Source organism: Lichenicoccus roseus (assembly GCF_005844085.1).
Lineage (GTDB): Bacteria > Pseudomonadota > Alphaproteobacteria > Acetobacterales > Acetobacteraceae > Lichenicoccus > Lichenicoccus roseus.
Map to the genome: position 1 here is coordinate 1 of NZ_VCDI01000008.1, position 171,697 is coordinate 171,697.

Below are 171,697 nucleotides of genomic sequence, written 5' to 3' on the forward strand. Positions count from 1 at the left end.
GAATTCTCTCCCACCGAGTGCGCGAACTACTTTAAAGCCGCAGGATATGAGCCGGAATGATCGGAATCTGCTCTAGGTGCAGTTCGCGCTATTGACCCCCGTCGTCCTTTGGGCCGGATGGCCGTTCTTCCAACGCGGCTGCGCATCGCTCGTCAGCCGGCATCTCAACATGTTCACGCGGATCGCGCTCGGCACCGGGGCGACCTACCTCTACAGCCTGGTCGCCACCTTTGCCCCTGGGATCTTCCCAACCCGGTTCCACAGCATGGGCGGCACGGTACCGGTCTATTACGAGGCCGCTTCCGTTATCATCGTGTTGGTGTTGCTTGGCCAGGTGCTTGAGCTGCGCGCGCGAGAGCGGACCGGCGACGCGATCCGGGCGCTGCTCAACCTCGCACCCAAGACCGTCCGCCGGGTGCGGGACGGCGCGGATGACGAGGAAATCAGCGTCGCACAGGTCGCCCCAAGCGACCGGCTGCGCGTCCGGCTGGGCGACGGCGTGCCCGTAGACGGCACGGTGCCTCGGTTCTTGCGGCAGGCGGTCGGGGCGGAACTTGCCTCCCCATCGCCCGTCTAATTAGAGCGCTGGGCCTTGTCACACAACTTTGGCCTGAACCCCGTTCCTGGAGAGCAAGCTTGTTCAATCCGTTCACGGCTAAGCCCGGCTTGATCATACATACAAAGGAGCCGTTCAACGCGGAGCCATCTCTCGCCCGTCTGCGAGCTTCCTCTATCACCGCGCAGCCGGATTTCTACGTGCGCAGCCACGGCAAGATCCCACAGCTGGATGAAAAGACCCACCGGCTGCATGTCGCCGGCGAGGTGCGGACGCCCCTCGACCTTTCCATCACGGAACTGCGTGATCGCTTCACGCTCAGTACGGTGACCGCCGTCATGCAGTGCGCGGGCAACCGGCGCCTCGACATGCAGGCCGTGAAGCCGACATCCGGCGACCCTTGGGCTCCAGGTGCCATCGGTAATGCCGAATGGACGGGCGTGTCGCTTGCCGACGTGCTGCAGGCCGCGGGTGCGAGTGCGGAGCCGGGGCTGCATGTAGCCTTTGAAGCCTGTGACGAGATCGAGATGCCAGATGAGGGACGTTTCAACTACGGCGTTTCAATCCCGATCGGCAAAGCGATGTCGCCGGAGGTGCTGCTCGCGTTCGAGATGAATGGCGAGGCTCTTGCGCGGGAGCATGGCTATCCGCTTCGCGTGGTCGTTCCCGGTTTCGCCGGCGTGCGTAGTCCAAAATGGTTGACCGCCATCATCGTCCAGGATCGTCCGTCGGACAACCATATGCAGCAGAGGGATTATAAGCTGGTGCCGGCGGAAATGACGGCGAACACCGTCAATTGGGATCAGGGCATAACAATCTACGACATGCCCCTTAACTCGGCCATCTGCGAACCCGCTGCACGCGCCGAGATGAAGGCGGGCCTGGCAACCCTGCGCGGCTACGCGATCGCGACGGCACGTGAAGTCGTGCGTGTCGACGTGTCGATCGACGGCGGCCGCAACTGGCGGCAGGCCGAGCTCGAGCATGATGCCGAGGCGCCCTGGAGCTGGTCGTTTTGGACCGCTACGGTGGATCTGCCGAAGGGCGAGCACGAGTTAGCTGTGCGAGCCTGGGATTCCGCCGGGCAGACGCAGCCCGCGCAGCCGGACGATACGTGGAACTTCAAGGGCTATCTGAGTGCGGCCTGGCATAGGGTGCACGTTTCGGCAACCTGAACAACCGAGCTAAGCATGATCGGCCCGATCCTGGCGCGGCGCGATGCCGCAGGCTTCTGGCTTGCGGTCGTGTTGACTGGCATTTGCACTGGACTTGGAGCCGCGGCGCTAACCGCATTGCTCGAACTGGTGCAGCACGCGCTCTGGGGCGGCAACGGTGTCGATCTGCTCGATGGAGCAACACAATCCGCTGGTTGGTGGCACATCCTGGTGCTGCTCGGCGCCGGCCTGCTGACCGGCATCGGTCAGCTGCTGCTGGTCCGGCTTTCAGCAGCCAACAGTATCGATATCACTGCGGCAATCTGGTTCCAGGCCGGGCGTCTGCCGATGGTGCGGACGCTCGGCAGTGCCGTGCTCTCGGTGCTGGTCGTCGGCATGGGAGCGTCGCTCGGTCGGGAGGGTGCGCCGAAACAGACTGGTGCGGTGCTTGCCAACCTGATGTCCAACCGGGTTCAGCTCACCGACGAGCAGCGCCGGCTGCTGGTCGCGTGCGGCGCCGGGGCCGGGATGGCAGCGGCCTACGGCGTGCCGCTTGGCGGCGCGCTGTTCGCACTAGAGGTGCTTCGCGGCGAGCTGGCGCTGCGCTTCGTGCTGCCGGCCCTACTGACCTCGCTGACCGCCACCGGCGTGTCCTGGGCCTTCCTGCCCGACGCCCCGACATATCACATTCCGTCCTATCCCAGTTCGCTGAGCTGCGCTCTCTGGGCTGTCCTGGCCGCTCCGATCATCGGCGTGGCGTCGGTTGGCTACGTCCGAGCGGTCGCGTGGGCCGATCATCACAGGCCGACGGGGACCTGGCGGCTGGTGGCGCCGGCCGTGGCGCTGACAATGCTAGGTATAGTCTCGATCCCCTTCCCGCAGCTGCTCGGCAACGGCCGAGACATCGCGCAACTCGCCTTCACCGGTCAGGTCGCGCCGCTGCTGCTGGTGGCGCTGGTCGCCTTGAAGCCGGCAGCGACCTTGCTTTGCCTGGGCAGCGGCACGCCGGGTGGGTTGTTCACGCCCTCTCTGGCAACCGGGGCACTGCTTGGCGGGGTGCTTGGCCTACCCTGGATGCATCTATGGCCGGGCGTCCCGGGCGGGCTGTTCGCCGTGCTAGGCGCCGGTGCCTTGCTGGCAGCCACTACCCAGGGGCCGTTATCGACCATCGTGCTGATGGTCGAGCTAACCGGCCACGCGCGTGCGGCCATCGTGCCGATGCTGCTGATTGTCATGATCGCAACTTTGGTGGCACGCACCATCGAACCGCGCTCGATCTATGATGCGCGCCTGAGCGACGCCGAGGTGAAAAGACGCCAGCGCCAGCGTGAGGCCGTCTCCGATGGAGGCGCTGGCGCGTGACGATCAGGTTAGGCCAAGCAGCGAGAGCAGGGCCGCGGCACTCCGGCTGAGGTAGCGTTCGCGATGGTGGACGACCTGGAAGTGACGCTGCGGCAGGTCAAGCGGCACGCGATGCAGCAGCTCCGCCTCCAGACTTGGCGCCGCTACCGACGCGGAGATCACCGTCGCTCCCACACCGCTCTCTACCGCTGCCCGTACTGCTTCGTTTGAGGGGAGCTCCAGGGCAATCCTCAGGGCATGTGGCGATACGCCGAGGCGCTCGAGCGCTGCCTCGAATTCAGAGCGCGTCCCTGAACCCGGTTCGCGCAGGATCCAGTCGGTCTCAAGCAGCTCGCTTGGACGAAGCTTCTGCTGTCGGTTCCTCTGGACCCAGGGATGTGACGGTGAGACCACCAGAACCAGTTGGTCCTGTGCGACCACGGCGGAAGCAAGCTCCGGATCATCGATGGCGCCCTCCACAAAGCCGATTTCGGCGACCCCTTCATGCACTTGGCGGACCACGTCATGTGTATTGCCGATCGCCAAGCGGATCTCGATCTGCGGGTAATGGGCTCGAAACGCCATGAGCCTGCTTGGCAGCCAGTAGCCGGCGATCGTTTGGCTGGCGTGGACTAGCAGCGTGCCTCGCTTGAGCTCTCCAAGCTCCGACAGCTTGAGGCGGGCGGCGGCCGCCCGTGCCAGGACAGCACGGGCTTCGCCAAGGAACATGATACCTGCTTCGGTCAACTCGATGCCGCGACCGACCCGGTTGAACAGCTTGACCTGAAAGCCATCCTCGAGCGTGCTTACGGCGTGGCTCACCGCCGACTGGGCAAGGTTGAGCGCTCTCGCTGCCTGGGTGACATGCTGTCGCTCCGCGACCGCCACGAATACTCGCAATTGATCAAGGGTCATCGCTTTGTATCACGCCTCAGACCTAGGGTCGCCTATTGCCGTCCTGCCAAACAGCTTGCCGACATCAACCCTGCTGGTAAGACGCGGGGTTGTTTGCACCGGGATAAAGCGCCTGGTAAAGCTGATACCTGATCAGATCGAAATTCTTGAAGAGCCATCGGGGCGACTGATCTACCGATCTTACATTTCCCGAAGCCCTTGTGACTTCCCGCTGACCGTCGCAAAGTGCTCCGGTGACCGACGCCAGATCGCCAGCCTGGCTGCCCGCACGGAAGGATTCGGGATCGCTGCAGAGGTTAGATTTGGCAGGCAGTTGCGAAGCATTGACGTAGAAAACAATGTGACGGCCGCTGTCGGCTGTCGATTCAGGAGCGGATGGAAACAGCGATGCCAGTTCCGCTTGCGATTTTCCGGGGATGCTCCCCAGGATCCTGACTGGCAACTGATCATAATCGCGCCACGCGCGTGGCGCGTCACGGGATGGATTGCTGCTGCTGACAATACCCGTGCTGGCGCAGCCGCTCACGAGTGACAGCGCAGGAAGCGCGGCGAGAGCCGCTATGCGCGCAAGATGATGTGTCTTCATTGAAAACATCGAAACATACTCCTCAAGGACCTGAACCGGCGAGGTGCGACAGCTGATGCCTGGCTCGGTGTTCTGCAAATAGGAGGCAAGCGGAGTGACTTCCAATTCCGGGTCTTGATGCAATCGTTCGCCAACTTAGATGATACGACCCGCACTATCTACCGAGGCCGATTGGTTGCAGCAAGGAGTTCCGTTGGTCATGACGGCTGCTTGTCGATCAGGCCCGGTGCTCGCAGGCCGAGGATCAGCCATAGGCTTGCCAGTTGCAGCGGCGCCCCGGACACCAGCATGATGAAGCCTGCCCACCGCTGATCCGCAAGCGGCGATATGTTCCAGCGGCAAAGGACGTCCAGATAAGGCGTATAAAGGACCGCTGGTGCCAGCATCCAGACGACGGCGACGACGGTCATGGGAATGCCTGCCAGGAAGCCGAATGCCCCGATCTTCCAATCGGCATCCAGCGTTTGGCCGCCAGGGAGAATCTGGCGCCAAAGGAGGAGACCGGAGGCCAACTCCAGTAGGCCCAGTGGCGCGCTGAATACGGCATTAGCCACCGCCGGCGCGAAGATCCCCGGAAGGCTGATCGCGATGGTGACTGCCCCGAAGACGCAGAAGGCTACCCAGGGATCGAACAGCCATTGCTCGATGGCACTCGCGCTTCGGCTCGATCTCCGCATCCCGAGCAGAAGCAGCGGCGGGGCGACCTGATTGAGCGCCATAAGCGACGCTGTATAGCTTGCCATCGACGCCAGTGGATCGCGCAGTCCGGCTACCGAACCGATGACGACGACCGTGCCGGTGGAGACGAACAGGCGTGGCCAATATCGACGCAAAGCCACCGCCACTAGCTTTTCATCACATGACGGATATCACGCGCAACGGCGGCCGGATCGGCAACTTGTGACAGGCCGTAGCGCACGCGCCAGCGGCCCTGTGGATCGACGAGCGTGATAACGGAGGCATGATCAATATAGGCGCCCCCCTCGGCCGGACGCCACGACACGCCCCAGTCCTTTGCCGCAGCACCGATGGCCGCAGCCGGGCCGGTCAGCCCGATCGGCATAGGCTCGAACGCCGACACGTAGGCATGCAGCAGTGCCGGGGTGTCACGCTCCGGGTCCAGCGTCACGAAGACGATCACGGCGTTCCCGCGGTCGGGTCCGAGCGCCTGGAAGACCGGTGCAAGCGCAGCCAGCGTGGTCGGACAGATATCGGGACAATGGGTGTAGCCAAAATAGACCAGCGCCGCCCTGCCCCGAAGCGCCGAAAGATCGAACGGTTTGCCGCGATCATCGGTGAGTTGCAGCCGTGGGGCCAAGCGGACCTTCAGCGGTGTTCCGATATAGCCGTACCGAGCACCCAGGTGCGCGTAGGCCAGCAGTCCGCAGCCAAGCACGGCGCAGACCGCTACCGCACGTAATGGCGATCGCCACCAGCCACGCCGCATCATCGGCTGCACCCTGCCGTCACCAGACGATCCACCCTGGGGCGTGCGTTAGGTGGTGCACGAAAGGCCACAGGATCGGAATGTACGCGGCCGCTGTGACCACCGCCGTCCCCAGCGTGATGAGCCCGACATGCTCCAGCGTCCGGGCAAGTGGTGACAGTGCCGGATGCGCCACGATGCCGACGGGCGTGGTCTCGTCGGTCAGCGGCAGATCGATCGCGTAGCTCTCGCGGCCGCCGAAGGCCCGGGCGAACGGGATCGGCTCACGGTACGTCCCGCGGCTGCCGAACAGGATGGTGCCGAAGAACACGACGTAGAAGCAGAAAGTCGCCAGCCAGAGAACGACGCCGCCGATCGCCACCAGGGCCAGCGGCACATGGGCCATGCCATACAGAGTGTGATACTCCGACGGCGGCAGGGCGGAGATCCAGGCACGACGGGGTACGCCGAACAGCCCGGCCCAGTGCATGCCGAGCGCGAAGATCGACATGCCGGCGAACCAGAGCCAGACCGAGGCGAGAGCAAGCCGCCGGCTGATCAGCGAGCGGCCGGTCAGATGCGGCACCATCCAGAACGACACCGCCATGAAGGTCATCGCCGTGACGCTGCCGACCGTGACATGGAAATGGCCGGGAATGAAAATCGTATTGTGAACGATGTTGTCGAGCTGCCAGCTCCCCTGCACCACGCCGGTGGCGCCCCCGAAGATGAAGGTGATGGCGGCGAGAACTTGGCCGGCGACGCCCGGGTTGCTCCAGGGCAACGCGCGGAACCAGCCGAACCAGCCCTTGCCGCCACGGACGCGGCCAGCGAATTCCAGGCTCAGACCGATGGTGAAGGCGGTGATCAGGCTCGGCAGCGCCACCGACATCGTCAGCGCGACCAGGATGCCACGCCAGATCGGCGAGAAGCCGGGATCGTCGAACTGATGGTGACTGCCGACCGGGAGCGAGAACACGAACAGCAGCACGAAGGTGAGGCGCGCCATCGGGTCCGACACCAGCTTGCCACCAGCCTGTCGCGACAGCAGGCCGTACCAGGAGACATAGGCCGGCATTAGCCAGAAATAGACGATCGGATGGCCGGTCAGCCAGAACAGCGTACGGCCGATGATCGGGTCGACCGTGCTGGTGAAGCCGAGTGCCCAAGGATCGAGCTGCAGCAGCAGTTCCGCCACCGCGCCGATGCTGGCCAGGCCCCACATCAGCATGGTCACCAGGCTCATGTAGGTGACGAGCGGCGTCAATTCGCCACGCCGACGATGTTTCCAGGTGGCTCGCATCTCCAGCAGGATCGGCAGAGGCACTATGCTGCCGATGCTGAGCAAGGTCATGCCAAGATAGAACACCGCGCTTGCCTGGAGCGGCGGATAGAAGGTCCAGAGCACGCTCGAGGAGTTGTCGAACATCGACCAGAGCAGCATCAGCGCGCCGGCCGCCATCAGCACGAAGCCGCTGCGCCACAGCAGTAGATTCGGATGCAGCCCAAGCTCGCGTGCCGGTAGATAGACCAGCAGCCCACTGGTTATGAAGAAGGTGAAGACGTAGCCATTTAGCACGCCGTGGATGGTCAATCCCTGGTAGTAGCTTTTCAGCACCGGATGCAGCGCCGGGTAGGCATTGATGCCACCATAGTTCAGCGCCTGCAGTGGGCCGATCGAGGCGCCGATCATCAGGGCCGTGAAGCCCGCGATCAGGAACGCCAGCATCCAGCGGCGCTCTGTTGCCGCCAAAGCACCTTCGTCAAGCCGGGCTGCTGAAAATTGCGTCGTCTTGAGGACGGCGCTCATGAGCGTGTCGCCGGATCGACGATAATGCGGCCGATCATCGCCTGATGCTCGATGCCGCAGAATTCGTTGCAGATGATGTGATAGGTCCCGGGATGGCTGAAGTTGTAGCTGACGGTGCCGACGATGCCGGGCACCGCTGTCAGGTTGATCGTCGTGCCCTGCACTTCGAAGCCGTGCAGCACGTCGGTGCTGGTCACGTAGAAGGTGATGGCGGCACCCTGTTTCACGTGGATTGGGCTCGGGCTCCACATCCAGAGATGGCCGACCATGTAGACCGAATACGCGTTCGGCCCAGTTTGAATTACACGTCCATCCTGGAAGGCTGTCTCGCGCGCCGGCGCGGTCGGATCAGCATGGAAGGCTGCACCCTTGGTGACGACGCCATAATCATACACGGCGTAGAACATCGTGCCGGCCGTCAGCAGCAGGAGCATCGTGACGACGCAGAAGATCCAGACCCGCTCATGCCGTTCGGCGGATCGATGAAAGGCATGTTCGAAGTCGGGGCCCGGTGACTGTGTGTTCATGACGGGATGTTGCCTCCGGCGCGGTGCATGAACAGGACGGAGACGAGGAACCAGATCGTCACCACCACGATGAGCAAGAACCCGCCGATGACCCAGGTGCCAACCGGGCGCACGATCTCAAGGGGAGCCTCGGCCGCAGGTGTCGAAATCCCTTCGGGCTCGTTCATGACGGGCTCACTCCGACTGCACCGGAGCTGGCGCCGCAGAAGAGGCGGCAACCGGGATCGTCCCTGCCGGCGGCGTCATCGCGGGATCGCCGAGCACGCCTCCGTTGACCGTCAAGCCGTACATCGAGTTGGCATTGTTGTGGAACTTCTTGCGTGTCGCGGCGACGTCGCCGGTGAAGCGCGGATCCTGCGGCCTCACTTGGCTGTCCATGTAGGTCGCGACGTCCCAGGCCTGCTGTACGCTGAGCGAGCCTCCAAGGCCCAGGGGCATGTTGGCCCGGATGAACTCCGCTGCGTTCTTGATAGAGCCCATGCCAGCCCCCCAGTTGAACGACTGCGCGCCCCAGAGTGCCGGGAACACCACCCTGCCGCCGGAGGATTGCCCCAGTCCGTCGCGGCCGTGGCAGGAGGCACAGTTCTCCGCATAGACCTGTGCCCCACGCTGATAGTCGGCGGCGACCGGGGGCTTCGGCAGCTTCGGAAAGCCACGGCCCGGAAGGTCCACCCCGGTGGGTGCGCCATGAGCCAGAAAGAAGGCGTAGCTCTCCAAGGACACCAGGGTCGGGTCGCCCAGCTTCGGCGCCTTGCCGTTCATGCTGAAGCGGAAGCAGCCCTGTAGCCGTTCCTCGAACGAGTTCACGTGGCCGTTCTTGCTGCGGTAGGCCGGGTAGGCCACATAGGCGCCCCACATTGGCGACGCACCGGCGAGGCGGCCGGCGGAGAGATGGCAGTTGCTGCAGCGAAGCTGGTTGCCGACGAAGGCGCTCGCATAGATCGCGGGCTCGCGGAAGATATGTTCCCCCCTGCGCACCTCGTCACCGAACGGCGTCTTCGGGATCGCGCTGTCCGGCGGCGGCATGAAGTGTTCCGCCGGGACCGGGGACCGTGATGCGGAGTGATGCGATGTTGCCAGCCAGGCAGCACCCCCGCCGACGATCAGACCGGTCGCCAGCAGGACTGTGGGGACTGCGCCCTTCATCGCGGGAGATCCTTTTGGACTGAGACAGGTGATACGGGCGCCGGTAGGGCCGCGAGGTAGGCCGCCACCGCCGCGATGTCGTTATGGCTCAACCGAAGGGCCTCGGCCTGCATGAAGATCCCCTTGGGATCGCGCCGCGAGCCGTCATGCCAGTCGGTCAACTGCTGAGCAATATAGGCCGCAGACTGGCCAGCGAGAGCCGGAGAGAAGTCGCCGACCCCAAGGCCGGAAACGCCGTGGCATTGCGAGCAGGACGGCATGTCCGCATCCGCGCTGCCATATTCGACGATCCGCTGCCCCTGCTCCAGCAGCGGTAATGGCGGCGCGTCCGCCTCGACGGGGCGCGGCACCGCAAGGCTTGCATAGTATGCCGCGACCTGCTGCCTTTGCCTGGCGTCTAGCATCCGAGCGTAGGGCCGCATGACAGCGTTCTGTCTCTGGCCGCTTGCGAAATACGACAGTTGCTGGTCAAGATAATCGAGGTGCAGCCCCGCCAATCGGGGGATGCCGACGTCCGGCTGGCCAGCGCCGTTCTCGAGATGGCAGGCGGCGCAACCGACATGCCCCGCCAGCACCCCCTGCTGCGCGATCCGGCGCCCAGCCAAGACATCCGCATCGTCGGCCAGTGCTTGTGTATTTCCGGCAATTAGGGCGCCCATCAGGCTGAGCGCCAGCCGGTGTACACCAAAGGCGCCAACCATCATTCTATCCGCCCGTCGCGCCGGGAGTGTACGGCTTGAACCCGTAGCGCTCGAAGATCGCAAGCGCCGGCTGCGAGTGGATAAAGCCGAGCCAGAGCTTTGCCGCCTTCGGATGGGCAGCGCCCTTGACCATCGCGCCGGCATAGATCGCCGTGCTGTTCTGGGCCGTGGGGATGTCGACATGGGTGATGGCGTGTCCTGCCTGCTCCTGGAACATCGCCTCCGACTGCCAGGTCACGCCGGCATCGGCCAGGCCCTGCATCAGGAACAACGGCGTCTGGCGGTGATGGATGTGGGTCAGCACCGTGCTGCCGTCGGCGACCTTGGTCTTGTAGACGGCCGTTGCCAGTGCGGCACCACCTGCCTTCTTCAGGGCGGCGTCGATCTGGCGGGCGATTCCCTCAAACGCGGGGTTGGGCATGGCAAGGCGGATGCCCGGGCGGCCGAGGTCGGCGAGCGACGTCACATGCGCTGGGTTGTCCTTCGGCACCATGATGGTGAGCGTGTTGGTGACGTATGGCACCGCCGGCGACGCGAGCAGGCCGCTCTTGACGAACTGGTCGATCTTCTTGAGCCCGGCGAAGTAGGCATCCGGCCTGGCGGTCCAGGTCATGTTGCCTGACGTGATGGTGCCGCCGGCCTCGATCTGCTTGATCAGCAGGCCGGGCGGGATCGTCTCCCAGTACAGTCGGCCCTTATAATCCGGATGCTCGCGCTCGAACTCCACCACCAGCGGCGCCATCGCGAAAAAATAGTTGCCGCCGACATACAACACGAGCTTTGGATCGGTGATGTCGCCGTGAAAATCGGCGAGATCATCGACCTCCGGCACGGTGAACTCGAAGCCGCGCTTCAGCGCGTCGTTGTTCTGCCCGTGCTGCCAGGGTGGAAACACGTCCTCCTTGTAGTGCGGCGCCTCCGCCTTGCCGTTCCATTGCACGGGATCGGCGGCGGCGACACGCACGCCGCCGCACACGGCCAGGGCGAAGGCCGCGGAAGCGAGGGCAGCCCGGCGGATCGAGGTTTTCATGGTGCGGCTCATTTCACGTAGCCGAAGCCGGCATGCTCGAGCTCCGGGATCGTGCCGACGATGCCCGGCGTCAGCACGACGCCTTCGATGAGATGGTTGGTCAGCTCGGCCGCCATCGCCTCGTGCGACAGCTTGCCAGGGTTGATCCCCTTCTCCTGCAGCTTGCCGGTCTGCTCCCAGATGGCGTTGTGGCAGGCCATGAACACGATGCCGCGCTTCTGCAGCGTCGGGATGGTGTTGCCGGCAGCGCCGAATAGGCTTTTGGGACTCTCGTGTGCCGATGCGTCGCCGTCGCCGTCGCCGTCCTTGGCCACGATCAGCGTGTTGGTCTTGAAATCCGGGCCTGCCATCGTCGCGAGCTGGTACTTGTCCCACATCGCCTGGTCGTACAGTGCGAAATGGGCGCTGCCATGTGTCGCCGAGACTGCCAGGAAATCGGGATGCCTGAACGAGAACACCTGAGCGTTCAGCGAATTGCGCATCAGGTTCATCCAGGGGCTGCCGATCTCGGTATTGTCCCACACCTGCTTGCGGCTGCCGCGATAGGCGATGACCGCATCCAGCGCCGCCGCATCCCACAGGCCGGAATCGTCAAGCACCATCGGCACGGTCTTGAAGTCTCGCCGGCGCGGTGCCTTTGCGAGCTGCGCCATCAAGGCGTGAAGCGTGCGCGACGCCGGCTCCCGCCCGGTCGCGGCCTCTGCAGAGGCGGGGCGCCCGGAGGCGAGGAGAGCAGCACCCGTCGTGGCCGCAGCGAGACCGAGGAGGGCCTGGCGCCGGCCGGGAACGGGCTCGTCGATGATGCGGGGCATGGGGGTTTCCTTCGTTATGTCGAGACATACTTGGCACCGACGGGGTGATCTGTTCCAACGGATTGAATGGAACGGATCGTTCCAAACTTTCGATCGATTGGCCCGTGTGCCAGGATCAGCCCGAGAAGCCGCCGGCAGACAGGAAAGATGCCTCATCCGCGGTTGTTTCCCGTCCAAGGAGGGCATTGCGATGCGGGAAGCGCCCGAACCGCCGGATGATGTCGACATGCACGGCCGCATGGCGTTCCAGCGCCGGGCCGAGTTTCCGCCGTAGCCGCAATGACAGCTCCTGGTCCACCAGATCCTCCGAATGCGTGAACGGAAGATAGAAGAACAGACGCAGATCGGGGGGCAGCCTCTGGTCGAATCCCAGACGCAGGAAGCCATGCGCAAGCCGCAGCGCCAGGGCGTCGGTCGCCAACATGTGCGCGGTGTCGCGGAAGACGTTGCGCGGGAACTGGTCGAGCAGGATCAGCAGGGCCAGCGCGCCGCGCGCCGTCCCGGCCCAGCCATCGAGATCACGGCGCGCCGCCGCCTGGTGCAATGGCAGGAAATCGTTGCGGAAGCTGTCGTCGAAAACCGGGTCCTTGGCGAACCACCCGTCCAGCCCCGCCTCGGCCCAGAAGGCGATCAGCCGCTCCTGCCAGATGTCGGGACCCGCCGCCGTGGACGAAGCCAGCAGGGCCTCGACCTCGCGCGCCGTGCCGTCCTGCCTGGGGCGCAGCACGAGGGCGTAGTGGTAAGGCGGCAGTTCGACCAGCCGCTCCGTCTCCAGACCGGCGGACGCGGCGGCGTGATGCAGCTCGCAGGGAGTCATGCGCAGGTCGAAGCAAGGGCCGCGCGGCTGGCCGAGCACGATCGTCCCTTCCCTCGGCCAGTGATGCCAGTTGACGACAAAGATCCGGCCTCGTGCGGTCAGGTTGGCCGCGATCGCCCGCAACAAAGCTGCGCGATCAGACGCGCCGTGAAGCGTATTGGCCAGCAGCACCAGATCCGCCCGCCCACCCAGCTTGGGAGACACATCGAGAGCATCGCCGGCTACGAAGCGGCAGCCGGGGACCGCCTCCCTCTGCGCCCGCGCCGCCGCCATGGCGAGCAGCGGCCGATCAAGGTCCACGCCCACCGTCTCGTCGGCCATGCGGGCGAGTGCGGGAGTGAACCAGCCATCGCCGCAGCACAGATCGACTGCAAGACGTCCCGGACGAACCCCAAGCCGCCGCAGCGTCAGGTCCGGATCCGGCCATAGCGTGTGCCACCAGCGGCCGTCCGGCATGGCGGTGCCGGGAAACCGACCCTCCTCGCCTGCTGCAGCCCCTCCAGGCAGTTCCAAGGGAGCTATTGCCATGGCAGGGCGTCCTTGATCGTCCATTTGATTCCGGCGAACACGCGGACAGCCGCCGCATCCTGCGCAAGGCCTGGCCCCAGGCCAGCACTCAGCGTGAGCGACCGGCCGACGATCCGGTTGAAGCCGACATCGAGATAGTCGGACTCGTGCCCGCGCCGATTCTGCTGCTGGTAGACCAGGTCGGCGACCAGGGCGGTCCGCCGGTCCAGCAGGCGAGACCAGACGATCCCGGCCAGCCAGCGTCCATGTCGCTCATCGGTCGCGGCCCCCACCGTGTGGGTCCAGGCGACCTCTACGCCTAAACGCGGCGCCTCTCGTCTACCGCCAAGAGACTTGGTCGCGACGCCCTGGACCGCATAGTGCGGCCCCTGGTGACCGCCGCCATAAGGCTCATCGCGTATCAGCGCCAACAGGAAGGCGGGAATGTGGCGAGACTGCTGGTTGAGGTTCCATTCCAGCTCGGCTCCGGCCAGGTTGCCATGCACGCTCGATGCGTCACCGAGCTGGCGGAACGGCGCCAGGCTCAGCTCGATACGCCCCGGCAGGCCGAACTTGAGCGCTGGGCCGCCACGCAGGCTGTAGCGGCCATCATCCTCGATCGTTGTGCGGCTGCCGTACTGCAACGTCACAGCCCCGGGATCGGTGACGAATGCGTCCTTCAGCCGCACCGGTAGGTTGGTGCTGAGCGCCTGCGGGTCGGCCTGCGCCTGCGCCGCCCCAGGTTGGAGTAAGAAGCAGACATAGACCGAACCTACCCATGCCACCGGGAAGTTGATCAGATAAGAAGCAGAAGCCCTTATCCTGTTCACGCGACATCAGCTTCAGCAAGCAGGTCATTGCCGATAGGTGCGACGTTGCTCATCAGGCAGGGCGCGAAAAACAGGTCGCCACGCCAGGCACCGAGGATGGTGCGGGAGAAGACGATGCCCCAGAGCAGGACCAGCAGTCCGACGAGAGCGATGCCGACATCTGCGAGGGAGGCGAGATGGGTCTGTCTCGCGAGGGCCAGGGTCGCAACTGCGTAGACGCCCAGCGGGAAGGTGAAGCCCCACCAGCCGATATTGAACGGCATGCCGTCACGCAGGTAGCGGGCTGTCACCATCATCGCCAACACCAGCCACCAGACGCCGTAACCCCACAACACGGTTCCGCCAATGACCCCAATGCCCTGCGCCACGATGCCGATTGCGGGCAATCCGACGGCAGCAAACGTCGATGGCGCATCCTGCCCGAGCAGCAGCAGGCCCAGCGCGCCGGTGCCGATCGGGCCGAGCGCCAGCCAGCCGGATGCCGCCATGTCCTTGTGCGGCAGCTTGTGCAGGATCAGTCGCAGCACCAGCACCACCAAGATGCTCAAAGCCAGCGGCACGGAGAACGCCCAGAGCGCGTAGCCCAGCACTAGCATTCTCAGCGCGGCCTGCGGATCGACCAAATGTGGGACTAGCTGCGCGGCACTGGCCGCGGCCACCTCCGCTGCGACCACCGGCAACAGCCAGACAGCGGTCATCTTCTCAATCGAATGCTCCTGGCTGGTGAACATCAGGAATGGAATGCAGAGTCCGGAGCCCACCGACAGGCCGGCGTCGAGCCACCAGAGGCCATGGGCGATCGGAACGGCGGCATCCCCGAACACCGCCGGGCCAAAAGCCAGGAAACCATTGATGATCGTCGCCAGGCCCATCGGGATAGCGCCAAGGAACATCGACATCACTGAATGGCGGAAAATCCGGCGTGCGCCGTCGAAAAAGAACACCCAGCGCGCTGTGTACAGGATGCTGAACAAGACAAAAAGAACGATGTCGAAGAGCCAGAGGCCACTTGCCACGGCCCGCACGCCGGGCAGCGCAACGGGCAGCTGGTTCAGCGCCAGCGCAAGAATCCCCGTACCCATGGTCGCCGTGAACCAGTTCGGCGTAAACTGGCGAACCAGCTCGCGCGAAGCCGTCAGGCGGCTGAGTGGTCGAGGGAATGACCGCGGAGATAGTGCCATAACGCTTGTTCTTCTCCGATGCGAGAGCCAAGCCACATCCCGGTCTCGCCGTCGATAGTGCGACCGGCGACGCGTCCAGCAACGGCCAAGCTGCCGCTCTAGCCCGAACCCGCCTGACTGCATACTTCCCGCGGCTCAACACGCAACCAAACGTTGCGGCCCCTAGTGCGACAGGTCGCACCTGCAGAAGATCAGCCACGCAGCGGTTCGGGCGAGGCGGTCTAGCCAACACAGCCCACATTGGCAACGATGCCGTTTGGAAGCAGTCCGTCCTTGTCAATATGCGGGTTGGTGGGATCAGAGTAGTAGGTCTGCGCTCGCGCAGTATGGTGTGGGGCCGTGACCTTGATCTGCTCCTGGGCGAACGCCGCGCCGCCGTCGGCCAGGCCCGCGATGGCTCCGGACAGGATCGCCAGCAAGGTCAGCCGGCTCAGGTGATTTGTCAGCATCGGTTATCTCCATTGATCTAAGGCTCGATTCCCGGGAGTAGATCCGCCGGCGCCAGAGGGCGGCATTGGCTGCTACCGAAGTTTCGTTGACACCAAAGTTACGAGGCCACGGTCAATCAGAAAAGACTTGCTTTGAGAACCATTCGATCGAATCAGTCGATCGTTTGAGGCAGATGATCCGAGGTGGTGCGGGCGGTCTACCGTGCCCAGTCAGTGCAGCGCTTCTAGTCAATTGACCGGTTGAGAAGTTTCTCGCGTCATGCGAGGTAGAGTCCCAGGGAATGGGGTTTCCCTTTAACCGCCCGTCGTGGGCTGATGACTCCTGCCGATCGGACATGAAGTCCGCGGGAGGAGTGTGTTCATGGTCCTGAAGCCATCTACGCGATGCCTGGTCAGTCATGACCCCGTCCAGGTCACTTTCGCATGCTGAACTATTTCCTGATTGCGGTCGGCGGCGCGATCGGCAGCGTCCTGCGCGCCTGGATCGGGTCCCTCATGGTCGCGCTGACAGGGCCTGCCTTCCCCTGGGGGACGATCCTTATCAACATCGTCGGCTCGTTCGTGATCGGTTTCTTTGGAACGTTGACGGCAACTGATGGTCGTTTCGCGGTGCCATTCGATATACGGGCCTTTGTGATGGTCGGAATCTGTGGCGGCTTCACCACCTTTTCCTCTTTCAGCCTGCAGACGCTTGAGCTGGCCCGCGATGGCCGTACCGGTCAGGCGCTCGGCAATATCGTGCTCTCGGTGGTGCTTTGCCTTGGGAGCGTAGCGGCTGCCTACTCGTTGGCGCTCCTCCTTCGTACTTCGCGACTGGGGGCAATCAGCGACGCGGCACCGGGGACGATGAGTAGCAGCACCTTGGTGGCGCTGCATCGTCCGGAGAGCGTCTCGAACATGCTCGCGGTTGCAGATCAGCTCATGGCAGTCGAGGGCGGGCAAACGATCGCACTCGCCATAGATGGACCCGTTCTGGCCGATCTGCAGCTGACCGAGGAGGTGCAGACAAAAGAACGCCGCCGGGCCGTGTCCGAGCAGCGGCGCGACTGGGTCAAAGCGATGCGCAGTACACTCGACGGCTGGGTCTCGGGGGAGCGGGCCAAAGGACGCAGCGCGCGGTGGATCGAGGTGCATGGCGACGGAACACTTGCGGTCGCCGAGCATGGCCGTAGTGCTCACCTGCTGCTTCTGGAACAGAAGCCCGGTGACAGGGCGGCTCGGGAACGGGTCCACGAAGCTCTGGTCCGCTCCGGACGCCCGATACTTCTGCTCCCGGCGAGTACGGTGGCACCCATCGGATGCTGCATGGCCATTGCGTGGGAGGGTGGCGTCCATGACCGCAAGGTCGTCCGGACGGTTGCGCCCCTCCTATCGAAGGCCAAGCGGGTTGTGGTGCTCCAGATCGGGGACGCCGCCGAGGTTATGGGTCTGGAGGATGTTCTTGGCGGCATGCCATTCGAAGTGGTGACAGCACCCTCCCAGCCGGACAGCGAGGTGGGTGCGAAATTGGTGGAAATGGCACACGAAGCCGGCGCGGATCTGCTCGTCATGGGCAGCTACAGCCACGGCAGCCTCCGGGAGCAGCTCTTCGACGGTGCCACGGAAGGGGTGCTGCGCAGCGCCGATCTTCCTGTCCTCATGCAGCATCAGGACGCCTGAAATGGATCATATCGCGTGCATTCTAAACGATTCTGCAACGGCTCGATCCGTGCTGCAGACAGGAGCTCTGCTTTCCCTCAAATACGGATGTAGCCGGGCGCGCATTCTACATCCGAGACCCGGCTGCGATCCGAGCTTCATGCCGACTGAGGAGGTAATGACCGACGACCGGCGCAAGCGGTTTGCCCACTACCAGGACACTCAGTCAGCCGAACTCAGCCGCATCTTCCAGGCTTGGAAATCAGATAACGGCAGTGCACTGGTCTTTGAATAAGTTGAAGGTATTGTAGCCGACATCGTAACTCTGGCAGCCCGCGAGGCACGACTAGTCGTGGCCGGCGCCGCGGAGGGCCTGAACCAACCACGGCGGCCGCAACGATTCAGACAGTGCTGGTAGAACGCACTAGCGCGATCGTCGTGGTTCCGGTGGAACCACCTCGGACGATCGGCGCCCGCCCCGCAGTCGCCTGGAAGGCTGGCGTCCAGCTCGATGCGGCGATCGATCAGGCTCTGAAGCTTCTTCTAATGGCGGAACAGGTACACGTGCTGCTCGAGGCACAACAAGCCCGGGATGACGTAAAGCTACAGGATCTGCTAACGACCCTGCGGCGGAACGGCGTTCCCATCGAACTCCATCATGTTGAGCTCGGTGGTCGTCATGCTGGAGAGCTCCTGGTTCAAGCGGCGTATAAAGCAGGTTGCGATTTGCTGGTGATGGGAGCCCACACGCAATCTTGGTTCAGCGACCTTCTCATCGGCGGAACGTCGAAGGATGTTCTCGCTCACCTTGACCTTCCGGTTCTTCTGCATGGCTAGGCTACACGAACGACGGGATCGACTGGCTCCGCAGGTTCGCTACGACCATGCCGTACGCGGCCAAATGCCCTCGACCTGGGGAACTCCATGACCGTCTCCGACGGCACGAAGGAAGCAGCATCATGCGAAATCACGAGCATCCCTGCCGCCTGTCATAAATGTCTGGCCGCCGCAGAGACATCATCCGTGAAGCAGCGAGCGCGATCCGGCATTTCCAGATCTAAAAGAAGTCTCACTTTCTCCGGCGTGAGTATGCAGGCCTCCTTAGTTCGTGTCATGTTACTGCAGCTGATAACGGTCTATCTCGCTCACCCTGACCGCCTGTGCGGAGCATCGTCGATCGTAAACCGGGTGCGGAGTATTCTGTCTGGCGCCATCCTGACAGGCGCAGCCTTATCGCTGGCCGGATGCGGCGCACTCAATCGCGGCTTTCTGTTCCCAGCCGGTCCCATTGCTGGCGCGATCCGTCATGAATGGATCGTTGTTTGCTTCATCATGCTCTTCGTGATCGGCCCGGTTCTACTGCTGGTGCCCCTGGTCGCTTGGCACTACCGGTTGTCAAACACTCGGAGCGCCTACCGGCCGCAGTGGGGATTCAGCTGGTCACTCGAGGGCCTGATCTGGATCCCGCCCAGCGCCATCGTTGTGATCCTGGCGGCCTTTCTTTGGCGTGATACCCACCGGCTGGATCCCTACAAGCGGCTCCCTGGTCACGCGTTGGAGATCCAGGCAATCGCCGCGGACTGGAAGTGGATCTTCATCTACCCGGAGCAGGGTATTGCCAGCGTGAACCGCCTGGTGATACCTGCCGGGCGTCCGGTGCATCTCAGCCTGACCAGCGCCACGGTCATGCAGTCGATCCTGATGCCTCGACTGGCCGGGCAGATCTACGCCATGGCGGGAATGCGGACACAGCTGTCGCTACAGGCCGACCGCTCCGGCCGCTTCCTTGGCGAGAACGTGCAGTTCAACGGCATGGGTTTCCAGAATGAGAAGTTCGCGGTGGATGCCATGGACGGGGCCGAATATGCACATTGGCTGGCGGAGATGCACGCCGAGCCGGATCGGCTGGGCGCTACGGAATACGAGACGCTGACCCGCCGTACTACACTGCCGCATCCGCTCGCTTTCGGCGCGGTCGAACCCGATTTGTTCGATCACGTGGTGATGCTGGCGCAGAAAAGCGGTCACGCGCTGGAGGTCGAGAAGCTGCCGGCGCTTCCCCTGCCGATGGCGGTGAGCCGGGACGTGCCACACGACCAGGGGATGCCACCATGACCGGCCCGACCATCACCGGCTTCCTGCTCGGCAGCCTTAGCTGGGGGGCGCTGCCATTTGTGCGAGCCTGGCGCGAGCCGAACATCAGCGAAATCATCGGCGCGGGAGCCGGGTCGATCGTGGTGATCGGCGCGGTGGTGACCATTGCGCTCATCACCTGGCTACAAGCTTGGGAGTATCTGTGGACGCAGTGGTTCACCAGCCTCGATCACAAGAAGATCGGCATCATGTATATCGTGATCGCCCTCGTCATGTTGTCGCGCGCCCTGATCGAGGCGGTGCTGATCCGCAGCCAGCAGGCGGCGGCGATCAACGGGCCCGGCTTCGTCGAGCCCGGGCACTTCGCGCAGCTGTTCTCGACACACGGCTCCATCATGATCTTTTTCATGGCGATGCCATTCCTGACCGGGATGGTCAACTATGTCGTGCCGCTGCAGATCGGTGCGCGGGATATGGCATTTCCCTACCTCAACTCGGTCGGGCTCTGGCTCACGGCCGGAGGGTCAGGATTGATGATGGCGTCCCTAGTGGTGGGCGAATTTTCCACCGGCGGATGGAGTGGCTACCCGCCCTACACGGAACTGAACTTTAGCGGTGGACCGGGGCCGGACTACTGGATCTGGGCTATAACCCTGGCCTCGATCGGCTCCACAACCGCAGGGATCAACATCGCCTGCACGATTTACAAGTTCCGGGCTCCCGGCATGACCTTCCTGCGGATGCCGTTGTTCTGCTGGACTGCAGTGTGCACCGCGATCCTGATGATCTTTGCCATGCCGCCTCTTACGGTGGCGACGGCGCTTCTCGCCGCAGACCGATATCTTGGAACGCATTTCTTCACCGATGATCTCGGTGGAAACATGATGAATTATGTCAACTTGTTCTGGCTGTTCGGTCATCCTGAAGTCTACATCGTAGTGCTGCCTTCCTTCGGGGTTTATTCCGAGGTTGTCTCGGCTTTTTCATCTAAAGAGCTATACGGCTATAAGTCGCTCGTCATCGCGACCATGGCGATCGGCGTGCTGTCCTTCACCGTGTGGCTGCACCACTTCTTCACCATGGGGCAGAGCGCTGACATCAATGCGGTGTTTGGTATCGCGACCATGGCGATTGCCATTCCGACGGGCGTCAAGATCTACGATTGGATCTTCACCATGTTCCGTGGCGAGGTGCGGTTCACGCCGCCAATGGTACTGTCGCTCGCCTTCATGGTTACTTTCGTGCTGGGCGGGTTCACTGGGGTGATCCTAGCAACGCCGCCGCTAAATTACATGGTTCACAACACGCTTTTCGTTGTGGCGCATTTCCACAACATGCTCATCCCCGGCACTCTCTACGGCCTGCTCGCCGGCTATATGTACTGGTTCCCGAAGGCCTTCGGCTTCCGGCTGAACGAGCGCTTGGGCTGGATCAGCGCAGGTTGCTGGATCACCGGCTTCTACCTCGCGTTCTTTCCACTCTACGTCCTTGGTGCCTCAGGCATGGCTCGGCGTACGCATGAGGTCTTCGATCCAGCGTTTCGCCCGTGGCTCTACGTGGCTCTTTTTGGCGCTTTCGTGCTGTTCACTGCGCTCGTGACGCTGTTTGTCCAGCTCTTCGTGTCCATCCGCGATCGCCACGCCAACATGGTAGCGGTCGGTGACCCGTGGGATGCCCGCGGGCTCGAATGGTCGGTGGCCGCCCCACCACCCGAGTGGAATTTCGCCGTCATACCGCAGGTGGAAAGTCGCGACGCCTTCTACTGGCGCAAACGTAATCGCGAGGCTTACAAGCCGGTTGACCATTACCAAGACATTGAGCTGCCGAAGCCGAGCGCTTGCGGCGTCATTGTAGGTTTGTCCGCCGCAGCCTGCGGTTTCGGCTTGGTCTGGCGCATCTGGTGGCTGGTTGCGCTGTTCGGGGCCGTCGTCGTGGCCACCGTGATCATCCGCTCATTCCTGCGTGACGTTACGCGCACAATCCCAGCCGCGGAGGTGGAGGCGTTCGATCGGCGCTGGCTGGCCCAGGCGCACTATGCGAAGCCGGTATCGCGCCAGCGCGAAATGTCCCGACGCAACGAGGGGCTAGCTGAATGGACAGCGTAGGCCCACAACTCCGCCATGCCGGGCTTAATCTGGAGGACGATCCGCGCGAGAGCAGGCATCAGGTCGAGAGTGACGTATTTGGCTTCTGGATCTTCCTGATGAGCGACGCCGTGATCTTTGCGCTGCTTTTCGCCCTCTACGGCACCATGCTAGGCGCCCGGGCCGGAGGGCCTGGACCAGCAGATGAATTCAAGATCGGCTCCGCTTTTGTCGAGACGCTGATCCTGCTCACCTCCTCTTTTACTTTCGGCATGACCTCTCTCTGCCTCAAGCGGGACCACAAGCCGCAGCGGCTTACGCTTTGGCTCGCGCTGACGCTGTTACTCGGCCTCGCCTTCCTTGGTATGGAGATCCACGATTTTGTCACCATGGTGTCACATGGTGCGACTGCCAGCCGCAGCGCCTTCCTGTCCGGCTTCTTTGTCCTGGTGGGAGTGCATGGATTGCACGTCACGTTTGGTTCGCTCTGGATCCTGGTAATGGTGGCGCAGGTTGCAACTCTCGGCCGCGACGCGAAGGTGAAGATCAACCTCATCCGGTTGTCGCTGTTCTGGCACTTCCTCGACGTGATCTGGGTCGCGATCTTTTCCGTAGTCTACCTCCAAGGGTTGATTGTTCCCGGAGGTGGGTCATGAGCACACCGCGCAGGCGGCGGACCGAAACGCTCCCTTACGTCATCGGCTACGGCCTGTCGCTGCTGCTGACAAGCATCGCGTTCGGTCTGGTTTGGCAGCACGTGCTCTCGGGCCACACTGCGCTGTTTGCCGTACTTGGCCTTGGCCTGGCACAAATACTGGTACATTTTCGCTGCTTCCTGCACATCGACTTGCGCCGCAACAGCCTGCCTGACCTCCAACTGCTTCTGTTCTCTTCCATGATCATAGCATTGATGGTTAGTGGAACACTCGTTGTGCTGATCAACCTTCACAGCCGGATGATGGGACCATGATTCGGTGGCATCCCCTGGCGCCTGGCCCCCTCCCGGTCAATGATTTCCAGCCCTCACGGGAGATCTCTGCCTAAACGATCAGCCGAGGCTGTACCCTCGCGGCGGACGCGCGATATTGGCCAGATCACTAGAGCTGTCCTGCCGGCCACGCCAGGAACTATCCGCCCACCAAAGTCGTCTTCCGTATTCCATCGAAGCTCAGCTAGCGCAAGGTCATTGATCGGCTCGCGCCCTGCTGCATCCACCGAGAAGGATTTACCATGGGCAAAATCGTCGTCATCACGGGCGCCGGGGCCGGCGTAGGCCGAGCGACCGTCGACGAGTTCGTCCGTCAAGGGTACGATGTGGGCCTGCTGGCTCGCGATCAGGACAGACTCGACCAGGCGGCCGCGCACGCACGAGGATGTGGCGTACGGGCGCTGCCGGTTTCCACTGATGTTGCCGACGCTGCCGCAGTTGAAGCTGCTGCCACCAAAATCGAGGACGAACTCGGACCGATTGACGTCTGGGTCAATGTCGCTATGGCGACCGTGTTCGCGCCGGTCAGCAAGCTGACGCCGCAGGAGTTCGAGCGGGGCACCCGAGTGACGTATCTCGGTCAGGTCCATGGCACAATGTCGGCGCTGAAGCGGATGCGTAAGCGCAATCGCGGCACGATTGTCAATGTGGGTTCGGCACTCGGCTATCGGTCCGTGCCGCTGCAGTCAATCTATTGCGGCGCAAAGTTCGCGATCCGCGGCTTCACCGATGCGCTTCGTTCGGAAATCATCCATGACAAGCTCGATGTGCATCTCACAATGGTCGACCTTCCGGCCGTCAACACGCCGCAGTTTGACTGGGCGATGAACAAGATGGGCTTCAAGGCAAAGCCGGTCGCCCCGATTTATCAACCTGAGGTGCCGGCGCGGGCAATCTTTTTTGCCGCCACGCACCGTCGCCGCCAAGTCTGGGTTGGATATCCGACGGTGCAGGCGATTTTGGCAAATCGGATTGCGCCGGGCCTAATCGACAAGTATTTGGCCAAGGCGGGATACTCCGGGCAACTAACCGACGAGAAACTCGGGCCGAACGCTCCAGCAAACCTGTTTGAGCCTGTCCCGGGTGCCTACGCGGCGCACGGTCGGTTTGATAACCGTTCGAAGAGCCGCAGCTGGGAGATGTTTACCGACCGCCACCGTACGGCCTTCTGGGCGGCGGCTGGCATCGGTCTTGTCGTCGTCGTCCACCAGATTGCCAAACGGCTCGATATCTAGTCGCGACCAATCGATCTATTGGCGGCAATACCGGGCACCGGGGTTGCCGTATGGGCGGGGCAGATCGCCCCTTTTCCATACGAGGCCATCATCCCCAGCATAAGAACGGACGCAGCGATGCCTCTCACACAACACTCCCGGGCCGTCAACACGCTATGAGCAGCCCGATCGAGGATTATGCGCTGGTCGGCGATGGCGAAACTGCCGCTCTGGTCAACCGGGACGGTTCCATTGATTGGCTCTGCTGGCCGCGATTTGACAGCGACACGTGTTTCTCCGCGTTGCTCGGGACTCCGGATAACGGTGCGTGGCTCATTGCGCCGGTCGCCGGCGTGACGCAAACGAAGCGTCGATACCAGGAAGACACACTGGTCGTTGAGACCGACTTCGACACGACTGACGGCACCGTGCGGCTGATCGATTTCATGCCGATGCGCGATGCTGGCCCGGTGTCGTCGCTAATACGGATTGTCGAGGGGGTGACCGGAACAGTGACCCTCCGGTTCGACATGCGGCTACGCTTTGACTACGGGTCGTTGCTGCCCTGGTCGGAGCCGTACGGAAACGGCCTCGTCGCGAAAGTCGGCGCAGATCTGCTGGTCCTTTACGCAACGGTTCCGGTCACTGTGCGGTCGCATGTCGCGAGCGCACAGTTCAGCGTTCGATCAGGCGACCGGCTTAGTTTCGTGCTTCGCCACGGCTCGGCACATCGAGAAGTTCCCAGCCCAATCGATGTCGACGCGGCGCTGGAGGCAACGCAGCAGAATTGGCGTGAGTGGATCGGCCGCTTCGATAGTACTAGGACCGATTGGCCGGGCGTGGTGAAGCGCTCGCTTATTACGCTGAGGGCGATGGTTCACCAGCCGAGTGGCGGGATCGTTGCGGCGCCGACCACTTCGCTTCCGGAAGCTCCCGGCGGCAAGATGAACTGGGACTACCGCTACAGCTGGCTCCGCGATGGGACGTTCACGCTCGGCGCGCTGCTGAACGCTGGCTTCAGGGAAGAGGCCGCGAGGTGGCGTGACTGGCTGCTGCGAGCCGTCGCCGGATCGCCGCAGCGGATGCGCATCATGTATCGTGTCGACGGGTCGAGGCACCTTTCGGAATGGGAGGTCGACACCCTAGCCGGCTATCGATACGCGTCACCGGTACGGGTCGGAAATGCAGCGTCGACGCAGCACCAAATTGACGTCTACGGCGAGGTTCTGGACTCGCTGCATCTGGCGCGGCTCGGGGGTATCGAGCCCAACACGGAGGAGCGTTCCGTATCGCTTGCAATCGTCCGGCATCTCGAGACGGTGTGGAACAGCGAGGGTTCCGGCGTCTGGGAATCCCGCGAGACGCCCCGGCAATACACCTATTCCAAGGTCATGGCATGGGTCGGCGTCGACCGGATGCTTCGTATGCTCGAGCAGGACGGTCCTGGTTCCGGGGACGTCGACCGCACCGAACTCGAGCGTCTCAAGGCGCTGCGCCAGACCATCCATGACGAGGTCTGCCGCGAGGGGTGGAATGAGGGGTTAGGAACGTTCACGCAATATTACGGCGGCCAGGAGCTCGATGCCAGCCTGCTGCTCATCCCGCTGGTCGGCTTCCTGCCGGCGGATGATCCGCGCATCGTGGCGACGACCGGCGCCATACAGCGCGAGTTGTCCGAGGGCGGGCTGATCCGACGCACCAAGGCCAAGCCGAGCGGTCCAAGCGAAGGCGCCTTCCTGGCCTGCTCCTGCTGGATGGCCGACTGCCTCAGGATGCAGGGGCGCGCCGGGGAAGCACGGGCGCAGTTCGAGCGAGTCCTGGCGGTTTGCAACGACGTCGATCTGCTGTCGGAGGAGTACAACGTACCGGCTGGACACCTTGCAGGCAACTTTCCGCAGGCGCTGACCCATCTGGCTGTCGTCAACACCGCGCTCGGGCTGTGTGGCCCGGTGCTGCATCGTGGCGGCGGCTGAGCGTCGAACAGGCAGGTATCGAAACCGGACAGGCGGGTTCATCACATGGCGTCAGAAGACCATTACGACATCATCGTTATTGGCAGCGGTCCCGGCGGCGGCTCATTGTCCCACCGGCTGGCGCCGACCGGGAAACGCATCCTGATGATCGAGCGTGGCGACTACCTGCCGCGGTCACGTGCCAATTGGGATGCCAAGACGGTGTTCGTGGATGGCGCCTACCAAGCACCGGAGACGTGGTACGGGCGCGGCGGTACCAGGTTCCATCCGGGGCTGCACTACTATGTCGGCGGCAACTCGAAGGTCTATGGCTCGGCCCTGTTCCGCCTGCGCGAGCGCGACTTCGGTGCGCTGCGGCATGCGGACGGCATCTCGCCGGCTTGGCCGCTCGGCTACGACGTGTTCGAGCCGTACTACTGCCAGGCAGAGGACCTGTTCCATGTCCACGGGCGGCGCGGCGAGGACCCCAACGAGCCATGGTCCAGCAAGCCCTACGCCTACCCCCCGGTCTCGCACGAGCCGCGTATCCAGGCGCTGAGCGATACGCTGCAGAAGGAGGGGCTGCAGCCCTTCCACCTTCCGCTCGGTATCCTGCTTGACGAGAAGGACGGCAAGCCGACGCCGACATCACCCTGCATCCGCTGCGATGCCTTCGACGGCTTCCCATGCGCCATCAACGCCAAGGCGGACGCACAAGTGATCTGCGTCGATCCCACCCTGGCTGCCCATCCCAACTTCACGCTGCTTACCAACGCGTATGTGGAGCGGCTGGAAACTGATACGTCTGGCCGAACGATCACCGGTGTGCACGTGGCGCGCAACGGCGCGCACGAAGTCTATTCTGCCGACATCGTGGTAGTCGCGTGTGGTGCGCTGAGCTCGGCCCTGTTGCTGCTGCGCTCTGCGAGTGACGTCCATCCTACCGGCCTCGCCAACGGCTCGAATCAGGTCGGCCGCAATTACATGCGCCACGACATGAGCGTGCTGATGACGATCCTGAAGGAGCCGAACGACACCGTGTTCCAGAAGACGCTCGCTGTCAGCGACTTTTATTTCGGTGACTCGGATTGGCCCTATCCGATGGGTCTGATCCAGATGTGCGCGACGTCGCACGGCGAGCAGATCCGCAGCGAGGCGCTGCCGGCCTTCCTGTCCTTGGCGCCGGAGATGCCGTTCAACAAGATGGCCGCGCATTCGATGGACTTCTGGTTGCAAAGCGAGGACCTGCCGAGGCCCGACAACCGCATCTCCTACGACGGCAATAAGGTTGTGCTGTCGATTGCGGAGGGCCGCGAGGAGGGGGCACGGCGCCTGAAGCGCAAGCTGGAGGGCCTCCTGGAGCCGATCGGCGCGCTGCCGATCCTGCTGGATCGCAGCCTCTATCTAGGGAAGAACATCCCCATCAACGGAACGGCGCATCAGGCGGGGACGTGTCGCTTCGGCACCGATCCGAGAACATCGGTGCTCGATCTGGATTGCCGGGCACACGAGGTCGACAATCTCTATGTAACCGATGCCAGCTTCTTCCCGTCGATCGGTGCGGTAAACCCAACACTGACCATTATCGCCAACGCGTTGCGCGTTGCTGATCGGATCAGGGAGCGCCTCGATTCCTAGCCCTTCGCGCGCAACGAGCATGTCATCCACTTCCTTCCTGAAAACTGTTCTGGCCGCCGCCGTCATCGGTGTGGTCGCCCTGATCTCGGTCTGGCTGCAACAGCCCCTGCTGGCACCAAGTCTCGGCTCTGCAGTCTTTGTCCAGGTCATGTCACCCGATGAGCCCAGTGCTCACCCGTGGAACACCGCGGTTGGTTAGTTTTGTGGCCTGATGGCTGGGTTAATCGGCGTATTTGTCGCCACGGCGTTCCACACGCCGAGTTTCATGGGAAGTCACCCGCTGGTCTATGCGCGGGTACTGGCTGTTGCGATCGCCGTGCCACTGACGGTATTGTTTGAACTCGCTCTCAGGGCGAGCAGTCCGGCCGGGGGTGCCACGGCCATCGTCTTGGCTCTCGGCCTCGAGACAGCAAATTGGCAGGGTTCAACCAGGTAGTGATTGGGCTATTGCTCGTGACCGGGCTTGGCGAGGCGGCGCGCAGGCTGATCCTTCGGGCGGAACATGAATCGTGAGAGCACGAAAATCGACATCGCACGTGCCACCGCGACGACCGCCGGATGCGTTGCGGTGGTGTTCGAAACACGCAGATAGGTAAGGCTCACGGCATAGTCAGGCTGCTTAGATGATGCAGTGAGGTAGTGGCTTGTCTGGTTAACGATACGCTTGACAGTATAACTGTCTGAGTAGGCGGAAACTCCTAGTCTTGGCGCTGCCGGCAGATGCGCGCAACATAATATTCATGCCCGATGCCTACGGCCGTACCTGCCAGACAGGCTAAGCCAACCACGGCACCGACGGCCGCAGGTGTCATCTCTAGCATGGATGTCACCAGGGTGGCCCAGATCACCGGCACCGCGACCAACATGACTAGCACGCCAACCTCACGTTGATCATCCCGGTTGGCATCGACTGCCAGACCCCGAACTGCAGTCTGAGCCATTGGTCACATCCTGTTCCATTACCTGATCCAGAGAATGCGCCGAGATGATCGATCCGGAAATACCAATTCTTAGATGGATCCGTTCTGGAAAATAGAACGTAAGGTAGTAGCCTGCTGTCTCAGACCAAGTGGAAGACGGCGGCGTTTTCATAGAGCATGTAGAGAGCCACGATGCAGACGAGGCTGGAGAAGATACGCTTCAGCACGGTCTTCCGGCTCGAGAGTCTGCACGCGAGCTGCATCCCGATCCAGCCACCGATAATGCCGCCGCCGATATATTCTGCCGCGACTGGCCAGTCGATCAGACCCGAGATGGCGTAATTCACTGCCGTGGTCAGGCCGAAAGCGGCGACACCCAACAGCGATGAACCGACCGCGAGCAACATCGGCATGCCGGTGGAGAACAGCAACGCAGGCACGATCAGAAAGCCGCCGCCGATGCCGAAGAACCCGGATAACAGACCCACCCCGAGGCCCGAGGCGGCGATCTTCGGAATGCTCCTGCGGTTGCAGAAGCGAAAGCCGGCTGGAACGTCCTGTATCGGCAGCCCCGCCGTCGAGCGGAACATCCTGACGCCGACGACGATCATCAGGATAGCAAACAGGAACAGCAGCTTCCTGCCATCGAACGACTTGCCGAGCTGTGAGCCGATGAACGCGCCGAGCATGCCGACGGCCGCGAAGAGACCCGCACTGCGCCAGCGGACATTGCCTGCCCGAAAATGAGAGGCGAAGTTGGCGAATGCGCTGGCCGAGACCGCTAGCGCTCCGGTTCCAATCGCCTGGTGCGGTCCGAGACCGATAACATAAATCAGCAGCGGCGTGGCCAGGATCGAGCCGCCGCCTCCAAGCAGCCCTAGAGCAAAGCCGACGAAACTGCCGCAGAGAACCGCGAGCAGTTGCTCGAGCAGCGGCATCACGCCCGCCCACTGGTCGCGGGCGCTGCCTTAGTCGAACGCCGCAGCCGGTCGTGCGGCACCATCCCGATCAGCATGGCGATCACGAACACCACGCTCGCAGGCAGACCGAGAGAAAGCGAGGCCAGCGCCGGACCGGGGCAGAAACCTGACAGGCCCCAGCCGATGCCGAACAGCCCAGCGCCCACGAGCAGGGGCCGGTCGATCCTGGTCACGGTTGGTAGGTCGAACCGATTCGCCAGCAGCGGCCGTGTCATGCGGCGCGACAGCATGACACTGAGGGCCGACACCGCGACGGCGCCCCCCAGCACGAAAGCCAGCGTCGGGTCCCAGGACCCTGCGGGGTCAAGGAAGCCGAGCACCCGAGCAGGGTCCATCATGCCTGACAGGGCGAGACCCAGCCCGAACAGGATGCCGGATAGCAGGGCCACGCCGATCCTCACGACGCAGCGCCGAGCAGGTGCCGAACCACGAAGACGGTCAGGAACGCGGTCACCATGAAGGTACTAACCGCGGCGAATGATCGCTTCGACAAGCGCGCCAGCCCGCTGACACCGTGCCCGCTGGTGCAGCCCGAGCCGAGACGAGTGCCGAACCCGACTAGAAGCCCGGCCCCGATCAGCACCGGAACACTGGCGCTGATCTGCATCGTGACGGACCGTCCGGTGGCGAGCTCGAGCAGCACCGGTCCGAGCAGCAGACCCAGCACGAAGGCTGCCCGCCACCCGCTGTCGCCGTCCGGACGCCCAAGCAGCCGCGCTGCGATGCCGCTGCATCCTGCGACGCGGCCAATCGAGAGCAGGAGCATACCGGCCGACAGACCGATCAGCGCACCGCCGGCGAGCGCCTCCCCGGGGTGGAACGGGAGGCTCATCTCGCACCGATCCGGGCGAAGACCGCCGCTTGGTACTGTGGTCTCGTCGACAGGCGTGGCGGCGCGACCGGGCGGCCGGCTTGCTCTCCGCCGAAACCGTCGTGCAGTGCTTCGACCAGTCGGCGTCGCTTGTCGCCGGCAAGGCTGTAGATCATGTTTCGCGACTGTCGCTCCGCATTCACGATTCCTGTCTCCCGGAGTTCTGCCAGATGCTGGGACAGGTTCGGCTGGCGTGCTTCGAGGTCGGTCTCCAGCATGGCGACGGTACAAGGGCCTTGGAGCAGGCGCAGCGCCACAGCAAGGCGCGTCGGGTTGGCCAAAGCGCGCAGCGTCAATGCAGCAGCCTCGATGTCGAACGGCGGTTCGAAGCTCATGGCTGTCGCCTTCCTGCCGTAGGCAGAGCGTCCGGGGTGGCTGTCCGATAGTACCAGTCGCTGCCTGTTCCACTTGCCCCGAGAGCCTCCGAGGCGGTCGTCGGGGGCGGCAGGATGACGTCCCCTCCCGGTTGCCAGGCCTCGGGGGTGGAGACGCCATGCGTATCGGTCATCTTCAGCGCCGCAACCAGACGAAGCAGTTCAGCAACGCTGCGCCCGGTGGTCATCGGGTACCATGAGATGGCGCGGATGATCCCGTCAGGATCGATTACGAAGATGGCGCGCACCATGGCAGAATCACGGGCCCGGGGAGAAATCATCCCGTAGGCCTGGGCAATCGCCATCGAGGGATCCTCGATGATCGGGAACGGTACGACCACGTCGAACTGAGCGTGGATGCTGCGGATCCAGGCTAGATGTGAAAACAAGCTGTCGACCGAAAGTGCCAAGAGCGCGCAGTTGAGAGCCGTGAAGCGCTCCGCCGCCCTGGCGAAGGCAACGAACTCGCTGGTGCAGACCGGCGTGAAGTCGGCCGGATGCGAGAACAGCAGCAGCCACTGGCCGCGATAGCTGGACAACGACCGATCGCCCATTGTGGTACGGGCGTGGAAATCGGGCGCCGGATCGTGCAGCAGCGGTGGGCCGGTGCGCTCGGACGGGGCGGGCTCGCTCATGTCGGCTGCCGGTCGAGCCAGGCAGAACCGTCGGCAAGATCCACTTGGTGCTGCTGACCCCAGCGAACCGCGTCCGGCCGCGTCATCGCACCGCACCTAATCTGGCTCAGCACCCAGAGGGTCGCCGACCGATGGCCTAAGGCGCAGTGCGCATGCACTGGGCCGATGGCGGCCGCCACGGCCCTTCCGAACTGATCGATGTCCTCGGTACGCAGGGTTGAAATCGTCACGGGAATATGTCGGTAGGCAAGACCCACCTTCTCGGCCGCCTGCTTGCCTTGCGCGGCACTAAGCTGTCCCAGCTTCTCGCTGTCCGGACGGTTGTTGATGACGAGCGTCACACCCTGCCGGGCAAGCTCGGCAAAATCCGCAATTTCGAGCTGCGCGGAGGCGGTCAGCCCGTCCGCAAGGGTCTTTCGGTCCATAGAAGGCCCTCGCTCCACATATTACGTATAGGATAGATGTTGAAGCGTTAGCTTGCAAGTGTTACGTCTTGCACAGGCGCTAGATCGCCAGCAGGAGACCAACCGTGAGTGCTTCCAACGCCCCGTCACGCGTCGACGCCTTCGACATCGTCATCATCGGGGGTGGAGCGGCCGGCATCACTGTCGCAGCAGAGATGCGCCGACACCGCAAAAGCTTGAGCATTGGGATCGTCGAGCCGTCCGACACCCACGCTTACCAGCCTGGCTGGACCCTGGTCGGTGCCGGAGTGTTCTCGCTGAAGCAGACGCAGCGACCTGAGGAAACTCTCATCCCGAAGGACGTCACCTGGATCAGGAACCGTGCCGAAGTCTTTGAGCCAGAGCAGAACGCCGTCATCCTAGCCAATGGCCGTCGCCTCACGTATGGCTCGCTCGTCGTCTGCCCAGGTTTGCAGCTGGACTGGGAGAAAATCGATGGGCTCAAGGAGGCGCTTGGCAGCAACGGCGTCTGCAGCAACTACTCAGCCGCTTATGCAGAGTACACATGGCAATGTATCCAAAGCCTGCGCGGAGGCACCGCCCTGTTTACGCAGCCACCGATGCCAATCAAGTGCGCCGGAGCGCCGCAGAAGATCATGTATCTCACCGCCCATCATCTGCGCCGGCAGAAGCGTCTGGATCAGGTCGATGTCGAATTCTGCTTGGCGGGCGACGTTTTGTTCGGGGTTCCTTTCTTCGTGCCCCCGCTCCAGCGCACGGTCGATGACTACGGCATCAAGCTGAACTATAAGCACACCCTGACGGCGGTCGACGGCCCGGCCCGCAAGGCCACCTTCACAATGACCGGTCCGGACGGACAGACCAGCAAGATCGTACGCGACTTCGATATGTTGCATGTAACCCCGCCGCAGAGCGCGCCGGACTTCGTCAAGAAGAGCCCACTTGCCAATGAGGCCGGCTGGCTCGCCGTTGATCCGGCCACTCTGCAGCACACACGCTTTCCGAACGTCTTTGGCCTCGGAGATGCAGCCGGGACAACTAATGCCAAGACAGCAGCTGCAGTGCGGCTGCAGGCGCCGGTCGTGGTGCGCAACCTGCTTTCCCGCATCGAGGGGGCAAAGCTGTCTGCCGTCTATGACGGATACGGCTCATGCCCATTGACCACCGGCTACGGCAAGGTGGTGCTCGCAGAGTTCGGCTATGGCGGCAAGGTCACGCCCAGCTTCCCGCTCGACCCGCGCGTGCCACGCCTAAGCGCCTGGCTCCTGAAGCAGAACTTTCTGCCTTATATGTATTGGAACTGGATGCTGAAAGGCAGTGAGTTCGATATCAAGCACCGCGAGCGCAGCTTCGCGAAGGCAGCCTGAGTGTGTGCCAGACGGAAGGGCCATCCGCAAGAAGGAGCGGTAGGCCCGAGGTCGCAGGCTTCTTCGACGCCCGCACCAACAGCGTCCAGTATGTCGTTACAGATCCAAACACGCAGATCTGCGCGATTATCGACCCGGTTCTGGATTACGACGAGAAATCTGGGAGTACCGCCACACGCTCTGCTGATGCCATTCTTGAGCACGTCCGCGCGCGCGGTCTGACGATTGCCTGGATTCTCGATACCCATCCGCATGCCGACCATTTTTCGGCGGCGGGCTACCTGAAGGCCGTGACCGGAGCCCCGACCGCGATCGGCGCCCATGTTGTCGAGGTACAGTGTCTCTGGAAAGCGATCTACGATCTACCGGAGGATTTCCCGCCCGATGGATCGCAATGGGATCGGCTATTCAAGGAAGGCGACTGCTTCCAGATCGGTGAACTCGATGTCCGGGTAATGCACTCGCCTGGACACACCCTCTGCTCAGTGACCTACGTCGTCGGCGACGCGGCCTTCATCCACGACACGCTGTTCATGCCAGATAGTGGCACCGCCCGCGCTGATTTTCCTGGAGGCGATGCCGCCAAGCTGTGGCACAGCGTCCAGGCAATTTTGTCGTTGCCCAACGAGACAAGACTATTTACCGGGCACGACTATCAGCCAGGTGGTCGACCACTGGCATTCGAGAGCACAGTCGCGCAACAGAAGCGGGAGAATGCTCATGCTCAGGTCGCTGACGAGGTCGCCTTCGTGGCACTCCGCACCGGTCGCGACCGGACCTTGCCAATGCCGAAGCTCATCCTGCACGCCCTGCAGGTGAATATCCGCGGTGGTCGGCTTCCGCCTGCCGACCATGGCGGAAAGGCTTTTCTAAAAATCCCACTTAATGGTCTGGGACGACCACCGTGGGAGTGAGGGTTAGCCAGAGGTGGCGATCGATCAGGATCTGAAGCTCCTCTTTGCTGAACAAGTGCACGTCCTGCTCGAGGCACCTCAGGCCTAGGACGAGCCAGAGCCACAGAATCTGCTGACGACCGTGCAGCGGCAGGCCACTCTGTCAGGATCCATCATGTTGAGCTTAACGGTCGTCATGCGGGAGAACTCCTGTTCCGAGAGGCGCACAACGCAGGTTGCAAGTCGCTGGTGACGGGAACCCACACGCAATTCCGGTTTGAGGGATTTTCTACTCAGCAGACGGTTGAAGGATGTTCTCGCTCACTTGGTCCTGCTGCAAGGTCAGCACGGGAGCGAAGGCCTCCTGCGCTCACGAACGCCTTCAGTCTCTAGTGGATCTTCTAAGCGGAAAAGAAGGTCTCGCGGTCACGTCATCGCGGTGTCAAATTCTGCTCGATCTTATTATTATTCCGGCCGCCATTGAGTATCTTCGTTTTGTGCAAAACCAGGAGGTGATCGTGCTCAAGCCCTTTGCCCGCAGCGCAGACTTGATCGTGCGCTCCATGGTGCCGCTGAACGCCGAGCCGAGGCTGGCACGGTTGCGTGCGGTCTTGATCACCGAGCGATCCGACTTCTATATCCGCAGTAACGGCAACATCCCGGAGCTTCGGCGGGCCGGACCTAGCCCGCACTTGCCGACGATATCTGGAACTACAAGGGCTACCTGAACGCACCCGGCACAGAGTTCACGTGCCTACCGTTGAGGCGGCACCCGCTTGGTGATCCCCCCGATCCTGGCCCGGCGCGACGCCGCCGGCTTCTGGCTGACGGTCCTCCTCACAGGGATCGGCACTGGCCTCGGCGCCTCGGCGCTGACCGAACTCCTGGAGCTGGTGCAGCACACTCTGTGGTCGGGAAACGGGATCGACCTGCTGCAGGCGGCATGCCGCGCTGCCGCCTGGAAGCACCTCGTGATCCTGCTCGGGGCTGGGCTGCTGACCGGCGCCGGGCAGCTATTGGTGGTCCGGCTATCCGCCGCCAACAGCATCGATATCACCGCCGCGATCTGGTTCCATGCCGGGCGCCTGCCGACGCTGCGGACGCTCGGCAGCGCCATGCTGTCCATCCTGGTCGTCGGCATGGGCGCATCGCTTGGCCGCGAGGGTGCGCCCAAGCAGACCGGCGCGGTCATCGCCAATGTAATGTCCGACCGGGTGCGGCTTTCCGACGAGCAACGCCGGCTGCTGGTGGCGTGCGGCTCAGGCGCCGGCATGGCGGCAGCCTATGGCGTGCCGCTCGGGGGCGCCCTGTTCGCGCTGGAGGTGCTGCGCGGCGAACGGGCGCTGCGCTTCGTACTGCCGGCGCTGCTGACCTCGCTGATCGCAACCGGGGTCTCCTGGGCATTCCTGCCCAATGCGCCCACCTACCTCATCCCGCCCTACACAGGCACGCTGGGCAGCATGGTCTGGGCGCTGTTGGCCGGTCCGATCATCGGCCTCGCCTCGGTCGGTTATGTCCGCGCGGTTGCCTGGGTAGATCATCACCGACCAAGCGGACCGAGGCGGCTGGCAGCATCCGCAATCACCCTGACCCTGCTCGGGGCGATCTCGATCGTGTTTCCACAACTACTCGGCAACGGTCGCGACATCGCGCAACTCGCCTTCACCGGCCAAGTGGCGCCGCTGCTTTTGCTGTCGCTGCTGCTGCTGAAGCCGGCTGCTACACTCCTCTGTCTCGGCAGCGGCACGCCCGGCGGCCTGTTCACCCCATCGCTGGCGATCGGCGCGCTACTTGGCGGCTTGCTGGGCGTTCCGTTCGCCCATGCCTGGCCGGGGACCGCGCCGGGCCTGTTCGCAGTGCTTGGCGCCACCGCCCTGCTAGCCGCGACCACGCAGGGTCCACTCTCGGCAACCGTGCTGATGATGGAGCTGACCGGACAGGCCCGCGCATTCATCGTGCCGATGCTGCTCATCGTGGCACTAGCGACACTCATCGCACGTACTATTGAGCCGCGCTCGATCTACGATGCGCGGCTCAGCGATGCCGAGGTCCTCAAGCGCCAGCGTCAACGCGATCCGGTATAATTAACGAGGTGGGCCGCACGCTATGACGCAGCGACTCAGCTGGGCATACGAGAACATAGAGCCGTAAGGAAACACGTCAGCACATGAACACGCTGCAGGGGCCGGGACACAAAACCGGCCAGATAGAGCTCTGGTTTCTGACTTACTTGCTGCTAGGCATCGCCGTGTACGGCCTGTCTGTCATCCTCATGCCGTCGGTCGTCGCCGCCGCCGGACATCGCCCCTTTCGGATCGGCGCGGTTGTTGCGCTTCAAAATGCGGGGTTGCTCATTGCACCTGGGGTGGGGCTTTGGATGGACCGGTTTGAACGGCACCGTTTGGTTCTGATGTCCGGTTGCCTAATGATCGCGCTTGGCTTTCTGGGGCTGTATTCTGTTACGAGCCTCACCGCGCTCTTATTCTCCGCGTTCTGCATTGGTCTTGGAACGGCAGCTGCAACCACAGCAACAATGGTGTTTACCATTGCGGAAAGGTCTTCCCAAGACTGGAGCGGTAGAATTGGATATGTCCAACTCTTCAACTCGATTGGCACGACTATAGGATTTGGCTTAGCGGGGTGGCTTTCGTTACGTGCCGCAACTATGGCCGGGATCGTAGCTGCCGTGGCTGCCGCAGGGGTGACCCGGTTCACACTACCTGCTCGGGTTTGCAGGTCAGCTACTGCAAATCCCGAACCAAGCACTCAACCAGATACAGAGGCATATCAGGGCTTTCCAGGAGATCTCCCGCGCCTTCTTGTAGGATGGTTTATCCTAGGCTTTGGAATATCGTGCTTTTCTTCACCATACCCCGTCATCATGCGTCGTGTATTCGACATCGGTATTAGATCATCGTCATCTGTGTTGTCAGTCGCCACTCTCGTCGGGCTCCCGCTGTATGCGATCAGTGGGATGATGGTCATACATCTAGGATCTCTGCGTGTTTTGGTCATAGGCACCGTGTGTCGGTTTGCCAGCCTCACTACGCTCTCGTTGATTGCTCTCTCGAATTTGGAAAAGGGAAAGGGTGTTGTTCTATTGATTGCGGTCGGAATCTTCCAGGCTTCTTGGCCCCTCATAAGTGTTTCTGTCAGCGATCAGCTCTTTAGGGCGTCGTCCTGTGGCCGGGGCTTTGCCGTCGGACTGCTGACGTTTGTCGGCGCTGCTGCTTCCGCATCGGGCGCAATCATCGGCGGTGTCATAGCCGGCCACGTCGGATATCGGGGTGTAATCTATGTCGCTGCTATAATCCTCTTACTAGCAGTCTCAGAAATCCTGTCGAGAAATGCCAAGCAGAGGACTAGGGGTCCGGATAGGATACCTGCCTAGCACTACTTTGGCAGAAGATGGTTGGATCGGCGTTTGCGACAGTGCGGACATCGTGCCGTCGGTGGCGGGGCGAGCAGAGCGAGGACGGCTTTTCGTACGGCTGGCAGGGTCGAGCAGGCCTACCGCGGCCATCGTCAACGAAAACGGCAGGATGATCCGCAGCGTCTCGAGCGTCAGCGGGACTTGCGGAAAGTGGAAGGTGGGGAGCGACGTCGGCAGCTTACCCATGTCGCCGACCGTGTTGACGTGGATGCCGCCATAAACGGTGATGATCGTCAGCACGATGATTGCGACCAGCGGCGAAGGCACCATTTTCGTCAGCCGCGGGAACAGGTAAATGATGGCAAGCGCCCCTGCGACGAGCAGGTAGGTCACCGGCGGCACGTGGATCAGCTGCGGCAACTGAGCCATGAAGATCAGGATGGCGAGCGCGTTGACGAACCCGGTAATTACGAGCGCAAGACGTACTGCATCAGCAGGTCCAGCCGCAGCAGACCCGCAATGACCTGGAATACGCCCATCAAGATGGTCGCCGCGAGCAGGTAATCGACACCGTGATCGCGAATGAGCGGCAGCACGAGTACGGCGATGGCAGCCGTTGCGGCGGAGATCATAGCCCGGCGACCACCGACAAATGCGATGATCGTTGCGATCGAGAACGACGCATACAGGCCGACCCTGGGATCGACGCCGGCGATGATCGAGAAGCCGATCGCCTCGGGTATCAGGGCCAGCGCGACGACGATGCCGGCCAGAATATCGGCGTGCGGATTGGCGAACCACTCGCATCTCAGAGAGGGAAAGGCTGGCATCGAGTTCCTATCGTGAGTAGTTGAAGAAGCGTTTTCTGTTTCGGTCGGAGCGGGCAGGATGTCGCGGCGGATGCTCGCGGGCCGAGGCCGTCCAGGCGGATCAGCGAAGCTGTCCGGCGCCAGTCGGGGCTGCCCAAACACGCCGACTGCGATCTCTCGCGGTATTTGGCTGGGTTTGATGATCATGGCTCGATGAGCCGGCCTTGGATGCAGGCAAAGGAAACCGCAAGGAGGTCGCGCTGTGCTCGAGGAGCGCCCGCGAACCATTTTGGTTCAGGTGCTATCTGGTTCAGTCATAAAAATTCTCGGATCGAACACGGACGCAGGACAGCCGAGCGACGGCAACCAGGTCTTACGTGCTTATGATCCAGCGGATTGGCGGCTGGAATAGCCACCCGGGATTGCACCGGGTCCGGTCGAAGGGACTTACCGGCACCTTGCTCAAGAAAGCAACCCCGAGGGATGATGAGCGGATGAGCAGATGAGCGGATGAGCGGATGAGCGGATGAGCGGATGAGTGCTGATACGCGATAATGCCGTCATCAGGACTCGACAAAGCTAGCATATCTTATATGCTAGATACATGGATAACCAGCCTGCGATAAACGCGCTCAGTGCTCTTGCCCAAACCACCCGCCTGGACACCTTCCGCTTGCTCGTCAAGCACGAGCCAGACGGCCTGCCTGCGGGTGAAGTCGCCCGCCTGCTCGATGTGCCGCAGAACACCATGTCGGCGCATTTGGCCACCCTGGCACGGGCGGGGTTGATTCGATCCGAACGGCAGAGCCGCTCGATCATCTACCGCGCTGATCTCGATCAACTGCGCGATCTGATGCTGTTCCTCGTCAAGGATTGCTGCGGCGGGCGTGCCGATTTGTGCGCTCCGTTGATCGCGGCGCTCACGTCCTGCTGTCCCCCGAAAAGGTGCTGCAATGACCACTCGCGCGTTCAACGTGCTGTTCCTCTGCACGGGTAACTCGGCTCGCTCGATCCTGGCCGAAAGCGTTCTCCGCAAGGACGGTGCAGGCCGCTTCAACGCCTACTCGGCCGGCAGTCATCCCAAAGGCGCGGTTCATCCGGCAGCCCTTAGCCTCCTCGCCGATATGGACTATCCAACTGAAGGACTGCGTTCCAATAACTGGGACGAGTTCGCCGTGGCTGGCGCTCCGGTGATGGATTTTGTCTTCACGGTCTGCGACGACGCGGCCGGGGAGACGTGCCCGGTCTGGCCCGGGCAGCCGATCACGGCGCATTGGGGCATCGCTGATCCTGCCGCCGTCGACGGCGCTGATTGGGAGCGCGAGCGTGCCTTCGTCATGGCACTTCGCTACATGAAACAACGTATCGCCGCTTTCACAGCCCTTCCGCTCGCGAGCCTGGAACGCGTCAGCCTGACTGCGAAGCTGCGCGAGATCGGCCATGCCGAGGGTGCCTCGTCACCACGATCCGATGTCGCGTGAGGCACTCATGACCGTCACCATCTATCACAACCCGACCTGCGGGACGTCGCGAAACACCTTGGCGCTGATCCGCAACAGCGGCACCGAGCCCGAAGTAATCGAGTACCTCAAGACGCCGCCAAGCCGGGACACCCTGCTCGACCTCATGCGCCGCGGCGACCTGACGCCACGCGCTCTGCTCCGCGAGAAGGGCACACCTTACGCCGAGCTCGGGCTCGCCGACCCGGCGCAGACCGACGACCAAATCGTGGACGCGATGATTGCGCATCCCATTCTCATCAATCGGCCTCTGGTTGTGACGCCGCTGGGCGTGAAGCTTTGCCGCCCGTCCGAAGCCGTCCTCGAGATTCTACCGGACCCGCAGCGCGCCGCCTTCACCAAGGAAGACGGCGAGAAGGTCATCGATGCGGCCGGGCAGCGTGTAACCTGACGCGCTCCGCCTAGCTCACGCTCTTCATCGCACCACGGCGGCCTCTCCAAGCGGCCTCGAACCCGCACGTTTGCGGGCTGAGTATCCCTATGCTTGCTCTGCTCATCTTCCTGGCCACCCTCGTGCTCGTCATCTGGCAGCCGCGCGGCCTCGGCATTGGCTGGAGCGCCGTGGGCGGTGCGGTGCTCGCCTTACTGACCGGAGTGATCGGCTGGGGTGACGTCCCCGTGGTCTGGCATATCGTGTGGGACGCGACCTTCACCTTCGTGGCACTGATCGTGATCTCGCTGCTGCTGGACGAGGCGGGCTTCTTTCAGTGGGCCGCGTTGCACGTCGCCCGATGGGGCGGCGGAAGCGGGCGACGGCTTTTGCCGCTCGTCGTGGTGCTTGGCGCGGTCATCGCCGCCTTCTTCGCCAATGACGGGGCGGCGCTGCTGCTGACCCCGATCGTGGTAGGGATCCTGCTACGGCTCGACTTCTCACCCGCGGCGACGCTGGCTTTCGTGGTGGCGACCGGCTTCGTGGCCGATACGACCAGCTTGCCGCTGATCATTTCCAACTTGGTCAACATCGTCTCGGCAAACTTCTTCGATGTCAGCTTCGACCGCTACGCAGCGGTGATGGTGCCGGTCGACCTCGTCTCGCTTGCCGCGACGCTGACCGTGTTGTGGTTCGCCTACCGGCGCGTGGTGCCGGTCCACTATCACATGGCTCAGCTCGAAGCGCCGGCGAGTGCCATCCACGATCGGCTGATCTTCCGGGCCGCCTTTCCATTATTGGTCCTGCTATTGGTCGCCTACTTCGTGCTGGCGCCGCTCGGCGTGCCGGTGTCAGTGGTGACCGGCGCCGCCGCGTTCGTGCTTCTAGGGATGGCGCTGCGCGGCCGGGTCGTGCCGGTGGGCAAGGTGCTGCGCGGGGCACCGTGGCAGATCGTGGTGTTCAGCCTGGGCATGTACCTTGTGGTCTACGGTCTGCGCAACGCCGGCCTGTCCAATCATTTGGCGGGTGCGCTGATCTGGTTGGCCGGGCAGGGGCCGTGGGTCGCGACGATCGGCACCGGCTTCGGCGCCGCGCTGCTCTCCTCGGTGATGAACAACATGCCAGGCGTGCTGGCCGGCGCACTCTCCATCGAGGCAGCCCGCGGCATTCCGGCCGCAACGCGTGAGCTGATGATCTATGCCAACGTTATTGGTTGCGATCTCGGTCCGAAATTCACGCCCATCGGCAGCCTGGCGACGCTGCTCTGGCTGCATGTGCTGGGGACCAAGGGCATCCGCATTGGTTGGGGTCAGTACATGCGCGTTGGTCTCGCCATCACCCCGCCCGTGCTGCTGGTGGTGCTTGCCGCCCTGGCGCTCTGGCTACCGCTGCTGGGGCCGGAATGAGCACGCCGATGGACGAGATGCCGGCTTTGCGGGCCGGTCTGCTGATGCCGCCAGATCTGACACGCCTGGAGCCAACCTCACGCGCGATACATCCAGCACGCATCCTACTGCTCTACGGTTCGTTGCGGGAACGGTCGTTCAGCCGGTTACTGGTCGAGGAGGCCGACCGGTTGCTGCGGGCGATGGGCGCCGAAACTAGGATCTTCGACCCGCGCGAACTACCGATGGCGAACGGCGCGCCGAAGGATCACCCAAAGGTGCAGGAGCTACGGGCCCTATCGCTGTGGTCCGAGGGGCAGGTCTGGTGCTCGCCCGAGGTGCACGGCGCGGTGACGGGCGCGTTCAAGAACCAGATCGACTGGCTGCCGCTCGAGGAGGGCTCCGTGCGGCCGACCCAGGGCCGAACCCTGGCGGTGATGGAGGTGTCGGGCGGCTCGCAAAGCTTCAACGCGGTGAACACGCTGCGCCTGCTCGGCCGCTGGATGCGGATGATCACAATCCCAAACCAGTCCAGCGTGCCGCGGGCCTACGAGCAATTCGACGAAGCCGGGCGCATGAAGCCAAGTCCGCTCTACGATCGGGTGGTGGATGTGATGGAGGAACTGCTCCGCTTCACGTTACTGCTGCGCGACCGAGGCGACTACTTGGTCGACCGCTACAGCGAGCGGAAAAGCCAGTTCAAGTTGCCGGATGCGCTGTAGCGACGATGGCCGGAAGCAGAAGCCGACGTAGGGTCTTCCTGGCCTTCCGCACGGCGCTTGCAGCGACATCTCTCGGCTTTGACATCGGCACGTAACGCTACCGCACCGCATTCGTCCAACGCAGTCACACTTACAGTGTTGGGCGCAGTGGCTGCAGCAGCGTGCCCTTCTCCAAGGCACCAGCATCGGCAAACTTGCCATTGCAAGAAGAGTGCTGCCACTGATCCTGTTCGAAGCAGCCGGCTACGGTCTCAAGATGGGTGCTGTCGGCTCCGAGACAGATGCTGCAAAGCGCAGCGCCATCAGTGTTCGGCATTGTGTTGGACCGGCTTGGAGTGAGCGCAGCCCTCTTCTTATCAGGCGGCATAAGTCTGGCGGCCTTGGCGCGTCTTCTCACGCAGCGTGTAAGCCAGTCTGGTTGGGATGGTGGGGCGGCTAAGGATCAACGGCAAGCAACTAAGCCTTTCAAGCTCGATGACCACGCCACGGTGGCTCAGCTCCCTCCGCGACCACCCCCGAATAAGGGTGGGCCAAGTCATGGCTTCTGCCGAATAATAATCCAAGCTATGATCCGTCTTTCCTCTTGGTAAACTACTAAATCATTCGCAATCCGAAAGTTGTCACTATGCCTTGATGGTTTATTTACGAGTTGAGCCATTCTGACTACTAGTCTAGTTCGCTTGTTAGAATAGAAGTTCTGTGAAGCTTTGGCTCGCTAAGCTGTGACATAAAAGACTATTGCTTGGCGTTTTTCTTTGGACTACACAAGGGACGATATCCCGGACCCGGTGTGAACCCGGGTGGCTCTTCCGGCCGCCGATCCGCCGGACAACGCATATGACACGACCAAAAGACCGCTCCTATCTGCGTCTTTTTCGTGCGTTTTTGCGGATTCACAATTTACATGGCGAGCATCACCGACTTCCGGCAATGGCTGGGGGTTTCAGGGACCGGAACTCCGAGCAGTCTTGTTCTGGTCGTTAGGGCTGTATCGTCGGCCATTCCGTCCGTGACCCCATGTGCCGGAGCGCGTCCTGTAACGCGGCCAACCGCGGTTTCTGCCGTCGTAATCCTCATTCCAGATCGAGAGCCACCCTAGTTTTATCCTAGCGATGAGGCTTGCCTCTCCAACTAAAGCCAGTCTGACACGTGCGCACACGGTTCCTTTCCCGATGCGCTTAATAACTCGGTGCCAAATGAATATTCGAGTTCCTGGACCTCACGCCTCGATTTGGGTGGTTGCCGAGAGTATGGCTTCCGCTGTCTTCTCCCTGATCTCTCTCCTGATGATCGGACGCGTCATTGGTCCGGCGGCTGCAGGCCTCGGCGTCATCCCTATCTCTGCTTTCATCTTGCTTGAGGTTTTGACGGCAGCACTCTTTCCGGATGCTCTGGTGCAACGTCGGCATCTTACTCGCCGGCATACGGACAGCGCGGTGACCGCCGCCGTTGTCCTCGGAGCTCTCTGCGGCCTGATGATGGCAGCAGGCGCTGCGCTGCTAGACTTTGGTGAGTTGGACAGAGGCGCGGTGCCATTGTGGCTTGCACTGGCACCCCTGCTGCCCCTTGCCGCATTCTCCGGGACAATCTCCGGCCTGCTCCTGCGTGAGCAGAGGTTTCGCATGCTGTCGATGCGCCTGCTTATCGGACAGCCAATGGCACTCGGCTTCGGACTGCTGACGGCAAAGGCTGGGCTTGGAGCCTGGGCCATGGTTGCGGTGCAGGTGGTATCGGTCCTGATCACGTTCGTTCTGATGCTCTCGGCCGTCAGGGGCCGGTTTGCACCGTACTTCGACTGGCCGGCCCTGGCGGACTTGCTGCCCGTTGCGCTGCCGACTGTCACCGGTGTCTTTGTGATGCTCGGCAAGTATAGGTTCTTCCTGCTGGCGCTTGGGTTCCTGGTGACGCCAGTGGTGCTAGCCTTGTCCAACTTTGCGTTTCGCTTGTTGGACGCAGCCTTGGCGCTGGTATGGCAGTGCGTTGCTAAGATCGGGATCTCCCGGCTATGCGCCTTACAGGACGACCGTAACGCACTTGCCGAAGCTTACGGCGATCTCACTGAGCTGCAGGCTATATTAGGATTTGCAATCTGCGGGGGTGTGGCAGTGACATCTCATGACCTTGTGGCCGTACTCATGGGTCCATCCTGGGCCGCGAGCAGCACGGCAATCGGAGTCGCAGCCGTCGCCTCGACCTTGAACTTTGTTGCCGGGGACTACACCAGCCTGTTCGTGGCAGTTGGCAAGGCGAAGCGCAACTTTTACGTGGCGGTCTGCTCCGTTGTTGTACCGCTGCTAGCTCTGTTGATCCTGATGCCGACAACCCCTGCCACCGCAGCTATCGCTTGGTGTGCGCAGGCTATAGTGCTACCACCAATACTGACCATTGTCGTGCTGCGCGAGCTTGATCGTCCGCTGCTTTGGTTGTTGCGAAAGCTGTTTCCCGGGGCAATTGGATGTGCTGCGATGATTGCCAGCGTGATGACCATGCAACGGACTGTGTTCATGGAACCAGTGGCACGGCTTAGCGGATCAGTGATCCTAGGCGCGGTCGTCTTTATCCTGGTCACCTGGATAGCTATCGGTCGGCGTTCACCCCGGGCTCTAGCCGTCGGCCTGCTTCACCCACGATCAGGCACGTTATTCGTGACATGATGCGAACGTCGATGCATAAATAGTTCCGCTTTAACTTCGCCCTATTAGCTACACCCATTTTGGTTATTGGGCCGCTAAAGGCATCGCCTCGTGGTTGGCTTCGGTTGGTCCATGAACTAAGAAACCGATGGAACAACGGAGGGGCTGACTTGCTCCGGCGCGTCCATTACTAATCGCAGCGCCTGCGCTTTGACGTTGGAGCTAACGCGCACGCGGCTGCCGCCCGGAAGCTCGATCTCGATCGTGTCGCGCAGACAGGCCGAAACACCTGCGGGCGGCAGGTCCGGTGTGATCGTCACCGGAACGGTATCCGTCCGGTGTCACCGCCTGCTGTAACGTCCGGAGTTACACGACTCTACGCGCACTTTTTAGATGTGGCGTAAAGGCAGTTGTCCGTGGTCGAGACCATCACCGGAGATGAGCGTCGCCGCCGACGGCGGTTGGGGACAAGACCATGGACTCCCGCCGAGAACGAGGAACCGGGCGCGAGCATTGGGATCGTTGCGCGCCGCTACAACTCGCGTCATCAGCTGCTGGCCTCCAACCCAGCCGGCAGCTTAGATTACGCCCAGACACAACCTGGGTCCCTGATTGATTCCGTCAGAGACGCTCAGGCTCTATTTCATCATATGGAGCAGCACGCCGAAACTCTAGCGCGGCACAACTCACCTTAACGTCCCCTGATGAGACTCCCAGGGCGTGCCGGCTGACAAGAATTATTTGCCACGCCTCCTCCTGATCCAGCGTCAGCTGACCGTCACGGGCAAGTTCCAGGCTGGCAGCAAACGTACTCGTCAGGGCGGACCGGGCCCGAAAGCTGCCTACCGTCTCCATCCCCAGGTCCGGCAGAAAGAACGTCAACGCGCTGCCATCCGGCAGCACCGCCAGCCGCTCGCGGATGCGGGCGATCGACGCTGGCACCGGCCACAGCGTGCGCGGCGGCAGCCGATAGGCCTCTGCCAGTTGGTCCCGGCAGCGCAAGAGCCACCAGACAGGCCCGCATCAGCTCGGCAAGATCCTCTCCCTCACCCGGAACGGCCGCAATCCCCTGCTCCGACCTGCCTCTCGCCCAGACATGCACACCAAGCTGCTGCCGGCGCTCGAGCCAGTCGACGGCTGCCTGGATGTGGCGCTGGCTGAGCAGCTGCCGCCGCAACGCGTCCGCCTCTCGAAGGGCGGCCTGCGCCTCCGGCGCGCTGGTCGGCAGGATTAGTCGCGCGCGTAGCTGGGTCAGCGTCGCCGCCATCACCAGCCAGTCCGCCCAGCGCGACAAGGACGAGGCTGCCGGTCGTGTGCCGTCCTGCTGCAGCGCCTGCTCCAGTGCGTCGGCAAAGGCCTCGATCAGCGCCACGATCGACAACCGCGACAGGTCGAGACGGTGTGTTCGCACCAGCTCGAGCAGCCAGTCAAGCAGGCCCTCAAACCCGTCCACCGACAGCACCGGCGCGTCGCCCTCCCGCCGGAACGCACGCGGCTTCTGCTCCCATTCGACCTCGTCGGGCTGATCACCCCCTACCACCGGCGGTGCGGCGTAACCCTCCGGTGAGGGCCCTGTAGTAGCTCAGGCGGCCGACTGCTTGGCGTTGAGCGTGTGCGGGTAGTTCCATGGCAGCAGTTCGTTCAGGCGCTGTGCAGGGTGGTCGGCGATGCGGCGTAGCGTGTCGCCAAGCCAGGCACGCGGATCAACGTCATTGAGCCTCGCGGTCACGATCAGGCTGTAGATCGCGGCGGCTCGTTCGCCTCCACGGTCTGATCCCGCGAACAGCCACGCCTTGCGGCCGATGGCGATGCCACGCAGCGCGCGTTCCGCCGCGTTGTTGGTGAGACAGATCCGGCCGTCCTCGAGGAACCGCGTAAATGCGGTCCATCGCTTCAGCATGTAGTCCATCGCGCGCCCGACATCGTTGTGTCTCGACAGCCGCGCGCGCTCGGTGCGCATCCAGGCTTCCAGCTCGCTGACCATCGGCACGATCATCTCTTGCCGTACTGCCAGACGCTGCTCGGCAAGTTGCCCGAGGATCCCGCGCTCTGCGTCAAAGATGGCGTCGATCCGCCGCACCGCCTCGATCGCAAGCGGCGCCTTGGCCAGGTCGGCGAGGACGAACAGCTTGCGCCTGCCATGCGCCCAGCACGCTGCCTCGACAATGGTCCCAGGCGCGCGCCCCTCACGATAGAGCTCGTTGAACCCGGCATAGGCGTCCGCCTGCAGGATCCCCGTATAGCGGGAGAGATGCCGTCGCGGATGAGCCGCCGTCCGGTCGGGCGTGTAGTGGAACATCGCTGCTGGTGGGCTTGAGCTGCCGAATGGCCCGTCGTCGCGCACATAGGTCCACAATCGACCGATGCTCGTCCGGTTCCTGGCCAGCACCGGCACGGTGGTGTCGTCGCCATGCAGCCGCTCGGCTGCGAGCACATGGGCGCGGATCAGCTCGATGAGCGGCGCGAGAGCCGTGCTGCAGGCTCCGACCCAATCCGCCAGCGTGGAGACGTCGAGGTTGATCCCCTCATGGGCGAACGTCTCGCTCTGCCGGTTCAGGGGCAGATGCTGGCCGAATTTCGCCTCGAGGATGGTCGCCAGCAGTTCAGGTCCGGCGCGTCCGCGCGAGATCGGATGGAACGGCGCCGGGACCTGGGTGATCGTCTCGCAGGCGCGGCAGACCAGGCGCTCGCGCACCGTCTGCACCACCTTCCAGGAGCGTGGCACCACCTCCAGCGTCTCGGTGATGTCCTCGCCAAGCTTCGTCAGTTGCCCCTGGCAGCACGGGCAGGCCGCCGGGCCGGGGATGACGACACGCTCGCGCGGCAGATGCGCCGGGAGGGGACGCCGTGCCGGACGAGGGTGCACGGGTTCCGGCCGATCGCTGTTGGATGACGTGACGGCCGTTGCGCGATCCTCGCTGGCTGCGGCCTCGAGCTCCTCGAGTTGCAGTTCGAGCTGGTCGAGCCTGGCGCCGCGCTCGGCGGAGGCGCCGAACCGCTCCTGCCGCAGCTTGGCGATCAGCAGCTTGAGATGCGCGACCATGGCATCCAGCCCGCTCGCCCGCGCCTCTGCCTCCTGGCGCGCCGCACGCTCGGCCAGGAGGGCCGCGCGCAGCGCCTCGAGCTCGTTCGGGATCGGATCCGCCGCGTCGGTCACGCTGCAAGTGGAGCACGACGCGCACGCGGCGTGTACCCCCTTATCCCGCCATCTCCGGCCGCCAGGTGCGCTGCGGATGTCGCCAGTCGATGCCTTCCAGCATGTAGGCGAGCTGCGAGGCCGAGATCGCGACAGTTCCGTCTGCAGGCGTCGGCCAGATGAAGTGGCCGCGCTCGAGCCGCTTGGCATACAACGACATGCCGAGACCGTCGTGCCAGAGGACCTTCACCAGATCGCCACGACGGCCGCGGAACACGTAGAGGTCGCCTGCATGCGGATCGCGCTCGAGAGCCTGCTGGACCTGAAGCGCAAGGCCGTTCATGCCGCGGCGCATGTCTGTGTGCCCCGCCGCCAGCCACACGCGCACGCCGGATGGGACAGGGATCACGACCGCAAGGCCATCAGCACGCCCCGGAGCACCTTGAGGTCCGCACCACGGCCGACACGCACGCAGACGCCGCCCGGCAACATGATCTGGATCGATCGGTCAACCGGGACCTGCGGCGCCGCCCTGCTGTCGCCAACCACCGTCACCGGCAGGAAAGCAGAGCCCTCGGCCGATGACAGCCCCGCTTGTGATCCATGCATGGCGCGCCGCCAGTGCCAGAGCAGGCCGCGACTGATGTCGTGGCGGCGCGCAACGATCGCGATGCTGGCGCCCGGCTCCTCTGTCTCGGCGAGGATCCGCACCTTGTCCTCTGGCCGCCAGCGACGGCGACGCTCAACTCCGGTGATGATCTCGACCACGCCCAGCTGCCTCTAACGCCACATCTAAAAGCATGCGTAGAGTCGCCTAATTCCGGACGTCACAGCAGGCGGTGTTCACCGGACGGATACTCAGATCCCAGCATAGCTATCGAACCCTCCAAGATACCACGCAGTCCCAAAATTGGGACATGCACTTGCAACATGCCGAGCGGTGCTGCCCCCGGGCCTAGGGTCTCGAATACTGGAATGTGCTGGGACGGCTACTCGCCGCTGCGCTTCTGCCCGGCTCGATCAGGCGACCTTCACTTGCAAAGCCCTGCCCTGAAAGCCTGCCGGCTGTGGTGCGCGCGGTTAGCAGCGCCCGGCCATTCGATCCGTCCAGGGCATCCGACTGCGCGGGATGGCGGACGTCACGTGCCGGTCGTCAGCGCTGCAAGCGGCGCCGCCAGTCGGCGCGCATCGACGCTATCGCCGTAGCGACGGTCGGGGCCGTCGCCAGGATGAGGCGGTCGAGACGCAGGCGCTGACGTCCGTCTGTCAGACGCCTTAATGCGAGCATCGCAGTCAGGCCCGAGGCGAAGACGCTGCTTCCCGCGAGAAGTAACATCAGCAGGATCTGGTATTTCACGGCTTGGACTGGGTCGAGCCCTGCCAGGATCTGGCCGGTCATGATCCCCGGAAGCGTGATCAGACCTGCGGCTGACATCTGGTTGACGATTGGAAGCATGCCGCGGCGCAGTGCCGCGCGCAGCAGTGGACCAGTGGCCTGCCGGTAGCCGACTCCCAGCGCCAACTGCGTCTCGATGGCGACCCTGTCGCGCGTCACCGTCTCCAAGACGTGGTCAAGCGACAGGCTCGCCGCGTTGAGCACGCTGCCGAGGACAATGCCAACGAGCGGGATCGCGTATTGTGGCGACCACCATGGATGCGGCCGGATAGCCGTGGTCAGCGCGAGCAGGGTGGTAGTCACGGTCGCCGAGGTTACCGATGCCAGGCCCACCATCAGGTTGCCCTGGCGACGGAGCTGACGCTCAGACCGTGCCGCCACCTCCCGCGCCGCCACCAGGGTCATGAGGCCGATGGCCAGCAGCAGCAGGGCAGGCGACGCGAGCGAGAAGATCAAGCGTAGCACGTAGCCAATCAGGAGCAGCTGGATCACCATACGCGTAACCGCGATCAGCACCAGCCTGTGCAGGCCGAGATTGCACACGAGCGACAGCCCGGCCTCGACCGCCAGCAGCAGCCCGGCCGCGCCGAGATCGAGCGGCGACAGCGATACAGTCGTCATCGTGTGAGGGTGGCCACCTGCAGGCGGCCACCCTCAAGCACCGCGCAGGCAGTTCCCACCCGGTTGGCCTGCGCTGGATCATGCGTGACCATCAGGATGCTTGTCCCCGCGGCAAGTCGCTGCCGCAGCAGGTCTTCAGCACGTAGCACCGCTTCGGGATCGAGCGCTCCGGTCGGCTCGTCGAGCAGAAGCACCGGCGCATCGAGCGCCAGGACACGCAGGAGCGCCAGCCGCTGGCGTTCACCGGTCGAGCAGGACGCTACCGGGCGGGCGAAGATGTCCTGTGGCAGACCAAGAGCCGTCGCTGCCTCAACCGGCGGCGTTTTGAAGTGGGCGCCGACTTGATCCAGCCACCAGCCGCTTTCCGACGCGCCATAGACGACGCGACGTCGCCAGTCAGGCGCCGGCATGGCAGCGCGAGGGCGGCCATCAAGCAGTGCCTCCCCGTCGTGCGGATCGAGATCGGCGATCATCCTCAGCATGAGGCTTTTGCCAGCCCCGGACGGGCCGGTGACGGCAAGGCATTCCCCAGGCTCCAGAGAAAGATCGAACGGCCCGGCACGTGGGCTGCGCAAGGCGATGAGCTGCAGTCGTGGCATGACGCGCTGCGCGGGTCCCCTGATGAAGCTTCGACGACATGAAGGCGACTCACCGCCTGCCGGTGCCGGCAGGCGGACGTGCCGCTATCAAACCCAGCAGGACCGGCATTGCCAACAGCACCAGCGGGTATTGCAGCAGCAGCCCGGCGATGATCGCGATGGCCAGCGGCTGTTGGATTGCGGAGCCAGCGCCGATCGCCAGCGACAACGGCAGAAGAGTGAGGATGGCTGCCAGCACGGTCATGGTGATCGGGCGCAGCCGATTCCTGCTGGCGCTGCGGATTGCTTCGGCCGCCGGCATTCCGTGTGCCAGGTGGACATACTCCGACACGTAGAAGATCGCCATCTCGGTGCTGATGCCGACCACCATGGTCATGCCCATCAGCGCGGTGACGTTGAGTTCAACGCCGGTGAGCCATAGCGCGATTAACACCGCCAAGGTCGACAGCAGCGAGCACAGCAGGATCGCCAGAGGGACCAGCACACCGCCGTACAGGAACATCAGCAGCAGCAATTCGGCGAGAAGGGCAGCGCAGAAAACCCGCAGGAGGCCAGCGAAGGCGATCTGCTGCTGCGCATACAGGCCGCCCAGCGTGTAGCGGGTGCCGGCGGGGAGCAGTCCGGTCTTAGCGAGCGTCTTGTTGATGTCGCCGATGACGGCACCGATGCCACGTCCCTCGATGCGGCCCACCACGGGGATCATTGGCTGCAGGTTGTCGCGCGAGATCTCCGGTTGGCCGGTCGTGGGCGTCATGCTGGCGACCCGCAAGAGCGGAAATACATGGCCGTCCGGCGCCCGGATCGGCAGCGACGCCAGCGTGTCCAGGCGGAAGGTACGCGCTCCGGAGACGCTGATGCGCACGCCGAGGACCTTGGTGGGTAGCGTAAGGCTGGTGGCGACGGTGCCTGCCAGCGCATCGCTTGCCTGGCTCGCCACCTGGGCGCCGGTCATGCCCTCCAAGCCGACCCGCACCGGATCGAGCCGCAGGTCGAGGGTGTCGCCGGCGAGCTTGACGCCGTCATTGACCTCAACCACGCCTTTAATCTTCCCAAGAGCGTCGGCGACGGTTTTGGCCACCGGAACCAGTGACGCGGTGTCCTGGCCGTACAGCCGGATCTCGATCGGCTGCGGCGCTCCGGTGAGATCGCCGATCAGGTCCTCCATCGGCTGCGCGGTGTCGACCTTAAGGCCGGGCAGTTGGGCGCCGATCCGTGCCACCACGTAAGCCATGACGGCCGGCGTCGTGCGTGCGTGGCCGTCCTTCAGCCTGACGAAATAGTCGCCGTGGTAGCTCTCGCCGAGATCGGCGCCGAGGCCGGTGCCGAGCCGACGTGAGAACGTGCGCAACTCCGGCATCGCGCGCAGGATTGCATCCACCTGCGCCATCTCGCGGTCGGTCTCATCCAGCGAGGTGCCGGCCGCGGTATAGTAGTCGAGCACGAAGCCGCCCTCGTCGACTTTCGGCATGAAGCCGGTGGGCACGCGCTGGTAGGCGAACCAGCCGACGGCCAGCAGCGGCACCAGGATCGGCAGCAGCAGTAGCGGGCGTCGCGAGAAGCGATCGAGCAGGCTGCCATGCAGCCGGTCCAGCCAGCCGCCTTCGCCGGAATGATCGGTGAAGTGCGAGAAGTCGATCAGCCCGCGCGCCATCAGCGGCACCACCACCGCGGTCATCCCGTACGAGACCAGCAGCGCCGACCCCATGGTGATCGACAGCGCCTTGGAAAAGGCGCCGGTCACGCCGCTGAGAAACGCGAGCGGGATGAACACGATCAGCGTCGCGAGCGACGAGCCGGTCAGCGGCAGCAGGAACTCACGCGCCGCCGGCAGCACGTCGTCGCGCGAGCGGGCGCGCCGGGCGATGTGTTCGACCATGACGATGACGTCGTCGATCAGCAGCCCAACCGCGGCCGCAATGCCGCCGAGCGTCATGATGTTGAAGCTGAGGCCGAGCAGGCTGAGCGGGATGATGGTGACTGCCAGCGTCATCACCACGGTGGCGCAGGCGATCAGCGTGATGCGCCAGCTGCGCAGGAACAGCAGCAGGACCAGGCCCGCCAGTATCAGGCCGATCAGCACTGCGTCGCGCACGCTGGTTGCGGACCGCGTCACCAGCTGACTCTGGTCATACCAGTTCACCAGCCGCACCCCGGGCGGCAGGGCGACGCTGGCGAGCTTCTGGCGGACGTCGTGCGCCACGTTGACGGCGTTGCCGTCTGGCTGCTCGTAGACGTTGAGCAGCACCGCCGGGTTGCCGTCCTCGGTAACCCGGACCCATTGCGGCACCACGCCGGGCACCACCCGAGCCATGTCGCGCACCCGGACCACGCCGCCCGCATCGGCCCGCACCACCAGGGCGCCGATGGTCGCGGCACTCGTCGGGCTGCTGTCGGCGACGGCCAGGAACAACTTGCTGCGGTCCTGCAGCTGTCCCACCGCCTGCAGCACCGTGCTGTTGCCGACCGCGCGCGCGAGGTCGGCGAGGGTCAGGTTGTAGGCGGCCAGTCGGTGGATGTCGGCCTGCACCTGGATCTCGGCGGTGTCGCCGCCCTGCACCAGCACCCTCCCGAGGCCGGATATAGAGGAGAGCAGCGGCACCAGCTGCAGCGTCGCGAGGTCGCGCAGCGCAACCGAGTCCGCCGCCGGCGCCGCCGGCTGCCCCGGCGTGGCCGGCGGCGGCAGCAGCGCAAAGGAGATAATCGGAAACACCGTGGGATCCATGCGCCGGACGCTGTAGCCGGTGCCGGGCGGCAGCTTCGGCATCGCCTGGGTGATCGCCGCCTGAACCAGCAGCGTGCTGGCGACCATGTCGCGGCCCCAGCCGAAATCGATCGAGATCTGCGACGACCCGAACGAGCTCGACGAGCGCAGGCCCTGCACGCCCGGCACCGCGCGCACCGCCTCCTCGATTGGCCGGGTCACCAGCAGCGCGGTCTGGTCGGCCGGCCGACTGCCGCCATCGAGATCCACCACCACGCGCGGAAACGCGACTTGCGGGAACAGCCCCACCGGAAGCGAGAGGGCGAAGAGCACGCCGGCTAGGGCGAGCGCTACCGCCAGGATGACGAGGGTGCGTCCATGACGCGCAATTAGGCTCAAGGCGCGGTCGCCTCGTGCAAGGCGTCACCGTTGTCAAGTTGACTGGCGCCGGTGCGCACGATCGGCTGCGACGCCACAATTGGCCCGGTCACCAGGTCGGTGTCGCCGTCGAGAGCAAGCACCGCAACCTTTACCAGCACCGCCTTGCCGGCGTCGGCCTGGAACAGGTAGGCACCGCCGCCGTCCTCCAGCACTGCTGCGTGCGGTACCAGCCATCCGGAGAGCGTGCCCACGGTGATCTCGGCGCGCATGTCACTGCCGGGCAGCACCTGTCCCGCAGTCGCCGCCAGGTCGACGTCCACCAAGCGCGAGCGCGGATTTAGAGCTGCATCAACCCGCAGCACCGAAGCCGGCCGGGCCGGCCCGCCACGCAGCGCTTGTACGATTGCCGCTTGGCCCGGATGCAGGTCGGCCAGCCGGTCCGGGTCCACGCCCACCGTGACTACGATGCCATCGTTGCGAGCCAACGTAGCCAGGGTCGCCCCTGCGGCGACACGGTCGCCCGCTGCCACGGGAACGGCGACCACGGTGCCGTCGAACGGTGCCGTCACCGTCCGTATCAGGCGATCAGCGCCCTCGCGACGCAACGCATCCACCGAGGCCTGGGCATCCGCGAGCGCCTTGGTGGCCTGGTCGAGCTGGTCGCGGGTGCCAAGGTGGCGCTCAAGCAGCAGGGCGGCATGCGCTCGCTCCTGCAGCGCCAGCGCCAGCTGCGTGCGGGCCTGTTCCCATCCCTGCCGGGCCAGGGCGGACGCCTCCCACTCCAGTATCGGCGCGCCCCGCTGCACTGCCTCGCCAGGTGCCCGTAGGATCTGGCGCACCCGGCCCTCTTGCAACAAGCTGAGAGTCTGCGTTGCATTGTTGGCGGGCACCGCCATGCCGTAGGCCTCGATGCGGTCGGGCAGGGTCCCGGACACCGGCTTGATCGTTGTCACCAGCACGCTCGGCGCCGGCTCCGCCTTGGTCACGGCTCCCACCGCAAACGCTGCGAGGGGTGTCGTGGCGGACGCCAGCAGCAGGCAGGCATTCCGCAGTATTCGTCTCATGGTGCGCGTTCCGCGATCTGCGTGAGTGGCTCCGGGTCGTCGGCGGCCGTCAACGGCGGCAGGCCGGTGCCCGCCAGAGTCTCGATCGCGACCTGCTGCTCAAGCAGGCTCTGCTGCAGCACGATCAGCTCCGCCTGACGGGTGAAGCGGGCGACCTGCAGGTCGATGCGCGCCTGCGGGTCGATCAGCCCCGAGACGTCGGCGGCGTCCGCAGCGCGTGCCGCCGCCAGCACCGCCGGCAGCTGCGCTCGCGCGGTCGCGACCTGCTCCTGGAGCTGCGCCGTCTCGTCGAGGCGCGCCCGCACGTCGCCATCGGCGGCGGCGAGTCTCGCGGCATACTCGTCATGCAGCTGCTGCCTGGTGGCGCGGGCGGCGGCAATGCGACCCTGGCCGCGATCGAACACCGGCAGCTCCAGGCTGAGCTGCGGGCCGAAGGCGCGGACGTTGGTGTTGTCGCTGCCGCCGGTCGGCCCGAAGCTGACGTTCGGGAACTGGGTGATCAGCGCGCTGCGTATCTGCTCGTCTGCCGCCCGGTAGCCCCAGCGAAGCGCCACCAAGTCAGGCCGGCGATGCGGCAGCGCCGGCAACGCTGTGCGGATCGCGCCGGCGTCGAGCGGCGGCAGGTTGATGCAATCGGCCAGCACCAGGAGCGCATCCGGACGTAGCCCAAGCAGGGCGGCCAGCCTGTGGCGTTGCTGCAGCAGCAGGCGCATGGCGTCGCGCGTGCGGGTCTGGGCGTCGGTGAGCGCCGCGAGATCGGGAGCGATGGTGGCATAGGTCGCGTCCCCGGCCGCCAGCGCCCGCCGCCGCTCGTCGAGGCGTCCGCCCAGCAGCTGGCGCAGCCCGTCCAGCAGCCGCAGGCCGCGCTGCTCCTCGATCAGCTGAACCATCAGCAGCCGGGCCTGCCCGGCGACCTGCCATTCCTGCCACAGCAGGTCGGCCTCGACCTGATGCTTGCTGGCGCGGGCGGCGCGAACCGCGCTCGGCCGCATCAGCAGCGACCGCAGGTCGACGGTGAAGCCAGCGTTCCAAGCGGTGGTGGTGCCGGGCCCAGCCAGCGTGGGGGTGGCCGACAGGCTGGCCTGCGGGTTCGGCAGGATGCCCGCCTGCAGCAGTTGTGCCGCAGCCACGCCGGTGCGATTGCGCGCTGCACGCAAATCGGGATTGTTCAGCACCGCCAGCCGGACCACGTCGGAGACCGTGAGCGCCGCCGGCAATGGGCGGTCGTGCACCAGCCCGCCTAGGTCCGGCGAGAGCGCCGCCTGTTGCGGCAAAGGTAGGGCGGCGTAGTGTGCGCAGCCGCCCAGCGATGCTGCCAGGAGCAGCCCAGCCGGCTTCATCGACAGCCGCACGATCGTATCAGTGCATGTCGACAACGAGCACACCGAAGCTTCCGGGCACCAGCTTCGGCTTCTGCCCCTTGGCGCGCACGGTGTCGCCATACGGCAGGTAGAGGCGCTCAGTGGCAGGATCGTAGGCCCCAGTGCGCGCACCCGCTCGCGTCGCCAGCGTCCGCACCACGTGCGGGGTCGGCGCAAGGGCGACCTCAACCAGGGTGCCGTTGCCACCACTTGGGATGAACATCCGATCGCGCGGCGGATCCGCGATCACCGCATCCGGATGTCGCCCGATGGCGAAGCTGGCGCGCTCCGTGCCGTCGGCGCTAAGCACCTTGGCCACCCCATTGCCGCAGGCGGAGACCAGCAGGTGGCGCGCCCGGCTGTAGGCCAGCCCGGTCGGCCCCTCGCAACCGGCAAGCGGAAGGCGCGCGGTCACCGTGCCGGAAGCCAGCGAGATCACCGCAATCTGGTTGCGGTCCTCGACATTGATGAACAGCCGCCCTGCACCGTCCAGCGCCGCTGCCTCCAGCTTGCCGCCGACGGGGATGTGTCCACTCACATGCGGCCTGGGCGCCATGACGTCGATCCGGGTGACGCCGCCGTCGCCACCGTCCATGACCAGAACCTGGCCGGACGCTACATCGAAGGTCGCGGCGTCCGGCCTGATCCCGGTCCTGAAGCTCGCCAGCAGCGCACCGCTGGTGCCATCGACGAGGCTGGCTGTGTCGGTGTCACCGTTGGTAAACAGCACGCGGTTGCCGGGCAGCGGCAGCACCTCGTGCACATGCCGTCCCGGCGCCAGTCGCGGTCCCGGCTGGTTGTCAACCAGTGTCACGGTCTGCACCCCGTCCATCCTGGCGACGAGCAGCCGCCCCGAGCTGGCATCGACGGCGGCATAGTCCCAACCGCCCGCCTGATCTGAGCCATGCAGGTCGGCCACCACCCGGAGCACCGAAGCATATGGAAACGCAGCATGGGTCGCAGTAGCCAGTGTCGGCGCCGTCAGAACCATCAGCAAGCTCGACAAGGTTCGCTTGATCATCTGCATGTCCCATTCCTTAGCCATAACAGGCTGGACGGGCGCAGCTTGTCGGACCATGACGCGAAGCTTGTGGATCGACAACTTGACGGCGCGCGGAACTCCGGCGCGAAGGAAACTATGCGCCTGCTCCTAATTGAGGACGATGCCGAGACCGCCGCCTTCATCGACGAGGCGCTGCGTGGCCAGGCGCACGAGCTGCAGCTCGCCGTCGATGGCCGGGACGGGCTGATTTGCGCGGTGGGCGGCGGCTGGGAAGTGATCATCGTCGATCGCATGCTGCCGGCGCTGGACGGCCTGTCCATCGTGCGGACCCTGCGCGCCACAGGCAGCCAGGTGCCGGTGCTGTTTCTCACCACGCTGGACGGGATCGACGACCGCGTCGAGGGATTGAATGCCGGTGCCGACGATTACCTCGTCAAGCCGTTCGCAATGGCAGAGCTGATCGCACGCATCGCGGCGCTTGGGCGACGCCGAGAGCGCACCAGCACCGTCACACATTTGCGTGTTGCCGACCTGGAAATGGACCTGCTGGACCGGTCGGTGCGACGCGCGGCAGAGCCGGTCATGCTGCAGCCGCGCGAGTTCCGCCTGCTCGAACACCTGATGCGTCACGAAGGCGAGGTGCTGACGCGGACGATGCTGCTGGAGCGGGTCTGGGATTTCCATTTTGACCCCAACACGAACATTGTTGAAAGTCATGTCAGCCGGCTGCGTGACAAGCTTGGCCGACATCGTCCGGAGTTGATTCACACCGTGCGTGGATCCGGCTACATGTTGCGAGCACCGGATCGTGTCTGACACCACCGCCGAGGCGGTCGCGGGCCGCGGCCGGGCACGACGGCTGATCGGTAGCTCGTTGTTCCGGCTGATGCTGCTCTATGCCGGATTGTTCAGCCTGTCGGTGATGGTGCTGTTCGTCGTCATCGGCATCACCACCGATGGCTTCATGACGCGCCAGATCGACGCGACCGTCGCCAACGAAGTCGCCGAGGTACGCGCCGATGCCGGTGGAGACGATCCGGTCCGTCTGCGGGATGTTGTGCACGGGCTGGTCCAGACCTCGCCCGGCTTCTACTACCTGCTTCAGGATCGCACCGGACACGTGCTGGCGGGCAACATGAGCGCGATCCATCCGACGCCCGGGCAGCGCAGCCTCGAGCGATCACATCGCCAATATGCCAGCGCGCGCGACGCACCGCTTCTCGGCGATGGCGTCATCCTGCCAGACGGCAGCTACCTGTTCGTCGGCAGCAGTGCTGGGGCCCGGCGGGAGATGCGGCTCTCTCTGCTGCGCGCCTTCGCCTGGAGCCTCGGCATCATCGTAATGCTGGGCTTGGGTGGAGGATTGCTAATGAGCATGCTCGTGCTGCGCCGGATCGAGGCGATCAGCCGGGCGATCCGCACGATCATGGGCGGCAACCTCTCGCAGCGCATACCGGTCGGTGGATCCGACGACGAGTTCGACCATCTTTCCGACGGACTGAACAGGATGCTGGACCGGATCGAGACCCTGGTCGGCAGCATGCGGCAGATCTCGAATGATATCGCGCACGACTTACGTACGCCGCTGACCCGGCTAAGGCAGCGGCTGGAACTCGCGCATCGGGATGCAACAGGCGCTTTGGCTGAGCAGCTAGACGCGGCCCTCACTTATCTCGACGGCATTCTGGCCACCTTCACTTCGCTGTTGCGCATCTCACAGATCGAAGCCCGCATCCGGGAGGAGGACTTTACCGACGTGGCATTGACACCCCTAGTGCAGACCCTCATCGAGGCATACGGGCCCACAGCTGAAGCACAGCAGCAGACGCTGACCGCCGATCTACGTGACGACCTAATGGTGCGCGGCGATAGCCATCTTCTGACCCAGCTTCTGGCAAACCTGGTCGAGAACGCACTTCGCCACACGCCGGTCGGAAGCCACGTCAGCATCGGCGGCACACGCTGCACCGGGGGTATTGTCGTGACCGTTGCCGATGACGGTCCTGGAATACCGGCTGACCAGCACGATTTCGTGCTTGGGCGCTTCGCCCGGCTCGATGCTAGCCGAAGCACGCCCGGCAGCGGGCTCGGCCTTAGTCTTGTTAAGGCGGTTGCCGGACTGCACGGTGCGAGCCTGGAGCTGATGGACAATCAACCTGGCTTGTTGTGTCAGTTGCTGTTTCGCAAGCCATGACTTTTAGTAGCAGCCTTTTGCTGCGGGTATCGGCGACAAAGACGCTTTGAAGATGTGGCCCAATACAATTTTCTTGTCCTTGACGGAAAAGACGGCTCGTTGACTTACGACACGTTCAAGACGGGGAGCGACCATCTTGCCTCAGAACATGTCCGCGCAAAACTTACGCTGGCGTTGAAAATAGAGTTGTGGTGCATCGACCACACGGTCAAGGCAATATGATTCCGCGGTAGAACCGTTGGTCTTGCCTGTCGGTGTATTTGCCATTTGGGGCTGTCAATATCCACCGCGCACCTGTCCCCATTGGAGGAAAGCGACTACTTGCTGGCCCTCTTTTCGAAAAAGCATGCTTGAATTACGCGGTGTCAGTTTGATCAATCATGCAACCTTAGGCTGGGATTTGACAAGTCAAAGCTCCCGCTCCGGAGCTTGTCGATGCCGATATGCCGGATCTACATTTTTGATCCTCTGGGAAAGTTCGATGAAACCGCATCACAAGAATGTTGCGACGACGAGCCGCCCTTGCTTTGGGGGGCAAGCTTCGGGTGGAAGGAAAGCTCGTCGTGGTCTGGTAGTTACCTGCGAAGATCATGCGAGCGGGGTCCGGGTGAGCAAGCATCAGCTCTGAAACTAGAAGGTAGGTTTTGTCATCTCCGTAAGCTGTTGCCACTGGGCCGTGCCCGCTCCAAACCGTAGCGCCGCCTGCCTTCGTGCTAGCTCGCCCCAGATAGCTGTTGCTAATCTATTCCGAAGACGCATTGACAGTGCTTGTGCCATCTATACCGGCCTCAACACTCACAAGGATCTAGATCCAGGAGCTCATCACCGTTTGACCCCATCAGTCTGAAATGGCTAGAAATGCTGTAGCCGGAGCGCCACCTTACGGACAGATCATCAACATGGCCATGCAAACTCGTCATCCCGGTCCATGCTGGCGCCCCGACTTCGGGTGGCCTGTAACAAATATTGCAAAAGAGTCTTTTGTGTTCGTATCAAAGATACTGCAATGCTCGGGTTCCAATAGTATAGATATTTGAAGTGTATACCTTCTTGAGTAGCTAGTTTAACGTCCGTGGATCGGCTTGTCGCTCATGAGTCCGGCTAGCCTCTGTTTAGCGCGGTAGATCCGCATTTCCACCGCTTTAACTGAGATGCCGAGCTGCTTGGCGGCGTCCAGGTGGCTCTTACCGCTGAATGTCGTCAGAAGAAGCGCTTCCTTGTAAGCCGGCGGCAGCGCCGCGACTTCACGTTCAAGCCGAGCCAAGCGCTCGGTGTTCGGATCGGCGGTTGCAGCGGCCTGAGCCGATGCTGCTTCGGCAGGCTGTTCCCGTTCGAACCTGGTGAGGAAGAGCCGCCGGACCAGACCACGACGTCCGAAGTCGCGGCACTTGTTGAGGGTGATCCTTTGCAGCCAGGCGGCAAAGGACCGGCGCTCGTCATAGCGCTGCAATCCCATCCAGGCGGCGACGAATGCATCCTGGAGGACATCGGAGGCATCGTCCGCATTGCCGACGTAGCGGCGGCAGAACCGGTAAAGCGGCTCCTTATACCGCCGGACGAGAACTTCAAATGCTTGTCTGTCTCCGGTCCTAGCCAGTGCGGCTAGTGCCTCGTCACTATCTTTCACGAGGTAGGCGATGTGAGCGCCCTGGCCACCAGGACATCGAACTGGTGTGCTTGCTCGGGCGTCATGACCGCGCGCATCGCGAAGACGTGGCGAATGGTGTCCTCCTGCAGGGCGCCCATCGCAGCGTGGAAGCGGCTCACCGCTTCCTGCGCCTTCCGTCCGTAGGCGTGCTGCGCGCCAATCGCTTCGGCCAGATCAGCATTGGCGGACTGCATCTCGACCTGCCGCGCCTTGCGTAGAACAGCGAAGTGCGTTTCCAGGACGGCCAGCTGGCGATCCTGATCAGCGGTCAGGTGGATCTGGCGGTGGACGATGACGTCCAGTCCGGCCGGAGCCTGTACCTGGTGCAGGCCGAGGTGGACGCCAACCCATCCTCCCAAGCCGGCTGCCATCGCGGTCAGCACGATGATGACAAAGCTGATGCGGCCCAGTCGATTCAAAATTGGAAGCCTAGCAGGGTAGAGGGAGCGAGCCCGGCGGCTTCCGAGGAGATCTGGACCAGCGACGAAGTGGACGGCCGCGCCCGCGCGAGCGCCACTCCGATCGTTGTGCTGGCCCCCAGAGCGACAACCAGCGCCAGGGTCTGGAGACGCATAGTAAGCACCTCGACGCGATGCGAATGCTGCAGCACCTCGATCCTGCACCAGATTGCCTCTTCCAGACCTGGAGGCGGCACGTCGCCCACGCAACCGGTGAGCTCCGCCAAGTCATGTTCCAGCATGATCGTACTCCTCCCGCCCATCACATACGCATCACGGTCGTCCTTCCCTCGCGAGGGTTCTGGCAACTCGCTGCGTAGTGGTTATGCAACCCGTCGGGAAGAGCTACCCTTGTCTAAAATCCATCGCTCCCATCGCCATCTGCTCACCATTTGCGCATTCCTTGCGGGACTTATCCTGGCACCGGCGGCTGAGGCTCATGCTCACCTAATGGTCAGCCATCCGGTGGCGGATGCCACCGGTGGTCCTCCGGGAGACATCGAGCTCCGGTTCAGCGAGGCACCTCTAGCGATGTTGTCCAGCATAGAGCTGCGGACGGCAACGGGTGAAGACATCCCGGTCTCGTCCAAGGACATGGGTAAGAACATGCTTGTCGTCGTCCCGCAGCGCCCGCTCAAGAGCGGCAGCTACACGGTGAAGTGGCACGTCGTGACGGCCGATACGCACCGCACCCAAGGGACGTTCGCGTTTATAGTTCGATGAGCCTCTCGCAGACTGTGCTCGTTCTTGCCCGCACAGCTCAGTATGCTGGGACGTCCGGCCTGTTTGGCGGAGGCTTCTTTCTGGCTCGTCAGCATCCCGACCTGCCCACTATCGGCGAACGTCGTCTGCTCGTTTTTTGTGGGCTAATGTTAGTGGCTGCGACGATGGCCGCACTGGTTCTACAGGCGGCGGACATGGCTGGCGGTGCTGACCCAGCCATGATGGCGATGGTGATGACGTCAACATCCTTTGGGCACGCTGCCGTCAGTCGTCTTATCGTCGTCGCTACGGCACTGCTCCTGCTCCTGAACCAGCCGAGCAGCCTTCGACTCTGGTTGGTGACCGTTCTTGGTGCTGTGGCGACGACGAGCCTGGCCTGGGGCGGTCACGGCATGAGTGGCGACGGCACCGCCGGCCTCGTCCACTTCGCGGCCGATATCATCCACCTGCTGGCTGCCGCCATCTGGATCGGGGCGCTCGGCATCCTCACGATGATGGTGATGGATCACCTCGCGAGGACCAGCGGCAGCCCTGCACGTCGCCTCGATCGGGCTTTGTCAGGCTTCTCGGGAGTGGGCACCGCGGCGGTCGCCCTTCTGATCCTCTCCGGCCTGATCAATAGCTGGTTCCTGGTCGGGCCGAACCATCTTTGGGGCCTGTTCACGACGCTCTACGGGAGGCTCCTGCTGATTAAGCTCGCCTTGTTCATGGTGATGCTCGGCTTGGCCGCCTTGCACCGCTGGCGGCTGACGCCTCGGCTGCAAACTGCCGCACAGGGGGGCGCCGACATCCGGGACGGGGTGATAGAGATCCGGCGCAGCATTGCCCTGGAGACGGTCAGTGCGGTGCTGGTTTTGGGACTGGTGGCATGGTTCGGCACCCTGGCCCCGCCCGACGATGGCTGAGCCGCCAAACGCCGCGATCCACGATGAATGCACGAGCTGTGACCCCGACCGCTGGGTCGTTCTTAACTTTGGACGATGGGACGATGACCATGGACTTCCGATCCGCATCGAAGCACGGCGTGATGAGCCGCCGACGCTTCGTCCAGGGCTCCGTCCTCAGCGGGGCAGCCCTGGCAACGCTTGGCGGCAGAGCATGGGGGATGAAGGTTCCCGGCTCCGTAGAAGCGCTGTCCGGCACCAGTTTCGACCTCGCGATCGGCAGCGTGCCGGTTAACCTGACCGGTCGTCCGGCCGTCGCGACTGGCGTAAACGGCTTGGTCCCTGGACCGATGCTGCGCTGGCGCCAGGGCGACACCGTCGTGTTGAATGTCAGAAACACGCTCGCAGTGCCGAGCTCGATCCACTGGCATGGCATCCGCTCTCCAGCCGACATGGACGGGGTTCCAGCGCTGAGCTTCCGCGGCATCATGCCCGGCGAGACCTTTACCTACCGCATCCCGCTGCATCAAAGCGGCACCTACTGGTATCATAGTCACTCCGCTTTCCAAGAGCAGACCGGTCTGTATGGCGCGATCGTCGTGGAGCCGAAGGCCGGCTATGCGCAGCGTTTCGATCGTGATCACGTCGTGCTGCTGTCGGACTGGAGTGACAGCAGCCCGGAAGAGATCGTCAGCAATCTCAAGATGCAGAACGACTACTACAATTTCCATGAGCGCGACGCTGGCACTTTCCTTGCGGATGCTCGCCGTGAGGGGTTAGGCGCCACTATTGGTGACCGGCTGATGTGGGGCCGCATGCGCATGAGCGCCGCCGACATCGCCGACGTCACCGGCGCAACTTACACCTACCTGTTTAACGGCGCGCCACCGAATACCAACTGGACTGGCCTGTTCCGGCTGGGCGAGCGGGTAAGGCTACGTTTCATCAACGGCTCGTCGATGAGCTTTTTCGACGTCCGCATACCCGGTCTGAAAATGACTGTGGTCGCCGCCGACGGCAACGACGTTGAGCCGGTGCCGATAGACGAGTTCCGCATCGGCGTTGCCGAGACCTATGACGTCATCGTGGAGCCGACCGCGGAGACGTATACCATCTTTGCCCAGAGCGAGGACCGCACCGGTTTCGCCCGTGGCACGCTAGCCACCCGCACCGGCCTCGCGGCGCCGATCCCGCCGATGGATCCTCGGCCAATCCGCTCCATGACCGACATGGGGATGGGCAACATGAAGATGGATAGCGGCAGGGGCGGCATGGATACGAACAAGAGCGCCGGAAAACCCGCATCGTCCAACTCCAGCAGCGACATGGCCGGGATGAAGGGCATGGCCATGAGCGGCCAAACCAGCAAGCTCGAACCGTCTGGCTCTGCGAGCGAGATGGCCGGCATGAACAGCATGGATATGAGCGGCGGCGGCGGCATGGCCGGCATGGACATGAGCAGCGGCATGAAGGCCAGTCCGGAAGCAGGCAAGCTGCGCGGCGGCATCGCGGTCGATAACGTGGCGATGGACCCGATCAACCGGCTTGGCGACCCGGGCGACGGGCTGCGCGGCAACGGACGGCGCGTGCTGACCTACAACGACTTGCGCGCGACCATCCCTGGGGCCGACCCACGACCGCCTTCTCGCGACATCACGCTGCACCTGACCGGCAACATGCAGCGCTACATGTGGGGCTTCGACGGCAAGAAGTTCTCCCAGGCCGAGCCGATCCGGCTGGCACGCGGCGAGCGGGTCCGTTTCACGCTCATCAACGACACCATGATGGAGCATCCGATCCATTTACACGGACTGTGGAGCGAGCTGGAGAACGGACAGGGGGAGTACCGGCCCTACAAGCACACTGTCATCGTTCAGCCTGGCGAGAAGCTGAGCTACCTGGTCACCGCGGACTCGCCCGGCATGTGGGCGTATCACTGCCACCTGCTCTATCACATGGAGATGGGCATGTTCCGCACCGTGGTGGTGGCATGATCCGCCGCACGGGGCACGGGCTGCGACCGGTCGTCGCCGGCAGCGCCGCGTTGCTCGCAGCGGCAGGGTCGTCTGCTCTAGCCCAGCAGACGCCGGCCAACCTGCAGGACGCGGTGCGCCTCGCACCCCTCGAATATGTTGGTGGCATGCAGCCGGTAATGGACAATTCCATCTTCGCCCATGTGCTGCTCGATCAGTTCGAGGACCGTGCCGCCGGCAACGGCCAGCAATTCCGCTACGACGGTCAGGGCTGGATCGGCACCGACACCGACAAGCTGTGGGTCAAGTCGGAAGGCACGGTCGGCACGCATGGACAATTCATCGACGGCGATCACGAACTGCTCTACGACCGGGCGATCTCGACCTACTTCGATCTGCAAGGCGGGGTGCGCATGGATCTTGACAGCGGCCCCACCCGGACCTGGGCCGCCCTTGGCGTGCAGGGCTTGTCGCTTTATTTCTTCGATCTCGAAGCAACCGGCTATGTTAGCGATCGCGGGCGCACGGCCGCTCGTCTCTATGCCTCCTACGATTTGCTGATTACCAACCGACTGGTTCTGCAACCGCAAGCGGAAATGAACCTCTACAGCAAGGTTGATCCAGGGCGCGGGGTTGGATCCGGCCTGTCCGATATCGATGCCGGCCTCCGCCTGCGCTACGAGTTCACCCGCAAGCTCGCACCCTATGTCGGTGTCACCTACACTGGGTATTTCGGGCAGGCGCAGCGGTTCGCCCGCGCCGACGGAGAGCGCGTTCAGGACATCCGCTTCACCTTCGGTTTGCGCTCCTGGTTCTAAGCCCGGGGTCACCGTAGTCGGTCGGCACCCTAGCCAGGCTCCCTTCTCCCGCCTTCGTCACAAGGAACAAGACAATGGTAAATTTCACAGGCTCGCTCCGTGTCGCCTGCGTAGCCCTGCTCGGCATGACGCCCCTGGCCTACGGTCAGCAAACACAAAGCCCGGGCATGCCTAAAATGACAGGCGGTCAGATGCAAGGTATGAGCGAAATGCAGAACTGCAAGATGGGTGGCATGGACATGCAGGCCATGATGAAGCACTGCGCGCGGATGCATCAGAGCATGAGCCAGGGCAAGCAGATGTCACCCAAGATGCGGACGATGATGGCGCAATGCAATCGGATGGACTCCGGAATGAAGACAGACACCCAAGCTCCGGCAGCGACGGGGGATCGCTGAAGCGCTGGACCCAGCGACCAAAAAAGGGCAGCGAGCCTGCTCTCGCGTCCTAAGGAGCCGGCTCTCCGGACGGCATGGACACAGATGGCATGCAGATAGTCGCCACTTAACAGCGTTGCCGAGGCCCGATCGACTCCATGCAGCATATCTTGTCGAAGATTGGTGAACCGTCATGACTGGGCTAGCCTTTGTAGGAGGGCTGCTTTTCGCGCCCGTAGCAGCGTCTGGGTGCAGCGAGCCAATCACGCCAGTATTTGAGGTCACCCTTGGCATCGAGCCGGCAGCTGTCTCATCTGACCTGAATATCGCAGACTTGGCTACAATGGCAGCGAGAACTCGCGCTTCGCTTAGACATCCAGCTTACGGATACTATATCGGTACTTTCGGCTACATACTTAATGTCACTGACCAAGACACGGTTTCCACTCCATGTCCGCACGATGTGAAAGTCCATGTCCTCATGGGACTTGCCGGCAGGCATATCGAAATTGCACAAGAATTAAGAAGGATGCCCTGCATGTATTCTTTGTACTTGCAGCATTATAACAAACACGCGGCCAGCGATGTAGCTGTTATCGTGGACTACCAAGCCCGCGTGGCTCGCGCACTTCGCTCCATGAAAGTTTCGATCCAGGCGAGTTCAGCCAGACCTGAGGATCAGATCTATCGTTCGGTGCGTGACACGATTGACCGGACGTTAGAGCCAATGACACCAGATCGTAAAGCGGTGTCTAAAGAAGTAGATAACCCCTCTGAAGTCAAAGACCTTGAACGAGGTTGCAGTCATGGCGCCAGTGCGGATGCGCTAGAGCCTATATGATGGCCGTGTGGCCAAGCGCGACGTTGACGGTCCTCGTCTTGCTGATAGGTTGCGCTGTCCCAGACTGGAAGATCGACGCCTTTGCTTTGATGCCGATCATCACAACGTGACTACCAACCGCAGGCCAAGCATGAATGCATCGCCAACATTGCGCGCAGGCTTGACCGGGTCTAAAACTTCGCCAGAAGGATTGAACACGTATTGAAGGTCAGGCTGTATCAACCACCACGCTGCAGCCTGGTATTCGTAGGTCAGCTCGAGAACGCCCTCACTACTACGTATTGGGGTCCGGGCTCCCGAGTAGAATTGACGATCGCCATCCAGGTGCCCCGCCACAGGGCTGATTCGTGAAACGGAGACGCCTACGGCGGCTGTGTCATTGTTACGACCTGGCACAAGACCCTTATAGGTTAGCCCGCCGTCAGCAAAGAAGCTGATTGGATTCCGATCCTCTGGCGCACCCATTACTCGAAAGAAGATAGCAGCGCCCTGATTTATTGTGCCCGGCTCCCGATAAATGAGCTGATCGACCATCCCATAGACGCTATAGTCGCCGTTAAGCGCGCGTGGCTGTCCACTCGCAAGCGGATTGGCGAGGGATCGACCTGTATTGTCAAATTGTTGGCTAAAGGTTCCTTGCGACTCAAACCAAGCGCCAACCTTGTAGCTTCCTGGCAAGCCGGTAGGATGAGTGCTGCCGTTGATGATGTATTGGGCCTCGGCGATCGCAAATATGCCATCGTTCAGCCGGAAGGCGGTGCCCGAAGCGTCGCGAAGCTGCGGATCTCCAGGGCCTGGGCCAGCTGGATTGCCGTTGTAGATTCCAGCCATCACAGTGAGGGGACTGCTGACAGACCAGCGGGCCCTTACACCGGGCGTAGCCAAAGGATAGATGGGTCCGCTTCCCGGAACATCCTGGGAAGGCAATTCTGGCCATCCGAAGGAAGTCGAGTTCATCAACGAGCTGCTGTATTGACTGTTCAGGAACTCCTGGTCCGCGGCGAGCTGACCCACGCGCACGTCAAGCTTACCGCCTGCTAATCCCTGCTGGTAAAAAAGCTCGAAGAGTTTCGTCCCCCGGGTCGCTTCAATGCTCCTCACGTTGTTTAGATTACCGATGTTGTTGGTCGACAGCCCACGGCCGTGGATCTGGAACGCGCTGAAGTTGATCACGCCGTTCTCGATGCCAATCAGTCTGGCCAAGTCCAGCCCCATACTGGCCTCGGTCAACCCCTCATAGATTGCTCCCTGTTGTATTCCTCCGGTCGGATTACCCAGAACCTCGCTGGTCTCAAGAAGGCCGAACGAGATGCCGCGACCTGCCAACCCTGAACGCAAGCCCCCAAAATCCCCGAGGAGATTGGGGCGGTCCCACAGCTCGGTCGCCGGAGGAGCCGCTGGGGGAGGCGTCGATGCCGGGCCGGGCGTTGGTGAGCTTCGCGTGGCTGGTGTGGCGGCATTTGGCGGCATCTGTGGAGCCGGCTGTGCCCAGGATGTCGATGAGCATGCGACCACGCCGATCCAAACCAGACTCGCTTTTCTGACGCCTTCGTACATCGGCCTTGCCGTCCTTGTCCCTCTTCAGGCGTCACATCGTCCAGCCTTCTGCTGCTGAGGCCGAGACCGCCACAACAGCTCAGGGCTGGAAATACAGCATTTCGGAACCGGCGGAACGTTTGTAGTCAGCCAGCACTTGAAGGGGCAGTACTAGCGTCCGTCGCCGAATGGCTGTCGGTTTTGTCGAAGTCCTCTCCTTTGAGCAGCAGCTCCTCCCGTTGGTGTTCGCGACCGCGTAGGCTAATTGGTCTATCAGACTGCGCTGGGCAGGGTGGCCGAGGCCTTGCCATATCGGGAGTAGGCATTCAGCGTAGCCTCCGCCTCCTTGCCGGATATCGAGACGGTATCGATACCGGTAGGTCCGAGGACTTTAGTCACGCCATCCTGGGCCTCCGCGACTCTGGCGCGCCGCTTGCGGCAAATTCCTAGGGCCGCCTTGAACACGACGACCGGCGAGCCCAGGGGTGAGCATCGATCTCGGGATCTACTGGGACTTGTTTACCCTGCCCCCCTATGCTATTTGATCCGGCGTGACTCACACCGTTCGCGAAAAGCAGAAGCTGCTGGCGCGCGTGCGTCGCATGAAGGGCCAGGTCGAGGCGATCGAGCGGGCTCTCGAGCGCGAGGCGGGCTGCGAACAGGTCATGCACCTGATCGCCGGCGTCCGGGGCGCGATGGCCGGGCTCATGGCCGAAGTGGTCGAGGACCACGTCCGTACGCACCTGGTGGACCCTGACAAGCACCCTGGGGCGCTGAATGCCGAGGCGGTACAGCAGCTGCTCGACGTCGTCCGTACCTACCTGAAATGAGAGACTAATCATGGACGGCTCAATCGCTCCCGCCGGCTTCCCTTGCCCTCCGATCGGTCACAATCATGTCTTTCTTGGGGCCGGGCACGAGCAATCAGAACGCCGGACCTGGTGGGTCATCGCCCTTTGCGGCGCGATGATGGTGCTGGAAATCGTGGGCGGCCTCGCCTTCGGCTCGATCGCCCTTGTTGCCGACGGGCTGCACATGAGCACCCATGCGGGCGCCCTACTGCTGGCCGCCCTCGCCTACACCTGCGCTCGCAAATACGCGCACGATGGTCGGTTCACCTTCGGGACCGGCAAGCTGGGTGACCTAGCGGGTTTCACCAGTGCAATCGTGCTGGCGATGATCGCGCTGCTGATCGGCTACGAGGCCGTCACCAGGCTGTTTGCGCCCGTTCCCATCCATTTCGCTGAGGCAATCCCGATTGCGGCCCTTGGCCTCGCCGTCAATGTCGCCAGCGTTTGGCTGCTGAATGGGGGTGGCCACCACCATCATGGGCACGGCCATGGCCACGACGACGACCATGCTGGCGACCATACGGCTCATGACGAGGAGCATCGCATTACCACTCCTGAGGGCGTTCTGACCCTCAGCGTGTTCGAGGATGGCGTGCCGCCAGTGTTCCGGCTGCGTCCGCAGCTAGGTCAGTTGGTTACTGCTGGCGTAACCGTCGAGACGGTGCGTCCGGACGGCACGCACCAACTCTACTCCATGCAGGACCGGGGCGGCTGGTTGGAGAGCTTCGAGGCGATCCCGGAGCCGCACCAGTTCACCGCTCATGTGCAGGTCGGCAGCGGCGAGTATCAGGTCTCGTTTGAGGAGCACGACCATGGCCACGATGGGCACGGGGCTGCACACCGGGACAACAACATGCGGGCGGCCGTTATCCACGTTGTCGCCGACGCTGCGGTTTCCGTCCTGGTCATTGTCGGACTGCTGCTCGCTCGCGCATTTGGCTGGCTATGGATGGACCCTCTGGCCGGCATCATCGGCGCCTGCGTGATCGCGAGCTGGTCCTACGGGCTGGCCCGCGACACGGGCGCCATCCTGCTCGACATGGTACCAGACCAGCGCGTTGCAGGCGGTGTGCGTCAGGTGGTTGAGGCGGAGGGCGACCGTTTGGCCGACCTCCATCTTTGGCGGCTTGGGCCAGGGCATCTTGGAGCTATCGTCTCGGTCGCAACCAGGACCGCAACGCGCGGGCCGGAGCACTATCATCGGTTGCTCGCCCGCTTTTCAACCTTGTCGCATGTCACGGTTGAGGTGCGACATGCGGATTAACGTTGGCCAGCGCTGTGCCAGGGTCACGCTGCGCAGAACTGTTATCCTGCGCGTAGCACTGGCTGCTTCAGAGCCGGAGCCTTAGCCGTGGTTTGATGCGGGAGATTCCATCCTTTGATTATCGTGTAGATCGCGGGAATGACGAGCAAGGTCAGAATGGTGGACGACACCATTCCACCCACCATTGGGACCGCTATGCGGCGCATTACTTCAGAGCCGGTGCCGCTGCTCCATAGAATCGGCAGCAGCCCGGCCATGATCGCCACGACGGTCATCATCTTCGGACGCACGCGCTCAACGGCGCCGTGCATGATTGCACCGCGCAGATCGGCGCGGCTCAACTGGACGCCATCGATCAGGCGAAGCCGCCTGACATCGGACAGCGCCTGATCGAGGTAGATCAGCATGACCACACCCGTTTCGGCCGCGACACCCGCAAGCGCGATGAAGCCGACCGCCACGGCGACACTCATGTTGTAGCCGAGCCACCACATCAGCCAGGCGCCCCCGACGAGCGCGAACGGCACGGACAGCATGACGATGAAGGTCTCGGTCAGCCGGCCGAAGTTGAGGAACAGCAGCACCATGATCACGACCAGGGTGGCCGGCACCACGACCTTCAGCCTGGCCTCGGCACGCTGAAGATACTCGAACTGGCCACTCCACTCGATGTAATAGCCAGGCGGCATCTTCACCTGCGCCGACACCTTCGCCGCTGCCTCCGCGACATAGCCGCCGAGGTCGCGCCCTTGCAGGTCGATGTAGATGTAGGCGACTGGCTGCGCGTTCTCCGTCCGGATGCTGGGCGGCCCCGTGGTGATGTGAATGCTGGCGACCTGACCCAATGGGATCATGGCGCCACCCGTCGCAGGCACCAGGACCTGGCTTGCGATGGCCTCCGGGTCTTCCCGCAGGCCGCGTGGATACCGCACGTTCACGCCATACCGCTCGCGGCCCTCGACGGTCGTGGTGACCGTCTCGCCGCCGAGAGCCGTCGCCACCACCTGCTCCACGTCCTGCACAGACAGTCCGTAGCGGGCGGCGGCTTCGCGGTCCGGCTCGATCTCGACGTAGTGGCCGCCTTCCAGCCGTTCGGCGAAGGCGCTCGTGGTGCCGGGCACGTCGTGAACGACGCGCTCGACTTCAGTTGCCAGCCGCTCCAGCACATGCAGGTCCGGCCCGAACACCTTCACGCCGACCGGCGTGCGGATACCGGTCGAGAGCATGTCGATGCGCGCCTTGATCGGCATGGTCCAGGCGTTGCTGACGCCAGGAAGCTGCAGGGCGGCGTTCATGTCCGCGATGAGCCCGTCCAGTGTCTTGCCGGCCGGCCACTCGGAGGGCGGCTTCAGGTTGACCACGGTTTCGCTCATCTCGACCGGGGCCGGGTCGGTCGCGGTCATTGCGCGGCCTGCCTTGCCGAAGACGGACTGGACCTCCGGAAACGACTTGATGATCCGGTCCTGCGTTTGCAGCAGCTCGGCCACTTTGGTCACCGAAAGTCCCGGCAGTGTCACCGGCATGAACAGGAGCGTGCCTTCGTTCAGGCTAGGCATGAACTCGCTGCCGAGCTGCATCGCCGGTCAGGCCGTGGCGCCCAGGATCGCGATCGCGGCGATCACGACCAGGGCCGGCACCCGCAGGATGGTCCGGATTAGCGGGCGATAGAGCCAGATCAGCGCGCGGTTGATCGGGTTCTTTGACTCGGGAACGATGCGCCCCCGCACAAAGAACAGCATCAGCACCGGAACGAGCGTTACCGACAGCAGGGCACCCCCTGCCATCGCAAAGGTCTTCGTGTAGGCCAGCGGCTTAAACAGGCGGCCTTCCTGGTCCTCGAGCGCGAACACCGGCAGGAAGGCGGCGACGATCACCAGCAAGCTGAAGAACAGCGACGGGCCTACCTCCTTGGCCGCAGCGATCAATGCAGGGCCGCGCGGCTCACCTGGTCGGAGGCGCTCGACGTGCTTGTGGGCGTTCTCGATCATCACGATCGCCGCATCCACCATTGCCCCGAGAGCGATGGCAATGCCGCCCAGGCTCATGATGTTTGAGCCGATGCCGAGCGCGTGCATGCCAGCAAAGGCGATCAGGATGCCGATCGGAAGGGTCAGAATAGCTACCAGGGCGCTGCGGACGTGCAGCAGAAAGATGACGCATACAGCCGCGACGATCAGGCTTTCTTCAAGCAGCGTGTGCTTGAGCGTGTAGATCGCGCTGTCGATCGGCTGCGAGCGATCGTATACCGTTTTGATCGACACGCCTTCGGGTAGCCCCGGGGTGATCTCCGCCACCTTGGCCTTGATGTTGTCGATGGTGGTCAGCGCGTCCGCACCATCCCGCTTGAGCGCGATGCCGCCGACCACCTCCCCCGTGCCGTTCATCTCGGCAATGCCCCGGCGCTCGTCCGGACCGAGTTCAATGCGGGCCACGTCACGCAGCAGCACCGGCGTGCCCGAGCCGTTCGGATCAGCCTTCAGCACGACCGCCCCGAGATCCTCCATATTCCGCAGGTAGCCGCGACCGCGGACCATGTACTCGGTCTCGCTCATCTCGATCGTCCGGCCGCCAACATCGTTGTTGCTGGCGCGGATCGCGTCCGAGACACGGTCCAGGGAGATGCCAAAGGCTTGCAGCTTTTGGGGGTCAACGACGACCTGATACTGCTTTTCAAAGCCGCCGACGCTCGCCACCTCGGCCACGCCCTTGGCCGTCACCAGGCCGTAGCGCACGATCCAATCCTGAATGCTGCGCAGCTCGGCCAGAGTTTGGTTGGCACCAACGACCACATATTCGTAGACCCAGCCGACGCCGCTTGCGTCAGGCCCCAGAGCGGGCGTGATGCCGGCAGGCAGGCGCTTGGCTGCGAAGTTGAGGTATTCTAAAACACGCGACCGCGCCCAGTAGAGATCGGTGCCGTCGTCGAACACGACATAGACAAACGACACCCCAAAATCCGAGAAGCCGCGCACGACCTTGGCGTGCGGCACGGCGAGCAAAGCCGTGGTGAGGGGATAGGTGACCTGGTCCTCGACCACCTGCGGGGCCTGGCCCGGATACTCGGTATAGACAATGACCTGCGTGTCCGACAGGTCCGGTAGAGCGTCGAGCGGCGTGTTGGCGACAGACCAGACGCCGACGCCCATCATCATCAGAGTGGCAAGCAGCACCAGCATCTTGTTGCGCGCACACAGCTCGATCAAATGGCCGATCATGGCTTGGCTCCCGACTGGCCGGCCTGCGGTGTGTCGACGCTCCCGAACCCCTGGAGGGCTGTCCGCAGGTTGCTTTCAGCGTCGATCAAGAAGTTGGCGCCCACCACGACGCGTTCGCCGGGCTTGACGCCGTCCGTCACCTGCACCCAGCCGTCGCCGTGTATGCCCAACGAGACGGTCCGGGGCTGGAAGCGGCCCCCGCCGGCCACCACCAGAACAACCTGCCGCGTGCCGCTGTCCAGCACCGCGGAGTCCGGCACCGTCACCACTGGCGCACCGGCGGGGGCGGCCTCGATCTGCACGTTCGCAAACATCGCGGCGCGCAGGTTACCGTCGCGATTGGGCAGCACGATGCGCACGCGGACCGTACGCGTGTCGGCCGACAGCGAGGGATAGACGAATTCCACCCGGCCCTCGAAGCCTCGGCCTGGGAAGGCGATGAAGGTGGCACGCGCCACCTGACCCGGCACGATCGCCCCGAGGTCCTGCTCCTGCACCTGCGCTATCAGCCAAAGGCTGGATAAGTCCGCCGTCCGGTAGAGCGCCTCGCCGGCATCGACCCGCATGCCTTCTTGCACCGGCTTGTCGATCACGACACCATCCGCTTGCGCCACGACCGGGATGCGCCGTGTCGAGCGGCTGGACCGGCGCAAACGCGCGATCTCGTCGTCGGGGATGTCCAGCGCGCGCAGCCGTTGGAGCGAGGCTCGGGCGATCGCGCCGCCCATTCGAGCGGCGATCAGGTATTCCTCCTCGGAGGCGACCATGTCGGGCGAGTAGATCTCGGCCAGCATTTGCCCGCGCCTGACCGGATCGCCGTTCGCCGCAACGGCCAGGTGCTCGATCCAGCCCGGCACCCGCGTCGTGACCGTCGCCAGCCGCCGCTCGTCGAACTGGAGGGTCCCAATTGCCCGAATAGTGCGGCTGGCTGGCGGCCGCATTTCGGCGGCTTCGGTACGCACGCCAAGCGTCTGGAGGCGGCCGGGCGTCATCCGGACGGTGCCGGGTGGGTCCTCCTGGCTGCGCTCGTCGGCATAGACCGGGATGTAAGCCATCCCCATGCTGTCGTTCTTGGGCTTAGGCGAGGTGTCCGGCAGACCCATCGGGTTCCGGTAGTAGAGGATGCGATGGTTGCTACCCGGCGGCTTTGCCGGCGCGGGCGATGTCGCTGCAACTGGCGTGACAGGCTGTTGGGCGGCACCGTCGAAGATCGGCTGATAGTCTCGCCCCGCCGAGGTCTTCTTGGGACCGCTCGCGTAGAACGGCTTGCCATCGGGGTCCTGGTAGAAAAGCGGCCGGCGGGGCTGATCGTCAGCTCGGGCGAGGCTGACGATTGCGGTCAATGCGAGTGCCATTGCTAGCAGGAAAGACCGCATCACAGGTCTCCCCCGATCAAGCGCTCGATCGCGGCAAGCTCGACTTGTTCGTCGAGCTGCGCCTGGAGCACGCGGAGCTCGACGTCGTGGGTCTGACGCTCGACGGTGATGGCGCCCGTCAGATCGCCCCGGCCCTGACTGTAATTGATAAGCACCGTTTGGAACGCGGCGCGTGCCTGTGGCATCGCTTCACGCCGCAGGAGCGCCTCCGTCGCGCGCGCGGCCCGCAACCTGGCAAGGCTTTCGGCCAAGGCGCCCTCGATCTCGAGCCGGGTCGCTTCATAGCGTTGCTGGGACGCGCCGAGCTGCGCTGCCGCCTCATCCTGACCGGCTGCCTCACGCCCCCAGGGCACCGGGATATTGAGACCGATTGTGGCGGCGAAGCCAACGGGCCGGTTGTTGGTTTGGAAGAGCGGTCCGCCTCCGATGGTCACGTCCGAATACCAGGCCTTGTCCGCCAAGGTGCTGCGCGTGCGCGCCGCTTCCATCGTGGCGGTGCTGGCGGCCAGGGTCGGATTGGCCGCCCGGGCGCGCTCCACCAGCATTTCCAAGGCGGGCTCTGCGGCTGGGATCGGTCTTGCGCGGATCGCTTGGGAGAGGGGCGCATTCGCGGGACGGCCGACCAGCACGTTAAGGCGGGCGCGCGCAGCCTCATATGCGCCGCCAAGCCTGACATCCTCCAGCTTGGCCGTCGTCTCCTCGCCAAGAGCCTGGATGACAGCGATCTGGTCGCCGCCGCCCTGCGCATAGCGAGCCGATGCGGCAGACCGCATGCGGCGCGCCAATCCGGCGATTTCCCGGTTCACCGCCAGGTCGCGCGCGGTCAGGTCGTATTGCGCGTAGGCAACCTTGATCTTCTCATCCAGCTCGTCCTGCGCCGCGCGCTCGCGGCCGCGGCTGGCATTTACGTCAGCAAGTGCCGCCTCCCGGCGCAAGCTGCGCTTGCCCCAGAGCGGGAACGCCTGGGTCAGCATGACCGTGTGGCCGCTGAAGACGTTCGGGTCTTTGTAGTAGGTGTAGCTGTCCGTGATGGTCGGATCGTCGAGCGTGTCTGCGCCTCCTGCCCTGGCCGAGGCTGCTTCGGTGTCCAAGGCTGCGGCACGCAATGCCGGACTGAGGCTTCGTCCCGCGGTAAGCAGGCCATCGACGGTCGCGCCCAGAGGAACGGCTGTCTGCGCGTGGGCTGAGGCGTACGCAGTCAGGCCGAGAGCCAGCGCAGCGCCAGCCCCCAACAGCACCCAATGGGCAGCCACGTCACGTCACCAGGTCGGCGGTGATCGTACCCCGAACCGTCTCCGGCTCGCCTTGGACCTTGGCCGCCAGATGGATTGCCCAGGTGCCGGTCATGCCCGGCTCCACCTCGAAGCCGTAAACTCCGTCCTTAGCCGCCATCACCGCCCTCACGGGAGCCGTCATCGTCGGCATACCCATCGGCCCCATGTCGGCAGACGTCTGGAAGATGACCGCATCGGGCACAGGCTTGCTGTCGGGAGCGTGGACGAGGCGGACCTGCACGATGTCACGGCCGCCTTGGGGTTGTGGCTTGCCGACCAGCTCGAAACGATAATCATCGGGTTTGGCAAAGGCCGGCAGGGTGTTGAGCGCATAGACGCAGACGAGCGTCAGGGCGCTCGCGAAAAGACGTGAGCAAGTCATCGAAATACCCTTTGTGACCCGCTAATGCACGGCAGGTGCATCGCGGCCAGTAAAAAAATCTGTGTCGATTGAACGCACCTAGAGTGTGCGCCTGTTGGACTCAGATCGTTCGGGGCGGAAGGGGCTCGGGTTTGCGCACGAAATCGGTCAGCTTCGACCAGACCGACCAGTAGTCGACGTCGCTGAAGGATGCGCCGATGTCGACGCTCATGGTCCGAGCAGGCAAGGCAGCGTCGGTGACGCAGCCCATTTGCTTGATGCAGTCCGACGTAATGCCCTTGCACGGCGGCATGGGCTTACCATCCTGCATTCCCGTGTGCGACATCATCATGTCGCAGGGCAAACCCGCCAGCATCATAGGCGCGACGTACTCCGCCGAGCGCGCGAGCTGAGTCGACGTGCTGCCGATGAAGGCAAACGCGATCAGCACGAGCAGGAGCTGGCGCAGTCTGTGGGGCATGAGACCTAACCATACTATCTGGGCCGGACGCGGAAAAGGCGAATGCGAAACACCGCTCAGCGCTCTGAACCCTCCCATCACGGTACGGTAAGTCTGATGTTCCCTTGACCTTCCTATGGTGAGAAGCCCCACGTCTTTCACTGGGCTGGCGGATCGTCGCACTCAGAAGAGCTGTCATAGACCAGCGTCAGCACGGTTACGACGCCGGCCATGGAGATTGCTGCGGTTACGGGACTGAACGCGGGTTGTTAAGCCAACGCAGGGGTGGCGACGGCCGCAAGGAAGGCAGCGATTTGGAGGGTCTTGGGGAAGGTCATAAGTGTCTTCCAGTAGCTGAACACTAGCCAGGTCGGCTCTTTCATCAAGGTCAGCCCTCCCACGATGGGAGGGTCAAGCACGTTCTGCTCCCCGCAGCGGCATTGCTGACGCAGGTGTCAAATCTCCAACAGCTTGTCAGGTAGCTCGTCCCGCTTCAGCGCTCCTGGGGGGAAATGCTCGGCGAGGACTGCGCCGCATCGTGTGACTGCGGCCACGAAGCCATCCGCAGACCGACCTCCCTTGATGGCCACCACCAGAGCGTGAACCGCCTCGGCCCAGACATCCGAGGAGACCTTGTCGTTGATCCCGGCATCGGCGACGACCTCCACATACCGCTCGGACGCCGATACGAAGATGAGCACTCCTGTCCGGTGCTCAGTCTTGTCGATACCCTGTGCAAAGAACTGCCGCATTGCCTCCGCGTGGGCATAGTTGTGTCGGGCTTCGCGAGGCACGATCCTGAACCTGAGGCTCGGCAACGACAGGGCCATCGCCACGAGAAGAAATGCGATCAGCTACAGGATGTAGACGACAGGAGCGGACCAACTGGTCAGCGCCAGGATGGGCAGCGGCGCAGCCAACGCCGCCGCGGCCGCCCATGCGATAGGGAACAGTCGGTAGTCGCTCGAGTGCCGGGCGATGACGCAAAAAATCTCTCCGGAGGTGTGCTTCTCCGCCTCTCGGATCGCCGCGGCGACCCGGGCTTTGTCGGCATCGGCGATCATAGGTCGGTCCTCACCAGCTGCCCGAGCTGCCGCCGCCGCCGAAGGAGCCGCCGCCGCCGGAGAAGCCTGATGACCTCCCGCGCGACGACCTGCCCCCGCCGGAAAGCGCGAGCAGGAAGAGAAGCTGCATTACGGCTCGGCAGGCGGCTCCGCCCTTGATGGCACAGTAGATCAGCAGCCCGACCCCACTGACGCCGAGCAATATCACCAGCCAGACCGGCATGGTCTCACTCGGATTGGCCGCAGCTGATGGCTGGTTCTGGGCCGGTGCGGTGTTTCCGGCGTCGCCGCGTAGCAGCTGGCTGATCTGGCCGACACCGTTCTTGATGCCGCCCGCGAGAGGAGAGGTATGAAGGCGATATTGCGGAACGTCCGCGAGCTGCGGGCGAGCGAGCCGGACATAAAAATACTCCAGGATGGTGGTGCCCGGGGCTGGCCCACCAGGGTCACAGGCGTGTTGCCTTCAGTCGCAGGGCGTTGCCGATGACCGACACCGAGCTCAGCGACATCGCCAGCGCGGCGAAGACGGGGCTGAGCAGGATGCCAAACGTCGGATAAAGGATGCCCGCAGCGATCGGGATGCCAATCGCGTTGTAGGCGAAGGCGAAGACAAGGTTCTGCCGGATGTTGCGCATGGTCATCCGACTAAGCGCCCTGGCTCTCGCGATCCCGGCCAGGTCGCCTTTGACGAGAGTTACGCCCGCGCTCTGGATGGCGACCTCGGTGCCAGTGCCCATCGCGATGCCGACGTCCGCCTCGGCCAGGGCAGGCGCGTCGTTCACCCCGTCGCCCGCCATCGCGACGATCTTCCCGTCGGCTCTCAGCTTCTTGACGATGCGGTTCTTGTCCTCGGGCAGTACGTCCGCCTCGACGTCCTCGATCCCAAGTTGCTTACCCACGGCCTGTGCCGTCGTCTTGTTGTCGCCCGTCAGCATGACGACGTGAATGCCCTCCGCACGCAGGCTGTCGAGCGCCGCCCGCGTCGTCGCCTTGATCGGATCCGCGATCGCGATGATGCCACCCGGCTTGCCGTCGACGGCGACGAACAGCGCCGTAGCCCCAGGCTCGCGTAGCTCGTCAGCCTTTGCGGCCAAGCCGCCCATGTCGACCCCGTGGTCGTCCATCAGCTTGGCGTTGCCGAGCGCCACGAGGCGTCCACCCACCTTTCCGGTCACGCCCTTGCCGGTGACCGATGCGAACTCGGACGGTTCGTCGGCGGCGATGTTCCTGTCCTTGGCGGCGCGCATGACCGCAGCCGCCAGTGGATGCTCACTGGACCGCTCGAGGCTGGCGGCCAGCTTCAGCAGGTCGTCTTCCGTGAGCCCGATGGACGGCACGATGGACGTGACGCGCGGCTTGCCCTCGGTGAGGGTACCGGTCTTGTCCACCACCAGCGTGTCGACCTTCTCCATTCGCTGAAGGCTTTCGGCGGACTTGATGAGGACGCCCGCACCGGCGCCTTTGCCGACCCCGACCATGATCGACATCGGTGTCGCCAGCCCCAGCGCGCAGGGGCAGGCGATGATGACGACGGAGACTGCTGCGATCAAGGCGAAGGCAAGGGCGGGTGCCGGGCCCCAGACCGCCCAGCCGATGAAGGCCAGGATGGAGACGCCGAGTACGGCCGGAACAAAGTAGCCCGCCACGGTATCGGCCAGCTTCTGGATTGGCGCCCGGCTGCGCTGCGCCGCCGCAACCATGGCGACGATGCGCGACAGCATCCCACCGGCGCCGACCGTGTCGGCGCGCATGATCAGCGAGCCGGTGCCATTCACGGTGCCCCCGATGATCTTGTCGCCCGATACCTTAGGGGACGGCATCGACTCCCCAGTCACCATCGACTCATCCACGGCGCTCTTGCCCTCCAGGACGGTGCCGTCGACAGGCACTCCGTCGCCGGGTCGGACGCGCAGCCGATCGCCGACCTGGACCTGGTCGAGCGCAACCTCCTCGTCGTCACCGCCCTCGCGCAGGCGCCGAGCCATCTTGGGTGCAAGGTTCAGCAGGGCGCGGATGGCGCCGCCGGTCTGGTCGCGGGCCCGAAGCTCAAGCACCTGGCCGAGCAGGACCAACACCGTGATGACAGCAGCGGCTTCGTAGTAGACGCCGACGATGCCGTTCATCATCCGGAAGCCTGCGGGAAACAGGCCCGGGGCGAATGTTGCGAAGAGGCTGTAGAGGTAGGATGCGCCCGTGCCGAGGGCGATCAGGGTGAACATGTTCAGGTGCCCCGACCGAATGGACGCGGCACCCCGAGCAAAGAACGGCCAGCCCGCCCACAACACCACCGGTGTCGCGAGCACGAACTGGATCCAGATCGACCACTGCTCCGGCACGAGCCTGCCCAGGCCGAGCCAGGGGATGTGGCCGCCCATCTCGAGGATGAAGACCGGCAGCGTCAGCGACAGGCCGATCCAGAAGCGCCGCGACATGTCTGCGACTTCGTGGTTCGGTGCCGCCTCGGCGGTGACCTCTACCGGCTCGAGGGCCATGCCGCAGATTGGGCAACTACCAGGCCCGACCTGCCGGACCTGCGGGTGCATTGGGCAGGTGTAGATGGCGCCGAGCTTTGCGGGCTCGGTAGCCTTGGGCTTCAGAAACCCAGTGGGGTTGGCCTCGAACTTGGTTTGGCAACCGGTCGAGCAGAAGTGGAAGGTCGTGCCGCCGTGATCCGACTTGTGCTTCGAGGCGGCCGGATCGACCGTCATTCCGCAAACCGGGTCCGTCACCGGAGCGGTCGCGGCTCCTCTGGTTTCAGGACGATGTGCAGTCTGATGCTCGCTCATGGAACCACCTGGTCAGATCGCGCCTGATGTGGCGTGGCCCGAGATGTGGGGCTTCCCATGATGGGAAGGTCAAGGGATCTCTTCGAGAGTGCCGAACGAGCCGCTGCAAAGGCCGGGGTCGGAATGACGATCCATTGGACTAGCGGGGAAAATCCGATGTTTGTGCCGGGCAGAAGAGGCATCAAGTCGCTGTAGGTCGAGAACCCTCGAGCCGTGCTGACGTGCTCGATGATAGCGGTGGTGCCGAGCCCGGAGATGACAGTCGTGGCTGCCACTGGCAAGAAACCGGCCTGTGGCCAGCCTGTCATCCCGATCAAGAGCAGGCTGCCAATCAGGGTGGTCCCAGCGATCAACACGTCGCCGCCGGTACAATGAGCCACCATGAAAGCCATCTCTCTTGCGGAGCCGGTCTTCCACAGCGTGTAGAGCGGGAGCTGTGCGCTTTCCCAGGCAAGGCTGGCAAGCGCGACGACGCAGAGATATCGGCGAAGCGCCAGAACCCAGCTGACATCACGCGTCATGCGGCAGTCTTGGTGGACAATAGACCCTTGTCACCATCATGAGACCACGCGTCAGCTGATGGTTTTCCACGGCGGTGGCCAGGACAGACGTAAATCATACCCTGGCTCTGAGTCCTTAGTCACATCATGCCCATCGGCCCCGGCATCATCTCGTCGAACGACTTGCGTTGGGCAGGCGAGAGCACCGTGTAGAGAGCTTTCATGTTCGGTGCAGTCCGATCCATCATCCCAAGTCGTGAGGACATCATCTTGTGCGCAGCCCCCATCCTCGCCGGCATGGTGGTCGGCATGCCGCTTTTCATCATCTCCTCATGCGCGGACTTCATAGTCCTCGCACCAGATCGCATCGAGTTCGCGAAGGCGTTCCAGGCGGGCGTCTGCGCGTCGGTAATCTGCAGCTCGGCTTTCAGGTAGGCGATGCGGCCTTCACAATGGTCGAAGGGCATCCCCATCCTGTCGCGCGGCTGCATCATCCCCATCATGGGCAAGCCTGGCATTCCCGACGTCATCGACGATGTCGACCCATCCGAACACGACATTTGCATAGCCGGCTCGGCAGGTGCAGTAGTCGTCTGTGCCTGCGCGTCAGCCCTCCAAAGGACCATCAAGAAAATCGCTGCGAAGGCAGCCAAGCTGGTGACACGTTTCATCATACGGCCTTGCGCTGGCTGCGCGTTAAACCGCCCGGACGTCCCAATCGATCCCCGACTGGTGTCCAAGTTGCTCTCATCGCCTGCTGCCGACATTGATCTTCATCAATAGCTTCTTCGGCGTCAGTGGCGAGGATCGGAACATACCCAGGTGGAGGCCCTATGGCCGCCGAGTCGCGCAGGCCCGCTTCTGTCAGCGATCGACCTTGAGGTAACCCCACTTGACCTTCTCATGATCGAAAGTCTGAATGCCCAGGTCATAGGGAAGGTCGACATGGTCATCGGCGAAGCCGCGAAGGCGTCGGGCGTGAGCGCCAAGATGCTCCGCTACTACGAGAGCATCGGGTTGTTGCCGGACGTGCCCAGGACGGCCAGCGGTTATCGGACTTATGGCAAGCGAGAGGTGGAGACGCTGCGTTTCATTCGCCGCGCGCGCGACCTGGGCCTGTCGATGGACCGTATCAGGCTCCTGGTCGGCCTCTGGCATGATCGAGAGCGCCCGAGCCGTGAGGTCAAGCGCATTGCCCTGGAGCATGTGAGGGAACTGTACGTCAGAATCAGCGAACTGACGGCCATGTGCTCGACGCTGGAGGAGTTGGCCGGCGCCTGCCGAGGCGACAACCGGCCTGACTGCCCCATCCTCCGTGACCTAGAGCGGGGTGCACGGAGTGTTTCGTAGTATCAGACTATCGCTAAGAAGGCTTGGACAGATGGCAGCATAGAGACGAGCATAGCAGGTGGTCGACTTGCGCCTTCATCACTGTGGGCATCTGCCCGTGACGCTCTGGGTGTGGAGCGGCAGGCCGTTTGACCGCACGTGAGCTTCAAAGGCTGACCGAGTCTATCGGCATTAAATGTCTGATCGAACGACGTGAGACAACCTTCCTACAGGGTTAGGTTGAGCGCAAATGGGGAGGTAATTTTTGTGTCCGATCTACAGACAGCCACGCGATCGTCGCGCACGTTGACGAGCCACTGCCCACGAAATTGATCATAAAGAACGTGTCTCGTCGGCGAGCAACCTGCACGTCACCTTGCTGTCAATGGGGCCAAAGACATCCACATGATGCTGAAAAAGAGCCTGCTGTGAAGCACCAGTGATTGTATCAGACCGCTTTACGACTGCGAGCTTGGCAAGTGCAGCCGGTCGCCAGAGTCGATCGCATTGGGTACGTCGGAATGGGCTGCCTGTTCCGCCTGCCGATGGCGATGACTTGGATGGTCTTCAGGCGATGGTGACAGTGGGCAAGATGGTCATAGTCGCGGGGGCCGCGTTCATAGCATGGACGGCCCTAACCAGCAGTCCGGCTTATGCTGACGAAGTACGAGATTTTGCGCCAAACCGACCGAGCCGGAGCGACTCGCCATTTACCGTGCCGATCGGCTTTATCCAGGTCGAGACCGATCTTGCGAACTACACGCATCCCGGAGAGGTTCTTCAAACCCTTGATCCGACGATCATATATGGCCTCACGAACCGCATCGACATCGGGCTGTCGATCGGGGGCCTGATCACGCAGCGCAGCAACGCCGTGTCATCGGCGGGTTATGGCGACACGATCGTGAAGGCGAAGTTCAGCCTTACCGGCGATGACGGCGGCCCCGTTGCGTTCGCGGTCATCCCGTACGTCAAGATACCTACCGCGCCGATACCGATTGGGGATGGGCAGGTGGAAGGGGGTATCAACATGCCGATGTTGGTGACGCTTCCCAGTCATCTGCAGCTCACCGTTGAGCCTGAGCTGGCCGAACTGAAGTCGAGCCAGACCAGCGGTCAACAGGCGAGCTTCATTGGTGTCGTAAACCTTGGGCGGCAGATCGCCGGTGCGCTGTCGGGCTTTGTCGAACTCTATACACAGACATTCGCAGGTCGTGCGGCGGGCAGCCCGTTCGTGACGTTCGATTACGGATTCGCATACCTTGTTGCTAAGGATGTACAGCTGGATGTCGGCGCAAATGCTGGGCTGAACCGTTACACGCCCGCGCTCAATATCTACAGTGGTCTAGCGTTTCGCTTCTGAAGCTATAAGTTCCTGTTTCGCTCGACGAATCGAGTCCATGGCAGATCGCTCTCCAACGGTGTTGCCCAGACCGCCTGACTGGCATCCATCAAGCGGAGCGGCCGGCCTGCTTGGTCGGCCCCGGGGTGGGGGCGGCCGTATCAAATCCTGGGGCCGGGGATCGATACCACTGACACCTAACAACTACGCAAGACGTTGGCGTTCAAGTTCCGGCCGGAGCCAGTTGGTCAGCTAGACCTCTTGTCGTATGCCCGGTTGATGCACTCCGATTCCGTGTTGAGCTTCCGCGAGCATGCGGTGAGGTCCGTAGCGAGCCCGACATCGCGCGTGTGTGAGGCAGCGGTGCTGACTCGGCAGGGTGGTTCGGGCGGCCTTGCTGCAGGAGACTGAGCGCGACTGCCAGTTCCAAGGGAGAAGCTCGTCGAGCCTCTGAACCGGGTCCTCTGCAATGCGAGCGAGCACCTCGGCGAACCACGCCTGTGGATCGACATCATTCAGCTTGGCCGTGACGATCAGGGAATACATCGCCGCCGCCCGCTGACCGCCGCGACCGGATCCTGCGAACAGCCAGGACTTTCGACCTAGAGCGATGTCGTGAAGTGCTCGTTCCGCCGCGTAGTTCGACAAACAAATCCATCCATCGTCGAGAAGACGCGAGAGCGATGTCCAGCGCTTGAGCATGCAGTCCATCGCGCGGGCAAGGTCGGTGCCGCGCGAGAGCTTCGGGCGCTGCTCGCGCATCCAGGTCTCGAGTTTGGCGACCAATGGCGCGCTCAGCTCCTGGCGGACAGCCCTACGATGCTCAGCCGATTGCCCGTTGATCGCGCGCTCGATCTCGAACAGCGCATCGATGCGACGTATTACTTCGAGCGCAATCGGCAAGATGGCGCCTGCTGGCTCGCCACGTGATCGACGGCGGGCGCTCTGTTCGACATCGGCCAGTTCGACGATTGGCCGCCGCGCATGCACCCAGCACGCCGCTCAAAGAGCGGGCCTGGTTTGCGCTAGGGTCGTAGAGCTTGCCGTAGCCGCCACAGGCGTCCGCCTGGAGCAGCCCGGCATAGTCGGCCAAGTGGGCCTGCGGGTACTGTGAGCCGCGATCGCGCGAGTAGTGGAACATCGCAGCGGGTGGTGCGTGGCCGCCGAGGGGCCGGTCGGCGCGTACGTAGACAAAACATCCCGCGATATCTGTCTTGCCACGGGCGAGCACGGGTAGGATGGTGTCGTCGTTGTGCAGACGTGCAGCCGTAAGGATATCGGCCTCGAGCCGTCGCAGGAGCGGCTCCAGCACGGCACAGCAGGCTGGAGGGGCTGGGGGGGACGCCCTCCCGGCCATAGCGTTCTGCTTGCCGGTTCAGCGGCTGATGCGGGCAGGATCACTCGAACATGATCATCGCCAGCAGGCTCGGACCGGCCCGATCACGGGCGGTGACGTCGGAGAGCACTGGCGCCTGGCTGACCTTTGCGCATTCGCGGCAAGTAAAATTCTCGCGGACGTAATGGACCACGATCCACTGGCGCGGGATCACCTCCAACGTCGACACCGCCCGATGCAGCGCCTCCTTCAAGCGACCCTGCCGCTGCGCCACCTCCAGCAGCAGCACCAAGTCGGCCGCGGTGACGAACCGCGTCTTGATCCCCGCCTGCGTCGCCAGATAGCCCAGGCTGATCGCCAGATGCGTCTTTCCCACGCCCGATGGGCCCAGCAGGATCACGCTCTCCGCTCGCTCGATGAAGCTCATTCCGGCGAGTTGCTGAATCTGCTGCCGCGGCGCGCCCACCGCGAACTCGAAGTCGAACTGGTCGAGCGTCTTGATCGCCGGGAAGCCCGCCACCCGTGCCAGCATCGTGCGAGCCGGGGCCCGGCGGGTGTCGAGCTCGCCGCGCAGCACCGTCTCCAGGACGTCCATGAACTACACCTCGGTCTCGGCCGCGTTCTGGGCGGCTGCCGGATACTCGACCGCCACGCCGCTGAGCCGCAGCTCCGTGCAAAGATGCGACAGACGCTCGTGCTGGAGGTTCACCCGACCCCCTGTGGCACCAGCAGCCGCTGATAGACGCTCAACGGATGCTGGATCGTCATCCTCTCCGCATGCCCTCTGCTGGCTTGCGCGACCGCTGCCGGGCGCGGCACCTCGCCTTGCCATAGGGCGGCGAGCGGCAGCAGGGAGCCCTGCTCCTCGCCGAGCAGCTTTGACGGAATGCGGTCCGTCGTCCCGTGCACCCGCATGTTGGCCGTGTCGCGCAGCCATTTGCGTGCTTCCACTTTGGCCGTCGCCGGATCCACCTTGAGATCGAGCGGGCGCAACCGGCTGTCCAGCGGAACCCAGAAATTGTGGCGCAGGTAGTGAATGAAGCGCTCGACCTTGCCCTTGGTCTGAGCCCGGTGAGGGCGGCACAGCCGCGGCAGAAAGCCGTGATGATGGGCAAAGTCGCGGAACCGGGCTGCAGCCGGTGCTTGCCTGGGCCATACGCGTCACGGCCGACCACAACGGTGCGCATGTTGTCGTACAACACCTCGTGCGGCGTGCCGCCGATGAACGCGAACACCGCCTCGTGGCACGCCATCAACGTCTCGAGCCGCTCGTCGGTGACGAACTGCACGTTGGCCGTTCGGCTGTAACCTAATACAGCGACGAACGCCGAAGCGGGTCGCCTCCGCGCCGGATCACCGCCCAGTCCACCCGCATCTGTCGGCCAGGATTCGTCTCGAAGCGCACCACCGGCTCAATCGGCAAGACGGGCCGCAGCGTGGCGAGGTGCTCTCGCAGGATGGTAATCCCGCCCGTGTAGCCCCGTGCCCGCAAGTTGCCCAGCAGCACCGTGCCTTGCAGCCGCTCCGGATGCGCCGCGATCATACGTTCCGACACGAACGCCTTGTGGGCATCCAGCTTGCCCGGCACAGCGGGCCGCGCCGTGTAAAGCGCGGGGCCCTCCCGTTTGAGATGACGCTCGACTGTGTTCCGAGAATGGCCCGTGCGCCGGGCAATCTCCCGAACGCTCAGCACGTGCACAATGCCGCTGATCACCCTGCGGTCATCGACCCGCGGCACGCCGCGCGACTTACGCGGCAACAGCGATGCCAGACGCTTCCACTGCCGCCCGCTTAGCCAGAACTCAGTAGCCATTCGTGGCTCCCACAACGCAGGGAGTGAATCACAGACGGCGCCTAGTGGGGATCCCGCTATAGAGCCTGAAGCCTAGCTGACTGCGATGGGCGCTGATACGGTTCGATTATAGTGAGCGAACAAGCTGCGCCTCGCACCTAGTCAACTCAAGCTCCCACAAAGCTGTATATCGTGCCCACCTATCTGCTGTTTGTAACGGGTTCTTAAAATCCTTTTTAAGCGGCTGTCACAGAAATCGCTTTGATGAGGTCTGCTGTTCCGGTCAGCAGGCCAGTTCGAGGGTCTACTTCCTGAGCGGGCTTGATATTTGATGTTCTCGACACGAGCATGCCACTCAGCAGCCCCAAGCGAGCAGGCAGACGTCGCGGCCAACAAGAACGATTTTTAATTGACGGAAGATCGGTGACATGTGACGGAGCGCTCATGGCCGCCTTCCAGTCTTGAGCAGTAGACACTCTCAAGACTGCTATCGGGCACCTGGAGGTGGGCAGGTGATGTTTGTCCAACCGGGGCACAGCTCTCGGTTGGTTGGTAAGAGTCAAAATAGACTTGCCGGGGGATACGTTCATGTTAAGTCTTTGGAGCCTTCCACCTCGCAGCCGTGGACGTGTGTTGCTTGCAAGCACCGTCATGCTGAGCTTTGCTGCAGTGCCAGCGTTTGCCCAGCTCGACACTGGAACTGGAACGTTCGCGAGTTCGAAGATAAATATAACCCCAAACTCGGATTTCGGAGCGCCACCGCTACCTAAGCCAGAGGCACTCGTTCCACAGGTCAACGACTACCTGCAGCATTACGGGACGGCGCTCCTTCTCGACAACACAAACGAGTTTCTCGGCGTCGTCAGCGGGCCGCATCAGGGCTCCACCAACACCGGCCAGTATGCGCTCGAATGGGACCAGGATTGGAACATTCTCGCCGGGATACCTGGGCTGCAGACACATGCAATCGCTGTCGGCCGCTACGGCAATCTTGCTGGCAACCTCTTCGGGGATAACGGCTTCAATCAGAGCCAGGAAATCTATGGTGCCGGTGGTAACGTCGCTGTTCATCTAGTCTTCTTCTACGCCGAAGAGACGTTGGCCCATGGACGGGTCAACATCGCAGCTGGGCGTGCGCCGATGGAGAATGACTTCGACTCCAATCCCCTGAACTGTAACTTCATGAACAACTCTCTCTGCGGCAATCCGAAAGGGGTCACTGACAACACGGCCAATGCGTCGTACCCAGATGCGCAGTGGTTCACACGCTTCCGCGTCAGGCCTGTCTCGAACATCTACGTTCAGTCGGGTATCTACTTCACCGAGAACAACACCTATAGCGCGACCAACGGCTATAGGTCAGGCTTCCATCTGGATTCGTCACACATCGATGGCGAGGCCTTTCCCATCGAAGCCGGTTACGAACCCACCTTCGGCCGTGACAAGCTCCCGGGCCATTACAAAATTGGCGCCATGTATGAGAACACCAACCACGACACCTGGGAGCTTCCGACGTTGCCCCCAGAGTCGCGCAAGGGTGGCACTCAGGCTTGGGCGCAGTTCGACCAGATGTTGGTCCGCCAGGGGCCAGGTGCGACCGACGGCATTATCGTGACGGGTGACTATGTCCATAACGACCCCCGTTACTCTCTCAGAGCCGACCAATTCATTCTGGCCGGTATAGATCGAGACTTCTGGAAGGCCCGCCCGCTCGACACCATTGGGGTGCTGTTTGCCTATCAAACCGTCTCTGGCCAGCTCGGGAAGCTGCAGGGCGAAGAAGAGGAACTTGGATTGCCCATCACGGGTAGCTTCGGAGGGGTGCCGAATGCTGCCGGGATACAGACCCACTCCATCAACCTGGAGGTCAACTACCAGATCCATGTGTTCCGCGGCGTCACGTTCGCCCCGGACTTCCAGTACTTCATCCGCCCGAACGCCGAAGCACAACTGCCCAGCGCTGCTCTGATTGGCTTCAAGTCACATATCGAGCTGTTCTGAGCACTCGGCACGACTGCGGGGAAGACGCGCTGCGGCTGGATCCCCAAACAGGGTCCAGCCGTCGGGTGGAGGAGCGGCGCAAGACTTTTGAGGTAAAAGGAAGGTCTATTGCTAGCGAGACGGCCGAGGCGCTTTCTGGAGCTCGGATGGCCAGCTAGAGGATGAGAACATTGTCTAAGACCAATCGTCTGCCAGACCCGACCCTTATCCTTTTGAGAATTGTGCTAGCGTGCCTCTGCCTTGGGGCCTGCTCCAGCTATAGCGGGCCGGTGACCAACGCCCCGCCCCCAGCAGGCCAAGAAGGACCGCCATTGCTTACGAATGGCTATGCACCCTAGGTTCTACAACGCTGGTCCGCCGAGAAGCTGGCTTCGAACCATGGCTACACAGTAGTTGTCTTAGGTTCACTCCGTAGCATCCCTGACACGACTAGTTGTTGGTCGACCCGGAGTTGAAGTAGCGCCCTCTTTCCCAGGGTATCCAGTAGGTCGGTGGCGTTCGGAGCCGTGCGGTCCAGGCCAAGGATTGCTTCTTCTTTCTCCGTCGGGGTGACGTCAATTCGGACGTGTCTGGAGCCGAGGAGCTTTGCGCACGCCTCGATAGTCAGCTCCTGTTGAGCGGCAAGTGTAACACCGAACAGGTCTAGTCCCCCGAACCTTGTCGGAAGCATTGAACCCAAGGTGCCATGTCCAGTCTGTGCCTGAGGCGAGCCACGTCTTACTCCGCCCGCCGTACCCAGGCTCAGGATGTCGCATTCTTCGATTAGCGCGCCTTTGAAGCTTATCCATTCAATCAAAGCTATAAGGTCTGGCGCGTTGGCGATGATCCCCCCGTCGATCAGGGAGGAACCGCAAACTCGCTGATCCGGAAAGTATGTCGGCGCGGCTGCGGATGCCATGACGGCCTGAAGAAGGGTCGCCTTGGCGAATTCCGCAGCGGGGCCTTCCCACGACCGGAAAATGGCCGCCCGCCGATGTTGACGGTTTGTCGCGACTACGAGCAGCGGCATCGCAAGGTCGCGAATCGGGGCATCCGCCGCGGGCCCAAGTATCTTTCTTGCAACGGCCTCTAGCCCCACCGGGGAGTAACGGCTGCGGACCAATCCCAGCGCAGTGCGGTTCCACGGCATTTTTCGGCCGAGGATCCAGACGCTTCGGTCGAAGATTTGCTCACCGTGGCCGCGGAAAGCCGCAGCCATCTTCGACGCGGGAACGCCGCAGGCGATGCCCGCCGCCAACAGAGCACCGATAGAGGTTCCAGCGAGGACGTTAAACCTGGACTTTAGGGGGCAGCCAGCGCGGGCTTCTAGTTCCTCAAGGATACTGGCGGCGAACAGGCCGCGATATCCCCCGCCCGACAGGGCAAGAATCTGCTGCCTTTGGTTCAAAGGGCCAGAGCCGATAGCGATAGCGTTCCGTGATAGGGCTGCGGGGCTTCAAGAAGTATGAGGTTGAAGACTAGAGCGGTCGCCACGACAAGCCGGTTGTCGTCGTCGAGGGCGACGTTCAAGCCGTTCTCGGTCACTTGCAGGTCTGTAGAAAGCAGTTCGGCCCATCGATCGGCGACTGTCTCATCGACCGGAATGAGGTGGCCGTGACTTTTGACCAAGGAGACCAAGCGGCGCAGGTTTCGTAGATAATCGCTAGCCCCCTTGGATTGCGATATCTCGGACTTGGCCCTGGCGGCGGAGATAACGCTCAGGTGGATATCGGCGGCTTCGACGGTGGCAAGTCGTCCAGACATCCCCGCAGCAGCGTCCAGGGTCGCCTGTGTAGATAGGAGATACATCAGACGCCAGGAACCCTTTCAGAACCCTTTTTCCCAATCTGGTAGGCCTGGCGCCCTCGTCTACGTTGCGCCATCTGAACTGGCTCCTTAATCCCGACGAAATCCGGCATCGCGGCAAGAGCCTCCGCGAACGAGCGCGGCCTACGCGCAATGGCGACTATCGACGCAAGCTGCCGAGCCGAAATAAGAACAACCCGGTCATCAGCGACTGTCCCGCCGACGACGCTTACCTTGCCAGCCCTCGCCTCCCGCAGGAGGGCAGCGACGTGGTCCCGGAAACTGCGCACGGTATTCGGCTCGATCCTCAAGAGAAGACTACGTATGGCAGACTCAATCTCTTGCTCGCTGGCCGCAGCGTCGACAACCAGGCGGAGATCCTCAACTATGTTCTGCGTCTGGTGAGCTGCTGCCAGATCTTCAGCCATGCCAACCCCTCCAGTCCATGTGGCCACATATAGACACAAAGGTGGCCACGGCTCAAGTCTCTTGGGGAAGGCCGCCTTCAGTGAGCAGGTATGGCGCTTCTGACTGAGTTCGTCCCACGCCAGCGGCTGGACCCGTCCGAGCGGCCCAGAGGCGTCAGGGGATAGGCGCCCGGGGCGTATGCCTTGGCCGGGCCGCGGAAGGCCCCGGACCGGAATTACGGGTGGAGCTGTTAGTATCGGCTGCTTTCGTCTGATGATGCGCGCCCTTCGGCGCCAGCCACCCGTCCCGCGGGAGCCAAGCTTCCCGACCTGCAAGCTACACCCTGGCAGAATGTCACATCAGACGAAGCCTCCCTTGGTAGGCGGCCTTGCGGCCTCGTTATATCTAGGCAGATATAGCGCGCCCGGGATAGGAGGTGCGCATGAAGACTGCTCAATCGCTCGCAAGGTTGGCCTCCGCAACCGCGGTGTGCGTTGGGCTTTCGCCCTGGGCAAAGGCCGACCCAGCCCTGGTACCGAAACCGCAGCTGTCGTTGCCCAGTGCTGCTCCCGCGCCCGTGGGAGCTACCACGTCTGATCCCGCCGCCGGGCCTGACGGCTCAGCCGTCTCGGCACCCTCTGCTCAGCAACCTCAGGGTGATGGGATCATCGGCTACTTTGAGGACTGGATGGATCGAGCAAGCCGAGCCCAGGATGAACAGCCCCACTGGATGACGCCGGTTGTGACTGTGACACCTCGCCTTGAGCAGGAGGTCCGCTATGACCAGCTTTGGGAGCGACGAGGCAATGGCTCGACCCTGGACATTTTCGACAACAACAAAGGCCTGGAGCTCATCCCAACCGAAACGAACGAGATCCTGATCAACCCACCCGCCTACCAGTACAAAGGCAACACATCATCTCCAGCGAACGGCTGGCTTGATGACCAATTTCTGGTGGTCAAGCAGCGCCTGCTCAGCGCCAACGAGCAGAACGGGAACTACATCGTGACAGCCTTCCTTGGCGTCACGGCGGCGTCGGGTAATGCTGCGTTTACCAACAAGACCTGGATTGTCACCCCAACCATCGCTGGAGGAAAAGGCTGGGGTAACTTTGACGTCCAGGCCACTAGCGGTATAGCTGTACCATTCCAGCACACCAACCAGTTGGGCAAGGCAGTCGCGACAAACATTGCCCTTCAGTATCATCTACTCACCTACATCTGGCCCGAATTCGAACTCAACGACACCTACTGGATCGACGGTAAGGAACGCGGCGGCAAGAACCAGCTGCTCCTGACACCTGGGGTCATCTTTGGCCGCTTTGTCATTCATAAGCGTATCAAGGCCATCATCGGTGGCGGCTATCAGTTCGCGGTCACCCCCAGATACGTCGTCACCACAGAGCAGACTCCGGCATACAACCACGCGTGGATCCTGACCGGCCGAATTACCTTCTAGGCATGGGAGAACAGGAGAATAGAATGGCGTGGAGCTCAACTCTAATTTTGATAGAGAGTTGCGCACGTCTACGCCGCAACAAGACCATCGTAGGCGTTACCGCAGTGTCTGTATCGCCCAATCCGCATTCTACTTCGCAGCTATTTTGGCCGTGTCATCCTGCGTTTTGTGATGCCAACAATTACCTCACTTCGTTGCAGAGTCCTCCATTACCCCGTTTGGAAGGACGCCGGTGAGCGGCGGCATCCCATTGTTCAGCTGCTCGTTAGAGATTTGCCGAGGATGATAGCTTTCACAGCCCGCGAGGACGGCCAGCGAAGCGATTGAGGCGAGCACCAGTAGAATCTTCATGACAGGATGCAACTCCGGGCGGGATGGAACCGTGTGGCTGACCAAAGATGCCTACCCATCGATCAGCCACTTAGGTGCAGGCTACTGCGGCGGCCGTGAAGCGTTCTGCTGCGCCATCCTGCCGCTTGAGGTCTGATTGGCCTGCGCATGTTGATCCTGCGGGCTGAAGGCTTTGCGCATCGCGCCCAGCTGGTTTTCGGGTGCGGAGCCCGGGGGAACCGAGAGATCCCGGCTCGGTTGCTCGCCCACGCCGTGGTCGAGTGTCTGAGCGCAAAGTACTGTTGGGACGGTTGCCATGCTGGCTGCAAGAGCGCCCACGACGGCCAGTCGTGTGAGCGAGATGATACGTGTCTTCATAGAATTACACTCCTGAGGGTTCAGATCTTGTTCTTGACTGTGAGTAGGCGATTCTGTGAGACCAGGCGCTTGACGACTGCGTGGCTTGCTTTATGCAATCGAGAGATCCGGTTGCCGTCCTCTCGTACCCCAGCTGGCCACCTAAGCTGCCTCCTTAATTCCGTCGCGGTAGTTTGTGCTACTCTTGGGGTACGTGATGAATACTACGCTCCAGCCTCACGACAGGCTGTAACCGTTTTGTAAAATCGGTTTTAATTGGACTCCCACTTGCGGTGCAGTAGCGAGACGGTCGTCGATGCTGCAAACGGGAGTCTCACTGTCCGATGCTGTTCAAGGCAACTGACCTCTTGACGGAGCCCGGCCTTGGAAGGGTGTCGAGCCCGGTGACGGTCATGTCGGAGGGTCAAGAACCTCGGATCTGTGCCCTCACCTTCCCGTGGACACGGCTCTTGATCCGGGCCGCATGCCCGTGATGATAACCGCTGGCCAAGCGCCGACGCCTAACATGCCGCGCATGACGGGCCCGCAGGTGCTTCTGATTGAGGATGACGGCAAGCTTGCGTTGGACGTTGCGGAGGACCTTGGTGTCCGCGACTTCGTAGTCACCGTCGTTGGCACGGGTCCGGAGGGGCTCGAGCGCGCGACCAGTGGCAACTTCGACGTTCTTGTCGTGGACCGGATGCTGCCGGGTCTCGACGGGCTTGCCCTGATCGAGCAGTTACGTCGGCAAGGAAGTCGCACTCCTGTTTTGGTGCTAAGCGCGTTGTCAGCCGTTGATGACCGTATCAGCGGACTCAAGGCAGGCGGTGACGACTACCTGACCAAGCCCTTCGCTCTGGCGGAGCTGGCGGCTCGCCTGGAAGCGTTGCTCCGTCGGCCGATCGAGGCCCGCGAGAGTGTTCTACATGTTGGCCCGATCGTTATGGATTTGATTGACGGCACCGTTCTGCGCGGCAATCGCCTAATCGAACTACTGCCCAGAGAGTTTCGGCTCCTGGAGTATTTGCTCCGTCGCCCCGACTGCATACTGACCCGGGACATGCTGCTCGAGGATGTCTGGCATTACCGCTTCATCCCGCAAACCAATCTTGTTGATGTGCATATCGGCAAACTGCGCCGTAAAGTGGATGCTCCAGGGGAGGCGCCCTTGATCCACAGCATCCGGGGTGCCGGATTCATGCTCCGCATCAGCAATTGACGTCTCTGATGCCACGGATGTCTACGCCGGGCTCCATCTTCAGCACCGGCACCTTCCGCTTGTCCTTGGGCTCCGCCGGGTTTCTGGCCGCAGCCCTATTGCTGCAGTCAGCCCTGATCTTCTGGCAGACCACCAGCTACCAGATTATGCGGACCGACCTGATGCTGTCCCGGGAGGCCGCCTTGATTACGGCGCAAAGCCGCCCGGTGCTCGACCAGCAGCTGCGCATGCGAGCCTCGGACGACCTGCACCTGCTCATCCCCGGCGCCGGTCTGTTTGACGCGCAGCACCGGGTGCTGAACGGCAACCTGCCGGTCTGGCCTGAGGGGCTGCAGCCGGACGGCCCGGTGCGCCAGATGGTGGTAAACCCGATTGGGCAGGGACCGCGCTCCGTACGAGCCCAGGCTCTTCGCTTACGCAACGGCGACATCCTGGTGCTGGCGCGGGGCTTACGCGACCTCGAGGAGGTGCGCAGCGTGGTGCTGAGGGCGCTCCTGCTGTGCGCCGTGCCCTCAATCCTGGTTGCGTTAGCCGGTGGCGCCTGGCTCAGTCACCGTGCGCTCCTTCGGGTTGGGATCATGCACCGGGCTATCGATCGCATCATGAGCGGCGACCTGCATGAGCGGCTACCAGCGGGGCGTGAGCGAGACGACCTCGACCGGCTGGCAGGGAGCGTGAACCGCATGCTCGACCGGCTCGAGTACCTGGTGGACGAAATCAAAGGCGTGGGGGATGACATCGCTCATGACCTGCGAACGCCCCTGGCGCGGGTCCGCACCCGGCTGGAGCGCGCCCGTAGCTCGCCTGAGGGCGGCGAATTCATGGGCGAGGCCATCGAGAGAGCCATCATCGACCTCGACCAGTGCTTCGCCGTCATCACCGCACTGCTGCGGATCGGAGAGATCGAGAATGGACGCCGACGGGCAGCCTTTGCAACCGTGGCCCTAGACGAGCTCGTCGCAGACATTTTCGACCTCTACGAGCCTATCGCGGAAGCCCGGCAGATCGCCCTGGTCGTAGTCGATTGCGAACCGGTCCGCGTGCACGGCGACCGTGACTTGCTCATCGAGCTGCTGGCCAACCTGATCGACAACGCCATCAAGTTCACGCCCGAAGGCGGCCGGGTTGAGGTTGGCGCCGAGACTAGTGGCACGAACGCTGTCCTGCATGTCGCTGATACCGGGCCCGGCATAGCGCCCGCGGAGCGCGTAGCAGTGCTTGCCCGCTTCTACCGTTCTGATAAGAGCCGACATATTGCTGGCAATGGGCTCGGCCTAAGCTTGGTTGGAGCCATTGCCCGGTTGCACGACGCCCGCATCAGCATCTCGGAGGCTGGTCCACTTCCTCGATTAGGCTGCTTGATCGAGGTCACCATGGCGGCGACATCGATCGGTCGGCCGTAACACATTAAATGCGGCCACTCGACCGTCTCGCCGTAAAGGTTGGCCCCATCTGCCCAGCACTAAGAAGAGTCATGACAGCCTTAAAAGCTCACTGGGAATGGATGAGGAGATATAATGCCGATGCATCATTCTGGGATATTGTTGACTGCCAGTCTTGGCCTCAATGCCATCCAAATCCTTCAAGGGCGAACAGAATGTTTAGGTTTACTGCAAGATGGTATCATAAGTAGGCTCGTCGTCACTTTGTCGCGGGTAGGCCTCCCGTGATCGCAGACTTAAAAGTTATTTTCATATGTGACCCTCCACCGGTCGGCTATGTGCCTTCGGCGCTGATGATCGGTTCGGGGCGCCATGACCTGGGCCAAGCTCGAGAGCAAGCAAACCGCATGATGACCATCCGATGAATGCCATAGTCCTGGTCGCCCTGCGGAGGCCTCTTACCTTCGTGGTGATGAGCATCCTGATCGTGCTGTTCGGGGTCATGGCGGTATTCAAGACGCCGACCGACATCTTCCCGAACATCAAAATCCCGGTCGTCGCCGTGGTCTGGACCTATACCGGCCTGCTGCCCAACGACATGTCCGGTCGCGTCATCTACTACTATGAGCGCTCGCTGACCGCGACGGTTGAGAACATCGAGCACATCGAGAGCCAGTCGCTCTACGGCCGCGGCATTGTCAAAATCTTCTTCCAGCCCGGCACCGACACCGCCGCCGCCCAGGCGCAGATCACCTCGATCTCGCAGACCGTGCTCAAGCAGATGCCAGCTGGCATCACCCCGCCGCAGGTGCTGTCGTACAACGCATCCTCGGTCCCGGTGCTGGACCTGCAGGTCTCGGCGCCGGGCATGACCTCGTCGCAGGTCTACGACATGGCGTCCAACCTGATCCGGCCCCAGCTTATCTCGGTACGCGGGGCGGCCATCCCCACCCCCTATGGCGGCGCCTCGCTGAACGTCGAGATCGACCTCGACCAGCGCAAGCTGCTGGCGCACGGTCTCTCCGCCACCGATGTCGGCCGCGCACTCGCCACCCAGAACGTGGTACTACCGGCGGGCGACCAGAAGATTGGCGCCATCGACTACATGGTCGAGACCAACTCGACGCCGCTCAAGGTGGAGCAGTTCAACGACCTGCCGATCAAGCAGGTCGGCAACGCTGTGGTGTATCTGCGGGACGTCGCGCACGTCTATCGCGGCTCGCCGCCGCAGCAGAACGCGGTGCTGGTGCACGGCAAGCAAGCGGTGCTCATCGAGGTGCTGAAGAGCGGCGACGCCTCCACGCTGGCGGTGGTCAGTGGCATCAAGGCGATGCTCCCCAGTATCCTCAAGACGCTGCCGCCCGGCACCACCATCACCCCAATCAACGACGCTTCCGGCTTCGTCCGGGACAGCGTGTTCGAGGTGGTGCAGGAGATGGTCACCGCCGCCGTCCTCACCGGGCTCACGGTGCTGCTGTTCCTCGGTTCCTGGCGATCAACCCTGATCGTGGCGACCTCAATCCCGCTGGCCATCCTGTGCTCGGTGCTCGCGCTTTCCTGGCTCGGCCAGACCATCAACGTCATGACGCTGGGCGGCCTGGCGCTGGCCGTCGGCATCCTGGTCGACGACGCCACCGTGATGATCGAGAACATCGATTCCCATCTCGAGCACGGCGCCGAGCTCGAGCCCGGCATCATCGAGGCTGCGAACCAGATCGTGGTGCCGACCTTCGTGGCAACGCTGTGCATCTGTATCGTCTGGCTGCCGCTGTTCCAGCTTTCCGGCATCGGCGGCTGGCTGTTCATGCCGCTGGCGGAGGCCATCATCTTCGCGATGATCGCCTCCTTCATCCTGTCGCGCACCCTGGTGCCAACGATGGCGGCCTGGCTGCTGCGCGCCCAGGTGGCGCAGCATGCCAAGGGCCCAAACCCCAACCCGGGCCCATTCGGGCGCTTTCAGCGCGGCTTCGAGCGGCGCTTCACCAATTTCCGCGAAGGCTACCAGAGTGCCCTCACAGGCATCGTGGCAATCCGTGGCCGCTTCATCCTGGGCTTCCTCGCAGCCGCGCTGGCTTCGCTGCTGCTGATCCCGTCGCTGGGCCGCGACTTCTTCCCGAGCATCAAGTCGGGTGAGATCGACATGCACATGCGGGCCCCCATAGGCACGCGCTTGGAAGATGCCTCGATGATCTCGGTGCTGGTCAACAAGTCGGTGCGCCAGCTGCTGCCGGGGAAAGTCAGCAATTTGGTCGATAACTGCGGCCTTCCGGCGAGCGGCATCAACGAGGCCTACAACTCGACCGGGACCATCGGACCGCAGGATTGCGACATCACCATCAGCCTCAAGGATGACGCCGCCCCTGTTGACGACTACCGGGCGTTGCTACGCCGTCAGTTGCCCAAGCGCTTCCCTGGCACCGTATTCACGTTCCTGCCCGGCGACATCACCGCGAAGATCCTGAACTTCGGCCTGCCCGCGCCAATCGACGTGCAGGTCTCCGGCCGTGGCCTTGCCGCCAACCTGGCTTACGCCGAACAGATGGTCGCACGCCTACGCCGTATTCCGGGCATCGCCGACGTGCACATCCAGCAGGCCTTTAACGAGCCAACCCTGCGCGTCGCTTCCAAGCGCTCCTATGCGCTCGGCACCGGCTTGACTGAAGCCAACATTGCCAACAACGCGCTTGCCACCCTGTCGGGCAGCGGCCAGACCGCACCGACCTACTGGCTGGACCCGAGCAACGGCATCTCGCACCTGGTCAACACCCAAACCCCGCAGAGCCAGCTCACCAGCATGAACGACCTGGAGACCATTCCGGTCGACAAGGGCGACGGTAACCCGGGGGGCAAGGACATCCAGCTGCTGGGCGGCCTCAGCCATATCACCCAGACCGCCAGCGCGCTGCTGAACTCGCACTACAGCATCCTGCCGGTGATCGACATCTTCGCCACCAATCAGGCCCGCGACCTCGGCGCCGTCAACGACGCAGTGGCCGACGTGGTGCAGCAGATGAGCGGCAGCGTGCCGCATGGCGCCAGCGTACATCTGCGTGGCCAGGCGACCACGATGGGGACCGCCTACGTGCAGCTCATCGAGGGCCTCGCCCTGTCGATCCTGCTGGTCTACCTGGTGATCGTGGTGAACTTCCAGTCCTGGCTGGACCCCTTCATCATCATCTCGGCGCTTCCTGCGGCACTAGCGGGCATTGTCTGGAGCCTGTTCCTGACCCACACAACTCTGTCGGTGCCTGCGCTGACCGGCGCCATTATGTGCATGGGCACCGCGACTGCGAATTCCATCCTGGTGGTGTCTTTTGCCCGCGACCGCTTAGCTGAGCATGGCGATGCAGTGCGCGCCGCCATCGAGGCGGGTTATGGCCGCATCAGACCGGTGCTGATGACGGCGCTGGCGATGATGATCGGCATGCTGCCGATGTCGTTCAGCAACACCCAGAACGCGCCGCTCGGCAAAGCCGTCATTGGGGGCCTGCTGGTGGCAACCTTCGCGACGCTCCTCTTCGTCCCGTGCGTGTTCGCGCTCCTGCACCGCGGCGAAGCAAAGGCTACAGACCATGACGCGACGGAACGACATCCGGAAGGAGCGCTGCACACATGACGGTCCATCAACAGGCCCGGCGGGGTTCGTTCGAGGGTCACTCCTCCCGTCGGCCCAAGAGCCGCATTGGCCTGATCGCGCTGATTGCTGTCTTCCTTGCGGTCATCCTGGCGGCCTGGGGGCTGTGGGACCGCCATAACCATCTTGCCGACCTGCGCACTGCCGCAACCGAGGATGCAGTGCCGGACGTGCAGCTTATCTCCCCGACCCGTGGGCCTGCTTCCCGCTCGCTGGACTTGCCTGGGACCATCAACGCCTGGTACGCGGCGCCGATCTATGCGCAGGTCTCCGGCTACGTGCAGATGTGGTTCAAGGATTACGGTGCCACCGTGCAGAAGGGCACACTGCTGGCGACCATCGACGCGCCGAGCCTCGACGAGCAGTTCGAGACCGCGAAGGCAAATCTCGCGGTGGCGCAGGCGCGCTACAATCTCGCCAAGGTCACTGCACATCGCTATTCCGCGCTATCAGGCACCCAAGCGGTCGCGCAGCAGGAAGTCGACGTGCAGGTCGCCACCGCTACTGCTCAGAAGTCTGAGGTGGAAGCGGCGCAGCACGAAGTTGCCCGCTACCAGGCGATGGAGGCGTTCAAGAACGTCGTGGCGCCATTCGATGGCGTGGTCACCGCACGCAATACCGATGTTGGCAGCTACGTGAGTGCGGCGGGCGGCGACGTGCACTCCTCGGGCGGTTCGTCCGAGCTGTTCAGCGTGTCGGACATCCATAAGCTGCGCATCTACGTCTCGGTGCCGCAGGATTACTCCTCGGTGCTGAAGCCTGGCCTGACTGCATCGTTGACGCTGTCGCAATTTCCTGGCCGCACGTTCCCGGCACAGTTCCTGACCACGGCAAATGCCTTCAACCCGCAGACCCGTACCGTGGTGACCGAGCTCACCGTCGACAACCCCAACCATATGATCTGGCCGGGCACTTACACCGACGTGCACTTCAAGATTCCGTCCGACCCCGATATCCTGATCGTGCCGGAGCAGGCGTTGCTGTTCCGCGACCAGGGCATGCAGGTCGCGCTGGTGCGGCCGGACGGCACCGTCCATTTGCAGGACGTTAAGCTTGGCCTCAATCTCGGCCAGACCGTGCAAGTCGTAGCTGGCTTGAAGCCGACCGACCGCTTCATCAACGACCCCTCAGCCGGGCTGCTCGAAGGCGAGCACGTGCATGTGGTGACGGGTGTCCCGGGGGTCGCCTCGCCCAGTGCGCCGCAGGAAGAAGCTCCTTCACAGGGGAGCACGTCACATCTGAGCACGGCGCAACGCGAGCGTGTTGAGGCAGCACGCGGGGGCGCACCCGACCAATGACGTCACGACCGAAGCTTACCAGAGCCGCCTGCTTGCTCGGGCTCGCGGCTTTAACCTGCTGCGACCTCTCAGGCTGCGACCTAGCACCGGCCTATCAGACCCCACATCCTATCCTGCCCGCGAGCTATCAGGGATCCGGGCCCTTCACCGTGGCACACCCGCTTGACACCTTGCCGCGCGGGCCATGGTGGGAGGCCTTTGGCGACCCGGTGCTCGACACGCTGGAGGCTCAACTTGAGCTCGATAACCCAACCCTGATGGCCGCCTACGAGACCTACACCCAGTCGCGCGACCTTGCTGGGGAAGCGCGAGCGGGGTTGTTCCCGCAGATGAGCGCCAACGTCCAGACCAGCGACAATAAGCAGTCCGAGCACCGGCTGTTCCGGAACAGCTCGGTCGGCCAAAACGAACAGTCATCCAACGCTATTGGCGCCACCGTTGCCTGGGACCCGGACTTCTGGTGGCGCATCCGCAACGAGACAAAACTCTACAAGGAGCAGGCGCAGGCGACGGCCGCCGATGTTGCCTCGGCGAAGCTCAGCCTGGAGGTCGAGCTGGCGTCCGACTATATGGCGCTTCGGGGTCTAGATACGCAGCACGCCGTCTACACGCAGTCGATTACGCTGTATCGAAAGGCAGTCGATATCACGTCTATGCGCCTGGCGGGCAAGATCTCCTCGGGGCTCGACGTTGCACGCGCGCAGAACCAACTCGCGGCCGCTGAGGCTGAGGACACCGCGACCGAGGCCAGCCGTGCCACCCTGCAGCACGCAATCGCCGTGCTTACCGGCACCAACCCGAGCAGCTTCACCATAGCGCCGGTGGCAGAGGGTCATTTGGTGGTGCCATTGGTCCCTGCCGGTGTACCCTCCATATTGCTCCAGCGTCGCCCCGATATCGCTGCAGCCGAGCGCACCATGGCAGCCGCCAGCAGCTCCATCGGCGTCTCGCGCGCCGCCTTCTATCCTGATCTCACCATCAGCCTACAGAGTGGCTTCCAGGACTACGGCTGGTCGCTAGCGAGCCTGCCGAACAGCATGTGGGCGGTCGGGTCGCAGGCGATTTTACCGCTATTCGAGGGCGGCCTGCGCAAGGCGGAACTGCAACGGAGCTGGTCGCAATACTCGCAGACCGCCGACAACTACCGCGCCACCGTTCTGGCTGCCTTTCAGCAGGTCGAGGACGGGCTATCACTGACAAATATCCTGTCGACGGAACTACAGCAGCAGGTCGCTGCGGTGCAGTCGGCGGACAAGGCGCAGAACATGACGCTGGCCCTCTACACTGGCGGTCTGGACAACTACCTCGATGTGACAGTTGCCCAGGTCGAGGCACTCACCGCCCAAATTGCGGCGGTTCAAGTGCAGACAACCCGACTGCAAGCTGCGGTAAACCTCATCGGAGCCCTCGGCGGCGGCTGGAGCACAAACGAATTGCCGACGCCGGACCAGACGCTACCGTTCAACCCGCTCAGTCCTAATCGCTCTCCGGGGGACGTTCATACGCCAACCTAAAGCTGCATCATCTAGCCGGCGTCTGAGTCCGAGCCTTCACAACAGAATGGCAGTCCAGCGCTTCAAATAGTCTCTTTTGAGAATGCTGCCGTACAGGAAGGCGGCGGCAACGGTAAAAGTCGAGCGCAATCGGAAGATTACAATGTGGTGCAAGCGTGACCGTATCAAGAATACTTTCTTATTGCCGTCTCGGCGATGACGGCATGAAAGCTTTGATGCGGCCCGAGCCTTCTCTCAACGAACTTGCGGCGCTGATTACCATAATCGAGCATCGAAGCCTTAGAAGAGCCTCGGAGGCTACCGGTATCTCGCGAGTAGCTCTGAACCAGCTAGTGCTAAGGCTTGAGGACACTCTGGGTGCTCAACTCTTTAAAAGGTCACGGCAGAGTATCACTCTCACCGAGCCTGGCGCTCGTCTAGTTGCAAACATCCAGCCACTGCTGCAGGACTTTGCGGCCAATCTAAGAGGGTTGCTTGAGACACCGGTTAATGCAGCAACGCAGCTCAGGATCGCTACAGATAAAGACACTGCGAGCCTTCTAATGCGGGGGGTCATTCAAAAATATCTAGCCCACGATCCGGATAGGCGGGTGCAACTGATTTCTTATAATGAGGGGTCCGGTCCAGTCCCGGTCGATGTTGATGCCATCATCGGCATCGGCATGAGGCGTCCTGAAGGAATGACTGCCGTAGAGCTTGGAGCACATCTGCGATACGCGGCAGTCGCATCTCCTTCCTATATGGTAGGTCAAACCACATCGACCGATCCATATAGTCTCAACTCCCATCGTTGCATTGGTGTTTTGCTACCTAACGGCGACTCACGCCCCTGGAGGTTCAACAAACTGGGTAAAAGGATTTCTGTCGAGATTCAGCCGGTGTTGGCCCTTCCCGACGACGACTTTGCACTTCAAGCAGCGGTCGATGGTCTAGGTGTCGCCTACATTCTGCAGGCTCATGCTCAAAACTACCTTGATGAAAAACGTCTGATCTTACCCTTTCCGGGTTGGAACTTCCCCGCTCCCAATATGATGATGTTTTGCAATGCCGAACCTGCAGACCCATCCCCGCTCTCGGAGTTCGTCAAGGTCCTGAAAAAGGTCACCCGAAAGGATGTTTCAGGTCACCGCTCCAGCGTTCAACCAACGGCTGATAAGCTTCATCTGACCCCGGATGAGCGTTGACAGCTGCCGAGATAGAAAATGTATAGTAGATGGACAGACTTGCTTTTGAGCCTTGTTTACGCCGTGATCATCGCGCTGGTTGTGTCCGTGGTAGTCTTCATGACCTACCGGTCAGTCGAAACCCATAGAGGTTCAAGGACTGGAACCTCAGTCGGCCTATGGAAGACAACGCCGTAGAGAGAGGCACACGAAAAATACGTTAGATACTTAAGTGTTGGATGCACTCCGGCTACAAGTCCCGGACTTTCTACAGGTATAACTCAAGCCCTCGCTGCCGCGGCTCATTTTGTGGCATTGTCCTCCATCACCCCGTTCGGGAGAACACCTGTGAGCGGCGGATTCCCGCTGCTCAGTTCTTCCTGCGTTATGTGGTGGGGCTGCTAGCTGCTACAACTTGCTAGCCCGACAATCGCTAAAATGATGGCGACCATAAAGAACGACTTCATAATTTTGAGCTCCAAGGTTTGAGGCAGGGTGGCGTAGCGCCGCTCGTCGCGCGGGGTGATGTGTAAGTTACTCACGTCGATCGACAAGGCGTTGCGGCAATATCTAGCTGTGACACAGAACCGCGGGTTGCGGTTCTTTGACTGCTTTTCTTCATCTGAAACTGACCTGGAAGCAGCTCAAGGCTGCACTCAAGTTATTGCTCGAACCTTACACGCTTTCGGTCTCCATGGATCTCCGCACTTGATAAAACCGTTTTTAGTCTGCATTTGGAGCGGAGCCATCAGTTTGACTTTTCTCGTGTGCCCGGTTGATGCACGGAAACGTTGTGCGAAGCATCCGGGCCACAGGGCCCTCACAGAACGAATGGTAGCCGCTGGCTCGTGATGTCACCTATCCTCGCGGAACGGAACGCCGTTGGCTTCTGGCTTGCTGTTCTGCTCACCGGCGTAGGAACAGGCTTGGGCGCAGCTGCGCTGACTGAGCTCCTACAACTGGTGCAACACGCCGCCTGGTCCGGCAATGGTACCGACCTGCTAGACGCCGCGGCAACGACGGCGCCATGGAGGCACGTCGTCATATTGGTGGGCGCCGGGCTGCTGACTGGGGCCGGTCAGCTTCTCCTGGGGAGGCTTTCAGCGGCGAACAGCATCGACATCACCGCCGCCATCTGGTTCCACGCAGGCCGCCTTCCTGCGCTCAGGACCCTTGGAAGTGCCGTCCTGTCCATCCTCGTCGTCGGCATGGGAGCGTCGCTCGGGCGCGAGGGCGCTCCAAAGCAAACCGGGGCCGTCATCGCCAATGAGCTCTCAGAGACGATGCAGTTGGCCGATGACCAGCGCCGTCTACTGGTCGCCTGTTGCGCCGGTGCCGGGATGGCCGCGGCTTATGGGGTGCCGCTTGGGGGCGCCCTCTTCGCTCTCGAGGTATTGCGAGGAGAGCTGGCACTCCGTTTCGTGCTGCCTGCGCTGCTCACGTCACTCGTTGCGACGGGTGTTTCCTGGGGGTTCCTACCGGACGCGACTACCTACCAAATCCCATCATATGCCGGAACGCTGAGTGTCACGGCCTGGGCGGTGCTCGCCGGTCCCATCATTGGCGTCTTCTCGGTGGGCTACGTCCGCGCCGTCGCTTGGGCCGACCATCACCGGCCGAAGGGGCCGTGGCGTCTGGCGGCGCCTGGCTTGGCGCTGGGGGCTGTAGGAGCCGCCTCTATCCCTTTCCCACAGCTGCTCGGAAATGGGCGAGACATTGCGCAGCTGGCTTTCACCGGCCAAGTCGCCCCACTGCTTCTGGTGTCCCTGCTCGTACTCAGGCCGATCGCAACGCTCATCTGCCTGGGCAGTGGAACACCAGGCGGCTTGTTCACGCCGACTTTGGCAATCGGGGCTCTCCTGGGCGGTGTGCTTGGGGTTCCACTGTCATATGTCGGGCCGAGCGGGTCATCGGGCTTGTTCGCCGTCCTTGGCGCCGCCGCATTACTCGCGGCAACCACTCAAGGCCCACTCTCGGCGATTGTGCTCATGATGGAGCTGACCGGCCATGCCCGCGCTTTTATCGTGCCTCTGCTACTCATAGTTTCGATTGCGACGCTCGTAGCCCGAACCATCGAGCCGCGCTCAATCTATGACGCCCGCCTGACGGACGCAGAGGTCTTCAAGCGCCAGCGTAACCGTGACCCGCAAAGCGGGACTCAGGCAGATCCGACCTGAGAACCCTTTTGCGCAAGCGGAAGACTCAGCCTTGCTTCCCAGGTGGTTTCAGAGCGACGAAGCCAACCTGGCCGCCATGTTCGATGCGCAGCGCTAATGGGCTGGCTCGTGTCTCATCCCTGTCCCCGAGAGCGGACTGTATAACTTGCGCCGCTGTGGCGAGCGTATCGACGTTACTAAGGCCGACACCAAGCAAGAGATCTCCCGCCTCAAGGCCGACAAGATCTGCCGCCGAACCCATTTGTACATGAGCAATCACGACACCTCCGGCTTCGGCGGTATTTCCAACCCGGCCTCCTACCCCCGGTGCGAGCTCCTGCAGCGTGAGGCCAAGGATGGGGATATCGAGCGCTCGCGCACTGGGAGTACCGATCACTCCCCGGTGCAGCTCCGTCAGGCTTGGCGTGACGACCACCTGCTGGCCGCCACGCCAGACTTTGAGTGATGGTCTGCTGCCCGGCTCCATGTTGGCCACGGTGACGGCAAGATCGTGTGGATCGCCAATCCCGCGACCATCAAACATCTCGATGATGTCGCCGGGCCGTAGGTCTGCCGCAGCAGCCGGACTTCCTGCCTCTATGCTCGTCACCAGAGCACCAGGAACTGGTCCAGTCGACGGAACAGGAACACCCAGGGCGGTCGCAAGAGCCGGTGTGATCGTCTGTGACGAGATGCCGAGGTAGGCGCGAGTAACATGGCCGGTCCGCAGGATCTGCGAAACGACGCTGCGCACGGTGTCAGCCGGTATGGCAAAGCCGATGCCAATACTGCCGCCGCTCGGGGACAGAATGACCGAGTTGACGCCGATCACCTTTCCATCTGGTGTGAATAATGGACCCCCGGAGCTTCCTCGGTTGATAGGTGCATCTATCTGGATGAAGTTGTCATAGGGCTCGCCGCCGATGTCCCGTCCGTTTGCCGACACGATCCCCGCGGTGACCGTGCCTCCCAGTCCGTAGGGGTTGCCGACCGCCACGACCCACTGGCCGGGCTGCACCTTCGCAGAATCTCCAAGGACGATATAATCGAGGCTTCGACCCGCATTTACACGAAGGACGGCAAGGTCCGTATGACTGTCATGCCCGACAATCCTGGCTGGCAGCTCGGTTCCGTCCGAGAGAGTGACGGTGATCTCCGTTGCGTTTCTTACGACATGATAGTTGGTGACGATGGTCCCGTCGTCCCTGATGAGGAAGCCAGATCCTTTGGACTCCATGGCTTCGACAGGGGTGGCATTCCGAGGTGGTTGAGACTGGTCGTCTCCTGGTGCAGGTGTTTCCCCGGGGCCAGGATGCACAGGCGGCGCCTTTCCGGAGCTACCGCTTTCACCGCGACTGCCATCGTCGCCCATGATCTTGCTACTGACCGATACCACCCCGGTCTCGACCGATTTTACCAGACGAACGAAGTCAGGAAGCTGCAAAGAAGATGCCGGAGCTAAAGCGTGACCTTCTCGCGCGGTGGCAGGAAGTGCCCAGGCGGTTCCGTTCATTAGCAGAGCGCCGGTCAGGCTGAGTGTCATTCCCAAGCTGACGCGCCATTTTCCGGAAGACCATGGAGGCTTCGCGGTAAGCGCTATTCGCCATGCGGATGCCATGCCGCAACTCCCCAACCTCTGGGCCACAGCTTGCAGGCCAAGCTAAGGCCTTTTGCACCACCCGCCACGTGGCGGCCTCGTTCGGACGGAAAACATCCTTCGATAGCAGACATGTCAGGTCAGGCTCGTAAAAAGTATTTTAAGCGCAGGACCCGAAGCATTGGGTCAGCGGCGGCGCCAGCAGCGAAACTAGGACCTCTAGCGCCACAGGGGACTACCGTTCCTCGCGGCACGATCCGAATAGGGGCAGTTCCGCATTTTCGATCGATAGGTTAAGCTCTCTTGCCTTCAATCATCACCATAAGCTGGGACAAGATGCCTGATACGCACGACCTGAACCCGGAGGACGGGAGCCCGCGACACTATATCTCCGGCGGTCGCAACGTCGTTGCTCCAGATGGCTCCCCGACTGGTGCTACCGACATCTTCTTTGCCGCCGTACAGATGAGCCGTATGCCAATGGTGCTGACCGATCCGCACCAGCCGGACGACCCGATCATCTTCTGCAACCATGCATTTGAGCTTCTGACTGGCTGCACTCAGGAAGAAATACTGGGTCGCAATTGCCGCTTCTTGCAGGGCGATGCGACTGATCCAAATACTGTTGTAGAAATCCGTCGTTCGCTATGTGCCGGACGTGATGTCCATTTGGAGATGCTGAATTATCGTAAAGACGGTTCCACGTTCTGGAACGCCCTTTTCATCAGTCCGGTGGTCGATACCTCAGGCAAGCTTGTCTACCACTTCGCCAGCCAGATTGACGTGAGCCGCCGCCGGGAAGCTGAAGCGGTGATGCAGCAGGCACAGCGCATGGAGACCCTGGGCGCGATGGCGTCCAGCCTTGCGAATGAGTTCAACAACCTCATGACCATCGTGCTTGCCAACCTTGAGCGTCTTGCGGCGGAACAGCGTCCCGATCGTCGGGCTCAACAGATCGAGCGTGCCGCCTGGGGAGCGAGCCGTGCGGCAAAGCTGACAGACCAGATGCTGTCGTTCGCCCATCGGCAATATCACGACGATCAGATGATCGACGTGAACGAGACGCTCACGAACTGTGATGGCATCCTCGACCAGATGGCTAGACCACTCGCCGAAGTTCGCCTGGATCTTGCTCCGGTAAGGCTGACAACTTCGCTCGATGCGAGTCAGCTTGAGATGGCGGTGCTCAACCTAATCCGGAACGCCGCCGACGCTGGGCCGCCCGGCAGCAAGATTACGATCTGCACGCGCCAGCGTCATTTTGATGAGCAAGGCGACATCCCAGCCATAGAAATCGCTTTTATCGATCAGGGCTCTGGCATGGACCCGGACGTAGCTCTCCGGGCAACCGAACCCTTCTTCACCACAAAGCAACCAGGCAGGGGAACGGGCCTCGGTCTTTCCATGGTTAAGGGCTTCGTTGAGCAGTCGAACGGCAGGTTGGAGATCGAGACCAAGGAAGGCCTTGGTACGACGATCCGGCTGATCTTTCGGGAGGCGGCTGCCTGAGCAACCTCTCCGTAACTGGCCGCGTGTAAGATCTTGGCGATTGGCTGTCAGATGCAGCACACTGAGCTTATCCTGGCGCACTGTCACGATCAGGCCGGCTCGTGTAGCGAGAGCCCCATGGCATCGAATGATATCGGATGACCTGCAGCGCGGGGTGGTCCCAAAGTCAGCCGCTTCCGTTGAGAACGGATGCACCGCCGGCGCAGCTTCTGTAGGTTCCCGATGGAGCCGCGACCATTGCTAAGGCGGCTACCGGCTCCACCTAACGCACATACGCGGACCCTGTGGCTGCAAGTCTATCAACCGCTAGTTTGATCCCGGAATGCCGGTGTTGGATGTAGAGCCGGTCGAGACAGAACCTCATGGCGATGTATACGGTGATTGCCTGTGCGTCGGCATTGCCGGGCGCGAGACCGTCCGCGCGCTCCACCAGCTTCGCGATCGCGTCGACCGACATATCAACAAGCGCAGCGGGCGTAATCAGGTCCGCGTCATTCATCGCGAGAACGCACCAGCAGCGGCACGCTTAACGGCGCGATCACCGTCAAGCACACCATCGGCGCCTCCATAATGTGCTCATGATCATCGCCGGTAGATTACACTTACGCCTGTTCTTGCCGGATCAGCGGTGCGATGGGGCATCTGATCGCGCCAACGGCAATTCATTCAGGATGAACCTGTCGGCCGTGCTGCGTTACGCGATCGGGATCGTCAGATGGTGCACCTGTAGCACCTTCGGTGCCGGCCTGTGCCATCCCGGCTCCATCTGCGACGCAACGCGGGTCGATTAGACCACGAGAGGCGGCAGATGTTGTGTCGTCCAATCAACTCGCGCAAGTTATGGCGCCCTATAGGAGTAGAATGCGATGGCAAGAATTGCCTCTGCCAGAACGAGCACGTCAGGAGCAAGTCGCCGCAAGCCCGGGCGGCCCAAGGGGTCGACCAACAAGGGCTTCACGGGTTCAAGGGAGCCTGCCACTGAGGCCACGACGATGAAGCGCAAGCCGGGCCGCCCGAAGGGGTCGACGAACAAAGTGGCGGTCCAGTCGAAGCCATCATCACGGTCATCCCAGCAGACGCCGAGGGCCACCGTGGCGAAAGCTACAAAGCCGGTGCGTCGTGCGGCACCCGCCGTGCGCGCAGATGCGGTGCCGAAGGTGAGCAAGGATGAGCTACGCACTCAGGTGCAGAAGCTGACGGCCTCCGTCGCAACACTGCGTGCGAAGCTGCGGGAGGCAACCAAGGCGGCAAAGCTCGCCGTGGCCCGGAGTGCCGATCTGGAGGAGCAGGTGGCGCAGCATGAGCGGAATGCAGGGCCGGAGCAAAGCAAGGTAAGGAAAATCACGCGTGCCAAAGGCACCAGAGGCAAAACGACCCGTCCTGACTCTGGCGACGCGGTTTCTCCGGGCGGTGCGGTCGAGGGATTGCTCCCGGTTGACGACGAGGCGGAGGCGGCGTGAGAGGATTCCAAGCATCATCTCGGCGTCGATAAGAGCTGGATCCCGCCCAACCTGGTCGCCCTTTTTGATGAAGGGCGGCTGGGTCGCAGCCTAGCGCTACGAGAGCGTCGGTGGCGTCCGCGGACGCTCGTGACAACCCCCTGAATCGTGGCGGCTGACCAGAATCGCCTGCCACGCTGCCTCCTGATCCAGCGTCAGCTGACCGTCACGGGCAAGTTCCAAGCTAGCAGCAAACGTACTTGCCAGGGCGGACCGGGCGCGGAAGCCGCCCACCTCCTCCAGCTTCAGGTCCGGCAGAAAGGACGTCAGCGCACTGGCATCCGGCAGCACCGCCAGCCGCTCGCGGATGCGGGCGATCGACCCCGGCACCGGCCATAGCGTGCGCGGCGGCAGCCGATAGGCCTCTGCCAGCTGGTCCGGCAGCGCCAGGGCCACCAGACAAGCCCGCATCATCTCAGCGAGATCCCCGCCCTCCCCCGGTGCGCCCGCACCCCCCACCTCCGCCCTGCCCCGTGCCCAGACTTGCAGACCAAGCTGCTGCCGACGCTCGAGCCAGTCGGCGGCGGCCTGGATGTGGCGCCGGCTGAGCAGCTGCCGCCGCAACTCGTCCGCCTCACGGATGGCGGCCTGCGCCTCCGGCGCGCTGGTCGGCAGGATCAGCCGCGCGCGTAGTTGGGTTAGCGTCGCCGCCATCACCAGCCAGTCTGCCCAGCGCGACAGCGACGACGCCGCCTGTTGGATCCTACCCTGCTGCAGCGCCTGCTCCAGGGCCGTGGCAAAGGCCTCGACCAGCGCCACGATCGACAGCTGCGACAGGTCGAGACGGTGTGTCCGCACCAGCTCGAGCAGCCAGTCGAGCGGCCCCTCGAAGCCCTTCACCGACAGCACCGGCGCCTCGCTCTCCCGCCGGAGTGCACGCGGCGGCTGGTCCCAATCGATCTCATTGATCGAGCCGGTTTCCACTGCCAGCGGCACGACGCTGTCGGTCATGCCGCCTGGCCGTAGAGCGGCCGGGTCTCGAAGCGCAGCTGCGGCCAAGTGTGCGCAATCGCCGACAGCGCCCGCCACGGTGTCCAGTCCGCCGACCAGAAGCCGAGCCGCCACATGGTCTCGGCCGCCTTCTGGTCACGCGGCTCTCCGAGCACAACGACATGCCGCAGGGCCTGGGTGGTGCCCCAGTGCTGCCAGAGCCAGGCCAGCGCCTGCGGATGGTCCGGCCCAAGCACCAGAATGCTGCCGGGCACCGGCCGCAGCGCATACAGATCGAACAGGCAAGCCCGGCTGCGCCCGACCTGCGCCACCGCCAGCCCATGCCGCCGTTCCGACGCCTCACGCAGCTGCTGCGCCAGGATCCGGGCTCCCTGTGCGCTTAGGCTGCGGGACGCCCCTCCCATCAGCCGGTGGAACCAGTCCTCCTGCAGCTGCTCGAAGTCGATCTGCCACGGGATTATCCCGGCACCAGCCGCCTCCGTGCGGAAGCGCATCAGCGCCTCCACCGGCCCGCTGATCGTCAGCCGGTGCCGCGCATACATCGGATCCGCCCCTTGATGCCGCAATGGTCCTGTTCAAGGCGATTGTTCAGGTAGGCACTCGTTCGATGCCGGACCGTCTTGCCCAGCACGCTGCCGATCGCTCTCGGATAGGAGCCATGGCCAGCCGTTGTCACGCGGCTTGGCCGGAAACCCATGGTCGCCCGGGCCGAGCGGAAGAACGCCTTGGCCGCCCTCATGTCGCGGTGCGCGCTGAGCATCGCGTCGACTAGGTTTCCGTCCGAATCGATCGCTCGATAAAGGTAGGTCCAGCGGCCGCGGACCTTTAGATAGGTTTCATCGACATACCAGCTCGTGCCGGGTGTGCGGCGCGTGCCGCGCCAGCGCTTACGCAGCTCGTCGCCATGACCGGCAGCAGCTTTGTCTCCCAGCCGCGGACGGCCCCGTGGCTCACCCCAATCCCACGTAGCGCCATGATCTCGCTCAGGTCGCGCAGGGTCAATCTGTAACGCAGCCGGCAGAACACCACGAAGGCGATGATGTCGCTGGGCGGGCAGGTCCGGTTCAGCACGCCCAAGCTGCGATCGTTGAACTGCCGCCCGCAGGCCCGGCAGCGAAAGCTACGATAGCGACCGTCTTCGACCCTCTAGAGACGGTATGGGCTTCCCACTACGGTGCCGTCGCGATCTCAGCGCACTTGCGCCGCACTTACTGGTCACAAGGAGGGTAGCGCCTTGAACCTCGCGGGAACGCGAAGCAACAAAGGCGGGAGGATCAGCTAACGCACTAGCTGACAGCCGAGGCTTGGCCATGCCGGACTATCGAGTGCTGATCCTTGATCAGGAGGTCAGGGTACTAGCCTTCGAAACCTTCAACGCTGACGATGATCAGCTTGCTTGGAAGCATGTCCGCATGTGTTTCACGGCCGCCTATGCAGTGGAGCTGTGGTGCGGGACGCGCAGGGTCGATCTCATCGGGCAGCAGGTCAGCCGCGGTGCTTAACGCTGACTGACGCCTCAGTTGTTGCCCTTGAGCCCGCCCATCGCACGATGGAGCTTGTCGACATCAAACGGCCTCACGACGAGGGGACATTTAGGGACTGGCCGTCCAACCCCTGCCCAAAACCTGTCGCAAACATCACTGGGACGCCGCCTGCCGTCAGTAGGCTAGCGGTCGGCACGTATGCAGCCTCATAATCTCGCGCACCTGGCGCATCGTCGTCCTCTCCGCTGGCATCGGTTGCTCCTCACAAGAGCGACCCTAAACAGCGAGCTGGAGCAAGCTGGATGAGGCCGGTTGGCTCGTTCGATCGGATTTCGATATCTCGTAGCACGCCTGGGGCCGAGCCTGCGTCATCTTTGGTTGGATGGAGGCGGTTACGGCCTTGGCCGTCATCTCGGCCAGGTATGGTGCGGGCAAGGTTCGCTCGCCAGCGCACTTAACATGTGCGGTATTGGCCCTGCCCAGCAGCGTAGCGAGGGCACACAGTCAGCCTCCAACCCGTGACACCTGAGGTCGAATGATCTCCTTGGCTATCGCGAAAAAAGCCCAATAAGTGCGCTGCACGACGTGATCTTGCTGGCGATGCAAGGCCTGACGCGGATTGACCATCTAGCTCGCTACGCGGCGCGTTTGGTTCTGCCGTGTTTCCATAGCTGCTGCATCTGCTCGAGCGATCGGCCCTTGGTCTCCGGGATGGCATAGAAGACCCAAATCCAGCCAATCACGCAGAACAATCCGAACAGCCAGAAGGTGAATGAATTACCGAGCACGTTGATCAGCGACAGGAACACTTGGCTGACGATGAACGCAGAAGCCCAGTTGACAGCGGTCGCGACTGCAACCGCCCGGCCCCGGATGTGGCCGGGGAAAATCTCGTTGATGACCGTCCAGACCACCGGTCCCAACGAGAACGCGAAGCAGGCGATGAACACGACCAACGCCGCCAGCGTCACGATCCCCGCTGTGCTCGTAGTAGCTGAATGCGCAGTGCTGACGCTTATCATGAACTCGAAGGCAGCTCCGACGACGGCAAGACTTAGGGCCATGCCCACCAACCCAGCGAGCAGCAGCTTGCGCCGTCCCAGCTGGTCTATGAAGGCAATGGCAATGAATGTGGCGGCCACGTTGACCCCACCCACCGCCCAGGTTGTCACCGTCGTTTGAGCTGCCTGCGTCGTGAAGCCGGCCGCCTGAAATATCTGGTCGGCATAGTAGATGATGGCGTTGATGCCGGTGATTTGTTGGAACACGGCGAGGCCGACGCCAACCAACAACGGACGACGCCACTCGGGACCGAACACCTCGGCCCATGACGCCCGGCCGCTATCGTGCGTTAGCGCCGCCGCAATCGCGTCGAGGTTCGGACTGGGGTCTACGCCGGGGTGTATCTTCTGCAATTGGGTGACGGCATCGGCCCGACGTCCCATCCGGATCAGCCATCTCGGCGACTGCGGCGCCAACAGCGCGACGGCGACAAGCATCAGGCCTGGTGCCGCAGACAAGCCCAGCATCCAGCGCCAGGCCCCGACTTTGGACAGCCAACCATCGACAAGATAGGCGGCGAAGATACCGCCGGCCACTGCGAGCTGGTAGGCGGAGATGAAGCGTCCGCGCAGCGCCGTAGGCGCCAGCTCTGCGGCGTATAGCGGCGCAGCCACGGCCGCGATGCCGACTCCTAATCCCACGATCAGCCGCCCACCGACCAGAACTATAGTGTCGGGAGCCAGCGCTTCCACGAGCGACCCCAGGGTGAAGACCAAGCCGGCGATTAGCACTGCTCGCTGGCGCCCCAGGCGGTCGGCCAGTTCGCCTCCCAACAGCGCACCAAACAACGCGCCGAGCGTGACCCAGCTGGTGACCACCTCCACCAACAGCGCGCTCAGTGAGAATTCTGCCTTGATGCTGGTCAGGGCACCGGAGACGACGCCCTGGTCGTAGCCGAACAACGCCCCCGATAGCAGAATGACAGCCAGAACCACGGCAAGCCATGGCGTGATGGTGGCAGCGCCGACGAGCTTCACATCTGGGGCGCCCGCCAAGTCCTAATTGGCGTTCATGCGCCGATCGCCTGGCGGTAGCTGGCAATGTTGATGGCGGCGGCACGCGAGTCCGTCATCTGCCAGAGCCCGGTGGCGTCCACGCCGACGGCCATGGTGACCTTGGTCAGCGCCTGCTCGGCGGTGATGGTATTGGTCTCCACCCGCATGTCGATGACAAACGCCACCTCGTCGACCAGCGGAATGACAAAGAACAACCCTGGGCCTTTTAGACCGCGGAAGCGGCCGAGCCGCAGCACGACATCACGCTTCCATTCCTGCATCACCCGCACTTTGCGCAGGAGGAGAAATAGCACAATGACCATGGCAATGATGGGGACGGCCAGCCTGGAGAGCTCTGGAATCATGCCGCGACGATAGCACGTTCAGCGCCGCCCCTCCCCGCAGAGACGGAGGGCAGCAGCGTCGCGATCGGCACGTCCACTTCGGCAAGTCTCGCGAAGGTCAGGCGCGTCCCGGACCGAGTGCCTTCAGCTCGCCGACATGCCGCTCAACGATGCGATGCGTCTCAGCGGCAAAGGTTGGCGCGTCCCACTCGCTCTGCGGCTCGGCCGTTACTGATGCGTGCCCGCCCTCCCCGCATCAGCTTCTACGGGATGGCCGAAGTCTGCGGCCTCCCCTCAATTGAGGCAAGTCTGGCTAAGGCGTGGTAAAGGTACGTGCCACTACATATGCCCGATAATTACGCTTGTCGTGCATACAGTGGAACGGCTAGCCTGGAGCCCGAAATCTCGCCCAACCGCCGGATCCCCGGCCTCCGGAAGCGCCCCGCCCGATGCCCGAGACCATCGCCCTGCCGCCGATCCAGCTCGAGACCAAAACCAAGCGGCCGCCGCTGCATAAGGTGATGCTGGTCAACGACGACGTCTCGCCGTGCGCGTTCGTGGTCCTGGTGCTGAAAGCGGTGTTTCGTATGGACGAGGGACAGGCCAGCCGCGTGATGATGACCGCGCACCAGCGGGGCGCCTGCGTGGTGGCGGTCTTCACCCAGGAGGTCGCGGAGGAAAAGGCGACGCTGGCCACCGACATGGCGCGCAAGCGGGACTTTCCGTTGTTGTTCACCACCGAGCCGGAGGACTAGGCCCGGAAGGCCCGCCCGATGCTCGATGACGTCTCGATACCCCTGCTGCCGGTGCGGCTGCCGCAGCCGGCGCCGGTCGGGCACCCGCCGGCGCTGATCCAGGCCTGGTTCGACCACATCGTCGACGCCGTGGTGCCCACGGCCGACGGCAGCCTGCCGACCGCCCGGCGCGCTGCCGACGCCTATGCCCGCCGCGCCAAGGCCGACAACACCCGGCGTGCCTATCGGGCCGGGGTACGCGCCTGGTGCGACTGGTGCGACCGCCACACCCTGCCCTGCCTGCCGGGACGTGCTGTCGACGTGGTGGCCTTCCTGGCGGCCGAGCGCGGACGCGGCCTGAGCGTCAACACCATCGACCTGCGCCGGTCGGCGATCCGCTACCTGCACTACGTAGCCGGTCTGCCGGTGCCGACGGCGGAAGCGCAGGTCACCGAAACGCTGGCGGGCATCCATCGCGAGGCGGCAGACCACGGCCAGGTCCCGGTGCAGAAGCTCGCCGCCACCGCCTCGATCCTGCACGAGATCCTGGCGCTGATCCCGGATGACCTGGCGGGACTGCGCGATCGGGCGCTGATCCTGGTGGGCTTTGCCGGCGCCCTGCGACGTTCGGAGCTGGCGGCGATCCGGGTCGAGCACTGCACGTCGCGCGAGCGCGGCATCAGCCTCACCCTGCCGCGCTCCAAGAGCGAGCGTGCGGGCAAGGCGGTGACCGTGGCGCTGCCTTATGGCACCACCAGCCTGTGTCCGGTGCGGGCGCTGCGACGCTGGCAGGAGGCCGCCGGGATCAGCGAAGGCGCGTTGTTCCGCAGGCTGTATCTGCCGCCAACCCGGCACGAGCGCGGTGCTGGAGCCCGGCCGGGTCTGGTCGTGGGGTTCGAGGCGCTAGATCCCGGCTCGATCGCACGCATCCTCAAGCGACGCGCTGCTGCCGCCGGCTTTGATCCTGAGCTGGTCTCCGGCCACAGCCTGAAGCGCGGCGCGCTGACCACCGGGATGGAGCGCGGTGTGCACCCGACCCGGCTCAAGCAGCTCGGGCGGCATAGGAGCTATGCCGTGCTCGACACGTATCTCGCGCTGGGGGATCCGTTCGAGGGGCATCCGCTGAACGGGGTGATCTGATTACCCTCAGCAACACTCCAAGAGGAGCTAGAGGCTCCTCAACACACATGATCAGAACCCCCTCTTCGGCAGGACTGCGTTGGCAGGTGTGGACCGTCTATCCAGACGGCCTGCCGTCTGTTTCCGGCTCTACAAGCCGCGGCCGCATGAGCGCCACCTCAGCCATTGCCACCGCCCATGAGGTGATCGACGCGCTGCTGACACAAGATGGAGCGGCAGCAGACTAGCTACAGGTTAACGGCACCTGTCTTGCAGTGGATGGCCGCTGGCACAGGAGGGGTAACAATGAACGGAATTAATGAGAACCAGCTAAAGATCACGTGCGGCGGTTGCAAGATCCCACTGCTGATGACCATTCGAATGTCGCAATATTGGGCTAGGCAACAGCGAGGTTGAGACAGCACGATGCCCAGAGTGCGAGTTCGAGATAAGCGCTCGGTGCTTCGGTTTTGACCTGCGGCCGGCGCAGTTTCGTAATGTGGCGTTAGTGTCCTATGACGCTCATGTCCAGAGGCACCGAGGAGAGGTTAGATGAGCAAGCGGATTGATGACGTGTGGCGGGTGCTGGACCTCCACGATGTGACGGTCGAGCCGGTAGAAGCCGCCTCTGGTGCGATGGGCGAGTTCTTGGGTATGCACGCGGCCGTAGTCGGTACGCGCATCGCTGAGCAGCTCCTTGCGAAGGGTGTCGTGACGGTAGAGACCGCTGCTCAAGCTATCCGAACCTTCCACGTCGATGACGCCAAGGACAAGCCCCCGCAAACAGCTTACGCAGCGGATCGTCTGCTCGTAGGGCTTGCAACCGCCTTACCGACTCCGTCGGTGATGGTCGCACGACTATCAGCACGCGGTCTGTAGAGGGTCTCATCCTACTCGTGTGGGTGGTTGACCAGGTCAGAGCCAAGCTCGATGAACGTCGGGCCGCATAGGCACCACATCGTCTACCCCTTACCGTCATATGACACTCGGGTGATAGGACATCGTTACCTTACGACAAGAGGAACGCCAACACGACCGAACAAGACCTTTGAGACGCTCGAGCTTTCATGGATGACCGACGGGTCTCGCCATCGACACGTGTCCAGGTGCTCGACCTGCTTGCGGCAGATACCCCCTGCCCCAACTACTTTGAGGTGTATGAGGCCGCAGGTCATATCATCAGGTTAGGCCTGACTGTAGCCCCGGCCGAGGTCGCCGCCATCCTCGATGACCTCCTGGACATCCGGGTGCAAGAACACCGTACTACATCGCCGAACTATTTGCCGCGGTCCTGGCCACGGCCATGTCGACGGTCTCCTGGAGGTCGGCAAATGTGGTGACCGTCGCACACCTAGTGCGTCCGCACATCGTAGTGATGACTAGCTCAGCGGCTACTTCATTGTTGCCATACGACACTTGTTCTGGAGGGCACTACGACGCGCTGGATGGTGTCGCGGCAGGGCCATGATAATTGCGGGCTGCGTTCCCTTCCCCGCTTAAAGAGCTCTCGGGCTCACAGGAAATACAATGATGTCCGATAGGTGGATTAACCCGAATGATATTGTCATACCGTCATATGACGGTATGACCCAAAGACGTAACGACGGTGATGTCATGGCGCGGCAGCGTGTTGCCCTGGTGCTCGTGTCGCCGTCCGGCGGCGGCAAGACGACAATTATGAGGCGCCTTATGCCGACCGAGGACAACCTGGTGGCCGGTGTATCGATGACAACCCGGCGGCCGAGACCCGGTGAGCTGGACGCCGTCGACTACACCTTCCGGACGCAGGAGAAGTTTGACCATGTCGCGCGACATGAAGGCATGCTCGAGAACGCAACAATACACGGGCACTCATACGGCATCCCCAGGGTGCCTGTGGAGGCCGCGCTGGCGGCAGGCATCGGCCTAGCGTTTGCAATCGATTGGCAAGGCCACCGTCTTTTGAAGCGAGCGCTGCCTGGTGACGTGGTGGGCCGCTACCTAACGCCACCATCCGTCGAAGAGCTCGACCGCAGGCTCCGCATGCGCGGTGATGCCGATGAGGTTATCCGAGCTTGAATGGCATGCGCTCGCGACGAGCTGGCACACCAGGCCAGCGTCGAGTTTCGGTGATCATCAATCTCAACGTCGCCGAAGCGATCGAGCGCGTGCGATTGGTGCTGCATGAAGCCCGCAGGAAGCGACTACAGGCGGGGTAGGGCAGGGGGGCCTAGCAAATGCTTTGGTGTGGTTTCAATGCTCTAGCTGCTTCCTGCCATATGACGATAGCATGTTGCGACGCTATGACATCAAGACTTTAGGGCATGATGGCGCCATGCGTAGCTGATCCCCAGGTGGTAGTGGCGGAATACATTCGCGTTAGAGTCAGATAAAGACACTAACTGGCGCTAACCGGGCGGGGCTTTCGGAACATTGCGAAATGTGTGCGGGCATGCCGTCGTATGACACTAGGATAGATGCATCACAGTGTCGCAATATGCAGTGACGGCCGTGTCATATGATAAATCAGCTACCACCGTTTCACAACGTTGCGAAAGTCATGCTTGTCATTCTTCAGCGGGTAAGCGGATAGCTCGTCTGATGATGACAGGCACATGAGCGGGCCTATCTGCTATCTTGAGCCTGCGCCGAGATGCCCGACGAGCTGAGGCCTTACCCTCGACTTTCTTGAGGGCGGCCTTCTCCCGGAGCTTAGCGGGCCGGTACTTTTTCGCGTCGTACTCGTCGATGCGCTCGAGAGCAGGCTGCACCCCTCCACGACACTCAAGGGTTTTAGCGAGCGCCCAATCGTGTGCGGCCAGCGCTGCTACTGCCTCGCGGAACGCCGTCGCCAAAGCCAGCTGTTGCTGGTTCACGGTGTCCCGGTGGTCCACCTGTCGCTCAATGCTAGTCTGCGAGCGAAACCCGAACTTGCTCGGTCGACCGATTTTGGCGCTTGGCTTCTAATCGGTTTCTGACATCGGCACCTCCTGTCTGAGCTACCGACCTGTCGCAACAGTCGTCAAGCGCCATTGCGTCAAAGTGTCCTATGACACCGGGACCCTATGACATAGAGACGTGTTGACGATGCGACTATAGTAGTGCGATGACGTATGACACCCGAGGATTTATGACGATGCAAATTATCAGCGTAGTCGCCCGGAAAGGCGGCACGGGCAAATCGACAGCTTGCCGAGCGCTTGCTGTAGAGGCGCTGCAAGCTGGACTCAAGACAGCTATCATCGACACCGACCCGCAGGGAACCTGCCTTCGCTGGTCGCAGCGGCGCGCTTCTATGGAAATCCACGCTCCGCATGTAGAAGCGGCAGGACCTAACCTGACCTCACAAGCGAAGACCCTTGAGGGCAGGGGGGTAGACATCCTATTTATCGATACCCCGCCGACAGCGCTTCCGGTTGTCAGTTCGGCTCTGCTTCTTTCGACAGCGGCGCTCATCGTGACCAGGCCGAGCATGGACGATCTCGAGAGTGTGCAAGAGACCGTCCGCGTCGCGTCGGCGCAGGGCAGACCATTTGGGGTATGCCTGTGGCAAACGCCACCCGACAAGCGCGTGCGTATCGTGAGCCTCGCGGTCCAGGCGCTCACTGATCTGGTTGGCACCGAGGCTATTTGCCCAACGACGGTATCCTCTTCAGTTAGTTATCAATACGCCTATGCTGAGAGCTTTACTGTCCAAGAGCGCGAGCCGCACGGCCGGGCAAGAGCGGAGTTGGCAGACGTCTGGTCGTGGTTGCAGCGGAGAAAGCTAGTCGCCCTCACGTCCTATGACACCAACGTCAAAGCGTCTCCGCGTCCGAGGAAAAGAGCTTCGGTATGAGCCGCCCCGTGAAGCCGAACGTAAGCTACCCGACGACTTTCGACCTGCGGCCCGCAGAGCCGGTCGCGCAGCCTGTCAACAGACGGGAGGTCGTGGACACCGGAGCAAGGTCGAGACGACCGCTTGAGGAGCTCAGCAAGCCGACTGTCGTCTACCTGCATCCTGACGGTAAGCGTGAGCTACGTCGGTGGGCAATCGAGCAGGATGTGAAAGTGCATGACCTGATGCTCGAAGCCCTGCAGGAGTGGGCCGAGCGCAGAGGCATTCAAACGACCTGGCGTGTCGAGCCTGCAGTTCAGCCGCGCAACCGTAGGGGCTGACCGGGTAATCCTCGGGCCACCAAGGATGTGATCATTGCCAGCCGAACGAACTCTTGAGGGTAGAGGGCTGTGATCTTTGCCAGCCGAGAATTCTCGAGGCTTCCGGGGATGTGATCATTGCCAGCCGCAGGAAAGTTTCAGGTCGCTTTCGTTGGTGGCGGCGATGGCCGAAGCAGCAGACCGTCGGCCCTGACCTCGACGCCATTCCTCGGATAGACGCTGAGAGCAGTGTAGAGCGGCGCCTCAAATTGCGGCTTGAAGTTCTTCATCTGGCCGACCCGAGCCCCGAATTGGCGCCGCAAACGCTCCCAGGGAACGTGGATTTCCTCCTGAAGTGCTGGCAGACGAAATGCCAGCCATAGATAGATGTCGATAGCCATCGCGCTGCCGGTCAGCTCGTGGAGGGCAGCTTTGTCGACGAGAACGGGGTGGGCACGCATTTCACGGAAGAAGGCGTCCGATAGGGTCACCTCTTCAATCATGCGACTCGCCGCCCGTGGGTCTGGGTTCTCCACATGCTTGTAGTCACGGACCAGCAACCCGTTGAATGTCCGGCTACTTTTGTCATTACCGAACCTGAACGAGACGCCGCAGGTTGCCAATCTCTCGAGCTGGTCGATGAGTCGGGCCGAGACCTGACCGCCGCGTTTCACACCCAAACGGGCCAGCAGGCTCGCCGCGGATGACCCCATCTCGATGACGGGAGAACCCGTTCGGGTGACTTCGGTCTGCATGTCGATGAGGAGGAGACGCGCCAGCATCCCACTCGGCACCCGTAGTGTCCTCGTCTGCCCGGCGTCATTTTCCATGAACCCTGGTTTGACGAGTAGTCGAGCGAAGCCGGTGTCGATGACCCAGGGGTCTCCAGGAGGCAGGTCTTTGTGTGGCAGGCCCGCGAGAGACCAAGCCGAGTAACTGTAGCCAGGAACCACGGCTCCTTCGGCCTCCCGGGTCAGCGCTGATAGCGCAGTGTCAGCAATATGCCGACCTCTTTCCGAAGAGAGGACTTTTGCGAGCGGTGGGGGACTGTCCTCAAGCATCAGCTTGTCAGCTTCCTGCACTGCCCCCAGGCTTCCGTGCTCCAGGACAACATCGTGCAGGCGAGACCTGCTGCCGAACAGCTCGGGCTGCTCCGCCACCTTCTTATCTTCCTGAGCCCTTTTTCTTTTCTTCAGCTCGACCATGGCCCACAGGCTGCGATCAAATGCGCCTTCCTGTCGATGTGAAGATTGCCAGCCGAATCGCTTTTAGCCGATGTGAACTTTGCCAGCCGTACAGCAATGGAAGGGAGAAGATTCCATTGTCTATTGTAAGAGGGCTGGCAATGTTCTCGGGATAACTTTGCAAGTCATTGAATTTGCGCGAAAGTCGTTCCAGGATTCAGGCTGGCAATGTTCACACGTGCGGGCAATAGGACCGGCTAGAACTAGGGTCCCTGTGGATAACTTCGGGCGCATAGGCTGGCAATGTTCACATCGACCCGGGGCTTTTAAAGGGCGATTTGACGAACCGAATCGGCATGGAAGCAGACGTGGTACTGGGCTTGCTGGCTGTCATAGGCTGCTGAAGTGGATCGCTTTTTCAGCGATCCAGCTCCTGCGCGGCTGGCAATGATCACATCGCGATGGCGACCCGGCGCAAGATCGGCTGGCAATGATCACATCGATGGCTGACCTCGACCGGCTGGCAATGATCACATCTAACGCCAGGTAGAGGGCAGTGCGTGCTGGCGCCAGTGCCGTGGGCACACCTATATAGATGAAATCACTGCTCGAGGTCATCATGTCAGCCATCCCTCAGCCGTCCGGGCCCCACCAGGCCGACTTCATCGAGGTCGAGGGCCACCGTGTTCAGCTTCCGCCACGTGATGAGGCGATCAGAGCGCGACATGCCGCACTTAAAGAGCTCAATGCATACCGCGTAAAGATGGCAGGCCGCTGGTCGGGGTCTTCGTCCGAGCTCTTGGCAGAGGCACGCGCAGACCGTCGCTGATGCGCCTGGTCATCGACTGCTCGGTAGCTATGAAATGGCTTATCGATGAAGACGGTAGCCAACTGGCACTTAGCATTCTCCGAACTGAGCATGAGCTTTTGTTACCGGACTTCTGGGCTGCCGAGGCGACAAGTGTCGTCTGGAAGCAGCACCGGCGAGGGCTAATAACCAAGGATGAGGCCGAATGGGGACTGCGGCTGCTCCTCGCTATGCCAAGGACCTCGACGCTCGACATGGGGCTCTATTGGAGGGCGCTTCGTATCGGCATGGAGACGGGACAGAGCACGTACGACACGCTCTATCTCGCGTTCGCTATTGTAGCGAACGCTGACAAGCTCATCGTTGCTGACGCCCGCTTTCTGCAGACGATGAGGAAGGATTATGGAGACTTGATGATGGCGCTAGAGGATTGGCCTGCCGCTTAGCAACTGATCACTGGCTGAGCTGTAGAAGGTCGTCTATGGCGTCATTCCGCCTGCCGCAACCGCTCTGCCACCCCTATTGCCTCTAGAAGGCAAAGTGCCATCCCGAAGTTCAGCAGAAAACGAGCTATATCCTATCTCGCCATCAGGCATCGCGGCACGGGGTTAGCTTCGACTTGTTCGAACAGCGACAACGAGTCACTTTCTGCAAGCTCGCCAAGTCCGCAGGATGACTGCTCATCTCCGCCGCACGACCACTGCGGCACTGTTGTGCCGCCAGCGGCTCTGCGACGAGATGCCGTGATGCTCCATAGCGGATGTAGAACCCGGCGACAGTTCGATGTCACGCCCAAGCCGAGACACCCGTGACAAGCTCATTGGGCAGCTTTTGCCGACATGCCAAGCCGGAAGGCAAAATCGACGTGGAAGAAGACCGCATTATCGTAACAGAGATGAGCAAACCGTAACGATGCGTGCAGAGGTGAGTGCCTCTGAATATCCGGGCGGCAGGCATAGTTAAGAATTCGCCAACGCAACTATATGCAGAACCGTAACGTCTCCCGAGTGCTTTGGCATCCGGCTGGCGGGTCCATCGGACCCTGTTTCAGCTGCGCGTACCCTGGTGGCGGGGTAATCCGCACTGAAGTTGCGCGCGACTTGGCTTGGATGGCTTGAGGCTTGCGATGACGGAGATCCAGAGACTGCGCCGGCTGCTGTCGGTCGAGCGTGCGCACCGCATGCAGCTTGAGAGTAACATCGAAATCCTGATCGAACTGCTGGCGGACACCAGGGAGCCGGCGATCAATACGCAGGCGAGCCTCAGGCACCTGCTGCGGGCGGTGCAGGCCGGTGGACGCCACGCACGGCAGCTCGACGTACGCTACCGTGCGGTCGTTCAAGAGCATGCAGGCCCGGTCGAAGCACTGCAGCGCAGCGAGGTGCCCGGGCTGCTTGGCGAGGCATCCAAGCTGAGCCTGCCTGGCTTCATCGAGTGGCTGTCGGAGCAGCGTCCGGACCTGGCGCAGGTCATCCGCGACGCGCGGGTCGGGCCTGATCCGGATCGCAATCCGAGCTGTGACGTTCTGCCAGGAGAGTAGGGCGGGCTTCGGTCATCGCCGCGGACGCGGCGGTGCGGGGGCCGAGAGGCGTTGCCTCTTCTCTCCCCCCAAGCGGCTTCCACCCAGCTTCCTGCGCCGGCGCTGCGCTTTGGCTGCGTGCAGCCGGGCCCCTGCGAAGCCACTTGTCCCCGTCCATCTCCACCGCTCGCGCGGCCCCGGGAAGCAGCGCGCCAGAAGGCGCTGCTTCGCAGCCAGGGGAAGACAGATGGACCAGACGATCACCGAGCGGACTGAGGCGCAGAGCCGGGCCGACATCTACCGGCGGATCACCGACAGCATCGTGGCGTCGATCGAGGCCGGGGCCGGCGCGTGGCGGATGCCCTGGCACAGTGGTGCCGATGGGGCAGCGCCGCTGCTACCGGTCAACCTGGCGACAGGACGAACCTACCGGGGTGTCAACACCGTGGTGCTGTGGGCGTCGGGACAGGCCAGATCGTATGGCAGTGCGGTGTGGGGGACGTATCGGCAGTGGCAGGAGCGCGGCGCCCAGGTGCGCAAGGGCGAGCAGGCCAGCCCCGTGGTGTTCTGGAAGGCCATGGACCGTTCCGGAGCGGAGGCCGGTTCCGAGGAGCAGGAGGATGCCCGTGGCAGCCGCCGGTTCGTCGCGCGTGGCTACAGCGTGTTCAACGCGGACCAGGTCGACGGCTTCGAGCAACCTACGCCCGTGCTGCTGCCGGAGACGCAGCGGATCGAGCGGGCCGAGCTGTTCTTCGACGGGGTCGGTGTGGTTGTCCGGCATGGCGGCAACCGGGCGTTCTACCGGCCGGTGCAGGACTGCATCCAGATGCCGCCGTTCGCGGCGTTCGCGGACGCGCTGTCGTACTACGCGGTGCTGGCGCATGAGGTGACGCACTGGACTGCGCATGCGAGCCGGTGTGCGCGGGATCTGGGCAGCCGGTTCGGTGACGAGAGCTATGCCGCGGAAGAGCTGGTGGCCGAGCTTGGTGCGGCCTTCCTGTGTGCCGATCTTGGTCTGGCTGTCACGCCTCGGCCGGATCATGCAGCCTACGTGCAGAGCTGGCTGAAGGTGCTGCGCGGCGATACCCGGGCGATCTTCACGGCCGCCGCCAAGGCGCAAGCGGCGGCGGACTTCATCCATGGACGAGTCGACCTGGCGCGCCGTGTAGAAGCAGATGGGGCGTCTACGTAGACCCCACGAGATTGGCGGCTTCCGAGCGATCGGCAGCCGCCAAGCTGGCGGCAGTCGGCTCAGGCGGCTGTGGCCGCGATGGCTGAGGCGGTGCCGCCGAAGCGTTCGGCGGTGGCCTCGGCGACATCCGGTGTTGCCAGCCCCTCCCAGTGCCGAAGGAACTTGTTGAAGCGAAAGCCGGACGCTCGGAGCACGGTCGTCGCCTCTTTCGGCAGCACGTCGGGGAATTTGAGGATAAAGCCGACGGTCTCCCGGGCCTTGGCCTTCGCTTCGCGATCGAAAGCCCGGCCGCCGACGATCGCCCACTTCTCGCACTGGGCCTTGTCGCTCGCCGCGTCCTGCAGCGAGAGCAGGGCCCCGTAGAGAGCGTTGGTATCCAGCTCGATCAGCCCGGTCTTCTCGAGCAGACCGCCGGCTTCGATCAGGCGGCGGGTGCGGGCTTTGCGTTCGTCGGCCTTGATCTTGGTTTCCTTCTCGGCAAGGCGGGCCTTGAGCTGCCTGTGCCGGTCGATGCGGTCGGTGATGGTCAGCGCCAAAATCTGCTCCGGGGTCTGGTCGTCGATCCCGAACCGTAAGACAGATTTTGAGACGCCGACAAGCTGCCCCTGGCCGGGATCAGCCGCGACCGATCCCGGCCCCCGTTTACCCAGCGCAGCACCCGCGTAGCGGGGTTATGGACCCCTGGGAGCGTAGCGAGCGGAGCGGTGCATACGCACGTTGCAAACCCGGTGGGTTCGCTTTTAGATACGTCGTCTCATCGCATGGAGCGTGCCCTGCGTGGCCATTCAGTTCGCCCGCACCCGCTTCATCTCGCGCGCAACAGGCGGCAACGCGGTGCGCTCAGCGGCCTACAACCAGCGGACCGACATCCGCGACCAGCGCACCGGGCAGAACTTCTACTTCAGGCACCGCGAGGCGCCGCTGCATCACGAGGTCCTGCTGCCCGTGGGGGCGGACGCAATGTTCCGGGACGCGACGACGTTGTGGAACGCGGTCGAGGCGGCCGAGAACCGCCGCAACAGCCAGGTCGCGCTGGAGATGATCCTGGCGCTGCCCGCCAATCTGGAGATCACCGAGGCGGACCGGCTCGAGCTGGCCCGCACTTTTGTCCACGAGCACTTCGTTTCCAAGGGACTGGCGGCGCAGATCGACATCCATGCGCCGCATGAGGGCGATCTGGACTCGGAGACCGCGAACTGGCACGCCCATGTGCTGGTCACCACCCGGCGCATCGAGGGTGACCGGCTGGCAACGCACAAGGCGCGCGACCTCAACCCCGAGGTGCGCCGCTATGGCGGTAAGTCGTTCGTGATGGGCGCGCACGGATTTGGGGAGGCGTGGCGCCAGCATCAGGACGCGTTCTTTCGGGCGCACGGCTACGAGGCGCGCGTCGATCCGACGGTCTCGCATCCGACCGAGCATCTCGGCCCGGTGCGGATGCGGCGCCGGGACAGCGAGCTCAACGAGCGCGCTGCGGATGCGGACGCGGCCAACCATACCGCGGCGCGCGACCCGCTGCAGGTTCTGGCGGCGCTGACCCGCAACAACGCGACGTTCAGCGAGCGGGACCTGGAGCGCTATCTCGCCAAGCACGTCAAGCCGCCCAGAGAGCGCGACATCATCAAGGCAGCGGTCCTGCGGCATGGGGAGGTGCTCGCCCTGCATGACCGGGAGAGCGGGGCGGTAAGCGAGCGGTATACCACCCGCACGGTGCGCGAGCAGGAGCACGCGACGCTGGTGCTGGCCGTGGCCGTTGCCGGCCGGCGCGGCACGGGCGTGGCGCCGGCGATCGCACGGGCCACCGCCGGGGGTACGACGCTGCGTGCGGACCAGCGCGCCGCCTACGACCATGCGGTGGCCGCGGGTGGCCTGAAGCTCATCGAGGGCCGCGCCGGCACCGGCAAGAGCTACACGCTCTCGGCCATCCGCGTGGCGCATGAGCGTGACGGGTATCAGGTTGTCGGACTGGGACCGACTAACGCGGTGGCGCTGGATCTCAAGGCGAGCGGTTTTGCCGAAGCGCGCACGCTGCACGCGGCGCTGTTCAGGCTGAAGAACGGCCGCGAGCGCTGGAGCGAGAGGACGGTCGTCATCGTCGACGAGGCGGCGATGGTGGATACGCGCATCCTGCACGAGCTGCTGTCGGAAGTGCACAAGGCCGGCGCCAGGCTGATCCTCGCGGGCGACGATCGGCAGCTGGCCAGCATCGAGCGCGGCGGGCTGTTCTCGGAGCTGCGCCAAGCGCACGGATCGGTGGAAATCACCGAGGTCACCCGGCAGAGGGAGGTCGAGCAGAAGCAGGCGGCACGCGATCTGGCGGAGGGTCGGTTCCGGCGCGCCGTCGAGACCTTCGACCGGATCGGCGCGATCACCTGGAGCGACGAGCAGAGCAACGCCCGGGATGCGTTGGTGGCAGCCTGGGCCGCCGACGTCGCGGCTGATCCGGCCTCCTCACGGTTCGTGTTCGCCTACACGAACGACGATGTGGATGTGCTGAACACGGCGCTGCGCGCGGTGCGTCGCCGCCGTGGTGAGCTGGGCGCGGATGTGGCTTTGCCGACGCGGCGTGGGATGACGAACTTTGCGGTGGGCGACCGGGTGCAGTTCACCGACACCGACAAGGCGATCGGCGTCGTGAACGGCCATGTCGGCCGTATCACGCGGATCGAGCGGCTGACGCAGCGGGTGACCGTGCAGCTCGACGGCGCGGGCGGTGAGGCGGGCCGGACGGTATCCTGGACCGGTGCGAGTTTCTCGGGCGTGCGGCACGGCTATGCCGGGACGATCTACAAAGGCCAGGGCAAGACGCTGGACCACACCTACCTGTATCACACTAGGCACTGGCGCAACGCGGCGAGCTACGTCGCACTCACCCGTCAGCGTGACAGTGCCCAGATCTTCGTGGCCCGCGAGACAGCCGGTGACGTCGCGCAGCTCGCACGGCAGATGGCGCGCTCGGAAATGAAGGACGCCTCGATGGCTTATGCGACGGCAGAGGAGATCACGCTTGAGCGGACCATGCAAGAGGCCGCGCAGCAGGCTGGGCAGGATCAGCAGCCGGACCAAGCGGCGGTGCCGGTGACGGCGCCACCGCCCGCCCGCGCGCGCGTACCGGCGCGTGTGGTCCAGGGCTGGGTCTGTACGATGGCGCTGCCACGTGACCCGCAGGCGCTGCAGGCGCATCTACGGACGCTGGACGAGGATCTGCTGCAGGAGCTCATTGCGAGCGCCTACGCGTCGCCCACAACGGACGAGCCGATCACGCTGACGGGGATTGCGCGGCAGGTTGACGCCACCTATGACGCGGCCGCCGCCTATGCGGAGCGGCTACGCCAGGACCAGGCGATGCTGGCGGCAGAGACGCTGGCCCTCGATGCCACCATCCGGCATGCCGAGGCGGCGATCGTCACGTTGGATCAGCATGACGGGCTGATGCGGCGGGTCATGCGCGGGATGAACCTGGTGGAGAACCGGGAGGTGACGTCCTACCGCGCCAAGATCGAGCTGGCGGTGGATCGCCGGACCGAGGTGGCCGTGCAGCTGGAAAGTCTGGCGCCGGAGCTGGCGGACGCCGAGCGGGCGGAGGCGCAGGCCTACCAGCGGATCGACGGCGATCTGGAGCAGGAGCGCGCCGAGCGCCACCGGCTCAGCGCCGCCGCGATCGTGGCGTTCCAGGAGCAGCGGCGCGCACGAGAGCAGCACGCACAGCACGAGGTCGGGCACGAGCATGACCGCAACCGGGATCTTGAGCCGGATCGAGAGAACGGCATCGAATTCTAGAGCCACACGAGATCCTCACGCTGACGCGTCCGCTGTGTGCTCGAGGCGCTTGTTTGATGCCACTGATGGCGTCCTCTGGCGCGGACATGGCGGGACGGTAGATCACGTTCGCGACCGGCGAAGACAGCCTGATGCGAGCTGGAAGTCAGCAAATCCAAAACCCGCCGATCAGACGCCTGAGGCCGGTTGAACCTCGCCGACGATCGCCTGCACGAAATCGACGAAGGCCCGCACCTTGGCTGGCGGCAGGTGACGCGACAGGTGGTAGGCGTAGAGCGGATAGTGCTCGTCGGCCCATTCGGGCAAAATCTGGATGAGATCGCCGTTGGCCAGCCAGGCGCCGAGACCCATTTCGAAGCTCTGAAAGACGCCCTGGCCGCCGATGCAGGCAGCGACAGCTGCGGAGGGATCGTCCATGACCAGACGCCCCGCCGCACCCACTCGCACGACCTCGCGACCGCGATGGAATTCCCAGGGAAACGGGCGTCCCGTCTGCGGATCACGAAACATCAGGCATTCGTGCTGCCCGAGATCATGCGGAGTCTCGGGCTCACCATGCTGCTCGAGGTAGCCCCGCGAGGCGCATGTCAGGATGCGCGTCTCCACCAGCTTCCGGGCGATCAACGACGCCGTGTCGGGTGGTCCGAATCGGATGGCGACGTCCGTGCCGGTCATCATCTCCTCGCGATAGTTGCTCGTCACCAGGTCCAGTGACAGCAGGGGATACCGGGCCATGAACCGGCGCAGCGCCGGTGCCAGGATCATCCGGGCAAACCAGGGATCGACCGAGACCCGCAGGCGACCGCTCACGACGGCGGCCGCACCGGCGGCATCGCTTGCCGCCTCCTCGAGACCCGCCAGCAGCGGGATGATGTGGGCGTGAAAGCGCTGCCCCTCCTCAGTCAGAGTCACGAGTCGCGGAGTTCGATCGAATAGGCGCACGCCGACGCGTGCCTCCAGGCGAGCCACCGCGCGACTCACGCCCGAAGGCGTCAGGCCAAGCGTCTCCGCCGCGCGGGCGAAATTGCCCGCCTCGGCCACCGCGGCGATGACGCCGGCGCCGTTTAGGAGCCGCGGATCGAAACTCATGTCAGTCCTTCCGGGCCTGCTGCCACCATCACGCCTCCGACAACCCTGGCCCACAGTGCCCGAGAGACATCGTAATGCTGATCTTAATGCGCGCGAAGCACGCAACGCGACGCGGTAGGAACGTCGCGTTTCACGGAACATGGCCCGTCTGAGCCAGAACCCCGGCCGCGTAGGACAAAGACATGTATGCAATCACAGGGATCACCGGACAGGTCGGTGGCGAAATGGCGCGCCGTCTCCTTGCAGCGGGAGCGCCCGTCCGCGCGGTCGTGCGGGACGGAGCCAAGGGCGCGCCCTGGGCATCGCAGGGCTGTGAAGTGGTGCGGGCAACAATGGAGAATGCGGCCGCGCTGACCACGGCTCTCGCGGGTGCGGACGGCGTGTTCATCCTGCCGCCATCCGAATTCGATCCGGAGCCAGGCTATCCGGAAGCGCGTACCGTGATCGAAGCGGTACGGACGGCGCTCGTCGCCGCGAAGCCCAAGCGTGTCGTGTGCCTGTCGACGATTGGAGCGGACGCGCCGCACGACAACCTCCTCACGCAACGGACGCTGATGGAAAATGCGCTGGGCGGGCTCGACATCCCGGTTACGTTCCTGCGGCCGGCGTGGTTCATGGAGAACGCTGTTTGGGATGTGCCGGACGCGCGTGACGAAGGCGTGCTGCGGAGCTTTCTGCAGCCACCTGAGAAAGCGTTTCCTATGGTCGCCACAAAGGACGTCGGCTCCATCGCCGCGGACCTGATCCAGCAGCATTGGAGTGGAACGCGGATCGTCGAGCTGGAAGGGCCAGCCCGCGTGTCGCCAAACGATCTGGCCATGGCGTTCTCCGATGCGCTCGGACACAAGGTCAAGGTGGAGAGCGTTCCACGTTCGTCCTGGGAGGCCCTGTTCGTGTCGCAGGGAGCGAAAAGACCTCTGCCACGCATCAGAATGCTGGATGGCTTCAACGAGGGATGGATCGACTTCCGCAACGTCGACCGCTTAACCCTGAGGGGAACGACGCCCCTGTCCGAGGTGATCGATGCACTGGTGGCGCGCGCAAGCGTCACGCCCTGAGAGCCGCGTCGCGGCGGCCGGACGCAGCCGGCGCATCGAGCGCGGCATCCCCAACGTCCTGAGGAGACCATGGACCATCCGCTCGACCGTCCGATCTGGTCCGCGCTGACGACGCGACAGGCGCACCTAGCGCAGAAAGCAGGCGGCGTGCTCCGCTACTCCCCGGCCTACGCACCGTTCGCTGCAAGTGCCACGGGAACGTCCGACAGCTACGCCGATCTTGCCGCCCTGCTGCCCCAAGGTGGCCAGATCGTCCTGCAGCAGGCGGAGCAGATCGCAGCGCCCCCCGGCTTGATCGCCGTGCGCGCGGCGGCGACGGTCCAGATGGTCGCCACCCGGATCGAGGGACCGAACGCCGGGTTCGATGTCGACGTGCTGACCGCGGCCGACGCGTCGGAGATGCTGGCACTCGCTCGTCTCACGCGACCCGGTCCCTTCGCAGAACGGACCAACGAGCTCGGCCGCTTCGTCGGTATCCGCCAAGACGGCCGGCTGGTCGCCATGGCAGGCGAGCGGATGAAGGCGGCGGCGTTCACCGAAGTCAGCGGGGTGTGCACCCATCCCGATCATCGCGGAAAGGGCTATGCGGCAGGACTGATGCGGGACGTGGCACGCACGATCCTCTCGCGTGGCGAGACGCCCTTCCTTCACGCCTTCGCCAACAATGTCGGCGCCATCGCACTCTACGAGAAGCTCGGCTTCGCAACCCGCTGGCAGCCGACGCTCATGGTGTTCAAGCGTTGCTGAACATGTCCGATCCCCTCATCGCAATCCAGGTTCGCGCGGGTGTCGGTCGGCGCCAGATCCGCTACAGGGGGGCGGGGCATTCAAAGTAACTGGTCCTCGACTTTGGCATACCACTTCGCCCGACGCTTCTGACGCGGGACACCTGTTGCCCTGGCAACAAGCTGCCCGCCTGGTAATTGTTCCAGCAGCATCAGCAGCAGCGCTCGGGAACGTGGGTTCTCGATCTGGGTAGCAAGCTTGGCGAGGTGAAGAGCCAGGTCGGCTGCCTCCTCCGCGGTCTCTTGCGCAGTTGCGACAACCTCCATGCTGACGCGAGCCTCAGCAGCAATTCCGTTGAAGAAGTGCCCGATCGGCACGCCAAGGGCATGCGCAATGAAGAACAGCCGCCCGATCGAAATGACCCGCTCACCGCGCTCGTAGCGCGTGATCACATCGCCACCCAGGTTGGTCAGCTTCCCCAATTCCCTGGCGGTCAATGATCGGGCTCGCCGCTGAGCGCGAATGCGCTTGCCCACAGCCACCGAGATCCGTCCGCTGGACGTGTCGATCTCAGCATCCTCGGTCACCCTCAACAGTGCGCCCCTGATCAATGCCGCAGTCGATCCTCCTGTTTTTATGGGAAATCAGTCTGACTGACAACAAGTCGGCGATGGAGCGCGTGGAGCCAGCGCTCCACTAGGCTTCACGGAGCCACTCAGCTTGTCGCTGAAGGCCCGTAATATCGAGTTGACACCGCGGCCCATTTTGCGGGAGATCATCACGCGACCGAGAGGCAGAAATAAGTCCACATGACACACTCTGACGAAGTCGCTCATGCGTTGCCGCACGCTAAAGTGCCGGAACAGTTCGGTAAATCCATCCGGAGGGTCTTTAGCTGTGCACGCTTCGAGGCGCCTCTGCTTGGCAATGCATATTGCAGATAGACTTATTACGACCGGGCGGAACGCTCTCTGATGGATGATCTGCATGACGCGAAGCGGGAAGCGTTCCGGCGCGAGGTCGACTATCTCAACCGGGTCCTCGGTGCGCGCATCCTGGCCCTGCTGGATGATCCGGCGGTCACCGACATCATCCGCAACTCCGATGGCAACCTCTGGGTCACGCGGGCTGGAGCCGGTACACAGTGCGTCGGAACGATGGACACGGGACAGGCGGAGTCCCTGATCGCCTCCGTCGCGGCGACCATGAGCCTCGAAGCCCGGCGCAGTTCGCCGTTGGTCCAGGGCGAGCTGATCACCGATGGATCACGCTTCCAGGGCATCATGGCGCCCTGCTCGCTGAGCGGCTCCTTCGCGATCCGCAAGCCGGCCCGCCTTGTCTACTCCCTGCAGCACTATGTCGCCCAGGGGGCTCTCAGCGAGCGGGCCTGTGCACTTTTGGAAGCGGCCATCCTCCGCCGCCGCAACATCCTGGTCGTCGGGGGCACCGGTGCCGGCAAGACGACCTTCCTGAATGCGCTGATCAAGGCGGCGTCCGAGCTGACACCGACGCATCGCTTCCTGATCATTGAGGATACGCGCGAGCTGCAGTGCGTCGCACCGAACAAGGAGATGCTGCGTACCTCGCCACCCGACGTGACGCAGCAGGACCTGCTGCGCGCGACGCTGCGCATGTTCCCCGACCGGATCATCGTCGGCGAGGTGCGCGGACCCAAGGCCCTCGACATGCTCGAGGCCTGGAACACCGGCCATGACGGCGGTTTCGGCACCATCCACTCCAACATCACCACGCCCCGCGCCGCACTGACCCGTCTGGAGTTCCTGGTCAGCCGCGCCACCCCGGCGCCAGCCCAGGGACTGATTGCAGAGTCGGTCAACCTCATCGTGTGCGTCGAGCGCCAAGCCGAGGACCGGCGCGCCGTGTCGCAGATCGTCGCCGTCGAGGGGTTCGACGGCGCGAACTACCGCCTCCAACCACAGGACATTCACGCATGACGGTAAACACCATGTCGCAGCCTCGGCCGAGCTACCGCACGACGTTCCTGCCCCTGGCCGTCTCGGCTGCCACAACCCTGGCTCCCTTGACCGCCCGGGCGGCCACCGCGGCGGGCGGCGGCGGCATGCCGTACAGCGCAGGCCTGAACACCTTCGCGACCTCCGTGCAGGGTGAAGTTGCCTTCATCATCATCCTGATCGCCATCGTCGCGGGCGTCGGCGCCTTCATCTTCATGGGCGGCCTCGAGGTACTGCTGACCACGATCGGCAAGACGATCATCGGGATCGGCATCGTCGGCGCGGTCGTCGCCTTCGCCACCCTGGCCGGCGTGACAGGAGCGATCGTGTGATGGCAGCACGCCGCCTGAAGATCGCGTCTGCCCTGACCCGCCCGCAGCTCTTTGCGGGCGGTGAGTTCACCCCGGTCGCCCTGACCGGGGGCACCGGCATCCTGTTCCTGGCCTGCGCCTGGAACTTCTGGTCGCTGGTCAGCCTGCTGCTGGGCCTGTTCTTCCTCGGCCCTGGCATCTACGTGCTGCGGCGCATTGCCCAGCGTGACCCGCAGATGTTCGCGGTGTTTATCCGCCAGTACAAATACGGCTCGTTCCGGCGCGCCTACTCCACGCCCTTCTGCCGTGAGCGGATCCGTTGAGGGCATCCCGTCTTCTCGCGTTGATCGGCGGAACGATGCTGTCGACGGCTGCGCAGGCACAGCAAGCCGCCCCCTTTGTTCCGGCGCTGATCCCCTCGCACCCGTCGCAAGCAACTCTCGACCCGCCGACCGAGCGGCCGCTGCTTGGTAATCACGCCACTCCTCCATCCTATCCCGGCGAGACACCGGCAGACGTCAAGGACGCCAACAGCGTGCCGCGGACGTTGCCGCCGCCGATCGCCACCCTCTCGCCCAATCGGCCGCTCACACGCAAACAGGCAGTACAGCTGTCGATGGTGCGTCACTGGCGCAAGCACTTCGTGCGACCAACTATGGGCGCCGACGGCTGGATGCATCTGATCTACGGCGACGGCGAACCCTCGATCGTCTGCGCGCCCCTGCATATCTGTACCATCGCTCTGCAGCCGGGCGAAGTGGTCACCTCGCCGCCCGACGTAAGCGACCCGCGCTGGATCGTGCATCCGCGCTACACGATCGACGGCAACCGGAAGGTCATCAACGTCATCCTCAAGCCGACTGACGCCGGCCTGGACGGCACCATCGTGATCGCCACCGACCGGCGCGTCTACTCGATCAACCTGGTGTCGCGCACCAACGAGTACATGCCGCTGGTCCGGTTCGACTATGCCGACGCCAATGGCGACGATGCGGACGGTGGATCCGGAGAGTGGTCGAGCGCAGCCACGTCCGGACGCGCAGGATCGTCCGACCCCTGTGACGCTACGCCGATCGTGCCGCCTGCGTCGTACCGTATCAGCGGGGATGCGCAACCCTGGAAGCCGGTGCAGGTCTGGAGCGTAGCAACCCCGGTCGGCGAGAAGACCTGCGTCGAGTTCGCCTCCGACATTGGCAGCCGCTCGCTACCCGCGCTTGTTGCGCTCGGCCATGACGGCGACTGGTTCTCGAGCCTGACCCCGCAGATCGTCAACTTCCGCTACGTAAACCGGCGCTTCGAGATCGACGAAGCGCTCGACCGCTTCGAGCTGATCTCCGGTGTCGGCAGCGACCAGGAGAAAGTCGTCGTCAGCCGGATCCGGCAGTCATGAGCCGCCTTACCCGCCATGTCGGCGCGGCACTCGCCATGTCGATTGTGCTGCTGGCCAGCTGCGCGGGCGAGTACGGCACCGACACCAGCTACGAGGCTGGCCTGCAGCCTGGCGATGCCGACGCGCTGATGGCGCCGATCGAGCGCCTGGTGCGACAGACCGTCAAGCCGGGTAGCGGCGCCATCGCGGTTGCTACGCCACCAAGCGGTGCCAGCGCCATCAGCCCGCAGCTGCGCGCCGACCTGACCCAGGAGGGCTACCAGGTTGCGGCACCGGACGACGCAGCTAAACACCTGCTCGGCTACATGATCACGCCAGTCGCCGACCAGATGCTGCTGCGGGTCTTCCTGGATCAGCTGGACGGCGCGCAGCTCTATGCGCGCGACGCGTCCGGCCGGCTGCAGCCCTCCGGCCCGCTCGCCGTCAGGAGGAGTGACGGGTGAGCCGATTCACCAACCTCGCCGAATACCGCAGCACCAAGGCCGGCGTTGCCGACTTCCTGCCGTATGCGATCATCGCCACCGCGGCGGGTGACGGCCCGAGCCTGGTGCAGACGAAACGCGGCGGCTACCTGGTCGGATACTTCTTCACGCCGCCGGACAGCGCCAGCAGCACCGACCAGCAGGTCGAGGATCTGAGCCGCCGCGTCAACGTGGCACTGACGCCGCTCGGCAGCGGCTGGTCGAGCTGGACCGATGTCATCAGCTTTGCGTCCAACAGCTATCCGCCTCCACACGCGTCGGCCTTCCCCGACCCGATCTCTCGCATGGTCGATGAGGAACGCCGCCAGGCATTCCAATCGGAAGGTGCCCACTTCGAGAACGAGCGGGTGTTCCTGCTCTGCTACGAGCCGCCGCCGCAGCAGGTCACCCGGCTGGAGAAGATGCTCTACACCGATCCCGGCACTGATCAGCCTGGCCTGATGGCGCATATCGAGGAGGGCTTCCAGCGCAGCCTGGAGCGGTTCGAGGATAGCTGCGGCCGACATATTGGACTGCGCCGGATGGAATCCTTCACCGTGGTCGACCCGCAAGGGCGCCCGCACGTTCAGGATGAGCTGGTCAACTACCTGCATTACTGCGTGACCGGGAAGCGGCACGGCATCCAGATCCCGGATGCGGGCGCCTTTCTCGACGTGCTGATCGGCGGCCAGGATATCTGGCCGGGCGAGATGCCGATCCTCGGCGAGGACTATCTCACCTGTGTGGTGATCGACGGCTTTCCGGCGGAAAGCTTTCCCAACATCCTGCAGCGGCTCAACACGCTGGCGATGCCCTACCGCTACACGCAGCGGGCGATCTACCAGGACACCCACCACGCGACCAGGACGATCAGGTTCTACCGCGATCGCTGGAGCCAGCGGGTCAAGCCGATCGTGCAGACCGTGCTGCAGGTGAAAGGTGGCACCGAGAACGAGTTCGCCCGCTCGATGAAGACCGAGGCCGAGGCGGCGATGTCGCTCGCCGAGAGCGGCGCCGTGCGATACTGCAACTACTCCGCCATCGTCGTGCTGCGGCACCGCGACGCGAACCGGCTATCGGACATGGCGCGGCTGGTCGCGCAGCAGATCAACGAAGCCGGTTTTGCCGCGCGCATCGAGACCACGAACAACGTGGAGGCCTGGCGCGGCTCGCTGCCCGGCGAAATCCACGCGCATGTGCGACGGCCACTGATCCATAGCGCCAACCTCGCCGATCTGCTGCCGCTGTCCGGCGTCTGGACCGGGGCACCGCATGCCCCGCATCCGCGCTGGCCGGCCGGCTCACCGGCGCTGCTGCATGCCCGCACCATCGGGGCGATCCCGTTCCGCGCCAATCTGCATGTCGGCGATGTCGGCCATACGACGATCTATGGCCCGACCGGCTCGGGCAAGACCGCGCTGCTGAACACCATCTGCCTGCAGGCGCTGCGCTACCGGGGGATGCGCATCACCGCGTTTGACTACAAGCATGGCGCGTATGCCACCGTGCAGGCCTGTGGCGGTCGGCACTACGAGTTCGGTGGCAACCAGGTGCCGCAGCTCTGCCCGCTGGGTCATCTCGAGACCGAGGGCGATCAGAGCTGGGCGGCGGAGTGGATTGCCATCTGCTTCGAGCTGCAGACCGGACGGGCGCCGAGCCCAGGGCAGCGCACCGAGATCCATCATGCCCTACAGCGCTTCCGGCAGCCGGGGGCCAGGGCGCACCGCTCGATGACCCACTTCCTGATCGCCGTGCAAGACGAGGAGATGCGCAAGGCGCTGACCTACTACACCATCAAGGGCTCGGCCGGCACGCTGCTCGACGGCGAGACCGAGATCCTCGATGATGCCACCTGTTTCACCGTCTACGAGACGCTGGACCTGATGGCGATGGGCGAGAAGACCTCGCTGCCGGTGCTGCTCGCTCTGTTCCGCCGCTTCGAGCGGTCGCTGTCTGGCGAGCCGACGCTGCTGATCCTGGACGAGGCGTGGGTAGCGCTCGGCAACCCGGTCTGGCGCGAGAAGCTGCGCGCCTGGCTGCGGCTGCTGCGCTCGAAGAACTGCGCGGTGGTGATGGCGACCCAGAGCCTGTCGGATGCGGTCAACTCCAAGCTGCTCGACGTGCTGGTGGAGTCCTGCCCGACCAAGATCTACCTGCCGAACGACCAGGCCCTGATCCGCGGCACGCCGGAGCATCCGGGGCCGAACGATTTCTACCGGATCATGGGGCTGAACGATAACCAGATCGAGATCATCCGCACGGCCGAGCGCAAGCGGGAATACTACTGGACCTCGCCGCTCGGCTGCCGGCTGATCGACCTCGGTCTCGGCCCGATGCAACTCGCCATCGCCGGCGCGACCGACGAAGCCGACGTCAAGACGGTCAGGGCGATGGTGGCCGAGCACGGTCGCGAATGGATCTATCGCTGGCTCGACCGCAAGGGGGTGGATTATGCGCCGCTCCAGTAGGGTCGTCCTCGCAGCCCTGTGCATAGGGAGCCTGGTTCCAACGGTTCTGTCCGTAACCGCGCACGCGCAGCTGGCAGTCATCTGCCCGACCTGCTCCAACGTGATCACCCAGACTGTGCAGTTGGCGAAGGAGGCTGGCTCTCTGGCACAGCAGATCGCGGCGTATCAGCTGCAGATCCAGCAATACTCGAACATGCTGCAGAACACAGCGACACTGCCAACGATGGCCTGGAACAACGCGGTCGGAGATATCGTGCGCATCCAGTCCCTGATGAACTCAGGGATGCTGCTGGCTGGGAACGCGCAAAGCTTCACGACGACGCTGAGCAACGTGCAGGGTTTTGCCAACCAGCTGCAGACGCTCAACCAGATGACTACGCAGTACCAGCAGTGGGGCACGGTGACGTCGAACGACATCACCCACCTGCAAACCTCGATCGGCATGCAGGAAAGCGAGCGTGCTGGCGACGCTGCGACCTTGGCGGTGCTGCAGCGGCATTCGCAGAGCGCCACCGGACAGATGCAGGCTCTGCAGGCTGGCAACGAGATGGCGGCCCTCGGCGTCAGTCAGATGCAGAAGCTGCAGACGATGCTGGCGCAGGAGACGCAACTCGTCGTCGATCAGAACGCGATCGCCGATCAGCGGCAGGCTGCGGCGGACTCCGCACTGGAGGAGTTTCTGCAGAGCCCACTTCCGTCTACCGCCGGTAATGGACACGGATACCAATGAGCAAGGCTGTGATCGCAACACTTGTGGCAGTCCTTGTCGGGGTCTGCAGCGCCGCAACCTACTGGGGCAACGCACGTCTTGCGGTGGCTCCCCGTGCGCCCGCACGTGTCGACGCTGCCCTGCAGGGGTTTTTGGCCGCGAAGCCGCCACTGACCGGGAACGGCCATGGCTATCAGTAAATCATCGGATGAGAAGGTGGAGCGACCAATTGCGCGGAGCCCTTGGCCTAGACCCGTAGCGATCGCGGCCGTCCTTTCCCTGCTGGTCGAGGGACAGGCCCATGCAGCCGGCGTCGCCTACGATCTCGGTCCGGTCGAAGCCGTCACCGACATCTTCCTGCGCAGTGGCGCCAACTGGGAGAACGCCCTGAAGACCGTTGCGCTGACGCTCTTTCAGAGCCTGGTCGTCATCGAGATCGTCTGGACCGTCGGACTGACCCTGATCGCAGGGGCAGACCTGCTCGGTCTGCTGGCTGTCCTCTTGCGACAGCTCATCGTCATCGGGTTTTTCTACTGGCTGCTACTAGGAGGCGCCACCTATCCGCTGGCGATCATCAACTCCTTCGGGCAGGCGGCGGGGATGGCGAATGCTGCATCCGGCGGAAACGTCATTTCTCGTCCCGAGGATATCGTTGCGGCCGGGATCTCGCTCGCGGCGGCAGTGTGGAACGGCTTCACCTTCCAGCATCCCGGCCTGGATTTCCTGCTGGCGATCGCCGGGATGGTGATCCTTTGCGTGATGGTCGGCGCCGCAGCCACTCTGGTGGAGGTCCTGGTCGAGGCTACGCTGGTTGCCTATGCCGGCCTGCTGCTGCTCGGCTTTGGTGCGACCGCCTTCACCCGGGACTACGCGATCAACTACCTGCGCTGGGCGGTGTCGATCGGCCTCAAGAAGATGTTCGTCCTGCTGATCCTCGGGCTGGGGATCGGCGTCGTCCAGCAGCTGTCGGCCTATGTCGGGCATCAGGCGAGCGTGATCCCAGCTGGCGAGATCGGTGTGCTGGTGGCGGTGCCCCTGCTGTTCTGGAGGCTGGCCGACAAGCTGCCATACAAGGCGCAGGAGCTGGTCGCCGGCACGAGCTCCTACCATCCGTTGAACTTCGGCAGCGGCCTCCGCCAGAGCGCCTTGATGGCCGCGGCCGCAACCACGGGCGCCGTCGGCGCAGCCACGGCGGCGGGAGCCGCTTTCAGTCTGGCGCAGCAGCAACTGGGCGGTAACGGGAGTGCTGGCCAAGCTGGTGGCGGGACCGACGGCGGGGGTGGTCCTGGCGGTGGTGGTGGTGGTGGTGGCGACGGGGGCACCGGGGGTGGAACTGGCTCCAACAGTGGCCCTGGCTTTGGCGCAACCGCCAGGCAGGCCGCCCGCAACCTCAGTGGTGCGATGCGCAACGACGTGGGCATGCGCATGACCGGCGATCACACCGCACGCCTGCTGAACTCCGGATGGCGCATGGCCAAGGGCATGAGCAACGAGGGCGGAAAGCTCAAGGGCGACGAGAAATCATCCTGATGAACGACCTGTCTTCGCTCCCTAAGCTGCCACCTGGAAACGTTCCTGCTCCACTTGTGCGCAATGGTCGCCAGGAGTGGGATGACCGCATCGGTGATGCGGCCTCACGCGTGCGCAAGGCGAACGCCTTCTCGTTCATGTGCCTCACGCTCCTTGGCATCTCGCTGGTGGGCAATGTTTGGCAGGGCACCCAGTCGAAGATCGCCACCTTCGTGGTGGTCAAGGACAAGGTCGGCCAGATCGTGGCGGTCGAGCGTCCCGACAGGGAGAGCGCTCCGGACGATGCGGCGATCGGGCAGGACCTCGCCCGCTGGATCGAGAATGTCCGGACCGTCTACGCTGATACCGACGCGCTCAAGCACGGCATCCTGGCGGCCTATGCGGTGGTTCGCGACGACAGCCAGGCGACCGAGGAGTTGAACCACTACTACCGCTCGAACGAGCCGTTCGGGCGCGCGAGCAACGAGACCGTCGCGGTCGCGAACGTGACTGCGCTGCCGGTGGACCAGACGGTGCTGACCAGCGCGTCGAACCACATGAAGACGTTTCGCGTGCAGTGGCAGGAGACCGTCACCGCTCGGGACGGCCGCATGCTCGGCGTGTCCTCGCTCTGGGCGCTGATCACCGTCGAGTGGCGCCCACCGCAGAATGAGGCCGAGGTGCGTCGCAGCGGCGATGGCGTGTGGATCACCTCCTTCAGCGTGTCGCAGCAATGAGCGATGCCAGCGATAGGACTGTGGACCTCCCGCCTGGGGTGCTCTTGCCGCGAAGGCGGATCAAGCGGTTCAACCGTCTTCCGGCGGCGGCGGCCGGCGGTCTGCTGATCATCGTCGTGTGCGGGCTCTGCTACATCTTCGTGCTGACCCAGGGGTCGATGCGGCAGAAGGCGCAGCGTGAGGTTCAGGAAGGCCACACGGCCGACCTCGCCGACATCCTCGCCAAGGCGCCGGCTGGCGCGGTCATTCCTCCCGTCAGTGGTCAGGCCGCTCCGGCAGGCGATGTCGGCGTCACACCGCTGGCGCCACCGCCGCTGCAGAGACTGCCGGAACCCGGCATGACCCACACCGAGATCGAGGGGCGCAGGCAGCTCTGGACCAGCTACTACCAAGCGTTGAACAGCGCCCGGCAGCGGCAGCTGGACGCCAGCTACGAGGCCCTGGCGGCCGACACCGGCAGCGGTAGCGCGACACGGGCAGCGTCCGCGCCCCAGGGCACACAGCAGAGCCTCGGCGGTGATCCGCTGCCGCAGGATCGTGACGGCAGCTTTGACGCGTTGGGCAACAGCCTTCCGTCTCTGGCGGCCAGGCAAGCGACTGGCGGCAGTGCCAGGCAAACCGGCTTCTTCGACCAGACCGGAGCGACACCGGCCTCCGACTACCTGCGCGCCACCATGACCGAACCGCTCTCACCCTACGAGATCAAGGCGGTCGACATCATCGAGGCACGGATGGTCAGCGGCCTGACCAGCGACAGCCACGGTGTCGTCCGCGCCCTGGTGTCGAAGAACGTCTACGACCACGCAACCGGGCTGCACATCCTCATCCCGCAGGGGTCTCAGCTCGAGGGGGTCTACAATACCGGCGTGAGCTACGGCCAGAAGCGGGTCGAGGTGGCCTGGCAGCGGGTGATCTATCCCGCGCCCTGCGACCAGAGCCTTGATCTCGGGCAGATGCCAGGATCCGACCAGAGCGGCTACTCCGGCTTCCACGACATCACCGACAACCACACCCAGCAGATCTTCCTGAACGCGCTGCTGCTGTCGGCCTTTGCCGCGGCCTCCCAGGTCTCCCAGGGCAGCAACTACTCGGCCTTCGGTGGCTACAACTCGGGCCAGGTCGCAGCCGGCGCGGTGGGCCAGCAGCTCTCCACGCTGGGTGAGGAGTTCGCCCGCCGCGGGCTCGATGTCCCGCCGACGGAGAAGGTCCGCAACGGTTACCCGTTCACCATCATGGTGACGCGGGACATCGCCTTCACGCAGCCCTGGACTGCCGGCGCCTGCGGCAGGCAGGAGGTCTCCGTTGCCCAGCGCTAGCCCGATCGGCCTTGCAACGGGCCGAGACGGCCTGATCAGGCCAGGTGCCGCGCGACGGGCGGCTCTGGTTCTGGGCATTGGGCTCGGCGGCGGTCTGCTTGCCAGCGCGGCGGCAACGCAGTTCGTCGCCTGGCGCCTGAGCTTCCATCCCGTCCTGGGCCCGCCGCTGCTCGGCGACCTCTACCCGCCATGGTCCTGGTGGGGCTGGATGCAGGCACCCTGGGCAGCCCGGGTGCCCCAGACCTTTACCATGGTCAAGCTGGGCGGTCTGTCGCTGCTGACCCTGGTCGGGCTTGGTGGTCTTGCCATTGCTGCACGCACGCAGAAGCCGAAGCACCGCGACGACGTGCATGGCACCGCACGCTTTGCCACCGACGAGAGCGAGGCGCGTGAGAGCGGGCTGCTGCCGCCGAAGGACAGCGACTTCTGGCCAGGCGTCTATGTCGGCGCCTGGCGGCGCCGGAATGGGGCTCTAGCCTACCTTCGCCATCCTGGTCCGGAGCATGTGCTCTGCCTTGGGCCCCTGCGTAGCGGCAAAGGTGTTGCCGGCGTGATGCCGACCCTGCTGAGCTGGCCGTACAGCGCCATCGTCTATGACGAGAAGGGAGAGCTGCACGAGTTCACCTCGGGCTGGCGGGGCAATGGCGGCGGCAACCGCGTGCTACGCTGGGAGCCGGGCGGTGGCGACGACACCATCGCCTGGAACCCGCTTGGCGAGATACGGCTCGGCACCGACTTCGAATACCGGGATGCGTCGCAGATCGCCGAAAGCATTGCGGATCCGGACGGCGAGGGCCTCGAGGGGCACTTTGACCCGAACGCCGCAGCCTTGATCGTGGGCGTTATTCTGTATGTTGGACATCGCGCGCGCGGGCCCGGCCAGGTGGCGACCTTGGCCGATGTTGCCCTCGCTCTCGGCGACCCTGCGCTGCCACCCGACCAGCTCTACAGAGCGATGGTCGACAACTGCTACGGGCGGCACCAGGCCAGCAATCGCCAGATCGCGGTTGAGGGGCAGAAGCAGCTCAACCGCGAGCCACGCGAGCGGACGGCAATCCACTCGACGGCGGTTCGGATGATGCGGCTGCTGAACGACCCCATCGTCGCCCGCAACACGGCGCATAGTGATTTTCGGCTGCTCGATCTGATGAACAGCGAGCGGCCCATCACGCTCTACGTCGTGACCAGGGCCGCCGACAAGCTGACGCTCAGGCCGCTCGTTCGGCTGTTCCTGAGCATGGCAATGAACGCACTCACCAGTGTCGACATGAAAAAGGATACCGACGGCAACCCGGTTGCCCCGCACCGGCATCGCATGCTGATGCTGATCGACGAATTTGCCTCGCTGGGCGCCATGCCAACTTTCCAGGACGCGATGAGCAAGTGCGCCGGCTATGGCATCAAGTGCTACCTGCTGGCGCAGGACCGCGAGCAGATCATCGACGCCTACGGCCCCCACGAGAGCATCACGTCGCACTGCCACGTCAAAAGCCTGTACGCGCCGACCAATCTGAACACGCAGAAATGGATTTCCGACCTGCTGGGCCCGTCGACCATCGAGGTGGAAGCTATCACCGAAAGCGGCGCACGTGGCAGCCCGATGCGCAACGTCAGCCGGACCTTCCATGCCGTTAACCGACCCCTGCTCACGTCGGAGGAAGTCGGACGGCTGAAGGCGCCGACGAAGAAGGGTGACCAGATTGTCGAGGGTGGCCAGGTGCTGGTTCTGGTCGCAGGCCGCCACCCCATTCTGGCCGAGCAGGCGCTGTACTTCCGGGATCCGGTCTTTCAGGCTCGCGCGCGGCTCGATGCGGTGCTGATGCCCAGATCTACCAGCTCCAGAACCGGTTTCGCTTGATCTGGCGACCTCAGCTAGTAAGGCTCAGTAGATTGAGAGAAACTATTGACGCCAGCGCCCAAGCCGCCAGGTTCAGAGGCGACCACTGCCGCCGCCTGTGTCTGAAGAGACATGAATCAGGCCGGCCGCCGCCCGGCTCCTTGCTCTTCGCAGAGCGCGGAGCCTGAGCAGATGATCGGCCGTCTCCTCGGCTACGGTGTTTGTCTCAGCCTTTTTGGGTTGGTGACGGCAGCACAGGGTTGGGCCTGGCATGCCAATGCCACCTACCGCCTGAACATGACACCCAGCATGCCGGTCGGCCTTTGGGCGGTGAGCCGACGGCCACCCGCCCAGCTTACGCGCGGATCCATCGTCGCGATCTGCTTGCCGATGTCGATTGGTATCCCGGCGCGCGAACGCGGCTACGTCACCGGCGGCGAGTGCCCAGGTCAGACAATGCCGATGCTCAAGACCATCGCGGCGGTTCCTGGCGATATCGTCGCGATCTCCACGCGCGGCTTGAGCGTGAACGGTGTTCTGCTTGCGCACAGTCAAGCTCTTGGTCGGGACAGCAAAGGCCGCCCGCTGACCGGTATGGCGATCGGGACCTATTCTGTAAGGCAGTCGGTATTCTGGCTCTATGCCGGACATGATCCGCGGTCGTTCGATAGTCGCTACTACGGCGGCCTTCCCGGAAAGAATGTCATAGGCTACGCATGGCCGCTCCTTGTGCTGCAGTAGATGGCCAAGCATCATCCCGGCTCCGTCATGGACGTCATCAACGTCGCGGCAACTCGATTAGCGGCTGGAAGACCTCGGGAGAAAAGAGTTTGATGCTAGAGAACTGCGCGCCGTATGTCGCCATGCCGACGTTGGTTGCTATCATTCACGTCGAATCAGCTGGTAACCCGTTTGCTCTGCATGTCAACGGGATCGAGCGACAACCAGCACCCATCCGCAACCGCGATGAGGCCGTGGCAGAGGCTCGCTACTACATCACGCGCGGATATAGCGTCGATCTCGGCCTCATGCAGGTCAACAGTCGGAATTTGGTCGCCTTCGGGGTGACGATAACGCAGATGCTCGATCCCTACGCCTGTACGAATGTCCGTATCGGTGCCACCATCCTGGTAGCTGATTATACTCGTGCTACCATGGTGTATGGCCCTGGGCAGCGGGCGCTCCGAGCTGCTTTGTCGGCTTACAACACAGGCAGCTTCTACCGCGGCGCACGATACGTGGCCCGATATACGGGCTCGACCCGACAGACCAAACCCCATCCGCCTGTCGTGTTCATGGCGACATCACCGATTGCGTCATCGATCCTCCCCGTGGACTCATTTACAGCCGATACTGAGCTGCCTCCGACAGAGTGGGACGCGGCGGCAAACTAGACGCAGGCTCATGTGGCGGGGCACTACGATCTCGCCGACGTCTCCGTTCTGGAAGGTGGTTCGGTCTAGCTCGCTCGCCCTAGCGATTCCGCCTCGAAGGCGAGGCGGCGGGCACGAGTTCCTGCTAGAAGCACGCGAGAGCCCCGGTCACGGAGTGGTCGCTGTTGAGCCCGCCTGATGAACACCTGCCCCCGGGGCCGCCTGCCCTGCCCGCCCGACGGCCGCCTTGGGAGATCCACCCTGCTCTGACTGAGGACCGGCTTCGCGCCTGTGCGCTGCTGCTCGCCCATGCCCGACGGGACGCCGTCAGGCTGGCCGCCTACGACATGGGCGACGACAGCTGGTCGGTCGGGTGCCGCGCCTATGCCTTCGGGCGGCAGCGGCTTCGGCGTGCCGCTGAGCGCGGCACCTACAACTGGCTCACCGTGCTGGACGAGAGCCACCACTTTGTCTTCCTGATTGAGGACGTTCCGGTGCGGTTCTACCGGGGCTCGGCGGATGAGCCGACCACCCGCACTCTCCGTCGCCAGGCCGTCGAGGCTCAGCAGCTGACCCTGGCCCTTGGTGAAGAGCAGGCCGAGGGCTTGGTCTTTCGCTTCGCCCTGGAGGCGTCGGCTGCGGCCGGCGTCGAGCGGGTCGTGTTCCTGGCATTGCGCGGCGAGGAGGGGCAGGTGGAGTGCTTCTGGCCACTGGCACTTGAAGCCCCCTCGACCGACCACCCCCACCGGGAAATGACTCAATTGCGTCTGCTAGACGACGACGTCCAGGCCCCGACCCTCTCGCGGGCGCCACGAAGGAGTTCTCGTCCGTCACATGGCCGGGTGGCGGCCATCGACTAACTCAAGAAGACGAGATAGAGCAATTTGGAGGAAGTAATTGGTTAGCTAGAGACACGACGATGAGTAATCAACCCTCTACCCCGCTGGGCCTCGTGGCATTGATTGTGAGTGCCTACGTCCGCAACAACAAGGTGGAGACGCAGGCTCTACCCGGTTTGATCCAAGAGATCTGTCAGACCATGACCTATTTGCACATGAACCCTGGAGCTGGAGAGAGTTCAGTGGAAAGTGCAAAACAGATGCCGGCAGTTCCTCCAAAGAAGAGCGTGTTCGCGGACTACATCATCTGCCTCGAAGATGGCAAAAAGCTCAAGATGCTCAAGCGGCATCTGAACTCAGCCTATGGTCTGACGCCGGACGCCTATCGTCAGAAATGGGGTCTTCCAGACACGTATCCCATGGTCGCACCCAACTACGCCGAGCGGCGGAGTACACTGGCCAGAGCAATCGGGCTGGGTCGGAAAGCCATAGCGGCCGGAAACGAGGGCGAGCCGGTTGCTACACGCCGGCGGCGGATTGCGGCGGAGTAGCACATGTAGGGTTGAGCGGAACCCCGCTACCAGAGCCAGTCGGCGAGCCTTCTCCAAGTTTTTCTGAAACGGCGACCCGCGTGCAGGGTGATTAACGGTAAAACTGCGGCCGTTGGGAAGCCCGCTAATCGGTCTGGAGCCTAGCGCACGCTTCCCGATCCCCTGGGCTCAGGAAGCAGCATGCCTCCGCCCATCTGCTCCGGCAGCAGACGGTGGCCTACCCGCCAGATCACCTAGTGGGTGGTCAAGCAGGGCTTCGCGCTTCAATCAACGGTGTTGAAGCGGCCGGCGGGCGGATTTAATCTTTGAATGCGACGTTCGGGAGACTGCTCTCTGTGAGGCAGTAAAGCAGCGAAGATCGCCTACCAGGCTGTCGGGGTGGGAAGCCCTGCAAATTGTGAGGAGGCTCCTCAATGGGTCTTCGAGACCCACTTCGGCGAGTTCTGCGATCTAAACGCCGTCTACCGTCCGGTGACAACGGAGACTTCCCCATTCTCGGGAGGTTGAGGGAAGAGTTGATCTTGGGAGAGGACGACCGGCACCTCGACTTCCGGGCGTCCGTCTTGTTGCGTCTGAGCCCCGATGGCGAAAGCCGCGATCTGGTGCTCACGACAGCTGTTCACTGCCATAACGTCCTGAGCCGCACCTACCTCATAGCAATCGTTCCGTTTCGTCGCCTGATCGTTCGCAGCAACTCGGCGCGGCTCGCTGCCGGGTATAGGCGGGCGTAAGACATTGCGGCGACGACCGTACGGGTAAAAAGCCCTGCCACCAGTGACAGTAGCGGGAGAAGTCTTTATATCTGCTACGTAGTCTTTGCGACGGCTCCGGAACGTTTCACAGCCATGCTTCGCGAGAGTTGTGGTGCGGCACGCGTCAGCTTGAACCGTCTGGGCGGCAGGCTACGCCGAGGCGTTAGCCGCCTGTCGGAAGGCTCTCACTTCCGGCTACAGTGAATGCAAATCCCCCTAAATCGATCCAAGCATTTGGCCAACTGCGGCTTCGGGTGCCGCCAGAGCTCGGGGGTTCTGCCCGCGCTTGGGCACAGTCCATCTTTGGGTAAACAGCGTGCCGGCAGAGCAACACGTGTGACAAGATGATGGCTTGGAGCCGGCTCAATAAACTACCTGCGCTGTGGCGCGGCGGCAGTAACGGAACCGATTTCGATTCTAAGTGCAATGGCGGGGCAAGTTTGATGACCACGTCGGTGGAAAACCGGTCCGGCTAAGCCTCATCTCATCGGGGAAATGGCTTTAGGCTGACATGTCAAGGTATGGCGCCGCACGGTAAAACTCTGGCCACTCGCGCTCAGATTGATCACCATCTAGCGGTTGACGGACTGAAGACAGGTGATGTCGTCTGCCAAGTGGAGGAGGAGCGCTCTCAGTGGAACGAGGGCCCGCAGAGTTCGTCCACGATGTCGCCGAGGCTAGCCCGTATCCCCACGGTCAGGCACCGCATCTCGTCGGTCGCGGGAAGCAGGTTCGGGATCATGACGGTCATCATGCCCGCTGCGGACGCCGCCCGGACGCCGTTATGGCTATCCTCCAGGGCGAGGCAGTCGGTTGCTGAGACATGCAGGGTTGCCGCGGCCCGCAGGAAGGTCTCAGGGTGCGGCTTGCCCTGCGCGACATCGCTCCGGGTCACCACCGCATCGAACCTGTGCAGGATGCCAGCCTCGCGCAGATGCCGGTCTGCCAGGCCGCGTTCGGTCGAGGTCGCAATGGCGCGCGGCAAGGCGAGTTCGTCGAGAAGGTCCAGCAGAGCGGTCACGCCAGGCCGCAACGGGATGCCCTGTGCACAGAGGCGGCCAAAATGCACCTCGAATTGGCGATGGTATGCAACGAGGTCGAGATCCCGACCGAACGCCGCCTGCAGGCGGATCTCGGTGGCCTCTCGCGGCATGCCGATCAGGGTGCCGTGGATCGCATCGTCCATCACATGGCCCAGATCCCGCGACGCCGCCTTGTGGGCATCGCGATAGAGCTCCTCGGTGTCGAGCAGGAGACCGTCCATGTCGAACACCACCGCGCGCGGCATCCGCGGCAACAAGGTCCCGCTCATTCCTCGTCCCACATGGTATTGCGCGACCGCATCGAGCTCAACCTCTTCTTCATGGTGGCGAGCCGTTGCTGGTGATCGCTCCCGCGTCGCATTGCCACCCCGACCGACAGGATGTCGATGACCACCAGCGCTGCAAGCCTCGAAATCGTCGGTGTGTAGATGTCGGTGTTCTCGAGCGTCTCGACCACCAGCAGCAGGTCGCACAGCCGGCTCATCCTGCGACCGGCGCGCCCCGAGATCCCGAGGATCGTCGCCCCGCCTTCCCGAGCCGCACGCATGACATCGAGCAGCGCCGTCGTTTCCCCGGTGTTGGAGATCGCAACCGCCACGTCGCCGGCCCGCATCATCGAGGCGGCGATGAACTGCTGGTGGCTGTCGGAGTGCACGTTGCAAGGCACGCCGAACAGCGGGAATTTCTGCTGTGCATCGGCAGCCACGATCCAAGAGGCTCCGAAGCCGAAGAACTCGATGCGCCGCGCTGTCGCGAGCAGGTCGATCGCCTGCGCCACCGCCTCGTGGTCGAGCTGGCTGCGCGCCCAGTCGAGGCTGGTCATGGTGTAGTCGAACACCTTGTCGGTCAGTTTCTGCGGTGTGTCGGTGGCATCCAGCACCGACTGCGTGGCCGGGACGCCGAGCGCCACGCTATGCGCCAGCTTGATCTTGAAATCCTGGAAGCCCTCGAATCCGAGGGCGGCGCAGAAGCGCATCACCGTGGGTTCGCTGACCCCGGCGTTGCGGGCGGTCTCGGCCACCGTTGCCACCAGCGCCGCCTGCGGATCGGACAGGATATGTTCGGCGACCCGCCGGTCCGATTTCCTGAGTTCGGGCAGCCGCACCAGGATCAGCTCCAGGACATTGCGTCCGGACGTCGCCGTCCGCTCGACGGCCGCCGTATTCCTGTCCTCCGCGTCCACGATCCTGCTCCCGCTATGCCGTAGGCACTTCGCCGGCCGGTCCCTTGCAAAGCAGGAAGACATGTCGCGGGTCGGGCCGCAGAAGTCCAGGCCGCAGCCCGGCTGCCGCCTGACGTGCCGCGACCGCATCGATGTCGCCGGGGTCTACCGTGTTGAAGGCGAACAGTCCGAAATGATGCGGGATCAGCGTGCCGATACCGGCTTCCCCGCACAGGGCGACCGCTTCCTCCAGGGTGAAGTTGCCGGGAACCCCGGCCGCGGCACGCTCGCTGTCGCGGCCGTTGACGGGCAGCAGCGCGACCTCCGGACCGAGGCCGCGGACCGCGTCCGCAAGGCCGGGAAACGGGATGCAGTCGCCGCTGTGGTAGAGCCGCCGGCCTCCGGCCTCAATGCCGAAGCCGAGGAAATGATGACGCCCGAGCGCGTCCTGCCGGTGCTGTTCATGCGCCGCTGGCACCGGATGCAGCGCGAGATCTACGCCGGCGAGCGGTCGGAGTGCCTCCCCGGCCACCGCCAGCACCAGGCGCGCGGCAGGCAGCCCGAGCGCGTTGGCATGGTCCAGCTCCGGCGCCGGGATGACGAAAAAGGCCTTCGGATGCCGATCCGCCAGCACCTGGATGGTGTTGGGATCCATATGGTCGCCGTGGCGGTGGGTGCAGATGACGAGGTCGACGCGTGGGAACGCGTCGGGCTGTATCGGCGCCGGCATCATCCGCTCGTGCGGGAAGCGTGTGCCGCGATATTTTCTGGCGAGGGAGTCCGAGAGATACGGGTCGATGAGAACGACCGCATCGTCGATGCGCAGTGCGAAGCCTGCCTGGCCAAGCCAAGCCAACGCGACGCCAGCGGTGGCTTCGGCGAGCCAGGCGGCTAGGCTGCCCGGCAGCGTCTTGCGGATGATCCTCATCAGGCGCCCCCAGCCTCCTTGCCCCCGGCCTCCTCGTGCACGATCTCCTCTCGCAATGCCTGGCGCAGGTTTGCGACCGCCGCGACCGTGGCGCGACGCACGCTCTCGGACGTCAGGCCGCCGATGTGCGGGGTTGCGATCACCCGCGGATGGGCAAGCAGAGCGGACGGCGCCGGCGGCTCTGCCACGAAGACGTCTGTCGAGTAGAAGCCGATCCTGCCGCTCTCGAGAGCGGCCAGCATCGCCGCATCGTCCACGAGGGCAGCGCGCGCCGTGTTCACCACGACGCAGCCTTGGCGTATCCGCCGGATTGCGGCCTCGCCGAGAATCGCAGAGCCGTCCGCCGGCATCGGGCAGTGCAACGACAGCATCTCCGCTTCGGCCAGCACTTCGTCGAAGGAGGCCCAGGCGAAATCACCGGACGGGCTGAAGCCAGGGTCCGGGTAGGGGTCGTAGACGCGGACCCGCGCATCCAGCGCCAGGGCGAAGCGGGCGACCAGCCGGCCGACCGCGCCGCAGCCGATCAGGCCAAGCGTGCGCCCCTCGATCTCGAGCCCTGTGCGCCGCTCCCAGACCCCGCCCTTCAAGGCCGTGCTCTGCTCCGGAATATGACGCAGCGACGCCAGCACCAGCCCGAAGGCGAGCTCCGCGACCCCGCGCGCATTGGCACCCTCCGCGCGCAGCACCTTGATGCCCAGCCGCCGTGCCGCGTCGACCGGCAGGTTGTCCGAGCCGGTGCCGTTGCGGCTGATCGCACGCAGGCTTGGGGCACCTTCCAGGACCCGGGCGCTGACCGGCTCCACGCCTGCGAGCCAGCCGACGCAGCCGGGCAGCAGCGCCATCAACGCGGCCTCGTCGGGCGTTTCGCCGGGCCGGCTGAACACCAGCTCGTAGCCGTCCTCCTCCAGCGCCCGCAGTGCCGGATCGGGAGACCGGGTGAGCGATCGCGGCGTGATCAGGATGCGGTTCACCGGACCGCTCCATTCCGGCGCGGCGCACCGCCGGCCAGCGTCGACAGCGCATCGAAACCCTCGCCGGACGACGGGATGTCGAGCGCGAATACTTCCGCGATGACCTGCGTCCAGCCATGCAGGAAGTAGTTCCAGCCATCGAACGTCGCGAGCCCGGACGAGGCTGCCTGCGCCTCCGCCTGCGCCAGGAAGACGAGGTCACCGCGGTAGTTGAGCTCCCAGACCAGGCAGCCGTCCGGGAAGCGGGCATCCGGGCCGAGTGGTGAACCCGGACGATCCTTGCCCAGGCCGGTCGCGTTCACCGTCAGCGAGCCACGCGGCAGCCCCTGCAGAATCCAGTCGTTCTGTGCGGTGGTCTTGGTGAGGACATACTCGACCGGCAGGTCGGACCCGACACTGGCGTGGAACCGCCGCAGACCCTGAAGGCGTGCTTCGTCGATGTCGGACACCACGATGCGGCGCGGCCGGTCCCTGCCGTGCCGGGGCTGCATCAGGTTCCAGCTGATCGCCGTCGTCGCACCGCCGGCGCCGATCAGGAACGCGTCCGCGCCCTGCCCATTCCCTCCCTGCTCATCCACGCCATGCCAGTGGCCCGGCGGCACGATCGCGTCGAGCGCGAGCCGGGCCGAGATCGGATCCTTGGCATGACCGATCAACCGTCCGTGGCGTTTCGACAGGCAACTCACCTCGTGCAGCGACGCGGCATGCGGATCGAGTTCGTCGAATAGGCCGGACGCCGCGTGCAGCAGGTCGATCTTGTGCGCGGTGACCAGCGCGCCCCTCGAGTGCGGATCGTTGCGCACGAACGAGACCACGTCCCGGTAGGCTTCGGGCGATGCATGCAGCGGCAGGTCGATGCCGTTGATGGCGCAGGCGCCGAGCCCGAGCGCCTCCGCCCAGCGCGAAAAGATCGTCATGATCGACGATTGCCGGGTCGTCACCCCGATGAAATGCAGGGTCGGCAGAGTAGCCGGAAGCAGCGGCTGCATCGTTCAGGATCCCCTGGCCTGCCGCGCCAGGCGGACGGCCTCTTCGGCGTTGCGACGGATCCCTGCCCAGTCGCCGTCGCGGATCATGTCCCGGCTGGCGATCCAGGTCCCGCCCACGGCGGCGACGGCGGGTTCGCCGAGCCAGTCTGCAAGATTGGCGATCGAGACACCACCGGTCGGAATGAAGCGCAGGTCGTGCAGGCGGAACGGAGCGGAGATCGAGCGCAGGAACGACAGCCCGCCGGCCGGCATCGCCGGGAAGAACTTGAAGGTGCTTATGCCGACTTCGAGACCGGCCTGGATTTCGGACGGCGTCATCGCACCCGGCACGTAGGCAAAGCCGGCATCGGCCGCCGCATCCAGCATCGGCCTGCTCAGGCCGGGAGCCAGCGCGAATTGTGCCCCGGCATCGATGGCCCGGCTCAGATCCGCAGGCGACAGGACGGTGCCTGCCCCGACCAGCATCGCAGGATGACGCTGCACGATCCGGGCGATGATCTCGGCTGCCGCATGTGTGCGGAACGTCACCTCGACGACACCGAGCCCCGCCTCCAGCAGCGCTTCCGCCAGCGCATCCGCGTCCGCCACGGCCTCGACTTCGACCACCGGGATCACGCCGGATGCCGTGGCGGCGCGCAGCGTTGCCTGGATGTCGGGCATCAGTCGGCTCCCGGGATCGCCGCGCGCGGGCGGTAGTTCGGGTTCGGCACCTGCTTCCAGCCGCCGGCGCCGTCCACCACGATCAGGTCGCGCATGCCGCCGGCACGGGCGATGATGTCGTAGTCCTGGCCGGCGTCGGCCGGGTAGCAGAACAGCGTGACGAGCGGCGTGTCGCCGACATTGACGCTGCGATGGATCCAGTGCGGGCCGACATACACCAGGCTGTTCGGCCTCATCTCCTCGGCGCGGGTGCTGCCGTCCGCAAGCTCCATCAGCATGACGCCGTGGCCGGACTGGCAGAGATATATTTCCGGGCGATCGCCGACGGCGTGGATATGGCCACGGGTGAAGATGAACTCATCGCCGATCTGCCCCGGATACAGCGTGCTGGTTCCGAAGATCAGGTCACCGGGCCGGTCGGAGGGACGGAATTCATCGACCTGGTAGGCGATCTCGTCGCCCTGCTCGCGCGCCGTCGCAACGAACGCCGCCTCGTCGAGAAACAGGCCGCCAAGGTCGCTGTAGCGCTTCTCGTAGCGCCGGGTCCGGCCGGTCATCTCGCCGGTCCTGGGGTCGATGAGCACGGAGGCAGGGAGAGGAGACAGCATGGGGAGCCCTTCTGTGACCGGTTCAGGCAACGCAGTTCGGTAGTCCTATTACTTAAAATGGGCTCCACGCAAGCTGTCTCGTTTCTTTTTGCAGTGCAATATCAACGATTCGACCTTGCAGCCCGTTCGACAGGATGTTGTATTACTCCCATATAAGGGGTGATGAGCTACGGAATGGTCCGGTGTAACCCCACGGAGAGGTAGATCCATGAAGACGATGCTCGCTGTCGCCGCCCTCGCTGGCGGGGTGGCGCTGGCCGCCGCACCGGCGCAGGCCCGGACGATCAAGATCGGCCTGTCCATGCTGACCCAGGACGCGCCCTATTATGCGGCGCTGCAGGCTGCGGTGCTCAAGGAGGCCAAGGCGCTCGGCGCGCAGGTCGTCACGGCGGATGCCAACGGCGACATGCTCAAGCAGATCTCCGGCGTCGAGGACATGCTGTCGCAGAACATCGATGTGCTGGTCATGGATCCCAAGGATGCCAAGGGGCTGGTCGGCGTCACCAGGGAAGCCGCCATCGCGCATGTCCCGGTCATCATCGTCGACAGTTCGATCGATCCGTCGGCGCCGGTGCTGACCACGATCCAGTCCAGCAACGCGGAGAACGGGCGCCTGATCGGCGACTGGCTGGTCAGCCACGTCAAGAACCAGGACCTGCACATCGCGCTGCTCAGCGGCGACCAGGGCAACGTCGTCGGCGAGGCCCGCCGCGACGGCGTCATGGAAGGCATCCTCGAGGCGCAACTGCGCCAGATCGGCCACGCCGGCTTCACTGTCGTCGGCCAGGGCTGGGGCGGCTGGACGCAGGAAGGCGGCGTCAAGGCGATGGAGGATCTGCTCACCGCGCATCCCGACATCAACGCCGTCCTGGCCGAGAACGACAGCATGGCGCTCGGCGCGATTCGCGCCATCCAGGACGCCGGCAAGGCCGACAAGAACATCCTCATCTTCGCCGCCGCCGACGGCCAGAAGGAGGCCGTGAAGCTGATCGAGGACGGCAAGTACGGCGCGACCGGCCTGAACGATCCTGCCGTGATCGGCAAGATGGCCGCCGACCTTGCGGTGAAGGCCGCGAACAAGGACGTCCCGGCCGGCTATCCCAAGATCACCTATACGCCCCCGGTCGCCATCACCAAGGCGAACGCGGCGCAGTACTACAAGCCCCACGCGCTGTTCTGACACCGGGTGCCAGCATGCCAGACGAGCAGCATCGCCCCGACCGCGGGATGACAGCGGCAGACGCCGCCCCGGCGCGCATGGACGTCGAGATGATCGGGATCTCGAAGCTGTTCGGCGGCGTGCGCGCGCTGGACGACGTGTCGTTCCGGGTCAGGGCGGGAGAGGTCCACGCCCTGCTCGGCGAGAACGGCGCCGGCAAGTCGACCTTGATGAAGATCCTGGCCGGCGCCCACCAGGCCACCGGTGGCGTCATCAGGATCGGCGGCGTGCAGATGGCGATCTCGTCGCCGCATGTCTCGCGCGCTCTCGGCATCGGCATCATCTACCAGGAGCTGGCGCTGGCCGCGGACCTGACCGTTGCCGAGAACATCTTCCTGGGCGAGATGTCCGGCCTGGTGAACCCGCGAACCCTGCGCGCGCGCGCAAGGCGGCTGCTCGACGAACTCGGTTTCGCGATCGATCCCGGGGCACTCGTCGGCAGCCTGCCGCTCGCCTTCCAGCAGGCGGTGGAGATCGCCAAGGCGATGTCGCGGCAGGTACGGATGCTGATCCTCGACGAGCCGACGGCGGTGCTGGCGCCGCCGGAAGTCGAGCGGCTGCTCGATGTGGTCAGGGGATTGTCGCGCCGCGGTGTCAGCGTAGTCTACATCTCGCACCGCCTCGACGAGATCTTCCGCATTGCCGACCAGATCACCGTGCTGAAGGACGGGCGTACCGTCGGCACCTACCCGATCGGCGACATGGACGAGCGGCGGCTGATCTCGTTGATGGTCGGCCGCGAGGCATCGCAGCTGTTTCCGAAGGTCGACCGCCGCAAGGGCGAGGAACTGCTTCGTGTCGAGAAGCTGTGCGCGGCCGGCTTCGTCAGGGACGTGTCCTTCTCCCTGCACGCCGGCGAGGTGCTCGGCATCGCCGGGCTGATCGGCAGCGGCCGCACCGAGGTCGCACGCGCGATCTTCGGCGCCGACCGTCCGGACAGCGGCACGATACAGGTCGCCGGCCGGCGCGTGACCATACGCACCCCGCGCCAGGGGGTCGCGGCAGGCATCGGTCTGGTGCCGGAAGACCGCAAGGGCCAGGGCCTGGTGCTGGCCCTGCCGATCCGGCAGAACATGACGTTCACCACGCTGGCGCGCTTCACCAACGCCCTCGGGATGCTGCGCCGGCGTGCCGAACGGAACGCCGCCGAGGATGTCGCGCGCCGTACGACAATCAGGGCGCGCAATCTCGACCTGCCGGTCAGCAGCCTGTCCGGCGGCAACCAGCAGAAGGTGGTGCTCGCGAAATGGCTCGATGCCGGCTGCCGGATCGTCATCCTGGATGAGCCGACGCGGGGCGTCGATGTCGGCGCGCGGTCCGAGATCTACCAGCTGATCGAGACCATGGCGGCCAGCGGCCTGGGCGTGATCGTCATCTCGTCGGACCTGCTCGAGGTCATCGGCGCGTCGGACCGCCTGCTGGTGATGAGCGGCGGCCGCATCGCCGGATCGCTGGAGCGCGCGGACTATTCAGAGGCGCGGATCATGGAGATGGCGCTGCGCAGCGCCGCCCATGTCGGCGCCAACCATTCCCAACCAGTCCTGACGGAGGCCTGAATGGCCGTGATCCAGACCGCCGATACGGTCCCCGGCGCCGGCCGGAGACGGGGCCTCGATGTTCGTTCCCTTGCCGCCAGCTACAGCACGATCGCGATCTTCGTGGTGCTGGTGCTGGTGGCCAGCTTCATCTCGACCAGCTTCCTGAGCAGCCGGAACATCGAGAACGTGCTGCGCCAGGTCGCCGGCACCGGCGTGATCTCGATGGGCATGCTGCTCGTCATCCTGACCGGCGGCATCGACCTCTCGGTAGGCTCGGTGGCAGCACTCGGCAGCATCACCTGCGCCTCGCTGCTGACCTCGATGTCGCTCTGGTCCGCGGTGCCGATCAGCCTGCTCGCCGGCGCGGCGCTCGGCACCATCTCGGGCTACTTCGTCGCGGTCCGCCGCATGCCCTCCTTCGTGGTCACCCTCGCCTGCATGACCATCGCGCGCGGCATCGCGCTGATCGTCTCGGAGGGTCGGCCGATCTTCATGGGCGACAACGGCGCCTGGCTCAACGACGGCTTCAACCGCGGCAGCATCCTCGGCATCCCGCTGCCGGTGGCGCTGATGCTGCTGGTCTTCGGTGTGACGGCGTTCGTGCTGCGGCTGACCGCCTATGGGCGGCTGATCGTGGCGATCGGCTCGAACGGCGAGGCGGTGCGCCTGTCCGGCGTCCGCGTCACGCCGCGGGTCTTCTCGGTCTATGTCATCTCCGGCGTGCTGTCGGCGCTGGCAGGCATCATCATCACGGCGCGCTCCGGCGTCGGCTCCCCGGTGGTCGGCATCGGCATGGAGCTGGATGTCATCGCGGCGGTGGTGATCGGTGGCGCCAGCCTGATGGGCGGACGCGGCACCGCGCTCAACACGTTGATCGGCGTGCTGACGCTCGGCGTGATCGGTAACATCATGAACCTGCTGAACGTGCCGGGCTATCACCAGGAGGTGGTCAAGGGCGTCATCATCCTGGTCGCGGTGCTGCTGCAATCCTCCGTCTGGCCGCGCCGCGCGTGACCACGATGATCGGGCGCGACCTGCTGCTGGCGATCGATGTCGGCACCGGGAGCGTGCGGGCGGCCCTGCTGGACGGCGCGGGCGAGACGGTCGCCTTCGCCGCGCAGGAGCATGAGCAGATCGTCCCGCAATACGGGTGGTCCGAGCAGCGTCCGGCGGACTGGTGGATTGGCGCGGTTGCGGTGATCCGCCGCGTGCTGGATGCCCTGCCGGGTGCCGCCGCCCGTATCGCCGCCGTCGGCGCCTGCGGCCAGATGCACGCCACGGTGCTGGTCGATGCCGACGGCGAGCCGGCCGTCGATGCCGTGCCGCTCTGGAACGACAAGCGCAATCGCGCGGAAGTGGACCGCTTCATGCGCGCGACGCACTGGCGCGCGCTGCTGCCGGTTGCCGGCAATCCGCCCTCGGTTGCCTGGTGGGCGTTCAAGCTGCAATGGCTGCAGGCGCATCGCAGCGCCGAGTTCGCCCGCGCTTGCATGGTGCTGAGCCCGAAGGACTGGATCAACTTCAAGCTCACCGGGGCTTTCGCCATCGACGCTCCGGAGGCCTCCTGCTCCTACCTGTACGATGTCGCGCGCGGGGGCTGGAGCGACCAGCTGGCGGGGCTCATCGGGATCGATCCCGCCCTGCTGCCGCCGGTGCGTGAGCCGCAGGAGATCCTGGCGGGGATCTCGCGCCGGGCCTCCGCACAGACCGGCCTGCCGGAGGGCATTCCGGTGGTGGTGGGCATCAGCGATTTCCCTGCAGCCCTGCTGGGCTCGGGGGTGATCGCGCCCGGGCTCGCATCGGACGTCACCGGCACCTCCACGCTGCTCACCCTGTGCACCGCCCTCCCCGTGCTGGATCCGGTGATCAGCAACGTGCGCGGCGCGTTGCCGAACTGGTCGGCCTTCACCATCCTGGATGCCGGGGGCGATGCCATGCGCTGGGCCCGCCGCGCCTTCCACGAGAACGCCTACGCCTACGAGCGCATCGTCTCGCTGGCGGCCGACGCACCACCCGGCGCCGGGATGCTGCTGTTCCTGCCGTATCTGAACGGCGAGCGTCTCGGCGAGCGCACCAATGCCCGTGCCCAGTTCATCGGACTGACCAGCTCCCATGGCGCTGGCCACCTCCATCGCGCCGTCATGGAAGGCGTCGCCTTTGCCGCGGCCCGGAACCTGCGGATCATGGAGAGCGCAGGCAACCGGCTCGACCGTGTCGTCGCGGCCGGCGGCGGCGCCAAGACCAGGCTCTGGCTCGAGATCAAGGCGAGCCTGTACGGCTGCCCGGTGGTGACGACGGCGGCCGAGGAATGCGGCGTGCTCGGCTGCGCCATGCTGGCCGGTACCGCTGTCGGCTTTTATCCCGATCTCGCCGGCGCCGCCGCCCGGCTGGTGCGCTGGACCGGCGAGATCCAACCCAATCCCCGCTGGATGGACATCTACGCCAACCTCAAGCCGATCTTCGAGCACGCCTACGAGCAGAGCGAGGTCTACTGGACCATGCTCGAGGCTGCGGAGACGGCGGTCGGCGCAGCACCGGGCCAGCCGGCGTGAACCACAAGGACGGCGGTACCGTGTCGACATCCTATCTCGAAAAATACGCGCTCGGAGGCCGGCTCGCGGTCATCACCGGCGGTGGTCGCGGCATCGGGCTTGCGTGCGCCGAGGCGTTGGCCGAAGCCGGTGCGCGCATCGTGCTGCTGGAGCGCGACGAGGAAGCCGCACGCGACGGCGCTGCGCGACTAGCCGCCGCGGGAGCCGATACCGCCTGGCGCCTGGTCGACGTGACCGATCCCGCCGCCCTGGACGCCGCCGCGCTGGCGATCGAGAAAGAGACAGGCCCGGTCGACATCCTTGTCTGCTGCGCCGGAATCGCAATCAGCGGAGTCGGTGCAGAGGTGGCGACAACCGCGCAATGGCGCCAGGTCATCGACATCAACCTCAACGGCGTGTACTGGTCATGCCAGGCGTTCGGCCGCGCGATGCTCGAGCGACGGCGTGGCGTCATCGTCAACATGGGCTCGATGTCCGGCCTGGTGGTGAACCGGCCGCAGGAGCAGGCGTCGTACAACGCATCGAAGGCTGCGGTGCACCAGCTGACCAGATCGCTGGCCGCCGAAGGGGCGCCGCGTGGCATCAGGGTCAACGCTGTTGCGCCCACCTATATCGATACGCCGATGACCCGCTACGGCATGCGGGACGAGGCGCTCCGGCGGGCCTGGCTGGATGCGACACCGATGGGCCGTGTCGGCCGCCCCGACGAGATCGCGTCGGTGGTCCTGTTCCTGGCGACCGAGGCAGCCAGCCTGCTGACCGGAAGCATCGTCGTCGCTGACGCCGGCTACACCTGCTGGTAGGAGATCTCGCATGAGTACGTCGCTCCTCGAAGTTTCGAGCTGTTTTGCAAACGACCTGTTCTCCGGGCGGCAGGTGCTAGTTTCCGGAGCCACCAGCGGCATCGGCCTCGAGCTGGCACGCGGCTTTCGTGCCCTCGGCGCTTCGGTGCTGGCGACGGGAAGCTCATCCGCCAAACTGTCGGCGACCGGTGAGGATCCCGCCAATGCCGGTATCGCCTTCGCCCGGCTCGATGTTCGCGATAGCGAGGCCATCCGCGCGACGATCGGCGGCCTCGATCGGCTGGATGTGCTGGTCAACGCGGCCGGCGTGGCCCGCCCGCACGAGGAATACGAGCCGGACGTCTTCCAGGACGTCATCGACATCAATCTCAGCGCGGCGATGCGCTTCGCCATGGCTGGATGCGACAAGCTGGCCAGCAGGAGCGGCTGCATCATCAACTACGCCTCGATGCTCTCCTATCTCGCCGATGCGGCTGTTCCAGCCTACTGCGCTTCCAAGACCGGTCTGCTCGGATTGACCCGCGCCCTGGCGCATAAGTTCGGGCCCGACGGCATACGCGTGAATGCTATCGCGCCGGGCTACCACAAGACCGACATGACCCAGCCGCTCTGGTCGCAGCCGAGAAATCATGACGCGATCGCCGGACACTCCGCCCTGAAGCGCTGGGGCACCACCACCGACCTGGTCGGCGCAACCTTGTTCCTCGCCAGCCCGGCGGCCGCCTTCATCACAGGTATCTGCCTGCCGGTGGACGGTGGCTATGGCAGCGGCGCCGCGACCGGATGAGCAACCCTGTGGCTTGGTTGTCGAGGCCATACGGAGGCGCACGTCCCACTTGATCTGGCAGACGTAGGCGATCCACTACATCGCGGTTGCCGGGTTTCGATCAGCAACGTCGCCTGTTGACGAAGACGGCGAGGTCCTCTTTGAAGACGCGGAGCTGGCGGCCGAGCTGTCGCCCCCGCAGGTTGGGATCGTCGATCCGGCGTCGAATGGTCTTGGTAGAGACCTACAGGGTTCTGTCAGCTCTCGTGCCAGTGGCGGATCTGGCGGCCGCTTGGGTGGTTGACGTAGCGTTGCCTGCGATGGCAGCGGGCAGGATACCGGGATGAACTGCGTGTGCTGTGGGTCTGCAGCCGTGACGGAACGTCCGGACGTGACGGCGCGTTGCTAGCGACGGTTTCGGTGTCGGACTTGCGGACGGCAATTCAACGAGCACAGCGTGGGCGTGCTGAACCGGACTTATCTGCCCAGTGACATCATCGCCTTGGTGGTGTTCTGCCGGCTGCGCTACCGGCTGACCCTGCGCGACCTCAGCAAGATCATGGCTCTGCGAGGGATCGAAGCAAGCTATGAGGCCGTCCGCGACTGGGAGCCAAAGCTGCTGCCGGTCATGGGCGACGAGCTCCACAGGCGCCGGCGCGACATGCGACGCGGTTCCGGCGCCAGCTGGTATTTCAACGAGAACTACATGCTCAGCGAGCATCGCGACATGAAGGCGCCCAAGGCGTTCTTCCACTCGGCCAGGGCGACCATGGGCTTTTGGCCGGACCGGGTGACGACGGACGGCCATGGCTCCTACCCAAGGGCGATCCGCAGTGTAGTGGGCGAGACCGTCCGACACCGGACCAGTGCCTACCTGAACAACCGTCTCGAGCAGGGTCATCGCGGCATCAAGGGCAGGGTCCGATGCATGCGTGGCTTCAAGAGCCATGACGCCGCCAGCCGGGTCAGTCGCGAACATGGTGAGCTCCGTAACCTCCTGCGTCCCCGCCGCCGTCACAACCAGGCTGTCCCCGCCTCCCCCTAGCGCGTCCGCTCTACCAAAGGCGCCCGCATCGCGCTCGACATCATGACGTCTGCCTGAACGACACGTCCCTCGTAACTCGACGGCCTCGACTGCAAAACTGTGGCAGCAGGGGGCTGTCGACAGCGCTGATCTGCCCGACCTGGTCGCTTGCGGGCGCGGGTATCTCGGCTCGACGACGCGTTAACAAGGCGGCAACGTATGGTTTGATGTCATCCGAAAGGACGACCGCCGCGTAAGCGGGGCCAGGGACGACAGGATGCTCGACCTGAGGATTGCTCTGCCATGAACCTGACCGGGACGAGGTTTCGCGACGTCCTGGTCGTCCTGACCGCCCTATGGGGCGCGGCCTGCCTGGTCGGGTATCTCAGTCACTTCGCTCTAAATGCCCCGTCGCAGCCGGACCCAACGTCGGTTGTGGGGCCGGTGAAGCCTTAGCGGATTTGGTCCATACCCGACTCTCAGTGCCGCGCGAGAGGCTCGACGACGCCTCCCATATGTGTATATTGTGTGTATGAACAGCCGGGAAATCATCCGCGCGCTTGAACTTGCGGGATGGGTTCACGTCGCGACCAAGGGCGATCACTGGCAGTTCAAGCATCTGGAGCGGCCCGGTCGGGTGACGGTGCCGCATCCCAAGCGAGACCTGCCGATCGGGACGCTGCGGAGCATCGAGAAACAGGCCGGGGCGAGACTGAGGTGATCCGATGACCAGCTATATTGCCCTGATCCGCAAAGAAGCCTCGAGCGACTACGGGGTCGAGTTTCCCGACCTGCCGGGGTGCGTGACAGCGGGGACCGACCTCGACGACGCGCGACGCATGGCGAGCGAGGTCCTCGCACTGCACATTCAGGGCATGGTCGAGGACGGTGACGAGGTTCCGTACCCCTCGACCCTGGAGACCGTCATGCAGGATCGGGAGAACGAGGGGGCGGTTGCGATCCTCGTCGAAGCCCCGGTGCGGGTGTCGACCGCGGTCCGGGTGAATATCACGCTTCCAAAGGACCTGATCGCGGCGATTGACCGGGTCAGCCCGAACCGGTCCCGCTTCCTTGCGGACGCGGCGCGTGTCGCCCTCCGGGAGCGCGCGTCCGATCCCGCATTACAAGGTTAATTATCGCCACTCTTGCATCGATGCCTCTCCAATCTAACGAAAGCCCACGTAAAAATTAATAACAATGCAATGAAGCAAATCGGAATCGCGGCATTATAGGGCTCCGGAAGTTTACTCAATACGACAGAAACTAGCACGGCAAACACCGTCATAAATGTTGATATCAACGTCAGTTAGTTTTGGGTTTCAGTCCCATACATCCTCGTTCTATCACAGCATTTCCGTTACGACATAAGAACCTTGTGTCAACCGAAAGACTGCCGATGATCCGGTTCTCCCATGACATCGAGGCGGACGCCCTGCGGCTGAGTTTTGGCCAAGAGGGGGCATATTGCGAGTCCGAGGAGGTCGCTCCGGGCGTGATCCTCGACTTCGACGCTGCGGGCGAGGTCATTGGGATCGAGGTCCTCTACGTTGCAAGGCGTGGGGAGCTGCGGCGGGCGCAGGAAGCGGATCGATCCGGTTGAGAGGGACGCGTAAACAGCCCGGTCAGGCGCGTGAACACGGCGGTAGCGCGGACGGTGCCACACACTCGAACCGCGCGACCTCGACGAACGCTGCTGTTTTCCGATCTACTCGATATGCGACTAGGGCCCGGACTCATGACCAGAAGCTGATGGCGGCGGGTAGGCAGACGCTGCTGGCGAAGTTGGTCGCGAGCTTGTCGTAGCGGGTAGCGATCCTGCGGTAGTCCTTCAGCCGACAGAACATGCGCTCGATGGCGTTGCGGCGGCGATAGAGCACGCGGCTGAAGCAGCTTTTCCAGATCCGGGTGCGCCTGGGCGGGATGTTCGGGACGGCGCCCTGCTGCTCGATCTGCTGGCGGATGGAATTAGTGTAGTAGGCACGACCCGCCATGACCAGGGCGCTGTGCGGCGGTCCATGCAGCAAGCCCTCAGCCGCCCGGCAGTCAGAGACATGGCCTGCGGTAAGACAGAAGGCGATCAGGCGCCCGAGGCCATCGGTCAGGGCATGGATCTTGGTGGTGCGGCCGCCGCGGCCGATGGCCTGGATCTGGCGCCCCCTTTTCCTCCAGCGGCGCGGCGGTGGGCCATGATGTGGGTGCTGTCTAGGAGAAGCTCGGCAGGACGTCCATCAGCCGCCGGAAGTGTTTGGAACATACGCTGCCATATCCCGGGAGCACCCTAGCGGACGGATCGGTTGTAGAGGGTCTTGCGCGGCCCGTAGACCGCCGGTGCATCGACCCAACGACCACCTGACTTCAGCACGTGCACGATGCCGCTGATCACCCTGCGGTCATCAACACGTGGCACGCCCCGGGACTTGCGCGGCAAGAGCGGCGCCAGACGCTTCCATTGCCGCTCGCTCAGCCAGAACTCCGTCGCCATCCGCGCCTCCCCATCACGAGGAGCGAATCACAGACCGCAGCTGTTGGGTATCCCGCTAATGGGTCCGGACCGTAGTAGGTAGAACGGGTTCGCCGGATCCACCGTTGGCTCGATCTGCCCGCCATAGGGCTCGATAATCTGCTCAAGTAACTTGTTGACTCAAGATAATGGAAGCGCTTTTTAATCCTGGTTAAGCGTTGCTTAGGCTTGAAGAGCTATGAAGTCACTGCTGCTTCTCGTATCGCTCATCATCTTCAGCGCCCCAGCGAAGGCGGGGGTTTCGCCAACAGAGGAAGAAGGCAATCTTCTCTGGATCAAGAGCGAGACGTCTACCACCGCTCTATGCTTTGATGAGTGCTACCACGTCTGTCAGACTGCTTCCGATGCGTGCAAAGAGCACCGCACTCCAAATAACTGTGCTAAAGACTACGAGTTCTGTGAAGATGACTGTAGCCGAGAGTGCCATTGACCCGTGCTCTGCACGCTCGACGCGAGGCTAGACCTTCGCATCACCCGGCGTCTAAATCTCTGCGATTGGGATCCATGATCGGTCTTCTCGCCAGCGCCATCCCGTCGCTCCCCGCCCGGCCGCTCACACCTTCGCTGGCAACCCAACCTCGCTAACCAGCAGTCCATCGTCAGTCTGCTCGAGCAACACCTGGTGGCCTGGGCGCCAGAGCAACGTCCTCAACAAAAAAGGCTGGGATGGTCAGGCAGCCATCTGCTCCAATCGTGGCTGTGTCTTGTGCAGAGTCGTCAGACATGAGCGACTTCCCCCGAATGCTGTGACGCGGTCAATGCAACCTGTGTGGCTTCGCGTTATCACGGCAATAGTAGTCACCATGGTCTCGCAGGATTGCGCTTCGTGCCAAGGTCCGCTGAAGTCGGGTAGGTCGAGAATGACCCGCCGAGGCCAGTCACTGCTGAACCCTAGCGATGAGGGGGCATCGATGTTCGTGATCCGTCAAGATGACCTATCGGGCAGGCAAACTCGCAAGCTTTTGGCATTGCACTTGGCGGGAATGCACGCCAGCTCGCCGCCCGGCAGTGTCTTTGCACTCGATCTGTCCGGATTGCAGGTTCCGGAGGTGACAGTATGGAGCGCTTGGCAGGAGTACCGCGTCGCGAGCGTCGGCGCCTTGAAGATCTTAGGCGGTGGGACCGCCGAGGTGAAATCAATGCGAACTCACCCCGATTTCCTTCGTAAGGGCGCAGGGACAGCACTGTTAGATTGGATCATTGCTGACGCATCCGACCGAGGCATTACCCGACTTAGCCTGGAGACTGGCAGCGGCCCCGCCTTCGAACCGGCTCTTGCGCTATATCGCCGGCGCGGCTTCAGAAACTGTCCTGCTTTCGCGGACTACGTGCAGAGCAAATTCAATCAATTCTTGCAGCTCGATCTCTAATGAAGAAAAACCGATTATCAGCTGAATGTTGCAATAATCCGTCCACCTTGAAACTCGAATCAAAAACCTCTGGTGGTAGCGCGAGTAGCTTGGTCGTCGTAAATCCAGAACGGGACACGTGCGTGCACCGGATCGTCTGATTGCTTCGAGCAAAGACGTCAGTGCCGGCATAATAGAGACTGCCGGCGCAGCCAGCGGGTCGTGGGTCCTAGCGTAAGCGACGACACCGTATCCGGACTGCAGGGTCACCTTGCCAGTCGCCAGCAGCGGCCGGTTGTTGTCAGGGTGGGGACTGCCGGAAGGAAGCTGATCAATCACGCTAGGTCTGAGGAGGCGCTCTCCCGGCACATGAATCGATCATAGTAATAACGCACAGCGAATGCACGTTGACGTTCTATTCACTACGTTAAAGCCTCACAGGCGCATAGATAGCATCCCAGCCAACACACTAACGTAACGTTAGGCAAGGATCGCTCACATGCTCGAAATGGTTCTCATGCTCATGAGCTTCGTCTTGTTCGGAGCGTTCTGGGCCGTCTGTGCCGTCCTGTACGACGCGACGCCGATCATCTCTGCAGATGACGTCTGACACCTGGCCACAGGATACATCGCCGTGCCGCACCCTGGTGCTTCTGTCGACCTCAAGACCCACTCGACCTTCCCGACCTCTATGCCCGAGGTTGTCGTCGCCGACCGCGCTGCGTATCAGGCTGAGAGCCTGAAGTGGAGCCGCAAGGCAGCCAGCCTCTATCGCCAGTACATACTGGCGATGGCCGCGACAGTGTTGACCGTCGCAGTTGTGGTCGTCCTCTGGGCGCTGCCCCTGATCGCACCACTCTTCGGTGACATGTACCTCTTCGGGTCACCTTCGGTCTGACCGCCGCCATGAACACGACCGGCGGCTCGACGAGCGTCAGCACCGTGGCGACTTTACGCCGCTGCCTATCGAACAGAGAACTTGAACTGAACTACTAGCGGTGCCTTTTACGGCGCCTCGCCTCGCCACCGGCTCGGTTCTTGGACTCGCAAGCTAAGAACGTCATACTCCCATGGCCCGGGGAGAAAGTCGGCAGTCCCGGTGTGGTTGTTTAGGTCCCACCTCGCGTGAAGCACAGACTGACCATAGTAGTGCACGCGCAACGTCGTCCTCGTTGGGGTTTTGATACAGGTGATTAAAATGTCGGCTGACTGAAAGCGCCCAGATTCACCGCTCCTGACTCCCCAGCTGCGGATCAGTCCCTCACAGTGCATGATGAGCCGATTGCACCACGCAACCTGTGTACTCGTTAGATCCATGAAAGCCTCCAGACGGCGCGTCATGCCAATCTAAAAGATTTTCACGCAAGTAAAGAATGCGACATTATTATGTTGTGAAGTTAGTTTGATGAGCTCTGCAGCAGGAGACTCGTTTAGGATCCGCCTCCTTGGGTCCTCGATCGCTGTACCCTTAAAGCCGTTGTCGGTCTGATTGAGCAGTGACCTGTGACCTGGCCGCCAGTCCCGCTGCTTGGTCCCATCGGGACCAAGCCCGGCCTGATGCTGGTCTACGTCGTTGAACATGGTGCCCCGAGCAACCGTCAGGAGTGCAGTTCTAACGCACAAGCATCCAGAGGCCGCCGAAGATACCTACTCCTCAGCGAGAGCGATCTGAACAGCGTCAAGGTCGAGAGTTCGTCACTCATGACCGTCGAGAAGTTCGTCAACGTTGCCTCAATCGATCCGGTCTATTACGACAGCAGCTATTGTGTCGCACCCGATGGCAAGGGTGCGGATGACGTGTTCGCCGTGCTGCGGGAGGCGATCCGTTCGACCGGCAAAGTCGCCCTGATCCGCGTTGTCATCGCGCAGCGGGAGCGGACGATCGCGATCCGGCAGATGGGCGCGGGATTAGTCGCGCATACGCTGAACGAGCAGCGCGACCTGAACGACGCCGCAACCCTGTTCGAGGATGTGCGCGACGTCAAGGTCGACCCGGAAATGGTGCAACTCGCGGTTCAACTGGTCGCGCGGCAGACCGGAAAATATGACCCCGCTGATCTCGAGGACCAATACGAAAGCCGCCTTCGCGCGATGCTCGACGCGAAGCTCGCGGGTGAAGGCATCATGCTCGATGACGAGCCAATGCCCGACCATAGCAACGTCGTGAACATCATGGACGCGCTGCGCGCCAGCCTTGGAGAGCCCGCCCCGACGAAGGCTGCGAAGGCGGTCAAGTCTCCGGTCGCGACCAAGGCGCGCAGGAAAAAGGTTCCGACGCCGCAGGAGGTCCGGGCGCAACCCGGCTTCAAGCTACCGATCGAAGGCGGTCGCAAGGCTGCACCGCAGGCTGAGCAGGCACCCGCCAGGGCGGTCGAGGTCATTCGGGCGCAGGCACCGCGGAGCCGCCGCAAGGTGTCTTAGGTTTGTTCGAGCCGATGTAAGGCGCCGGTTCCTCTGCGTCGAGAAACCTATCAATGGCGGCTTGCGCCTCTCGAACTGCAGCCCGGAGGGCGCTGCTCTTTCCTGTACGCGGGACATGGCCCATCGCAAGAACTTGGTCATCTCTCGATGCAGTCCAGAAACGTTCGCTTCCAATCTCGCCTGATACCGTATAGAGCGAATTGCGATAAAAGGAACGTTTGGTCCGGCAATCCGGCTGCTCCTGCACGACCTGTGGTCGATGGCAAAATACCGCGTCGGTCAGGTAGGCGACTTTCCGAACGAGGGTCAAGGCCAGCAGGACCGCCCACCCGCCTAAACGCTGATCGACCCGCCCCTTGACCCGCAGAGGCACCGAAGCGGGAATTCGCATGGACGACGTCTCCGCCTCCTGAGGCAACCAGGTCTCGCAGGTCGAGCGGAACGCTCCGACGGCAAGCGGCGCACGCCACCCATCCCCGTGGCTTGCCTCGAGGGTCATCCGCACAGTCGGAAGCGGCAGGCTCTCGCGGTCGAGGCGTCGGTTCACCTGCCCGGTTTCGCGACGAACTACCTGCACCGTCCAGTTCAGGTATCGCAGTCCTGAACACCTCCACCGCGACGCAATCAACGTTCATGCCATGTTCTCGTCATGGGCGCGAACCTCTCGATCTCGCAGCGGCTCCGGGTCGTCTTCCGGACACCCCTAGCGCGATACCGCAATGGCGAATGGGTCCTGATCTGCGCCTGTTGCCAGTGCGCGACGGAGGCGGAAATCCCGGTCGTGGGACTGCTCGAGGAGCATGGGCGTCGGACAATTGCGCACACGATTGAGCGATTGCGCTGCTCTCGCTGTCGACAGCCGTCCGCCGCTATCGTGTTGCAGTCCAGGCCGTCGACGTTCGAGGGGCGGGTCGAGGTCGTCCGGCTGCGCGGATCGGGCGCATACGCATGACCGAAACGAACGGTCGGAAGTCGTTCGAAATAGGCGCAGAATATCTGCATCCTACAGGCCGCGACTCGCAGCGCGGGTTAGTAACGGCCTTCCCATGCGTAGGGATCACGGGCTCTCTCACAAGAGCATCCCGTCTCGGGACGCGAGGATGACCCATGACCCATCAACGCCGAAGGGCTCCCGAAGGAGCCCCCAAACCGATCTGGTATGCACAGCTTGGCGGCGAGTGCATTTCAAAACCGGACAGTTCGATGCGCTTTTCAACCCGTTTTGACGGGAACAGGATCGCTTTGTCTGACGGGTGGTAACGACGCGGAGCATTCGGCGGGGAGAACCCGCCGATGACGACCGACTGCCTCACCTCTGCCGAAGCAAGCGCACTCGCAGCGCGAGCCCGAAGCGTCTGGAGCACGCGTGAGATCACGCCGCACTAATCCGCCCTCTTCGATGTGCTTCTTTGGTCCTGCCGACCGCACGGCAGGCCGACGGTCCGGGCCGCATACAGCCTGCTCGCGCGCCTTGCAGGATCGTCCGAGCGACCGTCCGGAGCGTACTCGAGGCGCTCGAGCGGGTCGGGCTGATCGAACGAACTAGGTCCCGCGTCGTCGTGACTGGGGCAAACGGCGGACGGGTCTGGCGGCCGGCACCAGCACAACGCGCGTCTTCTCGCCCTTCCCGAACACCGTGATCTGCCCCTCCTCGTCGCCACGCGCGACCAGATCCGCGTCTCGAAGACAGATCAAGCGCCGACGAAAGGCGGCGGTTTGCCGGCCAAGTCGATGGATGACTTAAATACGGTGTAGCCGCTCCGCGCGCTCGTCAACGGGAAGACCTTGATGGTGTCGCGCCAGATCTCGAAGGAGCCGCCCGCAGCCTGGACCATGAGAGCAAAGACGCGGGCATCTCGGTCGGTGTCCCACTTGGCTCGCTGCCCTGAGCCGATGATGTTCCCGTCGAAGTCGAGCGGGTAGACGCGATAGGTAGGCATATGCTCTCCCGGACCACAAGGCGGGAGGCTTGAGCCCTCTCAGTCGCTGACGCCCTGATTGCCGTAAGGCACGAGCCAGCGATCTTTCGACCCTAGAGCAGATTCCGATCATTCCGGCTCATATCCTGCGGCTTTAAAGTAGTTCGCGCACTCGGTGGGAGAGAATTC

The 171,697-nt window shown here is 63.5% G+C and carries 162 protein-coding genes, 7 pseudogenes, 1 riboswitch and 2 other annotated features; of the genes and pseudogenes, 88 read left to right on the forward strand and 81 right to left on the reverse strand.

Annotated elements, in window-relative coordinates:
* The first annotated feature begins 76 nt into the window (after nucleotides 1-76).
* The 3 genes from FE263_RS17930 to FE263_RS17940 are packed head-to-tail and all read left to right on the forward strand — an operon-like array spanning nucleotide 77 to nucleotide 3,072.
* The gene (locus FE263_RS17930) at nucleotides 77-577 is read left to right on the forward strand and encodes an HAD family hydrolase (protein ID WP_205880437.1); all 501 of its coding nucleotides are present in this window, start codon (nucleotides 77-79) and stop codon (nucleotides 575-577) included.
* A gap of 59 nt (nucleotides 578-636) precedes the next feature.
* Nucleotides 637-1,731, forward strand: coding sequence for a molybdopterin-dependent oxidoreductase (locus FE263_RS17935; RefSeq protein WP_205880438.1), 1,095 nt, complete (start codon nucleotides 637-639; stop codon nucleotides 1,729-1,731).
* A gap of 15 nt (nucleotides 1,732-1,746) precedes the next feature.
* Nucleotides 1,747-3,072, forward strand: coding sequence for a chloride channel protein (locus FE263_RS17940; protein ID WP_138327416.1), 1,326 nt, complete (start codon nucleotides 1,747-1,749; stop codon nucleotides 3,070-3,072).
* Nucleotides 3,073-3,075: 3 nt separating this feature from the next.
* Here the strand turns inward: FE263_RS17940 and FE263_RS17945 are convergent, their stop codons facing one another.
* The 15 genes from FE263_RS17945 to FE263_RS18015 form a co-directional block, all read right to left on the reverse strand.
* Nucleotides 3,076-3,966 (reverse strand): LysR family transcriptional regulator, encoded by an 891-nt coding sequence (locus FE263_RS17945; RefSeq protein WP_138327417.1) that lies wholly within the window; start codon nucleotides 3,964-3,966, stop codon nucleotides 3,076-3,078.
* Nucleotides 3,967-4,030: 64 nt separating this feature from the next.
* Entirely contained in the window at nucleotides 4,031-4,675 is a 645-nt protein-coding gene (locus FE263_RS17950) for a hypothetical protein (protein WP_138327418.1), read from the reverse strand.
* A 74-nt stretch (nucleotides 4,676-4,749) separates the two neighbouring features.
* On the reverse strand, nucleotides 4,750-5,397 hold the full coding sequence (locus FE263_RS17955; RefSeq protein WP_138327419.1) for a cytochrome c oxidase assembly protein: 648 nt from the start codon (nucleotides 5,395-5,397) through the stop codon (nucleotides 4,750-4,752).
* Nucleotides 5,397-6,002 carry an SCO family protein gene (locus FE263_RS17960; protein WP_138327420.1) on the reverse strand — a complete coding sequence of 202 codons (606 nt, stop codon included), beginning with the start codon at nucleotides 6,000-6,002 and terminating at the stop codon, nucleotides 5,397-5,399. Before FE263_RS17960 ends, FE263_RS17955 begins: the two co-directional genes overlap by 1 nt.
* A 16-nt stretch (nucleotides 6,003-6,018) precedes the next feature.
* Nucleotides 6,019-7,788, reverse strand: coding sequence for a cbb3-type cytochrome c oxidase subunit I (locus FE263_RS17965; protein WP_138327421.1), 1,770 nt, complete (start codon nucleotides 7,786-7,788; stop codon nucleotides 6,019-6,021).
* Nucleotides 7,785-8,315: a cytochrome c oxidase subunit II gene (locus FE263_RS17970; RefSeq protein WP_138327422.1), complete on the reverse strand. Its 531-nt coding sequence runs from the start codon at nucleotides 8,313-8,315 to the stop codon at nucleotides 7,785-7,787. The genes FE263_RS17965 and FE263_RS17970 overlap by 4 nt, the downstream gene beginning before the upstream one ends.
* Nucleotides 8,312-8,482 carry a hypothetical protein gene (locus FE263_RS22220; RefSeq protein WP_171034193.1) on the reverse strand — a complete coding sequence of 57 codons (171 nt, stop codon included), beginning with the start codon at nucleotides 8,480-8,482 and terminating at the stop codon, nucleotides 8,312-8,314. Before FE263_RS22220 ends, FE263_RS17970 begins: the two co-directional genes overlap by 4 nt.
* 7 nt (nucleotides 8,483-8,489) lie before the next feature.
* Nucleotides 8,490-9,461 carry a c-type cytochrome gene (locus FE263_RS17975; protein ID WP_138327423.1) on the reverse strand — a complete coding sequence of 324 codons (972 nt, stop codon included), beginning with the start codon at nucleotides 9,459-9,461 and terminating at the stop codon, nucleotides 8,490-8,492.
* Entirely contained in the window at nucleotides 9,458-10,165 is a 708-nt protein-coding gene (locus tag FE263_RS17980) for a c-type cytochrome (RefSeq protein WP_138327424.1), read from the reverse strand. The genes FE263_RS17975 and FE263_RS17980 overlap by 4 nt, the downstream gene beginning before the upstream one ends.
* 1 nt (nucleotide 10,166) lies before the next feature.
* The gene (locus tag FE263_RS17985) at nucleotides 10,167-11,192 is read right to left on the reverse strand and encodes a substrate-binding domain-containing protein (protein WP_138327425.1); all 1,026 of its coding nucleotides are present in this window, start codon (nucleotides 11,190-11,192) and stop codon (nucleotides 10,167-10,169) included.
* Nucleotides 11,193-11,200: 8 nt separating this feature from the next.
* A complete protein-coding gene (tetH, locus tag FE263_RS17990) occupies nucleotides 11,201-12,004 on the reverse strand; it encodes a thiosulfate dehydrogenase (protein ID WP_138327426.1) in 804 nt (267 codons plus the stop codon).
* A 115-nt stretch (nucleotides 12,005-12,119) separates the two neighbouring features.
* The gene (locus FE263_RS17995; RefSeq protein WP_171034194.1) at nucleotides 12,120-13,349 is read right to left on the reverse strand and encodes a DUF924 family protein; all 1,230 of its coding nucleotides are present in this window, start codon (nucleotides 13,347-13,349) and stop codon (nucleotides 12,120-12,122) included.
* Nucleotides 13,340-14,113, reverse strand: a complete 774-nt coding sequence (locus FE263_RS22630) for a hypothetical protein (RefSeq protein ID WP_240759892.1) — start codon at nucleotides 14,111-14,113, stop codon at nucleotides 13,340-13,342. The genes FE263_RS17995 and FE263_RS22630 overlap by 10 nt, the downstream gene beginning before the upstream one ends.
* Before the next feature lie 41 nt (nucleotides 14,114-14,154).
* Nucleotides 14,155-15,339 (reverse strand): TDT family transporter, encoded by a 1,185-nt coding sequence (locus FE263_RS18010; protein WP_138327428.1) that lies wholly within the window; start codon nucleotides 15,337-15,339, stop codon nucleotides 14,155-14,157.
* A gap of 221 nt (nucleotides 15,340-15,560) precedes the next feature.
* A complete protein-coding gene (locus FE263_RS18015) occupies nucleotides 15,561-15,788 on the reverse strand; it encodes a hypothetical protein (protein ID WP_138327429.1) in 228 nt (75 codons plus the stop codon).
* A 268-nt stretch (nucleotides 15,789-16,056) separates the two neighbouring features.
* Nucleotides 16,057-16,120: riboswitch (Fluoride riboswitch) on the forward strand.
* 91 nt (nucleotides 16,121-16,211) lie between these two features.
* Here FE263_RS18015 and crcB point away from each other — a divergent pair.
* The 10 genes and pseudogenes from crcB to FE263_RS18060 all read left to right on the forward strand — a co-directional run.
* A pseudogene (crcB, locus tag FE263_RS22635) lies at nucleotides 16,212-16,580 on the forward strand (fluoride efflux transporter CrcB); the annotation flags it as partial.
* A 657-nt stretch (nucleotides 16,581-17,237) separates the two neighbouring features.
* Entirely contained in the window at nucleotides 17,238-17,447 is a 210-nt protein-coding gene (locus tag FE263_RS22835; RefSeq protein WP_276611230.1) for a universal stress protein, read from the forward strand.
* A 387-nt stretch (nucleotides 17,448-17,834) separates the two neighbouring features.
* Nucleotides 17,835-18,263, forward strand: a complete 429-nt coding sequence (locus FE263_RS18025; protein ID WP_171034195.1) for a universal stress protein — start codon at nucleotides 17,835-17,837, stop codon at nucleotides 18,261-18,263.
* 87 nt (nucleotides 18,264-18,350) lie between these two features.
* On the forward strand, nucleotides 18,351-19,541 hold the full coding sequence (locus FE263_RS18030) for a ubiquinol oxidase subunit II (RefSeq protein ID WP_205880439.1): 1,191 nt from the start codon (nucleotides 18,351-18,353) through the stop codon (nucleotides 19,539-19,541).
* A 23-nt stretch (nucleotides 19,542-19,564) separates the two neighbouring features.
* Nucleotides 19,565-21,625 (forward strand): cbb3-type cytochrome c oxidase subunit I, encoded by a 2,061-nt coding sequence (locus FE263_RS18035; RefSeq protein ID WP_456306580.1) that lies wholly within the window; start codon nucleotides 19,565-19,567, stop codon nucleotides 21,623-21,625.
* Nucleotides 21,613-22,260, forward strand: a complete 648-nt coding sequence (locus tag FE263_RS18040; protein WP_138327433.1) for a cytochrome c oxidase subunit 3 — start codon at nucleotides 21,613-21,615, stop codon at nucleotides 22,258-22,260. Before FE263_RS18035 ends, FE263_RS18040 begins: the two co-directional genes overlap by 13 nt.
* A complete protein-coding gene (locus FE263_RS18045) occupies nucleotides 22,257-22,574 on the forward strand; it encodes a cytochrome o ubiquinol oxidase subunit IV (protein ID WP_138327434.1) in 318 nt (105 codons plus the stop codon). Before FE263_RS18040 ends, FE263_RS18045 begins: the two co-directional genes overlap by 4 nt.
* Before the next feature lie 260 nt (nucleotides 22,575-22,834).
* Nucleotides 22,835-23,827: an SDR family oxidoreductase gene (locus tag FE263_RS18050; RefSeq protein WP_138327435.1), complete on the forward strand. Its 993-nt coding sequence runs from the start codon at nucleotides 22,835-22,837 to the stop codon at nucleotides 23,825-23,827.
* Nucleotides 23,828-23,982: 155 nt separating this feature from the next.
* Nucleotides 23,983-25,779 carry a glycoside hydrolase family 15 protein gene (locus tag FE263_RS18055; RefSeq protein WP_138327436.1) on the forward strand — a complete coding sequence of 599 codons (1,797 nt, stop codon included), beginning with the start codon at nucleotides 23,983-23,985 and terminating at the stop codon, nucleotides 25,777-25,779.
* Between the two features lie 45 nt (nucleotides 25,780-25,824).
* Nucleotides 25,825-27,396 carry a GMC oxidoreductase gene (locus FE263_RS18060; RefSeq protein WP_138327437.1) on the forward strand — a complete coding sequence of 524 codons (1,572 nt, stop codon included), beginning with the start codon at nucleotides 25,825-25,827 and terminating at the stop codon, nucleotides 27,394-27,396.
* A 1,060-nt stretch (nucleotides 27,397-28,456) separates the two neighbouring features.
* On the opposite strand, the gene FE263_RS18075 is transcribed toward FE263_RS18060, so the two are convergent.
* Genes FE263_RS18075 through FE263_RS18100 form a run of 6 tightly spaced genes read right to left on the reverse strand, consistent with a single transcriptional unit; the run spans nucleotide 28,457 to nucleotide 31,601 of the window.
* Nucleotides 28,457-29,254: a sulfite exporter TauE/SafE family protein gene (locus FE263_RS18075; RefSeq protein WP_171034196.1), complete on the reverse strand. Its 798-nt coding sequence runs from the start codon at nucleotides 29,252-29,254 to the stop codon at nucleotides 28,457-28,459.
* Nucleotides 29,254-29,685, reverse strand: coding sequence for a YeeE/YedE family protein (locus tag FE263_RS18080; RefSeq protein ID WP_338086742.1), 432 nt, complete (start codon nucleotides 29,683-29,685; stop codon nucleotides 29,254-29,256). Before FE263_RS18080 ends, FE263_RS18075 begins: the two co-directional genes overlap by 1 nt.
* Before the next feature lie 8 nt (nucleotides 29,686-29,693).
* Entirely contained in the window at nucleotides 29,694-30,128 is a 435-nt protein-coding gene (locus FE263_RS18085; protein ID WP_138327441.1) for a YeeE/YedE family protein, read from the reverse strand.
* A complete protein-coding gene (locus FE263_RS18090) occupies nucleotides 30,125-30,502 on the reverse strand; it encodes an ArsR/SmtB family transcription factor (RefSeq protein ID WP_138327442.1) in 378 nt (125 codons plus the stop codon). Before FE263_RS18090 ends, FE263_RS18085 begins: the two co-directional genes overlap by 4 nt.
* Complete coding sequence (locus FE263_RS18095) at nucleotides 30,499-31,176, reverse strand: peroxiredoxin (RefSeq protein WP_138327443.1); 678 nt, start codon at nucleotides 31,174-31,176, stop codon at nucleotides 30,499-30,501. The genes FE263_RS18090 and FE263_RS18095 overlap by 4 nt, the downstream gene beginning before the upstream one ends.
* Nucleotides 31,173-31,601: a TIGR01244 family sulfur transferase gene (locus FE263_RS18100; protein WP_138327444.1), complete on the reverse strand. Its 429-nt coding sequence runs from the start codon at nucleotides 31,599-31,601 to the stop codon at nucleotides 31,173-31,175. The genes FE263_RS18095 and FE263_RS18100 overlap by 4 nt, the downstream gene beginning before the upstream one ends.
* A 104-nt stretch (nucleotides 31,602-31,705) precedes the next feature.
* On the opposite strand from FE263_RS18100, the gene FE263_RS18105 reads away from it, so the two are divergent.
* From FE263_RS18105 to FE263_RS18125, 5 genes are all read left to right on the forward strand, one after another.
* Complete coding sequence (locus tag FE263_RS18105; protein ID WP_138327445.1) at nucleotides 31,706-32,968, forward strand: NAD(P)/FAD-dependent oxidoreductase; 1,263 nt, start codon at nucleotides 31,706-31,708, stop codon at nucleotides 32,966-32,968.
* Between the two features lie 2 nt (nucleotides 32,969-32,970).
* Entirely contained in the window at nucleotides 32,971-33,882 is a 912-nt protein-coding gene (locus FE263_RS18110; RefSeq protein WP_205880440.1) for an MBL fold metallo-hydrolase, read from the forward strand.
* A 290-nt stretch (nucleotides 33,883-34,172) separates the two neighbouring features.
* Nucleotides 34,173-34,589: a hypothetical protein gene (locus tag FE263_RS18115; RefSeq protein ID WP_138327447.1), complete on the forward strand. Its 417-nt coding sequence runs from the start codon at nucleotides 34,173-34,175 to the stop codon at nucleotides 34,587-34,589.
* 51 nt (nucleotides 34,590-34,640) lie between these two features.
* On the forward strand, nucleotides 34,641-35,945 hold the full coding sequence (locus FE263_RS18120) for a chloride channel protein (protein ID WP_240759920.1): 1,305 nt from the start codon (nucleotides 34,641-34,643) through the stop codon (nucleotides 35,943-35,945).
* Nucleotides 35,946-36,028: 83 nt separating this feature from the next.
* Entirely contained in the window at nucleotides 36,029-37,252 is a 1,224-nt protein-coding gene (locus FE263_RS18125) for an MFS transporter (protein WP_138327449.1), read from the forward strand.
* Between the two features lie 108 nt (nucleotides 37,253-37,360).
* On the opposite strand, the pseudogene FE263_RS18130 reads toward FE263_RS18125, so the two are convergent.
* Nucleotides 37,361-38,064: pseudogene (locus FE263_RS18130) on the reverse strand (SulP family inorganic anion transporter); the annotation flags it as partial.
* A 361-nt stretch (nucleotides 38,065-38,425) separates the two neighbouring features.
* Nucleotides 38,426-38,481, reverse strand: a sequence feature (sul1 is cis-regulatory element that is thought to sense ions involved in sulfur or methionine metabolism; They are found in Alphaproteobacteria).
* Between the two features lie 166 nt (nucleotides 38,482-38,647).
* On the opposite strand from FE263_RS18130, the gene FE263_RS18135 reads away from it, so the two are divergent.
* The 6 genes from FE263_RS18135 (at nucleotide 38,648) to FE263_RS18160 (ending at nucleotide 44,694) form a co-directional block, all read left to right on the forward strand.
* Nucleotides 38,648-39,040: an ArsR/SmtB family transcription factor gene (locus FE263_RS18135; RefSeq protein ID WP_138327450.1), complete on the forward strand. Its 393-nt coding sequence runs from the start codon at nucleotides 38,648-38,650 to the stop codon at nucleotides 39,038-39,040.
* Complete coding sequence (locus FE263_RS18140) at nucleotides 38,997-39,524, forward strand: arsenate reductase ArsC (RefSeq protein WP_138327451.1); 528 nt, start codon at nucleotides 38,997-38,999, stop codon at nucleotides 39,522-39,524. Before FE263_RS18135 ends, FE263_RS18140 begins: the two co-directional genes overlap by 44 nt.
* Before the next feature lie 7 nt (nucleotides 39,525-39,531).
* Entirely contained in the window at nucleotides 39,532-39,954 is a 423-nt protein-coding gene (arsC, locus tag FE263_RS18145) for an arsenate reductase (glutaredoxin) (protein ID WP_138327452.1), read from the forward strand.
* 89 nt (nucleotides 39,955-40,043) lie between these two features.
* Entirely contained in the window at nucleotides 40,044-41,339 is a 1,296-nt protein-coding gene (locus FE263_RS18150) for an arsenic transporter (RefSeq protein ID WP_138327453.1), read from the forward strand.
* Nucleotides 41,340-41,347: 8 nt separating this feature from the next.
* A complete protein-coding gene (gene arsH / locus FE263_RS18155) occupies nucleotides 41,348-42,040 on the forward strand; it encodes an arsenical resistance protein ArsH (protein ID WP_408886216.1) in 693 nt (230 codons plus the stop codon).
* Between the two features lie 778 nt (nucleotides 42,041-42,818).
* Nucleotides 42,819-42,874, forward strand: a sequence feature (sul1 is cis-regulatory element that is thought to sense ions involved in sulfur or methionine metabolism; They are found in Alphaproteobacteria).
* Nucleotides 42,875-43,326: 452 nt separating this feature from the next.
* Nucleotides 43,327-44,694 (forward strand): oligosaccharide flippase family protein, encoded by a 1,368-nt coding sequence (locus tag FE263_RS18160; protein ID WP_171034197.1) that lies wholly within the window; start codon nucleotides 43,327-43,329, stop codon nucleotides 44,692-44,694.
* 116 nt (nucleotides 44,695-44,810) lie between these two features.
* Here FE263_RS18160 and FE263_RS18165 read toward each other — a convergent pair whose 3' ends face one another.
* The 11 genes from FE263_RS18165 to FE263_RS18215 form a co-directional block, all read right to left on the reverse strand.
* The gene (locus FE263_RS18165) at nucleotides 44,811-44,993 is read right to left on the reverse strand and encodes a hypothetical protein (RefSeq protein ID WP_138327456.1); all 183 of its coding nucleotides are present in this window, start codon (nucleotides 44,991-44,993) and stop codon (nucleotides 44,811-44,813) included.
* A gap of 458 nt (nucleotides 44,994-45,451) precedes the next feature.
* Entirely contained in the window at nucleotides 45,452-46,213 is a 762-nt protein-coding gene (locus FE263_RS18170; protein ID WP_138327457.1) for a segregation and condensation protein A, read from the reverse strand.
* A gap of 42 nt (nucleotides 46,214-46,255) precedes the next feature.
* Nucleotides 46,256-47,830: an IS66 family transposase gene (tnpC, locus tag FE263_RS18175; RefSeq protein ID WP_138327458.1), complete on the reverse strand. Its 1,575-nt coding sequence runs from the start codon at nucleotides 47,828-47,830 to the stop codon at nucleotides 46,256-46,258.
* Nucleotides 47,831-47,870: 40 nt separating this feature from the next.
* Nucleotides 47,871-48,218 carry an IS66 family insertion sequence element accessory protein TnpB gene (tnpB, locus tag FE263_RS18180; RefSeq protein ID WP_138327459.1) on the reverse strand — a complete coding sequence of 116 codons (348 nt, stop codon included), beginning with the start codon at nucleotides 48,216-48,218 and terminating at the stop codon, nucleotides 47,871-47,873.
* A complete protein-coding gene (tnpA, locus tag FE263_RS18185) occupies nucleotides 48,215-48,577 on the reverse strand; it encodes an IS66-like element accessory protein TnpA (RefSeq protein ID WP_171034198.1) in 363 nt (120 codons plus the stop codon). The genes tnpB and tnpA overlap by 4 nt, the downstream gene beginning before the upstream one ends.
* Nucleotides 48,578-48,962: 385 nt before the next feature.
* The gene (locus FE263_RS18190) at nucleotides 48,963-49,826 is read right to left on the reverse strand and encodes an ABC transporter permease (RefSeq protein ID WP_138327461.1); all 864 of its coding nucleotides are present in this window, start codon (nucleotides 49,824-49,826) and stop codon (nucleotides 48,963-48,965) included.
* Nucleotides 49,823-50,425, reverse strand: coding sequence for an ABC transporter ATP-binding protein (locus tag FE263_RS18195; protein WP_138327462.1), 603 nt, complete (start codon nucleotides 50,423-50,425; stop codon nucleotides 49,823-49,825). Before FE263_RS18195 ends, FE263_RS18190 begins: the two co-directional genes overlap by 4 nt.
* Nucleotides 50,426-50,474: 49 nt before the next feature.
* The gene (locus tag FE263_RS18200) at nucleotides 50,475-53,525 is read right to left on the reverse strand and encodes an efflux RND transporter permease subunit (RefSeq protein WP_138327463.1); all 3,051 of its coding nucleotides are present in this window, start codon (nucleotides 53,523-53,525) and stop codon (nucleotides 50,475-50,477) included.
* Nucleotides 53,522-54,571, reverse strand: a complete 1,050-nt coding sequence (locus tag FE263_RS18205; RefSeq protein ID WP_138327464.1) for an efflux RND transporter periplasmic adaptor subunit — start codon at nucleotides 54,569-54,571, stop codon at nucleotides 53,522-53,524. Before FE263_RS18205 ends, FE263_RS18200 begins: the two co-directional genes overlap by 4 nt.
* Nucleotides 54,568-55,947: a TolC family protein gene (locus FE263_RS18210; protein WP_171034199.1), complete on the reverse strand. Its 1,380-nt coding sequence runs from the start codon at nucleotides 55,945-55,947 to the stop codon at nucleotides 54,568-54,570. Before FE263_RS18210 ends, FE263_RS18205 begins: the two co-directional genes overlap by 4 nt.
* A complete protein-coding gene (locus tag FE263_RS18215) occupies nucleotides 55,931-56,959 on the reverse strand; it encodes a YncE family protein (RefSeq protein ID WP_138327466.1) in 1,029 nt (342 codons plus the stop codon). The genes FE263_RS18210 and FE263_RS18215 overlap by 17 nt, the downstream gene beginning before the upstream one ends.
* 111 nt (nucleotides 56,960-57,070) lie before the next feature.
* Here FE263_RS18215 and FE263_RS18220 point away from each other — a divergent pair, with 111 nt between their 5' ends.
* Entirely contained in the window at nucleotides 57,071-57,751 is a 681-nt protein-coding gene (locus FE263_RS18220; protein WP_138327569.1) for a response regulator transcription factor, read from the forward strand.
* A complete protein-coding gene (locus FE263_RS18225) occupies nucleotides 57,744-59,129 on the forward strand; it encodes a sensor histidine kinase (RefSeq protein WP_138327467.1) in 1,386 nt (461 codons plus the stop codon). The genes FE263_RS18220 and FE263_RS18225 overlap by 8 nt, the downstream gene beginning before the upstream one ends.
* Before the next feature lie 1,063 nt (nucleotides 59,130-60,192).
* On the opposite strand, the gene FE263_RS18230 is transcribed toward FE263_RS18225, so the two are convergent.
* Genes FE263_RS18230 through FE263_RS18240 form a run of 3 tightly spaced genes read right to left on the reverse strand, consistent with a single transcriptional unit; the run spans nucleotide 60,193 to nucleotide 61,477 of the window.
* The gene (locus FE263_RS18230; protein WP_205880441.1) at nucleotides 60,193-60,756 is read right to left on the reverse strand and encodes an RNA polymerase sigma factor; all 564 of its coding nucleotides are present in this window, start codon (nucleotides 60,754-60,756) and stop codon (nucleotides 60,193-60,195) included.
* Nucleotides 60,753-61,196, reverse strand: coding sequence for a periplasmic heavy metal sensor (locus FE263_RS18235; RefSeq protein ID WP_138327469.1), 444 nt, complete (start codon nucleotides 61,194-61,196; stop codon nucleotides 60,753-60,755). The genes FE263_RS18230 and FE263_RS18235 overlap by 4 nt, the downstream gene beginning before the upstream one ends.
* The gene (locus FE263_RS18240; protein ID WP_138327470.1) at nucleotides 61,193-61,477 is read right to left on the reverse strand and encodes a hypothetical protein; all 285 of its coding nucleotides are present in this window, start codon (nucleotides 61,475-61,477) and stop codon (nucleotides 61,193-61,195) included. The genes FE263_RS18235 and FE263_RS18240 overlap by 4 nt, the downstream gene beginning before the upstream one ends.
* A 109-nt stretch (nucleotides 61,478-61,586) precedes the next feature.
* On the opposite strand from FE263_RS18240, the gene FE263_RS18245 reads away from it, so the two are divergent.
* The 6 genes from FE263_RS18245 to FE263_RS18270 all read left to right on the forward strand — a co-directional run bounded on the left by FE263_RS18245 (nucleotide 61,587) and on the right by FE263_RS18270 (nucleotide 66,851).
* Nucleotides 61,587-61,958, forward strand: a complete 372-nt coding sequence (locus FE263_RS18245) for a copper resistance protein CopC (protein WP_171034200.1) — start codon at nucleotides 61,587-61,589, stop codon at nucleotides 61,956-61,958.
* Nucleotides 61,955-62,863 (forward strand): copper homeostasis membrane protein CopD, encoded by a 909-nt coding sequence (copD, locus tag FE263_RS18250; RefSeq protein ID WP_138327472.1) that lies wholly within the window; start codon nucleotides 61,955-61,957, stop codon nucleotides 62,861-62,863. Before FE263_RS18245 ends, copD begins: the two co-directional genes overlap by 4 nt.
* An 89-nt stretch (nucleotides 62,864-62,952) precedes the next feature.
* Nucleotides 62,953-64,836, forward strand: a complete 1,884-nt coding sequence (locus FE263_RS18255; protein ID WP_138327570.1) for a copper resistance system multicopper oxidase — start codon at nucleotides 62,953-62,955, stop codon at nucleotides 64,834-64,836.
* On the forward strand, nucleotides 64,833-65,633 hold the full coding sequence (locus tag FE263_RS18260) for a copper resistance protein B (RefSeq protein ID WP_138327473.1): 801 nt from the start codon (nucleotides 64,833-64,835) through the stop codon (nucleotides 65,631-65,633). The genes FE263_RS18255 and FE263_RS18260 overlap by 4 nt, the downstream gene beginning before the upstream one ends.
* A gap of 74 nt (nucleotides 65,634-65,707) precedes the next feature.
* Nucleotides 65,708-66,031, forward strand: a complete 324-nt coding sequence (locus FE263_RS18265; protein ID WP_138327474.1) for a hypothetical protein — start codon at nucleotides 65,708-65,710, stop codon at nucleotides 66,029-66,031.
* A gap of 517 nt (nucleotides 66,032-66,548) precedes the next feature.
* Nucleotides 66,549-66,851, forward strand: coding sequence for a hypothetical protein (locus FE263_RS18270; protein ID WP_138327475.1), 303 nt, complete (start codon nucleotides 66,549-66,551; stop codon nucleotides 66,849-66,851).
* Nucleotides 66,852-66,950: 99 nt separating this feature from the next.
* Here the strand turns inward: FE263_RS18270 and FE263_RS18275 are convergent, their stop codons facing one another.
* A complete protein-coding gene (locus FE263_RS18275; RefSeq protein WP_171034201.1) occupies nucleotides 66,951-68,189 on the reverse strand; it encodes a carbohydrate porin in 1,239 nt (412 codons plus the stop codon).
* A 749-nt stretch (nucleotides 68,190-68,938) separates the two neighbouring features.
* On the opposite strand from FE263_RS18275, the gene FE263_RS18280 reads away from it, so the two are divergent.
* Both FE263_RS18280 and dmeF read left to right on the forward strand, forming a co-directional pair.
* Nucleotides 68,939-69,217 carry a metal/formaldehyde-sensitive transcriptional repressor gene (locus tag FE263_RS18280; protein WP_138327477.1) on the forward strand — a complete coding sequence of 93 codons (279 nt, stop codon included), beginning with the start codon at nucleotides 68,939-68,941 and terminating at the stop codon, nucleotides 69,215-69,217.
* 10 nt (nucleotides 69,218-69,227) lie between these two features.
* Nucleotides 69,228-70,502: a CDF family Co(II)/Ni(II) efflux transporter DmeF gene (dmeF, locus tag FE263_RS18285; RefSeq protein WP_138327478.1), complete on the forward strand. Its 1,275-nt coding sequence runs from the start codon at nucleotides 69,228-69,230 to the stop codon at nucleotides 70,500-70,502.
* Between the two features lie 41 nt (nucleotides 70,503-70,543).
* Here dmeF and FE263_RS18290 read toward each other — a convergent pair.
* The 11 genes and pseudogenes from FE263_RS18290 to FE263_RS22225 all read right to left on the reverse strand — a co-directional run bounded on the left by FE263_RS18290 (nucleotide 70,544) and on the right by FE263_RS22225 (nucleotide 82,029).
* Nucleotides 70,544-73,717: pseudogene (locus tag FE263_RS18290) on the reverse strand (efflux RND transporter permease subunit).
* Nucleotides 73,714-75,093 (reverse strand): efflux RND transporter periplasmic adaptor subunit, encoded by a 1,380-nt coding sequence (locus FE263_RS18295; protein WP_138327479.1) that lies wholly within the window; start codon nucleotides 75,091-75,093, stop codon nucleotides 73,714-73,716. Before FE263_RS18295 ends, FE263_RS18290 begins: the two are co-directional and overlap by 4 nt.
* Complete coding sequence (locus tag FE263_RS18300; protein WP_138327480.1) at nucleotides 75,093-76,346, reverse strand: TolC family protein; 1,254 nt, start codon at nucleotides 76,344-76,346, stop codon at nucleotides 75,093-75,095. The genes FE263_RS18295 and FE263_RS18300 overlap by 1 nt, the downstream gene beginning before the upstream one ends.
* A gap of 1 nt (nucleotide 76,347) precedes the next feature.
* Nucleotides 76,348-76,749, reverse strand: coding sequence for a FixH family protein (locus FE263_RS18305; RefSeq protein ID WP_138327481.1), 402 nt, complete (start codon nucleotides 76,747-76,749; stop codon nucleotides 76,348-76,350).
* Nucleotides 76,750-76,849: 100 nt separating this feature from the next.
* Entirely contained in the window at nucleotides 76,850-77,209 is a 360-nt protein-coding gene (locus tag FE263_RS18310) for a hypothetical protein (protein WP_138327482.1), read from the reverse strand.
* 434 nt (nucleotides 77,210-77,643) lie between these two features.
* Nucleotides 77,644-78,018 carry a TPM domain-containing protein gene (locus FE263_RS18315; RefSeq protein ID WP_240759930.1) on the reverse strand — a complete coding sequence of 125 codons (375 nt, stop codon included), beginning with the start codon at nucleotides 78,016-78,018 and terminating at the stop codon, nucleotides 77,644-77,646.
* A gap of 24 nt (nucleotides 78,019-78,042) precedes the next feature.
* On the reverse strand, nucleotides 78,043-78,252 hold the full coding sequence (locus tag FE263_RS18320; protein ID WP_138327484.1) for a hypothetical protein: 210 nt from the start codon (nucleotides 78,250-78,252) through the stop codon (nucleotides 78,043-78,045).
* A 10-nt stretch (nucleotides 78,253-78,262) separates the two neighbouring features.
* Nucleotides 78,263-78,475, reverse strand: a complete 213-nt coding sequence (locus tag FE263_RS18325; protein ID WP_138327485.1) for a hypothetical protein — start codon at nucleotides 78,473-78,475, stop codon at nucleotides 78,263-78,265.
* Nucleotides 78,476-78,698: 223 nt separating this feature from the next.
* Nucleotides 78,699-81,038 carry a heavy metal translocating P-type ATPase gene (locus FE263_RS18330; RefSeq protein WP_138327486.1) on the reverse strand — a complete coding sequence of 780 codons (2,340 nt, stop codon included), beginning with the start codon at nucleotides 81,036-81,038 and terminating at the stop codon, nucleotides 78,699-78,701.
* Nucleotides 81,035-81,559, reverse strand: a complete 525-nt coding sequence (locus FE263_RS18335) for a hypothetical protein (RefSeq protein ID WP_138327487.1) — start codon at nucleotides 81,557-81,559, stop codon at nucleotides 81,035-81,037. The genes FE263_RS18330 and FE263_RS18335 overlap by 4 nt, the downstream gene beginning before the upstream one ends.
* Nucleotides 81,560-81,678: 119 nt before the next feature.
* Nucleotides 81,679-82,029 (reverse strand): Spy/CpxP family protein refolding chaperone, encoded by a 351-nt coding sequence (locus FE263_RS22225; RefSeq protein WP_171034202.1) that lies wholly within the window; start codon nucleotides 82,027-82,029, stop codon nucleotides 81,679-81,681.
* Between the two features lie 412 nt (nucleotides 82,030-82,441).
* Between FE263_RS22225 and cueR the strand changes: the two genes are divergently transcribed.
* Nucleotides 82,442-82,888: a Cu(I)-responsive transcriptional regulator gene (cueR, locus tag FE263_RS18345; protein ID WP_240759900.1), complete on the forward strand. Its 447-nt coding sequence runs from the start codon at nucleotides 82,442-82,444 to the stop codon at nucleotides 82,886-82,888.
* 535 nt (nucleotides 82,889-83,423) lie between these two features.
* Entirely contained in the window at nucleotides 83,424-84,230 is an 807-nt protein-coding gene (locus FE263_RS18350; protein WP_138327489.1) for a transporter, read from the forward strand.
* A gap of 231 nt (nucleotides 84,231-84,461) precedes the next feature.
* On the opposite strand, the gene FE263_RS22985 is transcribed toward FE263_RS18350, so the two are convergent.
* The 5 genes and pseudogenes from FE263_RS22985 to FE263_RS22655 all read right to left on the reverse strand — a co-directional run.
* Nucleotides 84,462-84,755: a transposase domain-containing protein gene (locus tag FE263_RS22985; protein ID WP_408886218.1), complete on the reverse strand. Its 294-nt coding sequence runs from the start codon at nucleotides 84,753-84,755 to the stop codon at nucleotides 84,462-84,464.
* A gap of 72 nt (nucleotides 84,756-84,827) precedes the next feature.
* Nucleotides 84,828-85,566 (reverse strand): annotated as a pseudogene (locus tag FE263_RS22990) (IS66 family transposase); the annotation flags it as partial.
* A 40-nt stretch (nucleotides 85,567-85,606) separates the two neighbouring features.
* Nucleotides 85,607-86,140 (reverse strand): ATP-binding protein, encoded by a 534-nt coding sequence (locus FE263_RS22650; protein WP_138327492.1) that lies wholly within the window; start codon nucleotides 86,138-86,140, stop codon nucleotides 85,607-85,609.
* A gap of 110 nt (nucleotides 86,141-86,250) precedes the next feature.
* Nucleotides 86,251-87,259, reverse strand: a pseudogene (istA, locus tag FE263_RS22425) (IS21 family transposase).
* Nucleotides 87,233-87,358 (reverse strand): annotated as a pseudogene (locus FE263_RS22655) (IS5/IS1182 family transposase); the annotation flags it as partial. The pseudogenes FE263_RS22655 and istA, both read right to left, overlap by 27 nt.
* A 612-nt stretch (nucleotides 87,359-87,970) precedes the next feature.
* Here FE263_RS22655 and FE263_RS18375 point away from each other — a divergent pair.
* Nucleotides 87,971-89,338 (forward strand): carbohydrate porin, encoded by a 1,368-nt coding sequence (locus FE263_RS18375; protein ID WP_240759901.1) that lies wholly within the window; start codon nucleotides 87,971-87,973, stop codon nucleotides 89,336-89,338.
* Between the two features lie 382 nt (nucleotides 89,339-89,720).
* Here the strand turns inward: FE263_RS18375 and FE263_RS18380 are convergent, their stop codons facing one another.
* The 3 genes from FE263_RS18380 to FE263_RS18390 are packed head-to-tail and all read right to left on the reverse strand — an operon-like array spanning nucleotide 89,721 to nucleotide 91,551.
* The gene (locus FE263_RS18380) at nucleotides 89,721-90,725 is read right to left on the reverse strand and encodes a CBASS cGAMP-activated phospholipase (protein ID WP_171034204.1); all 1,005 of its coding nucleotides are present in this window, start codon (nucleotides 90,723-90,725) and stop codon (nucleotides 89,721-89,723) included.
* Nucleotides 90,722-91,126, reverse strand: coding sequence for a type II toxin-antitoxin system VapC family toxin (locus tag FE263_RS18385; RefSeq protein WP_138327494.1), 405 nt, complete (start codon nucleotides 91,124-91,126; stop codon nucleotides 90,722-90,724). Before FE263_RS18385 ends, FE263_RS18380 begins: the two co-directional genes overlap by 4 nt.
* Nucleotides 91,126-91,551: a hypothetical protein gene (locus tag FE263_RS18390; RefSeq protein ID WP_138327495.1), complete on the reverse strand. Its 426-nt coding sequence runs from the start codon at nucleotides 91,549-91,551 to the stop codon at nucleotides 91,126-91,128. The genes FE263_RS18385 and FE263_RS18390 overlap by 1 nt, the downstream gene beginning before the upstream one ends.
* A gap of 422 nt (nucleotides 91,552-91,973) precedes the next feature.
* Here FE263_RS18390 and FE263_RS18395 point away from each other — a divergent pair, with 422 nt between their 5' ends.
* On the forward strand, nucleotides 91,974-92,990 hold the full coding sequence (locus FE263_RS18395; protein WP_138327496.1) for a hypothetical protein: 1,017 nt from the start codon (nucleotides 91,974-91,976) through the stop codon (nucleotides 92,988-92,990).
* Between the two features lie 186 nt (nucleotides 92,991-93,176).
* On the opposite strand, the gene FE263_RS22240 is transcribed toward FE263_RS18395, so the two are convergent.
* Together FE263_RS22240 and FE263_RS18400 are read right to left on the reverse strand one after the other, a co-directional pair.
* Complete coding sequence (locus FE263_RS22240; protein WP_171034205.1) at nucleotides 93,177-93,341, reverse strand: hypothetical protein; 165 nt, start codon at nucleotides 93,339-93,341, stop codon at nucleotides 93,177-93,179.
* 81 nt (nucleotides 93,342-93,422) lie between these two features.
* Nucleotides 93,423-93,698 carry a hypothetical protein gene (locus FE263_RS18400; RefSeq protein WP_138327497.1) on the reverse strand — a complete coding sequence of 92 codons (276 nt, stop codon included), beginning with the start codon at nucleotides 93,696-93,698 and terminating at the stop codon, nucleotides 93,423-93,425.
* Nucleotides 93,699-94,203: 505 nt separating this feature from the next.
* Between FE263_RS18400 and FE263_RS18405 the strand changes: the two genes are divergently transcribed.
* From FE263_RS18405 to FE263_RS18435, 7 genes are all read left to right on the forward strand, one after another.
* Nucleotides 94,204-94,896 carry a response regulator transcription factor gene (locus FE263_RS18405; protein WP_240759902.1) on the forward strand — a complete coding sequence of 231 codons (693 nt, stop codon included), beginning with the start codon at nucleotides 94,204-94,206 and terminating at the stop codon, nucleotides 94,894-94,896.
* 17 nt (nucleotides 94,897-94,913) lie between these two features.
* Nucleotides 94,914-96,299, forward strand: a complete 1,386-nt coding sequence (locus tag FE263_RS18410) for a sensor histidine kinase (protein WP_138327498.1) — start codon at nucleotides 94,914-94,916, stop codon at nucleotides 96,297-96,299.
* 400 nt (nucleotides 96,300-96,699) lie between these two features.
* Complete coding sequence (locus FE263_RS18415; RefSeq protein ID WP_138327499.1) at nucleotides 96,700-99,894, forward strand: efflux RND transporter permease subunit; 3,195 nt, start codon at nucleotides 96,700-96,702, stop codon at nucleotides 99,892-99,894.
* Nucleotides 99,891-101,210, forward strand: a complete 1,320-nt coding sequence (locus FE263_RS18420) for an efflux RND transporter periplasmic adaptor subunit (protein ID WP_138327500.1) — start codon at nucleotides 99,891-99,893, stop codon at nucleotides 101,208-101,210. Before FE263_RS18415 ends, FE263_RS18420 begins: the two co-directional genes overlap by 4 nt.
* Nucleotides 101,207-102,724, forward strand: coding sequence for an efflux transporter outer membrane subunit (locus tag FE263_RS18425; protein WP_138327501.1), 1,518 nt, complete (start codon nucleotides 101,207-101,209; stop codon nucleotides 102,722-102,724). The genes FE263_RS18420 and FE263_RS18425 overlap by 4 nt, the downstream gene beginning before the upstream one ends.
* A gap of 203 nt (nucleotides 102,725-102,927) precedes the next feature.
* Complete coding sequence (locus tag FE263_RS18430) at nucleotides 102,928-103,908, forward strand: LysR family transcriptional regulator (protein ID WP_138327502.1); 981 nt, start codon at nucleotides 102,928-102,930, stop codon at nucleotides 103,906-103,908.
* Nucleotides 103,909-104,813: 905 nt separating this feature from the next.
* On the forward strand, nucleotides 104,814-106,064 hold the full coding sequence (locus tag FE263_RS18435) for a chloride channel protein (protein ID WP_171034206.1): 1,251 nt from the start codon (nucleotides 104,814-104,816) through the stop codon (nucleotides 106,062-106,064).
* A 25-nt stretch (nucleotides 106,065-106,089) separates the two neighbouring features.
* On the opposite strand, the gene FE263_RS18440 is transcribed toward FE263_RS18435, so the two are convergent.
* Nucleotides 106,090-107,586 (reverse strand): trypsin-like peptidase domain-containing protein, encoded by a 1,497-nt coding sequence (locus FE263_RS18440; RefSeq protein WP_171034207.1) that lies wholly within the window; start codon nucleotides 107,584-107,586, stop codon nucleotides 106,090-106,092.
* Nucleotides 107,587-107,943: 357 nt separating this feature from the next.
* On the opposite strand from FE263_RS18440, the gene FE263_RS18445 reads away from it, so the two are divergent.
* On the forward strand, nucleotides 107,944-109,149 hold the full coding sequence (locus FE263_RS18445; protein ID WP_138327505.1) for a PAS domain-containing protein: 1,206 nt from the start codon (nucleotides 107,944-107,946) through the stop codon (nucleotides 109,147-109,149).
* 262 nt (nucleotides 109,150-109,411) lie between these two features.
* On the opposite strand, the gene FE263_RS18450 is transcribed toward FE263_RS18445, so the two are convergent.
* Nucleotides 109,412-109,648 (reverse strand): hypothetical protein, encoded by a 237-nt coding sequence (locus FE263_RS18450; protein WP_138327506.1) that lies wholly within the window; start codon nucleotides 109,646-109,648, stop codon nucleotides 109,412-109,414.
* Between the two features lie 493 nt (nucleotides 109,649-110,141).
* Here FE263_RS18450 and FE263_RS18455 point away from each other — a divergent pair, with 493 nt between their 5' ends.
* Complete coding sequence (locus FE263_RS18455; protein WP_138327507.1) at nucleotides 110,142-110,609, forward strand: hypothetical protein; 468 nt, start codon at nucleotides 110,142-110,144, stop codon at nucleotides 110,607-110,609.
* 96 nt (nucleotides 110,610-110,705) lie between these two features.
* On the opposite strand, the gene FE263_RS18460 is transcribed toward FE263_RS18455, so the two are convergent.
* From FE263_RS18460 to FE263_RS22665, 4 genes are read right to left on the reverse strand one after another with little or no spacing between them, the layout of a single operon-like run.
* Entirely contained in the window at nucleotides 110,706-111,599 is an 894-nt protein-coding gene (locus FE263_RS18460; protein ID WP_138327508.1) for a segregation and condensation protein A, read from the reverse strand.
* The gene (locus FE263_RS18465; protein ID WP_138327509.1) at nucleotides 111,596-112,141 is read right to left on the reverse strand and encodes a hypothetical protein; all 546 of its coding nucleotides are present in this window, start codon (nucleotides 112,139-112,141) and stop codon (nucleotides 111,596-111,598) included. Before FE263_RS18465 ends, FE263_RS18460 begins: the two co-directional genes overlap by 4 nt.
* Nucleotides 112,120-112,530 carry a DDE-type integrase/transposase/recombinase gene (locus FE263_RS22660; protein WP_338086744.1) on the reverse strand — a complete coding sequence of 137 codons (411 nt, stop codon included), beginning with the start codon at nucleotides 112,528-112,530 and terminating at the stop codon, nucleotides 112,120-112,122. The genes FE263_RS18465 and FE263_RS22660 overlap by 22 nt, the downstream gene beginning before the upstream one ends.
* Entirely contained in the window at nucleotides 112,425-112,676 is a 252-nt protein-coding gene (locus tag FE263_RS22665) for a hypothetical protein (RefSeq protein WP_240759903.1), read from the reverse strand. Before FE263_RS22665 ends, FE263_RS22660 begins: the two co-directional genes overlap by 106 nt.
* Before the next feature lie 227 nt (nucleotides 112,677-112,903).
* On the opposite strand from FE263_RS22665, the gene FE263_RS18475 reads away from it, so the two are divergent.
* Nucleotides 112,904-113,101 carry a hypothetical protein gene (locus tag FE263_RS18475; protein ID WP_171034208.1) on the forward strand — a complete coding sequence of 66 codons (198 nt, stop codon included), beginning with the start codon at nucleotides 112,904-112,906 and terminating at the stop codon, nucleotides 113,099-113,101.
* Nucleotides 113,102-113,718: 617 nt separating this feature from the next.
* On the opposite strand, the gene FE263_RS18480 is transcribed toward FE263_RS18475, so the two are convergent.
* Both FE263_RS18480 and FE263_RS18485 read right to left on the reverse strand, forming a co-directional pair.
* Complete coding sequence (locus FE263_RS18480) at nucleotides 113,719-115,122, reverse strand: sugar porter family MFS transporter (protein ID WP_171034209.1); 1,404 nt, start codon at nucleotides 115,120-115,122, stop codon at nucleotides 113,719-113,721.
* A gap of 32 nt (nucleotides 115,123-115,154) precedes the next feature.
* A complete protein-coding gene (locus FE263_RS18485; RefSeq protein WP_138327513.1) occupies nucleotides 115,155-115,505 on the reverse strand; it encodes an SPFH domain-containing protein in 351 nt (116 codons plus the stop codon).
* Nucleotides 115,506-115,933: 428 nt separating this feature from the next.
* On the opposite strand from FE263_RS18485, the gene FE263_RS18490 reads away from it, so the two are divergent.
* The 4 genes from FE263_RS18490 to FE263_RS18505 all read left to right on the forward strand — a co-directional run bounded on the left by FE263_RS18490 (nucleotide 115,934) and on the right by FE263_RS18505 (nucleotide 119,395).
* The gene (locus tag FE263_RS18490; protein ID WP_138327514.1) at nucleotides 115,934-116,239 is read left to right on the forward strand and encodes an ATP-dependent Clp protease adaptor ClpS; all 306 of its coding nucleotides are present in this window, start codon (nucleotides 115,934-115,936) and stop codon (nucleotides 116,237-116,239) included.
* Between the two features lie 18 nt (nucleotides 116,240-116,257).
* Nucleotides 116,258-117,358 carry a site-specific integrase gene (locus FE263_RS18495; RefSeq protein WP_138327515.1) on the forward strand — a complete coding sequence of 367 codons (1,101 nt, stop codon included), beginning with the start codon at nucleotides 116,258-116,260 and terminating at the stop codon, nucleotides 117,356-117,358.
* Between the two features lie 531 nt (nucleotides 117,359-117,889).
* Nucleotides 117,890-118,216 (forward strand): hypothetical protein, encoded by a 327-nt coding sequence (locus tag FE263_RS18500; RefSeq protein WP_138327516.1) that lies wholly within the window; start codon nucleotides 117,890-117,892, stop codon nucleotides 118,214-118,216.
* A 648-nt stretch (nucleotides 118,217-118,864) separates the two neighbouring features.
* Complete coding sequence (locus tag FE263_RS18505; protein ID WP_138327517.1) at nucleotides 118,865-119,395, forward strand: nucleoside/nucleotide kinase family protein; 531 nt, start codon at nucleotides 118,865-118,867, stop codon at nucleotides 119,393-119,395.
* Between the two features lie 488 nt (nucleotides 119,396-119,883).
* Here FE263_RS18505 and FE263_RS18510 read toward each other — a convergent pair whose 3' ends face one another.
* Complete coding sequence (locus FE263_RS18510; protein WP_138327518.1) at nucleotides 119,884-120,210, reverse strand: hypothetical protein; 327 nt, start codon at nucleotides 120,208-120,210, stop codon at nucleotides 119,884-119,886.
* A gap of 242 nt (nucleotides 120,211-120,452) precedes the next feature.
* On the opposite strand from FE263_RS18510, the gene FE263_RS18515 reads away from it, so the two are divergent.
* Nucleotides 120,453-121,154, forward strand: a complete 702-nt coding sequence (locus FE263_RS18515) for a ParA family protein (protein ID WP_171034210.1) — start codon at nucleotides 120,453-120,455, stop codon at nucleotides 121,152-121,154.
* A gap of 457 nt (nucleotides 121,155-121,611) precedes the next feature.
* Here the strand turns inward: FE263_RS18515 and FE263_RS18520 are convergent, their stop codons facing one another.
* Nucleotides 121,612-122,658, reverse strand: coding sequence for a replication protein RepA (locus FE263_RS18520; RefSeq protein ID WP_138327520.1), 1,047 nt, complete (start codon nucleotides 122,656-122,658; stop codon nucleotides 121,612-121,614).
* A gap of 807 nt (nucleotides 122,659-123,465) precedes the next feature.
* Between FE263_RS18520 and FE263_RS18525 the strand changes: the two genes are divergently transcribed.
* From FE263_RS18525 to FE263_RS18535, 3 genes are all read left to right on the forward strand, one after another.
* A complete protein-coding gene (locus tag FE263_RS18525) occupies nucleotides 123,466-123,891 on the forward strand; it encodes a type II toxin-antitoxin system VapC family toxin (protein ID WP_138327521.1) in 426 nt (141 codons plus the stop codon).
* A gap of 680 nt (nucleotides 123,892-124,571) precedes the next feature.
* Complete coding sequence (locus FE263_RS18530) at nucleotides 124,572-124,985, forward strand: hypothetical protein (RefSeq protein ID WP_138327522.1); 414 nt, start codon at nucleotides 124,572-124,574, stop codon at nucleotides 124,983-124,985.
* A 226-nt stretch (nucleotides 124,986-125,211) separates the two neighbouring features.
* Nucleotides 125,212-126,156: an ArdC family protein gene (locus tag FE263_RS18535; RefSeq protein WP_138327523.1), complete on the forward strand. Its 945-nt coding sequence runs from the start codon at nucleotides 125,212-125,214 to the stop codon at nucleotides 126,154-126,156.
* Between the two features lie 59 nt (nucleotides 126,157-126,215).
* On the opposite strand, the gene FE263_RS18540 is transcribed toward FE263_RS18535, so the two are convergent.
* Nucleotides 126,216-126,692: a conjugal transfer protein TraD gene (locus FE263_RS18540; RefSeq protein WP_171034211.1), complete on the reverse strand. Its 477-nt coding sequence runs from the start codon at nucleotides 126,690-126,692 to the stop codon at nucleotides 126,216-126,218.
* Between the two features lie 241 nt (nucleotides 126,693-126,933).
* Between FE263_RS18540 and FE263_RS18545 the strand changes: the two genes are divergently transcribed.
* On the forward strand, nucleotides 126,934-129,936 hold the full coding sequence (locus tag FE263_RS18545) for an AAA family ATPase (RefSeq protein ID WP_138327525.1): 3,003 nt from the start codon (nucleotides 126,934-126,936) through the stop codon (nucleotides 129,934-129,936).
* 168 nt (nucleotides 129,937-130,104) lie between these two features.
* On the opposite strand, the gene FE263_RS18550 is transcribed toward FE263_RS18545, so the two are convergent.
* Nucleotides 130,105-131,025, reverse strand: coding sequence for a LysR family transcriptional regulator (locus FE263_RS18550; RefSeq protein ID WP_138327526.1), 921 nt, complete (start codon nucleotides 131,023-131,025; stop codon nucleotides 130,105-130,107).
* Between the two features lie 182 nt (nucleotides 131,026-131,207).
* On the opposite strand from FE263_RS18550, the gene FE263_RS18555 reads away from it, so the two are divergent.
* Nucleotides 131,208-132,083, forward strand: a complete 876-nt coding sequence (locus FE263_RS18555; RefSeq protein WP_138327527.1) for an NmrA family NAD(P)-binding protein — start codon at nucleotides 131,208-131,210, stop codon at nucleotides 132,081-132,083.
* A gap of 69 nt (nucleotides 132,084-132,152) precedes the next feature.
* Nucleotides 132,153-132,830, forward strand: coding sequence for a GNAT family N-acetyltransferase (locus tag FE263_RS18560; RefSeq protein ID WP_138327528.1), 678 nt, complete (start codon nucleotides 132,153-132,155; stop codon nucleotides 132,828-132,830).
* Nucleotides 132,831-132,910: 80 nt separating this feature from the next.
* Here FE263_RS18560 and FE263_RS18565 read toward each other — a convergent pair whose 3' ends face one another.
* Nucleotides 132,911-133,396: a helix-turn-helix domain-containing protein gene (locus tag FE263_RS18565; protein ID WP_240759935.1), complete on the reverse strand. Its 486-nt coding sequence runs from the start codon at nucleotides 133,394-133,396 to the stop codon at nucleotides 132,911-132,913.
* Between the two features lie 387 nt (nucleotides 133,397-133,783).
* Between FE263_RS18565 and trbB the strand changes: the two genes are divergently transcribed.
* The 16 genes from trbB to FE263_RS18645 all read left to right on the forward strand — a co-directional run bounded on the left by trbB (nucleotide 133,784) and on the right by FE263_RS18645 (nucleotide 149,014).
* Nucleotides 133,784-134,764: a P-type conjugative transfer ATPase TrbB gene (gene trbB / locus FE263_RS18570; protein ID WP_138327530.1), complete on the forward strand. Its 981-nt coding sequence runs from the start codon at nucleotides 133,784-133,786 to the stop codon at nucleotides 134,762-134,764.
* On the forward strand, nucleotides 134,761-135,114 hold the full coding sequence (locus FE263_RS18575; protein ID WP_138327531.1) for a TrbC/VirB2 family protein: 354 nt from the start codon (nucleotides 134,761-134,763) through the stop codon (nucleotides 135,112-135,114). Before trbB ends, FE263_RS18575 begins: the two co-directional genes overlap by 4 nt.
* Nucleotides 135,114-135,416: a VirB3 family type IV secretion system protein gene (locus FE263_RS18580; protein WP_138327532.1), complete on the forward strand. Its 303-nt coding sequence runs from the start codon at nucleotides 135,114-135,116 to the stop codon at nucleotides 135,414-135,416. Before FE263_RS18575 ends, FE263_RS18580 begins: the two co-directional genes overlap by 1 nt.
* Before the next feature lie 35 nt (nucleotides 135,417-135,451).
* Nucleotides 135,452-136,483 (forward strand): TrbG/VirB9 family P-type conjugative transfer protein, encoded by a 1,032-nt coding sequence (locus tag FE263_RS18585; RefSeq protein WP_138327533.1) that lies wholly within the window; start codon nucleotides 135,452-135,454, stop codon nucleotides 136,481-136,483.
* Nucleotides 136,480-136,926 carry a hypothetical protein gene (locus tag FE263_RS18590; protein WP_138327534.1) on the forward strand — a complete coding sequence of 149 codons (447 nt, stop codon included), beginning with the start codon at nucleotides 136,480-136,482 and terminating at the stop codon, nucleotides 136,924-136,926. The genes FE263_RS18585 and FE263_RS18590 overlap by 4 nt, the downstream gene beginning before the upstream one ends.
* Nucleotides 136,923-139,412, forward strand: a complete 2,490-nt coding sequence (locus FE263_RS18595; protein WP_138327535.1) for a VirB4 family type IV secretion/conjugal transfer ATPase — start codon at nucleotides 136,923-136,925, stop codon at nucleotides 139,410-139,412. The genes FE263_RS18590 and FE263_RS18595 overlap by 4 nt, the downstream gene beginning before the upstream one ends.
* Nucleotides 139,396-140,142, forward strand: coding sequence for a P-type conjugative transfer protein TrbJ (gene trbJ, locus FE263_RS18600; RefSeq protein WP_138327536.1), 747 nt, complete (start codon nucleotides 139,396-139,398; stop codon nucleotides 140,140-140,142). Before FE263_RS18595 ends, trbJ begins: the two co-directional genes overlap by 17 nt.
* Before the next feature lie 195 nt (nucleotides 140,143-140,337).
* Entirely contained in the window at nucleotides 140,338-141,651 is a 1,314-nt protein-coding gene (gene trbL, locus FE263_RS18605; protein WP_205880443.1) for a P-type conjugative transfer protein TrbL, read from the forward strand.
* Entirely contained in the window at nucleotides 141,651-142,367 is a 717-nt protein-coding gene (locus FE263_RS18610; protein ID WP_171034213.1) for a VirB8/TrbF family protein, read from the forward strand. Before trbL ends, FE263_RS18610 begins: the two co-directional genes overlap by 1 nt.
* A 38-nt stretch (nucleotides 142,368-142,405) precedes the next feature.
* A complete protein-coding gene (locus FE263_RS18615) occupies nucleotides 142,406-143,683 on the forward strand; it encodes a TrbI/VirB10 family protein (RefSeq protein ID WP_171034214.1) in 1,278 nt (425 codons plus the stop codon).
* A 250-nt stretch (nucleotides 143,684-143,933) separates the two neighbouring features.
* Entirely contained in the window at nucleotides 143,934-145,541 is a 1,608-nt protein-coding gene (locus FE263_RS18620; protein ID WP_171034215.1) for a type IV secretory system conjugative DNA transfer family protein, read from the forward strand.
* A 171-nt stretch (nucleotides 145,542-145,712) separates the two neighbouring features.
* On the forward strand, nucleotides 145,713-146,261 hold the full coding sequence (traF, locus tag FE263_RS18625) for a conjugative transfer signal peptidase TraF (protein WP_171034216.1): 549 nt from the start codon (nucleotides 145,713-145,715) through the stop codon (nucleotides 146,259-146,261).
* 92 nt (nucleotides 146,262-146,353) lie between these two features.
* Nucleotides 146,354-146,914: a lytic transglycosylase domain-containing protein gene (locus FE263_RS18630; protein WP_240759936.1), complete on the forward strand. Its 561-nt coding sequence runs from the start codon at nucleotides 146,354-146,356 to the stop codon at nucleotides 146,912-146,914.
* Nucleotides 146,915-147,078: 164 nt separating this feature from the next.
* Nucleotides 147,079-147,753, forward strand: a complete 675-nt coding sequence (locus FE263_RS18635; protein ID WP_138327543.1) for a hypothetical protein — start codon at nucleotides 147,079-147,081, stop codon at nucleotides 147,751-147,753.
* 59 nt (nucleotides 147,754-147,812) lie between these two features.
* Entirely contained in the window at nucleotides 147,813-148,283 is a 471-nt protein-coding gene (locus FE263_RS18640; protein ID WP_138327544.1) for a MucR family transcriptional regulator, read from the forward strand.
* 413 nt (nucleotides 148,284-148,696) lie between these two features.
* Entirely contained in the window at nucleotides 148,697-149,014 is a 318-nt protein-coding gene (locus tag FE263_RS18645) for a DUF2867 domain-containing protein (protein WP_138327545.1), read from the forward strand.
* A 652-nt stretch (nucleotides 149,015-149,666) separates the two neighbouring features.
* Here FE263_RS18645 and FE263_RS18650 read toward each other — a convergent pair.
* From FE263_RS18650 to FE263_RS18680, 7 genes are read right to left on the reverse strand one after another with little or no spacing between them, the layout of a single operon-like run.
* Complete coding sequence (locus FE263_RS18650; protein WP_138327546.1) at nucleotides 149,667-150,347, reverse strand: HAD family hydrolase; 681 nt, start codon at nucleotides 150,345-150,347, stop codon at nucleotides 149,667-149,669.
* Complete coding sequence (locus tag FE263_RS18655; RefSeq protein ID WP_205880444.1) at nucleotides 150,344-151,261, reverse strand: SIS domain-containing protein; 918 nt, start codon at nucleotides 151,259-151,261, stop codon at nucleotides 150,344-150,346. Before FE263_RS18655 ends, FE263_RS18650 begins: the two co-directional genes overlap by 4 nt.
* A gap of 13 nt (nucleotides 151,262-151,274) precedes the next feature.
* Nucleotides 151,275-152,168, reverse strand: a complete 894-nt coding sequence (locus tag FE263_RS18660; protein ID WP_138327548.1) for an MBL fold metallo-hydrolase — start codon at nucleotides 152,166-152,168, stop codon at nucleotides 151,275-151,277.
* The gene (locus tag FE263_RS18665; protein WP_138327549.1) at nucleotides 152,168-153,139 is read right to left on the reverse strand and encodes a phosphoglycerate dehydrogenase; all 972 of its coding nucleotides are present in this window, start codon (nucleotides 153,137-153,139) and stop codon (nucleotides 152,168-152,170) included. Before FE263_RS18665 ends, FE263_RS18660 begins: the two co-directional genes overlap by 1 nt.
* Complete coding sequence (locus FE263_RS18670; RefSeq protein WP_138327550.1) at nucleotides 153,136-154,128, reverse strand: shikimate dehydrogenase family protein; 993 nt, start codon at nucleotides 154,126-154,128, stop codon at nucleotides 153,136-153,138. Before FE263_RS18670 ends, FE263_RS18665 begins: the two co-directional genes overlap by 4 nt.
* Nucleotides 154,129-154,131: 3 nt before the next feature.
* Nucleotides 154,132-154,788, reverse strand: a complete 657-nt coding sequence (gene eda, locus FE263_RS18675) for a bifunctional 4-hydroxy-2-oxoglutarate aldolase/2-dehydro-3-deoxy-phosphogluconate aldolase (protein ID WP_138327551.1) — start codon at nucleotides 154,786-154,788, stop codon at nucleotides 154,132-154,134.
* Nucleotides 154,788-155,345, reverse strand: coding sequence for a glucose-6-phosphate isomerase (locus FE263_RS18680; RefSeq protein ID WP_205880445.1), 558 nt, complete (start codon nucleotides 155,343-155,345; stop codon nucleotides 154,788-154,790). The genes eda and FE263_RS18680 overlap by 1 nt, the downstream gene beginning before the upstream one ends.
* Nucleotides 155,346-155,604: 259 nt before the next feature.
* Here FE263_RS18680 and FE263_RS18685 point away from each other — a divergent pair, with 259 nt between their 5' ends.
* The 10 genes from FE263_RS18685 (at nucleotide 155,605) to FE263_RS18730 (ending at nucleotide 164,898) form a co-directional block, all read left to right on the forward strand.
* The gene (locus FE263_RS18685) at nucleotides 155,605-156,576 is read left to right on the forward strand and encodes a substrate-binding domain-containing protein (protein ID WP_138327553.1); all 972 of its coding nucleotides are present in this window, start codon (nucleotides 155,605-155,607) and stop codon (nucleotides 156,574-156,576) included.
* A 47-nt stretch (nucleotides 156,577-156,623) separates the two neighbouring features.
* Nucleotides 156,624-158,171: a sugar ABC transporter ATP-binding protein gene (locus FE263_RS18690; RefSeq protein ID WP_240759911.1), complete on the forward strand. Its 1,548-nt coding sequence runs from the start codon at nucleotides 156,624-156,626 to the stop codon at nucleotides 158,169-158,171.
* A complete protein-coding gene (locus tag FE263_RS18695) occupies nucleotides 158,172-159,167 on the forward strand; it encodes an ABC transporter permease (protein ID WP_138327554.1) in 996 nt (331 codons plus the stop codon).
* A gap of 5 nt (nucleotides 159,168-159,172) precedes the next feature.
* Complete coding sequence (locus FE263_RS18700) at nucleotides 159,173-160,705, forward strand: xylulokinase (RefSeq protein WP_138327575.1); 1,533 nt, start codon at nucleotides 159,173-159,175, stop codon at nucleotides 160,703-160,705.
* Entirely contained in the window at nucleotides 160,702-161,508 is an 807-nt protein-coding gene (locus tag FE263_RS18705) for an SDR family NAD(P)-dependent oxidoreductase (protein ID WP_205880449.1), read from the forward strand. Before FE263_RS18700 ends, FE263_RS18705 begins: the two co-directional genes overlap by 4 nt.
* Nucleotides 161,509-161,518: 10 nt before the next feature.
* Nucleotides 161,519-162,295 carry an SDR family NAD(P)-dependent oxidoreductase gene (locus tag FE263_RS18710; protein ID WP_138327555.1) on the forward strand — a complete coding sequence of 259 codons (777 nt, stop codon included), beginning with the start codon at nucleotides 161,519-161,521 and terminating at the stop codon, nucleotides 162,293-162,295.
* Between the two features lie 442 nt (nucleotides 162,296-162,737).
* Nucleotides 162,738-163,319: a DDE-type integrase/transposase/recombinase gene (locus FE263_RS18715; protein WP_171034218.1), complete on the forward strand. Its 582-nt coding sequence runs from the start codon at nucleotides 162,738-162,740 to the stop codon at nucleotides 163,317-163,319.
* Between the two features lie 511 nt (nucleotides 163,320-163,830).
* On the forward strand, nucleotides 163,831-164,019 hold the full coding sequence (locus tag FE263_RS18720; RefSeq protein WP_138327557.1) for a type II toxin-antitoxin system HicA family toxin: 189 nt from the start codon (nucleotides 163,831-163,833) through the stop codon (nucleotides 164,017-164,019).
* A gap of 4 nt (nucleotides 164,020-164,023) precedes the next feature.
* A complete protein-coding gene (locus tag FE263_RS18725; RefSeq protein ID WP_138327558.1) occupies nucleotides 164,024-164,431 on the forward strand; it encodes a type II toxin-antitoxin system HicB family antitoxin in 408 nt (135 codons plus the stop codon).
* Between the two features lie 263 nt (nucleotides 164,432-164,694).
* Nucleotides 164,695-164,898 (forward strand): DUF2283 domain-containing protein, encoded by a 204-nt coding sequence (locus FE263_RS18730; protein ID WP_138327559.1) that lies wholly within the window; start codon nucleotides 164,695-164,697, stop codon nucleotides 164,896-164,898.
* A gap of 133 nt (nucleotides 164,899-165,031) precedes the next feature.
* On the opposite strand, the pseudogene FE263_RS18735 reads toward FE263_RS18730, so the two are convergent.
* Nucleotides 165,032-165,780 (reverse strand): annotated as a pseudogene (locus FE263_RS18735) (IS5 family transposase).
* A 950-nt stretch (nucleotides 165,781-166,730) separates the two neighbouring features.
* Between FE263_RS18735 and FE263_RS18740 the strand changes: the two are divergent.
* The 3 genes from FE263_RS18740 (at nucleotide 166,731) to ku (ending at nucleotide 169,589) form a co-directional block, all read left to right on the forward strand.
* Nucleotides 166,731-167,189, forward strand: a complete 459-nt coding sequence (locus FE263_RS18740; protein ID WP_138327560.1) for a GNAT family N-acetyltransferase — start codon at nucleotides 166,731-166,733, stop codon at nucleotides 167,187-167,189.
* Between the two features lie 613 nt (nucleotides 167,190-167,802).
* Nucleotides 167,803-168,066 (forward strand): hypothetical protein, encoded by a 264-nt coding sequence (locus FE263_RS18745; protein ID WP_138327561.1) that lies wholly within the window; start codon nucleotides 167,803-167,805, stop codon nucleotides 168,064-168,066.
* Between the two features lie 659 nt (nucleotides 168,067-168,725).
* Nucleotides 168,726-169,589 (forward strand): non-homologous end joining protein Ku, encoded by an 864-nt coding sequence (gene ku / locus FE263_RS18750; RefSeq protein WP_138327562.1) that lies wholly within the window; start codon nucleotides 168,726-168,728, stop codon nucleotides 169,587-169,589.
* On the opposite strand, the gene FE263_RS18755 is transcribed toward ku, so the two are convergent.
* Both FE263_RS18755 and FE263_RS18765 read right to left on the reverse strand, forming a co-directional pair.
* Nucleotides 169,546-169,980, reverse strand: a complete 435-nt coding sequence (locus FE263_RS18755) for a hypothetical protein (RefSeq protein ID WP_138327563.1) — start codon at nucleotides 169,978-169,980, stop codon at nucleotides 169,546-169,548. The genes ku and FE263_RS18755 overlap by 44 nt on opposite strands.
* Nucleotides 169,981-171,280: 1,300 nt before the next feature.
* A complete protein-coding gene (locus tag FE263_RS18765) occupies nucleotides 171,281-171,529 on the reverse strand; it encodes a hypothetical protein (RefSeq protein WP_138327564.1) in 249 nt (82 codons plus the stop codon).
* Nucleotides 171,530-171,697: the final 168 nt, after the last annotated feature.

What these genes read in the sequence shown, in the direction of transcription:
- FE263_RS17940 (WP_138327416.1), top strand. Translation starts at nt 1,747, where the DNA reads ATGATCGGCCCGATCCTGGCGCGGCGCGATGCCGCAGGCTTCTGGCTT.
- FE263_RS17945 (WP_138327417.1), bottom strand. Translation starts at nt 3,966, where the DNA reads ATGACCCTTGATCAATTGCGAGTATTCGTGGCGGTCGCGGAGCGACAG.
- FE263_RS17960 (WP_138327420.1), bottom strand. Translation starts at nt 6,002, where the DNA reads ATGATGCGGCGTGGCTGGTGGCGATCGCCATTACGTGCGGTAGCGGTC.
- FE263_RS17965 (WP_138327421.1), bottom strand. Translation starts at nt 7,788, where the DNA reads ATGAGCGCCGTCCTCAAGACGACGCAATTTTCAGCAGCCCGGCTTGAC.
- FE263_RS17970 (WP_138327422.1), bottom strand. Translation starts at nt 8,315, where the DNA reads ATGAACACACAGTCACCGGGCCCCGACTTCGAACATGCCTTTCATCGA.
- FE263_RS22220 (WP_171034193.1), bottom strand. Translation starts at nt 8,482, where the DNA reads ATGAACGAGCCCGAAGGGATTTCGACACCTGCGGCCGAGGCTCCCCTT.
- FE263_RS17975 (WP_138327423.1), bottom strand. Translation starts at nt 9,461, where the DNA reads ATGAAGGGCGCAGTCCCCACAGTCCTGCTGGCGACCGGTCTGATCGTC.
- FE263_RS17980 (WP_138327424.1), bottom strand. Translation starts at nt 10,165, where the DNA reads ATGATGGTTGGCGCCTTTGGTGTACACCGGCTGGCGCTCAGCCTGATG.
- FE263_RS17985 (WP_138327425.1), bottom strand. Translation starts at nt 11,192, where the DNA reads ATGAAAACCTCGATCCGCCGGGCTGCCCTCGCTTCCGCGGCCTTCGCC.
- tetH (WP_138327426.1), bottom strand. Translation starts at nt 12,004, where the DNA reads ATGCCCCGCATCATCGACGAGCCCGTTCCCGGCCGGCGCCAGGCCCTC.
- FE263_RS17995 (WP_171034194.1), bottom strand. Translation starts at nt 13,349, where the DNA reads ATGGCAATAGCTCCCTTGGAACTGCCTGGAGGGGCTGCAGCAGGCGAG.
- FE263_RS18010 (WP_138327428.1), bottom strand. Translation starts at nt 15,339, where the DNA reads ATGGCACTATCTCCGCGGTCATTCCCTCGACCACTCAGCCGCCTGACG.
- FE263_RS18015 (WP_138327429.1), bottom strand. Translation starts at nt 15,788, where the DNA reads ATGCTGACAAATCACCTGAGCCGGCTGACCTTGCTGGCGATCCTGTCC.
- FE263_RS22835 (WP_276611230.1), top strand. Translation starts at nt 17,238, where the DNA reads ATGCCATTCGAAGTGGTGACAGCACCCTCCCAGCCGGACAGCGAGGTG.
- FE263_RS18030 (WP_205880439.1), top strand. Translation starts at nt 18,351, where the DNA reads ATGACCGTCTCCGACGGCACGAAGGAAGCAGCATCATGCGAAATCACG.
- FE263_RS18040 (WP_138327433.1), top strand. Translation starts at nt 21,613, where the DNA reads ATGGACAGCGTAGGCCCACAACTCCGCCATGCCGGGCTTAATCTGGAG.
- FE263_RS18045 (WP_138327434.1), top strand. Translation starts at nt 22,257, where the DNA reads ATGAGCACACCGCGCAGGCGGCGGACCGAAACGCTCCCTTACGTCATC.
- FE263_RS18050 (WP_138327435.1), top strand. Translation starts at nt 22,835, where the DNA reads ATGGGCAAAATCGTCGTCATCACGGGCGCCGGGGCCGGCGTAGGCCGA.
- FE263_RS18055 (WP_138327436.1), top strand. Translation starts at nt 23,983, where the DNA reads ATGAGCAGCCCGATCGAGGATTATGCGCTGGTCGGCGATGGCGAAACT.
- FE263_RS18060 (WP_138327437.1), top strand. Translation starts at nt 25,825, where the DNA reads ATGGCGTCAGAAGACCATTACGACATCATCGTTATTGGCAGCGGTCCC.
- FE263_RS18075 (WP_171034196.1), bottom strand. Translation starts at nt 29,254, where the DNA reads ATGCCGCTGCTCGAGCAACTGCTCGCGGTTCTCTGCGGCAGTTTCGTC.
- FE263_RS18085 (WP_138327441.1), bottom strand. Translation starts at nt 30,128, where the DNA reads ATGAGCCTCCCGTTCCACCCCGGGGAGGCGCTCGCCGGCGGTGCGCTG.
- FE263_RS18090 (WP_138327442.1), bottom strand. Translation starts at nt 30,502, where the DNA reads ATGAGCTTCGAACCGCCGTTCGACATCGAGGCTGCTGCATTGACGCTG.
- FE263_RS18095 (WP_138327443.1), bottom strand. Translation starts at nt 31,176, where the DNA reads ATGAGCGAGCCCGCCCCGTCCGAGCGCACCGGCCCACCGCTGCTGCAC.
- FE263_RS18100 (WP_138327444.1), bottom strand. Translation starts at nt 31,601, where the DNA reads ATGGACCGAAAGACCCTTGCGGACGGGCTGACCGCCTCCGCGCAGCTC.
- FE263_RS18115 (WP_138327447.1), top strand. Translation starts at nt 34,173, where the DNA reads ATGTTCTCGCTCACTTGGTCCTGCTGCAAGGTCAGCACGGGAGCGAAG.
- FE263_RS18125 (WP_138327449.1), top strand. Translation starts at nt 36,029, where the DNA reads ATGAACACGCTGCAGGGGCCGGGACACAAAACCGGCCAGATAGAGCTC.
- FE263_RS18135 (WP_138327450.1), top strand. Translation starts at nt 38,648, where the DNA reads ATGGATAACCAGCCTGCGATAAACGCGCTCAGTGCTCTTGCCCAAACC.
- FE263_RS18140 (WP_138327451.1), top strand. Translation starts at nt 38,997, where the DNA reads ATGACCACTCGCGCGTTCAACGTGCTGTTCCTCTGCACGGGTAACTCG.
- arsC (WP_138327452.1), top strand. Translation starts at nt 39,532, where the DNA reads ATGACCGTCACCATCTATCACAACCCGACCTGCGGGACGTCGCGAAAC.
- FE263_RS18150 (WP_138327453.1), top strand. Translation starts at nt 40,044, where the DNA reads ATGCTTGCTCTGCTCATCTTCCTGGCCACCCTCGTGCTCGTCATCTGG.
- arsH (WP_408886216.1), top strand. Translation starts at nt 41,348, where the DNA reads ATGGACGAGATGCCGGCTTTGCGGGCCGGTCTGCTGATGCCGCCAGAT.
- FE263_RS18160 (WP_171034197.1), top strand. Translation starts at nt 43,327, where the DNA reads ATGATCGGACGCGTCATTGGTCCGGCGGCTGCAGGCCTCGGCGTCATC.
- FE263_RS18190 (WP_138327461.1), bottom strand. Translation starts at nt 49,826, where the DNA reads ATGACGACTGTATCGCTGTCGCCGCTCGATCTCGGCGCGGCCGGGCTG.
- FE263_RS18195 (WP_138327462.1), bottom strand. Translation starts at nt 50,425, where the DNA reads ATGCCACGACTGCAGCTCATCGCCTTGCGCAGCCCACGTGCCGGGCCG.
- FE263_RS18205 (WP_138327464.1), bottom strand. Translation starts at nt 54,571, where the DNA reads ATGAGACGAATACTGCGGAATGCCTGCCTGCTGCTGGCGTCCGCCACG.
- FE263_RS18215 (WP_138327466.1), bottom strand. Translation starts at nt 56,959, where the DNA reads ATGCAGATGATCAAGCGAACCTTGTCGAGCTTGCTGATGGTTCTGACG.
- FE263_RS18220 (WP_138327569.1), top strand. Translation starts at nt 57,071, where the DNA reads ATGCGCCTGCTCCTAATTGAGGACGATGCCGAGACCGCCGCCTTCATC.
- FE263_RS18240 (WP_138327470.1), bottom strand. Translation starts at nt 61,477, where the DNA reads ATGCTGGAACATGACTTGGCGGAGCTCACCGGTTGCGTGGGCGACGTG.
- copD (WP_138327472.1), top strand. Translation starts at nt 61,955, where the DNA reads ATGAGCCTCTCGCAGACTGTGCTCGTTCTTGCCCGCACAGCTCAGTAT.
- FE263_RS18255 (WP_138327570.1), top strand. Translation starts at nt 62,953, where the DNA reads ATGGACTTCCGATCCGCATCGAAGCACGGCGTGATGAGCCGCCGACGC.
- FE263_RS18260 (WP_138327473.1), top strand. Translation starts at nt 64,833, where the DNA reads ATGATCCGCCGCACGGGGCACGGGCTGCGACCGGTCGTCGCCGGCAGC.
- FE263_RS18265 (WP_138327474.1), top strand. Translation starts at nt 65,708, where the DNA reads ATGGTAAATTTCACAGGCTCGCTCCGTGTCGCCTGCGTAGCCCTGCTC.
- FE263_RS18270 (WP_138327475.1), top strand. Translation starts at nt 66,549, where the DNA reads ATGTATTCTTTGTACTTGCAGCATTATAACAAACACGCGGCCAGCGAT.
- dmeF (WP_138327478.1), top strand. Translation starts at nt 69,228, where the DNA reads ATGGACGGCTCAATCGCTCCCGCCGGCTTCCCTTGCCCTCCGATCGGT.
- FE263_RS18295 (WP_138327479.1), bottom strand. Translation starts at nt 75,093, where the DNA reads ATGCGGTCTTTCCTGCTAGCAATGGCACTCGCATTGACCGCAATCGTC.
- FE263_RS18305 (WP_138327481.1), bottom strand. Translation starts at nt 76,749, where the DNA reads ATGACTTGCTCACGTCTTTTCGCGAGCGCCCTGACGCTCGTCTGCGTC.
- FE263_RS18310 (WP_138327482.1), bottom strand. Translation starts at nt 77,209, where the DNA reads ATGCCCCACAGACTGCGCCAGCTCCTGCTCGTGCTGATCGCGTTTGCC.
- FE263_RS18315 (WP_240759930.1), bottom strand. Translation starts at nt 78,018, where the DNA reads ATGGCCCTGTCGTTGCCGAGCCTCAGGTTCAGGATCGTGCCTCGCGAA.
- FE263_RS18320 (WP_138327484.1), bottom strand. Translation starts at nt 78,252, where the DNA reads ATGATCGCCGATGCCGACAAAGCCCGGGTCGCCGCGGCGATCCGAGAG.
- FE263_RS18325 (WP_138327485.1), bottom strand. Translation starts at nt 78,475, where the DNA reads ATGCCGGTCTGGCTGGTGATATTGCTCGGCGTCAGTGGGGTCGGGCTG.
- FE263_RS18330 (WP_138327486.1), bottom strand. Translation starts at nt 81,038, where the DNA reads ATGAGCGAGCATCAGACTGCACATCGTCCTGAAACCAGAGGAGCCGCG.
- FE263_RS18335 (WP_138327487.1), bottom strand. Translation starts at nt 81,559, where the DNA reads ATGACGCGTGATGTCAGCTGGGTTCTGGCGCTTCGCCGATATCTCTGC.
- FE263_RS22225 (WP_171034202.1), bottom strand. Translation starts at nt 82,029, where the DNA reads ATGCAGCCGCGCGACAGGATGGGGATGCCCTTCGACCATTGTGAAGGC.
- cueR (WP_240759900.1), top strand. Translation starts at nt 82,442, where the DNA reads ATGATCGAAAGTCTGAATGCCCAGGTCATAGGGAAGGTCGACATGGTC.
- FE263_RS22985 (WP_408886218.1), bottom strand. Translation starts at nt 84,755, where the DNA reads ATGTATTCCCTGATCGTCACGGCCAAGCTGAATGATGTCGATCCACAG.
- FE263_RS22650 (WP_138327492.1), bottom strand. Translation starts at nt 86,140, where the DNA reads ATGGACGTCCTGGAGACGGTGCTGCGCGGCGAGCTCGACACCCGCCGG.
- FE263_RS18385 (WP_138327494.1), bottom strand. Translation starts at nt 91,126, where the DNA reads ATGTATCTCCTATCTACACAGGCGACCCTGGACGCTGCTGCGGGGATG.
- FE263_RS18390 (WP_138327495.1), bottom strand. Translation starts at nt 91,551, where the DNA reads ATGGCTGAAGATCTGGCAGCAGCTCACCAGACGCAGAACATAGTTGAG.
- FE263_RS18395 (WP_138327496.1), top strand. Translation starts at nt 91,974, where the DNA reads ATGAAGACTGCTCAATCGCTCGCAAGGTTGGCCTCCGCAACCGCGGTG.
- FE263_RS22240 (WP_171034205.1), bottom strand. Translation starts at nt 93,341, where the DNA reads ATGAAGATTCTACTGGTGCTCGCCTCAATCGCTTCGCTGGCCGTCCTC.
- FE263_RS18400 (WP_138327497.1), bottom strand. Translation starts at nt 93,698, where the DNA reads ATGAAGACACGTATCATCTCGCTCACACGACTGGCCGTCGTGGGCGCT.
- FE263_RS18405 (WP_240759902.1), top strand. Translation starts at nt 94,204, where the DNA reads ATGCCGCGCATGACGGGCCCGCAGGTGCTTCTGATTGAGGATGACGGC.
- FE263_RS18410 (WP_138327498.1), top strand. Translation starts at nt 94,914, where the DNA reads ATGTCTACGCCGGGCTCCATCTTCAGCACCGGCACCTTCCGCTTGTCC.
- FE263_RS18415 (WP_138327499.1), top strand. Translation starts at nt 96,700, where the DNA reads ATGAATGCCATAGTCCTGGTCGCCCTGCGGAGGCCTCTTACCTTCGTG.
- FE263_RS18420 (WP_138327500.1), top strand. Translation starts at nt 99,891, where the DNA reads ATGACGGTCCATCAACAGGCCCGGCGGGGTTCGTTCGAGGGTCACTCC.
- FE263_RS18425 (WP_138327501.1), top strand. Translation starts at nt 101,207, where the DNA reads ATGACGTCACGACCGAAGCTTACCAGAGCCGCCTGCTTGCTCGGGCTC.
- FE263_RS18430 (WP_138327502.1), top strand. Translation starts at nt 102,928, where the DNA reads ATGAAAGCTTTGATGCGGCCCGAGCCTTCTCTCAACGAACTTGCGGCG.
- FE263_RS18440 (WP_171034207.1), bottom strand. Translation starts at nt 107,586, where the DNA reads ATGACACTCAGCCTGACCGGCGCTCTGCTAATGAACGGAACCGCCTGG.
- FE263_RS18450 (WP_138327506.1), bottom strand. Translation starts at nt 109,648, where the DNA reads ATGAATGACGCGGACCTGATTACGCCCGCTGCGCTTGTTGATATGTCG.
- FE263_RS18455 (WP_138327507.1), top strand. Translation starts at nt 110,142, where the DNA reads ATGAAGCGCAAGCCGGGCCGCCCGAAGGGGTCGACGAACAAAGTGGCG.
- FE263_RS18460 (WP_138327508.1), bottom strand. Translation starts at nt 111,599, where the DNA reads ATGACCGACAGCGTCGTGCCGCTGGCAGTGGAAACCGGCTCGATCAAT.
- FE263_RS18465 (WP_138327509.1), bottom strand. Translation starts at nt 112,141, where the DNA reads ATGTATGCGCGGCACCGGCTGACGATCAGCGGGCCGGTGGAGGCGCTG.
- FE263_RS18485 (WP_138327513.1), bottom strand. Translation starts at nt 115,505, where the DNA reads ATGATTCCAGAGCTCTCCAGGCTGGCCGTCCCCATCATTGCCATGGTC.
- FE263_RS18490 (WP_138327514.1), top strand. Translation starts at nt 115,934, where the DNA reads ATGCCCGAGACCATCGCCCTGCCGCCGATCCAGCTCGAGACCAAAACC.
- FE263_RS18495 (WP_138327515.1), top strand. Translation starts at nt 116,258, where the DNA reads ATGCTCGATGACGTCTCGATACCCCTGCTGCCGGTGCGGCTGCCGCAG.
- FE263_RS18500 (WP_138327516.1), top strand. Translation starts at nt 117,890, where the DNA reads ATGAGCAAGCGGATTGATGACGTGTGGCGGGTGCTGGACCTCCACGAT.
- FE263_RS18505 (WP_138327517.1), top strand. Translation starts at nt 118,865, where the DNA reads ATGATGTCCGATAGGTGGATTAACCCGAATGATATTGTCATACCGTCA.
- FE263_RS18515 (WP_171034210.1), top strand. Translation starts at nt 120,453, where the DNA reads ATGCAAATTATCAGCGTAGTCGCCCGGAAAGGCGGCACGGGCAAATCG.
- FE263_RS18520 (WP_138327520.1), bottom strand. Translation starts at nt 122,658, where the DNA reads ATGGTCGAGCTGAAGAAAAGAAAAAGGGCTCAGGAAGATAAGAAGGTG.
- FE263_RS18525 (WP_138327521.1), top strand. Translation starts at nt 123,466, where the DNA reads ATGCGCCTGGTCATCGACTGCTCGGTAGCTATGAAATGGCTTATCGAT.
- FE263_RS18530 (WP_138327522.1), top strand. Translation starts at nt 124,572, where the DNA reads ATGACGGAGATCCAGAGACTGCGCCGGCTGCTGTCGGTCGAGCGTGCG.
- FE263_RS18535 (WP_138327523.1), top strand. Translation starts at nt 125,212, where the DNA reads ATGGACCAGACGATCACCGAGCGGACTGAGGCGCAGAGCCGGGCCGAC.
- FE263_RS18550 (WP_138327526.1), bottom strand. Translation starts at nt 131,025, where the DNA reads ATGAGTTTCGATCCGCGGCTCCTAAACGGCGCCGGCGTCATCGCCGCG.
- FE263_RS18555 (WP_138327527.1), top strand. Translation starts at nt 131,208, where the DNA reads ATGTATGCAATCACAGGGATCACCGGACAGGTCGGTGGCGAAATGGCG.
- FE263_RS18560 (WP_138327528.1), top strand. Translation starts at nt 132,153, where the DNA reads ATGGACCATCCGCTCGACCGTCCGATCTGGTCCGCGCTGACGACGCGA.
- trbB (WP_138327530.1), top strand. Translation starts at nt 133,784, where the DNA reads ATGGATGATCTGCATGACGCGAAGCGGGAAGCGTTCCGGCGCGAGGTC.
- FE263_RS18575 (WP_138327531.1), top strand. Translation starts at nt 134,761, where the DNA reads ATGACGGTAAACACCATGTCGCAGCCTCGGCCGAGCTACCGCACGACG.
- FE263_RS18580 (WP_138327532.1), top strand. Translation starts at nt 135,114, where the DNA reads ATGGCAGCACGCCGCCTGAAGATCGCGTCTGCCCTGACCCGCCCGCAG.
- FE263_RS18585 (WP_138327533.1), top strand. Translation starts at nt 135,452, where the DNA reads ATGCTGTCGACGGCTGCGCAGGCACAGCAAGCCGCCCCCTTTGTTCCG.
- FE263_RS18590 (WP_138327534.1), top strand. Translation starts at nt 136,480, where the DNA reads ATGAGCCGCCTTACCCGCCATGTCGGCGCGGCACTCGCCATGTCGATT.
- trbJ (WP_138327536.1), top strand. Translation starts at nt 139,396, where the DNA reads ATGCGCCGCTCCAGTAGGGTCGTCCTCGCAGCCCTGTGCATAGGGAGC.
- FE263_RS18610 (WP_171034213.1), top strand. Translation starts at nt 141,651, where the DNA reads ATGAACGACCTGTCTTCGCTCCCTAAGCTGCCACCTGGAAACGTTCCT.
- FE263_RS18620 (WP_171034215.1), top strand. Translation starts at nt 143,934, where the DNA reads ATGGTCAAGCTGGGCGGTCTGTCGCTGCTGACCCTGGTCGGGCTTGGT.
- traF (WP_171034216.1), top strand. Translation starts at nt 145,713, where the DNA reads ATGATCGGCCGTCTCCTCGGCTACGGTGTTTGTCTCAGCCTTTTTGGG.
- FE263_RS18630 (WP_240759936.1), top strand. Translation starts at nt 146,354, where the DNA reads ATGCTAGAGAACTGCGCGCCGTATGTCGCCATGCCGACGTTGGTTGCT.
- FE263_RS18640 (WP_138327544.1), top strand. Translation starts at nt 147,813, where the DNA reads ATGAGTAATCAACCCTCTACCCCGCTGGGCCTCGTGGCATTGATTGTG.
- FE263_RS18645 (WP_138327545.1), top strand. Translation starts at nt 148,697, where the DNA reads ATGGGTCTTCGAGACCCACTTCGGCGAGTTCTGCGATCTAAACGCCGT.
- FE263_RS18650 (WP_138327546.1), bottom strand. Translation starts at nt 150,347, where the DNA reads ATGAGCGGGACCTTGTTGCCGCGGATGCCGCGCGCGGTGGTGTTCGAC.
- FE263_RS18660 (WP_138327548.1), bottom strand. Translation starts at nt 152,168, where the DNA reads ATGAGGATCATCCGCAAGACGCTGCCGGGCAGCCTAGCCGCCTGGCTC.
- FE263_RS18670 (WP_138327550.1), bottom strand. Translation starts at nt 154,128, where the DNA reads ATGCAGCCGCTGCTTCCGGCTACTCTGCCGACCCTGCATTTCATCGGG.
- eda (WP_138327551.1), bottom strand. Translation starts at nt 154,788, where the DNA reads ATGCCCGACATCCAGGCAACGCTGCGCGCCGCCACGGCATCCGGCGTG.
- FE263_RS18680 (WP_205880445.1), bottom strand. Translation starts at nt 155,345, where the DNA reads ATGACCGGCCGGACCCGGCGCTACGAGAAGCGCTACAGCGACCTTGGC.
- FE263_RS18685 (WP_138327553.1), top strand. Translation starts at nt 155,605, where the DNA reads ATGAAGACGATGCTCGCTGTCGCCGCCCTCGCTGGCGGGGTGGCGCTG.
- FE263_RS18690 (WP_240759911.1), top strand. Translation starts at nt 156,624, where the DNA reads ATGACAGCGGCAGACGCCGCCCCGGCGCGCATGGACGTCGAGATGATC.
- FE263_RS18695 (WP_138327554.1), top strand. Translation starts at nt 158,172, where the DNA reads ATGGCCGTGATCCAGACCGCCGATACGGTCCCCGGCGCCGGCCGGAGA.
- FE263_RS18700 (WP_138327575.1), top strand. Translation starts at nt 159,173, where the DNA reads ATGATCGGGCGCGACCTGCTGCTGGCGATCGATGTCGGCACCGGGAGC.
- FE263_RS18710 (WP_138327555.1), top strand. Translation starts at nt 161,519, where the DNA reads ATGAGTACGTCGCTCCTCGAAGTTTCGAGCTGTTTTGCAAACGACCTG.
- FE263_RS18720 (WP_138327557.1), top strand. Translation starts at nt 163,831, where the DNA reads ATGAACAGCCGGGAAATCATCCGCGCGCTTGAACTTGCGGGATGGGTT.
- FE263_RS18725 (WP_138327558.1), top strand. Translation starts at nt 164,024, where the DNA reads ATGACCAGCTATATTGCCCTGATCCGCAAAGAAGCCTCGAGCGACTAC.
- FE263_RS18730 (WP_138327559.1), top strand. Translation starts at nt 164,695, where the DNA reads ATGATCCGGTTCTCCCATGACATCGAGGCGGACGCCCTGCGGCTGAGT.
- FE263_RS18740 (WP_138327560.1), top strand. Translation starts at nt 166,731, where the DNA reads ATGTTCGTGATCCGTCAAGATGACCTATCGGGCAGGCAAACTCGCAAG.
- ku (WP_138327562.1), top strand. Translation starts at nt 168,726, where the DNA reads ATGCTGGTCTACGTCGTTGAACATGGTGCCCCGAGCAACCGTCAGGAG.
- FE263_RS18755 (WP_138327563.1), bottom strand. Translation starts at nt 169,980, where the DNA reads ATGCGAATTCCCGCTTCGGTGCCTCTGCGGGTCAAGGGGCGGGTCGAT.
- FE263_RS18765 (WP_138327564.1), bottom strand. Translation starts at nt 171,529, where the DNA reads ATGCCTACCTATCGCGTCTACCCGCTCGACTTCGACGGGAACATCATC.